We start from the raw sequence: 167,811 nt of genomic DNA on the forward strand, positions 1-167,811 counted from the left end.
ACCAGTGCGAAGGCCGTCCCGACCGCGGCACTCAGCGCGATCGCCGTGGCGGTGGACACGTACCCGGTCGAGATGCTCATGATCATCGTCGGACTGACGCACACGACGAAGATCGTCCAGAGCACGACGTGCGACGGGCGGACGAGCACCCGGGGGAGCGTGAGCGCCACCCCGGTCGTCAGGACGATGACGACGAGCAGCGCCTGCCAGGTCGCGGGGACGTAGCCGTACCCCAAGTACGAGAAGATCGGCGCGACGAGGTTCGCCGAGATCCAGTTCATCGTGAGGCCGAGGAGCCCGACTGCGATGAACACGCTGATCACCCGTCCCACCGGACGGGCGAGCTCGCCGCGGTCGATCGTCGCCCGCGTCACGGGGTTGCCGTCGGCGTCGGTCGTGCTGCGCGGACGCCGGGCAGGAGGTCGTCGTACATCGCGACCAGACGCTCGGCCTCCGGCGCCCAGCTGAACCGTGCGGCGGCCCGCCGGGCCTCGGCCCCGTGTCGCTCGAGGAGCGCGGGGTCGTCCGCGTACCGGCGGATCGCCTCCGCGATGGCAGTGGGATCGTCGGCCGGAACGAAGGTCACGCACTCGACACCGCGCAACAGGTGCCGCCACAGAGGCACGTCGGTGGCGATGACCGCGAGTCCGGCCGCGAGGTACTCGAACAGCTTCGTCGGGAAGATCTGGTCGTTGACGGGCGTCCGGCGGAACGGGACCACGCCGATCCGAGCCCGCAGGAGCAGGTCGCGCGCTTCCAGCGGGCCGACGACGCCACCGTGCACAGCCCGGCCGGTGGCTTCGGCGGCACGCAACCGCTCCGTCGACGTCGCCCGGTCGATCGATCCGACCATCTCGATCCGCCATCCCGCCGGGAACGACGGTTCCTCGACGACGGACGCGAGCACGTCGATGCCGCGGTCGTGACTCAGGACCCCGACGTGCGCGACCAGGGCGGGCCGCGCCTCCAGGCCGACCTGGGCGTCGTCCTCTGGACGCGCGAAGGGGAAGTTGTGGATCGCGATCCGGCGCGGCGCCGGGAACCGGCGTCCGGTCCACTCGGTGGCGGTGACCACCCGGTTCGCGGTCCCGGCCACGCGGAGCAGCCCGTGCGAGAGCCACGCGAACACGGCACGCTGCCGGTGGGTCAGGTAGTCCTTGCCCCAGACCTGGTCAGGCAGGTCCTCGTGCGCGTCGTAGACGACGGTGCGACCGGCCAGCCGGAGCACCGGGATGGTCCAGATGAGCTCCGGATCGTGCAGGTGCACCACCCGGGCGCGCGACCGCAGCGCGAGGGTGAGTGCCTGCGTCGTCGACACGACCATGCGCCGGACCCGGGAACGCCGGGGGATCCGGACCAGCTCGACGGACGTGGGCGGCGCGTCGAGGTCGGATTCGACCGCGATGAGCCGGACGCGGTAGCCGGCGTCGGCGGCTGCCCTGGCTTCCCGCAGGTGGACGCGGTTGTCGACCCAGGGGTGGGCGCTGGAGACGTGGACGATGTCGGGGAGCATGCTCGGGGTTCCTCGGACGGGACAGGACAGGACGGGGGAGGGGACGGTCAGGCGGCGACGGTGTCGTCGAGGACGCCGGCCAGGACGCCGGCCAGCCGGCGGTAGTCGTGCTCGCGGACGACGTGGTCGCGGCCGCGGGCACCCATGGCCTCGCGTTCGGCGGCGGGCATCGTCGCGAGCGCGAGGATGCCCTCGGCGATCGCCTCGGGGTCGTCCGGCCGGACGTGCAGACCGCTGGCCGAAGCGACCACGGGTTCGAGCGTGACGGGTGCTCCGACGAGCAACGGACGGCCGAGCAGCATGTACTCGTACTGCTTGTTCATCGAGACGCCGTGTCGGTAGAGCGGGAGGTCGTGCATGTTGACGACCAGGCAGTCCGCCCGGCGTCCGATGCGGCGGGCGTCGTCCTGCGGCACCCGTCCATCCCAGATCACGTCGGCGCCGGCCGGGAGGCGCGACGCGCGTTCCCGGAGCGCGCTGACGTCCGATCCGTCCCCGACCATGCGGAGCACCAGACGTGGGCCGCCGCGCGCGGCGGCCCGGCGGGCGGCGAGGTCGAAGCCGTCGAGGACGGCTTCGAGCGCGTTCGCCGGCCCCATCGAGCCGATGTAGGTGACCGTGAAGCGGTCGTCATCGGGCGCGGGCGCGAGTGCGGAGTCGGGCTCGTCCGAGGGCTCTTCGGGTGCGTCGAGTTCGTCGGCTCGCTCGTCGAGCGCGACACCGTTCGGGACCCAGGTGAAGGGCGTGGGCTGACCGCGGTCGGCGTAGTACCGGCCGACGCCCTCGAGCGGGGAGACGATGTGCGCTGCCCGACGGACGACGGCCCGTTCCAGCCGTCGGAGCAGCCGGACCACCGTGTGCCGTTCGGTCATGCCCGCCAGCCCGAGGGCTGACTCCGGCCAGAGGTCGCGCGGTTCGAAGACGAACGGCACGTCCATCCGTCGTGCGAGCACCGAGGCGCCCCACGCGGCCAGGGGATGGAAGGAGCCACCGATCACGACGTCCGGTCGGGGGAGCCCTCGGAGTGAAGCAGGTCGGAGCAGCAGCGCGGTGAACAAGCCGATGTCGGCGATGCGACGGATCGCTCGGCGGGCTCCAGCGCCACGGTGGTCGACTCCGCGGAGCCAGCAGAACTCGTACCCGTCGCCCGTCCAGCGCTCGCGCAGCGTCGTCCCGTGCAGGTGGGAGCGGCCGGAGGGGTGGTCCGTGCCGGCGGCGATGACCACCGTGCGCCAACCGTGCTCGGTCAGACCCGCGGCGAGGTGCTGGTGTCGGGTCGCGCGGCCGTCCCGCTCGCGGTGGTGCGCGTAGTGGTTGACGATCCAGACGGTCCTCACCGGGAACGACCCGTCATCGCGGCGGTGCCCTCGAAGACGTCGGAGCTGACGTGACCCGGCGCGGCGATCCCTTCGCGGCGGAGCACGATGACGACCGTGCGGAGCAGGATGCGCAGATCCAGGCCGAGCGTCACCGTGTCGACGTACTCGACGTCGGACCGCAGTCGCTCGGGCCACGGGAGCGCGTTGCGGCCGCGCACCTGGGCGAGACCGGTCAGACCGGGCAGGACGTCGTGTCGGCGTGACTCCTCGGCGGTGTACAGCTCGAGGTAGCGGCAGAGGGTCGGGCGGGGGCCGACGAAGCTCATGTCGCCCCGCAGGATGTTCCAGAGGCTGGGGAGCTCGTCGAGGCTCGTCGACCGCAGGAAGGAACCGAACGGCGTGAGCCGGTCGCTGTCGCTGACGAGCCCTGCCACGGGGTCCAGCTCGAGCATCGTCCGGAACTTCAGGATGGTGAACGTCTTGCCGTGCAGCCCGGGGCGGGGCTGCCGGAACAGCACCGGACGACCGAGCCGAGCCGCGACCAGGACGGCGACGACGGCGAGCACCGGAGCGAGTGCGACGAGCGCGAGCGAAGCGCCGATGATGTCGGAGAAGCGCTTCGCACGGAGGGTGCGTCTGCGGCTGGGGGAGTGCATGGGTCGGATCCTCGTCATCGTTCGGCAGTGCGGGTGCTCGTGTACTCCGAGCGGTAGTACGCGCTTCGGGATGCCTTGTGCTTGGTCTTGGTGAGGACGACGCCGTCGACCTGCTGGCCGACGCGCGCCAGCGCCTCGATCGCGAGTCGCACGTCGGACCGTTTCGTCTGGTTGGCGGCGGTGACGAGCAGCGTCGTGGACACGAGCGTGCTGACGAGCGCGGAGTCGGTGACGGCGAGGACCGGTGGCGTGTCGACCAGGACGACGTCGTGGTCGGCGGCCAGCTCGGCGAGGACGCGCGCCATCGCCTCGGACCCGATCAGTTCGCTCGGGTTCGGGGGGATCGTGCCGGCGGGCAGGACCGAGAGGCCGTCCAGCCCCCAGTCCTGCAGGACGTCGACGAGTTCGACGCGACCGACGAGCAGGTCGGTGAGCCCGACGGCGCCCTCGACGTTCATGACGGCAGCGACGTTCGGGCGGCGGAGGTCGGCGTCGACGATGACCGTCCGCATGCCGCTCTTGCTCAGAGCGATCCCGAGGTTGGCGGTGGTGGTCGTCTTGCCCTCGGACGGACGCGCACTGGTGACGGCGATGGTCGGTGCCCCACTGGTCCGCAGGAACTGGATGTTCGTCCGGAGGCTGCGGAACGCCTCCGACCGCGCCGAGTTCACCTCGTCTCGGATGATCAGCGGGTGCCGGGCGGCATCGGCGTCGAATGCGATGTCACCGACCAGCGGGACGTCGCCTTCGAGGTCCTCGCCGGAGCGGACGCGCGTGTCGACCGCGGCGCGGAGCAACGCGAGGGCCGCGCCCACTGCCAGACCACCGAACAGGCCGAGGGCGAGGTCTGTGGCCTTCTTCGGGGCGACGGGGCTCAGCGGACGGGTCGCGGGGGTCACCTCCTCCAGTCTGACGGACGGCGCCCGGTCGGCGCCGGCCGGCTCGATCTGCTGCACCACCGCTGCGAGGCTCTTGCCGATCCGTTCGGCGATCCTGGCCGCGGCGTCGGCGGACCCGTCCTGCACGGCGATCCGGATGATCACGGTGCCGGTGTCGACCGATGTCGTGACTCGGGAGGCGAGTGCCGCCGGGGTGGCGTCGAGGCCGAGCTCGTCGATGACGCCCTGCAGCACCCGGGGGGAGGTCGCGAGCTGCGTGTAGGACTTGATCTTCTGCTGCGCCGCGTTCGATCCCTGCGCGATCTCGCCCGCGGAAGCCGAGGTGTCGCCGGCAACGGACACGTAGTACGAGGTCGACGCTTCGTACGTGGGCGGGGTGACGCTCGTGATGACGATCGATACGCCAGCTCCGAGGAGCGTTGCACCGGCGATGATCCACCAGCCCGAGAGGAGGGCGCGGATGACGGCGAGGTAGTTCAAGAGGAGCCTCCGGTCCGGTTGTGGCACCAGTGTAAAACATCACATCTGAAAGAACAATACGGCGCGCAGGAGGGGACGGGAAGACTGCTCCCGTCCCCTCCTCGGTGCCGTCGGCGGTCGGACTCAGCCGGCTGCCGTGATGGTGTTCCCCTTCCCCTGGTCGTCGACCTCGGGCGCCTCCCCGTTGTAGGTGAGGGTGTTGTTCGAGCCGCTGAAGAAGACCTTCTTGGTCGACGACACGGTGATGGTGGCGTTGCTGGCCTCGACGGTGATGGTCCCGACCGAGCCGAGCGCGTACGTGCGGTCGGAGCTGATGAGGTTCGCCGCAGCGCAGTCGTCAGTCGTGATCGTCTCGTCGGAGTCGGCGTTCTCGTCCCAGAGCTGCACCGCACCGTCGATGCACTCGTTGTAGACGGTCTCAGCCGCTTTCGTCGTGCTCGAGGCCGTCGGCTTCGGGTCCTTCGCTTCGGACGAGCTGCACGCCGTGACGCCGATCGCGGCGACGAGGGCGATGGATGCTGCGGCGAGGCCGCGGCGGAGCGTGGTGTTCATCGGGTTTCCTCTCCGAGGAGTTCGTTCGGCGCTGACGCCGTGCGGAAGAAGGGAGGCCCCTCCCGTCTCGTGGACGGGAGGGGCCGGGGTGCTACTTGGTGTCGGCCGGCAGCGTGAAGAGCTCGCTGCGCTCGGTCTTGCCGTTCTTGGTCAGCTCGAGGGCGAACCGGAACTCGGTCGCACCGCGGGAGACCGCGCGGTCGAAGGTCCAGTTGCCCTGCCCGTCCACCTCGAACGTGCCGGGGACGATCTGCGTGCCGGAGACGTTCAGCACGCGGTAGCTCGCGTCGGGCTCACCGGTGCCGGAGAAGGTGTTCACGACACCGGGGGTGACGGAACGGTTGGCGACGGTCACCGGAGCGAAGTCCGCGGCGGCGATCGTGAACAGCTCGGACTTCTCGGTCTGGCCGTTCTTGGTCTGCTCGATCACGAAGCGGAAGTTCGGTGCGCCGTTGGAGACGACCCGGTTGAACGTCCAGTTGCCCTGGGCATCGATCTCGAACGTGCCGGGGACGATCTGGGTGCCGGAGACGTTGAGCACCCGGTAGGTCGCGCCGGGCTCACCGGTGCCGGTGAAGGTGTTCGAGCGACCCGGAGTGACCCGTTCCGGCGTCGTGACGGTCACGGGGGTGAGCGCCGCGGCGTTGATCGTGAACAGCTCGGACTTCGTGGTCTTGCCGTTCTTGGTCTGCTCGATCACGAAGCGGAAGTTCGGTGCGCCGTTGGAGACGACGCGGTTGAACGTCCAGCTACCGTTCTCGTCGATGTCCAGCGTGCCGGGGACGATCTGCGTCCCGGAGACGTTGAGCACGCGGTAGGTCGCGCCGGGTTCACCGGTGCCGGTGAACGTGTTCGAGCGCCCCGGAGTGACCGAAGCCGGGCCCGAGAGGGTGATCGGCGCGAGCTCGGTGTCGCGCTCGACCGTGGCGGTGACGGTCTTGCGGTCGACCTCGACGCCGTTGACCTTCTGGACGACGGTGAGCTCGTTGTCGCCGTCCTCCAGACCGGTGACAGTGATGCTCCAGGCGCCCGTCGTCTCGTCGGCGGTGGTGCGCTGGTCACCGATGGAGACCTCGGCACCCTTCGTGGCGGTCCCGGAGACGACCGCGGACATTGCGTCGTCGTCCACGGAGTCCACCGCCGCCGTGAGCGGAGCGGCGATGGTCGTCGCGGTGGTGCTGGACGTGTCGAACGACCCCTCGACCGCCGTACCGGCGAGCGTGGTCGTCATCGAGGGCGTTCCGTCTGCGATCTCCGCTGGCGTCTCGACCTCGATGCTCCAACGGAGCAGCGACGCGTCCGGCAGGGTCCACGTGCTGCTGGTCGGCTTGAACGTGAAGGTGTAGGTCTTGCCGTCCATCGACAGGTCGCCGTTGGTGAGGGTGGCGGAACGGTTCGTCCAGTCCTCACCGGGCCGCTTGTAGGAGCCCTCGATGGTGTTCTGCCCCTCGGCGAAGGTGGTGCCCTCGGGCGCGGTGAAGGTCACCTGCGCATCCGGACGGGACACGTCGCCCTTGGTCTGGAACTGCGCCTCGACTTTCGTCGTCTCGCCGCGCTGCAGGGTTGCAGCTGCGCCGTCCTGCCCGACGATCGCGGCGTCGTTGATCGTGACCGTGACCGGCTTCGAGTCGACCGTGTCGTCGCCGATCTTCTGCTCCACGAGCAGGCTGTTCGGACCCGACTCCAGGCCGGTGACCTCGAGGCTCCAGTCGCCGTCCTCGTTCGCGGTAGTGCTCTGCTCACCGACGGCGATGGTTGCACCCGGCGTCGCCGTGCCCGTGAGGACCGCGCTGCCGGCAGCGTGGTCGACCGATTCGAGTGCCGCCGTCAGCTCACGCTGCGCGATCTCGAGGTTCGTGGTCGTCTTCCCCTCGGCACGGAAGCCACCCTTGGAGCTGTTGCCGGCGAACACGAAGCCCATCTGGCTCGCACCCGCAGCGGCGTCCTCGTCCGCGGTGACGTTGACCATGTACCGGTACTGCTCCGGCGCACCGTGACCCGAGGTCCACTTTGCGTCGAACGTGATCGTCTTGTCGTCGTTCGACAAGCGGCCGTTCGTCAACGGCATGGACGTGATCGGCTCCCAGGTGGAACCGCTCGCGCCGCCGTACTCCGCGTCGATGCGGGTCTGCCCATCGAACGTGGTGCCCTCCGGCGCGTTCAGGACGACCGTGCCGTCCCATTCGGCCCGGAACTCGTTGTTCTGCACGACCATCGGCACCCGCGTGCTCTCGCCACGCGTCAACTCGACCGGGCCCTGGTCGACACCGACGACGGTGCCACCCTCCACGATCGTCACCGTGAGGGGCTTTTCGTCAACCTTGACGTTGTTGACCTTCTGCACCGCAGTGAGCGAGTTCGAACCAGCCGTCAGTCCTTCGACCGTCATCGACCACTTGCCGTTGTCATCTACGTTCACGGTCTTGCTGCCGATCGTGACGGTGCCCTTCGGCGTTGCAGTCCCCGACACCACCGCCGACTTCGCAATATTGTCCACCGACGACACATCCGCAGTCAGGGCCCGCGTTTTCGCGGCCTCAACGAGCTCAGTGATACCGGGGAATTGATACCCGCTTCCGGTACCCATCCAGTACCAGGGGTGCCCGTTGCTCTGCATGATATAAGCAGTCGGCCCGATGTAGCGATTCGTCGCGGTGTTCTGGATCTTCCCCCCGCTTGCAAGCCTCCAAGTGTCAGTGCCGTTGCCACAAGCGTAGTCCGCGTCGAATAGAGTCGTACCGTACTTGGCGCGGTACTGATCGGACGCGCAGTAGTTGCTGCCCTGGACGAACCGGAACGTACCGTCATCGTTGAGTCGCACGTTGAAGAACGTTTCGGAATACGCCGCCTGGGCTGCCGCAGCTTCGCTTGCGTAGGCTGTGGGCTTCAAATTCCCGTCACGCACAAGGCTGTACCACGAGTTGCCTGATTTCCAGACCAAGGGAACTCGGCCGAGATCCGTCGCGCGCGAGGCTGCCCGCTCGGCTGGTTCTCGCGCGCTCGCACTGGCCGAGGAGACTCCAAGAGACAACCCGGAGACGATGGTGGCGGCGGCCAGCCCGGCCGCGCCGATGGACTTGAAGGCCGTCGAGGCCCTCTTCTTGTGAGACATGTGCATCTTTCAGGACAAGCCGCGCGACGGCGGCTGTGCGGGAGGGAAGCACGCGGGCGACGACGAGCGCCGCGGCATGTACATCCAGAATATCATGTGAAATACACATACTGGTGCGCCACTGCTTACTGGGAGTTGAGTGGGTTCGACGCAACTTCTGCCTTCCTGGGTTGACGTCGCCGCGGTCCCGAGTAGAGTTGAGTCCATCGGACGCAAGTCCAACGACTTACCCCTAGCAAGAGGAGCATCACCACATGGGACGTGCAGTAGGCATCGACCTCGGAACCACCAACTCGGTCGTCAGCGTGCTCGAGGGCGGTGAGCCCACCGTCATCGCGAACGCCGAGGGCATGCGCACCACGCCGTCGATCGTGGCGTTCACGAAGGACGGCGAGGTGCTCGTCGGCGAGACCGCGAAGCGCCAGGCCGTCACGAACGTCGACCGCACCATCGCCAGCGTCAAGCGTCACATCGGCACCGACTGGACCGTCGAGATCGACGGCAAGAAGTACACGCCGCAGGAGATCTCGGCCCGGACCCTCGGCAAGCTCAAGCGCGACGCCGAGCAGTACCTCGGCGAGGACGTCACCGACGCGGTCATCACCGTGCCGGCGTACTTCAACGACGCCGAGCGCCAGGCCACGAAGGACGCCGGTGAGATCGCCGGCCTCAACGTCCTGCGCATCATCAACGAGCCGACCGCTGCCGCGCTTGCCTACGGCCTCGACAAGGGCAAGGAAGACGAACTCATCCTGGTCTTCGACCTCGGTGGCGGCACGTTCGACGTCTCCCTGCTCGAGGTGGGCAAGGACGACGACTTCTCCACGATCCAGGTCCGCGCGACCTCCGGCGACAACCGCCTCGGCGGCGACGACTGGGACCAGCGCATCGTCGACCACCTGGTCAAGAAGTTCAAGGACGAGCACGGCGTCGACCTGTCCACGGACAAGATCGCCAAGCAGCGCCTGAAGGAAGCGGCTGAGCAGGCCAAGAAGGAGCTCTCGTCGCAGATGTCGGCGAACATCCAGCTCCCGTACCTGACGCTCACCGCCGACGGCCCGCTGAACCTCGACGAGACCATCTCGCGCGCACAGTTCGAGCAGATGACCTCCGATCTGCTCGACCGCACGAAGAAGCCGTTCAACGACGTCATCAAGGAAGCCGGAGTCTCGGTCAACGACATCGCGCACGTCGTGCTCGTCGGTGGCTCGACCCGCATGCCCGCCGTGGCCGAGGTCGTCAAGTCGCTGACCGGCGGCAAGTCGCTGAACCAGGGCGTCAACCCGGACGAGGTCGTCGCCGTGGGCGCCGCGCTGCAGGCCGGTGTGCTGAAGGGCGAGCGCAAGGACGTCCTGCTCATCGACGTCACGCCGCTGTCGCTCGGCATCGAGACCAAGGGCGGCCTGATGACGAAGCTCATCGACCGCAACACCGCGATCCCGACCAAGCGGAGCGAGACCTTCACGACCGCCGACGACAACCAGCCGTCGGTCGCGATCCAGGTCTTCCAGGGCGAGCGTGAGTTCACCCGTGACAACAAGCCGCTCGGCACCTTCGAGCTCACCGGCATCGCGCCGGCTCCCCGTGGCGTGCCGCAGGTCGAGGTCACGTTCGACATCGACGCCAACGGCATCGTGCACGTGTCCGCGAAGGACAAGGGCACGGGCAAGGAGCAGTCGATGGTCATCTCCGGCGGCTCGTCGCTGCCGAAGGAGGACATCGAGCGCATGGTCCGCGAGGCCGAGGAGCACGCCGCCGAGGACAAGGCCCGTCGCGAGGCCAACGAGCGCCGCAACCAGGCCGAGCAGCTCGTCTACTCGATCGAGAAGCTCATCAAGGAGAACGACGAGAAGCTCCCCGCGGACGTCAAGTCCGAAGTGCAGGCCGACGTCGACGCGCTCAAGTCCGCACTCGCGGGCGAGGACGACGACGCCGTGAAGACCGCCTTCGACAAGCTCAACGAGTCGCAGGGCAAGCTCGGTCAGGCGATCTACTCGCAGCAGGACGCGGGCGCCGCGGCCGGTGGCGAGCAGCCCACCGCCGACGGCCAGGCGCAGGCGGACGACGAGGACATCGTCGACGCCGAGGTCGTGGACGACGAGGACGACAAGGACAAGAAGTAACGATGACGGATCCCAAGGACAACGTGCCCGAGGAGAGCGAGCCCCAGGTCGAAGGCGACGCCACCAACGCGCAGGAGCCCGAGGACCTCATCGAGGCGGAGGGGCCCGACGTCGAAGTGCCGACGGACGGCCCCGCCGCCGGGGGCCCGGCTGTGGACGCGGCGAACGACCTCTCCCCGGAGGACGAGGCCCTGCTCGCCGACGCCGCCCGCGGCATCGCCGAGGACAAGCTGAGCACCGAGGACCGCGACCTGGTCGCCGAGATGCGTGCGGACATGCTCCGTGCGCAGGCCGAGCTGGTGAACTTCCGGAAGCGCGTCGAGCGTGACCGCGAGGCCAACCGCGAGGTCGCCATCGCCGAGGTCGTCCGGGCACTGCTCCCCGCGCTCGACGACCTCACCCGTGCCGAGGCTCACGGTGACCTCGCCGAGGGTCCGATGCAGGTCATCGGCCAGAAGATCCGCGGGGGCTTCGAGAAGTTCAAGCTCGTGCAGATCGGCGAGAAGGGCGAGGCGTTCGACCCGAACATCCACGAGGCGATCGTCCAGCTCCCCACACCGGGCGCCACCGGACAGACCGTCGCGGACGTCGTCGAGCCGGGCTACAAGCTCGGCGAACGCGTGCTCCGCGCGGCCAAGGTCGCGGTGGCGGTCCCGGCCTGAGCCGGGTCCCCGTGGCGACGACAGAAGAAGGCAGGTGATCCATGGCCAGTCAGGATTGGTTCGACAAGGACTTCTACAAGGTCCTCGGCGTGTCCAAGGATGCCTCCGACGCCGAGCTGAAGAAGACGTACCGGAAGCTCGCGCGGCAGTTCCACCCGGACTCCAACCCGGGTGACGCCGCCGCCGAGAACCGATTCAAGGAGATCAGTGAGGCGTACTCGGTGCTCTCCGACAAGGAGCAGCGTCAGGAGTACGACCAGGTCCGTGCCATGGGGTCCGGCGCTCGCTTCACCGCGGGTGGCGGAGGCCAAGGCGGGTTCGAGGACGTCTTCGGTGGGATGTTCGGGCAGCAGGGCGGCGGTGGACAGCGCGTCCGCTTCGGCCAGGGCGGCGCGGGCGGTGCCGGGGGGTTCGAGGACATCCTCGGCGGGATGTTCGGCGGCGGCGGTGGCTTCGGTCAGACCTCCGGCGGCTACCGCGGCTTCGGCGGGCCGACGAAGGGTCGTGACGTCACGGCGTCGACGACCCTCGACTTCACGACGGCCATCGCCGGTGACACCGTCAAGCTGTCGCAGGGCAACGGCCGGCCGGTGAACGTCCGGATCCCCGCGGGGGTCGCGGACGGGCAGAAGATCCGATTGCGCGGGCGCGGCGAACCCTCGCCCGACGGCGGGGAGTCCGGTGACCTCGTGGTCCAGGTGTCGGTGCGCAAGCACCCGGTCTTCGAGCGCGACGGGCTCAACCTGCGCGTGGACGTCCCCGTGACGTTCACCGAGGCGGCGCTCGGCGCGACGATCGAGGTGCCGACGCTCGGTGGTTCGCCCGTGAAGCTCAAGGTCGCTCCCGGCACGCCGTCGGGTCGTGTCCTGCGCGTCAAGGGCCGCGGCGTCACGACCAAGAACGGCACGGGTGACCTGCTCGCGACCGTCCAGGTCGCGGTGCCGTCCCACCTGTCGGACAAGCAGCGCGAGGCCGTCGAGGCGCTCGCGGCCGCTCTGCCCGACGAGAACCCTCGCGAGGACCTCCTCGCGAAAGCGCGTGACTAGCGTCACGCCAGCACAGCAGTAGACCCGGTCTGGAGGAACGGTGCGGCTCCGTCAGGAAGCCGCACCGTTCCTCCAGACTGGTTCCAGGACCCCGCGGACGACGGAAAGGAACGCGCCATGACCGACATGGACGAGAACTCGCCCGTCTTCGCGATCGCGGTGGCGGCGGAGCTCGCCGAGATGCACCCGCAGACGCTGCGCCAGTACGACCGGCTCGGCCTGGTCGTGCCGGGGCGCACCCGTGGTGGGTCCCGCCGCTACTCCATGCGCGACGTCGCGCAGCTGCGCGAGATCGCGCGCCTCGGCTCCGAGGGGGTGTCGCTGGAGGGGATCCGGCGGGTGCTCGACCTGGAGAACGAGAACAAGGAACTCCGCGACCGGGTGCGCGAGCTCGAGTCGGCGTTGGCCGACCAGCTCATCAACCGTCCCGGTGCGCGCGTGTTCGCGGCGACGACGACGGGGGCTGCGGTGTCGCTGCGCGCCGGCGCACGACCCCAGCGGAACACGCAGATCGTCCTCTACCGCGGGCCGCGCTGACGGCTCTGCGCGGACACGTCGCCCCCGGGATCGCCGATCCCGGGGGCGAACTGTGCGCGCGGTGATCAGCGGGTGTTCGCGTACACCGTGTAGAGCGACGACGTGTACTGCACGCCGGACACCGAGACCTCGAGCTTGAACTCGAACTTCGTTGCGCCACGCGACACGGCGCGCTGGAAGCTCCAGTCACCGTCCTCGGACACCGCGACCGTCCCCGGCACGATCTGCGTCCCCGAGGCGTTGAGCACGCGCATGGTCGCGCCGGCCGGACCGGAGCCCTGGAACGTGTTCACCTCGCCCGGGTCGACCGCGCGTGTGTCGACGATGATCGGATCGAGGCCCTCGTTCGCGTCGATGCTGAACAGGTCGGAGGTCTCCGGGCCCTGATCGTCCTTCGTCTGCTCAATCACGAACTCGAACTTGATCGCGCCGGCCGTCACCACGCGGTCGAAGCTCCAGTTGCCGTCCTCGTCGACCGTGCGGGTACCCGGCACGATCTGCGTCCCCGACGCGTTGAGCACGCGGTACGACGCCCCCGGTTCGCCGGTGCCGGAGAACCGGTTCGAGACCCCGGGGATCACGGTCTCCGGACCGGAGAGACGCGCGGGCGTCAGGCGTCCGGTCGCGCCCGGGTTGATGGTGACCTCGGCGACCGTGGTGTTCGCGCCCTTCGACTGCTGGACGACCCGGAGCACGTGCTCGGCGCGGTCGAGGTCGTCCGTCTCGACGAACCAGCGACCGCTCGGCAGGACGCCCTCGTCGCTCCGGCCGACGACGCGGTCCTCGTCGCCGGACACGTCGAGGACCTCGACGGAGGATCCCGGCTCTCCACCGCCCGACATCGAGACCGGGCCACCGCGGTGCGCGTCGCCGTCCTCAGGGGTGCTGATGCTGACCGCTGCGCCGTAGTCGACGTCACGTTCCACCTCGTGCTCGGTGTCGCGCGCGCCGTCGATGAACTGCGCCCCCGTCACCCGGAGCACCCCGCCGGTCCCCGGCGCCGGGATCGTGATGCTCCAGGAACCGTCGTCCGGGTCGGCGGTGGCGGACGTACCGAGCTGGGCTCCCGTCGGACCGAAGAGCCGGACCTCGGCACCGGGCTGTGCCGTGCCGAAGGCGGTCGCGGGTTCGGTGCGCTCGTCGGGCTCGATGGTCGTCTCCATCGTCAACGGCGCGGCCGTGACGGTGACGTCGAGGTCGGCCGTGGCGGTGCGTTCGGTGCCCTCGTACTGCTCGAGGGCGAGCGTGCTCGTGCCGAGCGGCAGGTTCGTCACCCGTGCGCTCCACCGCCCGTCGGCGTCGATCCGCTGCGGGTTCCGACCGTCGATCAGCACGGTGGCCGACGGCGTCCCGGTGCCGGAGAGCTGCGCGCTGCGGGACAGGACGTCGACCGAGGCGACGGACGCGCTGAAGGACGGCACGAAGTCCTCGATCGTGGGGACACGGTCGGCGACGTTCTGTGACTGCAGCCGCATCACGCCGTCGGTGTTGAACAGGCCGAGGAAACCGCGGTTGTACGTCGACTGCAGGCCGGTGCCGACGGGGTTGTTCGAGCCCGAGTTCGCAGCCGTCCGGAACCGTTGCTTGGCGTCCCCGGGCTCGCACGTCTCGAGGGTGACCGGGGAGGAGCTGGTGATCGATGCGGTGCCGGCCGTCAGGCAGAGCTCCGGCGCGGAGACCGGGCGGACGGTGGTGACCGCGCCGGGGGCGGGGATGACCCACCGCACGGCGGCGGCCCGGGCGGCTTCGAGGGTGCGGGTGCGGTTCGCCGGGAGTTCCTGCCCGGCGGCCACGACCGTCGGTGAGCCGAAGGTCGGCGTCGTCGGGTCGCCGGCGAAGGCGGACGTCTCCGTCACCAGGGGACCGACCAGGGTGGGGACTGTCTCGTGCGTCGATGCGGCCTGTGCCGGTGTCAGGCCGGCAGCAGCGATCGTCAGGGCCGTCAACCCTGCGGCACCGACTGCCGTGATCGAACGGGGTGTTCTCGTCATGCGTTCGTCTTCCTCGTCACTGAGTCCGGATCGACAGGTGCCGAGCCGGGCCGGCTCTGCCGGCTTCGGGCAACATATCAGACGTGAAGCTTCATCGACGATGGTGCGCATTGCCGATACGGGATGGGCCCGCCGCGACATGTGGAGTGTTCGAACGAGCGGTGTTCGTGCCCCTACGGTGGGGTGGCGACCCACGGCGACCCCGCCTGGTCGAGTGTCTTCGGGGAGGGGCCATGCGCAGCCGAACACCGGGCGGTGGCCCTGCGAGCAGCTGCACCGTTCGCCGCCGCACGCTGTTGACGGCGGCCGCGGCGCTGGCGGGTGGAGCTGCGCTCCTGGGTGCGGTGGGGAGGACGACCGCGACGAGAGCCGCCGACGACGCTGACCAGGACGTCCTGCAGGACGCGCTGCGGGCCGTTCCCCTCGGCGGTGCGATCGTCATCGACCGCGAGTGGGTGCGTTCCCGGAGTCTCGTGGTGGACCGCCCCGTCCGCATCCGGTTCACCGAGGAAGGACGCATCAGGATGGTCACCACGGCCACCGCAGTGGTCGTCACGGCGTCCGGTGTCGAGATCGACGATGCCGACATCCGCGGAGTCGGCAGCGAGAGTGGGGGCGAGGGCCACGGGATCGCCGTCATGGGTGACCGGCTGGCACCACTCCGCGGGGTCGTGGTGCGAGGCGGTCGGTTCCGTGACCTGCCGCACGACGGCGTCCACCTCGAGTACTGCGATCACTTCCGGGTGACCGGGACGACGATGGACCGTGTCGGGTACGCGGGGGTGCTCGGCGTCGGTGTGGTGGACGGGGTCATCGACCGCAACCGGGTGTCCGACGTCCGGCAGCCCCGGGGTCGCGTGAACTCGTACGGGATCGCGCTGACGCGGGATGCGACCGCGACGCCCGACGTCACGCGGCGGTCGGCGCGTGTCCGGGTCGTGGACAACCACGTCAGCGGCGTCCCGGCGTGGGAGGGCATCGACACCCATGCCGGCGAGGGCATCGAGATCCGCGGGAACGTCGTCACGGCGTGCCGCGTGGGCATCGCGGCCGTGCCGTCGAAGGACCCCGACGACCGGACGCAGACGAGTGTTGCGCCGATCGACCTGGTGATCGCCGACAACGTCGTCACGCGCGGCCCCGGGCTGCCCGCAGGCTCCGGGATCCTGGTCAGCGGTGCCGGCACGACCGTCGGATCGACGCGTCCCCGCGCGACCGGACGGGTCATCGGGAACGTCGTGACCGGATACGGAGGCGGCGGGGAAGCAGGCATCCTGGTCAAGTTGACGCGTGGCATGGTGCTCGACGGCAACCGCGTGCGGTCCAGTGCCGACAACGCGATCTGCCTCGTCCACTCGAATGCGGCCGCAGTCGCCCGGAACAACTCCGTCCGTGGTGTGAGCGGCACCCGCGTCGGCGTGAACATCCGTGCCGGTGCGAACGACGGATCCATCCACCACAACGCCTTCGCGGTGACGCAACCCGCGCTGGCGGTCGCGGTGCGGTTCGGGGATCCGGACAACCGGTTCCACGTGTCGGACAACGACTGGGGCAACGCTCGGGTAGACCTCGCGCGCGGTGGCGCGGTCGTGACGAGCTGATCACGGCGACGGGCCCGGCCGGGGAGGTGCACCACGGCCGGGCCCGCCACGTCAGGATGCGCGGATGCTGAACACGCGGCTGGTGGCGACGGTGCCGTCGAGTGTCTGTTCGATGACGAAGTCGAACTTCGTGGCGCCCGTGGAGACGACGCGCTGGAAGCTCCAGTCGCCGTCCTCGTCCGCGGTGACGGTGCCGGGGACGATCTGTGTGCCCCAGGCGTTGAGGACGCGGATCGAGGCGTTCGGGGTGGCGGTGCCGGTGAAGGTGTTCAGGGCGCCAGCCGAGACGGCCTCCGTCTGCACCGTGGCCGGTTCGATCGGCTGGGTCTCGTCCGTCGCCGGGGTGAAGGCGATGTCCTGCATGACCGAGGTCCGGCCGTCGGCCGTCGTCTGCGTGAAGGTCACCTCGTACCCGTCGCGGCTGGTCAGCTCGGCGGACGCCGACCACGCGGCGACGCCGGAGCGGGTCTGTACCGCCCGGGTACGGAAGAGCTCTGCGCCGTGCTGGTCCGTCGCGACGACCGTGGCGCCTGCCTCGGCGGAGCCGCTGAACCGACGTGTGCCGGGCGTGTACTCGTTCTGCTGATGGATGCCGTCGACCTGCAGCAGGCGCGGGAGTGCCAGGCGTTCGGACGTCGCGGAGTAGTGCTGTCCGTTGAAGGCGAGCGCGACGAGGTCGAGTTGTCGCCCGGTGTGCGCCTGGCCGATCGTGAAGCTCCACCCGGCCGTGTCGGGACGGATGTGCGCGACGACGACATCGCCGTCGAGCACCTGCAGCCCGGCCGTCCTCTTGACGTCGCCGACGAGCTGGATCGATCCGTTCGGCAGGACGTTGACGTCGCGGACACCCGGCGCCTCGACGTCCGGGTCGACGGCGAGCGGCAGGAGTTCGGCCCGTGTCGCGGGGGACTCGGAGCCGTCCTCGGAGATCCCGACGACCTCGAGCGTGGCACCGAGGTGCTCCTGCGGGACCGTCGCCACGAACTCCCCGTCGACGACCCGTGTCTCGCCGACGCTCGTGCCCCCGGCGGTGCGCACCTCGACAGCGACCGTCCGGTCGTCGACCGCGCCCCACAGGGTGAAGTCCCCGTCGAGGCGGCGCTCCGACGGCTGCACCTGCGGAGCAGCAGGGGTCGCACCGGTGCCTTCCGAGAAGACCACCCGTTCGATCGTGCTCTTCCGGCCGTCCGGCAGCGTCTGGCTGAAGGTGATCGTGTGGTCGCCCGCGGTCAGGTCGGCTTCGGCGCTCCAGGTACCGACGGCCGAGCGGGCCGACGGGACCTCGGTCCTGAAGAGCGTGGTACCCGTGACGGTGTCCGTCGCGGTGATCGTCGCGCCGACGGTCGCCGTGCCCTCGAACCGCTTCGGGCCCGGGACGAACCGGTTCTCCGCCCGCAGTCCGTCGACCCGGAGCGTGCGCGGGAGCGGGATGCGCTCCGTCCGTGTCGCCGTGCCGTCGGCTGCGATGTGGACGCGGACGAGGTCGAGACCCGTGTCGCGGTACTTGTCGAGGGCGCGGAGGAGGAACAAGCCCTGGCCGCCGGCCCATCGGCTGACCGTCTCGTCCCCGTCGAGCAGGTACACGTCGTCGGTCCCCGCGAACCCCGTCACCGCGCGTGAACCGGCGAACGTGTCCTCGATCCTCGAGATGGCGGGGGACTCGAGCAGGGGGTCGACCGGGAGGTCGGGGACGAACACCGCGTCGGACGCGGACGGTCGGGACGAGGTCGGGGCGTCCGCGCTCGCGGCGGTCGCCACGTCGGGGGTCAGGACGCCGAAGGCGAGTGATGCGGTGACGATGCCGCAGACGACTGCGGCGCTCCGGAACGGAGAGGGTGCCATGGGGGCTCCTTGGGGTAGGGAATGTCCAGAATATTGACATGTCGTATACCCACGCGGTGAACATGCCGAGTGCGATGCCCACGACGCAGCGACGCCCGGATACGCTGACGCGGTGCCCGACTTCGCCGACCTCTTCCGCCGCCGCGACGACTCCGCCCCGGACCTCATCGCGATCGACGGCACCGACCGGTTCCTCATCGACGAGGCCCCGCACGTGCACGGCGACGCGCTCCGGCAGCCCGGAGAGGTGGCGGTCGTCGACGACCGTCACGGCGTCCTGACCCTCGGGCTCATCACGCAGTACGGCGCGTCGAACCTCCGGGTCGTGCAGGACTCGCTCGTCGGCCAACGGGCGCTCGAGGCGAACGCCGGGACGTTCGGGCTGCGCGGCTTCCACCACCCGGACACGCTCGAGGACGCCTTCCGCGACGTCCGGCTCGTCGTGCTGCGGCTGTCGAAGTCGCACGACCGTCTGGACGAGATCGCCCGAGCCGTCGCCCGGTTCGCGGCGCCCGACGTCGTCCTGCTGTGCGGCGGCAACGTGAAGTACATGCACGTGTCGCAGAACGACGTGCTGCGTCGGTCGTTCGGCGAGGTCACCGCGTCGCGTGGCCGCGGCAAGTCGCGCCTGCTCATCGCGCAGGACCCGCTGCGTGCTCAGGCGAACCGTGCTGCGGTCACGAACCCGTGGCCCAGGTCGGTGCACGTCGACGACCTCGGCATGACCCTGGTCGCCCACGGCGGCGTGTTCGCTGGCACCTCGCTCGACCAGGGCACGCGGGTCCTGCTCGACGAGGTCGACGCCGCGGTACCGAGTGCCCGGACCGTCGTCGACCTGGGCAGCGGCAACGGCGTGATCGCCGCGGCCGTCGCCCTCCGGCGGCCCGCGGTCCGGGTGGTCGCGACCGACGTGTCGCGGATCGCCGTCGAGTCGACGCGGGCGACGGCGGAGGCGAACGGGGTGGGCGACCGGGTGACCGTGGTGCAGACCGACGCGGGGGACGAGCTCGGGAGCGGTTCCGCCCAGCTGGTGCTGTGCAACCCGCCCTTCCACGCCGACACGACGGTGACCACCGACGCTGCCGAAGCCATGTTCCGGAACGCGGCCACGATCCTCCAGGCCGGCGGGGAACTGTGGTGCGTCTGGAACTCCCACCTGCGGTACCGACCCGTGCTGGAACGACTCGTGGGTCCGACGCGACAGGTCGTGCGGACCGCGAAGTTCACCGTCACGGCGTCGGTCGCGACCTCCCGGTGACGACGAGAGCCGCCCGGGGTGACCCCGGGCGGCTCTCGTCGTGTGGCGCGGTGCCGGGACCGATCAGGCCGGCACGTAGTCGAACGTGTCGGGGTCCGGACCGGTGCGGTGGCCCTTGTCGAGGCCCGAGATGTCGGTCATGTCCTCGTCGGAGAGCTCGAAGTCGAAGATCGCGAAGTTCTCCTCGACCCGGGCACGGGTGACCGACTTCGGGAACACGATGTCGCCGCGCTGGATGTGCCAGCGGAGGACGACCTGTGCCGGGGACTTGCCGACCGAGCCCGCGATGCGGGTGATCGTCTCGTCGTCCAGGACCAGGCCCTGCGCGATCGGGGACCATGCCTCGGTGGCGATGCCGAGTTCGCGGTTGACGGCGCGGAGCTCGTCCTGCACGAGGTACGGGTGCACCTCGATTTGGTTCACCGACGGCGGGACGTCGGTCTCGGCACGCAGGCGGTGCAGGTGGTGCGCCTGGAAGTTGGAGACGCCGATCGAGCGGGCGGTGCCGTCGTGGTACAGCGCTTCGAGGGCCTTCCACGTCGGGACGAAGTCCGAGACGGTGGGGAGCGGCCAGTGGATGAGGAACAGGTCGGTGTAGCCGCCGAGCAGGTCGGCCGACTTCTTGCCGTTCTCCAGCGCAGCCTCGGGGGCGTGGAAGCCGTTGTTCAGCTTGGAGGTGACGAAGATCTCGGAACGGTCGATGCCGGACTCGGCGATCGCCTCGCCGACCTCCTTCTCGTTGCCGTACATCTCGGCGGTGTCGATGTGGCGGTAGCCGACCTCGAGCGCGGCCAGGGTGGCGGCCTTCGTCTCGGAGGGGTCGATCTGGAAGACACCGAAGCCGAGCTGCGGGATGGTCTTGCCGTCGTTCAGGGTGATGTTCGGAACGGTCATGACTCCATGCAACCAAACGTCCCTCAGCGCGCCTTCCGGGAACGTTCAGTCTCGCGTCACGCGAGCGCCGCCGTGATGTACGCCTGCAGCGCCTGTCCGTAGGCGATCGCCGGCACCTCGGACGCGAAGCTGCGGTCGGTGCCGCCGATCGTCGCCGTCACGGTGAAGACCACCCGACCGCCGACCTGCACACGGGTCAGCCCGACGAACGACGGCCCGAGCAGTTCGCGCAGCTGGTCCTCACGGGGCAGCCAGAGCGACTCGGTGGCGGTGACCGAGTCGAGCGCCCACTCGGTGGTGCCGTTGAAGCCGAGGATCGTGCCGGTGGGGGAGTCGTGCCGTTCGACGGTCATCTCGGACACCGTGTAGACGTCGTCGTCGATGCCGGGCTTGTCGATCACGAACCTGTCCCCGGTCTCGGGGTGCCAGCGGAGGCCGGCGTCACGGAGGGACCTGGCGAGTTCGACGGTGATCACGTTCCCACCCTGCCCGCGCGACCCGCCCCTGTCACCACCTAGGTTGCCGAAAGCATCCCGTACTAGCATCGCCGAGCACCCCTCGCGCGAGCGCAACCCGTTCGTGCGCGCGACGTGACGACGCCCGGGCAACCGGTGCCGCGCCTCCAGGCCGTGGGAACCGGCCGCGGGTCGGACGCCGGCCGGGGGCACCGACCGAGGCTGACGGAAACCCTGCCGCCGAAGAGAAGGACCCGCATGACCCTCGAACGCGAGGAACTCCGCGACGACTGGACCGTGACGATGGCCGGAGGAACCGGCGCGCCGGACGGTGTCGCGGGCCGCACCATCCCGGCGACGGTGCCGGGCCAGGTGCACACCGACCTGGAGCGGGAGGGCCTGCTGCCGGACCCGACGTTCCACCTGAACGAGCAGGCCGCGAAGTGGGTCGGCCGCGCCGACTGGGCCTACCGCCGAACGGTCGACGTCGACCCGCGGGGTCACGAGCGCGTCGACCTGGTCTGCGACGGTCTGGACACGGTCGCGGAGCTCAGCCTGGACGGCGTCGTCGTGGGCACGACCCGCAACATGCACCGCCGGTACCGGTTCGACGCCCGTGTGCAGACGGGCTCCGGCGGCACCACGAAGGACCTCGAGATCCTGTTCGAGTCGCCCTACCGCGAGGCCGGCCGGGTCGCCGCGAAGGCCGGCAGCATGCCCGGTCCCTACGACGAGCCGTTCCCGTACGTCCGCAAGATGGCGTCGAACTTCGGCTGGGACTGGGGTCTGACGGCGGTCACGAGCGGTCCGTGGCGGCCGGTCGCGATCGAGCGGTGGTCGACCGCGCGCCTGCGCGAGGTCCGCCCGCTCGTCGACGTCGAGGCCGGTGAGGGCGTGCTCGACGCGCACATCACCGTCGAGCGCTCGGGCATGAACGACCTGGACCAGGACGGCGAGGACGACGACCTCGTGCTCGTCGTCACCGTCAGCGGCGAGACCGAGGACGGCGGCACCACGCGCCAGCGGTCCCGCGCGCAGCTGACCCCGAAGGACGACGAGACGGTCGTCACCGTGCGCGTCCCCGAGGCGCGGCGCTGGTGGCCACGTGGCTACGGCGCGCAGCCGCAGTACGACGTCGTGGTCGAGCTGCAGACCGTCGACGGCGAGGTGCTCGACCGCGACACGTTCCGCACCGGGTTCCGGTCGACCCGCATCGAGACCCAGGTCGACGGCATCGGCCGCCCCTTCGCCGTGCACGTCAACGGCACGCTCATCGACGTCCGGGGCGTCAACTGGATCCCCGACGACGTCATCGTCTCGCGCGTCGACCGCGCGCGACTGGAGTCCCGGCTGGGTGCCGCGGCATCCCTCGGCACGAACCTCGTGCGCGTCTGGGGCGGCGGAGTGTACGAATCGCGCGACTTCTACGAGGTCTGCGACGAACTCGGTCTCCTGGTCTGGCAGGACTTCCCCTTCGCGTGCTCGGCCTACCCCGAGGTCGAGCCGATCCGCAGCGAGGTCATCGCCGAGGCGCGGGACAACGTCGCCCGCCTCGCCCGCCACCCCTCGCTGGTGGTCTGGAACGGCAACAACGAGAACATCTGGTTGCACGACGCCGACGGCTGGGGTGCGGAGCTGGGCGATCGGGGCTGGGGACTCGACTACTACCTCGACCTGCTGCCGACCATCGTCGACGCCGTCGACCCGTCGCGGTTCTACACGGTCGCGTCGCCGTGGTCCGGCTCCGAGTCGCTGCCCGCGAACGAGGTCGACCACGAGACGCACCACTCGTGGGACGTCTGGAACCGGCTGCCCGACACGGCCTACCGCGAGTCGGTGCCGCGCTTCGTGTCGGAGTTCGGCTGGCAGGCGCCGCCCGCCTGGCGCACGCTGCGCGACGCGGTCACGGACGCGCCGCTGCGGGTCGACTCGCCCGGTGTGGTCCACCACCAGAAGGCGGCCGACGGGATGGCCAAGCTGGCCCGCGGGCTGGAGCCGCGCTTCGGCGCGGTCGACCCGGCCGCGTTCGACGCGTGGCACTACCTGACGCAGCTGCAGCAGGCGCGGGCGATCGCGACCGGCATCGAGCACTGGCGCACGCACTGGCCGCGCAACACGGGTGTCGTGGTGTGGCAGCTGAACGACCTGTGGCCGGTGTCGTCGTGGTCGGCGATCGACTCGGCGGGGCGGCTGAAGCCGCTCGCGCACGAACTCCGCCGCCTGTACGACGACGTGCTGCTGACGATCCGTCCGGTGTCGTCGGTCCCGGTGACGCCGGGTGCGGAGCGGACTGGAGGCCCGGATCACCCGGGTGCATCGGCGACGGTCGGTGAGACGGCCGACCTGGGCGAGCTCGCGGACACGCTCTCGCTGGGGGTCTCGCCCGGCGCCTTCGGGTCCTCGCCCGTCGAGGTGGCCGTCCGGTCGACCCGCACCGGGCACGACAGCGTGGTGCGGGTGCGCCGGATCACCACGGCCGGCACGATCCTGGCCGAGGTGTCACTGCCGGTCCGGCTGTCGTCCGCGGGCGTCGCGGTCGTCGCCCTGCCCGAGTCGGTCGGTGTCGTCGACGACCCGGCCAACGAGCTCATCGTCGCCGACATGGACTGGCGCCGCGCGGTCTGGACCCCCGGTCCCGACGCCGCGATGCGGTGGGAGCCGGCGCGCTACCGGACCTCGTTCGCGGTGGTCGACGGTGGCCTGGACCTGACCGTCGAGGCCGACTCGCTCGTCCGCGACCTGCTGGTGCAGCCGGACCGGGTCGCCGTCGGTGGAACGGTCGACCGCGGGTTCATGACGCTGCTACCCGGCGAGCGTGTGGTGTTCCGGCTCGGCGGTGTGACCGAGGCAGACATCCCGGCGCTCCGCGAGGCGCCCGTGCTGTGGAGCATCGACCGCGTGCTCGGGTGACCGGGGTGCTTCCCTGTGCGAACGGTGTCCGTTCCGGGGGCCGGCCTGGGCATCCAGGGGCGGGGGAGTTACGATGGGGGCACACGGACTTCCGCCGCGTGGGTCGACGACGATCACCGGATGGCGACCAGTTCCAGATCAAGGAGTCATGATGCTCGGAAACCTGACCGGCCTTCACCTGCTGATCATCCTCGGGATCGTCATCCTGCTGTTCGGCGCGACGAAGCTCCCGGCGCTCGCCAAGGGCCTCGGCCAGTCGATCAACATCTTCAAGAAGGAGATGTCGGACGACGAGAAGAAGGCCAAGGGCGCGGACGGTACCGTGCAGAACACGACCGCCGGGCCGGCGGCGCCGGTGCAGCCGGTCGTCAACCCGGAGCCGTCGGTGCAGCCGAACGCGGACTCCCGCCACTACTCCCAGAACTAGGACACCCAGCCCCGTCCTGTCGGCAGCCCCCGCGACCACACCGGTCGCGGGGGCTTCGTCGTGCGGGATCGACCGCGGGGTCCCCCGTGCCGCAGGATGAGCACATGACCGTTCCCGCTCCCGTCCCCGCGCCGCACGGGGTCGCGCCCCTCCGGGACGACCGGCGGATCGTGCTGGTGGTGGCGATCCTGGCGTCGTTCGTCGTCGGGCTCGACTCGAGCGTCGTGAACGTCGCACTCCCCGCGATCCGGCAGGAGCTCGGCGGTGGACTCGTCGTGCAGCAGTGGGTCGTCGACGCGTACCTGGTCACGCTCGGCTCGCTCATCCTGGTCGCCGGCAGCCTGTCCGACCTGTTCGGCCGGGTCCGGATCATCACGTGGGGACTCGTGGTCTTCGGGATCGCGTCCGTGGTGTGCGCGATCGCCCCCACCGGCGAGGTGCTCATCGTCGCCCGGGCGCTGCAGGGCGTCGGCGGGGCGCTCGTCATGCCGAGCGCGCTCGCCCTCATCGTCGCGGCGTTCCGCGGGGCGGCGCAGGCGAAGGCCATCGGCACGTGGACGGCGTGGTCGAGTGCGGCCACGATCCTCGGCCCCGTGGTCGGCGGGCTCGTGGTGGACGGCATCGGGTGGCGGTGGGTCTTCGTGCTCACCGCGGTGCCGATCGCCGTGACGATCCCGCTGGTCCTGCGCATCACCGGCGACGTGCACCCCGCCTTCCGCCCGCGCGTCGACGTCGTCGGGGCCGTGCTCGCCGTGGTGGGTGTCGGCGGGGTCGTGCTGGGCCTCATCGAACAGGAGCGGCTGGGGTGGGGTGCGCCCGTGGTGGTCGGCGCGCTCGTGCTCGGTGCCGCCGCACTCGTGGCGTTCGTGCCGTGGGAACTGCGGGTGACGCGGACGACGGGTTCGCCGCTCGTGCCGCTCGAGTTGTTCCGGGCGCGGAACTTCACGGTCGGGAACCTCGCGACCCTGTCCATCTACGGGGCGCTCGGCATGGTCTTCTTCGTCGTCACGCTGTTCCTGCAGGAGGTGTGGCGGTTCCCGGCCTGGCTCGCCGGCCTCGCGACGCTGCCGCCGACGATCATGCTGCTCGCCCTCTCCACCGCCGTCGGGTCCGCGGCGGGTCGGTTCGGCCCGCGGTGGTTCATGGCCGCCGGGCCGGCGGTGGGCGCGGTCGGGGCGCTCCTGCTGCTGCTCGCCGGCGACGATCCGACCGGGTACTGGTGGTCGGTGTTCCCGGGGCTGGTGCTGATCGGCGTGGGCATCGCCCTGATGGTCACGCCCCTGACGAGCGCGGTGCTCGGGTCGGTGCCGCAGTCCGAGGCCGGGTCCGGTTCGGCCGTGAACAACGCGGTCGCGCGCATCGCCGGACTCGTCACGGTGGCACTGGCCGGCGTGGTGCTCGGCGGTGAGGTGAGCGTCGACGGGCTGCACCGGGCCATGGTGGTGATGGCGCTCCTGCTGCTGGCGGGTGCCGTCGTCTGCGCCGTCGGGATCCGGAATACCGTCGAGCGCACCTAAGTTGAGTGGAGTAGACTCAACTCCAGGACCACCGCAACGAAAGGACGGAACGCATGGCGAACCTCCAGGGCGCTCCTGACTCCCAAGAACGACAGAAGACCGCCCTCGAGCAGTACGGCATCGACCTCACGGCGATCGCGCGCAGCGGCAAGCTCGACCCCGTGATCGGACGCGACTCCGAGATCCGGCGCGTCTCCCAGGTGCTCACGCGCCGCACCAAGAACAACCCCGTGCTCATCGGCGAGCCCGGCGTCGGCAAGACCGCCGTCGTCGAGGGACTCGCGCAGCGCATCGTCGCCGGCGACGTCGCCGACTCCCTCAAGGACAAGCGGCTGATCTCGCTCGACATCTCCGCCCTCATCGCCGGCGCCAAGTACCGCGGCGAGTTCGAGGAGCGGCTCAAGTCCGTGCTCAAGGAGATCAACGACTCCGAAGGGCAGGTCATCACGTTCATCGACGAGCTGCACACCCTGATGGGTGCCGGCGGCGGCGAGGGGTCGGTGGCGGCCTCGAACATGCTCAAGCCGATGCTCGCCCGCGGTGAGCTCCGGCTCATCGGCGCGACGACCCTCGACGAGTACCGCGAGTACATCGAGAAGGACGCCGCGCTCGAGCGACGCTTCCAGCAGGTCTACGTGGGTGAGCCGAGCGTCGAGGACGCCGTGGCGATCCTGCGCGGACTCAAGGAACGCTACGAGGCGCACCACAAGGTGACGATCAACGACTCCGCCCTCGTCGCGGCCGCGAGCCTGTCGAACCGGTACATCTCCGGGCGACAGCTGCCCGACAAGGCCATCGACCTGATCGACGAGGCTGCGAGCCGGCTGCGCATGGAGATCGACTCCAGCCCGGTCGAGATCGACGAGCTGAAGCGGAACGTCGACCGTCTGCGGGTCGAGGAGTTCGCGCTCAAGCAGGAGAAGGACGACGCCTCGAAGGCCCGCCTCGAGACCCTGCGCAACGAGCTGCACACGCGCGAGGAACGGCTGGCCGAGCTCGAGCAGCGCTGGCAGGCCGAGCGTGCGAGCCTGAACCGCATCGGTGAGCTCAAGCAGCGGCTCGACGACCTGAACATGCGGTCGCAGCGAGCCCAGCGCGAGGCCGACTACGAACTCGTCTCCCGGCTCGAGTACGGCGAGAAGCCCCGCATCGAGGCCGAGCTCGCCGCCGCCGAACAGGCCGAGAGCGCCGACCGGATGGTGAACGACAGCGTCACCGACGAGGACATCGCCGCGGTCATCGCGCAGTGGACGGGCATCCCGCTCGGCCGGCTGCTGCAGGGTGAGACCGAGAAGCTCCTGCACCTCGAGAGCGAGCTCGGCCGCCGGATCATCGGGCAGCGCACGGCCGTGACCACCGTGTCCGAGGCCGTGCGTCGCACCCGCGCCGGCATCTCCGACCCGGACCGTCCGACCGGTTCGTTCCTGTTCCTCGGCCCGACGGGTGTCGGCAAGACCGAGCTGGCCAAGGCCCTCGCCGAGTTCCTGTTCGACGACGAGAAGGCCCTCGTCCGGATCGACATGAGCGAGTACGGCGAGAAGCACTCCGTGGCCCGCCTGATCGGTGCCCCGCCCGGGTACGTCGGGTACGAGGCCGGTGGACAGCTCACCGAGGCGGTCCGCCGCCGCCCGTACTCGGTGATCCTGCTCGACGAGATCGAGAAGGCACACCCCGAGGTGTTCGACGTGCTGCTCCAGGTCCTCGACGACGGGCGACTGACCGACGGCCAGGGCCGCACGGTCGACTTCCGGAACACGATCCTCGTGCTGACGTCGAACCTGGGGTCGCAGTTCATGACCGACCTGTCCCTGAGCGACGCGCAGCGGGAAGAAGCGGTCCGTGAGCTCGTGCAGCAGGCGTTCCGGCCGGAGTTCATCAACCGTCTCGACGACATCGTGGTGTTCCAGGCCCTGACGGCCGACGACCTCGGCCAGATCGTGTCGCTCTACGTCGACCGGCTGGCCCGCCGCCTGACCGATCGCCGGCTCGAGCTCGCCGTCACCCCCGAGGCACGCGGCTGGCTGGCGGAGCGCGGGTACGACCCGCTGTACGGCGCGCGGCCCCTGCGTCGCCTGATGCAGCGGCAGATCGACGACCGGTTGGCCCGCGCCATCCTGTCCGGTGACGTCCGCGACGGTGACACCGTCCGGGTGGACGTCGCCGCCGATGGCGACGGCCTGACGGTCGAGCCGTTCGAGCTCGCCGAGATCGTCGAGGAGTAGTCCACCGAGACGGACGGGAGGCCCGTCGCCGGGTCCTGGGACCGGTTCCTGGGACCGGTGACGGGCCGTTCGTCTACCGTCCACGGCATGCCTGAGATCCGCGCGATCCGCCGCCTCACCGACGCCGTCGAGCACGCGAGCGTGCTCGACAAAGCCGTCGACATCGACCGTGCCGTCGTGAACGCCCTGGCCAAGCCGAAGGCCCTGCGCCAGCTGCTGCACGGCGTGCCGTTCGGTCACCCGATCCACCCGCTCATGGTGCAGGTGCCGCTCGGCGCCTGGATCTCAGCAGCGGTGCTCGACCTGCTCGGCGGGAAGGGCAACGCGAAGGCCGCGAAGACCCTCGTCGGCGTCGGGGTGGTGTCGGCCGGCAGCGCATCGGTCGCCGGGTACGTCGACTGGTCCGAACTGGACCGCGAGCAGCTCCGGACGGGGTGGGTGCACCAGGCCGTGAACTGGGCGGGGCTGTCGCTGTACGGGCTGTCCTGGCTGGAGCGGAAGCGGGGCAACCACGGAGCGGGCAAGGTGCTCGGTCTCGCGGGACTCGCCGTCGTCAGTGTCGGTGGGTACCTGGGCGGACACCTGTCCTACCGGCAGCGCGCGGGCGTCAGCGACCACGGCGAGGTGCCGTTCGACGCGTAGTCCGAGCGCGGCTGCTCCCAGCCCGTCCACTGGAACATCACGTGCAATGTACGGATGCGTGTACTCGTGGTGGACGATGAAGGGGCCCTCGCCGACCTCGTCGCGAAGGGGCTGACCCGGCAGGACATGGCTGTCGACGTCACCTACCGTGGCGACGACGCCGACGAACTGCTCGGCGTCAACGACTACGACGTCGTCGTGCTCGACCGGGACGTCCCCGGACTGCACGGCGACGAGGTCGCCCGGCGGCTGGCATCGAGGGGGAGCCTCACCAGGATCCTCATGCTGACCGCGGCGACGTCCCTGACCGATCGGGTGAACGGCCTGGAGCTCGGAGCCGACGACTACCTGACGAAGCCGTTCGAGTTCCCCGAACTCGTGGCCCGCGTCCGTGCGCTCGGTCGACGCAGTGTCGCCCCGGTCGCGCCCGTACTCGAGCGCTCGGGGATCGTCGTGGACACCAACCGGCGGATGGCCACCAGGCAGGGGCGGCCCCTGGACCTGACGTCCAAGGAGCTCGGCGTGCTCGAGGAGCTGCTGCGCGCGGACGGTCGGATCGTGGCGGCCGAGGAGCTGCTCGAGAAGGTCTGGGACATGAACATCGACCCGTTCACCGCCGCGGTGCGGGTGACGATGTCGAAGCTCCGGAGGAAGCTCGGCGACCCGGACCCGATCCGCACGGTGCCGGGGCAGGGGTACGCGCTGTGACCCGCCGACCCCGGACGTGGAGCATCCGGACGCGCACGGCGGTGACCTTCGCACTCGCGGCGATGGCGTTGGCCGCGGGCGTGGTGGTCTTCAGCAACGTGATGTCCCTGGCCGGCGTCGGCGCCGGACTCGACACCGCAGCCTTCCGGACGGCGGTCCCGACGCCGGACTTCACGCCGGCGACGCGGGCCCGGGTCGACGGCGGTGCTGCGGGGACGCCCTCGGTCGCGGTGGTCCAGCTCGTCGCCGTGCAGCAGTGGCAGTGGTCGGCGATCGGCGTCGCGGTCGCCGGGGTCGCGGCGGGCGGCATCGGGTGGGTGCTCAGCCGACGGATGCTCCACCCGATCGACCGGATCACTGCGACCGCGAACCGGATCTCGGCGTCCAACCTGCACGAACGCATCGCCCTCGACGGCCCCGACGACGAGCTCCGGCGACTGTCCCGGACCGTCGACGACCTGCTCGACCGGCTGGAGGCCGCCTTCGCCAGCCAGCGGCGCTTCGTCGCGCAGGCCTCGCACGAGCTCCGCACCCCGCTCGCCGTCCAGCGTGCAGCGGTGCAGGTCGGGTTGACCGTCGACGCAGCCCCCGACGAGGTCCTGACCGTCCGGGACGAGCTGCTCGAGCAGAACCGCCGGACGGAGCACCTGGTCGAGTCCTTGCTCGTGCTGGCCGAGGCCGATCGCGGGCTCGCCGGAGCGACCCGGCCCGTCCACGTCGACGAGGTGACCGCCGCGGTGGTCGCGGCGATGGCGGGTGACGCGACCGACGCCGGGGTGACGCTCACCCACGAGACGCTCGACGGGCCTCCCGGCATGGTCGTCGACGGCGAGCCGACGCTCGTGCGGCAGGCGGTCGTCAACCTCGTCGGGAACGCCGTCGAGTACAACGGACCCGGCGGGTTCGTCCGGGTGACCACGTCGTCCGACGGCGTCGTCGTGGAGAACTCGGGGCCGGTCGTGCCCGACGACGAGGCTCCCTGCCTGGTCGAGCCCTTCTGGCGGCGCGACCCGACGCCCACCGCCCGGCGGCACAGCGGGCTCGGACTGTCCATCGTGGCGGCCATCGTGCAGGCGCACGGGTGGCGGCTGTCGGTGCGGGCGCGACCGGGTGGCGGCCTCGTGGTGCGGATCGGTGTTTCGCCGGTGCAACCCGATGTACCCGCGGTCCGAAACAGCCGGGGCGGTGTGCTGGATGCATGATGAAGCAGACGACGACACGCAAGCCCTCCGGGACCGTCCGCGGCTCCCGCTCCCTGGTCGCTCTGGCCGCCGCAGCCGTGTTGCTGCCGGGGTTCCTCGCCGGGTGCTCACCGACCACCTCGGACACCGACGCCGCCGGCTCGAGCGCCGTCGACGCGAAGGGCAACGACCTGGCGGAGTGCATGCGCGACAAGGGCTACGACATGCCGGACCCGACCGCGGGGAACGGTGGCGCCCAGGTGCAGGTGCCGGACGGGGTCGACCCGGACCAGTACACGGCGGACCTCGGGACGTGCATCGGTGACGGGGAGGGCGCCGGGGACGGCGTGCAGGCGAAGCCGATGGAGGGCCTCGACGACAAGCTCCGCGAGGCTGCGGCGTGCATCCGGGAGGAGGGGTTCTCGGACTACCCCGACGACGAGGCCGGCATGCGGTCCTACCGGCCCGACGACGAGGCCGCGTTCGAGGAGGTCGCGAAGACCTGCAACGAGCGGGCCTTCGGCTCGGACGTGGTCGGAGCGGGGGAGTGAGCCGCCCGACGCGGCGTCGCGCACTGGTGGCCGGGATCTGCCTGGTCGCCGTGCTCGGAGCGGGCGCAGGGACCTGGGCGATCGTCGGTGTCCGTGCGGGCGACTCGGCCTCGGCGACCTCCGGTCCCCGGTCCGGCACCGCTCGGCCCGACACGACGGCGCCGGTGACGAGGGGTGACCTGACGGACTCGAAGGTCTTCGCGGGCGCGCTCGGGTACGGGACGCCGGTCGGGATCCCCGGCGCGGCACCCGGCACGATCACCTGGTTGCCGCACCCCGGCGACGTGATCGAGCGCGACGGGGCGTTGTACGCGGTCGACGAGCAGCCCGTCCGGGCGCTGTACGGCGCGGTGCCGCTGTGGCGCGACCTGGCACGCGGCCGCAGCGGTGCCGACGTCCGGCAGCTCAACGAGAACCTGGCCGCCCTGGGGTACGACGTGTCCGTCGACGACGAGTTCGGTCCGCGCACGGAACGGGCGGTCCGGCAGTGGCAGCAGGACCGGGACCGCGAGGGGGACGGTGTGCTGACCGCGTCCGACATCGCGTTCGTGGACGGTCCGGTCCGGGTGGCCTCGGTCGGCGGGCGGCTCGGCCAGCCGACGGGCGCGGGCGGCGGGGCGACCGGGGCCGCCGGGCTCGGAGCTGCCGGCGGTGACGACCCGGGTGCTGCCGACGGCGGTGGAGCAGGCACCGTCGGCGGCGACGTCCTGCAGGTGACGAGTCCGAGGCGCATCGTGTCGGCGACCGTGTCCCAGCGCGATGCCGAGCGGCTCGCGGTCGGCACGCGGGTCGACGTCCGGGTCAACGGCGCCGGTGGACGGATGGCCGGCAGGGTGACGGACGTCGAACCGGTCACGGGCGACGACGGCGCGACCAAGGTGCAGGTCTCGGTGTCGTTCGATGCAGGGAAGCGGAAGCTCCCGACGGCGGCGTCGGCCCAGATCGACGCGAAGGGCACCACCGAGCGTGGTGTCCTGTCCGTCCCGGTCACGGCGTTGGTCGCCCGGGACGGCGGCCGGTACGCCGTCGACGTGGTCCGCCCCGACGGCACGACGGAACGCGTCCCGGTGCGCCCCGGGTTCTCCGCGGACGGCAGGATCGCGGTCACCGGGGACGTCGAGGCCGGCGACCGGGTGGTGGTGCCCGGATGAGCGGCGCGGTCCTGGCGTTGCGTGACGTCGTCAAGACGTACGGGGACGTCCACGCGCTGCGCGGCGTGTCGCTCGAGGTCGTCGCCGGCGAGTTCGTCGCGGTCGTCGGGCCGTCGGGTTCCGGCAAGTCCACGATGCTCAACATCGTGGGGACCCTCGACCGACCCACGTCGGGCACCGTCACGATCGCCGGCAACGACGTCGCGACGATGTCGGACGACGAGCTGTCACGCCTGCGAGCCGACCACATCGGGTTCGTCTTCCAGCACTTCCACCTGCAGACGGGGGCCACCGCCGCCGAGAACGTCGCGGACGGGGTGCTCTACGCGGGCGTCCCCCGTCGGGAGCGGCACCGTCTGGCGGTCGACGCGCTCGGCCGGGTCGGCCTCGGGCGCCGTGTGGACCACCGCCCGCACGAGCTGTCCGGCGGCGAGAAGCAGCGCGTCGCCATCGCCAGGGCGATCGTCGGCGGCCCGACGATCCTGTTGGCGGACGAGCCGACCGGGGCGCTCGACACCGCCTCGGGCGCGGCGGTCCTCGCCCTGCTCCGCGAGCTCAACGACGGGGGGACCACCGTGCTCGTGATCACGCACGACCTGGAGCTCGCCGCCTCCTTGCCACGGCAGGTGCGGATGCGGGACGGTCTCGTCTCGCAGGACGACGGGGCCGGTGCGGCCGCAGGTGCGGTTGCACTCGCCGCGGCGATCCGGGAGGACCGATGAGGGCCCGGGGGAGCGTCAGTCCCGCGGACCTGCTCCGGCTCGGGGTCTTCGGCCTGCGGACCCGCCCGGGCCGCGTCGTGCTGTCGGCGCTCGGCATCGCGATCGGCATCGCAGCGATGATCGCGGTCGTGGGGATCTCGTCGTCGAGCAAGGCGAAGCTCGACCAGGTGCTCGACGCGCTCGGCACGAACGTGCTGACGGTCACCCAGGCGCAGGGGTTCGGTGCACCCGAACCCCTGCCGACCACCGCCCTCGGATCGGCCCAGCGGCAACGGGAGGTCGAGTCCGCGGCGGCGGTCGGGACGGTGCCGGATGCCACGGTGTACCGGAACGACCACGTCCCCGCACCGGAGACGAAGGGCATCGGGGTGTTCGCCGCCTGGGGTGACGTGCCCGGGGTGCTCGGCGGCGGACTCGCGTCCGGACGCTGGATCGACGACGCGCACGGCGCGGCACCGCAGGTGGTCCTCGGCGCCGAGGCCGCGCGGTCGCTCGGGGTCGACCGCGTCCGCGCCGACACCCGCGTGTGGATCGGCGGGCAGTGGGTGCAGGTCGTCGGGGTCCTCGAGCCCGTCGAGCTGGCCGCTGACCTGGACCGCCAGGTCTTCGTCCCGCGGGGACTCGCCGGACAGCTCGGCTTCGACGGCGCACCGACCGCGGTGTACACCCGCGTCGACCCGACCCGGGTGGCCGAGGCCCGGGACATCCTCGCCGGCGCGATCCGCCCGGGGGCACCGCAGCAGGTGGGGGTCACGAGACCGTCCGACGCGCTCGCAGCGAAGAACGCAACGGACGACTCGTTCACCGGGCTGCTCGTCGGCATCGGCGGCGTCGCGCTGCTCGTCGGCGGGATCGGTGTGGCGAACACGATGGTGATCACCGTCCTGGAGCGCCGTGCCGAGGTCGGCGTCCGTCGGGCGCTCGGCGCACGTCGTCGGAGCATCCGCGACCAGTTCCTGGTCGAGTCGTTGCTGCTGTCGTTCCTCGGCGGGCTCGCCGGCGCCGTGCTCGGCGTCGCGGTGACGGTCGTCTTCGCCGTCACGCAGGGCTGGCCGGTCGCACTGCCGGTGTGGGCCGTCGTCGGCGGGCTCGGCGCCACGGTCGTGATCGGCGGGGTCTCCGGGCTCTACCCGGCGGCACGCGCAGCGCGGATCCCGCCGACGTCCGCCCTGGCGGCCGTCTGACGCGTGCGGTGGACGCTCGCAGGGGAGGCCCGGGGCCGGTCCGGCGGACCGGCGCCGGGCCTCCGGGCGGTCGCTTCCCGACGCCGGACGCGAGTCGCAGATCATGCCTGGTCATGACCACCTGGTCAAGCATCTGCACCGATCTGTTCGACATCCGTGATGACCCGGAAACACGCGGATCGAAAGCGGTCACCAGGACCGATCCAACGGTTGACAAGGGGCCGAGCAGGGTCTTCTATTGCGAATACGCAACGTCCTTTCATAAAGGTCGGACCAAGGGAGTCATCGTGACACGAACGCGTTTCGCCGCACTCGGTGCGCTCGCCCTCGCAGGCGCGCTCGCCCTCACCGGGTGCTCCGCCGGGAGCAACGCCGCTTCCGACGGCGGCACGAAGTCCATCGGCACGCCCGATGGCACGGGCAAGACCATCACCGTCTGGATGATGAACGGCGACCTGAGCGACAAGGTGCTCGACGCCGCCGGCAAGCAGTTCACCGCCGACACCGGGGCGAAGGTGAAGATCCAGACCCAGCAGTGGGACGGGATCACCACCAAGCTCACCACGGCGCTCGCGCAGACCGACGCCCCCGACGTCGTCGATCTCGGCAACACGCAGGTGCCGGTCTACGCGGCCGCCGGCGGGTTGACCGACCTGACGCCGTACCGCGACGAACTCAAGGACGGCCAGACCTGGCTCACCGGGCTCGAGGGCCCCGCCACCGTCGACGGCAAGCTCTACGGGGCACCGCTGTTCGCCGGCAACCGGGCCGTGGTCTACGACAAGCAGGTCTGGAAGGACGCCGGCGTGACCGACGTGCCGACCACCTACGACGAGCTCACCGCCGACCTCGACAAGGTCAAGGCCGCCAACCCGGCCAGTGACTTCTCCGCCTTCTACATGCCGGGGCAGTACTGGTACGGCGGCCTGCAGTGGGTCTGGGACGCCGGTGGCGAGATCGCCACGGACGAGAGCGGCAAGTGGACCGGGACGCTCGACTCGGCCGAGGCCGTCGAGGGGCTGACCGCCTGGAAGGACTTCCAGAACGCGTACTCGGCGAAGTCCACCCAGGACATCAACACCGACAAGCCCTCGCAGAGCGACGTCTTCGCACAGGGTGACACCTCGGCGTTCCTCGGGTCCGCGTGGGAGATCGGCTCGATCACCACGGCGAAGCCGGAGCTCGCCGACCGGATCGGCACGTTCCCGATGCCGTCTTCGACCGCGGGGAAGACCCAACCGGTGTTCCTCGGTGGCTCCGACCTCGGGATCCCGGCGAAGGCGCAGAACCAGGAACTCGCGTTGTACTACCTGAAGATCCTGACCTCGAAGGAGTTCCAGCAGGACCAGGTGTTCGGGGTCGACGGCTGGGAGCCGAACTCCACCGAGCTGCTCGACGCGGTCGCCGGCGACGTCGACGAGCTGCACAAGCCGTACTTCGAGGCGGCCGGCACGAGCCGACCGACCCCGGCCACCCCGGGCTGGGCCACCATCGAGGGTGACGCCTCGTTCCAGTCGATGTTCGCCGACGTCGCCACCGGTCGGAAGTCGCCGGAGCAGGCCGCCGAGGGGTTCTCGAAGCACCTCACGACCGCGCTGAACGCGCAGCCGTAGGCGATGACGTCGACTGCGGAGCCGGTGACCGACGCGGAGCAGTCCGCGCCGGTCACCGGCGGGCGTGCCGGCGGCGGTCCGGTTCAGGGGCCGTCGCGGGGTGCCCGTCGAGGTGGGCGCATCGCGGGTCGTCGCTCGCCGGTCGGGTCGCGGGCGCCGCTCGTCCTGCTGGCCCCGGCGGCGCTGCTGCTCCTGACCCTCGTCGTCTACCCGCTCGTCCGGCTCGTCGTGATCTCGTTCCAGGACTACGGGCTGCGGGCGATCTTCACCGGGCAGGCCGGGTTCGCAGGGTTCGCGAACTACACCGGCGTGCTCACCGACGCGAGTTTCTGGCCGGTCATCCTGCGCACCGTGCTCGTGACGGGTGCGATGGTCCTCGGCACGATCGTCATCGGCATGGGAGTGGCGCAGCTGCTCACCCGTCTCGGGGTCGCGATGCGCACGATCGTCAGCGTCGTGCTCGTGCTGGCCTGGGCGATGCCGAACGTGGCCTCGAGCCTGGTGTGGCAGTGGCTCTTCCAGCCGTTCTACGGCGTGCTCAACTGGCTCATCACGCAGCTGCGGGTGTTCGGGGACCACACGCAGGACAACTGGGCGTCGCACCCGGGGCAGGCGTACACGATCGTGCTGACGCTCGTCATCTGGCAGGCCGTGCCGTTCGTGGCGCTGACGCTGTACGCCGCGCAGTCCCAGATCGCGCCGGAGTACTACGAGGCCGGTGCGCTCGACGGGGCATCGGTGTGGACGATGTACCGCGCGATCACGCTGCCGGCACTCGCGCCGACGCTGCTGCTCGTGTCGATCCTGTCGGTGATCTGGGACTTCAACGTCTTCAACCAGATCTGGCTGCTCACCCGCGGCGGACCGGAGGAGGCCACGCTGACCCTCGGCATCTGGACCTTCGTGCAGTCGTTCGTGTCCAACGCCTACGGGCAGGGGGCGGCGATCGCCGTGATCTCCACCCTGATCCTCGGGGTGCTCACCAGCTACTACATCCGCCGGCTCGTCCGCAGCGGTGAGGAGGACCTGTGACCGTCTCGAGAACGGCGCCCCGAACGAGCGGGGCGTCCACGCCGGGCCCCGTGCGGGTGCGCAAGCGCAAGACGCGCGTCGTCGCGAACACCATCGCCGTGCTGTTCTGCCTGGTGTGGGTGTTCCCGATCTACTGGATGCTGAACACCGCCTTCAAGCCCGCCGACGAGGTCACCACGATGACCCCGATCTGGGCGCCGCTGCACCCGACGCTCGACAACTTCACGCGGGCGCTCACGCAGGAGGGCTTCCTGGTCTACCTGCGGAACTCCACGATCGTGGTGGTGGCGGCCGTGCTGCTGTCGATCGTCGTCGGGTTCCTGGCCTCGGCGGCACTGTCGCGGTTCCGGTTCCGGGGACGGCGGGCGATCCTGGTCGCGATCCTGTTCGTGCAGATGATCCCGTCGGGTGCGCTGCTCATCCCGCTGTTCCTGTCGTTCCAGACCCTCGGGCTGCTGAACAGTTACGTCGGGCTGATCCTGGCGTACGTGGCGAGCGTGCTGCCGTTCTCGATCTGGGTGATGCGCGGCTTCTTCGTGGCCGTCCCCGTCGAGATCGAGGAGGCGGCGAAGGTGGACGGCGCCGGCACCTTCCGGATCCTGTGGAGCGTGCTGTTCCCGCTCGTCATGCCCGGGGTCATCGCCACGAGCGTGTTCGCGTTCATCGCGGCGTGGAACGACTACCTGATCGCGTACGTGATGCTCAAGGACCAGGGGATGTACACGCTGCCGGTCTGGCTCGCCGGGTTCTCGACGAACAAGGGCACGGACTTCGGTGGGCTGATGGCGGCGAGCGTGCTGTTCTCGATCCCGGTCGTGGTCTTCTTCCTCGTCGTGCAGCGCCGGCTGGTGAGCGGGATGACGGCGGGCGCCGTGAAGGGGTAGCGCTCGGACGACCAGCCCCTGTGGACGTGTTGGTTGCATGACGGAACGGTTGCGTTCTTGTGGGTTTCAAACGTACAGTGCTCGAAACCCAACGGAACGAAGGAGTTCGGGCATGTACGCAACCGAGCGGCACGACGCCATCGCCGCGGCGCTGCAGACCGCGGGCCGCGTCTCGGTGGCCGACCTCGCCGAGCACTTCGACGTCACGACCGAGACCGTGCGCCGCGACCTGGACCTGCTCGAGTCGGCCGGGGTCCTGCGCCGCGTGCACGGGGGAGCGGTCCCCGTCGGGCGCTCGAGCGTCGTCGAACTGACCGTCGCCGAACGCGAGGGGCAGCACGGTTCGGCCAAGTCCGCCATCGCCCGGGCCGCCATGCGCCTGGTTCCGCCGACCTTCACCGGCTCGATCGCCCTCGACGCCGGCACGACGTGCGCCGCCGTCGCCTCCGAACTCGCCCGCTGGGAGCCGTCCACGCCCGGCGCGACGATCACCGTCGTCACCAACTCGGTGCCGATCGCCGCGACCCTGCAGCACAGCGAACACGTCGAGCTGCACCTGCTCGGCGGACGGGTCCGTGGGGTCACGAGCGCCGCGGTCGGCACGGCCACCGTCGAGCAGATCGGCGCCCTCCGGCCCGACATCGCGTTCGTCGGCACGAACGGCCTGTCAGCGGGCTTCGGCCTGAGCACCCCCGACGAGTACGAGGCCGCAGTGAAGGGCGCGTACGTGCTCGCCGCCCGTCGGGCGGTGGTGCTCGCCGACGCCGCCAAGCACGGGGTCGAGGCACTCATGCGGTTCGCGCGGATGGACGAGATCGACACGCTCGTCACCGACGAGCAGCCGCCGGCCGACCTCGCCGGTGCGCTCGCCGACGCCGACGTCGAGGTGGTCGTCGCATGAACGGCCGCATCGTCACGGTCACCCCGAACCCGTCGCTCGACCGCACGATCGAGCTCGCCGCTGAACTCCAGCGCGGCGCCGTCCAGCGTGCGACCCGGTCCACCGCGGAACCCGGCGGCAAGGGCGTCAACGTCTCCCGCGTGGTCGTCGCGAGCGGCGGGGACACCGTCGCCGTCCTGCCCGGCGACGAGCTCGACCCGGTCCTGCTCGGCCTTGCCACGCGCGGCATCCCGACCGCCGCGCTGCCGATCGGGGCGCCCCTCCGCTCGAACGTCACCGTGACCGAGCCGACCGGCACCACGACGAAGCTCAACGAACCCGGCCCCTCGCTCGCCGGTCGCCTCGACGACCTCGCCGCGCTGGTCGCCGACACCGCGGCTGCCACTGCCACCGGCCCCGCCGCCCGCTGGGTCGTGGTCGCCGGGTCGCTGCCGCCTGGTCTGCCCGACGACGCACTCGCCGTGCTCGTCCGGGCCGTCCGTGCCCGCCACGGTGCGGACGTCCGGATCGCCGTCGACTCGTCCGGAGTGCCGTTCACGGCGCTGCTGCAGTCGGGCGAACGGATCGACCTGGTGAAGCCGAACGCCGAGGAACTCGCCGAGGTCGTCGGCGGCGACCCCGAGGAGTACGAGCGCGACCTCGACGCCGCGGTCGCCGGAGCCCAGCGGATGCGGCGGAGGAACGTCGGTACGGTCCTGCTCACCCTGGGCAGCGCCGGCGCCGTGCTGGTCTCCGACGAGGGGGCCTTCGCCGCCGCCGCACCCGAGATCGTCGCCCGCTCGACCGTCGGCGCGGGGGACTCCTCGCTCGCCGGCTACCTGCTCGCCGAGGTCGCCGGAGCCTCGCCCGAGCAACGTCTCGCCCAGGCCGTGGCCACCGGTGCCGCCGCCGCAGCGCTGCCCGGCAGCGACGTGCCGGCACTCGACCACACCGACCCGACGGCGGTCTCCGTCCGGGTGCTCGGCACGCACCCGGCCCCCGAACCCGCCTGATCCCCACCCCGCCCGACGACCCCACGAACACCTGCACCACCGCGCGATCAGCGCCATTGCGAAGGAGCAAGCACATGTCCGCAGACTCGAGTCCGCGCCTCATCAGCGCCCAGCTCGTCGGCCTCGACGAAGACCTCGGAGCCACGTCGACCGACGTCATCCGGGTGCTCGCCGACCGCATCGCCGCGACCGGCCGCGCCGCCGACGGCGCCACGCTCGCCGACGACGCCGTCAAGCGCGAGGCGAGCGTCGGAACGGGCGTCCCCGGTGGCATCGCCATCCCGCACGCCCGGTCGGCGTCGGTGTCCGAGCCGACGCTGGCGTTCTCGCGCCTGGCCCGGAAGGTGCCGTTCGGTGCTCCGGACGGCGACGCCGACATCGTCTTCATGATCGCCGTGCCCGAGGGGGCGGACAAGGACCACCTGACGGTCCTCTCGACCCTGGCCCGGGCGCTCATCCGTGACGACTTCACGGCCGCGTTGCGGGCCGCGACCACGGCCGACGAGATCGTCCGGTTGGTCGACGACGAGGTGGGCGGCGAAGTGGCCGAGGCCGGCGTCGGGAAGGCGAGCAGTGCCTCCGATCCGGCCACCGCGCCCGCCGCCGACCGGAAGGTGTTCGTCGGCGTCACCGCCTGCCCGACCGGCATCGCGCACACCTACATGGCGGCCGACGCCCTCGTCGCCGCAGCCCAGCGCGCCGGTGCCGAGATGCACATCGAGACGCAGGGATCCTCGCAGGTCGAGCCCCTCGACCCGGCGCTCATCGCCCGTGCCGACGCCGTCGTGTTCGCGGTCGACGTCGACGTCCGCGACCGCGGTCGGTTCGCCGGCAAGCCGCTGGTGTCCGGACCCGTCAAGCGTGGTGTCGACGAACCCGACGAGATGATCGCCGAGGCCATCCGCGCCTCGGAGGACCCGCACGCCGCACGCGTGCAGGGCGGCGCCGCCGTCGAGGGCGCGTCCACCGCCAAGAACGAGCACTTCGGTCAGGCGCTCAAGCGCTGGCTGCTCACGGGCGTCAGCTACATGATCCCGTTCGTCGCCGGTGGCGGGCTCCTCATCGCGCTCGGCTTCCTGCTGTCGGGGTACCAGATCGCGTCGACCCACGGGGACGACGGCATGAGCAACGCCGCGTGGACGCTGACCCACTCGACCCTGCTGAACCTGCCGGCGGAGGGCCTCGGCTACTACCTCGGTGCCGCAGCGTTCCAGATCGGACAGGTGTCGCTCGGCTTCCTCGTCGCCGCGCTCGCCGGCTACATCGCCTACGCGATGGCCGACCGACCCGGCATCGCGCCCGGCTTCGTCGCCGGGTCGATCGCCGTGTTCATGAACGCCGGGTTCCTCGGTGGTCTGGTCGGCGGCCTCATCGCCGGTGCCGCCGCGTACTGGATCGGGCGCATCCCGACGTGGCGCTGGCTGCGTGGCCTGATGCCGGTCGTGATCATCCCGCTGTTCGCATCGATCATCGCCTCGGGCCTCATGCTCCTGGTGCTCGGCGGCCCGATCGCCTGGGTCATGACCGAGCTCACCGCGTTCCTCAACTCGCTGTCCGGTGCCTCCGCCGTCCTGCTCGGGATCATCCTCGGTCTGATGATGGCGTTCGACCTCGGTGGTCCGGTCAACAAGGTGGCGTACGCGTTCGCCGTCGCCGGCCTCGGCGCCGGGACCGCCACGAACGTGGTGCCGTTCGAGATCATGGCCGCCGTCATGGCGGCCGGCATGGTGCCGCCGCTCGCACTCGCACTCGCCTCGACCGTGCTCTACCGCAAGGGCTTCACGAAGCCGGAGCGCGAGAACGGCAAGGCCGCGTGGCTCCTCGGGGCGTCCTTCATCTCCGAGGGTGCGATCCCGTTCGCCGCGGCCGACCCGCTGCGCGTCATCCCGGCGTCGATGGTCGGGGCCGCGATCACGGGTGCGATCTCGATGGCTGCCGGTGTGACCTCGCGAGCACCCCACGGCGGGATCTTCGTCTTCTTCGCGATCGGTGACGTGCTGATGTTCGTCGTCGCGATCCTGGCGGGGACCGTGGTGTCCGCGCTGGTGCTCGTCGCCCTGAAGAAGTGGGTGCGTCGTCGCCCGGTCGACGAGGCCGCTGCGGGCAGCGAGGCTGCCGTGGCCGGCGAGACGGTGGGCCAGCGCGCGCCGGTCGCCGCGTAGTCGACCGCAGCACACGACGGACGGGAGGCCCGGTGCCAGCTGGCACCGGGCCTCCCGTCCGTTCTCCGGTCGCGTTGCGGGCCGGACGTGCGTCGGTCAGGCGGCCATCGCGAGTACCGACGGGTCGACCTGACCGGGGACGCACTCGACGACGTCGCACGGCGAGATCGGCGCGACCGACGTGTGGGTGATCTTCGGGTGCACGGGACGACGTTCGGTCTCGCCGCGTCCGATGAGGTCCTCGTGGAGCTTCTCGCCCGCCCGCAGGCCCGTGAACACGATGTCGGACCGGCTCCCGGTGGCCTGGAGCATGCGCCGTGCGATGTCGAGGATCCGGACCGGGGCGCCCATGTCGAGCACGAGGACCTCGCCCGGGTGGGCGATCGCAGCCGACTGGATCACGAGGTGGCACGCCTCGGGAATGGACATGAAGTAGCGGGTGGCGTCCGGGTGGGTGACGGTGAGGGGTCGGCCGGCGCGGATCAGCTCCGCGAAGAGCGGGAGCATCGAGCCACGGCTGCCGAGGACGTTGCCGAACCGGACCGACACGTAGTCGTGGCCCGTGTCGGCGGCGGTCCAGGCGGTCAACCGCTCGGCGATGCGCTTGGTCGAGCCGAGCACGCTCGTCGGGTTCGCGGCCTTGTCGGTCGAGATGTTCACGAGTGTCCCGACGCCCGCGGCGGCAGCGGCGCGGAGGACGTTCAGGGTGCCGAGGACGTTCGTCTTCCAGCCTTCGTCCGGGTACTGCTCGAGCATCGGCAGGTGCTTCAGCGCCGCGGCGTGGAAGACGACGTCGGGCCGGCGGCTCAGCATGATGTCGCGGACGGCGTCGGCGTCGCGGATGTCGGCGAGGACGACGTTCTTCGTGTCGAGCAGCCCGTGACCGTCCACGGAGACCTGCACCTGCTGCAGGGCGGTCTCGTCGCGGTCGAGCATGATGATCTCCGCCGGCTCGAACCGGACGAGCTGTCGGCAGAGTTCGCTGCCGATCGAGCCGCCGGCGCCCGTGATCAGCACCGACCGGCCCCGGACGAAGTCGACGGTGATCTCGAGCTCGGCCTCGGGCTGTCGATCCCCGATCAGTGCGTCGATGTCGAGTCCGTCGAGGCCGGGGATGCTGCGGTGTGCCATGGGGTCTCCTCCGTGAAGTCCTCCCCAGTGTGACCCGATCGCATGTGAAATGTCAATTGATCATTCGGCGATGTTCGCCGTGACCGCGTCGATGTACGCCGCACGCTCCTCGCGCGAGTGCGGGCGCCCCGGGACGCCCGGTCGCTGCTCCCACGGGAACGGGCCGGCCTCGTGCCGGTACTCGATGCCCATGGCCTCGAGCCGGGCGGTGTGCTCGGCCAGGCGGCCGCGGAACTCGGCGAGGTCGCGCGGCCCGGTGGTGTCGGCCGACCACAGTGCCTCGGCGAGGGCGGCGACACGGGGGAAGAGCTGGTAGTCGAGCCGACGGGCGGTGTCGACGTGCTCCGTCCACATGTTGCCCTGGCCGCCGATGACGTGGGCGCGCTCGGCGTCGGTGAGCCCCGACGGCACCGGGTCGAAGGCGAAGACGTCGTCGACGGTGAGCACGATCGACACCGGGATCGGCTCGGTCGGCAGGTCGCTCTGGCGGTAGTCGAGGTACACCTGGTCGTCCGGCGACGAGATGACGTCGTGCCCGCGGCGGGCGGCGGTCCGTGCGCCGGTCAGCCCACGCCACGAGACCACGGTGGCGGAGGGGTCGAGCGTGCCGCCCTCGAGGATCTCGTCCCACCCGAACGCCCGTCGGCCGTGCGACTCGACGTGTGCGGCGAGCTGTCCGATGATCCAGGCCTGCAGCTGTTCCTCGTCCTGCAGTCCGAGCTCGCGGATGCGCTCCTGGGTGCGCGGGTCGGTCTCCCACTGCACCTTCGGGCACTCGTCGCCGCCGATGCCGATGTACCCGGAGGGGAAGAGCGCGATGACCTCGTCCAGGACGTCCTTGAAGAAGTCGATCGTGGCGTCCTCGGCGTTCAGGACGTCGTCGGCGATGCCCCACTCCGTCCACACCTCGACCGGTGCGCCCGTGACGCCGAGCGACGGGTAGGCCGCCAGCGCCGCACGGACGTGCCCGGGGGTCTCGATCTCGGGGACGACGGTGACGAACCGGTCGGCCGCGTAGGCGACGATCTCGCGGACGTCGTCCTGCGTGTAGTACCCGCCGTGCGGGCGGCCGTCGAACCCGGGGACGACGAGTGTGCCGTCCGGCCCGGGGACGTGCGCGCCGACCTGGGACTCCCGACGCCAGGACCCGACCTCGGTGAGGCGCGGGTACTTCCGGATCTCGATGCGCCACCCCTGGTCCTCGGTGAGGTGGAAGTGCAGGCGGTTGATCCGGTGGGCGGCGAGCTGGTCGACCACCCGCATGACCTCGTGCTTCGTGCGGAAGTGCCGGGCGACGTCGAGCATCACGCCGCGCCAGGCGAAGGCGGGAGCGTCCTCGACCACCACGGCGGGGACGGACCACGGGCCCGTCGCGACCCGGCCGCGACGGTACACGTCCGGGGGCAGCAGCTGCAGCAGTGCTTGCACGCCGTAGAAGACCCCGGCGGGCGAGCCGCCGACGACGTCGATGCCGTCCGGCGTCACCGTGAGGCGGAACGACTCCGCCCGCTCACCCTCCGGTGTCGTCGGGCCCGCAGGCAGGGACGGGTCGTCGGCGACGCGCAGTGCGATCGTGCCGGCCCCCGGTGCCGTGTCGTCGAGGGCGTCCCGCACCGGCAGTCCGGTCGATCCCCGCAGGGTCTGCTGCAGGTACAGTCGGACGGACTCGCTCGCCGGGTCGGCGGCGATCCGGGTCGACGGGGTGATCTCGAAGGCCCCGACACCGGGAGCGGTGCGGCGCGGTCGTGGGACGAGCATGTCGGAGCCACCATTCCTCAATGATCTTTCGTAATGTGGAGGCTATGGCCGTGCAGCAGACCGTGTCAACGACCGCGGGTGCCGTCGGGACGACCCCGGGCGTCCTGCGGCAGATGAACTCGCGGGCGATCCTCGACGAGCTCCTGCGCGACGACGTCTCCCGCACGGTCACCGACCTCGGGCGCACGGTCGGCCTTTCTCGCCCCACGGTCGAGGCCGCGCTGTCCGACCTGGTCGACGAGGGGTGGGTGACCGAGACCGAGGCGATCGCGACCCCGAACAAGGCCGGTCGTCGGGCCAAGCGCTTCGCGGCGGACGCGTCGGCCGGTTCCGTGCTCGGCGTGGACCTCGGCCTGCACGGGATCGTCGGCGTGCGCGCGGACCTGCGCGGCGTCACGCTCGCCCGGGTCGAGGAGCGCTACACGGACCTCGCCGACGCCGAGCAGGCCTGGTCGAGCGTGCAGGACGTCGTCCGTCGGCTGACGTCGCCCGTCGGTGGCGCGGTCGGCGGCCCCCCTGGTGGCGCGCCCGTGCTCGGCGCCACGTTCGGGGTCCCGGCGGTCGTCGACCGCGACGGCGCGATCGACTACACGGTCGCGGTGCCGGAGTGGGTCGAGCGGCGGGTGCCCGGCCGGATCCAGGACCTCTTCCCCGGGGTTGCCACCTTCTTCGACAACGACGCCAAGCTGGCGGCCACGGCCGAGGCCCGGTGGGGGCGGTTCCACGGCGTCCGGGACGGCCTGTACCTGGTGATGGGTCGGCAGATCGGTGCCGCCCTGGTGGTCGACGGCTCGTTGGCGCGCGGTGCGCGCGGCGCGGCCGGCGAGATGGGCGGCATCGCCTCGACCGGCTGGCCCGAAGCACCCGCCCGCCTGGAGGCCCGGATCCCGTCCGGCACGGACCTCGAGTCCGTCTTCGCGGCGGCGGCCCGGGGCTCCGTGTCGGCCGTCGAGACCGTCCGCGCGTTCGCCGCCGACGTGGCACCAGGCATCGTGCAGCTCGTGACGACGATCGACCCCGAGGTCGTCGTCGTCGGTGGTGAGGTCCTGCCGGCGGCAGAGGTGTTCTGCGCCGCGCTCGACGAGATCGTCACGCCACTGCTCCGGCACCCCGTGGTGTTCGCCCCGTCGACCGTCGGTCGCGACGCAGTCGCCCGGGGCGCGCTCGCCCGGTCGCTCGCGCACGTCCGCGCCGCCCACATGGGACTCGGCTGACACCCAGGGAGCGTGCCGGGTCCTGACAGGGCGTTCAGGGATGCTGGGGGCATGACGACTGCCGTGACCGCCCGTGCCATGACCGTCGCCAGTGGCGACTCCACCGCCCCGTCGGACCTCGGCGGGCTCTCCGGCCTGGTGCTGCAGCTGATCGACGCGCTGGGGGAGTGGGGCGTCGGGCTGATGCTCTTCGTCGAGACGGTGTTCCCGCCCATCCCGTCCGAGGTCATCCTGCCGCTGGCCGGGTTCCTCGCGGGTGCCGGCCAGATGAACCTCGTGCTGGTGCTCGTGCTGGCGACGATCGGTTCGTACCTCGGGGCGCTCGTGCTGTACTGGCTCGGCGCGAAGATCGGGTTCGAACGCACCACGCGGTGGTTCGGCAAGCTGCCCCTGGTCGACGAGGACGACTTCCGCAAGGCGGCCGGCTGGTTCCACCGGCACGGCAAGAGCGCGGTGTTCTTCGGCCGGTTCGTCCCGATCGTCCGCAGCCTCATCTCGCTGCCGGCCGGCGCCGACCGCATGCACCTCGGCACGTTCTCGGTGTTCACGATCATCGCGAGCGGCATCTGGAACAGCGCACTCGTGCTGCTCGGTGCCGCGTTCGGGTCGCAGTACGACCAGGTCGAGGCGTACACCGAGTGGATCGACCGCGTGCTCTACGTCGTGATCGCCGTGGTCGTGGTGACCTTCGTCGTGCGTCGGGTCCGTCGTGTGCGTGCCGAGCGGCGTGCGGGCGGCCGCGACGACCACGACGACGACGCCGGCAGCCCTGCCGTGGGCGGTGCCCGGGGTCGCCGTCGCGCCGAGCCCGCCCGCGACTGAGCCTCAGGCCTTCGTCAGCGCTGACTCCTTGTGGGCGGCCTGCTTGCCGCTCTTCTCCGACTCGACGATCCAGTACGGGTCGTCGTCGGTCGGCTTGAAGTGCTGCCCGTCGAACTCGAAGTCGCTCGTCCGCTTCCGCACGAGCGTGCCGGTCGTCCTGCCCTGCGAGGTGTTCCAGTGCACCTCGTCACCCTTCGACAATGCCATGCTGTCCTCCTTGCGCGATTCCTCGTCGTGATGGAGGTCGGACTGTACCCCGCCGATCCCCGGGGAATCAGGGAACCACGGCGATCACGATGTCGTAACGGCCATGCGGATCGAGAGTCGGACGCGTACCGTTTCCCATGAGCCCACACGCCGGCAGCGGCCGCGGAACCACGGGCTCCGGACAGGACGACGGACACCATGACCCTGCTGGACAGCGCGCGGGCGGACACCGTGCTCGCTGCGCGGTACCGGCTCGTGAAGCTCATCGGCACCGGCGGTATGGGATCCGTCTACGAAGCCCGTGACGAGCACACGTACCGGGCCGTGGCCGTGAAGCTCTTCGCGACCCCGGACAAGATGACCACCGCCGACCGCGTCCGTCAGGAACGCGAGATCCGGCTGCTCAGCATGCTCTCCCACCCGGGCCTCATCCCGCTGTACGACGCCGGGACCCACGAGTTCGAGGACGGCCCGCACCGGTTCATCGTGATGGAGCTCATCGCCGACACGACGCTGCTCCGCCGACTGTCCGAGGGGGCCCTGCACAACTACGAGGTGGCCGACCTCGGTGCGCAGCTCGCCGACGCCCTGGCGTACGTGCACTCACGCGGCATCGTGCACCGCGACGTCAAGCCCGCCAACATCCTGATCAGCGACGAGGGCTCGTCCGGGTTCGCCCGCACGGTCAAGCTCACCGACTTCGGCGTCGCCCACTTCGTCGACGGCTCCCGCCTGACGAACGACGGCACGGTCATCGGCACCGCCGCCTACCTCAGCCCGGAGCAGGTCGCCGGCGAACCGATCAGCTTCGCCACCGACGTGTACTCACTCGGGCTCGTCCTGCTCGAGGCGCTGACCGGCAAGCAGGAGTACTCGGGCACCCTCATCGAGGCTGCACTCGCCCGGCTCCGCCGCGATCCCGAGATCCCGGACGACGTCGCCGACGAGTGGCGCGAGCTGCTCAGCCGGATGACCGCGCGCGACCCGGAGCGCCGGCCGACGGCGGTCGCCATCGCCAACGCGCTGCGCGGCGGCTCTACCCAGATCACCGGCCCGGTGCCGCTCGGCCCGGAACGCGTGAAGCACCAGCGAGACCACCGCATGCACCGCGCCGCCCACCGGCACGCCAAGCGCGGCACGTTCTCGGCGGTGCGTCGCTGGCGTCGGCGGAACGTCCTGGTCGGGTCGTTCGCGGCCTTCGGCGTCACCGCGGCCTGTGTGGCCGCGTACGTCGCTGGCGCCCTGCACTGACCCGCTCGGCGGCTCGGTGCTCCGGGCACCGGAGCGCCCTGGCAGGATGGACAGCATGACCGACCAGCGCTGGATCAAGATCTGTGGCCTGTCGACGTCCGACACCGTGGACGCCGCCATCGACGCGGGTGCCGACGCGGTCGGGTTCGTCTTCGCGGCGGGCAGCCCCCGGACCGTCACCGCCGACCTGGCGAAGGAACTGGTCGAGCGGGTGCCGGACGGCGTCGACGCCGTCGGGGTCTTCCGCGACCAGAAGATCGACGAGATCGTCGGCATCGCCTCCGAGGTCGGTCTCACCACGCTGCAGCTGCACGGTGGCGAGTCCCCGTCCGACTTCGCCCGGGCACGCGACGCCGGCTTCTTCACCATCCGGGCCATCGCGGCCGAGGACTACCTGCGCGAGACGCCCGAGCAGCGCGCCGCGTTCGACCACGACCTGCTGCTGCTCGACGCCGCCGTGCCCGGCAGCGGTCGGCTGATCGACCCGGCCACGATCGACGGCGTGGACGAGGCCTGGATCCTCGCCGGCGGGCTGACCCCGGCCAACGTGGTCGCCGCGGTCGAGGCGCTCGACCCCGACGGCGTCGACGTGTCGAGTGGTGTCGAGTCGGAGCGCGGCGTCAAGGACCCCGCGAAGATCCGTGCGTTCGTCGAGGCCGTCCGCAGCCTGGGCTGAGCCGGCCGCACCGATCGGCCGCGGTCGCGGCTCTCGACGCGACCGAGGACCGACAGGAGGCGCGGTGCGGGCGTGCCACGGGCCTCCCGTCCGCCGCGCGCTCAGCGCAGGGCGGGGATGAGCTCCGTCAGGAACGCGTCCGTGTCCTCCCAGCCCTGCACCGCGTGGCAGGGGACCCCGAGTGCCTTCACGGGGTAGTCGTTGCCCTCGGGGTCGAGCCGGTCGCCCACGAAGAGCATGTCGTGGAGTGCGATGCCGGTGATCTCGGCCAGGCGCTGCATGCCGTAGGCCTTGTCGATGCCCTTGCGGGTGATGTCGATGCTGGTGGAGCCGCCCGAGCGGACCTCGAGGTCAGGCAGGTCCTGCTGCACCAGACGGCGCAGGTGGTCCTTCTTCTCGCCGGTCGGGTCCCACTGCTTCTTGACGTCCACCGGGGCGGACTGGCCGAGGGCGGAGAACGTGATCTGCGACCCGCGGTCCTCGAGGATGGCACCCCAGGTCTCGGACTCCCAGTACCCGGCTTCCTGCGCACGGGCCTCGACCGCGGCGAGGGCGCGGTCCTTCTGCTCGTCGGTGAGGTCCTCGGCGTACTGCAGCGCCCAGTCCTGGTCCTCCCAGCGGTAGTACCGGGTGCCGCAGGTCGGCAGCAGGTGCAGGGCGTCGAGCGTCAGGCCGTCGCGCTGCCGGAGCGGGGTGACCAGCTGCTGCTCGAACTGGGTGAAGTTGCCGCCGGAGATGACCGCGACCGGCACGACCTCGAGCAGGGACGCGAAGGTCTCGAGCATGCGGGGATCGAGGGAGGACTTCGACGGGGCGAGCGTGTCGTCGAGGTCGAAGGCGACGAGGCGGGGCGTGGTCATGCCCCCGATCCTGCCAGAGCCCGCCGACCACCCGCAGGGTGCGACCACGCGGGTGCAGCGGTGCTGCGCGATGTCTGCGGGGTCACGCGCGGTGCGTGGCAGGGACCCGGTCGCGGGCGTAGGTGATGTCCGTGTAGCCGTGGGGGGCGGGGTTGCCGTCCTCGTCGAGGTTCACGAACACGACCTCGTCGATCGTCAGGATGCTGCGGTGCGTGAAGAGGTTCCGCGCCTCGGCCCGCATGGTCAGGGACGTCCGGCCGAACCGGGTGGCGACGAGGCCGATCTCGACGATGTCGCCCTCCTTCGCCGACGACAGGAAGTTGATCTCCGACATGTACTTCGTGACGACCTTGCCGTTGCCGAGCTGGATGATCGCGTAGACAGCGGCCTCCTCGTCGATCCAGCGGAGCAGACTGCCGCCGAACAGCGTGCCGTTGGCGTTGAGGTCCTCCGGTCGCACCCACTTCCGGGTGTAGAAGTTCATCTCCGGTGGGGCGTCCTGGTGCTGATCCATGTCACGTCATGGTACGCCGACGGCCGCGCTCCCGCAGGGACGCGGCCGTCGTGGCGATCGCGGGCGGCGATCCCGCCGGAGCTCAGTCCTTGACGAGGACGACCTCGTCGAGCGGGATGCGGGTGCGCGGGGCGACCTCGCGCTCGGCGGCCTTGTCGTCGAGCTGCGACGGGTGCGCGACGGTGCCGACGGCCGTGACGGTGTACGGCAGGAACCGCTCGGGCAGGTCGAACGCGGCACGGAGCCCGGCGACGTCGATGCCCGCCATCTGGTGCACGTGGAGCCCCTCGGCGTGGGCCTGCACGGTCAGGGCGGCGAGGGACTGGCCGAGGTCGTACTGCGCGAAGGGGCGCTCCTCGCCGTCGGCGGTCACGGTCTCGAGCACACCGACGACGAGGGCGCTGGCACGGAAGGCCCAGGCCGCGTTGAAGCCGAGCAGGTTCTCGTTGATCTTCCGGAACGTCTCGGTGCCGCGGCGGCCGGCGATGAAGCGGCGGGGCTGGAAGTTCATGGCCGACGGCGCCCAGCGAGCGGCCTCCAGGACGGCGTCGAGCTGGTCGTCCGAGATCGTCGCGGTCTCGTCGTAGGAGCGGGGGCTCCAGCGCTCCTCGAGCAGCGGCACGAGCGGCTGGCTGGAGTCGGTGGACCGGGTGAGGGTGTCGGCGTTCGTCGAGGTCATGGTGCGCTCAACGGTATTCGATGCGTACGCATTTCCGACCTGAGTGACGTCACATCACCGCCGGCAGGTGCCAGGATGGAGGGGATGGGTGGCGTGTTGACCGGCTTCGCGATCATCGGCGCGATCATCGCCGGTGGGTACGTCGTCGGACGCATCGGCCTGCTGGGCCCGCACGCGCAGTTCGTGATGAGCCGGCTCGCGTTCTTCGTGCTGATGCCGTGCCTGTTGTTCCACACCATCGCGACCGCCGACATCGCGTCGCTGCTGTCCTCGATGCTCTGGGTCTCGCTGCTGAGCGCCGCCGTGGTGGCCCTCGGTGCCGCCGCGGTGTTCCGCTTCGTGCTGCGCCGCCCCGTCACCACGACCACCGTCGGCGCGCTGGCGTCGAGCTACGTCAACGCGAACAACATCGGGTTGCCGGTGGCCGTGTACGTGCTCGGCCAGGCGACCGCGGTCGTCCCGGTGATCCTGCTGCAGCTCGTCGTGATGGCCCCGATCGCGCTGACGATCCTGGACGCTGCGACCGCGGGTGGCGGCGGGTGGGGGCGGCGGATCGCCGGGCCGTTCCGGAACCCGATCATCATCGCCTCGCTCGTCGGGCTCGTGTGCTCGGCGACCGGGATCACGCTGCCGGACCCCGTACTGGAGCCGTTCTCGCTCGTCGGCGCCGCCGCGGTGCCCGTCGTGCTGCTGTCGTTCGGGATGAGCCTGCACGGTGCGACCCCGCTGCGGGACCCTGCGATCCGGACGGACGTCATCGTCGCGTCGTCGATCAAGCTCGTCGTGATGCCGGCCGTGGCGTTCGTGTTCGCCCGGTTCGTGTTCGGGCTCGGCGACCAGGACGTCTTCGTGCTCACCACCCTCGGCGCCCTGCCGGCGGCGCAGAACGTCTTCAACTACGCGCAGCGGTACGGGGCAGCGGTCCCGGTGGCGCGCGACGTCGTGCTCATCTCGACGCTCGGCTCGGTGCCCGTGCTCGTCGCGATCGCCGCCCTGCTGCACCCGTAGCGCGCCCTGGACGCGCGCCGCGGCGGACGGGAGGCCCGTGGCGGGGGCGCAGCGGGCCTCCCGTCCGGCCGTGGTGGCGACCACTGCGGATGGTGAGCAGGAACGGTCGGGTCGCGTCCGCCGACCCGACCACGACTGCTCACGAAGCACGGACGGCGCGCGCGTACCCTGGCGGGCACGCGGGGCGGACCGCTCCGTGACCGATGACCACGACGAGGAGACCGGCGATGGACACGATTGCGATGATGAAGAACATGTCGATGACGGACATGCCCGTGGAGATGGACATGGACACGATGCAGGACACGATGATGGCGATGAACGCCGCGTCGATGGCTGCGACGATGTGCTCCGCGGCCGACATGCGGATGGGCGGCGAGATGGCCACCTGCGCCGCGATGTGCTCGAACACCGCGATGCTCGCGGACACCGGCATGCGGATGATGATGCGTCCGATGGGGATGGACACGGCCGCGATGCAGGCGATGCTCATGGCCGTCGTCGCGATGGGTACCGCGTGTGCCGCCGAGTGCCGCCGGCACCAGGACATGGACGAGTCGTGCCGCTACTGCGCCATGGCCTGCGACGAGATGGTGTCCAAGTGCCAGGCGATGCTCGACTCGATGGCGGCCTGAGCAACTCCGCCTGCGCTCCGCGACGCGTGCGCGCTACGCGACGCGTGCGGTGGTCTGTCGACCGCCGGCGCTGAGGATCTCTGCGACCGGGTGGTGGGCGACCGGCTCGCCGACCGACAGGACGCCGTCGGCGTCCGCCACCCGCAACTGCGTGGTGCTCCCGTCGAGGAACAGCACCACGGCGTCGGCTGCGAGGGTCTCGACGACGATGCCGTCGCGCCACGCACCGGGGGCTGCGGTCGCCATGAGGCGCTGGATGGGAAGGATCGTCGTGCGGGACATGGCTTCACCTGCTCTCGAAGGGGTTCGGTGCAGGAAACCTACGTCAGCGTGACGAACGGCTCAATCACGGCGGACGCCGGGCGTAACAGAGCCGGGCGGGCGCCGTCGATCCGGACCGGTGACCCGACTCCGATCAGAAGATCATCGGGCGGTCGTCGTCGAGCGACGTGTCCAGGTCGAGGTCGACCACGACGGGGACGTGGTCGCTCGGGGCGTCGCCCTTGCGCTCGTTCCGGTGGATCGAGGCATCGGTGACGACGTCGGCGAAGGCCTGCGAGCCGAGGACGAAGTCGATGCGCATGCCCTCGTTGCGCGGGAACCGCAGCTGCTTGTAGTCCCAGTAGGTGTAGCCGTCGGGCACGATCGGGCGGACGACGTCCTGCAGGCCCCGTACCTCGAACTCGCGGAACGCGGCCCGCTCCGGCTCGCTGACGTGGGTCGACCCCTCGAACACCCGCATGTCCCAGACGTCCTGGTCGAGCGGTGCGACGTTCCAGTCGCCCATCAGTGCGAGCGGGGTCTCCGGCGACGCCTGGATCCACTCCGAGGTGCGGTCGGCCAGCTGGGCGAGCCAGTCGAGCTTGTACGTGTAGTGCGGGTCGCCGAGCTCGCGGCCGTTCGGCACGTAGAGGCTCCACAGCCGCACGCCGTCGACCGTGACGCCGATCGCGCGGGCCTCGACCGGCAGGTCCGGCCCCTCGTGGCCCTTCAGGAACCCGGGCTGGCCGGGGAAGTCGCGGGTGACGTCCTCCATCGGCAGCCGGCTGGCGAACGCGACGCCGTTCCACTGGTTCAGGCCGTGCGCCTCGACGTGGTACCCCGCGGCCTCGAACTGCTCGACCGGGAACTGCTCCGGCTTGCACTTGATCTCCTGCATGCCGAGGACGTCGACGTCCTCACGCACCAACCAGTCGACGATCCGACCCACTCGGGTGCGGACGGAGTTCACGTTCCAGGTCGCCACGCGCATGGAACAAGAACCTACCGGTGTCGACTGACGACGAGGTCGGCTGCGCGACCGGACGGCACGTGCGCCGCCTGTACGGCGTGCGGCACGATGGTGTTCGCTGGAGGCCAGCAATCGATCGCACGGAGGCAGCAATGGCATCGACGACGAACCGCGTCGACGGGACCCCGACCGGGACCACGACCGGGGCAGCGCTCGGCACCGGGGCCGGGAGCACCCAGCCCGCCGGCACCACCACGACGCAGGTCACCGCCAAGGGCAGGACCATCATCGACGACACGGTCGTCGCGAAGGTCGCGGGCATCGCCGCTCGCGACGTCCCCGGCGTCTTCGCACTCGGCGGCAACGCCTCGCGGGCGTTCGGCGCCATCCGCGACGCCATCGGCTCCAGCGCGCTCGGCCAGGGCGTCCGCGTCGAGGTCGGTGAGACCCAGGTGGCCGTCGACCTGACCATCGTGGTCGACTACCCGACGCCGATGATGGAGGTCGCCTCGGCGGTGCGCGCCGCCGTCACGAACGCCGTCACCGAGCTCGTCGGCCTCGAGGTCACCGAGGTCAACATCGCCATCAACGACGTGAACATCCCGGCACTCAACGGCGTCGCGGACGAGCCCGACACCCGGGACGGTCGGGTCCGGTGAACGCCACCGTCGTCGGGATGGGCACCGGCGCCCTGCTCGCGATCGTCGCCGTGACGCTCGGGTTCTGGGCGTTCGTCGTCGTCGCCGTCTGCATGGCGGTCGGCGCACTGGTCGCCCGCATCGTCACGGGCGACGTCGACTTCCGCCGCCTGCTGGACGTGCTGCGCGGACGCCGGAGCTCGTCGTGAGCGACGCCGCCGTCGCCACGACCGGCGACAGCGGCGTCCGGCTCCGCGGTTCCGACCGCATCGGCACGTCCGCGCTGGTGCACACCGCCCAGGCGGTCGCCGCCGAAGCACTGCGCGTGGCCTTCCGGGAGGTCCGCGCCCGGGTCGCCGACGACGGTCGCGGTGCGCTGGCGGTCGAGATCACCGCCCCGCTCGCCCTGCCGGTGCTGGGCTCGCACGCACTCCCCGACGAACCCGTCGTCACCACGGCGCACCGCGCTCGCGGCACGATCGCCGCGCGCTTCCGGACCATCACCGGCCGACAGGTCGCCCGCGTGACCGTGACCTTCGCCTCGTCGGTCGTGGACACCCCACGGAGGGTCCGGTGACCGCCGCCACAGCCGTCGATCCCGCCGGCGGCAACGCCGATCCGATCGCCCCCGCCGGCCCCTCGCCCGACGACCACCACGCCACCCACCGCCGCCTGCTGCGCCGCGAGACCCACGTCTCCCGTTCGGGCGCCGTCGTCGTCGCGATGCTCATCGCCCTGGTGCTCGCCGCCGCCGCGGTCTTCGCCGGCGCACTCGTCCTGCTCGACCAGAACGTGCTCGGCGTCGACCCCCGTGCGGTGGTCGACGCCGCGCTCGCCGCTCCGGACGGCCTCGACACCACCATCGTGATCGGCATCGGTGCCGTCGTGGCCCTGATCGGTCTCGTCCTCCTGCTGCAGGGGATCCTGCCCCAGCGGCGTCCGCGGCACGTGATGTCGTCCGACCGGCTCGCAGTGGTCGTCGACGACGAGGTCCTGGCCTCCGCTGCGGCCCGCGCCGCCCGATCCGCGACCCGGCTCGGTGACGACGCCGCCGTGGGCACCGTCGGTCGCCGCACGGTCGACGTCGTGCTCCGTCCCGCAGCCGGCGTGGACGTCCCCGCGGTCGCCGCGACCGAGGCCGTCGAGCGGGAGTTCGTCGCGATCGACGCGCAGCCAGCTCTCGCCGCACGGGTCCGGGTGCAGCCGACCGGGCGGGTGGACGGATGAACGCCACGAACCGTGGGCTCGGCCGGACGGCGCTCGTCGTGCTCGGGCTCGTCCTGCTCGTCGCCGGGGTGGCGGCGATCCTGGTGCAGACCGCCCAGGGGGTGCCCCTCGTCGCCTCGTGGTGGCGCACGGTCGGTGCTGTCCTCGCCGGACTCGGCACCGGGGCGTCGCGTGACGACTCGGTGTTCGCGTGGACCTGCGTGCTCGGCGGTGGCGTCGTGCTCGGCGTGCTCGCCCTCGTGGTGCTGACGACGCTCGGCGGTGGCCGCGAGGGCACCGTCGTGGACAGCGACGGTTCGGCCGACGGCGTCGCCGGTTCGGTGCGCATCGAGTCCACGGCCGTGCAGCACGCGCTCTCCTCGGCCATCGGCGAGATGCCGCAGGTCGGCTCGCTCGCCGTCGACGTCTACCGGGTCCGTGGTGGTCGGGCGATCCGGGTGCGGGTCCGTCCGCGCCGGGGTGCCGCGCCGCGCGAGATCACCGAACGGGTCGAGGCCGTCGTCGCCGACCTGGACGCCCTGCTCGGCGAACGCCTGCCGGTGCTGCTCGAGATCGCCCGTGGCGGGTCGGGGTCGTCCCGTCCGGACCGCGTGCACTGAGCGTCACCGTGGTGCGCTCGATCGGTGGACTGCCCCGGCCGGGCGAGACCGACCCGGTGCCGCGCGTGGTCACCGAGGTGGCCCGGTGCCGCGAGGTCGCCCTCGTCTGGCACAACGAGATCGGCGGGACGACGTTCCGTATCGGACCGGATGCGCACGCCGAGGAGTTCGTGAAGGTGCTGCCGCACGCCTACGGGTCGTGGATCAGCGGCAAGGCCGCGCGGCTGACGTGGGCGTCCCGGTACGCCCGGGTGCCGGAGGTGCTCGACCACGGCACCGACGGGGACGGCGTCTGGCTGCACACCCGTGCCGTGCCCGGGTGGAGCGCCGTCGACCCGCGCTGGCACGACGAACCCCGGACCGCGGTGGTCGCGGTGGGGGAGGGCCTGCGCGCGCTGCACGACACCCTGCCCGTCGACGACTGCCCGTTCACGTGGGCGACCGCGGACCGGCTCGATCGTGCGCGCGGGGCTGCCGCCGACGCCGACGCCGAGCTCGGCCCGGGCGGTCTCGGTCCGGAACCACCGACCGACCGGATCGTCGTCTGTCACGGTGACCCGTGCACGCCGAACACCCTCATCGGTGCGGACCGGCGGTGGAGCGGGCACGTCGACCTGGACGCGATGGGGGTCGCGGACCGCTGGGCCGACATCGCGGTGGCGACGATGGCGCTCGGCTGGAACTACGGACCCGGGTGGGAGCCGCTGTTCCACGATGCGTACGGGCTGCCGGACGACCCGGAGCGCACCGCCTGGTACCGGGCGCTCTGGAACGCCGGCGACGACGGGATCGACGACCTGGGGACGGGCGGATCGCCGGAGCCGGAGCCGGTCGGCTAGAAGGCGACCCCGCGGGCGCTCATGAACGGCACCGGGTCGGTGGTGGCCCCGTTGATGTGCACCTCGACGTGGCTGTGGCAGCCGGTCGACGCCCCGGTGGAGCCGACGAGGGCGATGAGCTGCCCCGCGGAGACCTGCTGCCCCGTGGCGACCCGGAAGCCGCCGTCGACGATGTGGCCGTACGCGGTCTGCACCCCGCCGCCGTGGTTGATGCGGACGTAGTTGCCGTAGCCGCCGTACCAGCCGACGTAGTCGACGGTGCCGGCCGAGGCCGCGACGATGGGCGTGTAGCAGCCGCTCGCCAGGTCGGTGCCCTCGTGCATGGTGACGACGCCGGTGATCGGGTGCACGCGGTACCCGTACGGGCTGATCACGTAGCCGCTGGCCGGGCGGACCCAGCCGGTCCCCGAGCCCGCGCCGACGGAACCGCCGCCGCCCGAGCCGCTGCTGCCGGTCGAGCCGCCGCCCGACGGAGCGCCCCCGCCGGAGTTCGCGGCCTGTGCGGCGGCTGCTCGCTGCGCGGCGGCTGCGCGTGCTGCGGCTTCGCGAGCTGCCTTCTCCTCCGCCGCCTTGCGGATGCGCTCACCCTTGGCGAACTCGGCTTCGGTCCGGACGCGGCCGGAGGTCAGGGTCGCGAGCTGGGCGTCGAGTCGGGCCTTGTTCGACTGCTGCTCGTCGTAGGCGGCCTGCACGGCGTCGGACGCCGCCTGGGCTTCCTGCATGCGGTCTTCGGCTTCGGCAGCGAGGTCGCCCAGCGCTTCGGCGGCGCGGTCGGCCTGTGCCTCGAGCGAGCTGGCGACGGCGGCGTCGGCGCTCGCGGCGGCCTGCACACGCTCGGCCTGCTCGGAGAGCTTGCTCAGCGCACCGAGGTTGTACAGCAGGTCACTGGCGTCTTCGCCCTGGGTGATCACCGATGTGGTGACGTCGGCGCCACCGGAGCGGGACATCTGCGCGGCGAACTGCCCGGCCTGCGCGGCGCTCTGGTCGGCGACCTCGGCGTGGTCCTTCGCGTCGGCGCGGAGCTGCTGTTCCTTCTCGGCGGCGGTCTGGGCCTTGCGCTGTGCCTTGTAGAACACGTCGCCGAGCTTCTGCGCCTTCGCCTCGGCAGCGTCGACCTTGGCGTCGAGCTCGCTGATGATGCCGCGGATCTCGGTGATCTGCCCCTGCTTGGCGGACTCCTTGCCGCGGGCGGACTTCACTTCGTCCCACGTGGGGTAGGTCACTGCCTGGGCCGCCGGAGCGTCGGCGATGACCGTGCCGACGAGGCCCGCGAGTGCCAGGCCGGTGACGGCGAGGCGCAGGCGCACGGGGACACGGTGGGCGCGGGGGCTGCTGGGACGAGACATCGAGCACGAGCCTATACATCCGTACAGCGAGCATCGGACGGCAACGCGCCGCTGTGGACAACTTCAGCAGTGGATCAGAAGCCGCGGTCGCGCCGGATGAGGTCGGCGCTCCCGACGACGTCGCGCCGCAGGATCGCCTGCCCGGCGGTGCCGGCGTAGTCGTAGACGTCGAACCCGGTGCAGTGGGTGATCGTCGCCGGGGGGCCGAGGGAGTCCTCGACCGCGGTGGTCCAGAGGTCGTGCGAGCCGACCACCACGAAGCTCGGGTCGGCGTCGCGGTAGGCACCGAGGTCGACGAGCCACGGGTACGTCTCGAAGGTGTCGCGCACCTGCAGCAACTCGACGTTCGTCGACGCGTAGGTCGCGAGGGGCCGGACCGTCCAGAACTGCCCGACGCCCGTGACCTGGCGTCCGTCGGCCCAGCGGTCCAGGCACGCGGCCGCCGGGTACCGCGCGGTCGACACGGCGTGGGCGGTGCCGGGGGCCACTGCGACCCCGGTCGCGAGCACGGCGGCCATCGCGACCGCCACCCCCGCTCGGACCCCGCGGTGCGGGCGGTGCACGCGGGTGCGCCGGACCGCGGTGCGGGTGAGCTCTGCCACGGCGACGAGTGCGAGCAGCGGTGCGGTCACGATCGGCTGCAGGTAGCGCGGGGTCTCGGACCCGGCGACGACGACGCCGACGGACACGGCGACGACGGTCACCAGGGGCAGCAGCGTCGCGACCAGCACGGTGCGTGCGGTGCGGACCCGCCAGGCCCAGACCGTGCCGCCGACGGTGACGAGCACCCCGGCGAACAGCAGCAGGAGTCCGAGGTCGCCCGGTGCCGTCCCCGCCCGGTCGTCGGTCAGCGCCGCGAAGAACCGCAGGGTCTCCCCGGCCCGCGACGGCTGCACGTACGTCGCCGGGTCGAGGGAGACGAACGGCCGGAGCGGGATCCGCACCAGGTACCCGACGACCGAACCGACCGTCACGGCACCGGCGAGCAGCGCAGCGGGGCGCCACGGCACCCGCCGTGCCAGCACCAGGAGCCCGAGGGTGACGACCACCGGGGCCGCCGACCACGGCACGTACAGCGGGTTCGACGCGGTCGTGCACGCGGCGACGAGTCCGAGCACCACGAGCAGGGGCACCGACGCCCGGCCGAGGCGCACCGCCCGCAGCACGAGCACCGCGGTGCCGAGCACCGCCAGCACGGCGCCGTAGTAGTAGGTCGTGGTGAGCAGCAGGGACGCCAGCTCGAGCGAGGTCGCCGTCGCCGACGACTCCGTCAGCACGAGCAGCGTGACCAGACCGAGTGCCCCCGCCGACACCGCGATCCGGGCAGGGCGCCCGGCGGACGGCATCAGCTCGCTCGCGGCCGCCCGCACCAGCGCGTACACGGCGAGCAGCACGAGCACCCCGTTCAGCGCCAGGGCCTGCTGCGGCGTCGCGGTCACCAGCGAGCAGAACAGGTACACGGGCAGCTCGGGGAAGAAGAACAGCGCGGGCGACATCGCCCACTCGAACGGTTGGCCGGCCTGCAGCGAGCGCTCGACGAGCGGCAGCAGCACCGAGTCGCCGTCGTACCAGAGCAACGCCACCCGTTCCGTCGCGATGACGTGGCGCAGGGCGATGACGGCCAGGGCCAGCGCGACCAGGCCGCCCAGGGCCTCCCGTCCGACCGTGACGGCCACCGCGCCGGGCCGGCGGTCGCCGGACGGAGCCGGCTCCACGGCGGGGCGGCGCGGTGCTCGGGACATGCCCCGGAGCGTACCGAGGCCGCCTCGGTGCCGGCACCCCGCGGCCCACAGGCTGGGGGAGCGCGTTGCGGGCCCGAACGACTACCCTTGTGCGCTGTGACCGACGCGCGCGAACAGTTGATCCAGTACATCTCCTCCGAAGCGGTGTTCCACGGCGACTTCACCCTGACCAGCGGGAAGAAGGCGACGTACTACATCGACCTGCGGAAGGTCAGCCTGGACCACCGCGTCGCGCCGCTGATCGGGCAGGTCATGACCGAGCTCGTGCAGCAGGTTCCGGACGTCTCCGCCGTCGGTGGCCTGACCATGGGCGCCGACCCCATCGCCAGCGCCGTCCTGCACCAGGCCGCCGCCCGGGGCCTGACCTACGACGCCTTCGTCGTCCGCAAGGAGCCGAAGGACCACGGCCGCGGCAAGCAGGTCGAGGGACCGGACCTGACGGGCAAGCGCGTCGTCGTGCTCGAGGACACCTCCACCACCGGCGGCTCGCCGCTCAAGGCGGCCGAAGCGCTCGAGCGCGAGGGCGCGATCGTCGCCGCCGTCGCGGTCGTCGTCGACCGGGACACCGGTGCCAAGGAGACGATCGAGGCGGCCGGCTACCCCTACTTCGCGGCCATCGGGTTGGCTGATCTGGGGCTGACCGCGTGACCGAGGAGCGTCCGGACGACGCACGCGAACCCGACGGAACCGCCGGCCCGGCAGACGGGGACGACGGCCTGGAGGCTCGGCGTGCGTCCGGATCGGACGCTCCGTTCCACGGTCTCCGCAGCGCTGCGGACATCTTCGGGGCTCCACGCGGCGAGGAGGACTGGCCGTCGCGGCGGGAGCGCCGTGCGGCCGAGCGCACCGCCCGCGAGACGGGCGCACCGCTGCCCGAGCCGTTCGTGGCCGAGGGGGAGGCGGAGGACGCCGCGCCTGCGGCTCCTGCTGCGGCTGCGCCGGTGCCGCCCGCTCCGGCTCCGGCGCTCGACGACGGTGCGACCCAGGCCATCTCGATGCCGCCCGAGCTGCTCGCCCCCTCCGAGAACCCCGACGCCGTCGTCGAGCACGAGCGCTCGACACTGCACGACCGGATCCCGGCCGCCGCTGACGTCCCACCGGACTCCACCGCGCCGCACCCGTCGTCGATCGTGCTGCCGACCGCGCAGACGCACCGCGACGAACGTGCGGCCGCGGCGAAGGCCATCGAGGACGAACGTCGCCGCGTGGACCCCTTCGGCGAGGGCCGCGCCGACGTCGACTGGCTCGGGCGCGCGACCGGGAACCACCCGGAGTCCGTGCCGCCCGTTGCGCCCGCTGCCCCGCAACCCGTCGGCGTCGAGAACGTGCTGCCCCCGACCGAGGAGCCGCCGACCTTCACCGACCTGCTGCGCATCACCAGCACCGGGCCGGTCCCCACGCAGACCGGCGCGCACGACCGGCCGTTCGACTGGGCGATCGGCGACGACGAGCCCGGCGAGGTACCGGCGACGCTGACCACCGACTCGTTCGACACCACCGCGCTGTCCGCCGGGTCCTGGTCGCTCGCCGACGAGTTGGACGACGAGGACGAGGTCGTCGCCGGCGAGGTCGACACCCCGGCCACCGGGCTGCCGCAGGCGCCGCGGACCTACCCGGTGCCGCCCGCGGTCCCCGTGCCGCCGGTGGTGCCCCCGGCCGCTCCCGGTGCTGGCGCTGGTGCTGGTGCTGGCGCTGGCGCCGGCGCTGGCGCTGGTGCCGCTGCTGCTGCTGCTGCCGCTGGTGCTCCGTCGGAGGCGACCGAGGCCGTGGACGCGCCCCGTGGGTCCGCCGGGGACGACGTGCCGGACGCGACCGAGGGCCTCCAGGCCGACGCGCCGACCACCGCGATGCCGGCTGCCGGCACGCCCTGGTGGTCCGAGCCCGACGCGACCGCGCCGCCGACCGCCGCGCCGCCGCTCGTCGAACCCGCCGGTGCACAGGAGTACCCGGCGCACCTGCCGCCGTCGGTCGGGCAGGACCTCGACGCCGTGCTCGGGCTGCGCGGGAACGACACCGGTCCGCAGCCGGAGTCCCTGCCGGCCGCGGCGCCGGACGACCTGGACCAGTCCGAGTGGGACGGCCGCGAGACCAGCGACACGAGCGCCATCAAGGACCTGTTCGGCACCGAGGCCGTCGGGCAGCTCGGTGGCACGGGCTACGACCCGGAGGAGACCGGGACGCGGATGATGCCGGCGGCTGCCGTGCCCGCGGCGGCTGCCGCTCCTGCTGCTGCCTCCGCGCCCGCTGCTGCCGGACGGCCCGCCGGCGGTCCGGACCGGCAGTCCGGCGACCGCGACAACTTCATCAACGAGGGCTTCGCGCGGCTGCGGAACGAGGGCAAGCGCGGCAAGCAGCTGCTGATCTACGGCTCGATCGCGCTGATCCTCGTGCTCATCGTGCTGGTGTTCCTGCTGTCGAAGTGGATCCTCGGCAACAACATCGCCGACCAGGCCGTGCCGACGAAGTCGCCGGTCGCTGCCTCGTCGGCGCCGGCGACACCGAGCGCTGCGCCGTCGGCGTCGGCCTCGCAGTCGAGTGACGCCGCAGCACCGTCCGCCACGCTGCAGTTCGCCACGACCCCGGCCCTGCCCGGCGAGCACCCGTGGACCGACCTGGCCGGAGGGGAGTGCCTGTCGCCGTTCACGAACGCGTGGTCGCAGACCTTCACGGTGGTGGACTGCGCGACGCCCCACATCGGGCAGCTGACCGCGCGGCTCGCGGTCGAGGGCGACACCTACCCGGGCGCCGAGGCCCTGGCGACCCAGGCCGCCGACCAGTGCCAGTCCGACACGGCGCTGAACGCCTCGGCCGCCGCTGCCGTGGGCGACGTGCAGGTGCAGGGTTCCTACGCGCCCGACCAGGCGACGTGGGACCAGGGCGACCGGTTCATCTCGTGCTTCGTGACGCGGTCGTCGGGGCAGCCGCTGTCCGGGTCGTTGGCGCCGGGGGCGTAGGCGGGGCGGGTCGGTCGTCGGCGTCCGGCGGTCGGGGCGGGTCGCACCTGTTCTGCGGCGTTCCACCCCGTGATCGACCGGTGGTCTGTCGGAACATGCACACGCATCGAATGCGTGTGCAACGAACGACATCCCACCCGTCGAACGACGAGTGGGATGTCGCAACATGCACGCGCATCGGCTGAGATGCGCCGGCGTCAGGCGCTCGCTGGTACCTTCGCCGACACGTCGGACAGCGTCTGCAGCTCGTCGGCGGTGAGTTGGAGCTCCGCCGAGGCCAGCAGCGCCGGCAGCTGCTCGGTGTTCCGAGCGCTCGCGATCGGTGCGACGACGTCGGGCTGCGCCTGCAGCCAGGCGAGTGCGACGGTCGCGATCTCGGAGCCGTGTGCGTCGGCGATCGAGGACAGCGCGTCCACGACGGCGAGCCCCTCGTCGGTGAAGTAGCCGGACACCTGGCCCTCGCGGTCCTTGCCGGCGAAGTCGTCCTTCGAGCGGTACTTGCCGGTCAGGAACCCCGCGGCGAGCGAGAAGTACGGCACGACGCCGAGGCCGTGTTCGTGCGCGAGCGGTGCGATCTCGGCCTCGTACGGCTGGCGCGTCACCAGGTTGTAGTGGGGCTGGATGGCGACGGGCTGGGCGAGGCCGTTCTCGGTCGCGATGCGGATCCACTCCGCGGCGCGGTCCTTCGAGTAGTTCGAGATCGCGGTGTAGCGAACCAGGCCGTCCTGCACGAGCTGGTCGAAGGCGCGGACGGTCTCCTCGAGCGGGGTCGACTGGTCGTCGAAGTGCGCGTAGTACAGGTCGATCCGGTCGGTGCCGAGGCGCTCGAGGCTCGCGCGGGCAGCGGCGGCGACGGTGTCCGCAGCGAGGCCCTGGAACTCCGGGTGCTGCGAGCCCTTCGTCGCGATGACGACGTCGTCCCGCTTGCCCGAGGCGCGCAGCCACGAACCGATGACCTGCTCGGACTCGCCGCCCGAGTTGCCCGGCGCCCAGGCCGAGTAGACGTCCGCGGTGTCGATGAAGTCGCCACCGGCCGCGGTGTAGGCGTCGAGGACGTGGTGCGAGGTCGACTCGTCCGCCGTCCACCCGAAGACGTTGCCGCCGAGGGCGAGGGGGAACACGTGCAGGTCACTGGTACCGATGCGGGGCATACGGAGGTCCTTTCGTGGTCGGAGGTGCGGTGGGAGCGAACCGCACGTCTCCCGACGCTATGCCCCGATGCTTGACACGGCCCCGGCGCGAGGGGCTTCGATGGAGGGATGACCACGCTCACCGATGCCCTCGCCGACCCGCGATCCTCCGCCCGGCTGCAGGCCGTGATGGCCGCGGGGACCACCCCGGACCCCGCGGACCTCGAGGTGCTCGTCGCGCAGTGCGCCGTGGAGCCGGACTTCTTCGTCCGCGACATGCTGACGTGGGCGCTCACCCGGCACCCCGCCGACGACGTCGTGGCCCGCGTCCTGCCCGAGCTCGAGCGCCCCGAGCCGCAGGCCCGCAGCCAGGCGCTCCACACCCTGTCGAAGATCGGGGACCCGGACGCGTGGCCCGCGGTGCGCCCGCTCCTCGAGGACCACGACGACGAGGTGCTCCGCGCGGCGTGGCGCACGGCCGTCGCACTGGTGCCGGACGACGAGCGGGCGGCGCTCGCGCGGACCCTCGCCGTGCAGCTCGGCGTCGGGGACCGCGAGCGTCGGCTCAGCCTGTCGCGTGCCCTGGTGGGACTCGGCGAGGTCGTCGTCGAACCGGTCCTCGCCGCGGCGGCCGACCGTGGGACCGACGCCGTCCGGGAGCACGTGCACGAGACCGAACGGCTGCTCCACGACCCGGATGCGGCATCCGCGCTCGCCCTCGAACGGGCTCGGCGCGAGGTCGCGCTCGGCCGGACGCGCTCCGTCAAGGGGTAGGGCCGGCGGGCGCGCCCGGCCGGGAGCGCCGGGTGGTCGCGAGGCGTCGCCGCCGCGGGGGTGTGGCGGGCGCGTCGCGCGGTCACGAAACCCCGTGGGCGGGGTACCGAGTGGTCGTGAACCGTCGGTTGCGGGGCTCGCGGGCGACAGATGGTGACCGCTCGGCGGAGTTGAGCGGGGTGTCGTGACCGATGGGGGCGGCGGACGGGAGGCGCGTGGCGGCGGGGCACCGGGCCTCCCGTCCGACACCACGCGCGTTCGCGGGCCGCGGTGCGGTCACGACACCCCGTGCGCTGGGCGCCGAGTGGTCGCGAACCGTCGGCTGCGGGGCTCCCGGGCGACAGCTCCTGACCTCTCAGCGAACGTGAGCGGGGTGTCTCGACCGGCCGGCCAACGCATGCGTGGCAGCCGACCAGCCGACCAGCCGACCAGCCGACCAGCGCGGTCAGTCGCCGTCGGGCGCGAGCCAGATGGACGACGCCGCCGCCGCCGGCAGGTCGACGAGGGACTCCGAGCCGTCGGTCGCCCGCCGCGACACGGCGATGACGCCGGCGTAGTCCCGCACCCGCTCCACCCGCAGGTGCGTCCCCAGCCCCACCCCGAGCTCGTCGAAGTACCGCAGCAGGGACGGGTCGTCGTCCGACACCCGGTCGACGGTGCCGCACGCACCGGGCTCGATCGCCCCGAGGAGCGTGCCGGGCGAGTCCGGCACGATGCCGTCCGCACCGGGGATCGGGTCGCCGTGGGGGTCGTGCGTCGGGTGGCCGAGGTCGGCGTCGACCCGGTCGAGGAACTGCTCCGACACGGCGTGTTCCAGGGCCTCGGCCTCGGTGTGGACCTCGTCCCACGAGTAGCCGAGCCGCTCCACCAGGAACGTCTCGATCAGCCGGTGCCGCCGGACCATCGCCACCGCGACCTGCTGCCCGAGCGGCGTGAGCACGACGCCGTAGTACGGGGTGTGCTCGATCAGGCCGTCGCGGTCGAGCTTCTTGAGGTTGCCCGACACCGTCGACGCCGACACCTTCAGCGACGCCGCGATGTCCCGCGTCGCCAAGCCGGGTCCGCCGCGCTCGCTGGCCTTCCAGATGAGCTTGACGTAGTCCTCTGCCATGGTGGACAGGGATGGCAGGCGCATACCGCCAATCGTACGTCCCGCCTGGTACAACCAGCAGATGACCACCACCGCCTCCGTCCGAGCCCCTCGCCGTCGTTGGCCGGTGCCGCCGTCGCTGCTGCTCGGGCTCGCGCCGATCGTGGTGTTCGCGGCGATCAGCGCCTGGCGGTCACGGCCGAGCGACGACTACGCGACCCTCGGGCAGACGGTCGACAGCGTCGTGCACGCCCTCGTCATCCCCGAGGGCATCGCGGTCGCGGCACTCGCCCTGTTCGTCACGGCGCTCGGCTGGTGGCGGATCGCGACGGTCGACCCGGTCCGGACACGGCTGCGGTGGACGATGCTCGCGCCGATCCTCGTGCTCGTGGTGTGCGTCGTCCGGCTGCCCCTGATCGACTGGACGGCGCTGCCCGCGCACTACTTCGTGCTACTCGCCGTCGGGGTGCTGTTCGTCGGGGTCTTCGAGGAGCTGATGGCCCGCGGCATCCTGCTCGTGGGGCTGCGGCGGCGGCTGCCGGAGATGGGGGTGTGGGCCCTGTCGTGCGCGCTGTTCGGGCTGCTGCACCTGCTCAACGCGCTCGCCGGTGCCGGGATCGGTCCGACGCTCGTCCAGGTCGTGTTCGCGGCGTCGTTCGGGTCGACGCTGTACGTCGCGCGTCGGCTGACCGGGTCGCTCCTCGCCCCGGTGCTGCTGCACGCCTTCTGGGACTTCGGGTCGATCGGGTTCTCGGCGACGGCGGACACGGGCGACTTCGGCAAGCTGACCCTGCTCGGCCTGATCGGGCTGTTCTCGTTCGGGGTGCTCGCGTTCGGCATCGTGGCGGGCGGGATCATCGCCTGGTACGACGACCGCCCCCGTCGGCTCGCGAAGCGGTGGCGGACGGTGCCGCCGATGGCGGCCTTCGCCCTGGAGGCCCGTGGGGCGTCCCACGAACCGGCTGCGGCGGGTGCCGCGGTCGCCTCCGGCGCCGGGGTCGACGCCCGGTAGCGGCCGCGGCCGACGCGAGCGGTCGCGAGCGTCCGGCTAGAGCTCGACCTCGAAGGGCTCGGTGCGCACGAGCTCGTGCACGCCGGAGATGACCTCGCTCGGGCGGAACGGGTACCGGTCGATCTCCGCCTGGTCGCTGATGCCCGTCATCACGAGCACGGTGTGCAGCCCCGCCTCGATGCCGGCCTGCACGTCGGTGTCCATGCGGTCGCCGATCATGCCGGTGTTCTCGGAGTGCGCGCCGATCCGGTTCATCGCGGAGCGGAACATCATCGGGTTCGGCTTGCCGACCACGTAGGGCTGCTTGCCGGTGGCCTTCTCGATCATCGCCGCGATGGCGCCGGTGGCCGGCAGGACCCCCTCGGCGCTCGGGCCGGTGGCGTCGGGGTTCGTCACGATGAAGCGGGCGCCCGCGCGGATGAGCCGGACGGCCTTGGTGATCGCCTCGAACGAGTAGTTGCGGGTCTCGCCGACGACGACGTAGTCGGGAGCCGTCTCCGTCATGATGAACCCGGCCTCGTGCAGGGCGGTCGTCATGCCGGCCTCACCGATCACGAACGCCGAGCCGCCGGGCATCTGCGACTTGCAGAAGTCGGCGGTCGCGAGCGCACTCGTCCAGATCCGCTCCTCGGGCACGTGCAGGCCCGAGCTCCGCAGGCGGGCGCTGAGGTCGCGCGGCGTGAAGATCGAGTTGTTCGTCAGCACGAGGAACTCGGTGCCGTCGTCGAGCCACTGCTGGATGAGCTCCGGGGCGCCCGGGAGCGCCTGGTTCTCGTGGACGAGCACGCCGTCCATGTCGGTCAGCCAGCACTCGACGTCGTCTCGGGTCGCCATGGCCATCACCCTACTGCGCAGGGGTTCAGGGGCGGCTCGTGGGCGGCTCGTGGCCTGCTCGTGGCCGGCTCGGAAAGGGCCGGGAGGCCCGGGGCGGCTCTTGCGCGCTGCTCCGAGACCCGAGAAGGTCGAGACACCGAACCGCGGTCGGCTTTTGCTCTACGCTTTTCGGGACACGTACCGAATCAAGGAGGCCCCCTCGTGCTCGTCGAACCCGGAACCCCGTCCGCCGCGCCCCGACCCGCCACGGTGTCGGAGACGGAGCTCGAGGTGACGCCGCGACGACGCCGAGGCCGCCCGAACGTGCTGTCCCGCGAGCAGGTGATCGACGCCGCCACGACGATCGCGAACGAGGACGGCCTCGACCGCCTGTCCTTCCGGGCGCTGGGCGTGCGGCTCGGGGTCGCCCCGATGACCGTGCACCGGACGATCGGCGGGCTGGACGACCTGCACGCCGAGCTCGTCCGCCGCACCGTCGACGAGTTCACCGCCACCTTCGTCTGGCCGGACGAGTGGCACGCCGTCGTCCGCACGTTCGCCACGACGTTCCGTGACCTGATGCGGACCCATCCGCTCGTGCTCGAGTCGCACAGCCAGCGCGCCCCGCTCGCCTCGACCGAGTCCGACGCCGTCGTGGCGAAGGTCGTCGGTGCTCTGCAGGACGCCGGGCTTCCGCCGGCCGAGGCGATGTACACCTTCTTCGTCGTGTACGACTTCGTGGTCGGGCACGCCGGGGTGCAGGTCGGACGTGGAGACTCCGAGGCCGGCCGACCCGAGCGGCACCGGTTGGTGGGCGAGATCCTCGGTGAGCACTCCTACGACGACCGGTTCGCGCTCGGCCTCGACATCCTGATCGCCGGCATCGAGTCGCGCATCGCCCACGGGGTGCGCACCGCCTGACGCCGCGCCCGGCCGTACGCTGGTCGGGTGACCACTGCGCCCGAACCGTCGCACGAGCTGACGACCAACGGGGTGGGGCCGCACCCGGAACCCTGGCCCGACGACCCGAGGCTCGACCCCGAGCTGCTGGCCGACGGGGACTCCCGGAACGTGCTCGACCGCTACCGGTACTGGTCGATGGACGCGATCGTCGCCGAGCTCGACACCCGACGACACGCGTTCGACGTGGCGATCGAGAACTGGCAGCACGACCTGAACATCGGATCGATCGTGCGGAGCGCCAACGCGTTCCTGGCCGGCACCGTGCACATCATCGGGCGACGCCGGTGGAACAAGCGCGGGGCGATGGTCACCGACCGCTACCAGCACGTCCGCTACCACCCCGACGTCGAGGCGTTCCTCGCCGCGATGGCCGAGGAGCAGCGTCCCGTCGTCGCCATCGACAACACCCCCGGTGCCGAGCGCATCGAGACCGCGACGATCCCGGAGCGCTGCGTGTTCCTGTTCGGGCAGGAGGGCCCCGGGCTGACCGAGCAGGCTGTCGCCGGTGCCGACGCGCACCTCGAGATCACGCAGTTCGGGTCGACGCGGAGCATCAACGCCTCGGCCGCCGCGGCGATCGTCATGCACTCGTGGATCGTGCAGCACGCGGAGCCGCCCGGCACGACTTCGTGAGCAGAAACGGTCGGGTACGGGCCCTGGACCCGACCATTCCTGCTCACGAAGCGGGCGGGTCGGAGGTGGGACGGGCCTCCCGTCCGGGGTTCCGTCAGCGCGTGGCGGTGGTGCGTCGCGCGACCAGGCGGGGTTCGACGAGGAGTTCCGAGGCGGCGATCCGTGGATCGGCGATGCGGGCCAGCAGGCGCTCCCCGGCGCCGCGGCCGATCTCGACACTGCGGTCGTCGATGCTCGTCAGGCCGACGTACCGCATCGCGGCCACCGGGGTGTCGTCGTAGCCGATGACGGAGACGTCCTCGGGGACGCGCAACCCGCGTTCGGCGAGTTCGGACAGGGCGCCGAGGGCCATCACGTCGTTCGCGGCGAAGACGGCGGTGACGTCCGGGTGCTCGTCGAGGAGCATGCCGAGGGCGCGGGAACCGGCCTCTTCGGTGGGTTCGCCGGGCAGCACCGTCGTGACGACGGACGCACGTGTCGCGGCAGCCTGCTCGAACCCGGCCCGGCGTTCGGCCGAGGCCGCCGAGCTCGCACCGACGAACCCGAGGCGGGTGTGGCCGAGGTCGAGCAGGTGCTGCGCCGCGATGCCGCCGCCGGCGTGGTCGTCGTTCGCCACGGTGTCGGCGCGGGGGATCGCGACGCGGCCGCCGGCGATGACGAGCGGCATCGAAGCGGGGATCGCGAGGTCGGTGGTGGGTTCGCCGGCGATCACGATGCCCTCGACGCGCATCGACAGGAAGCCCTCGACCGGAGAGGCATCGAGCCCCGTGTTGAGGAACCGGTCGGCCACCACGAGCCGGTGCCCCTGGTCCTGCAGGCTCTCGCGCAGGCCGGTGAGCAGGTCGACGAACCACTGGTTCCGGAAGTCGTCGAGCACCACGCCGATGGTGCGGCTGCGCGTGCCGGCGAGGGAGACGGCCGCGGTCGAGGGGCGGTAGTCGAGCTCCTGGATGGCCTTGAGCACGGCTGCCCGGCGCTGGTCGCTGACCCGGGGGGAGCGCTGCAGCACGAGGGAGACGAGGGACTTCGAGACCCCGGCGCGTGCGGCGACGTCGTAGATGGTCGCGGGCTTGCCGTCTCCCATGATGCGCTTCGACCTCCGTTGGCTCGTGCGTCGATCGTAGCGGTTGACGTGACATGGGCCGGGCGGTGTCGTGGTGGTGGCGGTGGGTCGCGGTGGGGGTTTCGCTTCGTGAGTAGAAATGGTCGGGTGCGGGGCGGCGACCCGACCATTTCTGCTCACGATCTGCGCGTGCCTGGTCCTCCACACGGGAGGCCCGGGGCGCGTTGTGCACAGAAGTCGCGTTCGGCGCGCGGGCAGCGGGCGCGGGGCGCGAACGTGGTGGTCATGCGAGCACGACCACTTCCGACACCGCTGCGCGGGCGCACGTTCGACGTCGGTGCCGCCGACCGCGCGGGCGTCTCCCGACAACGTCTCCGACGGCGTGACCTGATCCGGCCGACCCGGTCGATCCGATGGGAACGTGACCGTCCGCCCGACCCGGTGCACCGGATCCGGGCGTTCCGGCCGGTCTTGGTTCCCGGGCAGTTCATCAGTCACGTCTCGGCGGCGGTCCTCTGGCAGCTGCCGGTCCCGTTCGCTGACGACGGACCGGTGCACGTCACGAGTCCCATGCCGATCGCACAACCGCGACGCCGCGGGGTCGTCGGGCACCGCATCACACCGGACCGTGCCCGGGTGACGGAGCGGTGGGGGATGCCGACGAGCACGCCCGCGGCGCTGTGGGTGGATTGCGGCGCCGTGCTCTCGGTCGACCAGCTCGTCGTACTCGGGGATGCCATCGTCACGGAACGACGGTGTGGGACGACGATCGACCACCTCGCTGCCGCCGTCGCCCTGGCCGGCGCACGATCGGGTGTCCGACGACTGCGGGTCGCGCTCGAGCTCGTGCGGGTCGGGGCCGGGTCGCCCCAGGAGACCCGGGCACGACTGGCGATCGTCCGCGCGGGGCTGCCCGAGCCCGACCTGCAGGTCGACGTGCTCGACGAAGTCGGTCGGTTCGTCGGCCGCGTCGACATGGCCTACCCGGAGCAGCGCATCGTCGTCGAGTACGAGGGCGACCACCACCGGACCGACGCCGAGCAGTGGGGCCGTGACCTCCGCCGCTACCGCGAGATGGAACGACTCGGCTGGGCGGTCGTCCGGTGGACGAAGTCCGACCTCGACACCCCGGCGTTCGGCGCGGTCGTACAGCTGAGGTCGCTGCTCGCGCGCCGGGGGTAGCGTCCGCGGCATGGCGACGCTGCTCATCACCGGAGCCGCGGGTCGCATCGGGAGCGCCCTGCGTCCTCGCCTGCGGTCTGCGGGACACGACCTCGTGCTGCTCGACGAACAGCAGCCCCACGATCCGATCGGCGCCGGGGAACGATTCGTGCCCGGTTCGGTGAACGACCCGGCAGCGCTGGACGATGCGCTCGCCGGGGTCGACACCGTGGTCCACCTGGCGGGCATCCCGACCGAGGCCGCTTGGGACGATCTGATCGCGGCGAACCTGACCGGCACGAAGAACGTGCTCGAACGGGCGGCCGCCGCCGGCGTGCTCCGGGTCGTGCAGGCCAGTTCGATCCACGCAGTGGGGCTGGTGCCCGAACCCCTCGACCAGCCTGGGAGCGTGACCGGCGACCGGCTGCCCCGTCCGGACACGTACTACGGCGTGACGAAGGCGGCCATGGAACTGCTCGGCAGCCTGTTCGTCGATCGGTACGAGATGTCGATCGTGTCCGCGCGCATCGGTGCGTTCGGTGCGCTGCCGCCGACGACCCGGGCGCTGCTCATGTGGACCTCGCCCGACGACCTGACGCGCCTGGTGCTCGCGACCGTGGCGCTCCGTGACCCCGGGCACCACGTGGTCTGGGCCCTGTCGCGGAACACCGGGTCGCCGGCTGACCTGTCCGCCGGGGAGCGCATCGGGTTCCACCCCCTCGACGACGCCTCCGCGGTGCTCGATGCAGACGCCCGTGCTGCCCTGCCGACCGACGACCTGCGCACCCTCGGCGGCGGGATGGTGCACCAGCCGCTCGGCGAACGTCCTTCGTGAGCAGAAGAGGTCGGGTGACCTGATGTCACCCGACCTCTTCTGCTCACGAAGCGCCCCGCGCCCCGGCGCCGCGCCCGGCGCCCCGCTACCCGATCAGGCTCGGGCGCAGGTCACGCAGCGTGCGGGAGCGGGTCTGCCGCGCCGTGACCACGAAGGACACCAGGAGCGCCCCGAGCAGCCAGCAGAGCAGCACGCCCGCGTCCGACCACGCGGCGCTGAGGTTCCCGCCGTACATCGTCTGCCGGATCGCGTCGACCGAGTACGTCATCGGCAGCGCGAAGTGCAGCGCCGCCAACGGCCCCGGCAGCGTCTGCCACGGGAACGTCCCGCCGGCGGTGACGAGCTGCACGAGCATGAGCACCAGGCCGAGGAACTGCCCCACCGATCCGAGCAGCACGTTGAGCGCCATGATGATCGCCGCGAAGGTCGCCGAGGCCAGCACCATGATCCCGATCGTGCCGCCGACGTGCACCACGTTCAGGTCGAGGGCGAACCGCACGATGAAGAACAGCGCCACCATCTGCACCAGGCCGAGCAGGGCCGGGGTCAGCCAGCCACCGAACACCACGGCCAGGGGCTTCCGCACCGCCGTGATCGCACGCTTGGAGATCGGCTTGAGGATGAGGAACAGCGCGTACATGCCGATCCAGGCCGCGAGCGAGATGAAGAACGGTGCGAGGCCGGCGCCGTAGTTCGACGCCGCGGCAACGTTGTCGTCGCCGACCTTGACCGGGTCGGAGATCACCGAGGCCTGCGATTCGCGCTCGGAGGCGTTCGAGGCTGGGATCTTCGTGCGGCCCTCGTCGAGCGACGACGCGAGCTTCGACGAGCCGGTCTTGAGCTCGTCGAGGCCCGATGCGAGCGACGAAGCACCCTTGTCGGCGGACGCCGCGCCGGTGGCGAGCGACGATGCGCCCGACGACAGGGTCGGAGCGGCCGAGGCCAGCGTCGACGTGCCGTCTGCTACCTTCGCGGCACCCGCGGAGAGCGTGGACGCGCCAGTCGCCGCCGACGAGATGCCCGAGGTCAACGTCGGTGCCGCGGCAGCCAGCTTCGACGTCCCGGCGGCGAGCGTGTCGGAGCCGTCGGAGAGCTGCTGGATGCCACTGGTCAGCGCCGGAGCCTGCTCGGCGAGCTGCGATGCCCCCGCGGACACCTGCGCGCTGCCGGTCTTGAGCTTCTGCAGGTTGCCGGACAGGTCGCCGGCACCGGCACCGAGCTCGGTGCTGCCGGCCTGCAGGTGGTCGAGCCCGGCGAGCAGCTGGGTCTTCTGTTCCGCGGTGAGCACCGTGGAGGCCTGGACGACGGGCTTCAGTGACGCGACGAGTTCCGGCGACTGCGCCGAGAGCTGCTGGACGCCCTCGATGAACGGTGCGGCCTCGTCGGCCAGCGTGGCGTTCCCGGTGGCGACCTGCGACGCACCACTGGACAGGCGCGCAGAGTCGGAGGGGAGCGAAGCCGTCTGGTCACGGAGCTGGTGCAGCCCGGACTGCAGCTGCTGCGCCCCAGTGTCCAACTGCTGCGTCTGCGACGGCAGCGCCGCCGTCTGCTGCTGCGCGTTGGCCAGCCCGGACGCCAGGGTCGACGCCCCCGACGCCACCTGCTGCGCCCCGCTGTTGAGCTGCTGGGTCTGCGACGGCAGGTCGGCCGTGCCGGACGCCAGCTCCGCCGCCCCGGACGACAGCTTGCCGGTGCCGTCGGCGAGCTGGTGCGCGCCCGAGTCCGCCTTGGCGGTTCCGGACGCGAGTTCATCGGCCCCGTCGACGGCGTCGCCGAGGCTGTCCCGCACGTCGGCGAGTCCGACGAGCAGGGTCTTCGCCGCCTGCTTGCCGACGCGCTCGGCGACGGCGGTGCGCATGGTCTTGCCCGCCTGCTCGGCGATGGTCGACGCCAGGTACGAGTTCGTGTCGGCCGTCGTCATCACGAGCTTCGCCTGCGTCGGGTCGTCGGACTGCGCGGACACCAGGTGCTCGGAGAAGTCGTGCGGGATGGTGACGACGAAGTCGTAGGTGCCGTTGCGGACGCCGGAGCGGGCATCGGCGGCGCTCGTCTTCGTCCACTTGAAGTCGGCGCCGTCGATGGCCTCCTTCGTGACGTCCTTGCCGTAGTCGACGTGCTCGCCGTCCAGCGTGGCACCGGCGTCGAGGTTCACGATCGCGGCGGGGATCTGGTCGAGCTTCGCGTACGGGTCGCGGTTCGCCCACAGGTACGCGCCGCCGTACAGCAGCGGCACGATCATCAGCGCGATGAACGCCAGGCGTGCGAGCGGGGTCGCGGTGAGCCGCGCGAGTTCTGCGCGGACGAGCGAGGTGGTGGTCACTTCTGTGCCTCCGTCGGGACGGTTGCGGATGCTTCGGTGACGGAAGGAGCGGCCGGGAGGCCCGGCTCGCTTCCGTCGGTTCGGGCCACGTCCTCGGGGTCCTCGGTCTGGGGCGTCACGAGCGTCGCGACGTCGTCGTGCGTGTCGATCGTGTCGAGCAGGTGCTCGACGGTGGTGGCGGCGGCCTTCGAGGTCACGAGGACCACGGTCACGCCCCGTCGTGCGACGTCGCGGATCACCTGGAACCAGTCCTCGACGGCGCCGCCGTGCCGCTCGGGTGAGGTGATCACGATGCCGGTCACACCGTCGCGCAGCAGGGCGAGTTCGACGAGCAGCCGGACGCGCACGACGGTCGGCACGCGCTGCACGGCGGTGTCGACGTAGTCCCGCAGGCCGAGCTCGTCGAGCACGGTGTCGACGTGCTCGCGGTTCGGGCGCTGCCCGGCGAACGCGAGCTCCTCGCGCACGATCTGCTTCAGGGTCATGACGGGGAAGGGCTCGGCGACACCGGGGGTGTCGACCAGGGCGAACGAGCGCCGGACGGCTGCCGGGTCCTCGTGGCCGTCGAGCAGCAGGCGGCCGGTGTCGGGCTGCATGCGGCCGCCGGCGACGAGTGACGCGAGCACGGGTGCCTGCTCGGTCTCGACGGCGAGGACCCCGGGGCGTCCGGGGGCGGCGACGGCGGAGACGACGGGCAGGGGTGCGCCGGGCTCCTCGCCGATGCCGACGTGGTCGAGTTCGAGCGTCATGCGTGGTCCTTCGGAGCGGGAGCGGGAGCAGCGGGTTCGGAGAGCAGTGCGGTGCGCCAGTCGATGCCGGCCATGCCGAGCGCCGACACCACCACCATGCGCCGTCCGTCCTCGTCACTCGTGCCGGAACGGGTCGCCTCGTCGAGGACGGCGATGCACGCGCCCTCGACCAGACGGCCGAGGGTCTCGGGGTCGACGTCGTCCCGCATGGCGCCGTCGGCGATCCCGAGCGCGCACGCCTGGCGCACCTGTGAGCGCAGCGGCGCGAACACCTCGGCGACGGGTTCGGCGAACGGGCTGCGCACGGCGACCCTGGCCATCGAGCGGACGTGCGACACCTCGGTCCAGAGCGTCACCGCGATCGCGGCGAGGCGTGCGGCCGGCGGGAGCTCCTGCAGGTCCGAAGCGGTGGGCATGGCGGCCGCGATCCGGGCGGCGCCGGCGGTCACGACCTCGCGCACCAGGTCGTCGCGCGAGGGGAAGTGTCCGTACACCGCACGGCGCGAGAGTCCCGCAGCCGCGGCGATCGTCTCGATCGAGGCGTCCGGGTCCTGCTGCAAGCACGTCTTCGCCGCGTCGAGGAGGGCTGCCCGGTTCTCCGTGGCGTCGCGACGGGGCGCGCGGGAGGGCTGCTCAGTGGTGGTCACGCACCCCATCGTAATAACGTGCACACACGTGTGCAACTTAACAGGTTCCGTCCCCCGGACGAGGGGGTCCCCCAAAGTGCGGACTGTCTTCCCTGAGAACGAACGCATAGCTTCACAGGAATCTCATGCGAACCACGGACTGAGCCAGGAGTGTCCTCTTTGAACCGTGCAACACCGAACACCGACCCGAACCCAACACCCCATCGCTTCACCCGCGTCCTGACCGCCGGCATCGCCGTCGCGGCCCTCGCGTGTGGCGGTCTCGCAGTCGGGGGCGCGGCCTCCGCAGCTCCGGCCGGGATCTCGGTGGCCGACCTCAAGCTCTCCGCCCCGCTCCGTGACGCCAAGCCGACGAAGACCGTCGCCGCGTTCGTGCGCACGACCGGCCAGGGTGCCCTCGAAGTGGACGCCAAGGCGAAGGGCGGGGACCTGACGAAGTCGCGGACCCAGTCCTCCGCGGCCAAGAACCGCGTCGAGGCGATCCAGTCGACCGTCGCCGCGGTGCGGTCGGCTGTCAAGCGCGCCGACGCCGACGCGACCGAGCTCTACTCGACCGAGTACACCGTCCCTGGCGTCGCGGTCGTCGCTGACGTCGACGCGTTCCGGCAGATCGCCGAGCGCTCCGACGTCGAGAGCATCATCCCGCTCACGCCGAAGAAGATCGTCGAGCCGACGGTCAACGAGAACGCCGACGCCGCTCCCTCGGGCGTCGACCCCAGCCTGGTCCAGCCCGGTGCCGACGGCGTCGCACCGAAGAACGCCGCGAGCGACGTCTACACGCGCTCGCTCAACGCCTGGCAGCAGACCGGCCACACCGGCAAGGACGTCAACGTCGCCGTCCTCGACACCGGTCTCGACTACACGCAGGCCGACTTCGGCGGCCCCGGTACCACCGAGGCGTACCAGCAGGCCCTGGCGAACGCGAGCGGTGGCGCCCCGGACCCGAGCCTGTACGACGCGTCGAAGTTCCTCGGCGGGTACGACTTCGCCGGTGCGACCTACAACGCCGACCCGTCGGACCCGGACGCCTACGACCCGGTGCCGGCTCCCGACGACAACCCGATCGACGGCAAGGGCGGCGACCACGGCACGCACGTGTCCGGCTCGATCGCCGGCTACGGCCTGACCGCCGACAAGCAGCAGTTCGACGGTGACTACACCAAGCTCACCACGCAGCAGGTACAGGACATGTGGATCGGTCCGGGCACCGCGCCCGAGGCCGGCCTGTACGCCCTGAAGGTCTTCGGTGACAACGGTGGCTCGACCGACGTCACCGGTGCCGCGCTCGACTGGGTGGGCCAGGCGCTCACCGAGGGCAAGGACATCAACGTCCTGAACCTGTCGCTCGGCTCCGACTACGGCGCACCGGACGACCCCGACAACGCCAAGATCGACGCACTGACCGCGCGCGGCGTGCTCCCCGTGATCGCCTCGGGAAACGCCGACGACTTCACCGACATCGGTGGGTCGCCGGGCAACGCCGAGGGTGCACTCACCGTCGCCGCGAGCGCCACCGGCCAGTCGCTGTACGACGGCGTCCAGGTCACCGCGCCGGCCGACGTCGCGAAGACCTACCGCTCGCAGTACTCGTCCAACTTCAAGGGCACCCTGCCCGTCGAGGGCGACGTCGTCGTCCCGACCGCGAACATCGACGGCTGTGCCGCGTTCAGCGCCGCTGACGCCGCGAAGATCAAGGGCAAGGTCGTCTGGCTGAAGTGGACGGACGGCGCGCTCGAGTGCGGTTCCCTCGTGCGCTTCAACAACGTCGAGGCCGCTGGCGGCGTCGGCGTCCTGCTGGCGGGCACGCTCGACACGTTCGAATCCGGCATCGGTGGCAACGCGACCATCCCGGGTGCCGAGCTGACCGCGAAGAGCGTGGCGAGCCTCCAGGCCACCGCGAAGGCGGGGACCCTGCACGTGCGCTTCGCGGACGAGCTCAAGGGCTTCGAGGTCGCCATCGAGGCGGACGCCGTGAACACGCTCGCGTCGTTCACCAGCCGTGGTGTGCACGGATCGTTCGACGACATCGTCAAGCCGGACATCGCCGGCCCCGGGGTCAACGTGATCTCGGCGGCCAACGGCACCGGTGACGGCCGCATGTCGATGAGCGGTACCTCGATGGCCACGCCGGACGTCGCGGGCATCGCGGCGCTGACGTTCCAGTCGCACCCCACCTGGTCCGCCCCGCAGGTCAAGGCGGCGCTGATGAACACGGCGACGCACGACGTGAAGGACGGCAACCGTTCGGCCACCCTGCTCCGTCAGGGCACCGGTCGCGTGGACGCGCTGCAGGCGGTCACCGCCGGCACCACGGTCCGCAGCGCCGAGAACGACCAGCTCGTCACCGCGTCGTTCGGCGTCGTCGAGGTCGCGAGCGGGACGAGCGAGACCCGCACCCTGCAGATCGACAACACCGACAGCACGGCGCACACGTACGACGTGTCGTACCAGCCGCAGGTGTCGCAGCCGGGCGTGACGTTCGCGCTCAGCTCGAAGCAGGTCACGGTGCCCGCCAACGGCACAGCATCGGTCACGCTGACGTTCTCGGTCGCCGACGCGACGAAGCTCCGCCGGGTCATCGACCCGACCCAGGAGGCCGTCCAGCAGGGCTACCAGCGCGAGTTCGTGGCAGCGGCCTCCGGCATCGTGGCGTTCGCGCCGACCGACAGCTCGCTCAACCCGATGCGCCTCGGGGTCTACGTGGCCCCGAAGCCCGTCAGCGCGGTGCGGGCCCGCACCACGGTCTCGTTCACGGGACCCGGCAAGTCGGCCGAGCTGACGCTCAAGGGCCGCACGCTCGACCAGGGCGGACTGACGACCGGCTACCACGCCGCCGTCGCTCCGTTCGTGCTCGGCGGCACCGACCCCGCCGAGGCGTTCCCCGAGGGTTCGGCGACGCGTTCGCTGCAGGCGGCCGACGTCCGTTCCTACGGTGCGTCGTACGACAAGGCGTCGGGAACCCTGGCGTTCGGCGTGCAGACCGCTGGTCCGGACGCGAACCCGGGAGCCGTGACCAACGTCGAGGTCCTCATCGACACGGACCGTGACGGCGAGCCCGACTTCCTGGTGTACAACGCGAAGTCGGCTGCCGTGGACGCCACGTTCGCCACGACGGTCGACCTGGCGAAGGCCGCCCTGGACGACCCGGACATCGACCCCGTCGTCGACGTCCAGCCCCTCAACGGCGGTGCGCCCGGACAGGACGTGAACACCTTCGACAGCTCCGTGAAGGTGCTGACCGTCGCTGCGAAGGCCATCGGTTCGTCGAAGAAGTTCGACTACACCGTGCTGACGGAGTCGGCCTACGCCCCGGGTGCCGCCACCAGCGGTTCCTCGGTCGTGGACGAGACGAAGACGGCCACGTTCGACCCGTCGAAGCCGAAGCTGTCGTTCTCGCAGGACGGTACCTCCGGCGTGCTGTTCGCCGACGCCGACTCGCTCACGGTCACCCGTGCCTCGGGTGTCACCAAGGCGACGGTGCTGCTGCTCCACCTCGACAACGCGGCGGGCAAGCAGGCTGACACGTCGACCATCAACGTGGTCCCGCCGAAGCTCGCGCTGGCGAAGGGGAGCAAGGTCACGGTGAGCGGGACGGCGAAGGTCGGCTCGACCCTCACCGCGAAGCACGGCACGTGGAGCACGACGAAGGCGACCTACAAGTACCAGTGGCTGCGTGACGGCAAGGTCGTCCGGTCGGCAACGGGTACGAAGTACGAGCTCGGCTCGTCCGACGTCGGGCACCGCATCAGCGTGCAGGTGACGGCCCACGCCTCCGGGTACGTGGACGGCACCGCCAAGTCCGGGGCGACCCCGAAGGTCACGCGCCGCTAGGTCCGGGTGCGCGCGGTCCGCGCGCCACATGGTGAGCAGAAGAGGTCGGGTCCCGAGTGGGGATCCGACCTCTTCTGCTCACGAAGCGGCCCGGGCGTACACGGGGCAGCCCCCTGAACGCGCGTTCGGGACAGGTAGTTAGACAAACTAGTGAAGTGGTGCAAGTGTGGCTCCCATGCAGAGCACGCTGAACCAGCTCCGGTCCAACCCGGTCGAATGGCGCCGTCGTGGACTCACCCCGCCGGACGTCATCCAGGCCATGATCGAGCAGCGCCTGGCCGAGCCGGGGCACTCCCAGCCCGTCGGTGACCCGTCGTACCAGGACTTCTTCCGGAGCTGATCCGGGGTCGGACGGGCGATTCGGGACGCACCGACCGACAGACGGGAGGCGCGGTGCCAGCTGGCACCGCGCCTCCCGTCTGCGTGTCCGGTGGCGCCTCGGACGTCACTTGCCGATCTTGCCGTCGGCCGCGTCCTCGGCCTTGCCGATCTGGTCGCCGTGCCCGCCGCCGGTCGCCTTGTCGGCCGCGTCGCCCGCCTTGTCGAGGCCGGATGTGGACAAGTGGCCCGCCGTCCACAGGACGTCACGGCGGGTGACGCGCAGGTGACCAGCCGATAGACTCGGGTGGACCACCGGCCCGGACGGCCGTGTGCGGTCCTCCGCCAACGTGAGGAGAACCAGATGCCCGCAGCAGTCATCATCGGCGCCCAGTGGGGCGACGAGGGCAAGGGGAAGGCCACCGACCTCCTCGGCTCCCGCATCGACTACGTCGTGAAGTTCAACGGCGGCAACAACGCCGGCCACACCGTCGTCGTCGGCGGCGAGAAGTACGCCCTGCACCTGCTGCCCTCCGGCATCCTGACGCCCGGCGTGACCCCGATCATCGGCAACGGCGTCGTCGTCGACCTCGAGGTGCTGTTCCAGGAGCTCGACGCCCTGCGCGCCCGCGGCGTCGACGTCTCCAAGCTGCTCGTGTCGGCCAACGCCCACGTCATCACGCACTACCACCGCACCGTCGACAAGGTGACCGAGCGGTTCCTGGGCAAGCGCCAGATCGGCACGACCGGTCGCGGGATCGGCCCGACCTACGCCGACAAGATCAACCGCGTCGGCATCCGGATCCAGGACATCTTCGACGAGAACATCCTGCGGCAGAAGGTCGAAGCCGCGCTCGACCAGAAGAACCACCTGCTGGTCAAGGTCTTCAACCGCCGTGCGATCGACCCGGAAGAAGTCGTCGAGTCGCTGCTCTCGTTCGCCGAGCGCCTGCGCCCGATGGTCGCCGACACCGCCCTCGAGATCCACCGGGCGCTCGAGCGCGGCGAGACCGTCCTGTTCGAAGCCGGCCAGGCCACCATGCTCGACGTCGACCACGGCACCTACCCGTTCGTCACCTCGTCGTCCGCGACCGCCGGCGGCGCCGCGACCGGTTCGGGCATCGGCCCGGGCAAGCTCGAGCGGATCATCGGCATCGTCAAGGCGTACACGACCCGCGTCGGCGCCGGTCCGTTCCCGACCGAGCTGTTCGACGAGTCGGGCGAGTTCCTGCGCGCCAACGGCTTCGAGTTCGGCACCACCACCGGTCGCCCGCGCCGCTGTGGCTGGTACGACGCCCCGATCGCCCGCTACACGGCGCGCATCAACGGCGTGACCGACTTCGTGCTCACCAAGCTCGACGTCCTGACCGGGCTCGAGACGATCCCGGTGTGCGTCGCGTACGAGGTCGACGGCGTCCGCGTCGACGAGGTCCCGGTCAACCAGTCCGACTTCCACCACGCGAAGCCGGTGTACCAGGAGTTCCCCGGCTGGACCGAGGACATCACCGGGGCCCGTACCTTCGACGACCTGCCGAAGAACGCGCAGGACTACGTCCTGGCGATCGAGGCGATGTCCGGCGCACGGATCTCGGCGATCGGTGTCGGACCCGGCCGTGACGCCATCGTCGTGCGGCACGACCTGCTCGGCGACGACGAGCGTGCCGACCAGCGCGCCGGCGAGCGCACCGACGCAGCGTGACGATGCGGATCCTGTTCGTCTGCAGCGGCAACATCTGCCGGTCCCCGCTCGGCGCGCAGGTCCTGACGGCTCGACTCGGCCCGGACGCTCCCGCGTTCGTGGTCGAGTCGGCTGGCACCATCGCCGACGACGGCGCCCCGATGGACGCTGCCGCGGCCGAGCAGTCCGTCCGGCTCGGCGGCGACCCCTCGGCCCACCGGTCGCGGTACCTGACGGCCGAGGTCGTCGAGCGCGCCGACCTGGTGCTGACCGCCGAGCGATCGCACCGTGCAGCCGCCGTCTCCCTGGCGCCCCGGGCGTCCAAGCGGACGTTCACGGTCAAGCAGTTCGCGCGGGTGCTCGCCGGCCTCGAGCCCGGTGACCTGGCCGACGTGACGACCCCGCAGCAGCTCGTGGAGCGCGTCGCCCGGCTGCGCGGAACGGTCCCGCCGCCCGCCGACCCGGCCGACGACGACGTGGACGACCCCTACCGTCGCTCGACGGCGACCCACCAGCGCGTCGCGGACGAGCTCGGTGCGGCGCTCGCGCTCATCGCCGACGCACTCCGGGCAACGCTGCGCTGACGCTGCGCCCGGTGCGCGGTTGTTCGCCCGGTGCGAGGTCGGCGGCCTGGTGCAGGGCTGCAGCGGCGCACGGAGCGAGCAAGCTCGCACGGGCCGAGGGGCACCGCACGGTGTGAGTCCGGCGACGCTCGCACGGGTCGGAGCGCGCAGCACCGTGCACGTGCGAGGATGCCTCATGCCCGTCGTCGAGTCCCGCTGCGTCGTCCCGGTCGAGCCGTCGGTGGCCTTCGCCGTCTCGCAGACGCAGGGCGCGATCCGGAAGCGGTGGGACCCCTTCATCCGCCGCCAGCACCTGATGGACGGCGCGTCCGTGCCGGCGAAGGGCGTCCGGACGTACACGGTGCAGCGGTTCGGGCTGGCGATGGAGAGCGAGTACGTCTCGTACCACCCGCCGTCGAACGTGGGGATGAAGATGACGAAGGGCTCGTGGTTCTTCGAGCGCATGGGCGGAGGATGGCGCTTCCAGGCGGCGGAGGGGCAGCCCGGGCACACCCTCGCGATCTGGCGCTACAACTTCACCTGCCGGCCGCAGTGGCTGGCGCCGATCGCCGAGAGGATCGGCGTGCTGGTCTTGCAGCGGGACATCGACCGGCGCATCCTGGGGTTCGCCCGCGGCTGCGAGGACCCCGTCGTCCTGGCCCACGTGGCCGCCCAGCGCGCCGCCTGACCGGACCCGCGAGACGCCGGTGTCGTGCGGCTGCTCGTCGGTCCGGACGACGCGGCGTCGAGCGATGACGACGGCGTGTCCAGGAGTACCGAACCGACCGAACGGCGCTTGCATCCTTCGATGGAACTCCCGCAGGTGCGTCCCGAAGCGGGTCGTCCCCGAGCGCGCTGGTTCCTAGCGTCGTGTGCATGACGAACACCACCGAAGTCCGGCCCACCGCCGGCACCGCAGCCCGTGACCGAGGGGGTGTCCGCGGCCTCATCGCCCGGCACCCGCTCGTGTCCTTCTTCACCATGGCACTCGGCCTGAGCTGGCTCGCGTGGGTGCCGTACATCCTGTCCCCGCACGGCATGGGCGTGTGGGACATCCACTTCCCCGAGGTCCTGGGCAGCGGACAGTTCACGGGCGTCCTGCCCGGGGCGCTCCTCGGCCCATTGGGCAGCGCGTTCATCGTCACCGCCGTCGCCGACGGTCGCGCGGGGCTCCGCCGTTGGGTGGGACGGCTGTTCCGCTGGCGGGTCGCCTGGTACTGGTACGCACTGGCGCTCGTCGTCGTGCCGGCCCTGATCGTCGTGTCCGCGCTGCCCTTCGCCGGTGGTGACGTGCGGGCACCCTCGGCCCTGGCCTTCGCCATGCTCGTGCCCGGGCTGATCATCCAGCTGTTCTCGACCGGCCTGAGCGAGGAGCCCGGCTGGCGCGACTTCGCCCTGCCCCGCCTGCAGCACCGCTTCGGGGGCCTCGGCGCCGCCGCGATCCTCGGCCCGATCTGGGCGCTCTGGCACATGCCGCTGTACTTCAGCGACTGGGGCGGCTGGCCGAACGCGCACTGGAGCGAGCCCGTCGTGTTCGCCCTGTTCACCATCACCTTCAACGTCGTGATGATCCAGGTCTTCAACAAGACCCGCGAGAGCCTGCCCCTGGCCCTGCTGCTGCACGTCGGCGTGAACAACACGATCTCGACGCTGTTCCCCGAGATGTACCCGAGCATGACCGCCGGCACGCTGATGATCGGCCTGACGATCATGTCGACGATCGCCGCCGCGGTGCTCCTGATCGCGACCCGTGGCCGCCTGGGCTACGACCCCGCGCGACGCGCCCTGCCCCTCGACGCCCCGGTCCCCGGTGACGCCCGTCTCGTAGGATCCAACGATGGCCTCCGCTGAGCACGACGCGCTGCGCGCACCGGCCGAGCCGGCAGCGCAGCCCGCGCGGCCGGCCCACCCCGCACAGCGCGACCGCCGCGTCGACGTCTTCGTCGCCCTCGGCACGGCCGTTGTCGCCGTCGGGCTGCTGCTCGGCCTGCCGCCGCTGGACGCCCTCGAGCCCGACGGTGCCGCCCTGGCCCTGCGTGTCCCCGCACCGTTCACCCTGGCGTGGACCGTCCTGGCCCTCGGCCTGCTGGCCCAGTCGGCCGCCCTCCTCGCCGCCCGTCGCGCACCGCGCACCGTGCTGATCGTGGTCGCCGCCCTGCCGGTGGTGGTCGCGGCGCTCGCCCCGCAGTCGTCCGACCTGTTCGGCCTCACCGCGCTGCCCGTGGTCGTCGCGGTCGTCCTCGCCGCACTCCGCGTCCCGCTGGCCCGCCTGTGGCCGACGCTCCTGCTCGCCGGTGCGCTCGTCGCCGCCGGCAGCGCGGTGCTGGCCGCCGTCGCCGGTGGCGCCTTCCGCGGTGACTTCTCGACGGGCCTCGCCGGCTCGCTCGGGCAGGGCGTGCTGCAGGCGATCGGCGCGGTCGGCCTGCCCCTGCTGGTCACTCTGCTGGTGCAGTCCCGCCGCGAGGTCCGTGTCGCCCGCACCGCCGAGGCCAGCGCCGTGAACCGTGAACAGGACGCCCTGGTCGACGCCGCGGTGTCCCGCGAACGTGCCGCGATGGCCCGTGAACTCCACGACATCGCCGCGCACCACCTGTCCGGCATCGCCCTGATGGCCGCCGTCATCGACCGGCAGATCGACGCGGACCCGCAGCGCGCCCACGAGGGCGCCCGCCAGGTCCGTGAGCAGAGCACCGCCGTGCTCGAGGACCTGCGCCGCCTGGTCGGCCTGCTCCGCGACGACGCCCCAGCCGAGCGCGCCGTCGAGACGGTCGCCGGCATCGTCGACCTGACCGAACGTGCCCGGTTCCGCAGCGACGTCCGGCTCGACGTGCTGCCGGGGGACCGCCCGCTGGCCGACGGCGTCGGCCCGCTCGCGCAGCTCGCCGCCTACCGCACCGTCCAGGAGGCGCTGGCCAACGCCGCCCTGCACGCGCCGTCCGCCCCGTGCACCGTCACCATCGACGACCGCGACGCGACCCGGGTGGTGATCCGGGTGGAGAACGCACCGGCCACCGTCCCGGCAGCGGGGACCTCTCCCTCGGGCGGCAACGGCCTGCGGGGGATGCGCGAGCGGGCGGACCTGGTCGGGGCGCGCCTCCAGACCGGCCCGACCGCGACCGGCGGATGGCTGGTGGAGCTGGCGCTCGGCCGGGAGGCACCTGCCGCACCCACGCAGGCCGCCGACGGCACCGGGGTGGTCGCGTGATCCGCGTGCTGGTCGCCGACGACCAGCCCCTGGTCCGCGCCGGGGTGTCCGCGCTCCTCGGCGCGGAGGCGGACATCGAGGTGGTCGGCGTGGCCGCCGACGGGGGCGAGGCCCTCGCGCTGGCGCGCGAGACACGACCCGACGTCGCCTGCCTGGACATCCGGATGCCGGTGATGAACGGCATCGAACTCGCCCGGATCTTCTGCGCACCGGACGCCGATCCGTCGATCCCCGCGCTCATGCTGACGACGTTCGACCTGGACGACTACGTGTTCGGGGCGCTCGAGGCCGGGGCTTCCGGGTTCCTGCTCAAGGACGCCGAGCCGGACACCATCGTCGACGCCGTGCGGCAGGTCGCCGCCGGCAACGGCACGCTCGACCAGGCCCTGACCCGGCGGGTGCTGCGCGAGTTCGTGTCACGGCGGAGCCTGCAGCCGGTCTCCGGCGACCGGGCCGACGGCGTGCTGACCGCCCGCGAGCGCGAGGTGCTCCTGCTGCTGGCACAGGGGATGTCGAACGAGGAGATCGCCGCTGCGCTCGTGCTCGAGGTGTCGACCGTGAAGTCGCACCTGGCACGGATGCTGCCGAAGCTCGGCGTGCGGTCGCGGCTGCAGGCCGTGGTGTGGGCGTACCAGAACCGGATCGTGACGGTGCCGGAGCAGCCGTAGCTGCTCCGGTGTCAGCCGGCGGGCTGCGGCTCGGCGGCGCCGGGGACGACGAGCTGCCAGACGTCGTCGTCTCCGTCGTGGGAGAGGTACAGGCGGAAGGTGCCCTCGTCGGCGAGGGGGTCGCCCGAGAGGTACTCGACCGGTTCGCCGCTCGTCTCGCACTGGTCCGAGGTGCTGATGACCTGGATCGTGTCGCCGGGGGCGGCGGCATCGCCCTTCGTGACGTCGGTGACCGTCGCCTCGTACACCCGGTAGATGCCCTGCGGTTCCACGGTGCGGTCGGTCTTGGTGACGTCGGCGTCGACGACGAGTTCAGCTGCGTCGCGGCGTTCGGCCGGGGTCTCCAGCTCGATCCGTGCGGCGCACGCGACGGACGTCACCCCCCTGTCCCCGTCGGCGGGCCGCACCCGGCTCTCGCTGCCACAGCCCGCCAGGGTGCCGCCGAGCACCACGACGAGTGCCACGACCGGTGCGATCCGTCCCCACTGCATGGGGCGAGTATGGCTCACGACGCGACCGGCGGCTAGCCCGCTGCGCCCTTGGCACCCTCGGCGGCGATGTGGATCGCCTGCTGCATCCGGACCGAGACCTTCTTGGACATCGCGACCGTCGGGTGGACGCCGTCGTACGTGCGCGAGGACGGCCAGCCGCCGTCGAGCCGGCGGTCGGCTGCCCACGGGTCGACGAACATCCAACCGCGGGTGAGCGCGTGGTTCTGCAGGTCGCGGTTCAGGATCTCGCCGAGCTTGCGGCGGTCGATGTGGCTCTTGCCGTAGTTCGTGGTGTTCGACGGCGCGATCGCCGAGATCACGACGTGATCGGCGCCGGCCCGCGCGGCGATCTTGTCGATGTTCTGCAGGATGGACGCGGAACTGCGCTGGTAGCGCAGGTCGTTCGTGCCGGCCATGACGACCAGCACGTCGGCACCGTGGTGGGCGGTGTTGGCGAGGATCTTGGTCGTCGTCGCGCTGCCGATGGCCGTGCCGCCGACGTTGGTCATCGACGAGTCCTTCAGCTGCCGCATCCACGACTTCGGCATCTCGGTGATCGAGTCGCCGGCGTACGTCCACGTCAACTTCGTCGGGGCTGCGGCTGCAGCGGCCGTGCTGCCGACCGCGGTCTCCGGCGCAGCAGGGGTGACGGCTGCCGTCGGCGTCGTCACCGGAGCCGGTGTCCCTGTCGGGGTCGGGGCAGGACTCGGGGTGAGCACTGAGCCGGCGGCGACGGCGAGCGTTGCTGCCGCGGCGAGGAAGGGGACGCTGGTGAGGAACTGGAGGCGCGGCAACGTGATCTTTCGTTTCGGGTGCGAACCAAACCACCCTAGAAGCTGTACGGCGGCTCATCTTCCCCCAGGTGGGGGGACACCGCGCCAGACCATGCGTGGCACTGTCCGGGGAACGCGCGTTCCCGTTCGGGGGACTGTGCACGGGCGCGTCGGGCTGGTGAGGTGTATGCATGCACATCGAAACGCCGCCGATGCCCGTCCTCGACGACACCGCCCTCCGTGGCGAGGTCATCCACGGGATGATCACCGCGCTGCGCTCCCGGCCGCTGCACGAGGTGACCCCCGAGGTCGTCGCAGCAGCGGCTGGCGTGTCCATCGACGTCGTCGACCGCACGTTCCCGAGCTGGGACGGCCTGCTGCTCGCCACGATCGACCGGTGGAACGAGGACCGCACCGTGCCGCTCATGCCCCTGGCCGAGCAGCACGGCACCATCCGGTTCCTCCGTGCGATCGTCACCGCGAACGTGGCCGACCCGTCGCTCATGCGGTTCCTGACGGCGACGCTGAACATCGCGGCGTCGCCCGAGCACCCGCTCGCGCCGATGCTGCACGCCAGGTGGCGTCGTTTCCACGCCTTCGTGCAGCACGCGCTCGAGCGCGACGTGATGCTCGGGCGGGAGCCCGGGACGATGGAGCCGGCCCGAGGATCGGAGCAGTTGCTCGCGACCTACGAGGGACTGCAGCTGCAGTCGATGGTGCGGCCGGAGATGGACCTGCTCGAGGCCTTCGACCGCGCCGTGACGCGTCTGCGCGAGGGCTGGTCCCGCGCCTACGTGCCGCCCGTCTGGGACCTCGACCTGGTCCACTGATCCGCCGGGGTGACCCGGCTGGTCACTCCCCACAGACCGAGGACGCTAGGGCGTCCGAGGGCAGACGCTCACCGTCTGCACGCGTCGCCGCACGATTCGGGTTCGAGCGGCGGCGCGTACCAATCTCTGCAGGTGTCCGTGCGTTCCGCACCGCTCGACGGTCGCCGTGCGCTCGTTCCGCGCCGTCAGTCCGCGTGCATCGCGAGCGGTCGCTCCGTGTCCACCTCGACCGGCTGCCGGCGGATCGCGATCACCGTGACGTCGTCGTCGTGCGGCACCTCGTCGGCGCGGGCCGACAGCGCGAGGACGACCGCGTGCGGGTCGCGGCCGGCGCGCGCGATCGCCGCGACGGAATCGATCGTGTCGTCCAGGTCGTCGTACAGGTCGAGCACGCCGTCGCTGAACGAGACGAGCAGGTCACCCGGTTCGAGCGCACCGTCGGCCGTCGCCCACTCCTCGCGGATGCCGAGCCCGAGCGGCATGTCACCGGACCGCAGCCGGTCGACGTGTCCGTCGGCGCGCAGGACGAAGCTCAGCCCGTGCCCGGCGTCCGACCAACGGAGCGTGCCGTCGTCGGAGATCCGGGCGTGGAACAGTGTGGTGAAGGCGAGGTCGGGCCCGATGCCCTCCGCGGACAGACCGTCGGACGCCCGCTTCAGCGCCTCGGCGGGGTCCTCGACCGTCCGGGCACTGCGCAGGGTCGATCGCACCGCGGCCGCGATCAGACCCGCGCCGACACCCTTCCCCATGACGTCGCCGAGGGTCACCGCGACACCGGTCGGGGTCGGGTACCAGTCGAAGAAGTCGCCGCCCACGCTCCGGGCCGGCAGGCAGGCACCCGCGACGACGACGTCCTCGGTGATGCGGCCGGTCGTCGTCGGGAGCAGCGATCGTTGCACCGCGGCGGCCCGGTCGATCTCGGCGCGGACCTTGCCCTCGCGGTCCTGCGCGACCCGGACGCTCCGGCGTGCGCGTCTCGAGAGCTCGTGCACCACCACCGCGACCGTGCCGAACACCGCGACCGTGATCGTCAGCCGAGCGAGCTCGCTCACCGCGGGGGCGTCGTCCGGCGTCAGGACGTAGGGGGCGAGGATGACGGCGGCGACGCCCAGGAGCGAGAAGACCACGTTGCGGCGGCCGTCGAGCGACGACCACCACACGACGGGCAGCACCACGAGCGAGGTGAAGACCGACGCGCCCGAGCCGGTCCCGGTGCGCAGCAGCGCGATGGTCACGAAGTCCAGGCACAACAACACCGGCACGAGCGCTCCGGCGCGGGGCAGGACGAGGGGGACCGCGCTCATCACCGTGGCGACCGCCGTACCGATCAGGCTCGCGAGGAAGAGCTCCGCCGAGGTGATCTCGAGCGTCGGCACGACCACCGTGAGCACAGCCGACACCACCAGCAGGCCACTGATCGGAGCCTGACGGACGAGGGGTGATTCGACGATGCTGGTTGGGCGAGTCATGCTCAGTGCAGGTTAGTGGTCCGAGCCTGCGGAAGTCCGTCGTCGCCTCGATCTGGGGGTGGGCTCGTGACCGCTCAGCGCGGCCAGGTGGCGACGACCGCGACCGCGTTGAACAGCACGTGCGCCAGGATCGCGCCGCCGATGCGGTCGGTCATCGCGACGAGCGTGCCGGTGAGCAGGCCGAGCAGGAACGTCGTCACGAACACCTGGAAGCCGCCGAGCGACGTGCCACCAGCGCCGAGCAGCAGGTGGAGCAGCGCGAACAGGAACGCCGTGACCACCACCGCCAGGAATCGGGTGCGGGGCGTGAGCTCGGCGGCGAGCCGGCGCTGGAACAGCCCGCGGAACACCACTTCCTCGAGCACCGGGCTGACGACGACGATGCCGATCGCCGACACGAGCAGCAGCCCGACGTCGGGCGTGCCGAGGGACGGTGCGGGGACCAGCCCGGTCGACCCGGTGAACGCGATCGACATGAAGACGTCCACCGCGCGGCACACGATCACGATGCCGATCGCGAAGACCACGATCCCCAGGTCGAGCCGGAGCCGCGACACCATCGCCGATCGCGGGGTCCGACGGAGCACCACGGCGGCCGCGACGACGAGCGGCACCCACACGGCGGCGTCCGCGGCGAGCACCTGCAGGACCGGCGAGGGGATGCCCCCAGTCCGGGTGACCTGTCCGACGATCCGGGTCAGGATCACGGCGACGCCGAGTGCGACGAGGATGACGACGAGGTCCCGCTGCCGCCGCACGCTGGGCTCGGTGGTGGGCATGGCCGACTCGGAGCGCATGGGGCCACCGTAGAGGACACCGCGCGCCGGATGGCGACTTCCCCCGAGGAGTGCTCGTTCCTGTGGCACTATTTGTATGCCGTGCACTGGGAGTACCCCGGCGCGCCTGTGTCGGGACCACGGGGGACGGCCATGATCGGGGAAGGCAAAGGCGTGGAACTCCGCGACTACATCACGGTGCTCCGCAAGGGATGGGTACTGATCGTCGTACTCGCCCTGGTGGGAGTGGCCGCAGCCGCAGGGTTCTCCCTGCTGAAGAAGCCGGTCTACTCGGCATCGGCGCAGGTCTTCGTCTCCACGGAGACGTCCGGCAGCGCGAGCGACCTGGCCCAGGGCAACACGTTCACCCAGCAGCGGGTGCTGACCTACTCGAACCTGGTGTCGACGCCGATCGTGCTGCTGCCGGTCATCTCGTCGCTCGGGCTCGACATGAACGCCGACCAGCTCGCGACGATGGTGTCGGCGACGGCACCGACGAGCACCACCCTCATCTCCATCTCGGTGGAGGGCACCGACCCGGTGCAGGCCGCCGACATCGCGAACGCGACCTCGCAGAGCCTGACCAACGTCGTGCAGGACATCGAGGCCACCGACGCGAGCGGCAAGAGCACGGTCAAGCTCACCCGCGTGAAGCAGGCCGACGTGCCGAGCGTTCCCGTCAGCCCGAACGTGCCCGTCAACGTCGCGCTCGGGCTGCTCGTCGGCCTCGCGCTGGGCATCGGCATCGCCGTGCTGCGCGAGACCCTGGACAACCGGGTGCGCACCGAGCTCGACGTCGAGAAGATCAGCGACAAGCCGGTCGTGGGTGGGATCGCCTTCGACGCCAAGGCCGCCGAACGCCCGCTCATCGTGCAGGTCGACCCGCGCAGCCCCCGTGCCGAGTCGTTCCGCACGCTCCGCACCAACCTGCAGTTCCTCGACATCGGCAGCGGTGCCCGCACCTTCGTCATGACGTCGTCGATGCAGTCCGAGGGCAAGAGCACCACCGTCGCGAACCTGGCGATCGCCCTGGACAGTGCCGGGTTCCGGGTCATCCTGATCGACGCCGACCTGCGCCGCCCCCGCGTCGCCGAGTACATGGACGTCGAGGGCAACGCCGGTCTGACGGACGTGCTCATCGGCCGCGCCGACCTGGAGGACGTCGCCCACCCGTGGGGTCGCGGCAAGCTCGTCGTCCTGCCCGCCGGACCGATCCCGCCGAACCCGTCCGAGCTGCTCGGGTCCCGCGCCATGCAGGACCTGATCGAACGGCTCGAGCAGCAGTTCGACTACGTGCTGTTCGACGCCCCGCCGCTGCTGCCCGTCACCGACGCGGCGATCCTGGCCAAGAAGGCCTCCGGCGCGATCGTCGCGGTCGCCTCGGGGCAGACGCTGAAGGGCCAGCTGGCCGCCGCCGTCGCGACGCTCGAGAACGTCGGCGCCCCGATCTCCGGCTTCGTCATCACGAAGATGCCGCTCAAGGGCCCCGGCGCCTACGGCTACGGACGCTACGGCTACGGGTACGGCTACGGTCAGGACGAGGACACGACCCCGACGGTCAACCCGCCGAAGCGGGTCGGCAAGAAGCTCGGCGTGCTCCGCCGCGCCGGACGCTGAACGGGGACACCCACATGAAGACTCGCCGGGGGACCCGAAGCCTCGGCCGCGCACTGCCCCGGACCACGCTCATCCTGGTCGCCGTGGTGGTGGTGGCGCTGATCGTCGTCGACGTCGTGCTCGTGGCGCTCGCCCTGGGCCGCACGGCCCCCGAGGAGAACGGACCCGCCGGCCCCATCCCCACTTTCTCGGGGACGCCGGACCGGCGCGAGACACCGCGACCGAGCGCGTCTGCCGACGCAGACGCCGCTGCGACCAAGCAGCAGGGTCGCCGCCTGTTGGCAGCGGTCGACGGCCAGGAGGCGTGGCGCGCGTCCGGTGGGTCGTGCGGCGGCCCGCGGCCGGTACTGGAACACTCCGTGGACGGCGGGGCGACGTGGGTCCCGGTGGGACTCGGGACGGATGTCGGATCGCTCATGGCGATCCGGGCCTCCAGTGCGGAGCTCTCGATCCTGGCGGGCGTCGGCGACGACTGCACCACGACGGCGCGGACCAGCACCGACGCCGGCGTGACGTGGGAAGCCGGGGCACCCGGCGCCGCCGGCGCCGGCATCAGCACCGACGGCGTCGTGCTCGCGAGCGGGACGGAGCAGGCGCCGTGCGCCGACCCGATCGACGCGTTCCAGGGGGAGCAGACCGCGGTCGTCATCTGCGACGGCCAGCTCGAGTGGCGCACCGGCGATGCCGCGTGGGTCGACGTGCCGATGGGCGGCATCCGTTCGATCGGCGTCGACGGTGGCAACTACACCCTCGCCCGGGTCGGCGCAGCAGCCTGCGACGGCGTGCAGATCGAGACCATGTCCGCGTCGGACGTGACGCCCTCGTCGTCGACCACGCCGATCGGCTGTGCCGACGGCGCGGACACCGACGACACGGTCACCATCGACCGTGCCGGGCAGGACGTGTGGCTGTGGGACGGCACGACCGTCCGGGTCTCGTCGGACGGTGGCGCGACGTGGTGACCGGGTCGTCCTCGTGACAGCGGACGCGCTCCGCGCACCGCGCGCCGTGGGCGCCACCGACGAGTGGAGCCGCACGTACTCGCGCCGCGTGCTCTTCACCGACCTGCTGGCGCTGATCTGGGTCGTCTTCGGTGTGCAGATCGCCTGGCTCGGACTCGAGTCGAACCTGGCGACCAACACCGCCGACCTGCGACTGAGCTACTCCGCGATCTCCATCGTCGTGATCGTGGTGTGGATGAGCGCGCTCGCCCTGTACGACACCCGCGGTGCGCGGGTGATCGGTGTCGGCAGCACCGAGTACCGCCTGGTCGCAGACTCCAGCGTCCGCGTGTTCGGCCTGCTCGCGATCGCAGCGTTCCTGTTGCACGTCGACCTGGCCCGCGGCTACGTGCTCATCGCGTTCCCGATCGGGATCCTCGTCCTCCTGCTGTCGCGGTGGATCTGGCGCCAGTGGCTCGTGGCCCAGCGTCAGCAGGGCGCGTACTCGGCGACCGTGCTGCTCGTCGGGTCCCCGGCCAGTGTGCTGCACATCGGCCGCGAACTCGCGCGTTCCCCCGAAGCCGGCTACCGCGTGGTCGGGGCGGTCGTGTCGACGAACCACCGAGGGCTGCTGACGGGTTCGACCATCCAGAGCCACGGCGGCTTCGACGACGTCGGCTCCGCGCTCCGCGAGACCGGCGCCGACACGGTCGTGATCACCAGCTCCGACGACCTGCCGCCGGAGCGCGTCCGCGAACTCAGCTGGTCGCTCGAGCCGGGCCGGCAGCACCTGGTGGTCGCGCCGAGCCTGACCGACATCGGTGGTCCCCGCATCCACACCCGGCCGGTGCAGGGCCTGCCGCTCATCCACGTCGAGACGCCGACGTACTCGGGGCGCAAGCTCTACACGAAGCGGGCCTTCGACCTGATCGGGGCAGCGCTGCTCGTCGTCGTCCTGTCGCCGCTGCTGCTCGTGCTCGCCGTGCTGGTGAAGACCACCTCGACCGGTCCGGTCTTCTTCCGGCAGGAGCGCGTCGGCCTGAACGGCAGCACCTTCCGGATGATCAAGTTCCGATCGATGGTCGTCGACGCCGAGGAACGCCTGCAGGAGCTCAGCGCTCTCGACCGTGCCGAGGGCAACGACGTGCTGTTCAAGATGCGGAACGACCCCCGGGTCACCCGGGTCGGCGGGTTCATGCGCCGCTACAGCCTGGACGAGGTGCCGCAGCTGTTCAACGTCCTGGCCGGCAGCATGTCCCTCGTCGGACCCCGACCGCCGCTCGCCCGCGAGGTCGCCCGCTACGACACACACGTCCACCGTCGGTTCCTGGTGAAGCCCGGCATGACCGGCCTGTGGCAGGTCAGTGGTCGTTCCGACCTGTCGTGGGAGGATTCGGTGCGGCTCGATCTGTACTACGTGGAGAACTGGTCGATCACGGGCGATCTCGTGGTCCTCTGGCGGACTGCCAAGGCCGTCGTCGCTTCGCGCGGCGCTTACTGACGCGACAAGCACGGCTTGATGACTAGCGGATTTCGCTCAGAAGGGGAAAGTGGTGACGTTGCGATGGCCAGCGTGATGCCAGGGATTCGTCGCACGGTAGTCGTCGAGCCGAACCCGACAGGTCACAGGCTCTTCTACGCCCGCCTCATCGCGGAGGCTGCGCGTCAACGAGGCGACCATGTCACTCTTGTTCTTGGCGAGCATCCGGAAGCCGAGGAGGAACGCGTTCATCTCAGTGGGCTTCAGGAGGGGATTGCTGTCAGGCGTCGACCGGCCAGCGGACTCGACGACCTTGTCCGAGCCTCGCGGGTGATGCATTCGGACTACGTCATCGTCCCCGACGGAGACCGAACCGCGATCAGTCTCGCGCTCCGTCGCAAGTGGGAGGGAAGCGGCGAGCTGAGCGTTCTGGTCATGCGTGAGACGGCTCAGCCTGCGAGCAATGCTTTGATCACCACGATGAAGACCGCGCTCCGGACTATTGCGTTTCGCCGGGTCGCGGCGATGGGGAGAGTTCATCTGCGGGTTTTAAAGTCACCGACGTGGTCTGGGCACTCAGCCTTCGGGATCGCTGTAGACCCGATCCGCACTTCGGCGACCCCGAATGCCATCGAAGTATTCCGTTCTGCTCACCGCATCACCGGCGACCGATACTGGTTTGCGGTCCTCGGGGCGATCTCGGCTCGGAAGAACTTAGAGTTGATCCTCGACGCGATCGTCGGATTCGACACGAGCGTCGGGCTGCTCGTGGCCGGGAAGCTTGATCAGGACATCCCGCTCGAAATTCGGCGCCGACTTGCAACCCTCGAAGCAGAGGGCCGCGTCGTCGTCGTTGACCGATTGCTGAGCGACGTAGAGCTCGACTCAGCAGTCGCATGTGTTGACTGCGTTGTCCTTGCCCACTCGAACGAGGGGCCAAGTGGGCTGCTGGGCAAGGCGGCAGCGATCGGGACCAGGATTGTCGCTGCCGGCGCAAAGAGCCTCAAAAACGATCTCGCCGCCTACCCGGCCCTCGGGGAGTGGGTTGAACTCGACACCCGCACACTGGCAGAGGCATTGCACCGTGCCGCGTCCTCACCCAGGCCGCCGGCAGTGCTGAAGGCAAGTAGTGAGGCGTTCACATCGGCTCTGCTTCCATGAGGAGTCCGATGTCGCAAGAGCGCCCGATGTCTCATCAGGCGCTCTTCCTGGCGGCCTCAACCGGAGCGGCGCAGGTGCTCGTGGCGTTGCTCTACCTCGTTGCAGCGAGGGAGGTTTCTCCATCGGAGTTTGGTCCGACTGTTTCAGCTATCGCGCTCGGAACTGCTGCTGCCGGTTTCGTTGATTTCGGGACGAACAATCATTGGACTCGAGAACTTGCCCGGCGCGCCCTCGCGGACCAGAGCTTCGTCGATCGGTTGTTCTCAAAGCTCGCGATCACCGTCGGCGCGGCGCTGCTCTGGTGTGCCGGCGTGGCCATCCTGCTTCCAGGATCTGCTTTGTGGCTCGCCGGTCCGATCACGGTGGCGCTAGTGGCGAATCAGGCGTACCAAGTTCCGCTCAGAAGCGCAGCGCGGGGCGAACTGGTCGCACTCGTCATCCTGGCCGACAGGGTGTTCGCGTCGGTCCTCTTCTTCGTGATGGTGGCTGCCGACGTTTCAGCACCGACTGCATTGTGGATCGCGTTGTCGGCAGGGTCGATCGGCGCCGCAGTGGTCGGTCGGTCGATGAGTCCGCGCAATCTGCGGCGGCGGCCGAGGCTGACCAACCCTTGGTCCGGTGCGCACTACTTCGGACTCACCGTTGTGGCGAACAGCTCCCAGGCGCTGGACCTCACACTGCTTTCGGCCGCAGGAGGACCCGCAGCCGCTGGCGTCTACGGCGCTGTCAACCGCTGGACACAACCAATGTCGCTTCTGGCGGCGGCGTTCTCTTCGGCGTTGGCACCGTACGCCGCTCGGAGCACGAGCCTTCGGGGCGCATGGTCAGAGCTGCGACGAGCTATCTGGATGCCACTTGCCGCGATTGCAGTCTCAATTGTGGTGTACTTCGCCGCACCCTTCGTCGTCGGGGTCCTCCTCGGCGGCTCGTACGAAGGCTCAGCAGCGACGCTTCAGGTCCTCGCCTTGGTCGTGATCCCGTCCATCATCTGTCAGCCACTCGTCGTGGTGCTCCAATCATTCCAGCGGGACCGCTACGTTGCGATTGTGATGGTCCTTGCGGCCATCGGTCAGCTCGCATTGGTGCTGGTCCTCGGAGGCTCCGCTGGCGCGCTCGGCGCAGCTCATGCGGCGTTGATCGCCCAGCTCTTCATCCTCGTCTCGCTCCTCGGCGGGACGGTCAGCCTTGCTCGTTCCACTCGGAGGAAGCCATGACTCGCGAAACGGTCTTGCTCACCGCGACGGTTCGGCCGAACACCGGTCTGTTCGTCGCGCAAGCTGATCCCGCTGTGCGGCTGCTCCAGTACAGGCAGGCGATCAGCGCAATCCGGTCTCAGCTCGACGAACGAGTCGATCTGGTCGTCGTCGAAACGAGTGGCGAAGCGACGGCTGACCTCACTGAACTCCTTCCGGAAAAGGATCGGGCATTGACACGCGTGGTGTCATTCGACCCGACGACCTCCGAAGTGGACAGGGGCAAGGGTCGCGTCGAGGCCGATGCCATCCGCTTCGCCGTCGAGGGAATCATCCGGTCCTCTGGGAAGGACACGACCATTCACAAGATGACGGGCCGCCTCGGTCTGGAAAACCCGTCGCAAGTCCTGCGGCCCGTGCTTGGACCCGTCGTGCGAGTTCGCACGACTGCGGACCGGTCGTTCGTTGACACCCGATTAGTGACCGGACGTGCTCAGGAGTGGCTCGACGTGATCCTCGCCGAGACGACGATGATCGATGAGTCTGCGGGGGTCTACCTTGAGCACGCCGTGGCGGCTGCGCTCGCCCGCTCGGCTGCGTTGAAGCAGATCCGTCTCGAGCGGTTTCCTGTTCGCCCCAAGATCACCGGACAGTCGGGGTCCACTGGAGAGTTCTACGGAGCCGGACCTGGAAAGTTTAAAAGGCAACTTATAGAACTCTTCGAGGATCGTCTCTCGCGCCTCGCATCACACAAGCAAGTGTGAGATCAGGCTCCGTCTTCAACTGTTCGTGCTGGCGACGATAGATTGCGGGCCGCCTGCTGATTCGATTTCGTGCGAGCCGAGCTTGCAGACAGGAACCACGCCAAGAGCAGGATGACCGATAGGGACGCCATCGACTGCAGGAGCGAGCCTCTCAGCACGATCAGAAGGTAGACCGGGACGATGCAGCCGACGAGGCCCGGGGTGCCAGCCCTTGCGATGTGCAATGCGAGCTTGCTGTCCCACCGACGAACCATGAATCCGATGAGTGTCATTCCGAGCACGAGGAGTGGCCAGCTCCCGTTGATCATCAACTCGGCCCAGAGTGGGGCGGAGAGGTTCGTGAACGAGTAGCCGCGGAATTCTGCTAGAAGGATGCCGGTGTCGACCGCCTTCCCGGGCCAGACGTCGCGCGGGACCCAGAAGAGGATCACCCCGAGTAGCTGGTCCCCCCAAGTGATCCCGCGGCTGGCGATGAAGTAGGCGGTGTTGTTGATCTGGTAGAAGCTGTCGAAATCGCCGCTCAGGAGTGATTCAAGTGGACCCTTGAATTGAACTTTCGCATCGATCGAGTTCCGAAAGGTCGACGCGATCGGGAAGAGGAAGAAGAGAGCGGTCAGTAGCGAGACCGCGACTGTCCGATATTTCTTGAGGGAAGACCACGCCCCACATGCAGCCAGCAGAGCCACATACACGGTGCCTACCGTGTATCGGGGGCTGGAGACAGGATTGACCACGACCAAGAGTGTGACGAGGGTTACGATCATGAGCACCCACGGAGCTGGCTCTCCAGATGCGCGCCGCTGACGAAACAACAGAATTTGTGCCACGGCGGCTACGAGCAGGCCCATGTTCGAGAACCCGGTCACCAGCGCAGCGGTCGTCGGATTGGCCCATGTAGCCGCGCGCTCGGCATCAATCACGCTCCTGGTGTGGAGCAGCGCCTCGGGTCCGAGTGAGTAGACGTAGTACGCAGCGATCCCAAATGCCAGCAGGGTCGTCACCACGACCCTCGAGTTCCGGAGCGCCACAGCGGTAGGTCCTGAGGCAGGAAAGTCGTGCAGCGATGATCGCTTGCCGAAGAATGCTCCTAGCAGCAGCGCGCCGTACCCGATGAATACGATGGCGACTGATTGCCACGCGTACTGTTCGAGGAATCCAGGCGTAGTCGATATCTCGGCACGCTGTCGGAGTTGCACCATCGGAGCAATGCCGAGGAATCCGTAAACGAAGACGGACACCACCATGTCGACAATGTGGGACTCACGAGCCGAGACAGCCCAGGCGAACCGTGCGGCCGCGAGAGCCGCTACCGCGAGACAACCAGCCCAAGCGTCGTAGCCGTTGTTCGGAGTCGTCGCGATCACGAACAGTGGAACCATCAAGGCGAGGACCGCAAAAACAATGGTCCCCAAAAGCGGTTGGGGCAGCGCTCCGGGACCGCCGGCCCGATTGTCGGATGATGGCAGGTACCCGTTCTTTGGCGACCGTTTCACAATTCGTTCTCCGACAAGATCGCCCTCTCGAAGACTTCGGAGAACCGCACTGGCGTTTGCTGCAGAATCTCGGGCTCCGGAATCCGGCCCACGGGATCCGGGAGGCTCCGGAGTGCGGACACCAAGGACATGGTGTCGGGGTTGGAGACGATGACCCCGGCATGGTTCTCAACCGAGCGAGTCACTCCGGCCCTCGCGCTGACCACTACGTGTAGCCCGCACGCAAGCGCTTCGTTCACCACAAGTCCCCAAACTTCCGAAAGCGACGGAAGCACGAGAACATCGTGCTGCAGCATCAGCTTTGCGACATCTTGCCCGGGGACGTATCCCACGAAGGTCACCCGTTCCGGGTCGGGCAAAGTCGTCACGACTTGCTGCTCGAGCTGTGCTCTGAGCGGCCCCACGCCCACGATCGTGAGTGAGGCGTTCGTCAAAGTCGTGAGCGCGCCTATGAGGGCACCAACGTTCTTCCGAGGTATCAGCTGTCCCACGTAGATGATCCGGAGGCGGTGGTCTCCTTGCTGGGCAGGACGCGTCGATTGCACGACTTCACGGATGTGTGTGACGTCCACGGCGTTGAATCCCTCGTGGATGCGGCTCCTGGCGACCCCCATCCGCATCACGGCCTCAGTTGCGGCAGGACCGGGCGTGACGACCGCATCAAGCGTTGCGAAGTACCTACGCCGCAACCAGGAGATCGGTCCGCGAGTGTTCCCTTGCGAGCCAAGGTGTGACTCGTAGAACCCGACCGTTCGAACGCGCGCCCTCTTGGCTCTGAGCAATGCCATCCAGTAGACGGGCGACTCCCACCCTCCCAGGACCACAGCGCGCTTGTTCCGAAGATGAGCCTGCCGAAGCCAGCCGAAGTAGTAACGTGCTTCACCGCGCTTCAGCACAGCTGTCTTGAGCCACGAGACAGCGAAAATCAAATTGGTCCGCGAGCGGGCCTCCCACTCCGGTCCGCGGTTGTTGTCGTCTCTCGCCAATCGCTGGTCAGGTTCGAGGAGCATCACCTCGACAGGGAGCTTGCGTGCGAGGCTTTCCCAAACCGGGATGCGATACGGTGCCGCGGTGTTCGTCATCCACAGCACGCCGCGAGAGCCGACGGCGTCCTCGTAGAAGCGCAGGAGCGTGCTCACGACCGCTTCAATCCCGTAGAGGGCTCTGACCGAGGCATGCCCGGACGCGATGGTCAATTCGAGCAGGGACGGGTTGAGAAGGAGAGATTCGACCCGCTGAGCGAGATCCTCGGGCGAACCCTCAGACACGAGCGCCGCATTGTGGTCCGCGAGCTCTTGAGCGATGCCGCAGTCATCCGTGATCACCGTCGCAGTTCCGACGGAAAGCGCTTCAAGCACCGTGACAGGGAAGACTTCTCCGCGGCTCGGCAAGACGAACACCAGCGCCTGCGCCAGACGCGCCGGAGCCTCGCCCGGCTGGATCGCCCCCTCGTACCGAAGAGGCACATCAGGGTTCGTGCTCATGAAGGACCGGAGGGCGGCGAGATCGCCCTCGTCTGGACCCACAACCGCGAACTGGACAGTACGGTTCCTTCGACTGAGGAGGCGTGCCATCTCGGCGAAGACGAGAACTTGCTTGCGCGGATGGAGGCGGGCGAGGAAGAGCACCTCGGAGCGCCGTGGGGACGTAGCCAACTGAACGGGTCGGATCCCGTTCCTGATCCGCCTTACGCAGGCTTCTGGTTCTAGCCGTCGAAGGCTTCGCTCCTCAGCATCCGTCAGTGCCAGGACCGAGGACGCTTGGCGAAGCATCGGACGTATTACGAACGAGTCAAGTATCAAAATGTGGGGCCGGGAAGACGGGAGGATCATCCCGTGTGGTTGAACCACGTAAGGACGCCCCATGCGGCGCGCGGCCATGGCGACTGCGAGGTCGAACAGATGACGACCGCTGTGCACGTGGACGACGTCGAATTTCCGCAGATTCCGCCGAAGCCAACTGCCGAGCGATCGGGTGTTGGTCGCTACGAATCCCATCCCTGCGAAGGGCTTCGACTTGAGGAGAACGAGCTCGAACCCGTGCGCATGTGGTCGCGCTCTCCCGTCCCACCCAGCGAGAACGGTCACCTCGTGACCGGCTTCTGCGAGCCCTGCTGCCTGGTTGAGGGCGACGCTCACCGGTCCTCCGAAGGCGCCGTCCTCGGAGATGTAGGTGACGGAGATGAGGAGTTTCACCCTTCTAGCTCCTCTTCGGTGAAGCGGGTACCGACGATTCGAGCTGGTCGTCCTTCTGCAATCGAGTTGGCGGGGACGTGTCCCTCAACGAGGCTCATCGGTTTGATGAGGCTCGAGGTACCGATGACAGCGCCGCCCACGACCATGCAACGCGAGGTCACCCAGACGCCGGGCTCGATGACGATGGGTCTGGTGATCAGACTCATGTCACGCCGGTGCGCGTGGCTCCCGGTAGTGAGGAACGTCTCCTGGGATATCACTACATCGTTGCCGATGTAGATGTGGTCCTGGTTGTGGAACCAGACACCTTCCCCGATCCAGCTGTCGGTACCGATGTGGAGCTTCCAAGGGAACCGGACTCGGGTCCTGGGCCGGAAGATCACCCCGTCGCCGATCTCGGCTCCGAAGGCCCGGAGAACTTTCACTCGGAGTTGAGACGAGATCTGCCAGGGATTGGTCACGAAGAGTAGTTCCGCGACCCCCCACGCGTAGACAGCTAACTTCGAGCGGCCCCACGTGCTTCGCTCTCCTGGCGCAGCCTTGAGCTTGATGACGCGCACGACGTCCCCTGCCATGAGTCCCGGATTTCCCTCTGTCTGCGAGGAGCGACCTCGTTTCACCACATCTTAGGGCGGCCAGATCTCGTCTTGACGCTTTGCAGCAGCGAGTTGATCGCGTCGGTGTACCGGTCCACCATGCCCGCCAGGGCGAAGGCAGGTCTCTTGGCGGCGACTGCGGAGGCGAGCCGATCTGCGGCCTCCGGATGGTCAGCCAGCGAGGTCATAGCCTCCGCGAGCGCCGCCGGTTCTGGTGCACACACCAGGCAGTCCGTCCCCGGCTCGAGATAGTCGAACTCCGGTCCGTGCCGAGTCCCTCGCGTTGTGATGATCGGGAGCGCCATGGCCATACTCTCGACCGCCACCAGACCGACGCGGCCAGGGTTGAGGAGGGCGACGGCAACCCGCGCGATGTCCGCCTTCGCCGCGGCTTCGACATACCCGAGCATCCGGACCTGGCCGCGGTCGCGCGAGCGCTTGAACTCGGGCTCGAGCTCACCTCGGCCGCCCACCAGCAACTGAACCGACGGACGTGTCCGCCAAAGGAGATCGAGCGCTGCGACAACGAGATCGACGCGCTTGCTCTCGTCGATGCCTCCGATCATCGCGAACACTGGTCCGTCGCCCAGCCCGAGACGCTCGCGAATGGATAACGGGTCGATCGAGCGCCGCTGCTCGATCGCATGACTCAGATCCGTTGTGTCGACAGTGTTCTGAAGATTGGTCACTCTGTCCGAAGGGACCCCCCAACGACGAGCGAGCGCCGTACCTCGCTCTGTATAGGCGAGCACCCGGGACGACGAGCGCGCCTGCCATCGCCGGAGTGCGCGGGAAAGTGCAGTGTCCGGTTGGACGAAGGCGTCCACGTGACCCCACACCGCGACGGGCCGCCGACGTTGCATCAGCGCCCCGTACGTGGTGAAAGACCCGGCAGCGAGCTCGGCGACGATGACATCTGCGTCGCGCCAAGAGCTCCGTCCCCAACCGGTGCGGAAGTGAATCGGTCCCATCTTCAGGGAGGTTGTGCGCACGAGACGTTCTTGAACCCCCTCCAAGGAGGCGCTGTCATGCCGGTCTGCCTGCGACCCGGTGGGTTCACCGCTTGCGATGACCAACTCGTGTCCCTGCGCCCGAAGGCGCGTCGCGAGTTCGGTGAAGAGCGGAACTCGGTACGACGGGACGTACGGCTGCATGATCAGGACTCGCGCCATCGCGAACCTTCTTTCGAATTGACAAGGCACAGGGTAGCCGGACACAGCACGCGTCCGGAGTGTTTCTTGATTCGGACATCGTGCTTTCCATGCGAGGTCAAAGCCGCGCGCCTGTTATGTTCAGCCGGTGATGAGTCCCCTGTCGGTTCTGCTGATCGGCATCAACTTCGCCCCGGAGACCACCGGAATCGCGCCGTACTCGACTGGCCTCGCAGAGGACCTGGTGCGTCGTGGAGGACACGTCCGGGTGCTGACCGCGCATGCGCATTACCCGCAGTGGCGGTTCGACGGAGCGCCCGGGCGACACACACGTGAGGAACGTGCGGGCGTTCGCGTCGACCGTTTTCGGCACCGTTTGCCGTCGAAGCCGGGCGGCGTCGCTCGGGCGCTCTCCGAGGTCTCTTTCGGGATCGTCACGAGTACGACACGCTTCGGGCGACCCGACGTATTGGTCCTCGTGTCGCCGGCTTTGTTGTCGAGCGCGATCAGCTTCGTCCGCTCGCGGCTGTTCACCCGGGTGCCCGTGGTCATCTGGGTTCAGGACTTGTATTCGTTGGGCCTCGATGAGCTCAGTGAGCGTCCCGGGTTGATGGCGCGAGCGGTCGCACGGCTCGAAGGGTGGCTCCTTCGACGGGCCGACGGCGTCGTTGTCATCCACGAGCGATTCCGAGACACAGTGGTGGAGCGGATGAACGTCCTGCCCAGCAAGGTCACAGTGGTCCGGAACTGGTCACACCTGGAGGAGATCGAGGTCGTAGACCGTGTCTCGTCGCGCAGGGAACTCGGGTGGGCCGACGACGACATCATCGTCCTCCACGCTGGGAACATGGGCGTCAAGCAAGGGCTTGAGAACGTTGTGGAGGCCGCCCGGCTCGCCTCTGAGCAAGGCAGCCGTGTTCGCTTCGTCCTGCTGGGCGACGGGAACCAGCGCACGATGCTCGAGCAGGCGGCGACGGGCGTCGAAGCACTACGGATGCTTCCATCGCTGTCGGACGACGCCTTCCGCCGTGCGCTGGCTGCCGCCGATGTCCTCCTCGTGAACGAGAGGCCCGGGGTTGCCGGCATGGCAGTCCCGAGCAAGCTCACGTCGTACTTCAGCACCGGCCTTCCGGTGCTTGCGGCTACTGACCCTGGCAGCGTCACCGAGAGCGAGATCCTCCTTTCCGGAGGCGGAACTTCTGTGCCTGCGGGTGATCCTCAGGCGCTCCTGTCAGCAGCGGAGATGCTGGGTGGGGACAGTCTTCGCTCCGTGGAGATGGGCCGAGCAGGTCGGCGTTTCCGAGACGAGCGTTTGTCGAGCCGCGCATCATTCGACACATATGCTCAACTGCTGCAAGGGTTGGCGCAGGGGCGTCGGACGGACACATCCACGGAATCGGGGAACGATTGACCAAGCGCGCGCTCATCACGGGCATCACCGGACAGGACGGGTCGTACCTGGCCGAGCTGCTGCTGCGGAAGGGGTACGAGGTGCACGGGCTCATCCGTCGTGCGTCCACGTTCAACACCTCGCGGATCGACCACCTGTACGTGGACCCGCACAACCCGGACGCCAGGCTGTTCCTGCACTACGGGGATCTTGGTGACGGCGCGCGGCTCGTCAGCCTGCTCAGCGAGCTGAAGCCCGACGAGGTCTACAACCTCGCCGCGCAGTCACACGTGCGGGTGTCGTTCGACGAGCCGGAACACACCGGCGACGTGACGGGTGTGGGCACGATGCGCATGCTCGAGGCGGTGCGCGTGTCCGGTATCCACACGCGCTTCTACCAGGCGTCCTCCTCCGAGATGTTCGGTGCCACCCCGCCGCCGCAGAACGAGGAGACGCCGTTCTGGCCCCGTTCTCCCTACGGCGCCGCGAAGGTCTACAGCTACTGGGTGACCCGGAACTACCGCGAGGCCTACGGGATGTTCGCGGTGAACGGCATCCTGTTCAACCACGAGTCGCCGCGTCGTGGTGAGACGTTCGTCACCCGCAAGATCACCCGCGCAGTCGCTCGGATCAAGGCCGGCCTGGAGGACCACGTGTACCTCGGCAACCTCGACTCCGTCCGCGACTGGGGGTACGCCGCCGAGTACGTCGAGGGCATGTGGCGGATGCTGCAGGCCGACGAACCGGACGACTTCGTGCTCGCGACCGGTGGTGACTTCACGGTCAAGGACTTCCTGACGACGGCGTTCTCGCACGCTGGGTTGAACTGGGAAGACCACGTGCGGTTCGACGAGCGGTACCTGCGACCGAGCGAGGTGGACGCCCTCGTCGGTGACGCTTCGAAGGCCAAGGAGAAGCTCGGTTGGGAGGCGACCGTCGACACGGCCGAGCTGGCGAGGATCATGGTCGACGCCGACATCTCCGCCCTCGAGCACGAGGGCCGTCCCTGGATCGACACCGTCCGTCTCGAGAGCTGGGGTTCCTGATGACCACGACCGACTTCACCCCCGGTCCGATCGATCGAGCTGACCGCGTCTACGTCGCGGGACACCGCGGCCTGGTGGGTTCGGCGGTCTGGCGCAAGCTCGAGTCGGAGGGCTTCACCGACGTGGTCGGACGGACCTCGTCCGAGCTCGACCTGAAGGACCGCGGCGCGGTTTTCGCCTTCTTCGCGGACCAGCAGCCGAAGCACGTCGTGCTCGCCGCCGCCAAGGTGGGCGGGATCATGGCGAACAACACCTACCCGCAAGACTTCCTCAGCGAGAACCTGCAGATCCAGGTCAACGTGATGGACGCCGCGGTGGAGCACGGTGTCGAACGGCTCGTGTTCCTCGGCTCGTCCTGCATCTACCCGAAGATGGCCGAGCAGCCCATCCACGAGGACGCACTGCTCACGGGCCACCTCGAGCCGACGAACGACGCCTATGCCATCGCCAAGATCGCCGGCATCCTGCAGGTGCAGGCCGTCCGTCGACAGTTCGGCCGTCCGTGGATCTCGGCCATGCCGACCAACCTCTACGGCCCGGGTGACAACTTCTCGCCGACCGGCTCCCATGTCCTGCCGGCGCTCATCCGCCGGTACGACGAAGCCGCTCGCAGCGGTGCATCGACAGTCGAGAACTGGGGGACCGGGTCGCCCCGTCGTGAGTTCCTGCACGTCGACGACATGGCGGCTGCGGTGTTCCACCTCATGGAGCACTACGACGGCCCTGACCAGGTCAACGTCGGTACCGGGTCGGACGTCACGATCAGGGAGATCGCGGAGACGATCGGCAAGATCGTCGGGTTCGAGGGCGAGACGGTCTGGGACACGACGAAGCCGGACGGGACCCCGCAGAAGCTGCTCGACGTGTCGAAGCTGGCGGACGCCGGATGGACGGCGCAGATCGGCCTCGAGGACGGGCTCCGCAGCACCATCGACTGGTACCGCGAACACGCGGATTCCGTCCGTCAGTGACGGGTGTGGGACGTACGGAACCGTAGGATCGCCTCATGTCCGACCAGCCCGAGTCGCGACGCACTGCAGTACGCCGGGGGTCCAGGGCCCGGATCGTCCTGTGGGTCGTCCTCGCCCTAGTCCTGCTGCTGATCCTCGCCGTCGCCTGGGTCGGTGTCCGCGGCATGCTCGCGAAGGGGCACCTGGAGCGGGCTGTCGGGGACGTGGACACCCTCCGGTCCCAGCTCAGCGGCGGTGACACCACCGGCGCCCAGAAGACGGCGCGTCACCTCGAGGACGAAGCAGCGTCGGCTCGGTCACTGACCGGCGATCCCGTCTGGGGCGCTGCGCAGTCCGTGCCGTTCTTCGGGACCAACCTGCGGGCCGTGCGGGACGTCTCGGTGATCGTCGACGACGTCGCCAGCGACGCCGTCAGTCCCGTCGCCGGCGTCATCGACGGCCTCGGGTCGGACTCGTTCGCACCGAAGAACGGCAGGATCGACCTCCAACCGATCGAGGACGCGCAGCCGGCGGTCGCCGAGGCCACGAAGACGCTCCAGCAGGCACGCGCCGACGCGGCACGGATCGACACCAGTGGAACGCTGTCGCCGGTCACCACCGCCGTGGGGCAGCTGCGGAACGCGTTGTCCTCCGCGTCCGACCAGGCGGTCGCGGCGAACCGCATCGTGCAGCTCGCGCCGGCGATGCTCGGGCACGACGGGGACCGGAACTACCTGCTGCTGTTCCAGAACAACGCCGAGTTGCGCGCGGGCGGGGGCATCCCCGGTGCAGTGGCGCTCCTGCAGGCGAAGGACGGTGCCGTCGGCCTGGGGAGCCAAGCGTCCGGGTCGTCCTTCGGACCGTACGACAAGCCGGTGCTTCCGCTGACCGACGACACGCGTGGGCTCTACGGAGACATCACCGGCGAGTACATGCAGGACGTCACCCTCACACCGCGATTCGACGTGTCGGCGAAGCTCGCCCGGGAGATGTGGAAGCAGCGGTTCGGGCAGCAGGTCGACGGCGTGCTCGCCATGGATCCCGTGACGCTGAGCTACCTGCTCCGGGCGACCGGCCCCGTGCAGCTGCCGACCGGCGACACCTTGACCGCGGACAATGCCGTCCAGCTGCTGCTGAGCGACGTGTACGCCAAGTACCCCGACCCGGTCGTGCAGGACGCGTTCTTCGCGTCCGCCGCCAGCGCGGTGTTCGACAAGGTCGCGTCGGGCGGATTCGACACGAAGTCGTTCGTGTCTGCGCTGACCCAGAGCTCCGATGAGGGCCGCCTGCGGCTCTGGAGCGCCGAGAAGGCCGAGCAGCGCCGCATCAGCGGGACGCCGATCGCCGGCGAGCTGCCGACGGCGACCGCCGACTCGAGCCAGTTCGCCGTCTACCTGAACGACGGCACCGGCTCGAAGATGGACTACTACCTCGACAAGAGCGTCTCCGTCGGCAGCTCGGTGTGCCGGAAGGACGGCCGCCCGACGTCCGTCGTCCAGATCACCATCAAGAACACGGCACCAGCCGATGCGGCGACGAGCCTCCCCGAGTACGTCACCGGCGGTGGGAACTTCGGCGTCGAGCCCGGCAAGATCAAGACCCTGCTCGCGGCGTACGCACCCGAGGACGCGATCTTCCTCGGTGCCACCGAGGACGGCAAGACGACGGCCGTGCAGACGGCAACCGACGGCGGGCACCCCGTGGCCCAGCTGCAGACCCTGCTCGCCCCCGGCGAGAGCCTGACCTACCGTGTCGCCTTCCTGGGTGAAGCGAAGTACGCGAAGGCAGCGGTGCAGGCGACCTCGACCCCTGGCGTCCGGCAGGCCGAGGCGAAGCCTCTGACGTTCGATTGCGAGCGGCCTCTCGCCGCTGGCTGAGGTCGGAAGCTCCGCAAAGCGAACCAGAAGAATGCCCCCACTCCGAGGGGCAGTAGACGAACCTGTCCGGGGCCAAAGCCTCTTGAGCCGCCGCACAGTGTGCGGCACGCACACTCCTGAGCGGCTCTCATCTGGGGTTTCTCTCGCGAGCAGCTACGGCGTGTCCGCGACGGGACACATCGACTCGCCGAGAGAACGGGTGAACACACGTCGACCAATGATCAAAATCCACGTGATCTGGTACCAAGCTGGGAAACTCCGCTAGATTGAGACAACTTCGCCATCACAACCGCCATTTCCATGGCTGGGGTCAACCACCGGCGGATCAGCGGGCTCTGGGTGTCAGGGTCTGGATCATCAGATCTTTAGGGGAACCATTCATGAAGAAGCTCATCGCAGCGGTGGTGCTGGCTGGCGCCGCACTGCTCGCCACGCCGGCCGTCGCCAACGCCGCCGGTTACACGCCTGACTCCGACGTCTCCGTCTCCGGCACCGCCGTCGCCGGTGGCACCGCTTCGGTGAACTTCACCGAGGGCGCGTTCCAGGACAACGAGACCGTCAACGTCCAGGTCACCGGTGCCGGTGCGGTCACGCTCGGCGCGCTGCCGACCACGACCGTCTCGAAGACCTACACGGCCGCTTCGGATGGTTCGCTCGACGTCAACGTCACGTTCCCCCAGGGCGCCTCGGGCACCTACAACCTGACCGCCACCGGCGCCACCTCGGGCGTCGTCGGCTTCGCGGCCTTCACCGTCGCCCCGGCTGACGCTGCTGCTGTCCCCGCCGCTGGCGCGGGCGCCGGCACCGGCACCGACGGCACGCTGGCCTTCACGGGTTCGACCGTCTCCGCCCTGGCCCTCTGGGTCGCCGGCGGCGCAGTCGTCCTCGGTGGTGGCCTCCTGCTGGTCCGCGGCTCGGTCCGTCGCCAGCGCGAGTCCGTCTGAGTCTCGACACACTGAACGAAGCCCCCGGAGCATCTGCTCCGGGGGCTTTTTCGTGTCTGGAGATCGTCCTCAGCGTCGTCGAGCCGCCCGGCTGAGCAGCAGCACACCCACAACCGCGCCCAGGAGTGCCCCCACGCCGTTCGCGAGGACGTCGTCGATGGTCGCGGTGCGGGCGGGTAGGAACAGCGCCTGACCGGTCTCGATGCACGCGCTGACGACGAGCCCCGCGGCGATGGCGGCCCACCACCACCGCGCACCGGCGAGCAGCACCACGAGCAGGCCGAGCGGCACGAAGTAGACCACGTTCGCCAGGGACTCCACGGTGGCGTAGTCGATGCGCTCCGGCAGGCCGTGACGGTGCGCGGCTGTGAGGATACGGGTGAGCCACGGGGCTCCTGCAGCGTCGACGGGGGAGCCCCAGAACCCGACGAGCGCCAGGGCGACGCCGTAGGCGATCGCCAGCCCCGTCGCGAACCGACGGCTGCGCCAGGTGGCCGGGGCGCGGTCGTCGACGCGGGGCTTGTCGGAGGTCACGTGCCGACGCTAGCGAGTCGCGCCTCCAGGCAGGTGTCCGAACCATCTCGTCCCCCGATCGCGGCGATCCGGAAAACGAGTACCCCGATCCTGGCGCTGTACCCCGGAAGTGCGACGCACCTGCCCGGAAATCCGGGGCTGCCCGACGGATGGCATTGACGAAACCCGTGAATCGACGGGCCTGGCTGGCGATCCCCTCGGTACTTCTCGTAGCGTTCTGGTGTCAGCCGATGTACCCCGGATCGTGAAGGAGAGCGACATGAGCATCACCGTGAACAACGCGACGCAGGCCGAGGTCACCCTCGACACCGACACCGTGGACACCATCGCGATCCTCGAGGCCGATGCAGCGCTCTCCTCGCGCCCCAAGCGCGCCAAGGTCACCTGGGTGCAGGAAGACCAGGGCGAGTGGATCGCCGGTTACGGCGGGTACTTCGGCGGCAGCGTCGACAAGCGCGACGACCGGTACGTGGCCTCCGACACCTTCGGGCTCGTCGTGGGCGAGTTCTCGTCCCTCGAAGAGGCGCAGACCAAGCTCGAGGACCAGCTGCACGTCATGCTCCCGCCGGTCATCCGGCCGGTCGAGTGACGACAGCGGACACCAGCTCCACCGGCGTCGACCGCGACGCCCGCACCACCCGGAACCACCGGCACCACCCAGCACGCAGCACCGCACGAAGGAGCAGGACCATGAGCACGACCGTCGCCCACCGCCAGCAGGCCGAGGTGACCCTGGACACCCAGACGATCGAGGTCATCGCCGAGATCGAGGCCCAGGTCGTGGCTCCCGTGCAGGCAGCCCCCGTCCGCATCTCGTGGGCCCAGGCCGACACGGGCCTGTGGGTCGCGAACTACGGCGGCTACTACGGCGGCACCGTCGACCGTCAGGGCACCCACTTCTTCGTCGCCGACACCTTCGGTGAGTACGTCGGGGACTTCCGCTCCCTCGACGAGGCGAAGGCACGCCTGGCCGAGCGCCTGCACGTGCTGCTGCCGGACGTGATCCGTCCGACCGTGTGATCCGCTGCTGATCGCTCGCTGATCCTCGAACCCCCGCCGGCCTGCCGGCGGGGGTTCTTCCGTGTGCCCGGGGCGCGCACGGGTCGCGACGGCGGGCCGTCGAGCGCCGTGGCGTGCCGGGCTGCCGCGTGACCCCTGAACGAGTGGTCCCCCCTATTGGGGACCCGTACTGTCCCCATCCGAACACGAGGAACTGCCAGGATCAACCTGGCGCCAACGACCGTTCTCCCTGATCCTCCGGTCGGTCTCGGTGCCCGCATCGTCTCGACCCGAAAGTGATCATGCAGCGTACGAACCCGGGCACCGCTGTGCCCACCGACGGTCCTGACCGTCCTGTCGGCACCCGTGCCACCCGCCGACCCGGCCTGCGCGCCGTCGCCGTGCTCGGCGCGGCGCTCCTGGTGGGCACCGGGCTGACCGCCACATCAGCGGTCGTCGCGGCCGCGCCGGCCTCGGCCGTCAGCGCCACGAAGGACGGCGCCATGGTCTGCACGCCGCAGGAGACGCTGTACGCGATCGACGGCACCGGCAAGGTCGTCGCGGTCGACATCAGCACCGGGGCCTCACGGGGGACGACCGCCGACGTCACGAACCTCGGTACCGGCGCGAACAACGGTCTCGGCATCTCGCGCGAGGGCGTCTCGATGTTCGCGGCGTCGAACAACCAGACGGCGACCCTGCGGCAGTTCGACCCGAAGACCGGTGTCGCGTCCGACCCGGTCGCGACGGACAAGACGCGCACCGTCATCCGGGGCGCGGTCAACCCGGTGACGGGGATCTACTACTACGGCGACAACGCCGGGTGGCTCGGTGCGTACGACCCGTCGACGGGCAAGTACCTCGGCCAGGTCGGTCAGATCAACGGGCTCACGAAGCGCAACGCCGCGGACACCGCGAACGCCAACGGTGACTTCGCGTTCAGCTCGCGCGGCCTGTTCTTCGTCGTCGCGGCGAACAAGGTCTACCGCGTCAACGTCGACCAGGTGCCGGCGACCGCGGGCACCACGGCGATGAGCACCACCGAGATCGCGACCCTGCCGGCGAGCACGAACAGCCCCGGCATCGCGTTCTCGTCGGACGGCTACCTCTACGTCTCCAACACCGTGACGACCAACAGCGTCGCGACGACCACGATCTACCAGCTCGACCCGACCTCGGGCAAGGAGGTCCGCAGCTTCCCCATCGTCGGCAACTACGCCGCGAGTGACCTGGCGAGCTGCAACTACGCCGACACCGTCACGGGTGCGGCGAGCGTCGACCAGCGCTGGGGCAGCGGCGACCAGTTCACCCTGGCCATCAGCGGGGGCGGCATCGACCCGGCGACCGCGGGCGTCTCCGGTACCACGGCCGGCTCCGCCACGGGCGTGCAGGCGCAGAAGGCCGGCGCCGTCCTGACGACGCCGAACAAGGACTACACGGTCGAGCAGACCGCCGCGGGCACCACCGACCTGGCGAACTACGACACCACGTGGAAGGCGGTCGACCAGACGACGGGCACGACCGTCGCCAGCGGCACCGGCACCACGGGGACCTTCACCTTCCCGGCAGCCACCACCGCGGACGGCACGGACGTCCTGGTCACCTTCGCGAACACGCTGAAGGCCACGCACGTCACCACCAGCAGCGACACCGCCACGACCCCCACCGGCACGGCGCTGTCGGTGCCGGCTGCCTCGGGTGTGCTCGCGAACGACCGCGGCACCGGCCTGTCCGTGGTCTCGAACACCACGCCGGCGCACGGCACCGCCACGGTCGCCGCCGACGGCTCGTACACGTACACCCCGGCCAGCGGGTTCTCGGGCTCGGACACGTTCCAGTACACGGCGAAGGACTCGTCGGGCCAGACCTCGACCAGCACCGTGACCGTCACCGTCGCACCGAAGGGCTCCGACGACGCGTACAGCGTGCACGCGGGCACAGTGCTGAAGGTGAACGCCGCGGACGGCGTCCTGGCGAACGACCGCGGGTCGGACCTGACCCTCACCGGCCACGGCCAGCCGTCCCACGGCCTGGTGAAGATCGCCGCCGACGGGTCGTTCTCGTACGGTGCCGAGAAGGGGTACTCCGGCCCGGACTCGTTCACGTACACGGCGAAGGACGGCTCCGGCGCGACCGTCACCGCGACGGTGCGGCTCACCGTGCTGCCCACCGCCACGGCCGATGCGGTCACCGCGACGGCCGGGTCGTCGACGACCGGCAACGTGCTCACGAACGACCTGGGCACCGGCCTGACGGTCACGGGCAACAGCACCCCAGCACACGGCTCGGCGACGGTGCGACCTGACGGCTCGTACTCGTACACGCCCGCCGCCGGGTTCTCCGGCACCGACTCCTTCACGTACACCGTGACCGACGGCAGCGGCGGGACCGACACCGTCACGGTCACCGTGCAGGTCGCCCCGGCCGCGCAGGACGACACGGTCAAGGTCGCCGCGGGCGGCACGGCCACCGCCGGCACCCGGGCGACCGGCGTGCTCGGCAACGACTCCGGCACCGGGCTCACGGTGGCGTCGAATACGTCCCCCTCGCACGGTGCGCTGACGCTCGACCAGGCCACCGGCACGTTCACGTACACGCCGACCGAGGGGTACTCCGGCCCCGACGCGTTCACGTACACGGCGGTCGACCGCTCCGGTTCGCCGAGCACCGCGACCGTCTCGATCACGGTCAACCCGACCATCGGCGCCGACTCCGCGTCGACGGACGCCGGCACCCCGGTGACGATCGACGTGCAGGCCGACGACCGTGGTTCGGACCTCGAGACCACGATCGTCACCGGCCCGTCCCACGGCACGGCCGTCGTCGCAGCGGACGGCTCGGTCGAGTACACGCCGACCGCCGGCACGTCCGGCAGCGACTCGTTCACCTACACGGTGACCGACGGCAGCGGTGTCACCACCGGTGCGGCGACCGTCACGATCACCGTGCGGCCCATCGCGACGGCCGACACGGTGTCGACCCGGGCCGACGAGGCGCTGACGATCGACGCCGCCACCCTGACCGGCAACGACCGGGGCACGGGGCTGACCGTGACCGACGTGACCGCAGGCGGGGCCGGCGGCACCGGCACCGGCACCGGCGAGACCGGCGCCACCCGCGGCACGGTCACCCTCGACCGTGGCACCGGCCGCGTCGTCTACACCCCGGCCGACGGCTTCTCGGGGACGGACACCTTCACCTACACGGTGACCGACACCGCCGGCCGCTCCACCACCGGCACGGTCACGGTCGTCGTCGGCCCCCGCGCCACGGCCGACACCGCCACCGCCACGGCCGGCTCGACGCTGACCGTCGCGAAGGGCGACGGCGTGCTCGCGAACGACCGGGGCACCGGCCTGACCGCGGTCGTCGACCAGCAGCCCGCACACGGCACGGTCGAGCTCGCGGCGAACGGCTCGTACACGTACACACCGAAGGACGGCTTCTCGGGGACGGACACCTTCACCTACACGGCGACGGACCCCGCCGGCCGCACCACCACCGGCACCGTGACGGTCACGGTCCGTCCCGGCACGGAGCCCGACACCGTCACCGTCGCGGCGGGTGGCAGCACCACGGTCACCTCCGGCGCCCTGACAGCCAACGACCACGGCACCGGCCTGACCGTCGTGTCCGTCACCGACGGGAAGAACGGCACCGCGACCCGCAACGACGACGGCACGGTCACGTACACGCCGAAGGACGGCTTCTCCGGCACGGACACCGTCACCTACACGGTGACGGACCCGTCGGGTGCCACGAACACCGGCACCGTGACGGTCACCGTCACCCCGGTCGCCGGCGGTGGGTCGACCTCGGCCGAGGCCGACGCCACCACCACCGTGCCGGCCGGCACCGGCCTGCTCGACGGGGCGAAGGGCACCGACCTGGCGGTCACCGACCACACGAAGCCCTCGCACGGCGAGGTCACGGTCGACGAGGACGGCTCGTACACGTACAAGCCCGAGCCCGGCTACTCCGGCCCGGACGGGTTCGACTACACGGTCACCGACGGCTCCGGCGGGACGACCACGGGCACCGTGACGATCGTCGTCGCCCCGAAGGCCGCCGCGGACACCGCGACGACGAGCGCCGCGACCCCGGTCGACGTCGCCGTCACCGGCAACGACTCGGGCACGGCGCTCGCCGTCACCGCGGTGTCGAAGCCCGGCCACGGCACCGCCACGACCACCGGCAGCACGACGGCCGGAGCCAGCTCGGTCACGTACACGCCCGCCGACGGGTTCTCCGGCACGGACACGTTCACCTACACGGTGACCGACCCGACCGGTGGCACCGCGACGGCGAGGGTCACCGTGACCATCACGCCGACCGCGGTCGCCGACGCCCTGCGCACCGCGGCGAACACCGCGCTGCCGATCAGCGGCGCGACCCTGACCGGCAACGACCGCGGCGCCGGCCTCACCGTCACCGCGCACGGCCGCGCCGAGCACGGCACCGTGACCGAGGGCACCGAGCCCGGCTCACTCGTCTACACCCCGGCCAAGGGCTTCTCCGGCGCGGACACGTTCGAGTACACGGTGACCGACGGCGCCGGACGGACGTCGACCGCGACGGTCACGGTCGTCGTCGGCGTCGCCGCGGTCGACCACTGGCACACCATGTCGACCAACCGCAGCATGCGCATGGCCGCCGACAGGGGCGTGCTGGTCGGCGACTCCGGTCGTGGGCTCTGGGCCGCCATGGAGACGAAGCCGTTCAACGGAACGCTGTCGCTCGAGAAGGACGGCTCGTACGTCTACACGCCCACGGCGAACTGGTCCGGACGTGACTGGTTCACCTACTCGGCCAACGACGCCGACGGCACCGCGGCGTTCGCGCGCGTCGTCATCGACGTCGCTCCGGCCGCGAAGGACGACAAGGCCACGACCACGGCCGGCAAGACGGTCCGGGTCGCCGGCCACGGCGTGCTCGGCAACGACCACGGTGACGCCCTGACGGTCGTCGCGGTGGGTCACGCCCGTCACGGCACGGCCTCGATCGCCGCCGACGGAACGTTCGTCTACACCCCGGCGAAGGGCTTCTCGGGCACCGACACCGTCACGTACCGTGCGCAGGACTCGATGGAGCAGCAGGTCGACGCCACCGTCACGATCACGGTCGGCATCGCCGCGGCGGACGACTCCGGGCACACCGTGTCCGGCACGCCCGTGGCCCGTGACGCCCGCCACGGCCTGCTCGCCGACGACCAGGGCACCGGCCTCACCGCCGCCCCGGGCCAGAAGCCCGCCCACGGCACCGTGACGATCCAGCGGAACGGCGCGTACGTCTACACCCCGGCCGCCGGCTTCACCGGCAAGGACACCTTCACCTACACGGTGACGGACGCCTCGGGGCAGACGGCCATCGCCACCGCGACCATGACCGTGGTCGCCGCGGCGGTCGCCACCGACGACTCCGCCACCGGGATCGTCGGACACCGGGTCGTCGTGGATCCGCTCGACAACGACTCCGCCACCGGCGGCGCCACGTTCGAGCCGGGCACGCTGCACCTGCTCGACCCGGAATCCGGCACGCCGACCGACCGCGTGGTGGGCGCCGACCAGGGCACGTGGACCATCCGCGACGGCCGGGTCGTCTTCACCCCTCGCGACGGCTTCACTGGAACCGCCTTCGTCGGTTACGCGGTCACCGACAGCGCGGGACAGACGGTCACCGCGACCGTCACGGTCACGTTCCCGACCGGGCTCGCCGCGATCGTCCACGGCACCGAGCTCGCCTTCACGGGCGTGACCGGGCTGGTGGGCCTCGGGCTCGCGGCGCTCGCGCTCGTGCTGGCGGGCGTGCTCCTGGTGACCCGACGACGGATCGCGGTCCGCGTCGTGCCGGGCATCCGCCGCAGCGCACGTCCGTAACAGGGCACCGGACTGGAGGCCCGGATCACCGCAGCAGACCCGCTGCGGTGATCCGGGCCTCCCGTCTGCGCGCGGGGCGCGACCGCCTACGCGACGGGCGCGATGAGCTGCGGTCCGTCGTTCCGCACGCTGTTCACCGTGCGGGAGACCTCGTACTGCTCGAGCCCCGCGGCCACCGTCAGCGACTCGTGGTCGAGCAGGGCCAGCAGGTCGTCGGCGTGCAGGTCGCCACCGAGCCAGTCGTCGTAGCCGTCGGGCGTCAGGAACGCCGGCATGCGGTCGTGGACCTCGCCCGGGGCGACGTGGGCGTCACGGGTGATGATCGCGAGCGACAGCCGCCACTTGTCCGGGTCGCCCTCGGGCTTCGTGGGGTCGGGCCAGGCGCTCACGACGCCGGCCATCGCCAGGGCGCCGCCGGGTTCGTGCACGAAGTGGGGTTCCTTACCGTCCTCGCGCACCACCCACTCGTAGTACCCCTGCGCCGGGACGATGCAGCGGTTCGTGGCGAAGGCGCGCTTGAACATGCCGCTCGTCGCGACCGTCTCGATGCGGGCGTTGATCGGCTTCGGCCGCTGCTTCTGGAAGTCCTTCGCCCAGCTCGGCACGAAGCCCCAGCTGATCTGCGGCAGCTCCCGTTCACCGTGCCGCTGGCGGACGGCGTACACGGGGTCGGTCGGGGCGATGTTCCAGCTCGGGGCGAGGCCGGGGTGCACCTCGCCGGTGTCCTCGTCGACGTGCTCGGTCCGGGCGGCGAGCTCGCCCATGAGCTCGGGCAACAGATCGGCCGTGGTGTCGGAGACGACGAACCTTCCACACATGCGCCCAGTGTGCCCGTCGCCGCCGACAGTGGTGCGGGTCCGGGTGCCGGTGCGGGTGCGGCTCGGGCTCGTCGGTTCGCCGAGTGAGCAGAAGACGTCGGGTGCGACTGCGCGACCCGACGTCTTCTGCTCACTCGATGGGGCGAGCGGACGTCCCGGGTGCGGGCTCGAGGGACTCGGCGGACAGGCGGGCGCGTTCGGAGCGGCCGAGGCGGACGACGTACTCCGACAGCCCGACCGTGTACGCCGCGAACCAGAGCACGTGGAACCAGCTGGCGGGCCCGAGGACGAACGCCCCGAGGACGGCGACGAGACCCGAACCGAGCAACGGTGCCGTCCGGGCGAGCGTACCGATCAGCCCCCGCCGCAGCAGGACGGCGTCGGTGCGGACGATCTCGCGGTGTTCCGGCAGGACCGGCACCGGCCGACGCTGCACGTACAGCTGCGTGGCACCCCGCGCGGCGAGTTGCCACGAGGGCCGCACCTGCCGACCGTTGATCGTGGTCGAGGGGTCCGGCGGCTGCCACGTCGGGATGCACGCGAAGGTGAGCAGTCCGACGCCGAGCGCCAGCAGCACCATCGCGACCGCGCTGCGGACCGGGGCGGTCCCCGTCCAGTCGACCCGGGCCTCCAGGACGGCCATCCCGACCAACGCGACGACCGCCGCGGACCCGGACCACCGGGCAGCGCGACGGACGCGTGCCGGATCCAGCACGTCCGTGACGTGGCGGCGGAACACCTGCCAGCCGAGCGTGAACACGGGTCACTCCTCCGGCAGGGCGAGCTTGCTGCCGCTCCGCGCGCCGGGACGGCCGCGGGGTGGCAGGCGCGGGGGAACCGGTGGGAGCGCTTCGGCCTCGACGCGGAGCTGCTCCTGACGGCCGAGGGTGCGCAGGCCGCCGATCGCGGTGACGGCGCCGGTCAGGGGCACGATGAACCAGAAGGCGGACAGCCCGACGAGCCCGTCGCCGGCCGGCACGGTGGCGACGTTGACCACCACGGTCGCGACGAGCGCCAGGGCCCAACCGCCGAGCAGCAGGAAGCCCCGGAACGCGTTGCGGACGATCAGGTCGCGGGTCTCGGGCATGCGGTCGAGGACGGCGTCACGGTGTTCCGGGTCGACCGGAGGCGGATTGCGGCGGTAGTACCGGGCGACGGCCTCCTGTGCGCGCCATCCGATGCCGGGGATCGGCGGGACCGCCCACCCCTTCGGGCCGATCGGGACGAAGCACGAAACGATGCCGCCGACGCCGGTTGCGAACAGCGCCGATGCGACCAGCCACACCGCGAGGGGGACCGAACCGTCGTCGACGAGCAGTGCGACCGCCTGGAACACGACGAAGGCGACCACTGCGACGACGGCGGCGACGACCACGACACGACGGCGGTACTGCGGCCCGATGAGTGCGGGGAACCGCTCCCGGAACACCTGCCAGCCGATCTTGAACACCCGTCATGTCTACCCGGTGGGGGTGCAGGGCGCCCGGACGCTCGCGTTCGCGAGCAGAAGATGTCGGGTGCGGGCGGGGGACTCGACACCTTCTGCTCACTCGATGCATCGCGCATCGCGCGCCGGCCCCGCAGCCCCCACCCGGACACGCCCGAGCGTTCCCGCCCGGAGCCGCCGCACCCGCGATGTGGTGCTGCCGCTCAGGATTCGCCCAGGCGAGCACGGTGGCCTCGGAGCATGAGTCTCGACATCGTCTACACCGCCGCTGCCCACGCCACCGGGGGCGGCCGCGACGGGCACGTCCGCAGCGAGGACGACCGGCTCGACCTCGACACCCGCCCGCCCAAGGAGATGGGCGGCAGCGGCGAGGGCACGAACCCCGAGCAGCTCTTCGCCGCCGGGTACGCCGCGTGCTTCCTCGGTGCCCTGCACGCCGCCGGCAAGGAGCTCGAGGTGGACACCACCGGCGCCGAGGTCTCCGCCGAGGTCGGCATCGGCGGCGCCGGCAACGGCGCCTTCGGCCTCGCCGTCGAGCTCGACGTCTACGCCCCGAAGGCCCCGCAGGAGCAGCGGCAGCGCCTGGCCGAGCGTGCACACGAGATCTGCCCGTACTCGAACGCCACCCGCGGCAACATCACCGTGACCCTGTCCATCGTCGACTAACGTTCCGCCGGTGGTCACCGACGCGACGCGCTGCCCCTGCCTGAGCGGCAACCCCTACGGGGAGTGCTGCGGCCCCCTGCACGCCGGGGCCGTGGCACCGACCGCGGAAAGGCTCATGCGCTCCCGCTTCAGCGCCTTCGCGCTGGGCGTGCCGGAGTACCTGCTGCTCACCTGGCACCCGCGCTCCCGGCCGGCCGGGCTCGAGTTGGACCGGTCCCAGCGCTGGACCCGTCTGGACGTGCTGGCGACCACCTCGGGAGGCCCGTTCGACTCCCACGGCACCGTCACGTTCCGCGCGTGGTGGCGTTCCGACGACGAGCGCGGCACGCTCGAGGAGACGAGCGACTTCGTCCGCGAACAGGGACGATGGTTCTACGTGGACGGCGTGGTCGCCTGACGGACGTCGTCGCCGTCGCCGTCGCCTCCGGGGCTAGCGGCCGATGACCGCCGGCAGGCCGACCGCGGTGCGCATCGCGCGGCGGACGCCGGCCTCGTCGGGGAGCAGCTCGTCCTCGTCACCGGTCAGGAAGAACCGGATCTGCCCGATCGCCTGCTCGGTGAGCATGTCGAGGCCGTTCAGCACGCGGCCCCCGGTCTCGGCCCACCGGCTGGCGACCGCGGTGGGCCACGGTTCGTAGGCGACGTCGAACAGCACGGCGTCGGGCCCCGACGGACGGAACTCGAGGGGATCGGCGGCACCACCCGGCAGCGTCGACAGGACGAAACCGTGGTGCGTGCCGGCGAGTTCGATCAGCGGGTGCACCTCGAGCGTCACACCGAGCCGGACGGCCAGGTCGACGAGCGCGTGCGCCTTCGCGGTGTCTCGGACGAACACCCGGACGAGCGACGCCCCGAGCCGGACGGCAGCGGTCAGTGCGCTCGCCGCGGTGGCTCCGCCGCCCAGGATCGTGGCCTCGCCGGGCAGGTGTCCGAGCGCCTCGACCGGGCGGACGAGCCCCTGCACGTCGGTGTTCGCGCCGGCTCGGACGATCGTCGAGCCCTCGTGGCGGAACGCGACCGTGTTGGCGACCCCGAGCTCGTCGACGAGCGGGGTGGTGCGGTCGAGCAGCGGCAGCACCTCGCGCTTGAGCGGCATCGTGAGGCTCAGCCCACGCCATTCCGGACCCAGCCCCGCGACGAACGCGGCGAGCTCGCCGGACGCGACCTCGTGCCTCCCGTACGTGAAGGGCAGGTCGAGCGCGTCGTAGGCCGCTGCGTGGAGCGTGGGGGAGAGCGAGTGCGCGATGGGGGAGCCGAGCACCGCGAGGTGCGTACGGCCTGGATCGGTGAACGCCACGGTCACCCAGCCTAGCCAGCCGTGTTCCTGAGCACTCCGTTAGGTTAGGCTACCCTTCGTGAACCGTTCTCCCTTGCGTCTCCGACGCGTGCTCGCCGCAGCCGGCGCCGTCGTCGCAGCGTCCCTCGTCCTCGCCGGCTGCGCGTCCGGCTCCGGCTCCTCGACCGACTCGGCGTCGTCGGGGTCGTCCGACGCCGCGTTCCCGGTCTCGATCACGACCGGCCTCGGCACCACCACCATCGCGTCGGCGCCCAAGCGCGTCGTCGCGCTCGGGTGGGGCGACGCCGAGACCGCGCTTGAGCTCGGGGTCCAGCCGGTCGGCGCGAGCGACTGGCTCGCCTTCGGCGGCGACGGAGTCGGTCCGTGGCTCAAGGGTGCGTACGACGAGTCGCCGAAGATCATCCAGACGCTCGAGCCGAGTTACGAGGACATCCTCAAGCTCGACCCCGACGTGATCCTCGACGTGAAGTCCTCGGGTGACAAGGAGCGGTACGACAAGCTGTCCGCGATCGCGCCGACCGTGGCGATCCCGAAGGGCGGCGAGAACTACCTCGCCTCGACCGAGCAGCAGACGACCATGATCGCCAAGGCACTCGGCAAGGAGTCCGAGGGCAAGAAGCTGCTCTCGGGCCTCGATGACGCCTACGCCGCAGCACGCAAGGCGCACCCGGACTTCGAGGGCAAGACGGCCGTCGTCGGTGCCTACAGTTCCGAGGGCTTCGGGGCGTACGCCTCCACCGACAGCCGTTCGACCTTCATGCGGAACCTGGGCTTCGAGATCCCGAAGGCCATCGACGAGCAGGCCGGCAAGGAGTTCTCCGTGCACCTGTCCGACGAGAACCTCGACCTGCTCGACGCCGACCTGACGCTCATCCTGCCGATCTACGTCGACGCGTCGGAAGCGTCGTCGAACAAGCTGTTCCAGAAGGTGCCGTCGGTCGAGGCCGGGCACGCGATCGTCTTCGACGACAAGGACGTGTCGTCCGCGTTCTCGATGGGCACCACGGCGGCGATCGAGTGGGCGCTCGACAAGCTGCCGGCGCAGTTCGAGGAGAAGCTCGGCTAGAGCTGGTCGTTGCTGCTGGCCCGGTTCCGCCGGTCAGTACCGCGAAAGCGACAGGGTGCCACCGATGTCCGGTGGCACCCTGTCGCTTTCGCAGTTCGGGAGAGGAGCGGTGGGCTAGACGCCGACGGTGGAGCCCAGCAGCGCGAAGAGCAGCGCGATCAGGGGGAGCGTGCCCTGCTTGAAGGCGGAGTTGACGTACTTGCGACCCGTGCCGAGCAGGATCACCGCGGCACCGAGCATGCTCGCGGTCGAGAACACCACGAGGGTCCAGCCGCTCACGGTGTTGCCGGCGAGGACGAGCACGACGCCGAGGATCGCCCCGATCGCCAGGAACAGGTTGTAGAAGCCCTGGTTGAAGGCGAGCGAACGGGTCGCCACGGCTTCGGTCTCGGAAGCGATGCCGAAGATCCGGCGTGCCTGCGGACTGGTCCAGATGACCGATTCGAGGAAGAAGATGTACACGTGGACGAGCCCCGCGAGGACCGCGCAGACACCCGAGATCACCAGCAGGACCGACATGTGCACATTCTCGCAGCAGCGGGCCGGGTTCCGCTGCACGTCCGCCAGTAGGCTCGGACCATGAACGACGACGTCACCCCGCCCGAGGCCGACGCGAGCGCCGTCGCCGAACTGCGGAGCATCCGGCAGAGCATCGACAACATCGACGCCGCCGTGATCCACATGCTCGCGGAACGCTTCAAGTACACGCAGCGCGTGGGACACCTGAAGGCCGAGTCGGGCATGCCGGCCGCCGACCCGGACCGCGAACGGATCCAGGTCGCACGGCTCCGGTCGCTCGCCGCCGACTCCCACCTCGATCCCGCCTTCGCCGAGAAGTTCCTCAACTTCATCGTCGCCGAGGTCATCCACCACCACGAGCGCATCGCGGGCCGCGACGAATGAGCGCCGAGCTGCCGTCGCTGCTCATCGGGTCGTACACGGCGACCGGCGGCGGGAACGCCACGGGCATCTCGCTGGTCGACGCCGGACCGGTCGAAGCCGTTCCGGCGCCTCGGACCGTCGCGGTGCTCGACGACCCCTCGTTCCTGGCGGTCTCGGCTGACCGGGTCTACGCGGTCTCCGAGACGAACGACGGCGCAGTGTCGGCCTTCCGGCTGCAGGGCGGCGCACTCGAGCACCTGTGGGACGCCCCCGCCGGCGGAGACGCCCCGTGCCACGTGCGGGTCGACCCCTCGGGTGCGCTCGTCGTCACGAACTACGTCTCCGGCACGGTCACGGCGATCTCCCTCGCCCCGGCCGAGTCGCACGCCGCCTCGGTGACCGCCAGCGACGGCGTGGTACTGCACGCGGACGCCGACCAGCGCTCCGTGCCGGCCGAGGCCGTCGCGGTCGCCGTGCTGCCCGACGCGACCGGTCCCGACGAAGACCGCCAGGACGGCCCGCACGCCCACCAGTCGATCGCGACTCCGGACGGCACGGTGCTCGTCGCCGACCTCGGCGGCGACGCCCTGCACGAGTTCCGCGTGTCGGTGTCGGCCGACGGGGTCCCCGACATCGAGACGCTCCGCGTGCACCACGTGACACCCGGCGCCGGCCCGAGGCACATGGCCTGGATCGACGGTGACCTGCTCGTCGCCGGTGAACTCGACGGGCACGTGCACCGCCTGCGTCGCGACGACTCCGGCTCGTTCGTGACGATCGCCGCCGCGCCGACGTTCGACGGTGCCGTGGGGGAGTCGCTGCTCAGCCACATCGAGGTCGACGAGGCCGGCCGCGCGTACGTGGCGGTGCGCGGGCGGGACCTGCTCGTGGTGCTCGACGCGCGTGACGGCGGGCTCGTCGTCGTCGGGTCGGTGCCCTGCGGTGGGGTCTGGCCGCGGCACTTCGCTCGCGTGCCCGGGTTCGTCCTGGTGGCGAACCAGATGTCCGACGCCGTCGCCGTGCTGCCGCTCGACGCCGAGGGCATGCCCGGCGAAGCCGTCGCGCAGATCCCGGTCGGCACCCCGACCTGCGTCGTCCCGCTCTGACCGTGACCGCCGGGAAGGAACAGCCCGAGTACCGCATCATCGTCGGTGCACCGCCGCTCGAGGACTACCTGCGGCTGCGCCGGGACTCCGGTCTGTCCCCGAAGGACCCCGCCCAGGGTGCCGGAGCGATCGCGGGCAGCTGGTCGGCGTGCCACGTGGTGGACGAGCACGGCACGCCCGTCGCGATGGGTCGCACGATCGGCGACGGCGGGTGGTACTTCCACATCGCCGACATCGCCACCGATCCCGCACACCAGCGGCAGGGTCTCGGCCGTCAGGTCGTCGAGTGGTTGCTGGCGGACGTCCGCGACCGTGCACCTGCGGGCGCGTACGTCACGCTCGTCGGAGACCCGCCGGGGCAGCGGCTCTACCGGTCCCTCGGCTTCGAGGACGTCGCGCCGAGCCTGGGGATGGCGCTGCGACTCGAGTGACGCCGCGGTTCCGCTCGCTCGTCAGAACTCGATCAGGTTCTCGAACGGGCGACCCTCCGCCAGCGCGGCGACCTGTTTGCGCATCAGCTCGATCGACCGCGGCACGCTCAGGTCGGTGTTGCCGCCGACGTGCGGGGTGAGCACGGTGTTCGGGGTCGTCCACAGCGGGTGTCCGGCGGGCAGGGGCTCCGGGTCGGTGACGTCGAGGGCCGCGAACAGCCGCTCCGACCGCAGCTCGGCGACCAGGGCGTCGGTGTCGACGACCTTGCCGCGCGCCACGTTCACCACGAGGGCGCCGTCCGGCAGCGCCGCGAGCAGCTCCGCGTCGACCAGGCGCTCGGTCTCGGCGGTGAGGGGGGCGATGAGCACGAGCACGTCGGTCGTCGGAGCCAGGTCGGGCAGCTCACCGAACGCGTGCACGTGCCGGCCGTCCTGCTCGCGAGCGGTCCGGGCGACCACGGTCACCTCGGTGCGGAACGCCTCGAACCGGGTGGCGATCGCGGACCCGATCGCCCCGTAGCCGACGACGGTCACCCGGCGGTCGGCGAGCGATCGGGTCTCGCGGGAGTCCCAGACGCCGTTCGCACGGTCGACCTGGAACGCCGAGATCTCGCGGAGTGACGTCAGCGCGAGGCCGACGGCGAGCTCGGCGGTCTCGTCGTCGTGGATGCCACGACCGTTCGCCAGCTGCGCGTGTCCGGGCACGTGCGGGACGGCGTGCTCGTACCCGGCGCTCGGCAGCTGCAGCAGCTGGAGCTCGGGCAGGTCGTGCACGAACTGCCAGCGGTGCCGCCCCTCGAAGTAGAACGGCAGGAACGTGATCGCGACGTCGTCCGGGCGACCGTACGGCGACTCGACGTCCCAGACGTCCAGCTCGATGCCGTCCGGCACGGGGCCGAACCGGTCGACGAGCTCGGCGAAGGGCAGGGTGACGATCGGCATCGGCGACCCGGACCTAGGCGTCGGTGCGCGGCGAGAAGGCACCGTCGGAGTCGAGCGGCCCGCGGCCGACGTACCCCTCGGTGACGTCCTCGACGATCACGTCGCCGAAGCGGGCCGGCAGCGTCGCGGCGTGGGTGCCGCGCAGCTCGTCGACCGTGGCCTCGAACGCGCCCTGGACCTCGAGCGTGCTCGACGTCGCGTCGGTCACGCCGATGCGCAGCACCGGGAACCCCCGGCCGTCGCACATGCCCTGGAACCGCACGTCGTCCTCGCGGCGGACGGTCACGATGACGCGACCGGTCGACTCGGAGAACAGCGCCGTCGCGGTGTCGATGCCGTCGCGGGCCTCGAGCTCGTCGAGCACCACGCGGGCGCCGATGCCGAAGCGGAGCACGGACTCGGCGAGCGACTGGCCGAGGCCGCCGTCCGCCAGGTCGTGCGCGCTGGTGAGCAGCTGCTCGCCGGACGCCGCGTACAGCAGTTCGGCGAGGGCCTTCTCGCGCTCGAGGTCCACCGCCGGCGGACGCCCACCCAGGTGCCCGTGCACGGTGCCGGCCCACGCGGAGCCGTCGAGCTCGAGGCTCGTGGTGCCGAGCAGGTAGATGTTGTGGCCGTCGTCCTGCCACCCCGACGGCACGCGCTTGGCGACGTCGTCGATGATGCCGAGCACGCCGACGACGGGCGTCGGGTGGATCGGGGTCGTGCCGGTCTGGTTGTAGAACGACACGTTGCCGCCGGTGACCGGGATGCCGAGCTCCATGCAGCCGTCGGCCAGGCCCTCGACCGCCTCGGAGAACTGCCACATGACCTCGGGGTTCTCCGGAGAGCCGAAGTTCAGGCAGTCGGTGACGGCGGCGGGGACGGCACCGGTGACGGCGACGTTGCGGTACGCCTCGGCCAGGGCCAGGCGTGCACCCTGCTTCGGGTCGAGCTGGCAGTAACGACCGTTGGCGTCGGTCGCGATGGCGACACCGAGCCCCGTCTCCTCGTCGACGCGGATCATGCCGCCGTCGTCGGGGAAGGACAGCGCGGTGTTGCCGAGCACGTAGGTGTCGTACTGGTTCGTGACCCAGTTCTTCGACGCCAGGTTCGGCGAACCGAGCAGGCTGAGGAACTGTGCCTTCAGTGCGGGGCCGTCGGCCGGCCGGTCGAGCGAGGCGGCGGTGTCGGCCTGCAGCGCGTCGATCCAGGTCGGGTAGGCGACCGGGCGGTCGTAGACCGGGCCGTCGACGGCGACGGTGCGCGGGTCGACGTTCACGATCTCCTGCCCCTGCCAGTCGATGACGAGTCGGCCGGTGCCGGTGACCTCGCCCAGCACGCTGGTCTCGACCTCCCACTTGCCGACGACGCTCAGGAACTCGTCGAGCTTGTCGGGGCGGACGACCGCCATCATGCGCTCCTGGCTCTCCGACATCAGGATCTCTTCGGCGGTGAGCGTGGGGTCGCGGAGCAGGACGTCGTCGAGCGAGATGTGCATGCCGCCGTCACCGTTGCTCGCGAGCTCCGAGGTGGCGCAGGAGATGCCCGCGGCGCCGAGGTCCTGGATGCCCTCGACCAGGTCCTTCTGGAACAGCTCGAGGCAGCACTCGATCAGGACCTTCTCGGCGAAGGGGTCGCCGACCTGCACGGCCGGACGCTTCGTCGGGCCGCCCTCGGTGAAGGTGTCGGACGCCAGGATCGACGCGCCGCCGATGCCGTCGCCACCGGTACGGGCACCGAACAGGACGACCTTGTTGCCGGCGCCGGACGCGTTCGCCAGGTGCAGGTCCTCGTGGCGCAGGACGCCGACCGCGAGGGCGTTGACCAGCGGGTTGCCCTGGTACACCGGGTCGAAGTAGGTCTCGCCGCCGATGTTCGGCAGGCCGAGGCAGTTGCCGTAGAACGAGATGCCACCGACGACGCCGTGCACGACGCGTGCGGTGTCCTCGTGGTCGATCGCGCCGAAGCGGAGCTGGTCCATCACGGCGACGGGGCGGGCGCCCATCGAGATGATGTCGCGGACGATGCCGCCGACACCGGTGGCCGCGCCCTGGTACGGCTCGACGTAGGACGGGTGGTTGTGCGACTCGACCTTGAAGGTCACCGCCCAGCCGTTGCCGACGTCGACGACTCCGGCGTTCTCGCCCATGCCGACCATCAGGTTCTTCGTCATCTCCGGCGTGACCTTCTTGCCGAACTGACGGAGGTAGTTCTTCGAGGACTTGTAGGAGCAGTGCTCGCTCCACATCACCGAGTACATCGCCAGCTCGCCCGAGGTGGGGCGGCGGCCGAGGATCTCCTTGATGCGGGCGTACTCGTCCGGCTTCAGGCCCAGCGCGTCGTACGGCTGCTCCTTGTCGGGGGTGGCTGCCGCGTCCTGCACGGTGTCGGGCTTCGGGCGAACGGGTGTCGTCACGGTGTCGTTGTTCCCTGTCACTTGACGAGCGCGTGCTCGATCACGGAGGTGAAGAAGGTCAGGCCGTCGGTGCCCGAGGCCATCGCAGCGGGGGTGTCGGGGCCGAAGCCGGCCTCGGTCGCGTGCTCCGGGTGCGGCATGAGGCCGACGACGTTGCCGCGCTCGTTCGAGACGCCGGCGATGTCGTCGATGGAGCCGTTCGGGTTCACACCGACGTAGCGGAACACGACCTGGCCGTTGTCCTCGATGCGCTTGATGGTGTCGGCGTCCGCGACGAAGCGGCCGTCGGCGTTCTTCAGCGGGATGGTGATCTCCTGCTGGGCGCTGAAGCCGGAGGTCCAGGCGGTCGCGGTGGTCTCGACGCGGAGCTTCTGGTCGCGGCGGATGAACTGCTGGTGCGCGTTGCGGGTGTGCGCTCCGGGGACCAGACGGGCCTCGGCCAACATCTGGAAACCGTTGCAGATGCCGAGCACGGGCATGCCCTTGCCGGCGGCGTCGATGACCTCGGCCATGATCGGGGCCTTCGCGGCGATCGCGCCGGCGCGCAGGTAGTCGCCGTACGAGAACCCACCGGGCAGCACGATGGCGTCGACGCCCTGCAGGTCGTGGTCCCCGTGCCACAGGGCGACGGGGTCGGCGCCGGCGAGACGGACGGCGCGCTGGGCGTCGCGGTCGTCGAGCGAGCCGGGGAACGTGATGACGCCGATGCGCATCCGGGTCACTGGCCTTCGACGGTCACGGACACGACGTCCTCGATGACCGCGTTCGAGAAGACGTCGGCTGCGATGTCACGGACCTCGGCGAGCTTGGCGTCGTCGACGGGGCCGTCGACGGTCACCTCGAAGCGCTTACCGATGCGGACGTTGGTCAGGTCGGCCTTGCCGAGGCGGGCCAGGGCGTTGCCCACGGCCTTCCCCTGGGGGTCGAGGATCTCGGCCTTGGGCATGACCTCGACGACGATCGTTGGCACGTGTTCTCTCCAGCGCTTCAGGGGTGGGGGGACGCGACCAGTCTACGGGGCGCGCGCGACACGCCGGGACGGCCACGGGCCTCCTGGCTGGCCGTTGCTGTGCGGTTGCTCATGCATGTTCCAATGCGTATATTCCACTTCGAATAGTCAACAACGAACAAGCGGACTGGAGGCACGTGTGCCGTCGCTCACGCCACTCGCGTTCGCCGCGCTCGGGCTCCTGGCCGAGGGGCCGACGCATCCCTACGAGATGTTCCAGACGATGACGCACCGCCGGGACGGCCGGAACGTCAAGGTCCGGCCCGGCACCCTGTACCACCAGGTCGGCCGCCTGGTGGAGCTCGGCCTCGCCGAGGTCGTGGGGACCGACCGGGCGGGCAACCGCCCGGAACGCACCACCTACGCGATCACGGACGACGGGTGGACGGCCCTGCACGACGGGCTCGTCCGGCTGATCGCCGAACCGGCCGAGGAGTACCCCGTCTTCCACCTGGCCGTCGCCGAGATCGAGAACCTGTCGGTCGACGAGGCCGAGTCCGCCCTCCGGGCACGGGCCGTCGCACTCCAGGCCCAGCGCGACGAGGCGGACGAGATCCTCGGGGTCGTCCGTGCCAAGGACCTGCCCGAGCGGTACTGGCTCGACGTGTCGTACGTGCGTGCCATCCTCACGACGCAGATCGAGTGGCTCGTCGCCACGGCCGACCGGATCGCCGCCGGCCACATCTCCTGGGACGCCCCCGCCGCGTCCGAAGACACCACCACGAACAGCAAGGAAACCACTCGATGACCACCGTCACGCCTCCGCGGACGACCGAGAAGAAGCCGTGGCCCGCCCTGTGGGCACTCGTCGTCGGGTTCTTCATGATCCTCGTCGACTCGACCATCGTGTCGGTCGCCACCCCCACCATCGCCCAGGAGCTCGACGCGGACATCAACTCCGTGATCTGGGTGACGAGCGCCTACTTGCTCGCCTACGCCGTGCCGCTGCTCATCACCGGCCGGCTCGGTGACCGCTTCGGCCCGAAGGTCATGTACCAGATCGGCCTCGTGGTCTTCACGCTCGCCAGCCTGTGGTGCGGCCTGGCCGGCTCGATCGAGGTGCTGATCGTCGCCCGCGTCGTGCAGGGTCTCGGCGCAGCGATGATGAGCCCGCAGACCATGTCGGTCATCACGCGCATCTTCCCGCCGCAGAACCGCGGCGCAGCGATGGGTCTCTGGGGCGCCGTCGCCGGTGTCGCGTCGCTCGTCGGCCCGATCGTGGGCGGCCTGCTCGTCGACGGCTTCGGCTGGGAGTGGATCTTCTTCGTGAACGTCCCCGTCGGTGTCGTCGCGTTCGTGCTCGCGCAGCGCTTCGTGCCGTCGTTCGACCGGCACGGGCACCGCTTCGACTACCTGGGCATCGTGCTGAGCGCGGTCGGCCTGTTCCTGCTCGTCTTCGGCATCCAGGAGGGCGAGACCTACGACTGGGGCACCATCACGGGCCCGATCTCGGTCTGGTCGCTCATCATCGTCGGCCTCGTCGTGCTCGCCGGGTTCGTCGTCTGGCAGGGCGTGCAGAAGGGTGAGCCGCTGCTGCCGCTCGGCCTGTTCCGCGACCGCAACTTCACCCTGGCCAACGTCGCCATCACGGCCGTCGGTGTCGCGATCGCGTCGTTCGCCCTGCCGATCATGCTGTGGGCCCAGGACGTCCTGCGCTTCTCGCCCACCCAGGCCGCGCTGCTCCTCGTGCCGCAGGCCGTGCTGTCGGCGGCACTGGCCCCGATCGTCGGCAAGAACCTGAACCGCTGGAACCCGCGCTGGGTCGCCGCGTTCGGCCTCGCCTGCTTCTCGGCCGGCCTGTTCTGGTTCGGCGCCCTGCTGTCGAGCGGTGCCGAGTGGGGCTGGGTGCTCCTGCCGAGCGCGCTCCTCGGTCTCGCCAACGCCTGCATGTGGGGACCGCTGTCCGTCTCGGCGACGCGCAACCTGCCGCCGAAGCTGGCCGGTGCCGGCTCGGGCGTCTACAACACCACCCGCCAGATCGGTGCGGTGCTCGGTTCGGCCGGCATCGCCGCCCTGATGGAGGCCCGGATCACCGCGAACTTCCCGGCGTCGTCCGGTGGGGCCTCGGCCGGTGGTGCGGAGCAGCAGGTCGGCGCGCTGCCGGGCTTCCTGCTCGAGCCGTTCTCGAAGGCCATGGGTGAGTCGCTCTACCTGCCCGCGATCGTGCTCGTCGTGGCCATCGTCGCGGCGCTGTTCCTGGCGAAGCCGAAGCAGACCGTCGCGTGGCAGCAGACCGGCTCGGTGACCACGCAGCCCGACGCCGAGCCCGCCGGGGCCCCGTCGAAGTAGGGCACGAACGCACTTCGTGAGCAGCAATGGTCGGGTCGCCTTCGGGCACCCGACCATTGCTGCTCACGAAGTGGAACGAGGGGCGTCCCGACGCTCAGCCGCGGCGCCGCAGGTGCGCTCGGGTCAGCTCGTCCATCTGTTCGTCGGTCAGGGCGTCGACGGCCCGGGCCTCGCGGCGGTCGGTCCGCTGCCACCGGATGAACAGGGCGACGAGCACGGGGATGTCCGCCACCTCGGCGATGAACCACAGCAGGTCGCCCGCCAGGTGCTGGTCCTGCAGCGGCGACGGGTACCAGGCCCGCCCGACCACCGGCACGAGGGACCCGTCGAGCACGTGGTTCGTGATCCGCAGCACGATGCCCGGGACCGCGTCGACGACCAGCTCGACGAACGCCAGCAGGAACTCGGCCGTGGCGAACGTCGACGAGACGAGCACGCCGACCTCGGACAGTGGCGCGAGCAGGCCGAACCCCAGCGCCGGCACGGCCACGGTGAGGACAGCCGCCCATGCGGGGGACTCCCGGATCACCGCCGAGAACGGGGTGAGCAGGACGGCGAACAGCGCGAGCGCGACCAGCGGCGCGACGATCGCGTTGCCGAGCAGGCGCACCGGACGTGACCCCATGACCGCGTCGGCGACCTGCGCGAGGCGACCCGGGCCGCCGATCCGGAGCAGTGCGACGGGCGCACCGAGCGCGGCGAAGGTGGGGACCGCGAAGAACAGCAGGGCGGCCCGCAGGACGAAGGCCCAGCGCAACCGCTCGTCGTCGACGCCGACGATGCCGAACTGCAGGACGCCGAACAGCACGAGCGCCGTGGCGAAGGCGAGCGTGCGCCACCACGGCCAGCGGGCACCCCGCCGCGCCGCGCCGCCGACCCACCGGCAGTAGGCGACCGCGGCGACGACGAGGAGCACCGCCGCCAGGGGATCGAACCGCCAGGTGCTCCAGAACTCGGGTGTCGACGGCGTGGGGAGCCTCCTGGGGATCAGGCGGGCTCGTCCTCCGCGCCGCCGGAGCCATCCTCCGTCCGCCCGACGTCCGCCGGGGGTCCGGCTGGCCCCGGGACGGTGAGAACCGGTTCAGATCCGGGCGACCCCGCGTGCCGGGACGGTCCGCGACAGCAGCCAGACGCCCACCGGCACGGCCACTGCACCGACGAGCGCGACGCCGAACGACAGGTGCAGCTGCATCACGAGGAACGCCGGGCCGATCGTGCAGAAGGCGGCGAGCGCGACGACCGGCCACGACGGACGGTCGGCCGACGGCAACAGCCGGGGGAGCGGCCGGTCGAACCAGCGCAGAGCCCTGGCCACCCCGAGCGCGACGGCGAGCACCACCACGAGTGCGACGACCCGGGACGCCCACCACGGACCGGAACCCGGCGTCGGGAACGGCAGTCCGACGAGCAGGGCGACGCCGTTCAGCGCGATGAAGAGCGGCAGGTGCCACAGGTAGATGGTCATGCCGTCCCGGCCGAGCACGAACACTGCCCCGAGGGCGGCCCGGGTGCGCATCAGTCGGGAGAGCGGAGCGTGCACGAGCTGGACCAGGCAGGCCTGCGCGATCGCCAGGAACGCCAACGGGAGCATCGGCGGGTTGAGGTCCTGCAGCATGTCGGGTGCCCAGAGCCCGACCGAGGTCATCGGTACGAGCACGGCGTAGGCGGCGACGGCGATGCCCAGCAGGAGCACCTTCGACCGGCGAGCGAACCAGCCGTCGGCCCAGAGGAAGCCGAGCTGCTGCGCGAAGAGCCACACCGGCCCGAGGTTGAGCAGCCCGACCTCGGCGACACCGGTGGCCAGGCGGACGGCGTCGACCGCTCCGGCGAGCACGAGCAGCACGGCGAGGGTGGCCCAGGGTGCTCGTTCGTGCAGGCGCATCATCACGGGCACGCAGCACTGGGTGATGCCGTAGGCGGCCAGGAACCAGAGCGGCGAACCGATGCCGAACGCGACCTCGGCCAGGAGCTCCGGCGGCGTCCCCGCGGCCGTGGCGACCCCGAGCCCGAGCGCGAGGAACACGAACAGCGGCACCGCGGGCCGGAACAGCCGCACCAGTCGGGTGGCCAGGAAGTCGCGGGCGGGGCTCGGTGCGCCTCGGGCGACGGTGCTGCGCCAGCCGACGGCGCTCGCGAACCCGCCGACCACGAAGAACAGCGGCATCACCTGCCCGACCCAGGTGGCGGCGACGTACCAGGGGAGTTCCTGCAGCGGGCTCGTGACCCGCACCCCCTGGTCGTCGGCGGCGACGCCGACCATCGTGACGTGCACGATGACGACGAGGACGACGCAGGCCGTCCGGATGAGGTCGACGACCAGGTCCCGCTTCGCGATGATCCCCCGGACGTCCTCGGTGCTGTTCGCCTGTTCAGGCAGACCCTGGCTCGTGGGCATGTCCGGACGTTAGCGTGCGGATCGGTCGGTCCAGCGGCGTCCCAGCGGATCGCGACCGGATCGTGACACTTCGTATTCCGGTGGCGGCATGCGTCCTTCGATGGCCGGCAGCAGAAGCTCGTGTACAGTGAACACGTTGTCTTGATTCCTGCAAAAGAAAGGCTCAGCATGGACGCCGACGCCGATCTGCTCCGTTCCTCGGGGCTCCGGGTCACGACCCCGCGTCTCGCGGTGCTCCGCGCGACCGACTCGATGCCGCACGCCACCGCGGACGACATCGTCACCGCGCTCGCCGTGGAGTTGCCGACCACGAGTCACCAGGCCGTCTACGGCGTGCTGAACGCCCTGACCGGCGTCGGGCTCGTCCGCCGCATCGAACCGGCTGGCAGCCCCGCGCGGTACGAGCGCCGCACCGGTGACAACCACCACCACATCGTCTGCACCCTGTGCGGCGCCATCGAGGACGTCGACTGTGCGGTCGGCCACTCGCCCTGCCTGACGCCGTCCGAGACCCACGGCTTCGCGGTCACCACCGCGGAGGTCACCTACTGGGGCATCTGCGAGCGCTGCGCAGCGGCAGAGCGCGACGGTGTGGAGCACGACGACCCGGACGTCGCCCCCGCGCCCGCCTGACGGCGACCGCCCACCGCACCGGCCGCACGACGCGCCGGATCCCGAACCACCCGAGCACCCCTGACCGAACCAACGTCCCACCTCAAGGAGGAACCGTGTCCGACCAGAACACGCCGACCGGCACCCCGACCACCACGACCAACAGCGGCGCACCCGTCTCGAGCGACGAGCACTCGATGGGCGTCGGGGCCGACGGCCCCCTCGCGCTGCACGACCACTACCTGGTCGAGAAGCTCGCCCAGTTCAACCGCGAGCGTGTCCCGGAGCGGGTCGTGCACGCCAAGGGTGGCGGCGCCTTCGGTACCTTCACCGTCACGCAGGACGTCTCGCGCTTCACCCGAGCCGCGTTCCTGCAGCCCGGGCAGACCACCGAGATGCTCGCCCGGTTCTCGAGCGTCGCCGGTGAGCAGGGTTCCCCCGACACCTGGCGCGACCCCCGCGGCTTCGCGCTGAAGTTCTACACGACCGAGGGCAACTACGACCTGGTCGGCAACAACACCCCGGTGTTCTTCATCCGCGACGGCATCAAGTTCCCCGACTTCATCCGCTCGCAGAAGCGCCTGCCCGGTTCGCACCTGCGCGACCACGACATGCAGTGGGACTTCTGGACCCTGTCGCCCGAGTCGGCGCACCAGGTCACGTGGCTGATGGGCGACCGCGGCCTGCCGGCGAGCTGGCGCGAGATGGACGGTTTCGGCTCGCACACCTACCAGTGGATCAACGCCGAGGGCGAGCGCTTCTGGGTGAAGTACCACTTCATCACCGAGCAGGGCCACAAGACCCTGACGCAGGAGGACGCCGACCGCATCGCCGGCGAGGACGCGGACTTCCACATCCGCGACCTGCACGCCGCGATCGAGCGTCAGGACTTCCCGCGGTGGACCCTCAAGGTGCAGGTCATGCCCTACGAGGACGCCGCGACCTACCGCTTCAACCCGTTCGACCTGACGAAGGTGTGGCCGCACGCGGACTACCCCCTCATCGAGGTCGGCACGATGGAGCTCAACCGCAACCCGGAGAACTACTTCGCGCAGATCGAGCAGGCGACGTTCGCCCCCTCGAACTTCGTGCCCGGCATCGCGGCGAGCCCTGACAAGATGCTCCTGGCGCGCATCTTCAGCTACGCGGACGCCCACCGCTACCGTGTCGGCACGAACCACGCCCAGCTGCCGGTGAACGCCCCGAAGAACGAGGTCCACTCGTACTCGAAGGACGGCGGCATGCGCTTCGACTTCCAGAAGTCCGAGGTGCCGGTGTACGCGCCGAACTCGCTCGGTGGTGCGCACGCCGACCCGAACGCGACCGACGACGCCCCGGGCTGGGAGTCCGACGGTGCGCTGCAGCGTTCCGCCGCGACCCTGCACCCGGAGGACGACGACTTCGGCCAGGCCGGCACGCTCGTCCGTGAGGTCCTGGACGACGCCGCCCGTGAGCGCCTGGTCGGCAACATCGCCGGCCACGTCTCGAAGGTGACGCGCGACGACCTGCGCGAGCGCGTGTTCGCCTACTGGACGAACGTCGACGCCGACCTGGGTGCGCGCGTGCGCGCCGCGGTCACGCCGAGCGCGCCGGGCTCCAACGAGGATCCGGAGAAGGTCGCGGTCGAGGCGTAAGCCCCGCTCCACCACCTGACGGACGGGAGGCCCGGTACCAGCTGGTACCGGGCCTCCCGTCTGTCGGTCTGAAGCGGTTCTAGACCTGCTGGCCGTTCAGCCAGATCGGCCCAGCGGGCCAGTCCTCGAGCTGCGCTGCCACCGGCAGCGCCATCCAGCCGCCCTGCTCGGTGTTGCTGACGCCCGCGCCCTCGGCCGTGAACGCCGAGAAGGTGCCGACGGCCTCGGGGAACTCGTGCCAGCCGAGCTTCGCGTAGAACGGGATGCGGTCCTCGCCCGCGCCGAGGAACCCGAAGGGGACGCGGAGTCCCTCGAGGACCGCCGCGGTCCGGGTCATCAGCTCGCGGCCGACGCCGGTGCCCTGCAGGCGGGGTGCGACGGCGACCAGGCCGGTGTCGCCGACCAGGACGTCCTGTCCGCCGACGGAGATGTACATGCGGCGGATGCCGACGTGGGCCAGGACGACCCCGTCGGCGTCGTGCGCGAGCACCCGGCGTTCCGGCTGCATGCCGGACCAGCTCCGGCCGCCCACGTACCAGTGCGACCAGTCGGGGAAGGCCTGCCCGAGCAGCGCTGCGATCGCTTCGTGGTCGGGGAGCGACAGCGTGCTCTCCTCGACCACCTCCCACCGGATGTCGTCACTCACGCGTCCATCCTGCACGGATGTGGTGACGGTCGTTGCGTTCTCTCACTGACCGGTAATACGTTAACGGTGACATCAGGGTGATGTCGCAACGAAGGGGAGATCGATGTCGATCAAGAACGTCGTACTGGGTGCGGTCGTGCTGGGGAGTGTCGTGGGCGGCGGGATCGCGGTCGACACCGTGACGGCGCCGGAGGCGAGTGCTGCGACGTGCTGGCGGAAGGTGACGCAGAGCACGGGCTTCAACGAGTCGGGGTGTGGTCGCGCTCAGCACTTCAACCGTCTGCGGAGCGGGACGATGAAGTGGGGGAACGTGGTCGGTGGCAACAAGTGGTCCTACCAGGCTGCCTGCTGGACCAACATCGCCCAGTACGGCATGACCCGGGCCTGACGCGGTGATCCGGAACCGTGCGCGGGGAGCAACGGTCGTCGGGGTGATCGCCGCCGCGGCACTCGCTGGCTGCGCCTCCGCAGATGCTGCCCCCCGGGTCGTCGATCCGTCAGGCTTCTCCGACGCTGGGCCGTGGGCGGATGAGTTCGCGGAATCAGCCGCCGACACCAGCCCGTACCAGCGGCAGATCCTCTCGGACGGAACGATCTCGGCGCGGGAGGTCGCAGATGCGCAGGCCCGCATGAGCGCATGCATGCGAGATCTCGGCTACGACTACACGACAGCGGAGGACGGCACGTCCGAAGCGTCGCCGCTCCCCGGGCGGAAGGCTGAAGACGCCACGGCCATGAACGATTCGAAGTCGAAGTGCGCGAAGGACTTCGACAGCGACGTGACCTACCTGTTCAACGAGGTCCGGCGGAACCCGGAGAAGCAGGACGAGGCAACGATCACTGTCGCGTGCCTCCGTGCTGCGAAACTCGTCGACGACACGTACACCGAACGTGACTGGCGTGATCAGAACGACGACGGGAACTTCTCCTTCTCGCCGTGGGATCCCGCAGCCGTCCAGTGTCGGCTGGACCCCCTCGGCCTCTGGCGGCGCTGATGCGCTTCCCGTCTGCCGCACTCCTGGCGCTCGGGGCGATGGTGGTCGCGGCGGCGACGGCCGCCGCCATCGTGGTCGTTGTGCCGGCCGAGGTCCCGGCGGCACTCCGGACGGCGGCCCCCGCGAGCACCGTCCGGGTGACCGAACGCACCGATGCCGACGAACGACAGGTGCAGCTCGCACTCGACACCGGTGCCCCACGGGCGGTCGTGACGTCGCGGACCGGCACGGTGACGACGTCGACGTGCTCGACCGGGGCACCCGTGCGGAGCGGGGACGTCTTCGCGCAGGTCGACGGGCGGCCGGTGATCGCGCTCGCCAGTGACGAGCCGCTGTGGCGCGACCTCGAGCTCGGCGACAGCGGGGCCGACGTCACGGGGTTGCAGCGGGAACTCACGCGCCTCGGTGCCGGATTGAGCACCGACGGCGTCCTCGGCCCGGGCACGCTCCGCGCTGCGCAGCAGTTCCTGGTCGACCGAGGTGTCGACCGCGACGACCTGCCCGACGACGTCGTGCTGCGGGACCCGTTCGCATGGGTGCCAGCCGCCGAGAACATCGTCCTGGCGTGCGTGGCCGTCGTCGGGGCAGCGGTCGGCGCCGACGGTGTCCTCGTCGAACTCCCGGCCGAACTCCGCGGTGCGCGCATCGAGGCGCTCCCGGTCGATCCGGCGCCGGGGGAGCGCGTGCTGCGGATCGGGAATGCCGACGTCCCGATCGACACCGCAGGGGTGGTCTCCGCGCCGACGGACCTCGCTGCTATCACCGCCCTGCCGGAGTACGCGGCGACGGTCGCTTCGGCGGACGGCGCACCGACGGTGGCCGCGACCTGGACGCTCAGCCGCCCACGAACCGTCCAGGTGGTGCCACCGACGGCCCTCTGGGACCTCGTGGGCGCGCAGGCATGCGTGCAACCGACGACGGGGCGGTCACTCCGGGTCGAGGTGCTCGGATCGGAACTCGGGCAGTCGTTCGTCCGGGTGCCCGGCGGACGAACGCTCGACCGGATCCGTGCTGCGCCGGACCGGTCCAGCTCGTGTCGGTGACGCTCGAGGGCGTCGGGCACGTCTGGCCGAACGGCACCGTGCTGTTCGACCGCGTCGACCGCACCTTCGCCGAGGGGACCGTGACCGCGGTCGTCGGGCCGAGCGGTTCCGGCAAGTCCACGCTGCTCGCGATCCTCGCCGGGATGCTCCGTCCGACGCGCGGTGCCGCCGTCCGTCCGCCGGGCTGTCGGCCGCTCTGGGTCTTCCAGAACCCGCACGGGGTGGCCCGCCGCCGAGTGCTCGACCACGTCGCGTTGCCGTTCGTCGCCCAGGGCGCGGATCGTCGGACCGCGGACGTCCGCGCGCTCGGGGTCCTCGAGCGCTTCGGGCTCGGTTCGCGGGCGCACGCGCGATTCGCCGAACTGTCCGGTGGTGAGGCGCAACGCCTGATGCTCGCGCGCGCCATCGCCAGCGCGCCGGGTCTGATGCTGGTCGACGAGCCGACGGCGCAACTCGACCGAGCGGCCGCGATCGAGGTGAACCGTGGGATCGGTGCGCTCGCCGCGTCGGGGGCGGTCGTCGTCGTCGCCACGCACGACGACGCGAGCCGTGACGCCTGCGACGGAGTGCTCGACCTCGGGCGGTACCGATGAGCCCTCGCCGGATGCAGGTGACCGAGGTCTGGCGGGAGGCGTGGCGCGACATCGCTTCCGGAGCCTCGTGGGCAGCGACGTCCGCTGTCGTCCTCGCGGTGCTGCTCGGCGGTGTCGTGGGCCTGCGCGCCGTAGCGGTCGCCGATGACGTCCGAGCGGCTGCGGTGTTCGTCGCGAGCGGCGCGGCGACGACCGTCCAGCGGGCCGAGGGCCGGATCGACGGCCGCGTGTGCGATGCGCTCGTGGATACCGAAGGGGTCATCGCGTCTGGTGCGTTCCGGCGCCTCGACGCCGCCGTCGTCCCCGCCGCGCTGCCGGGCTCGGCGATCCCGACCTACGAGGTGACCGCCGGGGTGCGTGGTCTGCTCGGCGGCTCCGATGCCGACGGCACCGCGGGAGTGATCGTCTCGCCCACGGTGCACGAGACCCTGGGTCTTGCTGCCGGCGATCGCCTCGTGACGGCGGGCGGTGCGGGCACCGGAGTCGCCGGCGTGTACGACTACCCCGACGACGGCCGGGACCCCGACCTGGAGTACGCGGTCCTCGCGCCGACGGTCGACGACGGGTCGCCGTTCGACGCCTGCTGGGCGACGGTGTGGCCGCAGCGCGACGACACGGTCTCGATGCTCCGGCGCACCGTCCTGCCGGCGAGCGGGGCCGAGGGCGAAGACCGACCGACCGCCGGGCAGCTCAACCCGACGCTGGGCGCGGTCTTCACGCCCGCGGCGCGGCAGCCAGTGCTCGTCCCGTTCGGTGCAGCGGCCCTCGTGGGGCTGACGATCGGCGGGGCAGCGGTCGCACGGCGTCGGCTCGCCCTGGCCTCCGATCGGCACGTCGGGGTACCGCGGAGTGCGCAGGTCCTCGGCGTCGTCCTGCAGCACCTGGTCTGGGCATCGGTCGGGGCTGTGGTCGCGACGAGCGTCGCGGTGGTGTCGGTGCGTGGCCTCGAGGTCGACGATGCGCTGCCGATCGTGCGCGAGGCAATCGCGATCGCGTCCCTCGGGCTCGCGGGCGCGCTGCTCGGTGGGGCGCTCGCCGCGGCCGCGATCCGCGAGCGCGCGCTCCACCGCTACTTCCGCTCCCGCTGACCGCGGCCGGAGGGGCGGACACGCACCGGGCCTCCCGTCGCCTGCGCGCCCCCGTTCGCCGAAGCGACAGATCGCCGCGAACCGTTCGCAGCGATCTGTCGCTTTGGCACAGGCGATCGACGCCCATTTGGTTGACGCGTCAACTAAATGGGCGCACACTGGTGCCATGCACACGCAGGACCTCCTCGCCGCCGACACCGGGATGGGTGCCGTCACCCTCCGCGTCGCGAACCTCGACCGGATGATCGGCTACTACCGCGACGGCGTCCAGCTCTCGCTGCTCTCGAACGACGGCAGCGTCGCCGTCCTCGGGCGACCGGGCGCCGGTGGCCTGGCGGTGCCGATCGTGATCCTCGAGCACGCGCCGTCCATGCAGCACGCCAGCCCGCACGACGCCGGCCTGTTCCACACCGCGATCCTGTTCGACACGAGGGCCGACCTGGCCGCCGCGCTGTACTCGGTCGCAACGAAGTTCCCGCAGACCTTCACCGGCAGCGCCGACCACCTGGTGAGCAACGCGTTCTACTTCACCGATCCCGAGGGCAACGGCGTCGAGCTGTACTGGGACCGTGACCGCACCGAGTGGTCGTGGACGCACGGCATGGTCGACATGGACACGAAGTACGTCGACCCGAACGCGTTCCTGCAGGAGCACCTGACGCAAGACGCCCTGGACACCGCCGCGGAACGCCCGGGCAAGGTCGGCCACGTGCACCTGTCCGTCGGCGACGTCGACGCCGCACGCTCCTTCTACGTGGACACCCTCGGCTTCGAGACCACCGCCGGCTTCGGCGACGCCCTGTTCGTCAGCGCCGGCGGGTACCACCACCACATGGCGATGAACACCTGGAACTCACGTGGGGCCGGGCGCCGCCAGCTCGCGCTCGGGCTGGGACTCGTGCGGATCGAGGTGCCCGGGTCGGACGACCTCGGTGCCCTCGTCACACGCATGCACGACACCGGGGTGCAGACCGCCGACGACGGCCGGACGGTCGCGTTCGAGGACCCTTGGGCGAACCGCATCGAGGTGACCGCGCCCGGTCGCGGCTGACGAGCGGGTCGCGAGGGGCCGAGTCTCGGGTTGAGCGACACTCCTCGCGCCCGCAGCCCCGAGAAGTGTCGCTGACCCCGAGACTCGGCGCCGGCTGACAGGTCAGGCGCGGTTCGAGATCCCGCCGTCGGACGTCAGCAGCTGCCCGTTCACCCAGGCGCCCTGTTCCGAGCAGAGGAACCCGACGAGCGCGGCGGTGTCCGACGGGCGTCCGAGCCGGCCGAGCGGCGTGCCCTCGACGGCCCACCCCTTGACCTCGTCGGACATCCAGCCGGTGTCGTTCGGACCCGGGTTCACCACGTTGGCGCTGACGCCGAGGCTGCCGAGCTCCTTCGCGGCGCCGAACACGATCCGGTCGAGCGCCCCCTTCGACGCCCCGTACGGCAGGTTGTACGCGATGTGGTCGCTCGTCAGGGCGACGATCCGGCGTCGGTCGCGCGGAGCGGCGTCCCCGGCGCGCTCGAGCCCGGCCGCGTAGGCCTGCACGAGCAGGAACGGCGCGCGGGCGTTCACGGCGAAGTGGCGGTCCCACGACTGGACCGTGGTGGTGCGCAGGTCGGAGTCGACGGACTCGCAGTGCGACATGACGAGCGCGGTGACGGGCGCGCCGGCTTCCGCCTCGGCGCGGTCGACGAGTGCGGCCGCCTGCTCCGGGTCCTCCAGGTCGACCGGGAGGCGCGTCACCCGTGCTCCCGCCGCCTCGCACTCCTGCACCACCGACTCGACCCCGTCCGGGTCCGCCCCGCCGCTCACGCGGTCGTCGTACGGCCCCCACCACGAGATGGCGAGGTCCCAGCCGTCGGTCGCCAGCCGGGTGGCGAGCGCTGCACCGATGCCGGCTCTGCGGCCCACCCCGGTCACCAGGGCGAGTGGTCGTGCGGACGTCATGCGTGCCTCCTGTCCGGCGCTCCGTCGCACCGATCGGCACCCAGTCTGCCGGAACCGGCCGCCCGCGTGAGCATCGCAGCCGGTGTCCTGTCGGCGGACGGCCGACCGCGGGGGCCAAGATGGACGGATGTCACGCACACGACGGCCCTCCCGACCGGGGCGCGGACCCCGCGGCGGTCGCCCCGACCCCCGCGACCTGCCGCTCGAGCACGTCCGCGACCGGATGTCGTCGTACATCTACGGCAACATCACGGTGCTCGCCGTCGCGATTGCGGTGAACCCGGAGCAGATCCATCACGGCGCCGCGGTGGCGACCGTCCTGGCGACCGCGGTGCTCACGTACCTGGCCCACGTGCTCGCGCACCTGGTCGCGCACGGGCTCGGCGACGACGGCGAGGATTCCGCCGAGGACCGCGCTGCGCGCCGCGACTCGGTCGCGACGATCGTCCGGAACGCCAACCCGATCGCGACCTCCGGGCTGATCCCGGCGGTCCTCTACGCGGCTGCATGGGTCGGGTGGCTGCCGGCGGAGTGGGCGCAGATCGCGGCGACGGCGATCCTGGTCGTGCGCATCGGGCTGGTGGGCGTGTTCATGCAGCGGTTCAGCGGGAAGCAGCCCACGTTCCTCGGACTGTGGGGCGGCATCGTGCTGGCCGCGGTGGCGTTCGTGATCGGCCTCGTCAAGGTGGTGCTGACGCATTGAGCGACACGCACCCCCACGCCGAACCGCACGCCGAACCCGCCGCCGAGAGCGAGCCGGAGCGCGGGGGCCTCCGGTTCCTGCGCGACCTCGTCATCATCGTCGTCGTGGCGCTGCTGGCGTCCTTCCTGGTCAAGGCGTACCTGGTCCGTTCGTTCTACATCCCCTCGGCCTCGATGCAGAACACGCTGCTCGTCGGAGACCGGGTGCTCGTCAACGAGCTCGTGCCCGGGGTGGTGCCGCTGCAGCGTGGTGACGTCGTGGTGTTCCAGGACCCCGGCGGCTGGCTCGGCATGGGCCAGGGCGACGACCTGATCAAACGGGTCATCGGCCTGCCGGGTGACACGGTGTCGTGCTGCGACGCCGAGGGCCGCCTGTCGGTGAACGGGCACGCGGTCGACGAGCCCTACGTCGTGCTCGAACGCGGGTCGGACCGTGTCGCCGGGAAGGACTTCGAGATCACCGTGCCGGAGGGGCGCATCTGGGTGATGGGCGACAACCGGTACGACTCCGCCGACTCACGCGTGCACGGCACCGTGCCGGTCGACGACGTCGTCGGGCGCGCCTTCGTGACCACGTGGCCCGTCTCGCGGTGGTCGGTGCTGTCCCGGTACGGCGACGAGTGGGACCGGGTCCCGACGCCGTGACCGAGGACGACCAGGGCTTCGACTACGAGACCGGCGGGGACGACGACCTGTCGATCCACCGGATCGCGGCGCCGGGCAAGCGGTCGGGCACGATCGGTCCGCGCCCCGACCACGTCGTGTTCTGGCTCGCGGACGGCCGGGCCAGCCTGACCGCTGACGACGGCGAGCGCTGGGAGGTCGGCGCGGAGCAGCCGATGATGCTCTCGGCGTCCGTCGCGTACGGCTTCGAGACCGACGCGACCGCCACGACGCTCCTGCACCTGTCGCCGTCGCTGCTCGGCGACACGGGGGAGTCCTCGGTGTTCCAGCAGCCGGACGCGGCCGATCCCGCACTCGAACCGCTGCGGGCACTGCTTCGCGAGGCATCCGGACGCGTCCTCGACCCCGCCCTGCCCGCCGACGACCGTGCGGCGCTGAACCGGCGGATCGCGACCGTCGTCCTGTCGACCTTCGCCCGGTCGCGATCGGACGTCGCGGACCGGATGCGGCGGGCGATCGGCTTCGTCCACGACAAGGGGGCCCCGGCGGGGACCCCGTCGCTGTGCCACCGCCCGGCAGGGGGACCCCGGCACGGTGTGTCCGACCGTCCGGCCGCACCGCGCGTCGCACCCGGCGCTCCCGGAGCGTGCAGTCGGCGGGGTGACGGGCAACGACAGGGACACGACGGCGCAGCGCACCCAGCCCTAGCGTGACGACGCCGGGAACCCCGGCCCCCGCACCACCCCAGACGTTCGTCACGAAGGAGACCTGCAATGGCTGCACCCACCATCGTCCTCGTCCACGGCGCGTTCGCCGACTCCGCCAGCTGGGCGCCCGTCACCCGCGAGCTGCTCGACCGCGGCCACACGGTCCTCGTCCCGCCGGTCTACAACCGCAGCCTCGCCGAGGACGCCGCCTCGATCCGCGCCGTCGCCGAGCACGTCGACGGGCCGGTCGTCCTCGCCGGGCACTCGTACGGCGGGGCCGTGATCACCGTCGCCGGCGAGGCCGAGAACGTCGTCGGACTCGTCTACGTCTCCGGCTACGTGCTCGAGGTCGGCGAGAGCCTCGGGCAGCTGCAGGGTGGGTTCCCGGACTCCGACCTCGCCGCGAACCTGGTGTACACGCCGTACCCGGTCGCCGGCGGCGAGGACGGCACCGACGTCTCCGTCGCGATCGACGCGTTCCCGCAGGTGTTCGCCGCCGGGGTCGACCCGCGTGTCGCCGAGGTGCTCGCCGTCTCGCAGCGCCCGCTCTCCGGCGCGGCCTTCGGCGAGCCGGCGTCCGCCGCCGCGTGGAAGACGACCCCGGCGTGGGCGATCGTCTCGTCCGACGACCACACCATCAACCCCGAGGTCGAGCGATTCGGCTACTCCCGCGCCGGCATCGCCGACGTGACCGAGCTCGCCGCCCCGCACCTCGTCATGCAGACCCACCCGAAGGACGTCGCCGACGTCATCGAGCGCGCCGTCGCCGCGACCGGCGCGACCGAGGCCGCAGCCTGACGCAACCACCCCAGGAGGCGCGGTGTGCGCCCGACGCGCACCGCGCCTCCAGGATGTCCCCGTCCCACCGCAGGAGGCGACGTGACCACGGAACGCACCACCCCAGCACCCCGCGGCGGCGCCCTGGCGCCGCTCGCGATCCCGGTCTTCCGCGCCCTGTGGATCGCGGTGCTGGTGAGCAACATCGGCAGTTGGATGCAGACCGTCGGTGCGCAGTGGTTGCTCGTCGACGAGCACGCCGCGCCCGTCGTCGTCGCCCTCGTGCAGACCGCGTCGAGCCTGCCGGTGCTGCTCGTCGGGATCCCCGCCGGGGTGATCGGCGAGTTCGTCGACCGGCGGCGGCTGCTCATCGGGGTGCAGGCGTTCCAGGTGGTCGTCGGCGTCGTGATGACCGTGCTGACCGCGACCGGCGACATGACCCCGGCGCTCCTGCTCACCGTCACGTTCCTGCTCGGTACCGCCTCGGCACTCCAGCTGCCCGCGTACCAGGCGCTCGTGCCCGAGATCGTGCCGCGCGCCGCGATCACCGACGCCGCGGCGCTCAGCTCCGTCGGCGTCAACGTCGCCCGCGCGATCGGACCGGCGCTCGCCGGGGTGGTGATCGCGCAGCTCGGCGTGCCGTTCGTGTTCGCCGCCAACGCGCTGTCGTTCGCGCTCTTCCTGGTGGTGCTCGTCGCCTGGCGCGGCTACCAGCGCCCCGAGACGCGGGCCGAACCGTTCATCGACGCGACCCGTGCCGGGCTGCGGTACGTCCTGCACGCGGCGGTCGTCCGCCGACTGCTCGTGCAGCTCGCCGTCTTCATGGTGCCCGCGAACGCGCTGTGGGCACTCCTGCCGCTCGTCGCCGACGGCTCGCTCGGCCTGTCCTCCGGCGGGTACGGACTGCTGCTCGCCGCCGTCGGCATCGGGTCGGTCGGCGGGGCGTTCCTGATGCCGGCGGTCCGCGCGCGGCTCGGCATCGGCCGCACGGTCGGCATCGCCTCGGTGGTGTTCGGCGTCTGTACCGCGGTCGTCGCGCTCGTCCCCGTGCTGGTGGTCGTGCTCGTCGCGCTGCTGGTCGGCGGCGTGGCCTGGATCGCCGTGGTGACGACACTGAACGGCACCGTGCAGGCGTTCCTGCCCGCCTGGGTCCGCACGCGCGGGCTCGCCGCCTACCAGCTCGTGCTCTTCGGCTGCACGGCGATCGGTGCGGCGCTCGCCGGCGCGGTCGCCACGCCGCTCGGGGTGACGGGGGTGCTCGCCGGAGCCGGTGTCGTGACCGCGCTCAGCGCCGCGCTGCTGCTCGTGTCAGGGTTCCCGGTGCTCACCGACCGGCAGCGCGCCGTGACGCCGATGCCGTTCGGCGACGAGGTGTTCGTGGCGGACGACCACGGCGCGGCGACGGGGGAGACCCTCGTCCTGCTGCACTGGACGGTGCCGACGGATGCGGTCGACGAGTTCCGGGCGCGTGCCGAGCGGCTCGGGCGGAGCCGTCGGCGGACCGGCGCCCGTGACTGGAACCTGTACCGGGACGCGGCGTCCGGGCCGGACGCCTGGGTGGAGGCGTTCCGGGTGGGGTCGTGGCAGGAGCACGTCGACCAGCACGAGGTCCGGCAGACCGGGGACGACGCGCGGACCCTGCAGTCGGTGCGCGAGGTCGCGGGCGAGCCGCGGGTGGAGCACCTGGTGGCGGAGGGGGCCGGCAGCCCGTCGTCGGGGTGACGGGCGGGGGTCAGCGGCCGGTCGTGGTGGCGGGTGGTGTCAGCAGCCCGTCGTGGTCAGGGTGACCGTCGCGACCGTGCCGTCGGACACCTTGGTCGTCTGCGGACAGAGGTCGCCGGCGCGGACCGTGACCTGGCCGAGGGGGACACCCGCGAAGTCGGCCGTGCCGCCCGGGAACACCCGCTGGTGCTCGGAGAGCTTGCCGGTCGAGGCGAACACCTTGACCTCGTAGGGGTGGTCGGCGGCGTTCGACGACACCGTGACCGACACCTGGCCGGTGGCGTCGTGGGCGCCACAGCCGGCGAGGGCCAGGAGCGCGGCCACGCCGAGGACGGTTGCGGGGACGACTCGGAGCACGACGACCAGGGTACGCCGCCGCGCCCGAGGAACTGCGCCCTCCGGACTGGGGCCAGGCCCTGTCCGTTCAGCGCGTTACCGTGGGAGCATGCAGCCGGAAACCGCGACGTCCGTGCCCGCGCCGACCGGGGTCGATGCCGTCCGGCGAGCGGCCCTGATCGCGGCACTCGACCTGGTCGACGGTGGCGTCGAGGAACGGTTCGAACGGATCACCCGGATCGCGCGTGAGACCCTCGGGGTCTCCGGTTCGTTCCTGAACCTGGCCGGCGAGACCACGCTGACGATCAAGTCGCAGCAGAGCGACGCGGCCTTCGGCCCGGTCATCCCGCTGCAGGACACCTTCTGCGGACGGACCCTGGGCCAGCAGGGGCCCGTGGTGGTCCCCGATGCCCGGGTGGACGCCCGGTACGCGGACCTGCCGATGGTGGTCGGCGACCCGAACGTCCGGTTCTACGCCGGTGTCGGACTCCGTGCCGGCGACGACGACCTGAAGATCGGCACGCTCTGCCTGATCGACCCCGAGCCGCGCACCCTCGACGCCGGCGAGCTCGAGCTGCTGCAGGAACTCGGCATCTGGGCGGAGCGCGAACTGCTCGCCGGAGCCGACGAGGACCGCCTGCGCACCGTGCTCAGGGGCCTGCAGCCGGCCGAGGTGCAGGTTCCCGGGTACCGGATCACGGGCATGTCCATCCCGCACGGGCTCGTCTCCGGCGACTTCCACGACTGGCACCGGTCCGGCGAAGACTCGATCCACCTGACCGTGTCGGACGTCATGGGCAAGGGGATGTCCGCCGGGCTCCTCGCTGCGAACATCCGCGGAGGGCTGCTCGCCCGCGGCGACCAGGACCCGGGCACCGCCGTCGCCGAGCTCGAGGCGCAGGTCGCCCCCGAGCTCAGCCGTGCCGAGTCCTTCGCGACGATGTTCCACGGCCGACTGACCCCGTCCACCGGGCGGCTCGACTTCGCCGACGCCGGGCACGGGCTCGTGCTGCAGCTCCGTGACGACGGGGCCGAGCGGATCCTGCGGTCGTCGGACCTGCCGATCGGGCTCCACCCCGCAGGGATGCCCCGCGCGGCCGGGTCGCTCGTGCTCCGGCCCGGTGACGTGCTCATCGTCGTGACCGACGGCGCGCTCGAGCTCTGGGACTCCACGCTCGCGGCGCTGTCGGAGCTCGGGGCCCTGTACCGGGAGTCCCCGGACGTCGAGACGTTCCTGCAGCGGGTGCGCGCACGCGTCGCCGAGCACGACCCGGGCGACGACCTGACCGTCGTCGTGGTGGCGCGGGACGCCGTCGAGGCGCTCGAGGCCTGAGCGGTCGAGCGGTCGAGAACCGTCTGCGGGCGTCGCGCGCCGAGTGGTCGCGACCTGTCGTGCGTGGGCGGCCGAGTGGTCACGGACTGTCGGTTGGCGGGGCAGCGGGCGACGGTTCGTGACCGGTCGCCGGACCTGGGCGGGGTGTCGTGACCGCTGGCCGGGCGCCGGGCGAAAGGGGTGTCAGGCGCCCAGGCGCTCGATCAGCTCGGCGTAGCGCGCAGCCGTGCGCTCGACTATCTCGTCCGGCAGCACCGGTGGCGTGCCCTGACGGTCCCAGTGCGCGCTGAGCCAGTCCCGCACGATCTGCTTGTCGAACGAGTCGGTGCGGTCGGCGGAGCGGGCGTCCCAGTAGCGGCTGGAGTCGCTCGTCAGGACCTCGTCGGCGATGCGGATCCGGCCGGTGGCGTCCTGCCCGAACTCGAACTTCGTGTCCGCGATCACCACGTCCCGTTCGAGGGCGATGGCCGCGGCCTCGGTGTAGACGTGCAGCGAGAGCTCGCGCAGGGTGGCCGCGGTCTCGGCACCGACCAGGTCGACGGTCTGCTCGTACGAGATGTTCTCGTCGTGCTCGCCCTGGGCTGCCTTGTACGCCGGCGTGTAGATCGGTTCCGGCAGGCGGTCACCGTTGGACAGCCCGGCGGGGAGTGGGACGCCGCACACGCTGCCGGTCTCCTGGTACTCGGCCCAGCCACTGCCGACCAAGTACCCGCGCACGACGCACTCGACGGGGAACATCCTCAGCGGCATGACGTGCATCGACCGTGCCTCCACCTCGGCGGGTACCGGGGTACCACCGGAGGACGGGCCGATGATGTGGTTCGGGACGTCGCTCAGCTGGGTGAACCAGAACCGCGACAGGCGGGTCAGCAGTTCGCCCTTGCCCGGGATCGGCGGCTCGAGCGCGAAGTCGTACGCGCTGACCCGGTCCGAGGCGACGAGCAGCAGCTCGGACGCGCTCGCCAGGTCGGCGGTGCCCTCGGGCACGTAGAGCTCGCGCACCTTGCCGGACGAGACGTGCCGCCAGCCGGCGATCGGGGCGGCGGCGGTCACTTCGCGACCTTCGCGGCGATGTCGGTGCGGAACTGTGCGCCGTCGAGCGTGATGTCCCCGAGCCCGGCGTAGGCACGCTCGCGGGCCTGGGCGAAGTCCGACCCGGTCGCCACGACGCTGAGCACCCGGCCACCCGTGGCCACGAGCGTGTCGTCGAGGACGCCGGTGGCGGCGTGCGCGACCGAGACGCCGTCGCGGGCGTTCGCGTCGTCGATGCCGGTGATCGGTCGACCGGTCTGCGGGTTCTCCGGGTAGCCCTCGCTCGCCAGGACGACGGTCACGGCGACCTCGTCGTGGAACACGGGTGCGGGCACCGCGCCGAGCTGCCCGGTGGCGGCGGCCAGCAGGAGCTCGCTGAGCGGCGTGGCCAGGCGGGGGAGCACGACCTGCGTCTCCGGGTCGCCGAAGCGAGCGTTGAACTCGATCACACGGACGCCTTGCTCGGTGACGATGAGGCCGCAGTACAGGAGCCCGACGAACGGCGTGCCCTCGTGCTCGAGGCGGCGGACGGTCGGCAGCGCGACGAGCTCCGTGACCTCGTCGACGAAGGCCTGCTCGGACGGCCAGCGGTCGGCGAGCCACGGCAGCGGCGAGTACGCGCCCATGCCGCCGGTGTTCGGTCCGAGGTCACCGTCGGCCAGGCGCTTGTAGTCCTGCGCGGGGCTGAGCGCGCGGACGTCGTGCCCGTCGCTCAGGAAGAACAACGAGACCTCTTCGCCGTCGAGGAACTCCTCGACCACGACGTGTCCGTGCTGGAGCCAGTAGGTGGCGTGGTCGATCGCGGCCTGGCGGTCGTCGGTCACGAGCACGCCCTTGCCTGCGGCGAGCCCGTCGGCCTTGACCACGTACGGGGCGCCGAGCTCGTCGATCGCGGCGACGGCTTCGTCCGCCGTGCCCGCGTAGACCGGACGCCCGGTGGGCACACCGGCCTCGCCCATGATCCGCTTGGCGAACGCCTTCGAGCCCTCGAGCTGCGCGGCGGCCTTGCCCGGCCCGAACACCGGGATGCCGCGGGTGCGCACCGGGTCGGCCACACCGGCGATGAGCGGGGCCTCGGGGCCGACGACGACGAGCTCGACGTCGTTCTCGATCGCGTACTCGGCGACGAGCGCGCCGTTCGTGGGGTCGAGGGAGACGGTCTCGACGTCGGCGGCGATGCCGGCGTTGCCGGGCGCTGCCGTGATGACGTGACCCGCATGCTCAGCGAGGAGGGCCGTGATGATCGCGTGCTCGCGGGCACCGGAACCGAGGACGAGGATTCGCACCCGATCACCCTACCCAGCCCGACTCGCCGCCCGCGATGCGAGGGCTAGCCTGTGGAGATGCCACCCAGGAGGATCGAGGACGCCGACGGGCGCGCGGCACTTGCTGCCGTGCGTCGTGGGGAGACGGCTCGACCGGCCGTCGCGACCGCGGTGCGGTGGACGTTGCAGTGCCTGGCGGACGAGGTCCCGGGCAACAGCGTCGAGGTGCGGGTGCCGCCGTTCGCCGCTGTCCAGGCCGTGCCCGGACCCCGGCACACCCGTGGCACGCCGCCGAACGTGGTCGAGACCGATGCCACCACGTGGCTGGCACTCTCGTCCGGCGAGCTGACCTGGGCCGAGGCGGTCGCGCAGTCGCGCGTCAGTGCCTCGGGCTCGCGCGCCGACCTGACGGCGTTCCTGCCGGTCCGGCTGCCCGCCCCCGGCGCCTGACCCGGCGAATCGCCGGCACCGGGCCGCACGTGGCGGGGTCATCCGCGGAGAAGCCCCGCGCGAATTAGGTAGTCCCTACCGATGCGCCCGCATCGACCCGGTTCCTAAGCTTGAAGTCGCCGGGATTCGGACCCGACCCGAACGGGTCCGAACCCGGCGACAGGCACCAAGGTACGCGATGTTCCACACAACGTGTCAATCGCAGCGGCGCGTCGTGCTGCAATCCGCAACGTTCTTGCGTGCGCGACAGCCGATGCCGAACGCCGAGCACCTCAGAGCAGTTCGCTGAGCTCCGACCGCGCGTGCAGGTCCCACTTCGCGAAGACGCGCGACAGGTGCGCGTCGATCGTCCGCGTCGACAGCCCGAGGGACTCCGCGATCCGCCGGTTGCTCAACCCCTGCGCGGCGAGCTCGGCGACCTCGTACTCGCGCTTGGTCAGCGGTGGTTTCGAGCGCCCGGCGGTCACCGAGACGCCGTGCGCCGAGAGCACGCCCTGCGCCGCGATCACCCGCGTCCGGTCGTCGGCACGGACGGCGTCGGCGTACTCGATGACCGCGGCTGCGAGCGGGCCGTCGACGCGGGTCGCGGCCTCGCGCATCCGGTCGAGCGAGGACGCCGAGTCGCGCCCCTGCAGCATGCCGACCGCGTGGTGCAGCGCGTACCCGTACATGACGTGCGTCCACGAGCCGTTGGCCGTGCTGCGTTCGATGATGTCGTCGGCGTGCTGCAGCCCGGCCGGGTTGCCGAGCACGGCCTCGGTCCAGGCGATCGACACGGCGACCTGTTCGCCGGTGATCCGCATCGCCCGCTGGGGCGTGGTCCGGGCACGTTCGAGCGCGTTGGAGGCTTCTTCCGGTCGTCCGCCGTACGCGAGCGCCAGGGCCAGCCGCGCCCAGGGGTAGGCCGCGAACCCGCCGTGGTCGGCGATGTCGTAGCGTTCGCACGCCGCCGAGAACGCGGCGACGGCGTCGTCCCAGCGGCGCTGCGCGATCGCCAGGTTGCCCTGACCGATGAGCTCGAGCGTGAAGTCGTACTTCAGGTACGGGCTGGACCGGCCCGCCGGCACCTCGGTGATCAGGTCGTCCAGGTCGCCGCGCCACATCTGCACCTGGTGCAGGACGGAGGAGTTCTCGCCGACGCTCCACGGTGCTGCCTCGACGTGCGCCACCGCGGTGGCCAGGGCACGGCGACCGAGCGCGGACGCGTCGTCCAGGCGGCCGGCGGTCGCCAACGCCATCACGGCGCACGGTGCGACGGCGAGGAACGACATCGGCATCGTCGGGGCGTGCACGATGCCGCTGCGCTCGATCTCGGCTCGGACCTCGGCGAAGTCCCCGCCCCACCCCTGGTGCGCCATCCGCAGCAGCCGCAGCCGTTCGACGGCCTCGTCGGACACCACCAGACGTGTGGCGGCATCGGCCAGGGCGACCGCCGCAGCGACGTCGTCGTCGTGGAACTGACGGATGTTCGCCAGGGTCTCGCACGCCTCGATGACGGCCTCGTCGGTGACGTCGCCGACGTGCCGCTTCGCCACACCCCAGGCCGCTTCGGCGTCGGCGCGGCCGGCCTCACGGCCGTCCGAGTACGAGTACGCGAGCGAGCGGAGGCAGTGCGCCGTGACCTGCTCGGTCGGCGTGAGCGTCGTGCGGAGCGCCGCCGAGGCCAGGGCGATCCCGCTCTCGTGCTCCTGCAGCCGCACGGCGACCTGCGCCGCGTCGAGCAGCTGGTCGACCGACGGCAGGACGCCGCACTCGAGCGACCACAGCGCGGCGCGCAGGCGTGCCGCGGGCGGTGCGCCCTCGGGACGGTCGGTGCGGAACGCGTTCGCGCGGGCGAAGAGTGCCGTGCGTCGGGCGACCGGCACCAGCGTCCGGATGACCTCGCCGACCAGCGGGTGCGACGGCCGGACGACCGCGGCGCCGTCCTCGAGCGAGTCGATCCGGACCAGGCCGAGCGCGACGACCCGGTCGACGTCCCCGCCGCTGACCAGGCCGAGCAGGCGGGCGAGCGGGATGGGGTCGGCGAGGGCGACGATGTCGACGACGTCGCGCAGGTCCTCCGGCAGCGAACCGAGTTCCGTGCGGTACATGTCGGCGAGGCTGTCCGACGCGGTCACCCGCCCGCGCCAGTACCACCCGGTCGCGGTGTGGTCGAGGGCGCCGGAGACCCGCGCCGCACGGACCACCTCGCGCAGGTACAGCGGGTTGCCGGCGGTGGCGCGGTGGACGCGCTCGGCTGAAGCGTTCTCGAGCGGCGAGCCCAGCGCCTCGGCCACGAGCGCGGCGGTCTCGTGCAGCGCGAGTGGCTGCAGGTCGATGCGCTCGAGCAGGTCGTCCTGCCACAGCGCGCGGAGCGGCTCGGGGAGCGCCGTGAAGTCGCGACAGGTCAGGACGAGCCGGGCACCCTGTCGGCGGACCAGCCAGGCGACGTACCGCGCGGAGATCGCGTCGAGGTGGTCGGCGTCGTCGACGCGGAGCAGCACGTCGCGGTCGACGAGGTCCTCGATCGCCCGGAAGCGCTGCTCGGCACCGGTGTCGTCGGACAGCTCCGAGATGGACGCCGGCAGCTCGCCGAAGCGCTCGGCGACGGCGCCGAAGGGCATCGACCGACTCGCGGCGACCGCCGTGATCGGCACGACGACCGTGCGGCCGGTGCCGTCGCGACCGGCGACGCGGTCGGTGACCCGCGCCGCGGCGGTGCTCTTGCCGATGCCGGGGGCACCGACGAGCGCGACGCTCCACCGGTGCTCGGCGACGACGGCGACGGCGCGGTCCTCTTCCGCGCGCTGCGCGACGGGCCAGGCCACGCGGGCGGGTGCGGCCGGTCGGCGTCGGCGAGCGGGTGCGGTTCGTTCACGCATCCGACACACCTCCTCCGCTTGGGATACCGACCAGTAGCGACCATCCTCTCCCGGAACGACCGCCGCGCACAGGCCGCGGGACGTCCCACAGTGGGGGACAATGGACGGGTGAGCAACACCGATCAACCCGACGAGCAGCCGCTCCCCACGCCGGCGCCGGCTCCCAGCGCGGTCGCCAGCCCCGACGAGGTCACCATCCGCCGTGCACCGAAGTTCGGCGTGTTCATCGTCGGCGGTGCCGTGCTCGGGTTCCTCGCGACCCTCGTCGTGGTCGCCCTCACCATGAACCTCGGCGGCCAGCGGGACCAGACCAGCTTCGGCAGCCTGGTCGGCTACTTCAGCCTGTGGGGCGTCACGATCGGCGCCTTCGTCGGTGCGGTCGTCGCCGTCGTGTTCGACCGGGTCTACGCCCGGCGGTCGGCCCGCCTGACGGCGGAGCGCGTCGAGGTCGAACTGCCGCCCGAGACGGTCGACGGCGAGCTCGACGACCACGGTGACCAGCGGCCGTAGCCGCGAGCGCCTGACGGACAGGAGGCCCGTGGCGGTGTCGCCACGGGCCTCCTGTCCGTCTGCTGGTCGCGCCTCGGGCGCGGCCTAGCTGAGTTGGTTCGCCTCGACCCAGGACAGGTACTCCGGGCTCACGGTGCCCGTGACGTACTCGCCCGTGAAGCAGCTCATCTCGAGGTCGGTCACGTCCGAGCCCTCGATGATGGCGTCCCGCATGTCCCCGACCTCCTGGTAGATCAGGTGGTCGCTGCCGAGCACGCGGTTGATGTCCGGGATCTTCCGGTCGTGCGCGATGAGCTCCGCACGGGTCGGCATGTTGATGCCGTAGACGTGCGGGAACCGGACAGGGGGAGCAGCGCTCGTGAACGTGACCTCGTTCGCGCCGGCCGCCCGGGCCATCTCGACGATCTCGCGGCTCGTGGTGCCACGGACGATCGAGTCGTCGACGATCAGGATGTTCTTGCCCTTGAACTCGGACGACATCGCGTTGAGCTTCTGGCGCACCGAACGCTTGCGCTCCGCCTGCCCCGGCATGATGAAGGTGCGGCCGACGTAGCGGTTCTTGTAGAAGCCCTCGCGGTACTCGATGCCGAGCTTCCGGGCGACCTGCATCGCCGCCGGACGGCTCGAGTCCGGGATCGGCATGACCACGTCGATGTCACCGGTCGGCGCGTACTGCTCGATGGTGTCGGCGAGGCGGTTGCCGAGGCGCAGACGCGCGTCGTAGACCGAGATGCCGTTCATCACGGAGTCGGGACGTGCCAGGTAGACGTACTCGAACGAGCACGGCACCAGGCGCGGGTTCTTCGCGCACTGGCGGGCGTGCATCTGGCCGTTCATCTCGATGAAGACCGCTTCGCCCGGGGCGATGTCGCGGACGATCTCGTAGCCGCCGGACTCGAGCACGAGCGACTCGCTCGCGACGACCCACTCCGGCTGCCCGGCCTCGTCGAACTTGTGGCCGAGGATCAGCGGGCGGATGCCGAACGGGTCGCGGAAGGCCAGCAGTCCGTGCCCGGCGATGGTCGCGATCGTGGCGTAGGAGCCCTCGACCCGCTCGTGCACGCGCTCGACGGCGTCGAAGACCTGACCCGGATCGAGGTTCGCGCCGCGGACCTGGCCCTGCAGCTCGTGCGCCAGCACGTTCACCAGGAGCTCGGTGTCGCTCGTCGTGTTCAGGTGGCGACGGTCGATGTCGAACAGTTCACGCGTGAGTTCCCGCGTGTTGGTGAGGTTGCCGTTGTGGACGAGGACGATGCCGTACGGCGCGTTCACGTAGAACGGCTGGGCCTCTTCCTCGTTCGTCGCGGCGCCCTTGGTGGCGTAGCGGACGTGTCCGAGCCCCATGGTGCCGAGGAGGGCACGCATGTCGCGGGTGCGGAACGCCTCGCGCACGTGCCCGCGGGTCTTGTGCATGTGGTGCACGTGGCCCTCGACCGTGGCGATGCCCGTCGAGTCCTGCCCGCGGTGCTGCAGGAGGAGCAGTGCGTCGTAGATGGATTGGTTGGCTGGGCCCTGCGCAACAAGGCCGACGATGCCGCACATTCGCGGGTGTGCTCCAGATCAGTAGAATCGGGGGGTACCGAACAAGTCTGCCATGTCACCGCGAAGGACTCCGCATGCCCAACCCGTACGCCGAAGCCGGAGTGGACACCGCTGCCGGTGACCTGGCCGTCGAGCTCATGAAGTCCGCGGTCGCGGCCACCCACAACTCCTCGGTCCTCGGCGGCGTCGGCGGGTTCGCCGGGCTCTACGACGTCTCGTTCCTGAAGGACTTCGCACACCCGTTGCTCGCGACCTCCACCGACGGCGTCGGCACCAAGGTCGCCATCGCGCAGGCCATCGACAAGCACGACACCATCGGGCAGGACCTGGTCGGCATGGTCGTCGACGACATCGTCGTGGTCGGCGCGAAGCCGCTGTTCATGACCGACTACATCGCGTGCGGTCGCGTGGTGCCCGGCCGGATCGCCGACATCGTCGCCGGCATCGCCCGCGGCTGCTCGGAGACCGGCACCGCCCTGGTCGGCGGCGAGACCGCCGAGCACCCGGGGCTGCTCGGGCCGGACGACTACGACGTGGCCGGTGCGGCGACGGGCGTCGTCGAAGCCGACGCACAGCTCGGCGCGCACCTGGTGCAGGACGGCGACGTGGTCCTGGCGATCGAGTCGTCGGGCCTGCACTCCAACGGCTACTCGCTCGTGCGGCACATCCTGGCGTCGCGCGGCGTCGGCTTCACGGACCAGCTGCCCGAGCTGAGCGGCGTCGGGTTCGGCGGTGCGGTCTCCGTCGGCGAAGCCCTGCTCGAGCCGACCCGCCTGTACACCGCACCGCTCCTGGCGCTCCTCGAGCAGCACCCGGGCGCGGTGCACTCGCTCTCGCACGTGACCGGTGGTGGCATCGCCGCGAACCTGGCGCGCGTGCTGCCCGTCGGCTCCTGGGTCGAGGTCGACCGTTCCACCTGGCAGCCGCTCCCCGTCTTCCGGGTCCTGGCCGACATGGCCGGCACCCCGATCGAGGACACCGAGGGCACCTGGAACCTGGGCATCGGCATGTTCGCCGTCGTCTCGGCCGGTGCCGCTGCCGAGGTCATCGCCTCACTCGGTGCCGCCGGTCTGCCCACGTGGCCCGTCGGCACGATCGCCACGTCCGCGCGGGACCTGACCGGGTTCGAGCAGGGCGCGAAGGGTGTCGACGGCGGCGCGGTCCGGCTCGTCGGGAGCTACGCGGGCTGACCCGCTCGGCGGCTGCGGGGCGGGGCTGTGGTCGCACCGTCCTGCGCCGCGCCGTCCTGTGCCGCGCCGTGGTGCGTGCGGTGAGTGGTCACGAATCGTCGCCTGGCGGGCCTGCAACCGACGGTTCCTGACCACTCGGCGTCATGCGCGCGGGGAGTCGTGACCACTCGCCGCCGGAACCCGAGCGCTCCGACAGGTGTCCGGGCACGCGGAAACGCCGCGCTGCCCGAGGGCTGCGCGGCGTCACTGCGAGAGCGGTCAGGCGGACTTGTTCTGGTCTGCCTGGGTCTCGAACTCGTCTTCGTCTTCCGCCGGTTCCGGACCGTACTGGTCCGCCCAACGGTCGACGTAGTCCTCGTCGGAGTGTTGTCCGGCGGAGAGCTCCTGCTCGAGCGCACCGTAGTTCGTCTGCGGGCTGAAGTACTTCAGCTCGCGGGCGACCTTGGTGTGCTTCGCCTTCTGACGGCCGCGCCCCATGCGTGACCCCCTCGTTCGGCTCTGGTCCGGTCCTGGCGAATGACGGAGGATCACTCGGGGAACCAGACGGTTCGTGGTTTGAAATCTGCCGATCACTCTACCATGTACCTCGATCTGGACGTCGCGCGACGGCTGGCCCGCACAGCAGAATCGAAGTGATGACGGAACCCCTCGAGACCCCGGTCGACCAGCACGCCCGCGTGGTGGTGATCGGTGCGGGGCAGGCGGGGCTCTCAGTGGGATACCACCTGCGTCGCCTCGGGCTCGTCCCCGGCAGCGACCTGGTGATCCTCGACCGCGCGCCGAGCACCGGTGGGGCGTGGCAGTTCCGGTGGGAGGCCCTGCGGCTCGGGGCGGCGCACCGGGTGCACGACCTGCCCGGCATGCGCGCGATGGGGCTGGAGTTCGACGACGCCGACCGGTCACGACCCGCGCGGGACGTCGTCGGTGAGTACTACCGGCGGTTCGAGCAGCACTACGACCTGCGGGTGCGGCGCCCGGTCACGGTGACGTCCGTCTCACGCATCCACGGCGACGGCGGCGTGGCACGCGACGCCCCGGCGGACGGCGGGCTGTGCGTCACGACCCGGAGCGCCGACGGCACCGTCACGCGCATCCGTGCCGAGGTCGTGGTGAACGCGTCCGGCACGTGGGGCACCCCGTTCGTGCCGTGGTACTCGGGGCGCGACGTGTTCCGCGGGCGTCAGGTGGACACGACCGAGTACCGCAGCGCCGCCGACTTCGCCCGTCAGGACGTCGTGGTGGTCGGCGGTGGGACGAGCGCGATCGGGTTCCTGCTCGAACTCGACGGCGTCGCCCGTTCGACACGGTGGTTCACCCGGCGCCCGATGGTCTGGGCCGGGACCGCGTCGCTCGACGTCGAATCCGCGGTGGCCGCCGTCGACGAACAGGACCGCGCCGCCCGTGCCGGCGAGGTCCTGCCGAGCATCGTCAGCGGCACCGGGGTCCCGGTGTCGCGACGGATCCGTGCCGGCATCGACCGCGGCGTGCTGCGCGACGAGCCGATGTTCACGCGGATGGACGAGACCGGCGTGGTGACGGCGGACGGCACCCACGTGCACGCCGACGCCGTGATCTGGGCGACGGGGTTCCGCGCCGACCTGCGGCACCTCGCACCGCTGCACCTGCGGACCACGGCGGGCGGGGTGGTGGTCGAGGACGGCCGGTCGGCCGAGGAGCCGCGGTTGTTCCTGGCCGGCTACGGGCCCCAGGCGTCGACCATCGGTGCGAACCGGGCCGGCCGACGCATCGCCCGCCAGGTCGTGGACGCGCTGGCGGGCTGAGCGGCCGCGCGGTCCCTCGCACGGTGCGAGGTTCCGTTCCCGGTGCGGGCCTCTTGAGCTCGCACGGGCGACGGAACCTCGCACCGGACGGACTGAAACGCGCGGCTCAGGCGGGCAGGGGCTCCTCGACGCCGCGTCGACGGCGCGAGGACTTGAGCACCAGGGCGTCGAGCGAGAACCGCCCGGGCCCGGTCAGCGCCACGGCGAGCGACGCCACGGCGAGGACGAGCACGTACTCGAACCCGCCGTCCTGCGAGTAGAAGCCCGAGGTGCCGTGCGCCAGGAACCCGGCGACGACCATGTCGACGGCCAGGAGCACACCGACGACGCGGGTCGCGACGCCGAGCACGAGCAGGATGCCGCCGACGAGCTCGAGGCCGGCGACGAGGGGTGCTGCGACCTCGGCGAGGGGGACGCCCATGCCCGAGAAGCCCTGCACCACGTTGGGGATGCCCTGGGCGAACTTCTGGGCGCCGTGGGCGATGAACACCACCCCGAGGACGATGCGGAGCGCGGTCAGGCCGATGGAGGTCGATGTCGTTCGCATGGCCACGAAGGTAGCCGGTGACGCGTCATCGATCATCCTCGAACAGGGGACTGACCGCGCTTCGCCAGAACATGCCCAGAGCATGCCCAGACAGCGGTCCGCCGAAGGGCGGACTGCTCCTCAGGAATCGGCGCCGCGGCCGGTCTGCTGCTGGAGGCGGTCGATGTGCTCCGACGCCTGCGCCTTGGTGAGGTCGGCGGGGAGCTCCTCGCCGGCTTCACGGGCCAGGGTGTCGAGGTAGCTGCGCTGCGGTCCGGTCATCGGTTCGTCGCCGGTGACCCACTGCTCGGGGTCCTTGCTCGCGTCGGTGGAGGGGTCGGGTCGGGGGCCGCCGAGGGTCTCGCCCTGGATCGGTGCGTCCGGGGTCTGCTGCTGGTCGCGGTCTGCGTCACTCATGTCCGCGACGGTACGCCGCACCCCCGTCACGACACGCAGCAGCGGCGTCCCCCGAAGCGGCACAGCGGGAGAGCGGTCCGCCGCGCACAGCGGTCCACATCTGCACCGGGGCGGCACAGTGCACACCGGCACGCATCCGCGTCGAAGCGGCTCAGACGGCCGCCGCCGCGTACCGCACCAGATCGGGCCCGACGGCACTCGTGGCGATCGGCACGACGCGGTCGGCCCGCCGGATCCAGATGGTCGCCGCACGCTCGTCGATCCGGTCGACCTCGTGCAGCTCGCCGTCGAGGAGCACCGACGCCGTGACCCGGACCCGGCCGCTCGCCGGACGTGGCGGCAACCCGACCACGTCGTCGCCGTACGCCGGGTGCTCTCCGGGCTGCAGGAACGGTGACACCGGAGCGGTGACGACCTCGAGTCCCTCGTCGACCGCGGTCACCGCCACCAGGCGGACGGCCTGGTCGGTCGGCAGCGGCACGTCGACGACGGGCTCGGCGGTGGGGCCGGCCAGTGCGCGGAAGGCGGGCCGACCGTCGGGGGCGAGGTGGGCCTCCAGGCCGTCGATCCGGACGCGACCGCGCCCACGGGAATCGGCGTAGACACCGGGCTCGATGCCGGACTGCCGCGCCTCGAGCCGGGTGAGCACGACGCGGTCCGGGCGGTACCAGTCGCGGAGCGCGGCCGGGTCCACCCAGCCGACGCTCGGGACGCCGCGGGAGAGCGCGGCGGACTCGTCGGCGGCGCGCTCGTCGCGCGCGCCGAGGGGGTGCTCGCCACGCACGGCGACGAGTCCTTCGAGCGGGCTGCCGGCCGGCGGCTCGTGGTCGAGCACCTCGACGCGCTTCGAGACCTTGCCGCCGTGTCCGTCGAACGTGGCGAACGTCCGCAGGTCACTGATGGTCATGGGGCCACATGCTACGACTCGTCGGCTCCCCGTCGCGGCGGGGAAGGCACGAGGGCGTGGATCTCGCCCGTGCAGAGTGCGGGGTCGACGCCGTCGGCGGGGCCGGCCGGACGGGTCGCGCGGCGCGGCTGGATGCTGTTGCGCTCGGCGGACCGGAGGAGGCGGTCCTCGGCTGCGGCCTCGGCCGACGACCCGGGCTGCGCCGGGCGGCGGAGCGGGGGCCGGACGGGCTCGCCGCGGCGCTCCTGGCCGGGCAGCGGGCGGGAACGGCGGCCGTACAGCAGCTCGGACGAGTCGAGCAGCCACGGCACCAGGGCCACGGTGACGCCGTGCACGAGCAGCAGCTTCTTGCGGATGCGGCGGCCGCGGTGGTTGTGGAGCAGGCCCTCCCACCAGTGCCCGACGATGAAGATCGGGGTGTAGACGGTGACGACCTCGGATCCGTGCTCGGCCCGGTGTGCCTTGATGTACTTGATCAGGGGCATCGAGATGTCGCGGTACGGGCTCGGCACGATCGTCAGTGGCACCTGGATGCCGTACTCCGCCCACTGGTCGCGCAGGCGTTGGGACTCGGCGTCGTCGATCGCGACGTGCACCGCCTCGATGCTCGCGTGCTCGGCGGCGACCGCGTAGTCGAGCGCCTTGAGCACGGGCTTCTGCAGCTTGTTCACCAGGACGATGGCGTGGTCCCCGGTGGCGCCGAACTTCGTCTCGACGTCGGCCTCGATCTCGTGCGAGACGTCGCGGTAGTAGCGGTTCACGCCGAGCATGAGCACGTACAGCACCGGCATGATCAGGAACACGAGCCAGGCGCCGTGGGTGAACTTCGTGATCGTGACGATGACGAGCACCACGAGGGTGAAGGTCGCTCCGATCGCGTTGATCGTGCGGGAGCGGACGACCTGCCCGCGGTTGACGGGTGGCTCGCCGTCGGCCGCGGGCGCCCCGTCGCGGTCGCGGTCGGCCCGCAGCAGCCGCGTCCAGTGCACGACCATGCCCGTCTGTCCGAGCGTGAACGACACGAAGACGCCGATGATGTAGAGCTGGATCAGGCTCGTGACGTTCGCCCGGTAGACCACGAGCAGCGCCGCGGCGACGAGGGCCAGGACGATGACGCCGTTCGAGTAGATGAGCCGGTCGCCGCGGGTCGACAGCGCCTTCGGGGCGTACGAGTCGCGCGCCAGGATCGAGCCGAGCAGCGGGAACCCGTTGAAGGCCGTGTTCGCCGCGAGGAGCAGGACCGCGGCCGTCGTCGCCTGGATCACGAAGAACAGCACCGAGTTGTTGCCGAACGTCGCCGCTGCGATCTGCGCGATGAGCGAGCGCTGCGGCGTGGTGGCACAGTTCGCGAAGCCCTGCAGGTCGCAGGCGCGCTCGGCGTAGTGCACGTGCGACACGAGCGCCAGGGTGATGAGCCCGATGAACAGGACGATCGCGATGCCGCCCATGGCGACCAGGGTGGCCTGCGCGTTCTTGATCTTCGGCCGGCGGAACGCCTGGACGCCGTTGGCGATGGCCTCGACGCCGGTCAGGGCCGAGCAGCCCGAGGCGAAGGCGCGGAGGAGCAGCAGGATGAACGCCGCCTGCGTGGTGTGCTCGACGTTCTGCACGGTGTAGGCCGCGGACTCGGCGACCGGGGCGTTGCCGGCGGCCACCCGGACGAGCCCGGTCACGACCATCACGAAGACGCTCGCCACGAACAGGTAGGTCGGGATCGCGAACGCCTTGCTCGACTCCCGCACACCGCGCAGGTTGGCGGCGGCGAGCAGCACGACGAACAGCAGCGCGAGCTCGACGCGGAAGTGGTCGAGCATCGGGAGCGCCGAGATGATGTTGTCGACGCCGGAGGCGACCGACACGGCCACCGTCATCACGTAGTCGACGAGCAGCGCACTCGCGACGACCAGCCCGGCCTTCTCGCCGAGGTTCCGGTGCGCCACCTCGTAGTCGCCGCCGCCGGATGGGTACGCCTTGATGAGCTGCCGGTACGAGGCGACGACGACCACGAGCAGCAGCACGACGAGTGCGGCGACCCACGGTGCGAACGTCAGGAAGGCCATGCCGCCGAGCAGCAGGATCATCAGGAGTTCCTGCGGCGCGTACGCGACAGAGGACAGCGGGTCACTCGCGAAGATCGGCAGGGCCAGGTGCTTCGGGAGGAGCTGTCCTTCGAGCTTCTCGGAGGGGAGGGGATCCCCGATCAGTCGCGCTTTCAACGACCGGATCTCGTTCGTCACGAGCGGCAAACCTACTCAGTTCCGGGCGCGAGTCAACACGGTTCGCCTGCCGCACATTCCCGGTCGGCTGCGGGCGCTCCACCCTGGGTGTCGTACACCCCTTGCAGTTGACGCGGCGTCAAGCACTACAGTCGCCAGCATGAGCGCATCGACAGGCCCGGACGGCGCAGCTGCGAAAGCTCCCCACGCCATCACCGAGATGGCGCGTTCCGCCGGTGTGTCGAGTCGGACCCTGCGGCACTACGAGGCCGTCGGGCTGCTGCCGGCCACGGCCGTCGGCGCGGGCGGGCTCCGGCGTTACGACGACCGTGCGCTCGTCCGGTTGCAGCGCATCCTGCTGCTGCGCGGGCTCGGACTCGGGCTGCCCGAGATCGCGCGACGACTCGACGACGAGGCCGACGACGTCGCGGCGCTCACGGCACACCTGACGTGGCTCGAGCACGAACGGGACCGACTGGCCCGGCAGCTCGCGGCCGTGCGCACCACCGTGGCGCGCGTCGAACGCGGGGAGGACCTGACGGCGGCCGACGCGTTCGCCGGCTTCCCGCCGACACGGCTGCCGGCTTCCTGATGCGTCGGCGGCGCCCCCGCACGCGGCGGGCCGACAGACGGTGCGGACGACGGCCGGGAGGCCCTGGTCGCCACCGTCTGTCGGCCGCCGGCGGTCAGAGCGACTTGCGCAGGGCCTCCAGGCCGTCACGCAGACGCGTCACGGTGTCCGCACCGAGCGTGCCGCGGGTCGCTCGACGGCGCAGGTCCGCGCGCACCTGCTGCCGGAACGACGACAGGGCCATCTCGAGCTCGCGCAGGGCGCGGGCGCTGTCTGACGGCACGGACACGGGCTCCTCGGCGGAACCGGTCGCCGGACTCTCGGCGGCGGCGGCCAGGTCGGCACGGAGCGACCGCATGGCCTCGCCGACCGAGGCGCGCACGCCGTCGGCCAACGACTTGACCGAGTCGCTCACGCCGGACTCGACCGCGGCGATCTCGTCGGCACGCGCCGCGAGCTCGGCACGGCCGGCGTCCGTGATCGCGTAGACGGTCTTGCGGCCGTCGGCGGTCTTCGTGACCAGTCCGTCGTCCTCGAGCTTGGCGAGCCGAGGGTAGACGGTGCCGGCGCTCGGCACGTAGGTGCCGCCGAAGCGGTCCCCGAGTGCCTGGATGAGCTCGTAGCCGTGCATCGGGTGGTCGGCCAGCAGGACGAGCAGGTAGAGGCGCAGGTGGCCGTGGGCGAAGACGGGGCTCATTCGGGCACCTCGCTCTCGTTCGTCGGGGTGGTCGGCGGCGTGGTCGGCGTCGTCGGGGGTGTCGACTCGGCGACCGGCGGGGCGTGCAGCACGGCGATGTCGCCGGAGACCGAGTTCACCCGCAGGTCGAGCCACTGGCCGGACAGCTCGCCGCCCTGCTTGACGTATGAACCGCGCACCCCGCGGATCTCGGCGTCGTCGAACTGCAGCTTGCCGGTCGCGGTGTTCACCGTGCACTTGTAGGCGACGCCGTCCGCCAGGCGGACGCTCACCGACCCGGACACCGTGTTGACGCGGGCGGACTCGGGGACCTCGTGCAGGTCGAGCACGACGTCGGCCGAGACGCCGTCGGCCTGGAACCGCGGGATCTCGCCGGTGGCCACGACGTCGCCGGAGACGGTGTGCACCGCGAGCGCGCCGTCGAGGTCGCGGATCGTGGTGGCTCCCGAGACGGCGTTGACCGTGACGTCACCCGCGACGCCGTCGACGACCAGGTCGCCGGACACCGTGTTGAGCGTCGCCCCGCGGTTCGTGCCGGACAGCAGCGCACCGGCCGAGACGACACCGAGCGTGATGCCGGCGTCGCGGGGGACCAGGATGCTGACGTCGGCGTGGGCCTTGCCGCGGAAGGACTTCAGGAACCCGATGGGGTCGTCCCACCGGACCTGGGGGTGGTCGACGGTGAGGGTGTCGCCGTCGACCTCGATGAGCATCTGCTTGCCGGACACGCTGTGGATCTCGACCCGGGCCGTGGGTTCGTCGTGTGCGACGACGTCCACCTGCCCGCCGACGAGGCCGACACGCACGGTGCGCACGATGCCGGTGTCGATAACCTTGGGCTCGTCGACGAGCCACTTCTCCTGCGCCATGTTGCCTCCTGGAACTCGCGATGTATCGCGTCTGTGCTGATCACGCTATATCGCGTTCCGCGCCGCCGCAAGGGGTCGCGCGGGATCGTGAGCAGGAATGGTCGGGCCGGGGTCGTGGACCCGACCGTTCCTGCTCACGAAGCGGGTGTGTCGGGGGTGGGGCGAGCCTCCCGGGCCGGTGCGGCGACGCTCGGTGCGGGCGCTGCTGCCGTGCGCTCGGGGCTCCACGGGAACCGGCGGAAGTGCGGCATGAGCGGCTGGACCATCGGGCCGATCGCGAAGGCGGCGACGACGGTGCCGGCGCCGACGTTCCCGCCGAGGACCCAGCCCACGATGACCACCGACACCTCGACCAGGGTGCGCGCGAGCCAGAGCGGCCAGCCGAAGCGCTCGTGCAGCCCTACCATCAGGCCGTCACGCGCGCCGGTGCCGAACCCCGCTCCGATGTAGAACGCGGTCGCGACGGCGAGCAGCGCCAGGCCCGCGGCGAACAGGGCGATCCGGGCGAGCAGTCCGGACGGCTCCGGCACGAGCCAGAGCACCAGGTCGGCGCTCGGCCCGATCGCCAGGGCGTTCAGCAGCGTCCCGATGCCCGGCTTCTGGCGCAGCGGGATCCACAGCAGCAGGATGACGCCGCTCGACACCACCGTGATGACGCCGAACGACCACGGCACGACGTTCTCGAGCCCCTGGGTCAGCACGGTCCACGAACTCACACCGACCACGGCGCGGACCTGCAGTGCGGTCGAGGCGCCGTAGAGGAACAGTCCGACGAGGAGCTGGACGAAGCGCAGGGTGCGGGCGGTGCTGCGGGGCATGTGGCCATCGTCCCGACAGATTGGCCTGCTGGTCGAGAGCCAATCGCGCTACCGTGGACCCGTGCCCCCTGTCCTGATCAGTGCCCGTGCCGCCTCCCACCTGCTGACCGACTGGCGCGCCGGCACCGACGCCCCCGCGTACGAGGCGCTTGCCGACGCCCTCCGGGTCCTCGTCATCGACGGCCGGGTCGCCCAGGGTGTCCGGCTGCCGGCCGAGCGCGGCCTGGCCGCGGCCCTCGGCGTCTCGCGCACCACCGTCGCCAACGCCTACGCCCGGCTGCGCTCCGACGGCTTCCTGGTGTCCGTCCGTGGCTCCGGCAGCGTGGTCCACCTGCCCCGTGACCTGGTCGGCCGGCCCGACCCCGAACGCCTGGGCGGGGTCGTCGAGGGGGACCTGCTCGACCTGCGCAAGGCGGCCCTGCACGCGGCCCCCGGCATCGACGAGGCGGTCGAGCGGGCGGTCCGGCACGTCCCGGCGGCGCTCGCCGGGATCGGCTACGACACCGTCGGCGACCCCGGCCTCCGCGCCGCGATCGCCGCGCGCTACACCGAGCGCGGACTGCCGACCGAGCCCACCCAGGTCATCGTCACGATCGGCGCGCAGCACGCGATCGCCCTGCTCGCGCGGGTGCTCGTCCGCCGCGGCGACGCCGTGCTCGTCGAGTCCCCGACCTACCCGCACGCGCACGAGGCCTTCCGCGAGGTCGGCGGCCGCCTGGTCGGCGTCCCCGTCGACGCGCGGACGGGGTGGGACGCCGCCGCGCTCGAGACCACGCTGCGTCGCACCGCGCCCTCCGTCGCGTACGTCATGCCCGAGCTCCACAACCCGACCGGTGCGACCATGTCCACGTCGACCCGCCAGCTCCTGCTGTCGGTCGCGTCCTCGGTCGGCACGATCGTCATCGCCGACGAGACGATGGGGGAGCTCCGGATCGACGGATCGCCGTCACCGCCCTTGGCGTCGGCGGACCCGTCGGGGGCATCGGTCGTGATGATCGGTTCCGCCGCGAAGGTGTTCTGGGGCGGGCTGCGGATCGGCTGGATCCGCGCCGACCCGGCGCTGCTGCAGCGGCTGCTGCTCGCCCGCCCGACGGGCGACCTCGGCACCCCCGTGCTCGACCAGCTGGTCGTGCGCGAGCTGGTCCCGCGGACGGCGGCCGTCCTGGAGGCGCGGCGTGCGTCCCTGCGCGAAGGTCGCGACGCGGTCGTGGGGGCGCTCCGGGCGCGGCTCCCGGAGTGGGACGTCCCGGCACCGGCGGGCGGGTTGACGACGTGGGTGGGGCTCGGTCGGCCGGTGTCGAGCGCGCTCGTGCTCGCCGCGCGGGCCGAGGGCGTGGTGCTCGCCTCGGGCGGGGTGTTCGGGCCGGACGGCGGGTTCGAGCGGTTCCTGCGGGTGCCGTTCACGATGGCCCCGGCCGACCGGGGGCGGTTGGTCGACGTGCTGTCGCGGTCGTGGGAACGGGTGGGCGGCGAGTCGAGCGGCGTGCGGGGGTCGTTGGCGGCGGTGGTCTGAGAGGTCATCCTCCGGGGTGAGGTCCGGTCGGGGGTTCTCGCTCCTCGGGGTGATGCGGCGTCGGTGGGGTCCGGCGAGGCTGG

At 71.0% G+C, this 167,811-nt stretch carries 158 protein-coding genes (1 of these 158 cut by a window edge); 94 read left to right on the forward strand and 64 right to left on the reverse strand.

The features are described from left to right. From H7A73_RS02825 to H7A73_RS02855, 7 genes are all read right to left on the reverse strand, one after another. Positions 1-374 carry the 5' end (the start) of an oligosaccharide repeat unit polymerase gene (locus H7A73_RS02825; RefSeq protein ID WP_182064573.1) on the reverse strand. 1,309 nt of this gene lie to the left of the window's left edge, so only the first 374 of its 1,683 coding nucleotides appear in the window; the start codon lies at positions 372-374; its stop codon lies beyond the left edge, outside the window. Next, on the reverse strand, positions 371-1,513 hold the full coding sequence (locus H7A73_RS02830; RefSeq protein WP_182064574.1) for a glycosyltransferase: 1,143 nt from the start codon (positions 1,511-1,513) through the stop codon (positions 371-373). Before H7A73_RS02830 ends, H7A73_RS02825 begins: the two co-directional genes overlap by 4 nt. A 47-nt stretch (positions 1,514-1,560) precedes the next feature. Then, positions 1,561-2,850: a glycosyltransferase family 4 protein gene (locus tag H7A73_RS02835; protein WP_182064575.1), complete on the reverse strand. Its 1,290-nt coding sequence runs from the start codon at positions 2,848-2,850 to the stop codon at positions 1,561-1,563. Next, positions 2,847-3,488 (reverse strand): sugar transferase, encoded by a 642-nt coding sequence (locus tag H7A73_RS02840; RefSeq protein ID WP_182064576.1) that lies wholly within the window; start codon positions 3,486-3,488, stop codon positions 2,847-2,849. The genes H7A73_RS02835 and H7A73_RS02840 overlap by 4 nt, the downstream gene beginning before the upstream one ends. Positions 3,489-3,502: 14 nt before the next feature. Then, positions 3,503-4,867, reverse strand: a complete 1,365-nt coding sequence (locus H7A73_RS02845; protein ID WP_182064577.1) for a polysaccharide biosynthesis tyrosine autokinase — start codon at positions 4,865-4,867, stop codon at positions 3,503-3,505. Positions 4,868-4,990: 123 nt separating this feature from the next. Continuing rightward, the gene (locus tag H7A73_RS02850) at positions 4,991-5,419 is read right to left on the reverse strand and encodes a DUF3060 domain-containing protein (RefSeq protein WP_182064578.1); all 429 of its coding nucleotides are present in this window, start codon (positions 5,417-5,419) and stop codon (positions 4,991-4,993) included. A 91-nt stretch (positions 5,420-5,510) separates the two neighbouring features. Further along, positions 5,511-7,889, reverse strand: coding sequence for a hypothetical protein (locus tag H7A73_RS02855; RefSeq protein WP_220456578.1), 2,379 nt, complete (start codon positions 7,887-7,889; stop codon positions 5,511-5,513). 896 nt (positions 7,890-8,785) lie between these two features. Between H7A73_RS02855 and dnaK the strand changes: the two genes are divergently transcribed. The 4 genes from dnaK (at position 8,786) to H7A73_RS02875 (ending at position 12,899) form a co-directional block, all read left to right on the forward strand. Beyond that, entirely contained in the window at positions 8,786-10,654 is a 1,869-nt protein-coding gene (gene dnaK, locus H7A73_RS02860; protein WP_182064580.1) for a molecular chaperone DnaK, read from the forward strand. A 2-nt stretch (positions 10,655-10,656) separates the two neighbouring features. Next, the gene (locus H7A73_RS02865; protein ID WP_182064581.1) at positions 10,657-11,316 is read left to right on the forward strand and encodes a nucleotide exchange factor GrpE; all 660 of its coding nucleotides are present in this window, start codon (positions 10,657-10,659) and stop codon (positions 11,314-11,316) included. A 41-nt stretch (positions 11,317-11,357) separates the two neighbouring features. Then, positions 11,358-12,362, forward strand: a complete 1,005-nt coding sequence (locus H7A73_RS02870) for a DnaJ C-terminal domain-containing protein (RefSeq protein WP_182064582.1) — start codon at positions 11,358-11,360, stop codon at positions 12,360-12,362. 126 nt (positions 12,363-12,488) lie between these two features. Then, positions 12,489-12,899 (forward strand): heat shock protein transcriptional repressor HspR, encoded by a 411-nt coding sequence (locus H7A73_RS02875; RefSeq protein WP_182064708.1) that lies wholly within the window; start codon positions 12,489-12,491, stop codon positions 12,897-12,899. Between the two features lie 65 nt (positions 12,900-12,964). Here H7A73_RS02875 and H7A73_RS02880 read toward each other — a convergent pair whose 3' ends face one another. Next, entirely contained in the window at positions 12,965-14,890 is a 1,926-nt protein-coding gene (locus tag H7A73_RS02880) for a hypothetical protein (protein ID WP_182064583.1), read from the reverse strand. Between the two features lie 344 nt (positions 14,891-15,234). Here H7A73_RS02880 and H7A73_RS02885 point away from each other — a divergent pair, with 344 nt between their 5' ends. Then, on the forward strand, positions 15,235-16,491 hold the full coding sequence (locus H7A73_RS02885; RefSeq protein ID WP_182064584.1) for a right-handed parallel beta-helix repeat-containing protein: 1,257 nt from the start codon (positions 15,235-15,237) through the stop codon (positions 16,489-16,491). A 51-nt stretch (positions 16,492-16,542) separates the two neighbouring features. Here H7A73_RS02885 and H7A73_RS02890 read toward each other — a convergent pair whose 3' ends face one another. Next, on the reverse strand, positions 16,543-18,333 hold the full coding sequence (locus H7A73_RS02890) for a hypothetical protein (RefSeq protein ID WP_182064585.1): 1,791 nt from the start codon (positions 18,331-18,333) through the stop codon (positions 16,543-16,545). Positions 18,334-18,445: 112 nt separating this feature from the next. Here H7A73_RS02890 and H7A73_RS02895 point away from each other — a divergent pair, with 112 nt between their 5' ends. Next, positions 18,446-19,591 (forward strand): class I SAM-dependent methyltransferase, encoded by a 1,146-nt coding sequence (locus tag H7A73_RS02895; RefSeq protein WP_182064586.1) that lies wholly within the window; start codon positions 18,446-18,448, stop codon positions 19,589-19,591. Positions 19,592-19,654: 63 nt separating this feature from the next. On the opposite strand, the gene H7A73_RS02900 is transcribed toward H7A73_RS02895, so the two are convergent. Both H7A73_RS02900 and H7A73_RS02905 read right to left on the reverse strand, forming a co-directional pair. Beyond that, positions 19,655-20,485, reverse strand: a complete 831-nt coding sequence (locus H7A73_RS02900) for an aldo/keto reductase (protein WP_182064587.1) — start codon at positions 20,483-20,485, stop codon at positions 19,655-19,657. A 56-nt stretch (positions 20,486-20,541) separates the two neighbouring features. Further along, positions 20,542-20,961: a pilus assembly protein CpaE gene (locus tag H7A73_RS02905; protein WP_182064588.1), complete on the reverse strand. Its 420-nt coding sequence runs from the start codon at positions 20,959-20,961 to the stop codon at positions 20,542-20,544. Positions 20,962-21,198: 237 nt separating this feature from the next. Between H7A73_RS02905 and H7A73_RS02910 the strand changes: the two genes are divergently transcribed. The 17 genes from H7A73_RS02910 to H7A73_RS02990 all read left to right on the forward strand — a co-directional run bounded on the left by H7A73_RS02910 (position 21,199) and on the right by H7A73_RS02990 (position 41,739). Then, a complete protein-coding gene (locus H7A73_RS02910) occupies positions 21,199-23,850 on the forward strand; it encodes a glycoside hydrolase family 2 protein (RefSeq protein WP_209132991.1) in 2,652 nt (883 codons plus the stop codon). 151 nt (positions 23,851-24,001) lie between these two features. Then, the gene (gene tatA, locus H7A73_RS02915) at positions 24,002-24,277 is read left to right on the forward strand and encodes a twin-arginine translocase TatA/TatE family subunit (protein ID WP_182064710.1); all 276 of its coding nucleotides are present in this window, start codon (positions 24,002-24,004) and stop codon (positions 24,275-24,277) included. Between the two features lie 104 nt (positions 24,278-24,381). Continuing rightward, entirely contained in the window at positions 24,382-25,794 is a 1,413-nt protein-coding gene (locus tag H7A73_RS02920) for an MFS transporter (protein WP_182064589.1), read from the forward strand. Between the two features lie 53 nt (positions 25,795-25,847). Then, positions 25,848-28,016 (forward strand): ATP-dependent Clp protease ATP-binding subunit, encoded by a 2,169-nt coding sequence (locus tag H7A73_RS02925; RefSeq protein ID WP_182064590.1) that lies wholly within the window; start codon positions 25,848-25,850, stop codon positions 28,014-28,016. Positions 28,017-28,103: 87 nt separating this feature from the next. Further along, positions 28,104-28,658 carry a DUF2231 domain-containing protein gene (locus tag H7A73_RS02930; protein ID WP_182064591.1) on the forward strand — a complete coding sequence of 185 codons (555 nt, stop codon included), beginning with the start codon at positions 28,104-28,106 and terminating at the stop codon, positions 28,656-28,658. Positions 28,659-28,712: 54 nt separating this feature from the next. After that, entirely contained in the window at positions 28,713-29,366 is a 654-nt protein-coding gene (locus H7A73_RS02935) for a response regulator transcription factor (RefSeq protein ID WP_182064592.1), read from the forward strand. Positions 29,367-29,407: 41 nt separating this feature from the next. Then, positions 29,408-30,568: a sensor histidine kinase gene (locus tag H7A73_RS02940; protein ID WP_182064593.1), complete on the forward strand. Its 1,161-nt coding sequence runs from the start codon at positions 29,408-29,410 to the stop codon at positions 30,566-30,568. After that, entirely contained in the window at positions 30,565-31,098 is a 534-nt protein-coding gene (locus tag H7A73_RS02945) for a hypothetical protein (protein ID WP_182064594.1), read from the forward strand. The genes H7A73_RS02940 and H7A73_RS02945 overlap by 4 nt, the downstream gene beginning before the upstream one ends. Continuing rightward, on the forward strand, positions 31,095-32,249 hold the full coding sequence (locus H7A73_RS02950; protein ID WP_182064595.1) for a peptidoglycan-binding protein: 1,155 nt from the start codon (positions 31,095-31,097) through the stop codon (positions 32,247-32,249). Before H7A73_RS02945 ends, H7A73_RS02950 begins: the two co-directional genes overlap by 4 nt. Continuing rightward, a complete protein-coding gene (locus H7A73_RS02955) occupies positions 32,246-32,971 on the forward strand; it encodes an ABC transporter ATP-binding protein (protein WP_182064596.1) in 726 nt (241 codons plus the stop codon). The genes H7A73_RS02950 and H7A73_RS02955 overlap by 4 nt, the downstream gene beginning before the upstream one ends. Next, complete coding sequence (locus H7A73_RS02960; protein ID WP_182064597.1) at positions 32,968-34,155, forward strand: ABC transporter permease; 1,188 nt, start codon at positions 32,968-32,970, stop codon at positions 34,153-34,155. The genes H7A73_RS02955 and H7A73_RS02960 overlap by 4 nt, the downstream gene beginning before the upstream one ends. Before the next feature lie 287 nt (positions 34,156-34,442). Beyond that, complete coding sequence (locus tag H7A73_RS02965) at positions 34,443-35,768, forward strand: sugar ABC transporter substrate-binding protein (RefSeq protein ID WP_220456579.1); 1,326 nt, start codon at positions 34,443-34,445, stop codon at positions 35,766-35,768. Between the two features lie 3 nt (positions 35,769-35,771). Then, positions 35,772-36,800 carry a carbohydrate ABC transporter permease gene (locus H7A73_RS02970; protein WP_182064599.1) on the forward strand — a complete coding sequence of 343 codons (1,029 nt, stop codon included), beginning with the start codon at positions 35,772-35,774 and terminating at the stop codon, positions 36,798-36,800. Next, positions 36,797-37,684 carry a carbohydrate ABC transporter permease gene (locus H7A73_RS02975; protein WP_259362666.1) on the forward strand — a complete coding sequence of 296 codons (888 nt, stop codon included), beginning with the start codon at positions 36,797-36,799 and terminating at the stop codon, positions 37,682-37,684. Before H7A73_RS02970 ends, H7A73_RS02975 begins: the two co-directional genes overlap by 4 nt. 112 nt (positions 37,685-37,796) lie before the next feature. Next, positions 37,797-38,585 (forward strand): DeoR/GlpR family DNA-binding transcription regulator, encoded by a 789-nt coding sequence (locus H7A73_RS02980; RefSeq protein WP_182064600.1) that lies wholly within the window; start codon positions 37,797-37,799, stop codon positions 38,583-38,585. Continuing rightward, positions 38,582-39,577, forward strand: a complete 996-nt coding sequence (locus H7A73_RS02985; RefSeq protein WP_182064601.1) for a 1-phosphofructokinase family hexose kinase — start codon at positions 38,582-38,584, stop codon at positions 39,575-39,577. The genes H7A73_RS02980 and H7A73_RS02985 overlap by 4 nt, the downstream gene beginning before the upstream one ends. Positions 39,578-39,651: 74 nt before the next feature. Further along, positions 39,652-41,739 (forward strand): fructose-specific PTS transporter subunit EIIC, encoded by a 2,088-nt coding sequence (locus tag H7A73_RS02990; RefSeq protein ID WP_182064602.1) that lies wholly within the window; start codon positions 39,652-39,654, stop codon positions 41,737-41,739. A 96-nt stretch (positions 41,740-41,835) separates the two neighbouring features. On the opposite strand, the gene H7A73_RS02995 is transcribed toward H7A73_RS02990, so the two are convergent. Together H7A73_RS02995 and H7A73_RS03000 are read right to left on the reverse strand one after the other, a co-directional pair. After that, entirely contained in the window at positions 41,836-42,870 is a 1,035-nt protein-coding gene (locus tag H7A73_RS02995) for a UDP-N-acetylglucosamine 4,6-dehydratase family protein (RefSeq protein ID WP_182064603.1), read from the reverse strand. A gap of 60 nt (positions 42,871-42,930) precedes the next feature. Further along, complete coding sequence (locus H7A73_RS03000) at positions 42,931-44,628, reverse strand: beta-N-acetylhexosaminidase (protein ID WP_182064604.1); 1,698 nt, start codon at positions 44,626-44,628, stop codon at positions 42,931-42,933. A 50-nt stretch (positions 44,629-44,678) separates the two neighbouring features. Between H7A73_RS03000 and H7A73_RS03005 the strand changes: the two genes are divergently transcribed. Next, positions 44,679-45,842, forward strand: coding sequence for an ROK family transcriptional regulator (locus H7A73_RS03005; protein WP_220456580.1), 1,164 nt, complete (start codon positions 44,679-44,681; stop codon positions 45,840-45,842). Between the two features lie 51 nt (positions 45,843-45,893). Further along, positions 45,894-46,664 (forward strand): DedA family protein, encoded by a 771-nt coding sequence (locus H7A73_RS03010; protein WP_259362667.1) that lies wholly within the window; start codon positions 45,894-45,896, stop codon positions 46,662-46,664. Between the two features lie 3 nt (positions 46,665-46,667). On the opposite strand, the gene H7A73_RS03015 is transcribed toward H7A73_RS03010, so the two are convergent. Next, a complete protein-coding gene (locus H7A73_RS03015; RefSeq protein ID WP_110858760.1) occupies positions 46,668-46,871 on the reverse strand; it encodes a DUF2945 domain-containing protein in 204 nt (67 codons plus the stop codon). 198 nt (positions 46,872-47,069) lie between these two features. Between H7A73_RS03015 and H7A73_RS03020 the strand changes: the two genes are divergently transcribed. Together H7A73_RS03020 and H7A73_RS03025 are read left to right on the forward strand one after the other, a co-directional pair. Beyond that, a complete protein-coding gene (locus H7A73_RS03020; protein WP_182064606.1) occupies positions 47,070-48,122 on the forward strand; it encodes a serine/threonine-protein kinase in 1,053 nt (350 codons plus the stop codon). 55 nt (positions 48,123-48,177) lie between these two features. Further along, positions 48,178-48,798: a phosphoribosylanthranilate isomerase gene (locus H7A73_RS03025; protein ID WP_182064607.1), complete on the forward strand. Its 621-nt coding sequence runs from the start codon at positions 48,178-48,180 to the stop codon at positions 48,796-48,798. 101 nt (positions 48,799-48,899) lie between these two features. Here the strand turns inward: H7A73_RS03025 and H7A73_RS03030 are convergent, their stop codons facing one another. The 3 genes from H7A73_RS03030 to H7A73_RS03040 form a co-directional block, all read right to left on the reverse strand. Then, complete coding sequence (locus tag H7A73_RS03030) at positions 48,900-49,658, reverse strand: HAD-IIB family hydrolase (protein WP_182064608.1); 759 nt, start codon at positions 49,656-49,658, stop codon at positions 48,900-48,902. Positions 49,659-49,740: 82 nt separating this feature from the next. Next, entirely contained in the window at positions 49,741-50,172 is a 432-nt protein-coding gene (locus tag H7A73_RS03035; protein WP_182064609.1) for an acyl-CoA thioesterase, read from the reverse strand. A gap of 82 nt (positions 50,173-50,254) precedes the next feature. After that, on the reverse strand, positions 50,255-50,851 hold the full coding sequence (locus tag H7A73_RS03040; protein WP_182064610.1) for a nitroreductase family protein: 597 nt from the start codon (positions 50,849-50,851) through the stop codon (positions 50,255-50,257). Positions 50,852-50,935: 84 nt separating this feature from the next. Between H7A73_RS03040 and H7A73_RS03045 the strand changes: the two genes are divergently transcribed. Together H7A73_RS03045 and H7A73_RS03050 are read left to right on the forward strand one after the other, a co-directional pair. Beyond that, positions 50,936-51,859 (forward strand): AEC family transporter, encoded by a 924-nt coding sequence (locus H7A73_RS03045; RefSeq protein ID WP_128781521.1) that lies wholly within the window; start codon positions 50,936-50,938, stop codon positions 51,857-51,859. Between the two features lie 227 nt (positions 51,860-52,086). Further along, positions 52,087-52,494, forward strand: coding sequence for an aldehyde dehydrogenase (locus H7A73_RS03050; RefSeq protein WP_182064611.1), 408 nt, complete (start codon positions 52,087-52,089; stop codon positions 52,492-52,494). 33 nt (positions 52,495-52,527) lie between these two features. On the opposite strand, the gene H7A73_RS03055 is transcribed toward H7A73_RS03050, so the two are convergent. Next, complete coding sequence (locus H7A73_RS03055) at positions 52,528-52,776, reverse strand: nuclease (RefSeq protein WP_182064612.1); 249 nt, start codon at positions 52,774-52,776, stop codon at positions 52,528-52,530. Positions 52,777-52,909: 133 nt separating this feature from the next. Beyond that, positions 52,910-53,746, reverse strand: coding sequence for an exodeoxyribonuclease III (locus H7A73_RS03060; protein ID WP_182064613.1), 837 nt, complete (start codon positions 53,744-53,746; stop codon positions 52,910-52,912). A 131-nt stretch (positions 53,747-53,877) separates the two neighbouring features. On the opposite strand from H7A73_RS03060, the gene H7A73_RS03065 reads away from it, so the two are divergent. From H7A73_RS03065 to H7A73_RS03090, 6 genes are read left to right on the forward strand one after another with little or no spacing between them, the layout of a single operon-like run. Further along, positions 53,878-54,384: an Asp23/Gls24 family envelope stress response protein gene (locus H7A73_RS03065; RefSeq protein WP_182064614.1), complete on the forward strand. Its 507-nt coding sequence runs from the start codon at positions 53,878-53,880 to the stop codon at positions 54,382-54,384. After that, positions 54,381-54,572 (forward strand): DUF2273 domain-containing protein, encoded by a 192-nt coding sequence (locus H7A73_RS03070; protein WP_027464859.1) that lies wholly within the window; start codon positions 54,381-54,383, stop codon positions 54,570-54,572. Before H7A73_RS03065 ends, H7A73_RS03070 begins: the two co-directional genes overlap by 4 nt. After that, on the forward strand, positions 54,569-54,940 hold the full coding sequence (locus H7A73_RS03075) for a hypothetical protein (RefSeq protein ID WP_182064615.1): 372 nt from the start codon (positions 54,569-54,571) through the stop codon (positions 54,938-54,940). The genes H7A73_RS03070 and H7A73_RS03075 overlap by 4 nt, the downstream gene beginning before the upstream one ends. Next, positions 54,937-55,590 carry a hypothetical protein gene (locus H7A73_RS03080; RefSeq protein WP_182064616.1) on the forward strand — a complete coding sequence of 218 codons (654 nt, stop codon included), beginning with the start codon at positions 54,937-54,939 and terminating at the stop codon, positions 55,588-55,590. Before H7A73_RS03075 ends, H7A73_RS03080 begins: the two co-directional genes overlap by 4 nt. Continuing rightward, on the forward strand, positions 55,587-56,189 hold the full coding sequence (locus tag H7A73_RS03085; protein ID WP_182064617.1) for a hypothetical protein: 603 nt from the start codon (positions 55,587-55,589) through the stop codon (positions 56,187-56,189). The genes H7A73_RS03080 and H7A73_RS03085 overlap by 4 nt, the downstream gene beginning before the upstream one ends. Positions 56,190-56,200: 11 nt before the next feature. Then, the gene (locus H7A73_RS03090) at positions 56,201-57,028 is read left to right on the forward strand and encodes an aminoglycoside 3'-phosphotransferase (RefSeq protein WP_259362668.1); all 828 of its coding nucleotides are present in this window, start codon (positions 56,201-56,203) and stop codon (positions 57,026-57,028) included. Here H7A73_RS03090 and H7A73_RS03095 read toward each other — a convergent pair. Together H7A73_RS03095 and H7A73_RS03100 are read right to left on the reverse strand one after the other, a co-directional pair. Next, positions 57,025-58,374, reverse strand: a complete 1,350-nt coding sequence (locus tag H7A73_RS03095; RefSeq protein WP_182064619.1) for a M23 family metallopeptidase — start codon at positions 58,372-58,374, stop codon at positions 57,025-57,027. The genes H7A73_RS03090 and H7A73_RS03095 overlap by 4 nt on opposite strands. Before the next feature lie 74 nt (positions 58,375-58,448). After that, positions 58,449-60,116 (reverse strand): hypothetical protein, encoded by a 1,668-nt coding sequence (locus H7A73_RS03100; RefSeq protein ID WP_182064620.1) that lies wholly within the window; start codon positions 60,114-60,116, stop codon positions 58,449-58,451. 96 nt (positions 60,117-60,212) lie between these two features. Here H7A73_RS03100 and pyrE point away from each other — a divergent pair, with 96 nt between their 5' ends. Together pyrE and H7A73_RS03110 are read left to right on the forward strand one after the other, a co-directional pair. Beyond that, the gene (gene pyrE, locus H7A73_RS03105; protein WP_182064621.1) at positions 60,213-60,764 is read left to right on the forward strand and encodes an orotate phosphoribosyltransferase; all 552 of its coding nucleotides are present in this window, start codon (positions 60,213-60,215) and stop codon (positions 60,762-60,764) included. Then, positions 60,761-63,070 carry a septum formation family protein gene (locus tag H7A73_RS03110; RefSeq protein WP_182064622.1) on the forward strand — a complete coding sequence of 770 codons (2,310 nt, stop codon included), beginning with the start codon at positions 60,761-60,763 and terminating at the stop codon, positions 63,068-63,070. Before pyrE ends, H7A73_RS03110 begins: the two co-directional genes overlap by 4 nt. A gap of 197 nt (positions 63,071-63,267) precedes the next feature. Here the strand turns inward: H7A73_RS03110 and H7A73_RS03115 are convergent, their stop codons facing one another. Further along, positions 63,268-64,221, reverse strand: a complete 954-nt coding sequence (locus H7A73_RS03115) for an aldo/keto reductase (RefSeq protein ID WP_182064623.1) — start codon at positions 64,219-64,221, stop codon at positions 63,268-63,270. 108 nt (positions 64,222-64,329) lie between these two features. Between H7A73_RS03115 and H7A73_RS03120 the strand changes: the two genes are divergently transcribed. Then, positions 64,330-64,974, forward strand: a complete 645-nt coding sequence (locus H7A73_RS03120; RefSeq protein WP_182064624.1) for a HEAT repeat domain-containing protein — start codon at positions 64,330-64,332, stop codon at positions 64,972-64,974. Between the two features lie 445 nt (positions 64,975-65,419). On the opposite strand, the gene H7A73_RS03125 is transcribed toward H7A73_RS03120, so the two are convergent. Beyond that, positions 65,420-66,109 carry a metal-dependent transcriptional regulator gene (locus H7A73_RS03125; RefSeq protein ID WP_027464846.1) on the reverse strand — a complete coding sequence of 230 codons (690 nt, stop codon included), beginning with the start codon at positions 66,107-66,109 and terminating at the stop codon, positions 65,420-65,422. Between the two features lie 37 nt (positions 66,110-66,146). Here H7A73_RS03125 and H7A73_RS03130 point away from each other — a divergent pair, with 37 nt between their 5' ends. Further along, positions 66,147-67,076: a CPBP family intramembrane glutamic endopeptidase gene (locus tag H7A73_RS03130; RefSeq protein ID WP_182064625.1), complete on the forward strand. Its 930-nt coding sequence runs from the start codon at positions 66,147-66,149 to the stop codon at positions 67,074-67,076. Positions 67,077-67,112: 36 nt separating this feature from the next. Here the strand turns inward: H7A73_RS03130 and H7A73_RS03135 are convergent, their stop codons facing one another. Then, positions 67,113-67,910 carry an HAD-IIA family hydrolase gene (locus H7A73_RS03135; RefSeq protein ID WP_111234866.1) on the reverse strand — a complete coding sequence of 266 codons (798 nt, stop codon included), beginning with the start codon at positions 67,908-67,910 and terminating at the stop codon, positions 67,113-67,115. 201 nt (positions 67,911-68,111) lie between these two features. On the opposite strand from H7A73_RS03135, the gene H7A73_RS03140 reads away from it, so the two are divergent. Both H7A73_RS03140 and H7A73_RS03145 read left to right on the forward strand, forming a co-directional pair. Further along, positions 68,112-68,810 (forward strand): TetR/AcrR family transcriptional regulator, encoded by a 699-nt coding sequence (locus H7A73_RS03140; RefSeq protein ID WP_182064626.1) that lies wholly within the window; start codon positions 68,112-68,114, stop codon positions 68,808-68,810. 27 nt (positions 68,811-68,837) lie between these two features. Continuing rightward, entirely contained in the window at positions 68,838-69,485 is a 648-nt protein-coding gene (locus tag H7A73_RS03145; RefSeq protein WP_182064627.1) for a TrmH family RNA methyltransferase, read from the forward strand. Positions 69,486-69,579: 94 nt separating this feature from the next. On the opposite strand, the gene H7A73_RS03150 is transcribed toward H7A73_RS03145, so the two are convergent. Next, positions 69,580-70,569, reverse strand: a complete 990-nt coding sequence (locus tag H7A73_RS03150) for a LacI family DNA-binding transcriptional regulator (RefSeq protein WP_182064628.1) — start codon at positions 70,567-70,569, stop codon at positions 69,580-69,582. 549 nt (positions 70,570-71,118) lie between these two features. Between H7A73_RS03150 and H7A73_RS03155 the strand changes: the two genes are divergently transcribed. Both H7A73_RS03155 and H7A73_RS03160 read left to right on the forward strand, forming a co-directional pair. Continuing rightward, positions 71,119-71,730 carry an endonuclease domain-containing protein gene (locus H7A73_RS03155; protein WP_182064629.1) on the forward strand — a complete coding sequence of 204 codons (612 nt, stop codon included), beginning with the start codon at positions 71,119-71,121 and terminating at the stop codon, positions 71,728-71,730. A 10-nt stretch (positions 71,731-71,740) separates the two neighbouring features. After that, positions 71,741-72,544 (forward strand): NAD-dependent epimerase/dehydratase family protein, encoded by an 804-nt coding sequence (locus tag H7A73_RS03160; protein WP_182064630.1) that lies wholly within the window; start codon positions 71,741-71,743, stop codon positions 72,542-72,544. A gap of 85 nt (positions 72,545-72,629) precedes the next feature. On the opposite strand, the gene H7A73_RS03165 is transcribed toward H7A73_RS03160, so the two are convergent. From H7A73_RS03165 to H7A73_RS03175, 3 genes are read right to left on the reverse strand one after another with little or no spacing between them, the layout of a single operon-like run. Further along, the gene (locus H7A73_RS03165) at positions 72,630-74,864 is read right to left on the reverse strand and encodes a YhgE/Pip domain-containing protein (protein ID WP_182064631.1); all 2,235 of its coding nucleotides are present in this window, start codon (positions 74,862-74,864) and stop codon (positions 72,630-72,632) included. Beyond that, on the reverse strand, positions 74,861-75,613 hold the full coding sequence (locus H7A73_RS03170; RefSeq protein WP_182064632.1) for a hypothetical protein: 753 nt from the start codon (positions 75,611-75,613) through the stop codon (positions 74,861-74,863). Before H7A73_RS03170 ends, H7A73_RS03165 begins: the two co-directional genes overlap by 4 nt. Further along, positions 75,610-76,260: a TetR/AcrR family transcriptional regulator gene (locus H7A73_RS03175; RefSeq protein WP_182064633.1), complete on the reverse strand. Its 651-nt coding sequence runs from the start codon at positions 76,258-76,260 to the stop codon at positions 75,610-75,612. The genes H7A73_RS03170 and H7A73_RS03175 overlap by 4 nt, the downstream gene beginning before the upstream one ends. A gap of 159 nt (positions 76,261-76,419) precedes the next feature. Here H7A73_RS03175 and H7A73_RS03180 point away from each other — a divergent pair, with 159 nt between their 5' ends. Together H7A73_RS03180 and H7A73_RS03185 are read left to right on the forward strand one after the other, a co-directional pair. Then, positions 76,420-80,091: a S8 family serine peptidase gene (locus H7A73_RS03180; RefSeq protein ID WP_182064634.1), complete on the forward strand. Its 3,672-nt coding sequence runs from the start codon at positions 76,420-76,422 to the stop codon at positions 80,089-80,091. 175 nt (positions 80,092-80,266) lie between these two features. Continuing rightward, positions 80,267-80,431: a hypothetical protein gene (locus H7A73_RS03185; RefSeq protein WP_156155336.1), complete on the forward strand. Its 165-nt coding sequence runs from the start codon at positions 80,267-80,269 to the stop codon at positions 80,429-80,431. A gap of 105 nt (positions 80,432-80,536) precedes the next feature. Here the strand turns inward: H7A73_RS03185 and H7A73_RS03190 are convergent, their stop codons facing one another. Next, on the reverse strand, positions 80,537-80,653 hold the full coding sequence (locus H7A73_RS03190) for an Rv0909 family putative TA system antitoxin (protein ID WP_220456581.1): 117 nt from the start codon (positions 80,651-80,653) through the stop codon (positions 80,537-80,539). 120 nt (positions 80,654-80,773) lie between these two features. Here H7A73_RS03190 and H7A73_RS03195 point away from each other — a divergent pair, with 120 nt between their 5' ends. The 6 genes from H7A73_RS03195 (at position 80,774) to H7A73_RS03220 (ending at position 86,523) form a co-directional block, all read left to right on the forward strand. Next, positions 80,774-82,108: an adenylosuccinate synthase gene (locus H7A73_RS03195; protein ID WP_017886319.1), complete on the forward strand. Its 1,335-nt coding sequence runs from the start codon at positions 80,774-80,776 to the stop codon at positions 82,106-82,108. A gap of 2 nt (positions 82,109-82,110) precedes the next feature. Next, positions 82,111-82,671: a low molecular weight phosphatase family protein gene (locus H7A73_RS03200; protein WP_247737461.1), complete on the forward strand. Its 561-nt coding sequence runs from the start codon at positions 82,111-82,113 to the stop codon at positions 82,669-82,671. Between the two features lie 175 nt (positions 82,672-82,846). Beyond that, positions 82,847-83,338, forward strand: coding sequence for an SRPBCC family protein (locus H7A73_RS03205; protein ID WP_182064636.1), 492 nt, complete (start codon positions 82,847-82,849; stop codon positions 83,336-83,338). Positions 83,339-83,526: 188 nt separating this feature from the next. Continuing rightward, the gene (locus H7A73_RS03210; RefSeq protein WP_182064637.1) at positions 83,527-84,501 is read left to right on the forward strand and encodes a CPBP family intramembrane glutamic endopeptidase; all 975 of its coding nucleotides are present in this window, start codon (positions 83,527-83,529) and stop codon (positions 84,499-84,501) included. Next, positions 84,488-85,855: a sensor histidine kinase gene (locus tag H7A73_RS03215; protein WP_182064638.1), complete on the forward strand. Its 1,368-nt coding sequence runs from the start codon at positions 84,488-84,490 to the stop codon at positions 85,853-85,855. Before H7A73_RS03210 ends, H7A73_RS03215 begins: the two co-directional genes overlap by 14 nt. Beyond that, positions 85,852-86,523, forward strand: a complete 672-nt coding sequence (locus H7A73_RS03220) for a response regulator (RefSeq protein ID WP_182064639.1) — start codon at positions 85,852-85,854, stop codon at positions 86,521-86,523. The genes H7A73_RS03215 and H7A73_RS03220 overlap by 4 nt, the downstream gene beginning before the upstream one ends. 11 nt (positions 86,524-86,534) lie before the next feature. Here the strand turns inward: H7A73_RS03220 and H7A73_RS03225 are convergent, their stop codons facing one another. After that, positions 86,535-87,014 (reverse strand): hypothetical protein, encoded by a 480-nt coding sequence (locus tag H7A73_RS03225; RefSeq protein ID WP_182064640.1) that lies wholly within the window; start codon positions 87,012-87,014, stop codon positions 86,535-86,537. A gap of 32 nt (positions 87,015-87,046) precedes the next feature. Continuing rightward, positions 87,047-87,808 carry a GDSL-type esterase/lipase family protein gene (locus H7A73_RS03230; protein ID WP_182064641.1) on the reverse strand — a complete coding sequence of 254 codons (762 nt, stop codon included), beginning with the start codon at positions 87,806-87,808 and terminating at the stop codon, positions 87,047-87,049. Positions 87,809-87,978: 170 nt separating this feature from the next. Here H7A73_RS03230 and H7A73_RS03235 point away from each other — a divergent pair, with 170 nt between their 5' ends. Beyond that, positions 87,979-88,617 carry a TetR/AcrR family transcriptional regulator gene (locus tag H7A73_RS03235; protein WP_182064642.1) on the forward strand — a complete coding sequence of 213 codons (639 nt, stop codon included), beginning with the start codon at positions 87,979-87,981 and terminating at the stop codon, positions 88,615-88,617. Positions 88,618-88,802: 185 nt separating this feature from the next. Here H7A73_RS03235 and H7A73_RS03240 read toward each other — a convergent pair whose 3' ends face one another. Beyond that, the gene (locus H7A73_RS03240; RefSeq protein ID WP_182064643.1) at positions 88,803-90,086 is read right to left on the reverse strand and encodes a PP2C family protein-serine/threonine phosphatase; all 1,284 of its coding nucleotides are present in this window, start codon (positions 90,084-90,086) and stop codon (positions 88,803-88,805) included. Between the two features lie 74 nt (positions 90,087-90,160). Then, positions 90,161-90,883 (reverse strand): type II CAAX prenyl endopeptidase Rce1 family protein, encoded by a 723-nt coding sequence (locus tag H7A73_RS03245; protein WP_182064644.1) that lies wholly within the window; start codon positions 90,881-90,883, stop codon positions 90,161-90,163. Positions 90,884-91,036: 153 nt separating this feature from the next. Here H7A73_RS03245 and H7A73_RS03250 point away from each other — a divergent pair, with 153 nt between their 5' ends. From H7A73_RS03250 to H7A73_RS03275, 6 genes are all read left to right on the forward strand, one after another. Further along, positions 91,037-92,479, forward strand: a complete 1,443-nt coding sequence (locus tag H7A73_RS03250) for a polysaccharide biosynthesis tyrosine autokinase (RefSeq protein WP_182064645.1) — start codon at positions 91,037-91,039, stop codon at positions 92,477-92,479. Between the two features lie 14 nt (positions 92,480-92,493). Further along, on the forward strand, positions 92,494-93,441 hold the full coding sequence (locus tag H7A73_RS03255) for a hypothetical protein (protein ID WP_182064646.1): 948 nt from the start codon (positions 92,494-92,496) through the stop codon (positions 93,439-93,441). A 13-nt stretch (positions 93,442-93,454) separates the two neighbouring features. Beyond that, positions 93,455-94,921, forward strand: a complete 1,467-nt coding sequence (locus tag H7A73_RS03260; RefSeq protein WP_259362670.1) for a sugar transferase — start codon at positions 93,455-93,457, stop codon at positions 94,919-94,921. 63 nt (positions 94,922-94,984) lie between these two features. Further along, on the forward strand, positions 94,985-96,061 hold the full coding sequence (locus H7A73_RS03265) for a hypothetical protein (protein ID WP_182064648.1): 1,077 nt from the start codon (positions 94,985-94,987) through the stop codon (positions 96,059-96,061). An 8-nt stretch (positions 96,062-96,069) separates the two neighbouring features. Next, positions 96,070-97,275, forward strand: a complete 1,206-nt coding sequence (locus H7A73_RS03270) for a lipopolysaccharide biosynthesis protein (RefSeq protein ID WP_182064649.1) — start codon at positions 96,070-96,072, stop codon at positions 97,273-97,275. Then, entirely contained in the window at positions 97,272-98,018 is a 747-nt protein-coding gene (locus tag H7A73_RS03275; RefSeq protein ID WP_182064650.1) for a hypothetical protein, read from the forward strand. The genes H7A73_RS03270 and H7A73_RS03275 overlap by 4 nt, the downstream gene beginning before the upstream one ends. A 2-nt stretch (positions 98,019-98,020) precedes the next feature. Here H7A73_RS03275 and H7A73_RS03280 read toward each other — a convergent pair whose 3' ends face one another. The 4 genes from H7A73_RS03280 to H7A73_RS03295 all read right to left on the reverse strand — a co-directional run bounded on the left by H7A73_RS03280 (position 98,021) and on the right by H7A73_RS03295 (position 103,474). Next, the gene (locus H7A73_RS03280) at positions 98,021-99,382 is read right to left on the reverse strand and encodes a hypothetical protein (RefSeq protein WP_182064651.1); all 1,362 of its coding nucleotides are present in this window, start codon (positions 99,380-99,382) and stop codon (positions 98,021-98,023) included. 125 nt (positions 99,383-99,507) lie between these two features. Continuing rightward, positions 99,508-101,706: a glycosyltransferase gene (locus tag H7A73_RS03285; protein ID WP_182064652.1), complete on the reverse strand. Its 2,199-nt coding sequence runs from the start codon at positions 101,704-101,706 to the stop codon at positions 99,508-99,510. After that, a complete protein-coding gene (locus H7A73_RS03290; protein WP_310648851.1) occupies positions 101,703-102,266 on the reverse strand; it encodes an acetyltransferase in 564 nt (187 codons plus the stop codon). Before H7A73_RS03290 ends, H7A73_RS03285 begins: the two co-directional genes overlap by 4 nt. A 56-nt stretch (positions 102,267-102,322) precedes the next feature. Then, complete coding sequence (locus H7A73_RS03295; protein WP_182064654.1) at positions 102,323-103,474, reverse strand: glycosyltransferase family 4 protein; 1,152 nt, start codon at positions 103,472-103,474, stop codon at positions 102,323-102,325. A gap of 130 nt (positions 103,475-103,604) precedes the next feature. On the opposite strand from H7A73_RS03295, the gene H7A73_RS03300 reads away from it, so the two are divergent. From H7A73_RS03300 to H7A73_RS03320, 5 genes are all read left to right on the forward strand, one after another. Further along, a complete protein-coding gene (locus H7A73_RS03300) occupies positions 103,605-104,864 on the forward strand; it encodes a glycosyltransferase family 4 protein (RefSeq protein ID WP_220456585.1) in 1,260 nt (419 codons plus the stop codon). Continuing rightward, a complete protein-coding gene (gmd, locus tag H7A73_RS03305) occupies positions 104,861-105,889 on the forward strand; it encodes a GDP-mannose 4,6-dehydratase (protein ID WP_182064656.1) in 1,029 nt (342 codons plus the stop codon). Before H7A73_RS03300 ends, gmd begins: the two co-directional genes overlap by 4 nt. Continuing rightward, positions 105,889-106,860, forward strand: a complete 972-nt coding sequence (locus H7A73_RS03310; RefSeq protein ID WP_182064657.1) for a GDP-L-fucose synthase family protein — start codon at positions 105,889-105,891, stop codon at positions 106,858-106,860. The genes gmd and H7A73_RS03310 overlap by 1 nt, the downstream gene beginning before the upstream one ends. A gap of 35 nt (positions 106,861-106,895) precedes the next feature. Then, a complete protein-coding gene (locus H7A73_RS03315; RefSeq protein WP_182064658.1) occupies positions 106,896-108,716 on the forward strand; it encodes a DUF4012 domain-containing protein in 1,821 nt (606 codons plus the stop codon). 380 nt (positions 108,717-109,096) lie between these two features. After that, positions 109,097-109,660: a hypothetical protein gene (locus tag H7A73_RS03320; protein ID WP_182064659.1), complete on the forward strand. Its 564-nt coding sequence runs from the start codon at positions 109,097-109,099 to the stop codon at positions 109,658-109,660. A 69-nt stretch (positions 109,661-109,729) separates the two neighbouring features. Here the strand turns inward: H7A73_RS03320 and H7A73_RS03325 are convergent, their stop codons facing one another. After that, positions 109,730-110,194 (reverse strand): VanZ family protein, encoded by a 465-nt coding sequence (locus H7A73_RS03325; protein WP_182064660.1) that lies wholly within the window; start codon positions 110,192-110,194, stop codon positions 109,730-109,732. A 259-nt stretch (positions 110,195-110,453) separates the two neighbouring features. Here H7A73_RS03325 and H7A73_RS03330 point away from each other — a divergent pair, with 259 nt between their 5' ends. The 3 genes from H7A73_RS03330 to H7A73_RS03340 all read left to right on the forward strand — a co-directional run bounded on the left by H7A73_RS03330 (position 110,454) and on the right by H7A73_RS03340 (position 117,069). Next, positions 110,454-110,783: a hypothetical protein gene (locus tag H7A73_RS03330; RefSeq protein ID WP_071248415.1), complete on the forward strand. Its 330-nt coding sequence runs from the start codon at positions 110,454-110,456 to the stop codon at positions 110,781-110,783. A 101-nt stretch (positions 110,784-110,884) separates the two neighbouring features. Beyond that, complete coding sequence (locus H7A73_RS03335; protein WP_247737336.1) at positions 110,885-111,214, forward strand: hypothetical protein; 330 nt, start codon at positions 110,885-110,887, stop codon at positions 111,212-111,214. Positions 111,215-111,495: 281 nt separating this feature from the next. Next, the gene (locus tag H7A73_RS03340) at positions 111,496-117,069 is read left to right on the forward strand and encodes an Ig-like domain-containing protein (RefSeq protein ID WP_182064662.1); all 5,574 of its coding nucleotides are present in this window, start codon (positions 111,496-111,498) and stop codon (positions 117,067-117,069) included. An 86-nt stretch (positions 117,070-117,155) separates the two neighbouring features. On the opposite strand, the gene H7A73_RS03345 is transcribed toward H7A73_RS03340, so the two are convergent. From H7A73_RS03345 to H7A73_RS03355, 3 genes are all read right to left on the reverse strand, one after another. Next, positions 117,156-117,887 (reverse strand): SOS response-associated peptidase, encoded by a 732-nt coding sequence (locus H7A73_RS03345; RefSeq protein ID WP_182064663.1) that lies wholly within the window; start codon positions 117,885-117,887, stop codon positions 117,156-117,158. A 130-nt stretch (positions 117,888-118,017) separates the two neighbouring features. Continuing rightward, on the reverse strand, positions 118,018-118,647 hold the full coding sequence (locus H7A73_RS03350; RefSeq protein ID WP_182064664.1) for a hypothetical protein: 630 nt from the start codon (positions 118,645-118,647) through the stop codon (positions 118,018-118,020). Between the two features lie 3 nt (positions 118,648-118,650). After that, entirely contained in the window at positions 118,651-119,337 is a 687-nt protein-coding gene (locus H7A73_RS03355) for a hypothetical protein (protein ID WP_182064665.1), read from the reverse strand. 237 nt (positions 119,338-119,574) lie between these two features. Between H7A73_RS03355 and H7A73_RS03360 the strand changes: the two genes are divergently transcribed. Both H7A73_RS03360 and H7A73_RS03365 read left to right on the forward strand, forming a co-directional pair. Continuing rightward, positions 119,575-120,000 carry an organic hydroperoxide resistance protein gene (locus H7A73_RS03360; protein ID WP_182064666.1) on the forward strand — a complete coding sequence of 142 codons (426 nt, stop codon included), beginning with the start codon at positions 119,575-119,577 and terminating at the stop codon, positions 119,998-120,000. A 10-nt stretch (positions 120,001-120,010) separates the two neighbouring features. Beyond that, entirely contained in the window at positions 120,011-120,397 is a 387-nt protein-coding gene (locus H7A73_RS03365; protein WP_182064667.1) for a YchJ family protein, read from the forward strand. Between the two features lie 33 nt (positions 120,398-120,430). On the opposite strand, the gene H7A73_RS03370 is transcribed toward H7A73_RS03365, so the two are convergent. Further along, positions 120,431-121,297, reverse strand: coding sequence for a shikimate dehydrogenase family protein (locus tag H7A73_RS03370; RefSeq protein ID WP_182064668.1), 867 nt, complete (start codon positions 121,295-121,297; stop codon positions 120,431-120,433). 58 nt (positions 121,298-121,355) lie between these two features. Here H7A73_RS03370 and H7A73_RS03375 point away from each other — a divergent pair, with 58 nt between their 5' ends. Further along, complete coding sequence (locus H7A73_RS03375; protein ID WP_259362671.1) at positions 121,356-122,363, forward strand: iron-siderophore ABC transporter substrate-binding protein; 1,008 nt, start codon at positions 121,356-121,358, stop codon at positions 122,361-122,363. Between the two features lie 114 nt (positions 122,364-122,477). Here the strand turns inward: H7A73_RS03375 and H7A73_RS03380 are convergent, their stop codons facing one another. Continuing rightward, the gene (locus tag H7A73_RS03380) at positions 122,478-122,882 is read right to left on the reverse strand and encodes a DUF1304 domain-containing protein (RefSeq protein WP_182064669.1); all 405 of its coding nucleotides are present in this window, start codon (positions 122,880-122,882) and stop codon (positions 122,478-122,480) included. A gap of 60 nt (positions 122,883-122,942) precedes the next feature. On the opposite strand from H7A73_RS03380, the gene H7A73_RS03385 reads away from it, so the two are divergent. From H7A73_RS03385 to H7A73_RS03395, 3 genes are read left to right on the forward strand one after another with little or no spacing between them, the layout of a single operon-like run. Then, positions 122,943-123,266, forward strand: a complete 324-nt coding sequence (locus H7A73_RS03385; RefSeq protein ID WP_182064670.1) for a chorismate mutase — start codon at positions 122,943-122,945, stop codon at positions 123,264-123,266. Next, positions 123,263-124,351 carry a lactonase family protein gene (locus tag H7A73_RS03390; RefSeq protein ID WP_182064671.1) on the forward strand — a complete coding sequence of 363 codons (1,089 nt, stop codon included), beginning with the start codon at positions 123,263-123,265 and terminating at the stop codon, positions 124,349-124,351. The genes H7A73_RS03385 and H7A73_RS03390 overlap by 4 nt, the downstream gene beginning before the upstream one ends. A 2-nt stretch (positions 124,352-124,353) precedes the next feature. Next, positions 124,354-124,782 (forward strand): GNAT family N-acetyltransferase, encoded by a 429-nt coding sequence (locus H7A73_RS03395; protein WP_259362673.1) that lies wholly within the window; start codon positions 124,354-124,356, stop codon positions 124,780-124,782. A 21-nt stretch (positions 124,783-124,803) separates the two neighbouring features. Here H7A73_RS03395 and H7A73_RS03400 read toward each other — a convergent pair whose 3' ends face one another. From H7A73_RS03400 to purS, 4 genes are read right to left on the reverse strand one after another with little or no spacing between them, the layout of a single operon-like run. After that, positions 124,804-125,724: a 2-hydroxyacid dehydrogenase gene (locus H7A73_RS03400; RefSeq protein ID WP_182064672.1), complete on the reverse strand. Its 921-nt coding sequence runs from the start codon at positions 125,722-125,724 to the stop codon at positions 124,804-124,806. Between the two features lie 13 nt (positions 125,725-125,737). Beyond that, positions 125,738-128,119, reverse strand: a complete 2,382-nt coding sequence (gene purL, locus H7A73_RS03405; RefSeq protein ID WP_259362674.1) for a phosphoribosylformylglycinamidine synthase subunit PurL — start codon at positions 128,117-128,119, stop codon at positions 125,738-125,740. A gap of 17 nt (positions 128,120-128,136) precedes the next feature. Continuing rightward, on the reverse strand, positions 128,137-128,832 hold the full coding sequence (gene purQ / locus H7A73_RS03410; RefSeq protein ID WP_027465024.1) for a phosphoribosylformylglycinamidine synthase subunit PurQ: 696 nt from the start codon (positions 128,830-128,832) through the stop codon (positions 128,137-128,139). A gap of 5 nt (positions 128,833-128,837) precedes the next feature. Further along, positions 128,838-129,089, reverse strand: a complete 252-nt coding sequence (gene purS / locus H7A73_RS03415; RefSeq protein WP_017886272.1) for a phosphoribosylformylglycinamidine synthase subunit PurS — start codon at positions 129,087-129,089, stop codon at positions 128,838-128,840. Between the two features lie 178 nt (positions 129,090-129,267). Between purS and H7A73_RS03420 the strand changes: the two genes are divergently transcribed. Both H7A73_RS03420 and H7A73_RS03425 read left to right on the forward strand, forming a co-directional pair. Next, complete coding sequence (locus tag H7A73_RS03420; RefSeq protein WP_182064674.1) at positions 129,268-129,876, forward strand: PadR family transcriptional regulator; 609 nt, start codon at positions 129,268-129,270, stop codon at positions 129,874-129,876. Further along, the gene (locus H7A73_RS03425; RefSeq protein WP_182064675.1) at positions 129,873-131,417 is read left to right on the forward strand and encodes a DHA2 family efflux MFS transporter permease subunit; all 1,545 of its coding nucleotides are present in this window, start codon (positions 129,873-129,875) and stop codon (positions 131,415-131,417) included. Before H7A73_RS03420 ends, H7A73_RS03425 begins: the two co-directional genes overlap by 4 nt. A gap of 94 nt (positions 131,418-131,511) precedes the next feature. Here H7A73_RS03425 and H7A73_RS03430 read toward each other — a convergent pair whose 3' ends face one another. Both H7A73_RS03430 and H7A73_RS03435 read right to left on the reverse strand, forming a co-directional pair. Next, positions 131,512-132,333 (reverse strand): cytochrome c oxidase assembly protein, encoded by an 822-nt coding sequence (locus H7A73_RS03430; RefSeq protein ID WP_182064676.1) that lies wholly within the window; start codon positions 132,331-132,333, stop codon positions 131,512-131,514. Positions 132,334-132,498: 165 nt separating this feature from the next. Beyond that, entirely contained in the window at positions 132,499-133,812 is a 1,314-nt protein-coding gene (locus H7A73_RS03435) for an acyltransferase family protein (RefSeq protein ID WP_182064677.1), read from the reverse strand. Positions 133,813-133,980: 168 nt separating this feature from the next. Between H7A73_RS03435 and H7A73_RS03440 the strand changes: the two genes are divergently transcribed. Both H7A73_RS03440 and H7A73_RS03445 read left to right on the forward strand, forming a co-directional pair. Beyond that, positions 133,981-134,445 carry a Fur family transcriptional regulator gene (locus H7A73_RS03440; protein WP_182064678.1) on the forward strand — a complete coding sequence of 155 codons (465 nt, stop codon included), beginning with the start codon at positions 133,981-133,983 and terminating at the stop codon, positions 134,443-134,445. Between the two features lie 95 nt (positions 134,446-134,540). Beyond that, on the forward strand, positions 134,541-136,058 hold the full coding sequence (locus H7A73_RS03445) for a catalase (RefSeq protein ID WP_182064679.1): 1,518 nt from the start codon (positions 134,541-134,543) through the stop codon (positions 136,056-136,058). A 79-nt stretch (positions 136,059-136,137) separates the two neighbouring features. Here H7A73_RS03445 and H7A73_RS03450 read toward each other — a convergent pair whose 3' ends face one another. Continuing rightward, positions 136,138-136,704: a GNAT family N-acetyltransferase gene (locus H7A73_RS03450; RefSeq protein WP_182064680.1), complete on the reverse strand. Its 567-nt coding sequence runs from the start codon at positions 136,702-136,704 to the stop codon at positions 136,138-136,140. 103 nt (positions 136,705-136,807) lie between these two features. Between H7A73_RS03450 and H7A73_RS03455 the strand changes: the two genes are divergently transcribed. From H7A73_RS03455 to H7A73_RS03480, 6 genes are all read left to right on the forward strand, one after another. Next, entirely contained in the window at positions 136,808-137,092 is a 285-nt protein-coding gene (locus H7A73_RS03455; protein WP_110858837.1) for a hypothetical protein, read from the forward strand. Positions 137,093-137,135: 43 nt separating this feature from the next. After that, positions 137,136-137,699, forward strand: coding sequence for a hypothetical protein (locus H7A73_RS03460; protein WP_182064681.1), 564 nt, complete (start codon positions 137,136-137,138; stop codon positions 137,697-137,699). Then, positions 137,699-138,742: a peptidoglycan-binding domain-containing protein gene (locus H7A73_RS03465; RefSeq protein ID WP_182064682.1), complete on the forward strand. Its 1,044-nt coding sequence runs from the start codon at positions 137,699-137,701 to the stop codon at positions 138,740-138,742. The genes H7A73_RS03460 and H7A73_RS03465 overlap by 1 nt, the downstream gene beginning before the upstream one ends. Next, a complete protein-coding gene (locus H7A73_RS03470) occupies positions 138,733-139,335 on the forward strand; it encodes an ATP-binding cassette domain-containing protein (protein WP_182064683.1) in 603 nt (200 codons plus the stop codon). Before H7A73_RS03465 ends, H7A73_RS03470 begins: the two co-directional genes overlap by 10 nt. After that, a complete protein-coding gene (locus H7A73_RS03475) occupies positions 139,332-140,423 on the forward strand; it encodes a hypothetical protein (RefSeq protein ID WP_182064684.1) in 1,092 nt (363 codons plus the stop codon). Before H7A73_RS03470 ends, H7A73_RS03475 begins: the two co-directional genes overlap by 4 nt. A 166-nt stretch (positions 140,424-140,589) precedes the next feature. Next, complete coding sequence (locus tag H7A73_RS03480) at positions 140,590-141,474, forward strand: VOC family protein (RefSeq protein WP_209133098.1); 885 nt, start codon at positions 140,590-140,592, stop codon at positions 141,472-141,474. Between the two features lie 102 nt (positions 141,475-141,576). Here the strand turns inward: H7A73_RS03480 and H7A73_RS03485 are convergent, their stop codons facing one another. Then, complete coding sequence (locus tag H7A73_RS03485) at positions 141,577-142,362, reverse strand: SDR family oxidoreductase (protein ID WP_182064685.1); 786 nt, start codon at positions 142,360-142,362, stop codon at positions 141,577-141,579. 127 nt (positions 142,363-142,489) lie between these two features. Here H7A73_RS03485 and H7A73_RS18015 point away from each other — a divergent pair, with 127 nt between their 5' ends. The 5 genes from H7A73_RS18015 (at position 142,490) to H7A73_RS03505 (ending at position 146,894) form a co-directional block, all read left to right on the forward strand. Continuing rightward, positions 142,490-143,065: a hypothetical protein gene (locus tag H7A73_RS18015; protein ID WP_247737337.1), complete on the forward strand. Its 576-nt coding sequence runs from the start codon at positions 142,490-142,492 to the stop codon at positions 143,063-143,065. After that, positions 143,062-143,709: a signal peptidase I gene (lepB, locus tag H7A73_RS03490; RefSeq protein WP_307804545.1), complete on the forward strand. Its 648-nt coding sequence runs from the start codon at positions 143,062-143,064 to the stop codon at positions 143,707-143,709. The genes H7A73_RS18015 and lepB overlap by 4 nt, the downstream gene beginning before the upstream one ends. Then, the gene (locus H7A73_RS03495; RefSeq protein WP_182064687.1) at positions 143,706-144,401 is read left to right on the forward strand and encodes a hypothetical protein; all 696 of its coding nucleotides are present in this window, start codon (positions 143,706-143,708) and stop codon (positions 144,399-144,401) included. The genes lepB and H7A73_RS03495 overlap by 4 nt, the downstream gene beginning before the upstream one ends. Positions 144,402-144,461: 60 nt before the next feature. Continuing rightward, complete coding sequence (locus H7A73_RS03500) at positions 144,462-145,193, forward strand: alpha/beta fold hydrolase (RefSeq protein ID WP_182064688.1); 732 nt, start codon at positions 144,462-144,464, stop codon at positions 145,191-145,193. A gap of 81 nt (positions 145,194-145,274) precedes the next feature. Further along, positions 145,275-146,894, forward strand: coding sequence for an MFS transporter (locus H7A73_RS03505; RefSeq protein WP_182064689.1), 1,620 nt, complete (start codon positions 145,275-145,277; stop codon positions 146,892-146,894). A 39-nt stretch (positions 146,895-146,933) separates the two neighbouring features. Here the strand turns inward: H7A73_RS03505 and H7A73_RS03510 are convergent, their stop codons facing one another. After that, on the reverse strand, positions 146,934-147,251 hold the full coding sequence (locus tag H7A73_RS03510) for a hypothetical protein (protein ID WP_182064690.1): 318 nt from the start codon (positions 147,249-147,251) through the stop codon (positions 146,934-146,936). 88 nt (positions 147,252-147,339) lie between these two features. Between H7A73_RS03510 and H7A73_RS03515 the strand changes: the two genes are divergently transcribed. Further along, on the forward strand, positions 147,340-148,563 hold the full coding sequence (locus tag H7A73_RS03515; protein ID WP_182064691.1) for a PP2C family protein-serine/threonine phosphatase: 1,224 nt from the start codon (positions 147,340-147,342) through the stop codon (positions 148,561-148,563). 183 nt (positions 148,564-148,746) lie between these two features. On the opposite strand, the gene H7A73_RS03520 is transcribed toward H7A73_RS03515, so the two are convergent. Together H7A73_RS03520 and purD are read right to left on the reverse strand one after the other, a co-directional pair. After that, on the reverse strand, positions 148,747-149,616 hold the full coding sequence (locus tag H7A73_RS03520) for a phosphoribosylaminoimidazolesuccinocarboxamide synthase (protein ID WP_182064692.1): 870 nt from the start codon (positions 149,614-149,616) through the stop codon (positions 148,747-148,749). After that, the gene (purD, locus tag H7A73_RS03525; protein WP_182064693.1) at positions 149,613-150,881 is read right to left on the reverse strand and encodes a phosphoribosylamine--glycine ligase; all 1,269 of its coding nucleotides are present in this window, start codon (positions 150,879-150,881) and stop codon (positions 149,613-149,615) included. Before purD ends, H7A73_RS03520 begins: the two co-directional genes overlap by 4 nt. A 57-nt stretch (positions 150,882-150,938) precedes the next feature. On the opposite strand from purD, the gene H7A73_RS03530 reads away from it, so the two are divergent. Beyond that, complete coding sequence (locus H7A73_RS03530; protein WP_111088729.1) at positions 150,939-151,310, forward strand: sterol carrier family protein; 372 nt, start codon at positions 150,939-150,941, stop codon at positions 151,308-151,310. 272 nt (positions 151,311-151,582) lie between these two features. Here H7A73_RS03530 and H7A73_RS03535 read toward each other — a convergent pair whose 3' ends face one another. After that, the gene (locus H7A73_RS03535; RefSeq protein ID WP_182064694.1) at positions 151,583-154,171 is read right to left on the reverse strand and encodes a helix-turn-helix transcriptional regulator; all 2,589 of its coding nucleotides are present in this window, start codon (positions 154,169-154,171) and stop codon (positions 151,583-151,585) included. Between the two features lie 108 nt (positions 154,172-154,279). Between H7A73_RS03535 and H7A73_RS03540 the strand changes: the two genes are divergently transcribed. After that, positions 154,280-154,681, forward strand: coding sequence for a hypothetical protein (locus H7A73_RS03540; protein ID WP_110858851.1), 402 nt, complete (start codon positions 154,280-154,282; stop codon positions 154,679-154,681). An 84-nt stretch (positions 154,682-154,765) separates the two neighbouring features. Here the strand turns inward: H7A73_RS03540 and purF are convergent, their stop codons facing one another. Then, positions 154,766-156,223: an amidophosphoribosyltransferase gene (gene purF / locus H7A73_RS03545; protein ID WP_042539088.1), complete on the reverse strand. Its 1,458-nt coding sequence runs from the start codon at positions 156,221-156,223 to the stop codon at positions 154,766-154,768. A gap of 74 nt (positions 156,224-156,297) precedes the next feature. Here purF and purM point away from each other — a divergent pair, with 74 nt between their 5' ends. Beyond that, positions 156,298-157,413, forward strand: a complete 1,116-nt coding sequence (gene purM, locus H7A73_RS03550; protein ID WP_182064695.1) for a phosphoribosylformylglycinamidine cyclo-ligase — start codon at positions 156,298-156,300, stop codon at positions 157,411-157,413. A 258-nt stretch (positions 157,414-157,671) separates the two neighbouring features. Here purM and H7A73_RS03555 read toward each other — a convergent pair whose 3' ends face one another. Beyond that, positions 157,672-157,890: a DUF3073 domain-containing protein gene (locus H7A73_RS03555; protein ID WP_182064696.1), complete on the reverse strand. Its 219-nt coding sequence runs from the start codon at positions 157,888-157,890 to the stop codon at positions 157,672-157,674. Positions 157,891-158,048: 158 nt separating this feature from the next. Between H7A73_RS03555 and H7A73_RS03560 the strand changes: the two genes are divergently transcribed. Then, positions 158,049-159,194, forward strand: coding sequence for an NAD(P)-binding domain-containing protein (locus H7A73_RS03560; protein WP_182064697.1), 1,146 nt, complete (start codon positions 158,049-158,051; stop codon positions 159,192-159,194). 106 nt (positions 159,195-159,300) lie between these two features. Here H7A73_RS03560 and H7A73_RS03565 read toward each other — a convergent pair whose 3' ends face one another. The 4 genes from H7A73_RS03565 to H7A73_RS03580 all read right to left on the reverse strand — a co-directional run bounded on the left by H7A73_RS03565 (position 159,301) and on the right by H7A73_RS03580 (position 163,290). Then, entirely contained in the window at positions 159,301-159,741 is a 441-nt protein-coding gene (locus H7A73_RS03565) for a DoxX family protein (protein WP_182064698.1), read from the reverse strand. 120 nt (positions 159,742-159,861) lie between these two features. After that, positions 159,862-160,137 carry a DUF3072 domain-containing protein gene (locus H7A73_RS03570; RefSeq protein ID WP_017886246.1) on the reverse strand — a complete coding sequence of 92 codons (276 nt, stop codon included), beginning with the start codon at positions 160,135-160,137 and terminating at the stop codon, positions 159,862-159,864. 151 nt (positions 160,138-160,288) lie between these two features. Then, positions 160,289-161,044, reverse strand: coding sequence for a hypothetical protein (locus H7A73_RS03575; RefSeq protein WP_182064699.1), 756 nt, complete (start codon positions 161,042-161,044; stop codon positions 160,289-160,291). Between the two features lie 11 nt (positions 161,045-161,055). Continuing rightward, on the reverse strand, positions 161,056-163,290 hold the full coding sequence (locus H7A73_RS03580; protein ID WP_182064700.1) for an APC family permease: 2,235 nt from the start codon (positions 163,288-163,290) through the stop codon (positions 161,056-161,058). Between the two features lie 130 nt (positions 163,291-163,420). On the opposite strand from H7A73_RS03580, the gene H7A73_RS03585 reads away from it, so the two are divergent. Continuing rightward, positions 163,421-163,852: a MerR family transcriptional regulator gene (locus H7A73_RS03585; RefSeq protein ID WP_182064701.1), complete on the forward strand. Its 432-nt coding sequence runs from the start codon at positions 163,421-163,423 to the stop codon at positions 163,850-163,852. Between the two features lie 94 nt (positions 163,853-163,946). Here the strand turns inward: H7A73_RS03585 and H7A73_RS03590 are convergent, their stop codons facing one another. The 3 genes from H7A73_RS03590 to H7A73_RS03600 all read right to left on the reverse strand — a co-directional run bounded on the left by H7A73_RS03590 (position 163,947) and on the right by H7A73_RS03600 (position 166,215). After that, the gene (locus H7A73_RS03590) at positions 163,947-164,528 is read right to left on the reverse strand and encodes a PadR family transcriptional regulator (RefSeq protein ID WP_027465044.1); all 582 of its coding nucleotides are present in this window, start codon (positions 164,526-164,528) and stop codon (positions 163,947-163,949) included. After that, the gene (locus tag H7A73_RS03595) at positions 164,525-165,397 is read right to left on the reverse strand and encodes a DUF4097 family beta strand repeat-containing protein (protein WP_182064702.1); all 873 of its coding nucleotides are present in this window, start codon (positions 165,395-165,397) and stop codon (positions 164,525-164,527) included. Before H7A73_RS03595 ends, H7A73_RS03590 begins: the two co-directional genes overlap by 4 nt. A 134-nt stretch (positions 165,398-165,531) precedes the next feature. After that, the gene (locus tag H7A73_RS03600; RefSeq protein WP_182064703.1) at positions 165,532-166,215 is read right to left on the reverse strand and encodes a YczE/YyaS/YitT family protein; all 684 of its coding nucleotides are present in this window, start codon (positions 166,213-166,215) and stop codon (positions 165,532-165,534) included. Positions 166,216-166,276: 61 nt separating this feature from the next. On the opposite strand from H7A73_RS03600, the gene H7A73_RS03605 reads away from it, so the two are divergent. Further along, positions 166,277-167,728, forward strand: coding sequence for a PLP-dependent aminotransferase family protein (locus H7A73_RS03605; protein WP_259362678.1), 1,452 nt, complete (start codon positions 166,277-166,279; stop codon positions 167,726-167,728). The last annotated feature ends 83 nt before the right edge of the window (positions 167,729-167,811 follow it).

Source organism: Curtobacterium sp. ME12, from assembly GCF_903970855.1.
Taxonomy (GTDB): Bacteria; Actinomycetota; Actinomycetes; order Actinomycetales; family Microbacteriaceae; genus Curtobacterium; species Curtobacterium poinsettiae_A.

What these genes read in the sequence shown, in the direction of transcription:
- H7A73_RS02830 (WP_182064574.1), bottom strand. Translation starts at nt 1,513, where the DNA reads ATGCTCCCCGACATCGTCCACGTCTCCAGCGCCCACCCCTGGGTCGAC.
- H7A73_RS02840 (WP_182064576.1), bottom strand. Translation starts at nt 3,488, where the DNA reads ATGCACTCCCCCAGCCGCAGACGCACCCTCCGTGCGAAGCGCTTCTCC.
- H7A73_RS02850 (WP_182064578.1), bottom strand. Translation starts at nt 5,419, where the DNA reads ATGAACACCACGCTCCGCCGCGGCCTCGCCGCAGCATCCATCGCCCTC.
- dnaK (WP_182064580.1), top strand. Translation starts at nt 8,786, where the DNA reads ATGGGACGTGCAGTAGGCATCGACCTCGGAACCACCAACTCGGTCGTC.
- H7A73_RS02865 (WP_182064581.1), top strand. Translation starts at nt 10,657, where the DNA reads ATGACGGATCCCAAGGACAACGTGCCCGAGGAGAGCGAGCCCCAGGTC.
- H7A73_RS02870 (WP_182064582.1), top strand. Translation starts at nt 11,358, where the DNA reads ATGGCCAGTCAGGATTGGTTCGACAAGGACTTCTACAAGGTCCTCGGC.
- H7A73_RS02875 (WP_182064708.1), top strand. Translation starts at nt 12,489, where the DNA reads ATGGACGAGAACTCGCCCGTCTTCGCGATCGCGGTGGCGGCGGAGCTC.
- H7A73_RS02880 (WP_182064583.1), bottom strand. Translation starts at nt 14,890, where the DNA reads ATGACGAGAACACCCCGTTCGATCACGGCAGTCGGTGCCGCAGGGTTG.
- H7A73_RS02890 (WP_182064585.1), bottom strand. Translation starts at nt 18,333, where the DNA reads ATGGCACCCTCTCCGTTCCGGAGCGCCGCAGTCGTCTGCGGCATCGTC.
- H7A73_RS02900 (WP_182064587.1), bottom strand. Translation starts at nt 20,485, where the DNA reads ATGACCGTTCCGAACATCACCCTGAACGACGGCAAGACCATCCCGCAG.
- H7A73_RS02910 (WP_209132991.1), top strand. Translation starts at nt 21,199, where the DNA reads ATGACCCTCGAACGCGAGGAACTCCGCGACGACTGGACCGTGACGATG.
- tatA (WP_182064710.1), top strand. Translation starts at nt 24,002, where the DNA reads ATGCTCGGAAACCTGACCGGCCTTCACCTGCTGATCATCCTCGGGATC.
- H7A73_RS02920 (WP_182064589.1), top strand. Translation starts at nt 24,382, where the DNA reads ATGACCGTTCCCGCTCCCGTCCCCGCGCCGCACGGGGTCGCGCCCCTC.
- H7A73_RS02925 (WP_182064590.1), top strand. Translation starts at nt 25,848, where the DNA reads ATGGCGAACCTCCAGGGCGCTCCTGACTCCCAAGAACGACAGAAGACC.
- H7A73_RS02930 (WP_182064591.1), top strand. Translation starts at nt 28,104, where the DNA reads ATGCCTGAGATCCGCGCGATCCGCCGCCTCACCGACGCCGTCGAGCAC.
- H7A73_RS02935 (WP_182064592.1), top strand. Translation starts at nt 28,713, where the DNA reads ATGCGTGTACTCGTGGTGGACGATGAAGGGGCCCTCGCCGACCTCGTC.
- H7A73_RS02945 (WP_182064594.1), top strand. Translation starts at nt 30,565, where the DNA reads ATGATGAAGCAGACGACGACACGCAAGCCCTCCGGGACCGTCCGCGGC.
- H7A73_RS02955 (WP_182064596.1), top strand. Translation starts at nt 32,246, where the DNA reads ATGAGCGGCGCGGTCCTGGCGTTGCGTGACGTCGTCAAGACGTACGGG.
- H7A73_RS02960 (WP_182064597.1), top strand. Translation starts at nt 32,968, where the DNA reads ATGAGGGCCCGGGGGAGCGTCAGTCCCGCGGACCTGCTCCGGCTCGGG.
- H7A73_RS02970 (WP_182064599.1), top strand. Translation starts at nt 35,772, where the DNA reads ATGACGTCGACTGCGGAGCCGGTGACCGACGCGGAGCAGTCCGCGCCG.
- H7A73_RS02980 (WP_182064600.1), top strand. Translation starts at nt 37,797, where the DNA reads ATGTACGCAACCGAGCGGCACGACGCCATCGCCGCGGCGCTGCAGACC.
- H7A73_RS02985 (WP_182064601.1), top strand. Translation starts at nt 38,582, where the DNA reads ATGAACGGCCGCATCGTCACGGTCACCCCGAACCCGTCGCTCGACCGC.
- H7A73_RS02990 (WP_182064602.1), top strand. Translation starts at nt 39,652, where the DNA reads ATGTCCGCAGACTCGAGTCCGCGCCTCATCAGCGCCCAGCTCGTCGGC.
- H7A73_RS02995 (WP_182064603.1), bottom strand. Translation starts at nt 42,870, where the DNA reads ATGGCACACCGCAGCATCCCCGGCCTCGACGGACTCGACATCGACGCA.
- H7A73_RS03000 (WP_182064604.1), bottom strand. Translation starts at nt 44,628, where the DNA reads ATGCTCGTCCCACGACCGCGCCGCACCGCTCCCGGTGTCGGGGCCTTC.
- H7A73_RS03010 (WP_259362667.1), top strand. Translation starts at nt 45,894, where the DNA reads ATGACGACTGCCGTGACCGCCCGTGCCATGACCGTCGCCAGTGGCGAC.
- H7A73_RS03015 (WP_110858760.1), bottom strand. Translation starts at nt 46,871, where the DNA reads ATGGCATTGTCGAAGGGTGACGAGGTGCACTGGAACACCTCGCAGGGC.
- H7A73_RS03020 (WP_182064606.1), top strand. Translation starts at nt 47,070, where the DNA reads ATGACCCTGCTGGACAGCGCGCGGGCGGACACCGTGCTCGCTGCGCGG.
- H7A73_RS03025 (WP_182064607.1), top strand. Translation starts at nt 48,178, where the DNA reads ATGACCGACCAGCGCTGGATCAAGATCTGTGGCCTGTCGACGTCCGAC.
- H7A73_RS03030 (WP_182064608.1), bottom strand. Translation starts at nt 49,658, where the DNA reads ATGACCACGCCCCGCCTCGTCGCCTTCGACCTCGACGACACGCTCGCC.
- H7A73_RS03035 (WP_182064609.1), bottom strand. Translation starts at nt 50,172, where the DNA reads ATGGATCAGCACCAGGACGCCCCACCGGAGATGAACTTCTACACCCGG.
- H7A73_RS03040 (WP_182064610.1), bottom strand. Translation starts at nt 50,851, where the DNA reads ATGACCTCGACGAACGCCGACACCCTCACCCGGTCCACCGACTCCAGC.
- H7A73_RS03045 (WP_128781521.1), top strand. Translation starts at nt 50,936, where the DNA reads ATGGGTGGCGTGTTGACCGGCTTCGCGATCATCGGCGCGATCATCGCC.
- H7A73_RS03050 (WP_182064611.1), top strand. Translation starts at nt 52,087, where the DNA reads ATGGACACGATTGCGATGATGAAGAACATGTCGATGACGGACATGCCC.
- H7A73_RS03055 (WP_182064612.1), bottom strand. Translation starts at nt 52,776, where the DNA reads ATGTCCCGCACGACGATCCTTCCCATCCAGCGCCTCATGGCGACCGCA.
- H7A73_RS03060 (WP_182064613.1), bottom strand. Translation starts at nt 53,746, where the DNA reads ATGCGCGTGGCGACCTGGAACGTGAACTCCGTCCGCACCCGAGTGGGT.
- H7A73_RS03065 (WP_182064614.1), top strand. Translation starts at nt 53,878, where the DNA reads ATGGCATCGACGACGAACCGCGTCGACGGGACCCCGACCGGGACCACG.
- H7A73_RS03085 (WP_182064617.1), top strand. Translation starts at nt 55,587, where the DNA reads ATGAACGCCACGAACCGTGGGCTCGGCCGGACGGCGCTCGTCGTGCTC.
- H7A73_RS03095 (WP_182064619.1), bottom strand. Translation starts at nt 58,374, where the DNA reads ATGTCTCGTCCCAGCAGCCCCCGCGCCCACCGTGTCCCCGTGCGCCTG.
- H7A73_RS03100 (WP_182064620.1), bottom strand. Translation starts at nt 60,116, where the DNA reads ATGTCCCGAGCACCGCGCCGCCCCGCCGTGGAGCCGGCTCCGTCCGGC.
- H7A73_RS03115 (WP_182064623.1), bottom strand. Translation starts at nt 64,221, where the DNA reads ATGCCCCGCATCGGTACCAGTGACCTGCACGTGTTCCCCCTCGCCCTC.
- H7A73_RS03120 (WP_182064624.1), top strand. Translation starts at nt 64,330, where the DNA reads ATGACCACGCTCACCGATGCCCTCGCCGACCCGCGATCCTCCGCCCGG.
- H7A73_RS03125 (WP_027464846.1), bottom strand. Translation starts at nt 66,109, where the DNA reads ATGCGCCTGCCATCCCTGTCCACCATGGCAGAGGACTACGTCAAGCTC.
- H7A73_RS03130 (WP_182064625.1), top strand. Translation starts at nt 66,147, where the DNA reads ATGACCACCACCGCCTCCGTCCGAGCCCCTCGCCGTCGTTGGCCGGTG.
- H7A73_RS03135 (WP_111234866.1), bottom strand. Translation starts at nt 67,910, where the DNA reads ATGGCGACCCGAGACGACGTCGAGTGCTGGCTGACCGACATGGACGGC.
- H7A73_RS03150 (WP_182064628.1), bottom strand. Translation starts at nt 70,569, where the DNA reads ATGGGAGACGGCAAGCCCGCGACCATCTACGACGTCGCCGCACGCGCC.
- H7A73_RS03155 (WP_182064629.1), top strand. Translation starts at nt 71,119, where the DNA reads ATGCCGATCGCACAACCGCGACGCCGCGGGGTCGTCGGGCACCGCATC.
- H7A73_RS03160 (WP_182064630.1), top strand. Translation starts at nt 71,741, where the DNA reads ATGGCGACGCTGCTCATCACCGGAGCCGCGGGTCGCATCGGGAGCGCC.
- H7A73_RS03170 (WP_182064632.1), bottom strand. Translation starts at nt 75,613, where the DNA reads ATGACGCTCGAACTCGACCACGTCGGCATCGGCGAGGAGCCCGGCGCA.
- H7A73_RS03185 (WP_156155336.1), top strand. Translation starts at nt 80,267, where the DNA reads ATGCAGAGCACGCTGAACCAGCTCCGGTCCAACCCGGTCGAATGGCGC.
- H7A73_RS03195 (WP_017886319.1), top strand. Translation starts at nt 80,774, where the DNA reads ATGCCCGCAGCAGTCATCATCGGCGCCCAGTGGGGCGACGAGGGCAAG.
- H7A73_RS03200 (WP_247737461.1), top strand. Translation starts at nt 82,111, where the DNA reads ATGCGGATCCTGTTCGTCTGCAGCGGCAACATCTGCCGGTCCCCGCTC.
- H7A73_RS03205 (WP_182064636.1), top strand. Translation starts at nt 82,847, where the DNA reads ATGCCCGTCGTCGAGTCCCGCTGCGTCGTCCCGGTCGAGCCGTCGGTG.
- H7A73_RS03210 (WP_182064637.1), top strand. Translation starts at nt 83,527, where the DNA reads ATGACGAACACCACCGAAGTCCGGCCCACCGCCGGCACCGCAGCCCGT.
- H7A73_RS03215 (WP_182064638.1), top strand. Translation starts at nt 84,488, where the DNA reads ATGGCCTCCGCTGAGCACGACGCGCTGCGCGCACCGGCCGAGCCGGCA.
- H7A73_RS03225 (WP_182064640.1), bottom strand. Translation starts at nt 87,014, where the DNA reads ATGCAGTGGGGACGGATCGCACCGGTCGTGGCACTCGTCGTGGTGCTC.
- H7A73_RS03235 (WP_182064642.1), top strand. Translation starts at nt 87,979, where the DNA reads ATGCACATCGAAACGCCGCCGATGCCCGTCCTCGACGACACCGCCCTC.
- H7A73_RS03240 (WP_182064643.1), bottom strand. Translation starts at nt 90,086, where the DNA reads ATGACTCGCCCAACCAGCATCGTCGAATCACCCCTCGTCCGTCAGGCT.
- H7A73_RS03245 (WP_182064644.1), bottom strand. Translation starts at nt 90,883, where the DNA reads ATGCGCTCCGAGTCGGCCATGCCCACCACCGAGCCCAGCGTGCGGCGG.
- H7A73_RS03255 (WP_182064646.1), top strand. Translation starts at nt 92,494, where the DNA reads ATGAAGACTCGCCGGGGGACCCGAAGCCTCGGCCGCGCACTGCCCCGG.
- H7A73_RS03265 (WP_182064648.1), top strand. Translation starts at nt 94,985, where the DNA reads ATGGCCAGCGTGATGCCAGGGATTCGTCGCACGGTAGTCGTCGAGCCG.
- H7A73_RS03270 (WP_182064649.1), top strand. Translation starts at nt 96,070, where the DNA reads ATGTCGCAAGAGCGCCCGATGTCTCATCAGGCGCTCTTCCTGGCGGCC.
- H7A73_RS03275 (WP_182064650.1), top strand. Translation starts at nt 97,272, where the DNA reads ATGACTCGCGAAACGGTCTTGCTCACCGCGACGGTTCGGCCGAACACC.
- H7A73_RS03295 (WP_182064654.1), bottom strand. Translation starts at nt 103,474, where the DNA reads ATGGCGCGAGTCCTGATCATGCAGCCGTACGTCCCGTCGTACCGAGTT.
- H7A73_RS03300 (WP_220456585.1), top strand. Translation starts at nt 103,605, where the DNA reads ATGAGTCCCCTGTCGGTTCTGCTGATCGGCATCAACTTCGCCCCGGAG.
- H7A73_RS03310 (WP_182064657.1), top strand. Translation starts at nt 105,889, where the DNA reads ATGACCACGACCGACTTCACCCCCGGTCCGATCGATCGAGCTGACCGC.
- H7A73_RS03315 (WP_182064658.1), top strand. Translation starts at nt 106,896, where the DNA reads ATGTCCGACCAGCCCGAGTCGCGACGCACTGCAGTACGCCGGGGGTCC.
- H7A73_RS03320 (WP_182064659.1), top strand. Translation starts at nt 109,097, where the DNA reads ATGAAGAAGCTCATCGCAGCGGTGGTGCTGGCTGGCGCCGCACTGCTC.
- H7A73_RS03330 (WP_071248415.1), top strand. Translation starts at nt 110,454, where the DNA reads ATGAGCATCACCGTGAACAACGCGACGCAGGCCGAGGTCACCCTCGAC.
- H7A73_RS03335 (WP_247737336.1), top strand. Translation starts at nt 110,885, where the DNA reads ATGAGCACGACCGTCGCCCACCGCCAGCAGGCCGAGGTGACCCTGGAC.
- H7A73_RS03340 (WP_182064662.1), top strand. Translation starts at nt 111,496, where the DNA reads ATGCAGCGTACGAACCCGGGCACCGCTGTGCCCACCGACGGTCCTGAC.
- H7A73_RS03345 (WP_182064663.1), bottom strand. Translation starts at nt 117,887, where the DNA reads ATGTGTGGAAGGTTCGTCGTCTCCGACACCACGGCCGATCTGTTGCCC.
- H7A73_RS03360 (WP_182064666.1), top strand. Translation starts at nt 119,575, where the DNA reads ATGAGTCTCGACATCGTCTACACCGCCGCTGCCCACGCCACCGGGGGC.
- H7A73_RS03380 (WP_182064669.1), bottom strand. Translation starts at nt 122,882, where the DNA reads ATGTCGGTCCTGCTGGTGATCTCGGGTGTCTGCGCGGTCCTCGCGGGG.
- H7A73_RS03385 (WP_182064670.1), top strand. Translation starts at nt 122,943, where the DNA reads ATGAACGACGACGTCACCCCGCCCGAGGCCGACGCGAGCGCCGTCGCC.
- H7A73_RS03390 (WP_182064671.1), top strand. Translation starts at nt 123,263, where the DNA reads ATGAGCGCCGAGCTGCCGTCGCTGCTCATCGGGTCGTACACGGCGACC.
- H7A73_RS03400 (WP_182064672.1), bottom strand. Translation starts at nt 125,724, where the DNA reads ATGCCGATCGTCACCCTGCCCTTCGCCGAGCTCGTCGACCGGTTCGGC.
- purQ (WP_027465024.1), bottom strand. Translation starts at nt 128,832, where the DNA reads ATGCGCATCGGCGTCATCACGTTCCCCGGCTCGCTCGACGACCGCGAC.
- H7A73_RS03425 (WP_182064675.1), top strand. Translation starts at nt 129,873, where the DNA reads ATGACCACCGTCACGCCTCCGCGGACGACCGAGAAGAAGCCGTGGCCC.
- H7A73_RS03435 (WP_182064677.1), bottom strand. Translation starts at nt 133,812, where the DNA reads ATGCCCACGAGCCAGGGTCTGCCTGAACAGGCGAACAGCACCGAGGAC.
- H7A73_RS03440 (WP_182064678.1), top strand. Translation starts at nt 133,981, where the DNA reads ATGGACGCCGACGCCGATCTGCTCCGTTCCTCGGGGCTCCGGGTCACG.
- H7A73_RS03455 (WP_110858837.1), top strand. Translation starts at nt 136,808, where the DNA reads ATGTCGATCAAGAACGTCGTACTGGGTGCGGTCGTGCTGGGGAGTGTC.
- H7A73_RS03465 (WP_182064682.1), top strand. Translation starts at nt 137,699, where the DNA reads ATGCGCTTCCCGTCTGCCGCACTCCTGGCGCTCGGGGCGATGGTGGTC.
- H7A73_RS03475 (WP_182064684.1), top strand. Translation starts at nt 139,332, where the DNA reads ATGAGCCCTCGCCGGATGCAGGTGACCGAGGTCTGGCGGGAGGCGTGG.
- H7A73_RS03480 (WP_209133098.1), top strand. Translation starts at nt 140,590, where the DNA reads ATGCACACGCAGGACCTCCTCGCCGCCGACACCGGGATGGGTGCCGTC.
- H7A73_RS03485 (WP_182064685.1), bottom strand. Translation starts at nt 142,362, where the DNA reads ATGACGTCCGCACGACCACTCGCCCTGGTGACCGGGGTGGGCCGCAGA.
- H7A73_RS18015 (WP_247737337.1), top strand. Translation starts at nt 142,490, where the DNA reads ATGTCACGCACACGACGGCCCTCCCGACCGGGGCGCGGACCCCGCGGC.
- H7A73_RS03500 (WP_182064688.1), top strand. Translation starts at nt 144,462, where the DNA reads ATGGCTGCACCCACCATCGTCCTCGTCCACGGCGCGTTCGCCGACTCC.
- H7A73_RS03515 (WP_182064691.1), top strand. Translation starts at nt 147,340, where the DNA reads ATGCAGCCGGAAACCGCGACGTCCGTGCCCGCGCCGACCGGGGTCGAT.
- H7A73_RS03530 (WP_111088729.1), top strand. Translation starts at nt 150,939, where the DNA reads ATGCCACCCAGGAGGATCGAGGACGCCGACGGGCGCGCGGCACTTGCT.
- H7A73_RS03535 (WP_182064694.1), bottom strand. Translation starts at nt 154,171, where the DNA reads ATGCGTGAACGAACCGCACCCGCTCGCCGACGCCGACCGGCCGCACCC.
- purF (WP_042539088.1), bottom strand. Translation starts at nt 156,223, where the DNA reads ATGTGCGGCATCGTCGGCCTTGTTGCGCAGGGCCCAGCCAACCAATCC.
- purM (WP_182064695.1), top strand. Translation starts at nt 156,298, where the DNA reads ATGCCCAACCCGTACGCCGAAGCCGGAGTGGACACCGCTGCCGGTGAC.
- H7A73_RS03555 (WP_182064696.1), bottom strand. Translation starts at nt 157,890, where the DNA reads ATGGGGCGCGGCCGTCAGAAGGCGAAGCACACCAAGGTCGCCCGCGAG.
- H7A73_RS03560 (WP_182064697.1), top strand. Translation starts at nt 158,049, where the DNA reads ATGACGGAACCCCTCGAGACCCCGGTCGACCAGCACGCCCGCGTGGTG.
- H7A73_RS03565 (WP_182064698.1), bottom strand. Translation starts at nt 159,741, where the DNA reads ATGCGAACGACATCGACCTCCATCGGCCTGACCGCGCTCCGCATCGTC.
- H7A73_RS03570 (WP_017886246.1), bottom strand. Translation starts at nt 160,137, where the DNA reads ATGAGTGACGCAGACCGCGACCAGCAGCAGACCCCGGACGCACCGATC.
- H7A73_RS03575 (WP_182064699.1), bottom strand. Translation starts at nt 161,044, where the DNA reads ATGACCATCAGTGACCTGCGGACGTTCGCCACGTTCGACGGACACGGC.
- H7A73_RS03585 (WP_182064701.1), top strand. Translation starts at nt 163,421, where the DNA reads ATGAGCGCATCGACAGGCCCGGACGGCGCAGCTGCGAAAGCTCCCCAC.
- H7A73_RS03590 (WP_027465044.1), bottom strand. Translation starts at nt 164,528, where the DNA reads ATGAGCCCCGTCTTCGCCCACGGCCACCTGCGCCTCTACCTGCTCGTC.
- H7A73_RS03595 (WP_182064702.1), bottom strand. Translation starts at nt 165,397, where the DNA reads ATGGCGCAGGAGAAGTGGCTCGTCGACGAGCCCAAGGTTATCGACACC.
- H7A73_RS03600 (WP_182064703.1), bottom strand. Translation starts at nt 166,215, where the DNA reads ATGCCCCGCAGCACCGCCCGCACCCTGCGCTTCGTCCAGCTCCTCGTC.